We start from the raw sequence: 184,625 nt of genomic DNA, 5'->3' as shown, positions 1-184,625 counted from the left end.
CAAGGGGGAGAGACACCCAACTCCTGCGAGAGGGGTTCGGTCACAAGCGCGATGAGGAAGTGTGCAAGGATCCAAGGCTTTGCGATCCTTGGGTCTTTGGCGGGAGGAGAGCGCAGCCCGATCAGGCTCTTCAGGCGCTTGAAGGCGAGCTCGATGCGCCAGCGCATGCGGTAGAGCTTGAGGACCGTATCGGCGGGAAACTCCTCCCGGTCAAGCGAGGTCACAAGCAGGACGAAGCCGGCCGCAATCAGCGTCTGCGGTTGAACCTTGTTGCCCTTGGCCCTGGCTTCCTTGTTGATTTTGCGCCGCGCTTCTTGTGCCGCGGCCTCGGATTTGCGCAAGGCGATCAGGCGCATCTNTGGCTTCCTTGTTGATTTTGCGCCGCGCTTCTTGTGCCGCGGCCTCGGATTTGCGCAAGGCGATCAGGCGCATCTTCACAGGCTCGCCCTTCTTGAGTGCCAGCCGGGCAGGCGTTTCGCAGACTTCCTCCCGGCAGCTCTCCAGGTAGCCGATGAGATCGAACGCCCTGCCGTTGGCGTCGAGCCATCGCGCGTTTTTCCACGACGCGCGCACAACAACATCGCCGCCTTGCGCCATCACCTTGGCGATCCGCTCGGCCTGCAGATAGGCGCGGTCACCGATGCGGATCTCGCCCGGCACCACCGGCACGCGGTCGATCAACTCGGCCTCGCTCTGATCGGTGATCTCGATGAAGTCGAACTGCTCGCGCTCAAGCTCGAAGGCGCAGTGCATGCGCCAAAGACCATTGTTCTTCTTCTCATACGCACCGGCCTTGGCAACCGCTGTCGCATCGAGGATGCGAACCAGTCGGCCTTTGGCCAAACCTGCATCCTCGCGCTTCAAAAGGTGCCCAATCAACTGCTGCAGCCATGGTCCTGCATTGCGCAGCCGGCCAAGCAACGCCACGTCCGAAATGTCGGCAATCCCGCTCGCCGCCGCCCAGGCCACGACGCCTCGCATGCCAACCTTGCCAAGGCAGTAAGCCAGTGTCAGGCGCAACAGGTCGCTCGCCGACCTGACGCCGCGCGGGCGCAGGAACGCCTTCGTCTCGCGGGCACTTGCTGCGATCAACTCTTCGCCGCCCAGAAGCTCAATCGTCTCGGCCCAGCCGTCATCAACAAGCGATTCGTGTGNTTGCGCAGCCGGCCAAGCAACGCCACGTCCGAAATGTCGGCAATCCCGCTCGCCGCCGCCCAGGCCACGACGCCCCGCATGCCAACCTTGCCAAGGCAGTAAGCCAGTGTCAGGCGCAACAGATCGCTCGCCGACCTGACGCCCCGCGGGCGCAGGAACGCCTTCGTCTCGCGGGCACTTCCTGCGATCAACTCTTCGCCGCCCAGAAGCTCAATCGTCTCGGCCCAGCCGTCATCAACAAGCGATTCGTGTGTCATCGCAGTGTAGAATCACACCCGATTCCGCAGGGCAATACCTATCTTAGCGCCTATGCGGTTTCGTGCCGGATGTCACTTTGCCCGACGATACGCNAGCGATTCGTGTGTCATCGCAGTGTAGAATCACACCCGATTCCGCAGGGCAATACCTATCTTAGCGCCTATGCCAAAGTGGGGGAGATGTCCGGCAGGACAGAGGGGGCGCCGTAGAGCGCCAACCTCAACCGACCGGCAAGCGCAATTTTGATCAAGCGCCGATGATCTCCGAATGCTGAACTTGGTTTTAAACCGCGATACGTTTGGCAGCAGCCGGAGCAATCATGGACCTCGCCTTTTCCTCGACCATCGATCTCGCCGCCGCAATCGCGGCGCGAAAGATCTCCGCCGTCGAAGCTCTGGACGCCCATCTGGTCCAAATCGACCGACACAACGAGGCCGTCAACGCCATCGTCAATCTCGACCGCGAAGGCGCCCGTGAGCGCGCTGAAAACGCCGACGTGGCATTGGCGCATGGCGATGCGCTCGGCCCGCTGCATGGCGTGCCCTTCACCCTGAAGGATACGCACGAAACGGCCGACATGGAGACCACGGTCGGTTTCCCGCCTTTCGCCAACCATACGGCAAAATCGGACAGCCCGGTCGTCTCCCGATTGAAAGCCGCAGGCGGCATCCTGATTGGAAAGACCAATGTCGCGACCATGCTGGGCGACTGGCAGTCGGACAATCCGCTGTTCGGTCGCACCAGCAATCCGTGGAACCGCTCGCGCACGTCATGCGGGTCCAGCGGTGGCGCCGCGGCAGCGGTGGCGACCGGCATGACGCCGTTCGATGTGGGAACCGACATGCAGGATTCGATCCGCCTGCCGTCGGCTTTTTGCGGTGTCTACGGGTTGAAACCGACCGAGCATCGCGTGTCGCTGGCCGGCGCCTTCCCCGATCCGAACGGCGAGGCGCGAAGCGTGCGGTTGATGTCCTGCCTCGGCCCGCTGGCGCGCAGCGTGGACGATCTTGCGCTGATCTACAAAATCATCGCCGGCCCGGACGGAGCAGACACCGACCTCGCGCCGGTGCCCGTAGAGGCCATGCCCAGGCTCGACCTCAAGACATTGCGCATCGCCGTCGCGCCGTCCTTCCCCGGCTTTCCGGTGGCTGGTAAAATCGCTGCCGCGGTCGAAAGCCTGGCCAAGCGCTTGCAATCAGCAGGGGTGATTGTGGAAGAAGCGAACTTGCCTGAGATCGATCTGCATGACGATCTGGAGCAGGGCGGCGATCTGATCGGCATGATGCTGGAGGCAGCGCAGCCCGAACCGCCGGAGCAGCCAACGCCGATCACCAATTGGTTCGAGGCGCTCGCTCGCCGCGACCGCTCGATCCTGGCCTGGGACAGGTTCTTCGAAACCTGCGATGCCTTGCTGTGCCCGGTCGCCATGACCACGGCCTTCGCGCATTGTGAGCCCGGCACGCCGATCGAAGTCGACGGCAAGGAGCAAAGCTATTGGATGCTACCGGCCTATGGCGCGGTCTTCAATTATTCCGGCCATCCGGCACTCTCGCTGCCCTGCGGGCAAGACCGCGACGGCCTGCCTATCGGCCTGCAACTGGTCGGCAAGCGCTGGTCGGAATCGCGGCTGCTCGGCATCGCCAAGGCGATCGAAGCGCTGACCGGCGGCTTCAAGCGTCCGCCGGGCTACTGAGCAAACCGACCCAACCCATAAGGCGTCAGCAGCGGATCACGCTCGCCGTCGAGAATTTCGCGCGTGGCGAACAGCCCGACCGCGGGCGCCAGCGTGATGCCGGAATGCATGACGGCGACATAGAGGCCGTCGGCGCCCTCGGCGCGGCCGATGATCGGAAAGCCGTCGATCGGCGTCGGCCGGTAGCCAACCGTGTGGAAATCGAATTCCAGTTCGTCGGCGCCGCGCAAAGCCGCCTTCATTGCTGCAAACAGCTCGCGCGCCGTGGCGTCGGGATTCTCACCGGGATCGCTCCCCGCGAAATCCGAGCCGGCGATGATGCGGCCCTCCGCCGTCTGGCGCATATGCAGCCTCTCGGCATGCACCAGCCCGGTGAGGAGCTTCTTGTAGGGCTGCGAGTGGACGATCAGACCGGGCGGCGTCTCGATCGGCAGCTTGATGCCGGCGGTAGCGGCAATATCGGGCGCCCCGACACCGGCTGCGATCACCACCTCTTCGGCTGGCATCAGCCCATGCGATGTATCGACACCGGCAATCCTGCCATCGGTCTGGACAAGTGCGGTTACAGAACTGGAGAGAACGCGCGCACCTTGCCGTTCTGCGTCGGCCAGCAGCGCCTTGGCCGCTGCGACCGGTTCGGCCACGCCTTCTTCCGCGACATAGACAGCGAATTCCGGCGGCTCGACGAGATTGGGCTCGATTTGCGCTGCCCGCCCGGCGTCGACGCGTTCGATGCCGTAACCCCAGGAAGCGTGCTCAGCCGCGTAGGCTTCGAGCCGGTCGGCCGGCAGATCCCAGCACAGCCCGCCGCACCAGGCGAGCGGCAGGCCGGGCAGCTCGTTTGCCAGCCGCTTCCATTCGGCCATCGCACGGATGCGCAGCCGGAAATAGATTTCGGGATTGCCCCAGCTGGCGTTGATCCAGGCAAAGGAGTTTGGCGTGGCGACGCCGCCGGCACCACTATCGGAAATCACAGTCACCCGCGCCCCGGCCTTGGTCAGGTGCCAGGCGATGGACGCCCCGATAATGCCGGCGCCAATGACGATGACTTCTTTAGCGCTGCTCATACCGGACCTCTCAGAATGGGCTCCTCTGATGCCACCGTAACGATTCAAGCTCAAGTGTGGTCGGCCTGCCGGCCCGAAACTGTCGACAGGCCAGCAATGCGCTGCTAGAAGCCCGCGCCACAGACAGGATTCCAGAAATTGGCTGAAGACATCGAACAGGCGGTATCGCGCCGCCGCACTTTCGCGATCATCGCCCACCCCGACGCCGGAAAGACGACGCTCACCGAAAAGCTGCTGCTGTTCGGCGGCGCCATCCAGCTTGCCGGCGAGGTCAAGGCCAAGAAGGATCGCATCCAGACCCGGTCCGACTGGATGAAGATCGAGCGCGAGCGCGGCATTTCGGTCGTCACCTCGGTGATGACCTTCGAATATGAGGACAATGTCTTCAACCTGCTCGATACGCCCGGCCACGAGGATTTTGCCGACGACACCTACCGCACCCTGTCGGCGGTCGATAGCGCCGTCATGGTCATCGACGCCGCCAAGGGCATCGAGCCGCGCACGCTGAAACTGTTCGAAGTCTGCCGGCTGCGCGACATCCCGATCATCACCTTCATCAACAAGATGGACCGCGAAAGCCGCGACCCGTTCGAAATTCTCGACGAGATCGAGCAGAAGTTGGCGCTGGACACTGCCCCCATCACCTGGCCGATCGGCCGCGGCAAGACTTTTGCCGGCACCTACCACCTGGCGCTCAACGCTGTGCGCAGGGGCGATGCCGAGAAAGACCGCACGCCGGTCAACGGCCCCGACTCCAACCGCGTCGCCGGCCTGCTGCCGGAAAACGAGCGCGAGGCCTTCATCGAGGAGCTGGAGCTCGCGCGCGAAGCTTGCCGCCCGCTCGACATCGACGCCTTCCGCGAAGGCCATCTGACACCGGTCTATTTCGGCTCGGCGCTGCGCAATTACGGCGTGCGCGACCTGATCGAGGCGCTCGGCGCCTTCGGGCCGCCGCCGCGTGCGCAGGACGCAGACACCCGCAAGGTCGAGGCGACGGAGGAGAAGATGACGTCCTTCGTGTTCAAGATCCAGGCCAATATGGACCCCAACCATCGCGACCGCATCGCCTTCGTGCGCGTCTGTTCGGGCAAGCTCGAGCGCGGCATGAAGGCCAAGCTGGTGCGCACCGGCAAGCCGATGAGCCTGTCGGCGCCGCAGTTCTTCTTTGCCCGCACCCGCGTCACCGCCGACGAAGCGTTTGCCGGCGATGTCGTCGGCATTCCCAACCACGGCACGCTGCGTATCGGCGATACGCTGACCGAAGGCGAGGAGATACTGTTCCGCGGCGTACCCAACTTCGCGCCGGAAATCCTGCGCCGTGTGCGCCTCGGCGACGCGATGAAGGCGAAAAAACTCAAGGAAGCGCTGCACCAGATGGCCGAGGAAGGCGTCGTGCAGCTGTTTTCGCCGGAAGACGGCTCGCCGGCCATCGTCGGCGTTGTCGGCGCGCTGCAGCTCGACGTCTTGAAGGAAAGGCTGAATTTCGAATACACGCTGCCGGTCGAATTCGAAATGTCGCGCTTCTCGGTCTGCCGCTGGATCTCTGCCGACGATAGGGCCGAAACGCTTCGCTTCATTGAGGCGCATCGCGGCGACATCGCCCGCGACCTCGACAACGACCCTGTGTTTCTCGCCCAGCACGCCTTCTCGCTGAACTACGAAGCCGAACGCTGGAAGGCGATCCGCTTCGCAACCGTCAAGGACTACCAGGTCCGCGACAAGGCGGCGTAAGGCGCCATCTTGCCTTCTCCCCGTTCACTGGGAGAAGGTGCCCGAAGCGCGGATGAGGGGCAGCGAGGCGTTGAGGGCTTCACTCAGCCTTTGGCAGCTTCCTCGATCTTGGCGATATCGATCTTGCTCATCTGCATCATCGCCGACATCACCCGCCCGGCCTTGGCCCGATCCGGATCCAGAAGCAGGCGCGGCAGTTGCTCCGGCACGACTTGCCAGGAGACGCCGAACTTGTCCTTCAGCCAGCTGCATTGCGACGGTTCGCCGCCGCCTTCGATGAGCTTGTCCCAGAAATAATCGACCTCTTCCTGGGTCTTGCAGTCGATCGACTGTGACATCGCCTCGTTGAACTTGAATTGCGGTCCGCCGTTGAGTGCCTGGAACTGCACGCCGTCGAGTTCGAACGTGGTCACCAGCGCCTTGCCGGCATCGGCTTGGCCTTCGGGCCAACGCAGCACGCTCAGCACCTTCGAGTTCTTGAAGATGGAGACGTAGAAATTCATCGCCTCTTCGGCCTGGCCATCGAACCACAGGCAGGTGGTGATCTTTTGCATGTCATGCTCCTCGGGTGTTTGGTTGCGGTTACAGGTGAAGCTGCTGACTTATTGAAATGGTGCCATTCCTTGCCGTCGTCCCAAGGACGGATGCCGGGCTAGCGATCCGACACTGGCCGGCAATCTTTTTCGAAACCCTGATTTCAGCGAGACTCTGGCGCATTGCAAAAATGTGGCCAGACCATACTTGCCGGTCTATAAACCCTGCGATCCAAATCCAGCGCCGCCACGCTCCGCGTTGAGCGCAGCCAGCCAGCCAAGGAAAATTCATGCCTGCCTATCGCTCCCGCACCACCACCCACGGCCGCAACATGGCCGGCGCCCGCGGCCTGTGGCGCGCCACCGGCATGAAGGACTCGGATTTCGGCAAGCCGATCATCGCGGTGGTCAATTCCTTCACCCAGTTCGTGCCGGGTCATGTCCATCTGAAAGACCTTGGCCAGTTGGTGGCGCGCGAGATCGAGAAGGCCGGCGGCGTCGCCAAGGAATTCAACACCATCGCCGTCGATGACGGCATCGCCATGGGCCATGACGGCATGCTCTATTCGCTGCCGTCGCGCGAGCTGATCGCGGACTCGGTCGAATACATGGTCAACGCGCATTGCGCCGATGCCATGGTCTGCATCTCCAATTGCGACAAGATCACGCCCGGCATGCTGATGGCCTCCTTGCGCCTCAATATCCCAAGCGTCTTCGTCTCCGGGGGGCCGATGGAAGCCGGCAAGGTGGTGCTCGCCGGCAAGACACAAGCGCTCGACCTGGTCGACGCCATGGTTGCCGCCGCCGACGACAAGATCTCCGACGAGGACGTCAAGGTCATCGAACGCTCGGCCTGCCCGACCTGCGGCTCGTGCTCCGGCATGTTCACCGCCAATTCGATGAATTGCCTGACCGAGGCGCTCGGCCTGTCGCTACCCGGCAATGGCTCGACCCTCGCAACCCACGCCGACCGCAAGCGGCTGTTCGTCGAGGCCGGCCATCTCATCGTCGATCTCGCCCAGCGCTACTACGAGCAGGATGATGAGTCGGCACTGCCGCGCAGCATCGCCTCCAAAGGCGCCTTCGAGAACGCCATGACGCTCGATATCGCCATGGGCGGCTCGACCAACACCGTGCTGCATATCCTGGCCGCCGCCCATGAGGGCGAGGTCGACTTCACCATGGAAGACATCGACCGGCTGTCACGCCGCGTTCCGGTGCTGTGCAAGGTCGCACCGGCCAAGTCCGACGTGCATATGGAAGATGTCCATCGTGCCGGCGGCATCATGGCCATCCTTGGCCAACTCGACAATGCCGGACTGCTCAACCGCGACCTGCCGACGGTGCATACGGCGAGCCTTGGCGAAGCGCTCGACCATTGGGACATTTCCCGCACCTCAAGCCAGAGCGTCCGCGACTTCTTTCTCGCCGCTCCGGGTGGCGTGCCGACACAGCTCGCCTTCAGCCAGGACCGCCGCTGGGCCGAGCTCGACCTCGACCGCGAGAAGGGCGTCATCCGTTCGGCCGAAACGCCGTTCTCCAGAGACGGCGGGCTTGCGGTTCTGAAAGGCAATCTCGCGCTCGACGGCTGCATCGTGAAGACCGCCGGGGTCGACGAGTCGATCCTGAAGTTCACCGGCCCGGCCCGCGTGTTCGAAAGCCAGGACGCTTCCGTCAAAGCGATCCTGTCCAACGAGATCAAGGCCGGCGATGTCGTCGTCATCCGCTATGAAGGGCCGCGTGGCGGCCCCGGCATGCAGGAAATGCTCTACCCCACGAGCTATCTGAAGTCGAAAGGCCTCGGCAAAGCCTGCGCGCTGGTCACCGACGGCCGCTTCTCCGGCGGCACATCAGGCCTGTCGATCGGCCATGCCTCGCCCGAAGCAGCGGAAGGCGGCACGATCGGACTGGTGCAGGAAGGCGATACGATCGAGATCGACATCCCCAACCGCACGATCCGGCTTGCTGTCAGCGACGCTGAACTCGACGCGCGCCGCGCGGCCATGGAGGCAAAGGGCGCCATGGCCTGGAAGCCCGAGGAAAAGCGCAAGCGCAAGGTGACGACCGCGCTGCGCGCTTACGCCGCCTTCGCCACCAGCGCCGACAAGGGCGCGGTGCGGCACGTGCCGGAGTGATCCAGCCCGGCTAGTGGTACTGGCCGTACCAAGGCGATTTCGGATCGGGAAGATAGGGCCAATCCGTGCGGGTTGGCAGCGATCGCTTTGCGTCTTCCGCCTGTGATGGTGTCAAGAAGATGCCGAACAGGTCGTTTCCACCGTTGAGCGCGTAGTATCGCACGCCCGAATGGGTGAGTTGGTCATTGATGATTTTGAAGAAGACATAAGTGGCCGTGCCCCAGCTTTTGTCTTCGCTGCCCACACTAACCGGGGCGTATATCACGAACTCCTGGCCAGCCGAGCGCACGGCATATCGTGAAGCGTACATGTCTACGCTTTCCTCGATTGCGATTGGGTCTTTCACATATTGCCGAAGCTCGGGCAAAACTTCTTGGTAGGTCTTTGCGATTCCTTGTTCGGCGAGGTTCTCCGCGTCGAGGTGATGCGCCTTGTCGTAGTCGAGAGCCATGGCAGGAGATTGCGCGGCAAAGGTGCCCAACAAGACGGATCGTAGAAAGGACATGAACCGAGCAGCGCGCATACTCGCACTCCGTTATGGCATCAACTGATATTCATAAAGCTTCTGATACAGCCCGCCTTGGTTGAGCAGCGTGCGATGCGCGCCGCTTTCCACCACCTTGCCGGCCTCCAGCACCACGATCGTGTCGGCCTGGTGCACGGTCGACAGGCGGTGGGCAATGACGATGGTGGTGCGCCCGACCGTCAGCTGCTGCAGCGCGTCGCGGAAAAGCGCCTCGGATTCGGCGTCGAGCGCGCTGGTCGCCTCGTCTAGCAGCAGGATTTCGGCATTGCGCAGCATGGCGCGCGCGATCGAGATGCGCTGGCGCTGGCCGCCTGACAGCAGCGCGCCATTCTCGCCGACATCCGTGTCGTACCCTTTCGCCTGGGCGCTGATGAAGTCATGTGCATTGGCGGCCCTTGCGGCGGCCATTACTTCCTCGTCCGTGGCGCCCTCGCGCCCGAGCCTGATGTTGTGCATGATCGTGCCGGCAAACAGGAACGTGTCCTGGCTGACATAGGCGATCTTTTCCCTGACCGAGGTGAGCGTGGCACAAGAAATGTCCTGCCCGTCGAACATCACCCTGCCGACCTGCGGGTCGTACATGCGCATGATCAGGTTGAGGATGGTCGACTTGCCGCTGCCCGAGGGTCCGACCAGCGCCGTCATCTTGCCTGCGGCAAGCGTCAGGTCCAGTCCCTCGAACACCGGCGCGCTTTCGGGGTAGGCGAAGCTGACATTGTCGAAATGGATCTCGCCCGGCCCGGCCCGCAGCGGCTTTGCATCCGGCTTTTCGGCCAGCGTCAGCGGCCGGTCGGCGAGCTGGAACATCATGCGCACGCCGACAATGCCGGTTTCAAGCGAGATGCGTACGCGGGCCAGGCGCTTGGCCGGCTCATAGGCCAACAGCAGCGCCGCGATGAACGCCATGATGTTGCCCGGCATCTGACCGCCGCCGCCCAGAACCAGGAAGCCGCTGACAAAAACGGCGCCAGCGATGGCCAGCCCCGCAAGCGTTTCCATCACCGGGCTGGTGGCGGCCTCCAGCGTGGCGATGTTGTTGGCGCGGCTCTCCACGTCCGACACGGCCTTGTACATGCGCTTGCGCATGGCGCCTTCGAGACCGAAGGATTTGACGACGCGCACGCCGATCGCCGTTTCCTGCATCACCTGCACGATCTGGCCGAGCGAACGGAATTCTTGCGAGGCAATTTTTCGGACGCGCTTCAGGATACGATTGACGCCGTAAATGGCGATCGGCCCGATCACCAGACAGATCAGGGACAGCGCCGGCTGCTGCCAGACCATCACCCCCACCAGCGCAGCCAGCGTCACCAGGTCGCGAACATAGGACGTGACGATTTGGTCGAGCACGCTGCGCGCGGCCTGGGCATTGTTCGTCATGCGCGAAATCAGTTCGGACGAAGAGGTCGAATGATAGAATTCGATGCCTTGCGCAAGAATGCTGTCATAGATCTTGCGCTGCCGGTCGGCGATGATGGCATTGCCGACCCTGCTCATGAAGTAGGCCTGGATGAAGTTTGCGAAGCCCTTGAGAATGAAAATCGCTCCGGTCGCCGCCGCGATCAGATTGACCTGCCCAATCCGCTTGTAAACCACGAATTCATTGGTGATTTCGCGCAGCATATAGGCGCTGGCTGCTGTCGTTGCCGCCACCACCAGCATCGACAGAATGGCCGCAGCGTAGCCAAATCTATGCGCGTAAAAGGATTCCCGCAAAAGCCTTGCGATAAGGCGCTGGTTTTCCGTCGAACGGAAGAAGCGAAACAAATGGCCGATCCCATGCCTGACTGACGAATTTCGGATTCGCCACCGGGGCGAAAGGCGGCTTATAGAGCGAGTTGTGGCCGGATGGAACCTTTCGCTGTCGCGGAGACAATCGGCTGCGGCACGGTGTCTTTTGCGCCACGATTGCGGCGACTGATCTGCGGGGAGATGACGACAGATGGATTTCGACCTTGTTGTGCGCGGCGGAACGCTGCCCGACGGCACCGTCGCCGACCTGGGCATCATCGGCGAGACGATCGTCGCCATCGAGTCCGAACTGCATGTCAGCGCCGGCACGGCGATCGACGCCCGTGGCAATCTGATCTCGCCGCCCTTCGTCGATCCGCATTTCCATATGGACGCCACGCTGTCCTACGGCATTCCACGCATCAACGCTTCGGGCACGCTGCTGGAAGGCATTTCGCTGTGGGGCGAACTGAAGCCGCTCTTGACCCATGACGCGGTGCGCGAGCGGGCGCTCGCCTATTGCGACTGGGCGGTCTCGATGGGCCTGCTCGCCATCCGTACCCATGTCGATGTCTGCGACGACCGGCTGCTGGCGGTCGAGGCGCTGCTCGACGTCAAGAAGATTGTCGCGCCCTATATCGATCTGCAACTGGTCGCTTTCCCGCAGGATGGCTTCTACCGTTCGCCGACGGCGCGCCAGAACACGCTGCGCGCGCTCGACATGGGCGTCGACATCGTCGGCGGCATCCCGCATTTCGAACGCACCATGGCCGACGGCACGCGCTCGGTCACCGAACTTTGCGAAATCGCGGCAGATCGCGGGCTGATGGTCGACCTGCATTGCGACGAGACCGACGATCCGTTGTCGCGCCACATCGAGCAGCTTGCCTATGAGACGCAGCGCCTTGGCCTGCAGGGCAAGGTGGCCGGCTCGCACCTCACCTCGATGCACTCGATGGACAATTATTACGTCTCCAAGCTGCTGCCGCTGATCGCCGAGGCCGGTGTCTCGGCGATCCCCAATCCGCTGATCAACATCATGCTGCAGGGCCGCCACGACACGTTTCCCAAACGCCGCGGCATGACCCGGGTGAAGGAGATGCAGGCGCTCGGCATCCGCGTCGGCTGGGGCCAGGATTGCGTTCTCGACCCCTGGTATTCGCTCGGCACCGCCGACATGCTCGACGTCGCCTTCATGGGGCTTCACGTCGCTCAGATGTCGAGCCCTGCCGACATGGCACGCTGCTTCGACATGGTCACCAACGTCAACGCCGCCATCATGGGCCTCGATCATCTCGGCCTTGCCGTGGGCAAGCGCGCCAGCTTCGTTATCCTCGATGCCGGCAATCCGATCGAAGCCTTGAGGTTACGTGCCGAACGGCTGTGCGTTGTCGCCAGGGGCAAGGTGGTGGCCGAGCGCACGAAGCAGGAGACACGGCTGTCGATCGTCGGCCGTCCCGGACAGGTGAACCGGCGGCACAAAACTGCGTAGAAACAGCCGATTTCCGCCGCTGGTCTTACCGATTTGCCTCGTCAAAGCGGCCGCTTGCAGCTAGGGAGCCGCATGGCCCAGTCGCTCGTCCGCACCTTTACCATCAGGAACGCGCTTCTGGCCGGCATCCTTTTGATGCTGGCCGGCGACTTCATGTTCGCGCTGAACGACGCGATGGGCAAATGGCTGGTCGCCAGCTTCTCGGTCGGCCAGGTGGTGCTGATCCGATCCATCGGCGCCTTCATCGTGCTCGGCCCGATGATCGCCAACCAGGGCGCCGGCAGACTGTTCCAGATGGAGCGGCCGGTCCTCCAGATTCTGCGCGTGCTGGCGACCACGGTGGACACAGCCTTGTTTTACGCGGCCGTCGTCTATCTGCCGCTGGCCGATGTGATGAGCTTCTACATGGCGGGGCCGATCTATGTGGCGGCGCTGTCGCATTTCCTGCTCGGCGAAAAGGTCGGCTGGCGCCGCTGGGCGGCCATCCTGGTCGGCTTCTGCGGCGTGCTGATCATCTTGAAGCCGTCTTCGGCGGCGTTCTCGCAGTCCTCGCTGTTCGCACTGGTCGGCAGCATTGCCTTCGCCTTCGCCATCATCCTCAGCCGCCGCCTGCGCGGCACCAGCGACACAACGCTGGTCACCTGGCAGACTATCGGCACGCTGCTGGTCGGCGGCGTGATGACCATAGGTGCCTGGCAGACGCCCTCGGCACTCGATTTCGGCGCCATGCTCCTGCTCGGCATCGTCTCCTGCAGCGCGCATCTGATGATTACCAGGGCGCTGAAACTGGCCCCTGCCTCGACGCTGGCGCCGCTGCACTACAGCCTGCTTCTATGGGCGGTGATCTTCGGCCTGGCCTTCTTCGGCGACGTGCCGGGACCGCGCATCCTGATCGGCTCGGCCATCGTCGTGCTCGCCGGCCTGTTCATCTTCCACCGCCAGAAGGTGGTCGAAACAGTCGTGCCGCCGGAGAACGTGCCGAAAGGCGTGAATTGACCTAACCTTGGCGCACCGCCGCCAGATGCCGTGAAAACTCAGGCGTTTCCATCAGCGCCTTGCAACGGGCGAAGCGGCCGCCGGCATAGGCGCGGAAATCCTCGACCGGGTTGTTGTTGGCAAGCTGGATCAGCCCCCACAGCGTCCACAACAGGTCGCACATCGCCTTGTAGATAACGACGCGGCCGCGCTCGGCCGGTTTTGCCTCGCCGCCGAAATAGGCGCGCATCATCTCTTCCTCTTGCGTGGTGTCGAACCGGCCTTCGACCGAGAGGTCGCCGAGGTCCCAGAGCGGGTCGTTCATCCCCGAATATTCCCAGTCGATGATCCACATCCGCTCGCCCGTATCGAGAAAATTCTCGCACAGTGGATCGCAATGGCAGGCGGCAATCGGCAGTCTATGGGCAGCAAGGGACGCACGCACGGTGTCGGATTCGCGCACCACGTCGTGGTAGCCCGGCGGCAAGGCGACTTCCTTGGTCGATAAGACCTTGAGATAGTCGTCGATCATCGCAAACAGCTCGAAGCGGAACGGAAATACCGCACCGGACGTGTGCAGCTTGCGGAAGGCTTCTCCGGCGCGGGCCGGGCTGCCGGCGCGCAGCTTGAACTTTTCCGGCGACATCGTCACGGCGCCGGCAACGAAGCGGCTCGCCAGCACGCCTGTCGCGGGGTCGACATGCAGCACTTCGGGGCTGACGCCCGCTTTGGCCGCCTCACGCGCCGCCACCGCTTCATTGGCGCGGTTGATATACTCCTCGGTGCCTTTGCCGGGGATACGCAGGCAGATATCGCCGGCCCGAAAGACGAGATTGGTCATCCCGCCCAGCCGCTCCAGCGGTCCGTCGTAGCCCGCCAATGCCGGAATCGCTGCAAGTGTTGCGCGTGCCTCGTCGGTCCCCATGCCTGTTGCCCCTGGCGTGTTATTTCTTGCGACAACGGTTCCACAGTTTTCGCCGTTTGGCTATCATCCCGATCGAGGGTGAGCAGCGAGCTGGCGGAGAAACAGCCATGGCGGGCAACAAGGATCATGGCGGGCTTGGCGCCGCCTATTCAGCGCAACGGCCCGAGGACGTCGCCGCGATCTATGACAATTGGTCGGAAACCTACGATGCCGATATGTCGGCCGCCGGCTACCGCCATCCGACGATCTGCCTGGCCCTGCTCGCACGGCATCTGCCGCGCGGCGCGGCCCCGCTTCTCGACGCCGGGGCCGGCACCGGGCTGATCAGCGAGTGGCTGGCCATTACCGGCTATCCCCAGGTCGAAGCGCTCGATATTTCGCAAGGCATGCTGGCCAAGGCGGCGGCAAAGGGCGTCTATTCGGCACTGCATTGCCTGGCGCTCGGCGGGCCGCTCCCCTTTGCCGACAATGCCTATGCCGGCATCGTCTCGGCCGGCGTTTTCACCTCCGGGCATGTCGGCGCCGAGGGACTGGACGAACTGATCCGCATCTGCCGGCCGGACGGCATCATCGTGCTGACGGTCAAGAACACGCTGTGGAACGCCGGCTTCGCCGAACGCATCGCTGCGCTCGAGGCTGAGGGCAGGGTTGTCCGCGCCGAGGAGACGGCGCCCTATGTCTCGATGCCGGGCGAGTCGGATACCGTGCCCAGCCGCGGCCTCGTGCTTCGTGTGAGCTAATCCAGGTTTCGTCTACGCTTTGATCTTGCTCATCGCCGGATCGTACATCGGCTCGAGATGGATCTTGGCCGGCGTCCGTTCCATCGCCACCACCAGCTCATAGTCGCCTGAGCTGAGAAAATCGTCGCTGACGCCATCGGCGTTGCGGACATAGCCATAGCCGATGTTCTTAGCCAGCGTGTAGCCATAACCGCCGCTGGTGAGATAGCCGACCGGTTCGCCATTGCGCAAAATCGTCTCGCGCCCGACCAGCACGATATCGGGATCGTCGACCGTGAAGCCGGCAAAGCGTTTCTTCAGGTCGGCGCCGCTGATCTTTTCGAGCGCCCGCCGGCCGACGAAATCGGTGTTCTTCCTCAGCTTCACCGCCCAGCCGAGGCCGGCCTCCTGAGGCGTGTCGTTGGGGGTGATGTCGGAGCCCCAGGCGCGGTAGCCTTTCTCCAGCCGAAGTGATTCCAGCGCCCGATAGCCGATCGGCCGGATGCCGTGCGGCTTGCCTGCCGCCATCAGCGTGTCGAAGATTTCGCCGGTGGCGGCGATTGGCACATGCAATTCCCAGCCGAGCTCGCCGACATAGGTGACGCGCAGCGCCCGCACCGTGTGACCGGCAATAGCGATCTCGCTGACATGGCCGAATGGGAAGGCGGCATTTGAGACATCCGCGTCGGTGACGGCCGAAAGCACATCGCGGGCGCGCGGTCCCATCAGCGACAGCGTGCCGAAATCCTCGGTGACATCTTTCAACGTCACGTCGAGGCCCTTGCCGACATGGTCGCCGATCCAGGAGAGATCATGCGTGCGGAAGCCGGTGCCGGTGACGATGTAGAATTTGTCTTCGGCGAGCCTGGCCACCGTCAAATCGGCCTCGATGCCGCCGCGCGTGTTGAGAAGCTGCGTGTAGGTCAGCCGTCCCACCGGCTTGGCGACATCGTTGGCGCAGATCCAGTCCAGCGCCTTAGCCGCATCCGAACCCGTCATTTCGTATTTGGCGAAGGACGACTGGTCGAAGATGCCGACTTTCTCGCGCACATGGCGATGCTCCTCGCCGACCGGGCCAAACCAGTTCTGCCGGCCCATGGAATAAATGTCTTCGGGTCTGGCGCCCTGGGGCGCGAACCAGTTCGGCCGTTCCCAGCCGAGCTTGGAGCCGAACACCGCGCGGTGCGCTTTCAGCCGCTCGTAGAGCGGCGAGACGATGCGCGGCCGGCCCGAGACGTACTCCTCATGCGGAAAGCCGATCGTGTAATGCTTGCCATAGGCTTCCAGCGTGCGATCGCTGACCCATTGCCGGTCGCGGTGCAAATTGGAAAAGCGCCTGATGTCGACCACCCAAAGGTCGAGCGGCGCTTCACCATCGACAACCCATTGCGCCAGCACCCAGCCGGCGCCGCCGCCGGAAGCGATGCCGAAGGCGTTGAAGCCGGCGCCGACGAACATGTTGGCGCATTCGGGCGCGACACCGAGGATGAAATTGCCGTCCGGCGTAAAACTCTCCGGCCCGTTGATTATCTGCTTGACGCCGACCGTCTCCAGCGCCGGCACGCGCGCGATCGCCTGGCTCATATGCTGCTCGAAATGATCGTAGTCGTCGTCGAACAGCCGGAACTCCCAGTCGTCGGGGACATCGCCGCCCGGCAGGCCGGTCGCCCAGGCTTGTGGGTTCGGCTCATAGCCACCCATCACCAGCCCGCCGACCTCTTCCTTGAAATAGGTGCGGCGGTCGGGATCGCGGATTGTCGGCGCGTCGGTCGCCAGCCCGTCGATCTTCTCGGTGATGATGTACTGGTGCTTGACCGGTTGCAGCGGCACGCAAATGCCGGCCATCGCGCCGACCTGGCGCGACCATTGCCCGGCGCAGTTCACCACCTTGTCGCAAGCAATGTCGCCCTTGTTGGTCTTCACCGCGGTGATGTGCCCGTCCGTCATGTCAAAGCCGGTAACGCGGACGTCCTCGAACAGCTTGGCGCCATGCATGCGCGCGCCCTTGGCCAGCGACTGCGTGATGTCGGAGGGGCTGGCCTGCCCATCGGTCGGCAGCCAGGAGGCGCCGACGAGGTCGCCGGTCTCCAGCAGCGGCCACATCTTTTTGACCTCCCTCGGCGACAGCAACTGCATGTCCATGCCGAAGCTCCTGGCCGTCGTCGCCAGCCGTTTATATTCGGTCCAGCGGTCGGCATTGGTCGCAAGCCTGAGGCACCCGGTCATCTTCCAGCCGGTAGCGAGCCCGGTTTCGGCTTCCAGTCCCTTGTAGAGCTCGACCGAATATTTGAGCACGCGGGTGATCGAGGCGGACGAGCGCAGCTGGCCGACCAGCCCGGCCGCGTGCCAGGTCGAACCGGAGGTCAGCTTCCCCTGTTCCAGCAGCACGACATCGGCCTTGTGGTCGCGTGCCAGGTGATAGGCCGTCGAACAGCCGATAATGCCGCCGCCGATGACGACGATGCCGGCATGTGTAGGCAATGTCATGACTGTGTCCCGTACTTCGTGCGGTAATTGTCCAGCGCCCCGTCGAGCCGCGTCAGGTTCTCTGCGGTGTAGGCGACGTAGTCGATGCCGGGCGCGTCGAGGTAAAGTTCGGAAACCATGCTCCACATCGCCTCGCGCAGCAGCGAGGCGCATTGCATGGCGGCGTGCGAGCGGCGGATCGCCTCATCCGGTTCGCGCATGAAATACGCCGTGAGGAAAGTGAAGGACTCTGCGTCGCTCATCTCGGCGTTGGAGGCGACGCCGGCAAGATCGAACATCGCGGTGTTGAAACCGGCATATTCGAAATCGATGAGCCACAACCTGTCGCCATCGTCGAGAATATTTGCCGGCAAAAGATCATTGTGGCCGAACACGATCGGCAGCAGCTTCTGCGCCCGCTCCAACTCGTCGGCCAGAGCCAGCAGCCTGGGCAGTTCGTCGCGCTTGCGGCTGCCGCCTTCGCTCAGCGTTCGCGCATAGTCGCGGATGACATGGAAGACCCAGAACATGAAGCCGGCGCCGGAGATGTGATTGGGCATCTCGCGATGGAACCCGCGCATAAGCGCTGCGACGCGGCCGATATTGGCGCGCACATCCTCGGCGACATAGGTTTTCGCGCCGAGGAATTCCGTGACCATGATGCCGGGTTCGGAATGGCGGACCGCCGGCGCGAAGCCTGCGGCGTGCGCCGCCCGGGCCGTCATCACCTCGCGGTCGCGAAAGACGTGGTGAAATGGATAGTCCTGGCCGAAGCGCACGACATGCCGCCCGGCTGCGTCCTTGACCAGATAATTGGCGTTGCTGAGGCCGCCCGGCAGCGGCGCAATGTCGATGTTGCCGTTCCAGCAGGGCAAGGCCCGGATGCGGTCTTCAGCAGTCACGGGACCATCCCTGACTTTTGCGGAGCTTTCCCAGGCGCCATGGGCCGCGCAACGAGCGTTGGGAAACGCAAAAAATCTCGTCGGTGCGGGACGCAGGAACTCCTATCCCGCGCCGCACCGACGAGCCCCTCTGGCCAGGTTTTGATACCCGGTCTCCGCCCCCGCGGATTTGAGAAACTTTTGTGCCAGTTCAAACCCAGACGGTCTGGCCAGACGGTCCGGTCCGTGAATTGCGGCTCTGCTGCCATCACCCTCCCGTGGCAGTTCCGAAGCTGTCACGCCGTCAATGTCACGCCAGTGCTGCCTAACTGTCAATGAAATGTTGTGACTTTTTTTGGGTGTTTTGCCCGAAACCACGAGCAATTCCTTTAAAAAAGGCGGCATTGCCCTAAAACCGGGCAGGCCGCAAATTGAGGAAGCCAGATGATCCATTCGAAACGGCATGGCGAAATCCTCCGCCTCCTCAAGGAGGAGGGCACCGTCACCATTGCCAGCCTCGCCGACCGGCTGGGGGTTTCGCTTGAAACGGTGCGCCGGGATGTCAAGCCACTGACCGGCAATGGCTCGGTGCTCAAGATGCATGGCGCCATCGGCCTGCCGTCGATGGCCGGCGAAGCGCCCTTCGAGCGGCGCATGCGCGACAATGCCGAGGCCAAGCGGCTGATCGCCCGCATGGTCGCTGCCACCATTCGCGACGGTGAATCGGTCATGCTGGACACCGGCACCACGACCTCGTTCCTGGCCCGCGAACTGCTCGGCCACCGGCGGCTGACGGTCGTCACCAACTCGTCCGACATCGCCCGCACGCTGGCCACCGTCAACGGCAACAAGGTCTATATGGCCGGGGGCGAATTGCGCAGCGATTCCGGGGCCGCCTTCGGCGCCTCGGCGATCGATTTCGTCAGCCGCTTCTCGGTCAGCCACGCGGTGATTTCGATCGGCGCCGTCGATGCCGCCGCAGGCCTTGCCGACTACGATCTGGAAGAGGCGGAGTTCGCCCGCATGGTGCTGTCGCGCGGCCAGCGCTCGCTGGTCATCACCGACCACACCAAGTTCGGTCGCCAGGGTCTGGTCCAGGTCTGCGGCTTCGACGGTTTTTCCGAACTCGCCACCGACCAGCCGCCGCCGCGCGACATTGCCTCGGCACTTGCCGAGGCTGGAGCGCGCCTCAGCATCGCTGCGGCCTAGCCAAACACCAGCGACTGGCGCGCCGCGATCCCGGCCATGCCGCCACCCGATACCACGAAGGCGATGTTGTGCATCAGGCGCGCCGCGTCGCCCGGCCGCAGAAGATGTCATTGTGGGGGAAGAATTTCTTTTTCAATCATCCCGCTCTTCGCAATGTCCATGCAACTTGGCAGCCGCAAACAGCGCCTCGTCGAAATGCGGGCCGGGCGAATCGCCCGCATCAGCAATGAGGTCACCATGCTGCAAACGATGCCTTGTCTTTCCTACGGCCTGGACGCTTGCGCGCTCCGACCTGGAAGCGGACCCGGCTTGGCCGGATATTCCGCAACTTTCCGCCGGCGACGGTGTATGACGGTGTATAAGGTGTCCAGGATCAAGAACCTCAAAACCTATGACTGGCGCTTCGCATGACTGATCCACTGTCGGCGATCCTGGGCTTCGGCCTGCTCGGCGTCGCCTGCCTCGCCTTCACCGAAAAGATCCTGCCGCTGCCGCCCTCGCATGTGCTGCTGCTGTTCCTCGGCATGACGGCAGCCCCCGATCTCCCGGCGCTGGCGATCCTGCTTCTGGTAACGACGCTGTCCGCCATCACAGGCTGCCTTGTCTGGTATAGTTTGGGTCGTCGGATTGGCTTGGATCGTGCCGACAGGCTGGTCGAGCGTTTCGGCAAATATGTCTGCTTGCGCTATGCGACCTACAGCAAGCTTGGTCAGGCCTATCGCCGCCATCATGTCCGGGTCTCCTTGCTGGCGCAGTTCATCCCGACGGTTCGCAACTATCTGCCGATCGCGGCCGGCGCGCTCCGTCTTCCACTCTTGCCCTTCGCGGCGGCGACGCTGCTCGGCGCCACGCTATGGAATACCGGCTTCCTCGTCACCGGCTACCTTATGCGCGGCAGCGGCCGGGATTCCTATGCCATCGGCTTTCGCATCATCGTCATCGTTTTGGCGCTGGAGACGGCGTTTATGCTCGCGCTTCGCTACGGTCCTGCCTGCCGGCGGCGCCTCGGGTTCGGCTGACCAGGAGGCGCCTCAAGCCGTATGGGTATAAGCTCCGCCTTCGGCTTTCCTTCCCCGGCGCGCCGGTGTTTAGTCCGGCCATGGCTTTCACCATCCGCCAGCTGCAGTTCTTCATTGCCGTCGCCGAGCAAGGCACGGTGTCGGGCGCCGCACAAAACCTATCCATCTCGCAATCCTCGGTCACCGAGGCGATCAAGGAGCTGGAGAGCGATCTCGGCGTCGAATTGTTCGAGCGCCATCCGCGTGGTCTCAACATTACCCACAAAGGCCACCAGTTCCTGCGCCATGCGACCAAGATCCTGGCCGACGTCTCCGACGCGCGCCGCGCTTTTTCCGACGACCAGGTGGTGGCCGGCGGGCGGCTGCAGCTCGGCGTCACCTCGCTGGTCGCGGGCTATGTGCTATCCGATCTGCTGGCGCGCTACCGCCGCGCCTATCCCGGCGTCGATGTCTCGGCCATCGAGGACAATGGCGACTATCTCGAACATCTGCTGATCGGCGGCAAGCTCGACATTGCCGTCATGGTCACCTCCAATTTGCGCGACCGCACCGCGCTGCAGTCGGAAATCCTCGAGGTCTCGGCCTACCGGCTGTGGGTCCCGCTCGGCCACAAGCTGGCCAGCGCCGACATTATCGGCATAGGCGACATTGCCGGCGAGCCGCTGATCATGCTGACCGTCGACGAGATCGAGGAGAACACCGGCAAGCTTCTGGCGGCGATCGGCGCCAGGCCGCATGTCGCCTTTCGCACCCGCTCGGTCGAAGCCGTTCGCAGCCTCGTCGCCACAGGTGCGGGCGTGGCGTTGCTGCCAGACCTAGTCTACCGGCCGTGGTCGCTGGAAGGCGACCGCATCGAATCGCGCGACATTTCGGGTTCCCTGCCGGTCGTCCAGGTCGGCATGGTCTGGCGCCGCGGCTCCGGTCTGCCGCAGGCGTCGCGCGACTTCATCGGCCTTGCCCAGTCGCAGCGTATGGTACGCCAGCAGCGTTGATAGGGTGCGTGGTTATCTATCGGAAAAACCGATATCGCGTTTCTGATAAATGAATTTGCGAAACCGGAATTTTCCGAGCACTTTTCATGTCAGGGACGAAAGCCGCCATCAGAGCGGCAACGTGCCATCGGATGAACTGACGCTTTTCAGCCTGCGGCTGACCGCGGCGGCGACTCGCTTCGCAGTCAGGCGCCAAAATGGGAGATTGACGATGAATTCATTCCTGAAGACGTGCACCGCCTTGACGGTCGCGCTGACCTTTTCCGGTCAGGCCGTCGCCCAGGTCAAGGAACTCGGCAAGGGCGAAGGGGAGGTCAGCATCGTTGCCTGGCCGGGGTACATCGAGCGCGGCGAAACCGACAAGGGCTATGACTGGGTGACCTCCTTCGAGAAGGAGAGCGGCTGCAAGGTCAACGTCAAGACCGCGAACACCTCCGACGAGATGGTCTCGCTCATGAATGAGGGTGGGTTCGATCTGGTCACCGCTTCGGGTGACGCATCGCTGCGCCTCGTTGCCGGCAAGCGCGTGCAGCCGATCAACACCGATCTCATCCCGAGCTGGAAGGCGGTAGACGACCGTCTGAAGGATGCGCCCTGGTTCACCGTCGACAAGGTGCATTACGGCGTTCCCTATCAGTGGGGCCCGAACATCCTGATGTACAACACCGATGTCTTCAAGGAAGCGCCCAAGAGCTGGAACGTCGTCTTCGAGGAAATGAACCTGCCGGACGGCAAGTCCAACAAGGGCCGCGTCCAGGCCTATGACGGCCCGATCCACATCGCCGACGCCGCCAACTATTTGATGTTCCACAAGCCGGAACTCGGCATCAAGGACCCGTACGAACTGAACGAAGACCAGTACAAGGCAGCGCTCGAGCTGCTGCGTGTTCAGCGGACGCTGGTCGGCCGCTACTGGCATGACGCCGCCATCCAGGTCGACGACTTCCAGAACGAAGGCGTCGTCGCTTCCGGTTCGTGGCCTTACCAGGTCAACACGCTGGTTGCCGCCAAGAAGCCGGTCGCCTCGACCGTGCCGGAAGAAGGCGTCACCGGCTGGGCCGACACCACCATGATGGAGGCCGACGCCGCGCATCCCAACTGCGCCTATATGTGGCTTGAGCATTCGCTGTCGCCCAAGGTGCAAGGCGATGTCTCGGCCTGGTTCGGCTCGCTCCCCGTGGTGCCCGCTGCCTGCAAGGGCAACGAGCTGCTCGGCGAGGAAGGCTGCAAGACCAACGGCTACGAGAACTTCGACAAGATCAAGTTCTGGAAGACGCCGGTCTCGAAGTGCGCCACCCAGAACGACCACTGCGTGCCCTACTACCGCTGGGTGTCCGACTATATCGGCGTCATCGGCGGGCGGTGAGCTCCCTTAACCCTCCCCCTTGTGGGGAGGGTCGACGCGCAGCGTCGGGGTGGGGGCAGCGCTGACGTCCGGTGCTAGTCACCCCCACCCGCGGCTTCGCCGCGACCTCCCCCATCGAGGGGGAGGTGAAGTGCCGTGCCCGCTGGCCTGATTGGTGGCGGCAAGAGCTATTTCGACGAACCACAAACCGGCAACAGACGGACAGCCCATGACATCGGCCGTTTCCTTCCAGAAAGTCTCTCGCCATTTCGGCAGCGTGCGCGCCGTCGATGCGGTCGATCTCGACATCGTGCCCGGCGAGTTCTTCGCCATGCTCGGTCCGTCGGGGTCAGGCAAGACGACCTGCCTGCGCCTCATCGCCGGCTTCGAGCAGCCGACATCGGGCTCGATCTCGATCTTCGGCGAACGCGCCGAGGGCGTGCCGCCCTATCGCCGCAACGTCAACACCGTGTTCCAGGACTACGCGCTGTTTCCGCATTTGAACGTGCTCGACAATGTCGGCTACGGGCTGATGGTCAAGGGCATCGCCAAGCCGCAACGACAGAAGGCGGCGGAAGAAGCGCTGTCGCTGGTGCGCCTGCCGGGCTATGGCGCCCGCCGTCCCGGCCAGCTCTCCGGCGGCCAACGCCAGCGCGTCGCGCTGGCCCGTGCGCTGGTCAACCAGCCCAAGGTGCTTTTGCTCGACGAGCCGCTCGGCGCGCTCGACCTCAAGCTGCGCGAGAACATGCAGGAAGAGCTGAAGTCGCTGCAGAAGGCGCTCGGCATCACCTTCGTCTTCGTCACCCATGATCAGGGCGAAGCGCTGTCGATGGCCGACCGCGTTGCCGTCTTCAATGACGGCAAGATCATGCAGATCGGCACGCCGGAAGACATCTACCAGCGGCCCAGGACACGCTTCGTCGCCGATTTCGTCGGCTCCTCCAATGTGTTGCCGCCGGATTTCGTCCAGCGTTATTCCGGCCAGGACCGCTGGGGCAGCCTGCGCCCCGAATCGATCCGCATCGGCAGCATTGCGAAAGGCGAAGGGGTTGCCGCGCGCCTGGTCGGAACCAACTATCTCGGCGCTACCACAAAACTGGCGTTGGACGCTGATGGCCTGAGGCTGCACGCCATCGTGCCGGCCGGCACGAAACTGCCGGCGGAAGGCGAAGCGGTGGTGCTGACCTTCAACCGCGAGCATTTGCATTTGATGGACGAGCCGGCATGATTGAGGTTGGCGCCAAGCACCCCCCTCTGTCCTGCCGGACATCTCCCCCTCAAGGGGGGAATTTGGCTGTTCCTCCCGGTTTCGCCAATCTTCAACGTTGGGGATTTGGCGGGGCAGCGAAACTGCTGATCTCCCCCCTTGAGGGGGAGATGTCCGGCAGGACAGAGGGGGGTGTGAAGGAACGCGGCTTCTCAGGGTTCCTTCAGCACGCGGTCGCCCCATGACCATCGCCGCGCTCAACTCAACCTCCGCCCCCGCCATCCTGCCCGGCAGCGGTGGCATGCGCGGCGCACTGTCGGACCTTTTCTGGCGCAAGCCGCAACTGCTGCTGTTCCTCATGCTGCTGCCGCCGGTTCTATGGCTCGGCGTTGTCTATATCGGTTCGCTGTTCGCGCTCTTGGCGCAGAGCTTTTTCTCGATCGACGAGTTCTCCGGCCTCATCAACCACGAATTCACGCTGAAGACCTATGGCGACCTGTTCCAGCCCGCCAATCTCGACATCATCCTGCGCACGGTGACGATGGCGGTGCTGGTCACGCTGGCCTCGGCCGTCATCGCCTTCCCGATCGCCTATTATGCGGCGCGCTATGCCCGCGGCCGCTGGAAGGCGCTGTTCTATCTCGGAATCATGCTGCCGCTATGGTCGAGTTACCTCGTCAAGATCTACGCCTGGAAGCTGATCCTCGCCAAGGAAGGCATTTTGACCTGGCTGCTCGCCAAATTGCATCTGCTCTGGGTGCTCGATGGCTGGCTGTCGCTGCCGGTCGTCGGCGGCAACTCTTTGTCGGTCTCCGCCACCGGCACCTTCATCGCTTTCGTCTATGTCTGGCTGCCGTTCATGATCCTGCCGGTGCAGGCGGCATTGGAGCGCGTGCCCGGCAATCTGGTCGAGGCGTCCTCCGATCTCGGGGCGTCGCCGGGCCAGACCTTCCGCAACGTGCTGTTCCCGCTGGCGCTGCCCGGCATCGTCGCCGGCTCGATCTTCACCTTCTCGCTGACGCTGGGCGACTACATCATCCCACAGATCATCGGCACATCGCGGCTGTTCATCGGGCAGGCCGTCTATTCGCAGCAAGGCACAGCCGGCAACATCCCGCTCGCCGCAGCCTTCACCGTCGTGCCCATCGTCATCATGGGTTTCTATCTCTGGGGCGCCAAGCGCATGGGGGCCTTCGATGCGCTCTGACGGTTCGCAATCCGCTCCGCTCGGCCTCAAGATCGCTGCCGCCTGCGGCCTGCTTTTCCTGCATCTGCCGATCTTGTTGATCTTCGTCTACGCCTTCACCACGGAAGAGAAGAGCTTCGTCTGGCCGCCGCCGGGGCTGACCACACAATGGTTCGCCGTCACCTGGAACCGGCCGGATGTCTGGCAGGCGCTGTCGCTTTCGGTCCGTGTCGCCGCCATCTCGACCGCGATTGCCTTGATACTGGGCACGCTGTGCGCCGCCGCCGTGTCACGGACGAAATTTTTCGGCCGCGAGACGATCTCGCTGCTCGTCATCCTGCCGATCGCGCTGCCCGGCATCATCACCGGCATCGCGTTGCGCTCGGCCTTCTCGCTAGCTGACATCCCGTTCTCGTTCTGGACGATCGTGCTCGGCCACGCCACCTTCTGCGTTGTCGTCGTCTACAACAATGCGGTCGCCCGTTTCCGCCGCACTTCCGGCTCAATGATCGAGGCCTCGATGGATCTCGGCGCCGACGGCTTCCAGACCTTCCGGCACGTCGTCCTGCCCAACATCGCCACCGCTCTGCTTGCCGGGGGGATGCTCGCCTTCGCGCTCTCCTTCGACGAGGTCATCGTCACCACCTTCACCGCCGGCCAGCAGCAGACCGTGCCGATCTGGATGCTGGAAGAGCTGATCCGCCCACGCCAGCGTCCGGTCACCAATGTCGTCGCCATGGTCGTGGTGCTGGTGACGCTGCTGCCCATCCTTGCCGCCTATTACCTGACCCGCGACGGCGACCAGATCGCCGGTTCGGGCAAATGAAGAACAGCGAATAGGGAGTAGCGAATAGCGAATAGGGAGATTGCACGACCAGCCATATTCGCTACTCGCTATTCGCTACTCGCTCCTGACCAAGGAGAACCCGCATGGACACCCAGATGCTGATCGGCTCGAAGTTCGAGAACGGCACCGAGACCGAGGAGCCGATTCTGAATCCAAAGACCGGGGCGACCATTCTCAACCTGCCTGAAGCCAGCCAGGCGCAGATCGAGGCGGCTGTTACTGCCGCCGGGCGAGCGTTCGTCTTGTGGTCACGCACAACGCCGGCGCAGCGCTCCGGCTATCTCCTCAAGATCGCCGACCGCATCGAGGCCAACGCGCGGGAGTTCGCGGCGCTCGAGGCGCTGAATTGCGGCAAGCCGATCAACGCGGTGCTCAATGACGAAATCCCGGCGATCGTCGACTGCTACCGCTTCTTTGCCGGCGCGGTACGTTCGATGCCGGGCGTGGTCGCCGGCGAATATCTGCCCGGCCACACCTCGATGGTGCGGCGCGACCCGATCGGCATCGTCGCTTCCATCGCGCCGTGGAACTATCCACTGATGATGATGGCCTGGAAGCTGGCGCCGGCCATTGCCGGCGGCAACACCGTCGTCTTCAAGCCGTCGGAGCAGACGCCGCTGACGGCGCTGAAGCTGGCCAGGATCCTGGCCGAGGTGCTGCCCGAGGGCGTCGTCAATGTCGTGCTCGGCCGCGGCGACAGCGTCGGCAACACGCTGATCAATCACGCCAAGGTCAACATGATTTCGATCACCGGCGACGTCGCCACGGGCAAGAAGGTGCTGCAGGCCGCCGCCAAGTCGGTCAAGCGCACGCATCTGGAACTCGGCGGCAAGGCGCCGGTCATCGTTTTCGACGATGCCGACCTCGGCGCCGTGGTCAACGGCCTGCGCGCTTTCGGCTACTACAATGCCGGGCAGGATTGTACAGCCGCCTGCCGCATCTATGCCGGCAAGAAGATCTACGACAAGCTCGTCGCCGATCTCTCATCTGCCGTCTCGACCATCAAATACAACCAGCCCGACGACACCGAAAACGAGATCGGGCCGCTGATCTCGCGCCGCCAGCGCGATCGAGTCTCGAGCTTCGTCGAGCGCGCTTCGGAACTGAAGCACATCGAGATCACCACCGGCGGCAAGCCGGGCGAAGGCTCCGGCTTCTATTACCAGCCGACGGTGGTTGCCGGCGCGCTGCAGGAAGACGAGATCGTGCGCCGCGAAGTGTTCGGTCCGGTCGTCTCCATCACCCGCTTCTCCGAAGTCGATGAAGCGGTGAACTGGGCCAATGACAGCGACTACGGCCTGGCATCCTCGGTGTGGACCAAGAACGTCTCGCGCGCCATGGCGACGGCCGCCCGTCTGCAATATGGCTGCACCTGGATCAACACCCATTTCATGCTGACCAACGAGATGCCGCATGGCGGGCTGAAGCAGTCCGGCTACGGCAAGGACATGTCTCTCTATGCGCTGGAGGATTATACCGCCGTTCGTCATGTGATGGTGGCGCATGGGTAGAGGCCGCCACTATCTCTAAAATATTCTCCAACCCGTTTTCTGTACATTAAGCGAGAGTTACTTTTGCGGTACGGCGGGAGTTCACGATTTACTGAATATTCAACCTGAACGAGCAGCCTCTTGCCGGGAAACCGCGCGGCGAGGGGTTTGCGCATGAACACGACCAAGATCAAGCTGGTACTCATTGGCGGCTTCTGTCTGCTGATCGCTGTGTTCGGCGGCAAGGACATGATCAAGAAGAGCGGCTGGCCCGAGGCGCCTGCTGAAATCCTCGCGGTCAATGTCGAATGCGACATGGAATCGACCGCCCACAAGATTGTCTACAAGACCGTCAGCACCGCCACGATCCCGTGCGAACTGGTGGATGCGTTCAAGACGGTTCATGCTGACAAAGAGTGGAAGGTGACCCAGAAATTCACCGGCACCTTGCGCGTCGGCACCGGCGCCGATGCCGTCGAGGCCACGATGGAGCTGAACAAGAACGGTGCCCGCGAACCGCAGGTCGGCGACAAGCTCACCGTCGTCCAGAACCCCGCCAACCCCACCCAGATCGAACGCACCGGCATGACCGGCACGCGTTTGACGATCGTCATTGGGGCTGGACTGCTCGGCGCGTTGCTTCTCTATCTTGCTTTCAAACCCCGCCGGCGGATGTCGACCTCCGCCGTGGCGGGCAACCCTGCCGGAGATGCCGGCGCGGACCAGCGCGCGCGCCAGGCCGACGCCTTGATAGCGGCGGCCCTGGCCAAGCAGGCCACATTGCCCAATCAGCCGGCACGTGTCGCGGCTGCCGGATCGGCCAGGGAAGGGCGGTTTTCCGGGCAGCGGACGAGTTTCGGCCGCCGCAACTGATGGCCGAAAACTGCTGCACCTGCCACGGCTACTCCACGATGCGGTAGATGTTCCAAAGGCTGGTGCCTGAAACGACGTAGGGCTCCATCTCCTTGCCCCATTTGGCGTGCGCGTCGATCTTGCCGATCCTGGCGAAGAATCCCTCCAGCTGGGCAAGGCTTTCGACCTGATGATGCGATTCGACCGTCGCTTCCCGAGCTCCGACCGAACCGGTCATGATCTGGAACTCGAGATCGGCAATGCCGACCTGAGAGCCGATCNGAGCCGATCTCGCGTTCCCATTTCTTCAACAGGTCGAGCACGGTCTGCTTGTGCCCGAACTTGGCGTCGATCTGCCATCTGGCGCTGAACATTTTTGTCTCCTCCAGTTTTGCGGCCCAAACCGCGGTTGATCTTTCCGCGGTGGAACTACTCGTCCCAGGCCTGCACGACGGTCTGTCGTGCAATCCGCCCATTCTTCAGCTCCAGCATCGCCGCGCAGAACACTTTCGTTCCGTCCGGATAGGCGCAGGCCTGGGTGAAGGCGAGATTGTCGCCATCGGCGATGGTGGTGTCGACCTTGTGGGTCATCGCCCGGCTGCAGATGTCGTCCCAGAAGGTGCTGATCGCCGCCCGGCCGCGGATCTCGCGCGGCTTGCTCGGCGGATTGTTGCGGTCGATCACCCGCACCAGTGCGTCGTCGGCATAGAAGCTAGCGAGCATCCTGCCGTCCCGTCCTTCGATCGCTTTCTTGATCGCCGCGCCGTCCACGCTCTGCGTCTTGGTCAGCATCTTCTCCTCCATGGCCCGTTGATCGGGCGGTTGAATGATCACAAGCAATGCCCGGCGCACCGCCCGGCATTTTCTTTCACTGCGACTTGGCTTTGACGGCTGCGAACACGCCGTCGGTCTGTTGTTTGAAGGTCGCGAAGTCGACCTGGCTGCCGTTGAGCATCGTCGACCAGTGGCGCACGATGGCCGCCATCGCGATCGCTTCCTTGATCTCCTCATCGGTCGCGCCATTGAGCTTGGCGGCCTCGGTGTGGAAATAGATGCAGTACTGGCAGGGGATCTGCGAGGCGACGGCCAGCCCCAGCAGTTCCTTGGTCTTGCCGTCGAGCGCGGTCTTGGGGTTGAGCTGCACACCCTTGATCTCGGCCCAGGCGCCGGCAACCGCGACATCGGGCAGCGTCTTGAACATGTCCGGCACTGAGCCGAGCGTCGCCTCGATGTCCTTGTAGGCGGCGGCCGCCGAGGCATCCTCGGCTCTGGCGGGAGCGATCGTGAACAGCGCGCCAACGCCTGCCGCTATCACCAGCGATTTGATCGACCTGTTTGACTTCAGCATTGCATCCTCCATCCGCAGTGCCTTTCCCGGCGACATCCGCCTGGCCTGCATGGAGAGAATTGGTACGCCTCGACCCCACCTGGCCGCTTCGCCCGAAAGCGCCATGGTCCCTATGGCCCGTCCGGGCCAGCCTGCCTGGCGGAAAATGCCGCTGCTGCCGCCCGTGACGGCAAATCGAGCTTCAGCAATATGTTGGCGACATGACGCTTGACCGTATGCTCGCTGAGCCTCAGCTCGGCGGCGATCGCGGCATTGCTCTTGCCGTCGGCGATCAGGATCACCACCTCGCTTTCGCGCGCCGTCAGTTGAGCCGGCTCGGCGGGTTTCGCCTTGGGGCGGCAGGCCGGCTCCAGGTGCTGTTCCGACGTTGCCTGGACCAGCGCCAGCGGCTCGTCCAGCTCATCCACCGTGACACGCCCGGCATCGATGAAATGCAGGCCGGACCCCGCCGCCAGATCGGCGGCCAGCCGCGACGCCAGAATATCGCCGCGCCCGGCATGGGCGGCGATCTGCATCGTCACCCGTGCCATCAGCCCCACCGGCGGCCCGCGCATTTCGACCTCACCGACATGGGCGCCCTGGGCGCTTGCAATGCCCATATGTTGCGCCGCATCGCGCAGTGCCGCCGCGCAGCGTATGGCCCGCGCCGGCCCGTCGAAGCGCGAGATCATCAATTCGCCATGGATGCCGGCGACGCGTCCGCCATGACGGCCGACCAACTGCCGCCAGCTCTCCTGGAAGCGCTCGCTACGTTCGCTCCACATGCGGTCGCCAACCCGCGCCGTGTCGTAGATGCGTGTCGCCAGAAGAGCGGCAAGCACGCGCTCCGCTTCGGCCACGGCACGCTCGCCGGTCAGGAATTCCTCGATCAGGTCCGCCACCCGGTCGACATCGCCGGTCCAGATCGGGTGGTCGCGCCCGGGGACCTCGACCAATCGCGCATTGGCGATCTCTTTCGCCAGGAAGCGGCTGGCGTCCGGGTCGACCCGCGCGTCGTTGCGGCGATGAATGAGCAGTGTCGGTGCGCCGATCGCCGAAAGCACGCCGCGCACATCGATTCCGGCATTCATCCGGGCAAGGGCTGCCGCTGCCGTCGGACTGGCCGAAAGCCGCTCGAAGCGGGCCCACCACTGGGTGAAATGCGCATCATCTACCCGGCCGGGAGCGAAGTTGGGCAGTGTGGCGCCCGTGCCCCATTCCGTGCCGACCGTCGCGATGAAGGCCTCGAGGCGCTCCGGCGACATCACCCATTTGTGGAAATGCGCATAACCGCCATAGAGCGCCAGCGCTCGTGTCCGTTCCGGATAGGTGGAGGCAAACAACATTGCCATCGGCGCGCCTTCCGAAGCGCCGAGCAAGGCCGCGCGGCCGCTGCCGGTGGCATCCATCACCGCGCGCACATCGTCCATGCGGGTTTCAAGGCTGGGCAGGTGGCGTGGGTCGACGCGGTCGGACAGGCCGGTGCCGCGCTTGTCGAACAGGATCAGCCGCGAGAACGCCGAGAGCCGTTTCAAGAGCCTGGCGTAGCCCTCGTCTTCCCAATGCAGGTCGAGATTGGAGATGAGGCCGGGCACGAAAACCAGGTCGAACGATCCCTGCCCGACCACCTGATAGGCGATCCGCACGTCGCCGCTGAGGGCATATCGCGTCTCGATGGGCCTCACGTTGCTATCCCGCCCGGCCAGACGATTTCTGATCGTCGACCATAGCAGACGCCTGCCGGATGCGGCAGCCAAACTTTAGAAGACAGGAATATAGCCCGCGGCGCGAGCTGTGTTCGCCCGCCATTTCTGGGGGAGGCTATTTCTGGGGAGCGGCGCTCTCTGCACCCGTGGGTTGGACGTAGCCGATGCTCACATCGGCCTGCTCCTCGGTCTTCGGCCGCTTGATCCTGGCCGAGGCCACGACGACGAGTTCGTCAAAACCTTCGCCGCCACTGTCCAGCATCTCGAAGAACTGCCGGCGCATCCTGGGCTCCCAGAACTTGTTGATGTGCTCGGCCACGCCCGCCACACCTTCCTCGCGGGGCCTTGAATGGAAGAAGGCGGCGATCTGGTTGGCCATGCGCACCAGCTTTTCCCCGGTGCTCGTGATGTGTTCTTCGTCATGCGACATGCTGGGCAACTCCCAAGACCACCCGTTCCGGGTGGGTGAAAACATCGAAATCGTCGCCGCGCACCAGCGCCACCAGCGTCATGCCGGCCTCTTCGGCGGTGCGGATGGCAAGGGCTGTCGGCGCCGACACGGCGATGACGAAGGCGGAGCCGATCGCCGCCGTTTTCTGCACCATCTCCACCGAGACGCGTGATGTCACCACCACCGCGCCCGATGCACCGTCAATGCCGGCCTTGGCCAGCGCGCCGGCCAGTTTGTCCAGCGCATTGTGCCGGCCGACATCCTCGCGCGCCACTACGATGCCCTTGCCGGGCACATAAAACCCTGCGGCATGCACTGCACCGGTCTCGGAATGCAGAGGCTGCACCTTCGACAAAAGCTTTACCGAACGGGTGATGTCGTCGGCTTCAAGCGTAAGCTTGGACGCATCAACCTTGTCGACCGAGCGCATCGCTTCCTCGATGGATTCGATGCCGCACAGCCCGCAGCCAACCGGGCCGGCCAAGCGCCGGCGTCGCGCCTCGAAGCGCGTATTGGCCTGGTCCTTCAGCCGGATCTGGATATCGATGCCGGCGCCATGGTCCTCAACCTCGATCGCCTCGATCTCGTCAGGCAAGCCGATGATGCCTTCGGTCAGCGAGAAGCCGAGCGCAAAATCCTCGAAGTCGGCCGGGCTTGCCATCATCACCGCATGGGTGGTGCCGGCAAAGGAGAACGCCACCGGCGTCTCCTCCGGCACCATACGGTTGGCCGCCGCGGTGCCACTTGCACGGTGGGCGAGGCGAGAGATCTGGCTGATTGGCTGGCGGGAGCGCATCAGGGTCCCTTCATCCAATCCGGTGTCAGTTCCGGAACATCGCGCGCGATGGATTCATAGGCCTTATGATGCCCGTAGCCCATTATGTACGCGACAATGCGGCGAAGGTTGTTGAAATCCTCCTCGGAAGCATGTCCCTGGATATCGAACAAAAACTGGTTCAGGTCGGCGCCTTGCTTCTCACATAGGCGCAGAAGCGTTTCGTAGGCTTCCTTTTGAGTCACTCTTGTTTCCTCCGGCGGCGAGTCTACCCAGTTACTCCGCCGCCTGTAGCGGAGCGATGCGGCGGCTCTGCTCGGCCTGCTCGTTATAGTCGCGCTGCCAGTCCGAAGGTCCGTTCGACGCGCCGACCTGCACTGCGGTCACCTTGTACTCCGGACAATTGGTCGCCCAGTCGGAGAAGTCGGTGGTGATGACGTTGGCCTGCGTGTCCGGATGGTGGAAGGTGGTGTAGACCACGCCCGGCGACACCCGGTCGGTGATCAGCGCACGCAGCGTCGTCTCGCCCGAACGGCTGGTCAGCCGCACCCAGTCGCCATCGCGCAGGCCGCGGTTCTCGGCGTCGTGCGGATGGATCTCCAACCGATCTTCCGAGTGCCACATGACGTTTTCGGTGCGCCTTGTCTGTGCACCGACATTGTACTGGCTGAGAATGCGGCCGGTGGTCAGCAGCAACGGGAAACGCGGCCCGGTCCGCTCGTCGGTCGCGACATATTCAGTGCGGATGAACTTGCCCTTGCCACGCACGAAGCCATCCATATGCATGATCGGTGTGCCGAGCGGCGCCTTCTCGTTGCAGGGCCATTGCACGGATCCGACACGGTCGAGCAGCTCGAAGGACACGCCGGCGAAGCTCGGCGTCGTTTTTGCAACCTCGTCCATGATCTCGGAGGGATGCTGATAGTTCCAGTCCAGCCCGATCGCACGGGCAAGCTCCTGTGTCGCTTCCCAGTCGGCGTAGCGCGCCTTCGGCTCCAGAACCTTGCGCACCATGTTGATGCGGCGCTCGGCATTGGTGAAAGTGCCGTCCTTCTCCAGGAAGGTCGAGCCCGGCAGGAAGACATGCGCGTAGTTGGCGGTCTCGTTGAGGAACAGGTCGTGCACGACCACGCATTCCATCGCCGCCAGGCCGGCCGCGACATGCTTGGTATCAGGGTCCGACTGCAGAATGTCCTCGCCCTGGATGTAGATGCCCTTGAACGAGCCGTCGACGGCGGCATCCAGCATGTTGGGGATGCGCAGGCCGGGTTCGTCGTCGAGCTTCACCCCCCAAAGGCTCTCATAGATGTCACGCACCGCCTCGCCCGAGATGTGGCGGTAGCCTGGCAGTTCGTGCGGGAATGAGCCCATGTCGCAGGAACCCTGCACGTTGTTCTGGCCGCGCAGCGGGTTCACGCCGACGCCGGGACGGCCGATATTGCCGGTCGCCATGGCAAGGTTGGCGATAGCCATAACCGTGGTCGAACCCTGGCTGTGTTCGGTGACGCCAAGGCCATAATAAATCGCGCCATTGCCGCCCTTGGCATAGAGGCGCGCAGCACCCCGGATCAGTTCGGGGTCGACGCCGGACAGCTTGCCGACGATTTCGGGGCTGTTTTCCGGCAAGGCGACGAAAGAAGCCCAATCCTGGAACTCCGCCCAGTCGCAGCGATCGCGGATGAAGGCTTCCTCGAAAAGCCCTTCGGTAACGATGACATGCGCCAGCGCCGTCAGCACCGCCACGTTGGTGCCGGGCTTCAGCGGCAGGTGATAGTCGGCCTCGATATGCGCTGACTTGACCATTTCGGTGCGGCGCGGATCGAGCACGATCAGCTTGGCGCCCTGGCGCAGCCGCTTTTTCAGCCGCGAGGCGAACACCGGGTGCGCGGAAGCCGGATTGGCGCCGATGATGACGGCGACATCGGTGAAGTCGACGGAATCGAAATCCTGCGTGCCGGCCGAGGTGCCATAGGTCTGGCCGAGGCCGTAGCCGGTCGGCGAGTGGCAGACGCGGGCGCAGGTGTCGACATTGTTGTTGCGGAAGCCTTGGCGCACAAGCTTCTGCACCAGATAGGTCTCTTCATTTGTGCATCGCGAGGACGTGATGCCGCCGATCGAGGTGCGGCCGTATTGATACTGGATACGGCGGAATTCCTTGGCCGTATGGGCGATGGCCTCTTCCCAACTCACTTCGCGCCAGGGATCGCTGACCTTTTCCCGGATCATAGGCGACAGGATGCGGTCCTTGTGGGTGGCATAGCCATAGGCGAAACGGCCCTTCACGCAGGAGTGGCCGTGGTTGGCCTTGCCGTCCTTGTAGGGCATCATGCGAATGACTTCGTCGTCCTTCACTTCTGCCTTGAACGAGCAGCCGACGCCGCAATAGGCGCAGGTGGTGACGGCGGAGCGCTCGGGCATGCCTTTCTCAAGCACGGTCTTTTCACGCAGCGCATCGGTCGGACAGGCCTGCACGCAGGCGCCGCAGGATACGCATTCGGAGGCGATGAAATCCTCGTGCATGCCGGCGACCATGCGCGATTCGAAACCGCGGCCCTCGATCGTCAGCGCGAAGGTGCCCTGCACCTCCTCGCAGGCCCGCACGCAGCGCGAGCAGACGATACATTGCGCCGGATCATAGGTGAAATATGGGTTGGACTCGTCGCGGGCGATGTAGTCGACCGCCAGCGAGCCATGGCCGGGCGCGACGCCGTTTTCCTGCTTGACGTGGTTGCGGCCCTCGATGCCGAAGCGGTTCTCGGTCAGGCCGACCGATTTCGCCACAACGTCGAACTCGCTGGCGCCGGTGCCGGCCTTCTCGTCCCAGCCGGTCGGGTGGTCGGAGACGTAAAGCTCCATGACACCGCGGCGGATGGCGTCGAGCCGCTCGGATTGCGTGCGCACCACCATGCCTTCGCCGACGGGCGTCGTGCAGGATGCCGGCGTGCCGCCGCGCCCGTCGATCTCGACCAGGCAGACGCGGCAGGAGCCGAACGAGTCCAGCATGTCGGTAGCGCAGAGTTTTGGGATCTCGACCCCGCCTTCCATCGCCGCGCGCATGATCGACGTACCCTCCGGCACGCTGATGCTGCGGCCGTCGACGATCAGCGTAACCTGCTTTTGCGCCTTCGATTCCGGGGTTCCGTAATCGAGTTCTTCGATGAGTGTCGGGAAGTCGGCCTTGATATTCATCTGCCAGCTCCTATTCAGCAGCCACGCGCGCCGGCGCGGGCTTGAAATCTTCGGGGAAATGGGTGATCGAGCTCATCACCGGGTAGGGCGTGAAGCCCCCCAGCGCGCAGAGCGATCCGAACTTCATCGTGTTGCAGAGATCGGTGACCAGAGCCAGGTTCTTCTCCGGCTCGATGCCGGCGGCAATCCGGTCGATGGTCTCCACCCCGCGTATCGAGCCGATGCGGCAGGGCGTGCACTTGCCGCAGCTTTCGATGGCGCAGAACTCCATGGCAAAGCGCGCCTGCTTCAGCATGTCGGCCGTGTCGTCGAACACGGTGATGCCGGCATGGCCGATCAGCCCGTCGCGCTTCGCGAACTCTTCGTAGTCGAACGGCGTGTCGAACAGGCCGCGCGGGAAATAGGCGCCGAGCGGGCCGCCGACCTGCACCGCCTTCACCGGGCGACCAGTGGCCGTACCGCCGCCGATATCGTCGACGATTTCGCCCAGCGTCATGCCGAAGGCCGCCTCGAACAGGCCGCCGAATTTGACGTTGCCGGCGATCTGTATCGGGATCGTGCCGCGCGAGCGGCCCATGCCGAAATCCTTGTAGAAGGCCGCACCCTTGTCCATGATGATGGGCACGGAGGCTAGGCTGATGACGTTGTTGATCACCGTCGGCTTGCCGAACAGACCCTGGATTGCCGGCAGCGGTGGCTTGGCTCGGACCACGCCGCGCTTGCCTTCAAGGCTGTTCAGCAGCGACGTTTCCTCGCCGCAGACATAGGCGCCGGCGCCGACGCGGATTTCCATGTCGAAGGCGTTGGGCGAACCCAGCACGCTGACGCCGAGCACGCCTGCCTTGCGGGCGACCTCGACAGCCTTGTTCATGACATCCACCGCATGCGGATATTCCGAGCGGATATAGACGAACCCCTTGGTCGCGCCGGTGGCGATGCCGGCAATCGTCATGCCTTCGATGAGCACGAAGGGGTCGCCCTCCATGATCATGCGGTCGGCAAAGGTGGCGCTGTCGCCCTCGTCGGCATTGCAGACGATGTATTTGCGGTCAGATGTCGTATCGAGCACCGTCTTCCACTTGATGCCGGTCGGGAAGCCGGCGCCGCCGCGGCCGCGCAAGCCCGATTCCGTGACCTGTTTGACGATGTCGAGCGGCGCCATGGCCACCGCGTTCTGCAGGCCCCTCAGCCCGCCCAGTGACTTGTAGGCGTCGAGCGATAGCGGGTCGTTGATGCCGCAACGCGCGAACGTCAGGCGCGTCTGTTTGGCCAGGAACGGGATCTTGTCGGGCGCGCCCAGCCAGCGCTTGTGATGGCCGCCGGTGAGAAAGCCGCTGTCGAACAGGCTCTTGACGTCCGATGGCTTGACCGGCCCGTAAGCGACGCGGCCCTTTTCGGTCGCGACCTCGACCATCGGTTCGAGGAAATAGGCGCCGCGCGAGCCGTTGCGGACGATCTTGGCCTCGACGCCCCGTTCAGCCAGTTCCGCACGAACAGCCTTGGCGACCTTTTCGGCGCCGAGCGCCAGCGCGCCGGAGTCACCGGGAATGTAGATGCGCGGGATCATGAGCGTACCTCCCCGACGATCTCTTCGATCTTCTCGTCATCGAGCCGCCCGATCACCTCACCATCCAGCATCGCCGACGGTGAACAGGCGCACAGCCCGAGGCAATAGACAGGCTCAAGTGTAACCGATCCGTCGCGGGTGGTCTCATGGAAATCGATGCCCAACAACTGCTTGACCTTTGCGGCGATCGCATCCGAACCCATCGACTGGCAGGCTTCCGCCTGGCAGAGCTTGAGCACATGCCGGCCAGCCGGCCGGGCACGGAAATCATGATAGAAGGTCACGACGCCATGCACTTCGGCCCTCGACAGGTTCAACCCATCGGCGATGACGGGCACGGCGTCCTGCGGCACGTGGCCAAATTCTTCCTGGATCTCGTGCAGGATCGGCAGCAGGGGGCCTTCGAGGCCCTTCAACTCCTGGATGATCGCCGCCGTGCGCGACTGTATCTCGGTACTTGCAGGCTGCATCGTCACGCAGCGCCCTCCCTATCGTAGCGATCGATGCATATAATCGTCCAAAAGCATGAAGCGGTTTTGGAACAACGACATGCCTACGCCGCTTAATCGCTAAGTGCTTAAGAAATCAGAGAAAACCTCTGAAATCAATAAAGCGGTTTCGTTGCACGATAGGAAATTTCTATCGCGCCGATTGACCAGTTATGACTAGCTCAGCGATTGGCGCGGAAATCGTCTGCCAGCGCCATCGCCTCGTCCAGCAGCGCCTGCACCAGCGGCGTGTGCGGTTCGCGCGGCGCGGCGACCAGCCCGACCGTGTGGCTGGCATCCGGTTCGACGATCGGAATGGCCCGGATCGGCTCGGAAAAACCGAATGTTTCCGCCAGGTTGAGCGGCATGATCGACGACCATTTGCCTGTCCGTATGTGGGAGAACAGCACGATCATCGAGTTGGATTCCAGTGTCGGCCGCACCTGCACGCCGGCCTCGGCCAGATGCTGGTCGATGATGCGGCGGTTCTGCATGTCCGGCGTCAACAGGCAGAGCGGCAGCTGGCTGATTTCGGCCCATGTCACTTTGTCGCGATCCGAATAGGGATTTCCGACCGCCGTGATCAGTTGGTAGCGCTCGTCATAGAGCGGCACGCTGGTCACCCGTCCGAGAGGCTCGTTGTCGAGATAGGTGATGCCGGCATCGACGTCGAAATTGCCGAGCAGCGACAACACCTCGATCGAGGTGCGCGACAGGATAGAGAAGGTGACGCCCGGGTGCTTCTCGCGAAATGGCGTCGTCAGCCGCGCCACCATGGCGAGGGCGGTTGGGATGGCGGCAATACGGATACGCCCGGACAGGCCATGTCGCGCCGCCCGCATCTCTTCGCGCATGGTCCTGGAATCGCCGACGATGCGACGCGCCCACACCAGCACCTGCTTGCCTTCCGGCGTCAGCCCCTGAAAGCGCGAACCGCGATTGACCAGCATGACGCCGAGCTGGCCCTCCAGCTGCTTGATCCCGGCCGACAAGGTCGGCTGCGTGACGCCGCACGCTTCCGCCGCCCGGCCGAAATGCTCCTCCTTGGCCAGCGCGATGAAGAATTCGAGCTTGTCGATCATCCCATCCGTCCGTTCGTTGCGCGCAAGGTCGGGGAAATTGCCTTTCGCCGCAAGCTCTACCCGCAATTGGCCATGCATCCACATCTTTGGGCCGGCTGGCTGTTTCCCCCGGCCGAACACGGCGCTATGTGGTTGGATGGAATACGAGGAGATCGGACATGCTGGGCTGGTTCCGCAAGCTTTTGCCGCGCGAAGATCGCTTCTTCGACCTCTTTGAACGGCATTCCCGCACCGTGGTCGGCGGCGCCGAGGCGCTGGAGCAGCTTCTGCAGGGCAAGGACATCGATCGCTGGTGCCAGAAGATCATCGATCTCGAGGACGAGGCCGATCATATCACGGCCGAAGTCCTGCTGGCGGTGCGGCGTTCCTTCATCACGCCTTTCGATCGCGGCGACATCAAGGACCTGATCCAGTCAATGGATGACGCCATCGACATGATGCACAAGACCGTCAAGACGGTGAAGCTGTTCGAAAAGAAGGAATTCGACCCGCTGATGCAGGAGATGGGCGGCGTCATCGTTGCCGCCTCCAGGCTGGTTGCCGAAGCGATCCCGCTGCTCAGCAAGGTCGGCACGCACACGGTACGCCTCAACGCCATCGCCGAAGAGGTCATGCGCGTCGAAAGCCGCGCCGACGATCTGCATGAGCAGGGATTGAAGGACCTGTTCAAGCGGCATGGCCGCAGCGATCCGATGGCCTACCTGATCGGCTCGGAGATCTACGGCCAGCTGGAGAAGGTGGTCGACCGCTTTGAGGACGTCGCCAACGAGATCAGCGGCATCGTCATCGAGAACGTTTAGGCAATGGAAGCCACCATCGCCTTTCCCGTGCTGATCGGCCTTGTCGCCGTCGCGCTGTTTTTCGATTTTCTCAACGGCCTGCACGATGCGGCGAACTCCATCGCCACCATCGTCTCCACCCGCGTGCTGAGACCACAATATGCGGTCCTGTGGGCGGCTTTCTTCAATTTCATCGCCTTCATGTTCTTCGGCCTTCACGTGGCTGAAACCGTGGGAAAAGGTATCGTCGACGTCAGCATCGTCACGCCGGCGGTGATCTTCTCGGCGCTCGTCGGCGCCATCGTCTGGAACATCGTCACCTGGATTGCCGGCATCCCGTCCAGCAGTTCGCATGCCCTGATCGGCGGGCTCGTCGGCGCCGGCGTTGCAAAGGCTGGGCCCGGCGCCATCGTCTGGACCGGGCTTGGCAAGACGGTCGCCGCAATCGTCGTGTCGCCGGCGACAGGGTTTGTTCTGGCGCTGGTCCTGATCCTGGCCGTTTCCTGGCTGTTCGTGCGCCAGACACCGTTCGCCGTCGACAGCACTTTCCGCGTCATGCAGTTCTTTTCGGCCTCGCTTTATTCGCTAGGGCACGGCGGCAACGACGCCCAGAAAACCATGGGCATCATCGCCGTGCTGCTCTATTCGCAAGGTATGCTCGGCGGGACGTTCTACGTGCCGCTGTGGGTCGTCCTCACCTGTCAGACAGCACTGGCGCTCGGCACTTTGTTCGGCGGCTGGCGCATCGTCCACACGATGGGCTCGAAGATCACCCGGTTGAACCCGATGCAGGGCTTCTGCGCCGAGACCGGCGGCGCCATCACCCTGTTTGCCGCCACCTGGCTTGGCGTTCCCGTGTCGACCACCCATACGATCACCGGGGCCATCATCGGTGTCGGCGCTGCCCGTCGCGTCTCGGCCGTGCGCTGGGGCATTGCCGGCAACATCGTCATCGCCTGGATCGTCACCTTGCCGGCCACGGCTGCAATTTCGGCACTCACCTACCTTGCGGTTGGCCTGGCAAGGTGAGGCGGACACTGTGGTGCTTGGAGTCGCTGCCAATCTGCACTATCTGAGCCGCAGCCAAACGCCTTAGGGAACAATGCATGTCCGTCACCAAGGAAATCGTCACCGAGCGTCTGAAGACGGTCAACGGGCCGGACTTCACCGGCAACATCGTCGACCTCGGCATGGTTTCGGAGATTTTCATCGCCGATTCGAAAGTGTTTTTCTCGATCACCGTTCCCGCCGCCCGTGCACAGGAGATGGAGCCGCTGCGCGCCGCAGCCGAGCGTGTCGTCAAGGCGATCCCTGGTGTCGCCGGCGCCGTCGTCGCGCTGACGGCGGAGAAGAAGGGCGGCGGCATGGAGGCTCCGGTTGCGTCGCGTCCCGCGCCCAGGCCGGCACCCCCGGCTGCGCCAGCCGCGCCGCGCCCAGCTCCACACTCTCCAGCCCCGCACGCCCCGGCCTCGCAAAGCTCGGGCAAGCGCGGCGTGCCCGGCATCGAGGCGATCATCGCGGTGGCGTCCGGCAAGGGCGGCGTCGGCAAGTCGACCACCGCCGTCAACATCGCGCTTGGCCTCGCCGCCAACGGTTTGCGTGTCGGCGTGCTCGATGCCGATATTTATGGCCCGTCCATGCCCAGGCTGCTCAACATCCATGGCCGGCCGCAGACCGTCGACGGCAAGATCCTGAAACCGATGGAGAATTACGGCCTTAAGGTGATGTCGATGGGCTTCCTCGTCGACGAGGAGACGCCGATGATCTGGCGCGGTCCGATGGTGATGTCGGCGCTGACGCAGATGCTGCGCGAGGTCGAATGGGGCCGCCTCGACGTGCTCGTCGTCGACATGCCGCCCGGCACCGGCGACGCCCAGCTGACCATGGCCCAGCAGGTGCCGCTGGCCGGCGCCGTCATCGTCTCGACGCCGCAGGACCTGGCGCTGATCGACGCCCGCAAAGGATTGAATATGTTCAAGAAGGTCGACGTGCCGCTGCTCGGCATCGTGGAGAACATGAGCTATTTCATAGCCCCCGATACCGGCAAGCGCTACGACATCTTTGGCCATGGCGGGGCGCGGCGCGAGGCCGAGCGACTCGGCGTGACCTTCCTCGGCGAAGTGCCGCTGGAAATGGGCATTCGCGAAAGTTCTGATGAAGGTGCTCCGGTGGTGGCGTCGAAGCCAGACAGCGCCGAGGCGAAGATCTATCGCGGCATTGCTTCGAAGGTCTGGGACCGGGTCAACGAAGAACGCGGCGCGGCCGAAGCGGCGGTGCCGAACATCGTGTTCGAGTAGCTCGGATATCCCTCCCCCTTGAGGGGAGGGTGGCCCGAAGGGCCGGGTGGGGTCCGCGGTGACACGCTCGACGCTATTTCTTTACAAGTCGAGGCAGCTCAACTCACGTTGAGGCAGTTGAGGCGACCCCACCCGCCTCGCTTCACGAGGCACCCTCCCCTCAAGGGGGAGGGGAACCCACCTTCTCGCCAAAGCTTGAAAAGAACTGCAAGGCCAGCTTCTTCGAAGTCGATTCGATGAGCCGGCTGCCGAGTTGGGCGATCTTGCCGCCGACTTCGGCTTTGGCCGCGTATTTGAGGACCGTCGCATCCGGCCCGTCCGCCGTCAGCGTCACGTCGGCGCCACCCTTGGCGAAGCCGGCAATACCGCCCTTGCCCTCGCCCTGGATGGTGTAGGAGTGCGGCGGCTTCAGGTTCTTCAACGTCACCTCGCCGTTGAATGTCGCCTTGATCGGTCCGATCTTCAACACCACCGTCGCCGCCATTTCGGTCGGCGATTTCATCTCCAGGTGCTGGCAGCCGGGAATGGTCGCCTGCAAAACCTTCGGGTCGTTCAGCGCGTCCCACACTTTCTGCAGGGGGGCGGCAATGCGTTCCTCGCCTTCGATCACCAAAGCCATCGACACCTCCCGGACAGACTTCGAAGGCCTAACGCACGGTCTGGTCTGTGTCTATCGCACCAAAGTCCGGTTGCGACGGTGCGCCCTCTTGCCTGCTTCCGCGCGTTGCCATATCGATTTGTCTTACAAATACGGAGACCATGATGGCAGGCGCCCCCACCGGAAAGAAGAAATTTCGCTCGCAGGAGTGGTTCGACAATCCCGACAATCCAGGCATGACCGCGCTCTACCTCGAGCGCTACCTGAACTACGGCCTGACGCGGGCCGAGTTGATGTCGGGCAAGCCGCTGATCGGCATCGCCCAGACCGGCTCGGATCTGTCGCCGTGCAACCGCCACCATATCGAACTGGCCAAGCGCGTGCGCGAAGGCATCGTCTCGATGGGCGGCATCCCCTTCGAATTCCCGTGCCATCCGATCCAGGAGACCGGCAAGCGCCCGACCGCGGCACTCGACCGCAACCTTGCCTATCTCGGCCTGGTCGAAGTGCTTTACGGCTATCCGCTCGACGGCGTCGTGCTGACCATCGGCTGCGACAAAACCACGCCGGCGCTGCTGATGGCGGCGGCCACCGTCAATATTCCGGCCATAGCACTTTCGGTCGGACCGATGCTCAATGGCTGGCACAAAGGCAAGCGCACGGGATCCGGCACCATCGTCTGGGAATCGCGCCAGCGGCTCTCCGCCGGCGAGATTGACTATGACGAGTTCATGGACATCGTCGCCTCATCGGCGCCGTCGACCGGCTATTGCAACACCATGGGCACCGCCACCACGATGAACTCGCTGGCAGAGGCGCTCGGCATGCAATTGCCGGGTTCGGCCGCCATTCCCGCACCCTACCGCGAGCGCGGCCAGATCTCCTATGAGACCGGCAAGCGCATCGTCGAGATGGTGCATGAGGATCTGAAGCCGTCCGACATCATGACGCGCAAGGCCTTCGAGAACGCCATTGTCGTCAATTCGGCGATTGGCGGCTCGACCAATGCCCCGATCCACCTCAACGCGATTGCCCGTCATCTCGGCGTGCCGCTCACCAATGACGACTGGCAGACGGTCGGCCTCCATGTGCCGCTCATCGTCAATCTGCAGCCATCGGGCGAATATCTCGGCGAAGACTATCATCATGCCGGCGGCGTGCCGGCTGTGGTGGCCGAACTGATGAAGGCCAAGCTGCTGCCCTATCCCGAAGCGATGACCGTCAACGGGAAATCGATCGGCGACAATTGCAAGGATGTCGCCAACGAGAACACCGACGTCATCCGCACCGTCGCCGAGCCGCTGAAGGCCAATGCCGGCTTCATTAATCTCAGCGGCAATCTGTTCGATTCCGCAATCATGAAGATGAGCGGCATCTCGCCGGAATTCCGCGAACGCTATCTCTCCAACCCGAACGACCCGGAAGCCTTCGAGGGCAATGCCATGGTCTTCGATGGTCCCGAGGACTACCACGCCCGCATCGACGATCCGGCGCAAGGCATCGACGAGCACACCATCCTGTTCATGCGCGGCGCCGGCCCGATCGGCTATCCCGGCGGCGCCGAGGTCGTCAACATGCAGCCGCCGGCCTATCTCATCAAGAAGGGCATTCACGCGCTGGCCTGCATCGGCGATGGCCGCCAGTCGGGCACATCCGGCTCGCCGTCTATCCTCAACGCTTCGCCGGAGGCCGCCATTGGCGGCGGCCTGGCGCTGCTCAAGACCGGCGACCGTGTGCGCATCGATTTACGGAAAGGCACTGCCAACATCCTCGTCACCGACGAGGAAATCACGCGCCGCCGTGCCGAACTGCAGGTCGATGGCGGCTATCATTATCCCAAGCATCAGACGCCATGGCAGGAGATCCAGCGCTCCATGGTCGACCAGTTCTCGGAGGGCATGGTGCTGAAGCCGGCGGTGAAATACCAGGACGTCGCGCACACCAGCGGCGTGCCGAGGGACAACCACTAAGCGTTGCAAGTTTGGTGAAATCGAAGGCGGCTTGCCATCGGGTAGGCCGCCTTTTCTCATGGCAGCGCTCTTGTATCGATTGGGCCAAGTCTACAGATACGTCGTCTCGATAGGTCCTGCACGAGGGATAACACCCATCAATGACGAAGCGGCGCTCTTCCCTCGGTTTCCTCGGCATGTTCGGCCGCTCCGGCGATTTGCGGGAACTCGACACCGCGCTGCGCGGCGCCGATCTTCATCCGGCGCTTGTCCCTGAGGGGGTAAAGCTCACCATCGTCAATTTGATGAAGGATTATTGGCCGGACGAGCCGCCGCCGGACGCCTACCGGTCCGTGGCGCAGCTGTTTGGCTATTGCATCGCGGGCCCACAAACCTTCGAGCAGGCCAATGGGCCGGAGCGGCGGCTGGACGCTGAGCGCCGCATCGAGGCTGCGCTTGAAACCGGCGACAGCCTGGATGCCCAGATCGTGTTGATGGCGCTGCATGGCAAGCTGATCAGCGCCGAAGTGGTCGAGCGCTTGGGTTAAGTGCGGACTGACCTACGTAAGGTGAAGCTTACCCGCCCATGCCGCTGCGTGGCAGCTTGATCATCTCGCCGAAGCGGGCGCGCAATTTGTCGTCGAGCAGCTTCGGCACATGGCGCGGGAAGCGCTCGGCAAGCACGCGCTTCTTTTCGATGATCGCCCGCTGCAAGATGTCGGGCCGGCCCTTCTCGTTCCATTCCTTGGGCGAAAAGCGGTCGCCGACGGCCGGGTAAAAATACTCGGTCTGCATCAGGCGCAGCGTCTGCTCGTTGCCGAGATAGTGGCCTGGGCCATTCATGCAGACTTCGGTGATGGTGTCGATCGACAGCGCTTCGTCGGTCACTTCGATGCCCCGCACGCAGCGCAGGCAGTGGCCCAGCATGTCATTGTCTATGATCAGGCTCTCCAGGCAAAAGCCGAGCAGCGAGGCGTGCATGCCCGCCGATTCATAGACCAGATTGAGGCCGGCAAGACCGGCCATCACGTCGGTGATCCCCTTTTCATAGCCGGACTGGATGTCGGGCAGTTTCGAATCCGTCATGCCGGCGGCCGAGCCGCCCGGCAGATCGTAGAACTGCGCCATCTGCGCGCAGGCCGAAGTCAGTACTGCCTGCTCGGCCGAGCCGCCCGACATGGCGCCGGTCCTCAGGTCGGAGACGAACGGCCAGGTGCCGAAGATCGCCGGATGCCCGGGCTTGATGGCGTTGACGTAGATGAGGCCGACCAGCACTTCGGCCACCGCTTGCACCACAGCGCCGGCAATCGCCGCGGGAGCGGTGGCGCCGGCCTGGCCGGCCGATAGAAGCAGGATCGGGATGCCGCCGTCGACACAGGCTTCGAGCACGCCGCAGGCGTCCTCGGCAAACTTCATCGGCGGCACGACGAAGCAATTGGAGTTTGACACGAACGGCCGGGCGCGAAAGTTCTCCTCGCCGCCGGCGATCGCATAAAGCATTTCCAGCGCCGGCTGCACGTTCTCGCGCACCGTGAACGAGGTGCCGACATGCTTCGACGTGCCCATCACGCAGGCGTAGAGCGTGTTGAAGTCCATTTCGAGCGGATCGGGAATGTCGCGCGGCACCATCGGCCGCTGGAAGAAATGGATGTTGTCGAGCCCTTCGACGAGGCGAGCGGCATCATAAATGTCCTGCACCAGCGACTCGCGGTATTCGCGCTTTTCGACATCGACCAGATGCACCGCCGCACCCGCCGTGCCGTAATGCACGCGCTTGCCCTGGATAAGCATGTCATGCCTCGGGTCCTGGCCGTGCAGCGTAAAATTCCGCGCGGCTCGTCTGATCGTGTCCATCACAAGCCCACGTGGGAAACGGACGCGGCCGTCATCGCCATAGACGGCGCCGACCCCGGTCAGCGCCTCGACGCAGGAGGGAATGGCATTGGCGAAGCCGACGGTCTCCAGCAGCGTCAGCACCGCTTCATGGATGCGCTCCTGGTCGTTCTGGTTGAGCGGCCCGTAGCTGCCGCCTTCGAGGCCGGCGCGCACCGGCCGGATATCGTCGGCAAGCGGTGCGGCCCGCATGGCGCGGCGCGCTTCGCGCCCGCCGGATCGTCGCGTACGCTGGTCGGCCGATGTATCTTTAGGAGCCGCATCCTTAAGAGCCGCATCCTGCTTCTCAACAGCCACTGACATGGGGGCACTCCACCTTTAGTTTGCGAAACACGACGCGATGATTGGTCCACCGTCGGCTTGCTTCGTCCCTCTGTCAGCCGACTATGCCGTTGCCATTGGCCCAGCCTATGGGCCAGTCAACGCAGCCGAGTATGCCAGAGATCTAATGCAGAATGTTGGTGATCATGCCAAGGGCCGGGGCTGTTCAAAGCTCCGGCACAGGCAAATCAGGCTGCCGCGGGCCTGCGTCCGGCCGCGGTCGCGAGCTCGCGAATACCCGGCTCGATGTGCTGCAGCGCGATCGAGGAAATGCCCAAGCGCATGAAACGCGACGGCTTTTCGGTGCGATCGAAGAAGCGATCGCCCGGCTCGATGATGACGCTGCGCGAGGCCGCGGCCTCGGCCAGTCCACGTGAATCGGTGCCGCGCGGGCCTTCCAGCCAGAGCGATGTGCCGCCGGCCGAATCGGTCGAGCGCCATTCCGGCAGGAATGCGGAAATCGCATGGACCAGACGCTTGCGCCGCTCGTCGAAGGCCGACGACAGCCGCCGCACCAGGGCTTCGTGATGGCCGAGCGACAGGAACAGCGCGACCGCGCGCTGGTTGTTGGCCGGCGGGTGCCTGAGCATGAAGCGACGCAGCGCCCTGAGCTCGGAGATTAGTCCAGCCGAAGCGACGATGTAGCCAAGCCGCAGGCCCGGAGCCAGCGTCTTCGACATCGAGCCGACATAGACGACGCGACCCGAGCGATCGAGGCTCTTCAGCGCCTGCTGCGGCGCCTCGTCGAGAAGCTGGCTGTCATAGCCGTCCTCGATGATGATCTGGTTGTGGCGGTTGGCGCGCGCCAGAAGGTCCTGCCGCCGCTCCGCCGACAGCGGCACCATGGTCGGGCAGTGGTGGCTGGGGGTGACGAAGACAAAGCCGGAATCGTTGGGAATGGACGAGGTGACGATGCCGGACTGATCGACCGGAACCGGCTGGATTTCGGCGCCTGCCAAGCGGAAGATCGAGCGCGCGTCGGGGTATCCCGGGTCTTCCATCGCGACCTTGGAGCCCTTTGTCATCAGCAGTGTCGCCAGCATATAGAGCGCGTTCTGGGCGCCCAGCGTGACGATGATCTCGTCCGGATTGGCGAAGATGCCGCGCCGCGGCAACAGCCGCGCCTGGATCTGCTCGATCAAGAGCGGATCGTCGCGATCGACCATGTCGGAGGCCCAGTTGCGGATTTCGAGCACGGCCAGCGCCATGCGGTTGCACTCACGCCATTCGGCTGTCGGGAACAGCGCCGGGTCGAACTGGCCGTAGACGAAGGGGTAGGAGGACTTGATCCAGTTGTCGTGCTTGGCCGGTGGCGGCATGTCGCTGGCGGCGATCTGCCGGCGTGCCTTCCAGTCGATCTCGTTCTGCTGGTCGGGCGCCTTCTGGTGCGGCTTGGCGGGGGTGGCCAGCACATCCGGATTGACGAAATGGCCGCGCCGTTCGCGCGCCACCAGGAAACCTTGGTCGACCAATTGCTGGAACGCCAGCACCACAGTGCCGCGCGCGACGCCGAGTTTTTCAGCCAGGATGCGGCAGGACGGAAGCGGCATCGAAGCGGCGATCTGCCGGTCGAGAATGGCGGCGACGATCGCCTGACGGATCTGCGCCTGCAGGGTCTGGCCCGATTCCGCCGAAATCCGGAACAGGCCGGACCATATGGCCGTGTCGTTACGCTGTGGCATGGAAGGTGTTCCTCGATGGCCAGTCTTTTTTGCTTGGCTGGACCAGCGGAAGGTAACCGTGGCACAAGGGGTTGCGCCAATCAATTTTTCTGATCGCTGGGATTTATGCCAGTGATCTATGCGCGACGCGCAGCGTCGTCGCATCCCCGGGTGACGCTTGCGTCATCCCGCAGCGCGGACGCCCGCGCGATGCGAAGCGTCGTCGCGCCTCATTATCCCCAGCGCGACGCGCAGCGTCGTCGCTACTCCCATCAAATCATCCAGCGCGGCGCGCAGCGTCATAGCTCCATCACATCGCACTATGCTGCACTGCGTCATCCCCACGCATTGAAACATGCGGAATTCGGCTCAATAAGATCAGCGCGACGACACGCGCCGGAAACATCCGGTCTGATAAGATGTCGTGAAAAACGATCAGGAGCCGAAAGTGGATCATTCCTCCTTCGACAAACAGCTTGTCGCCTTGCGTGCTGCGCGCGCGGCGGCATCGGGTACGATGCGCGAGGCTTTTGCCGCCGACCCCAAGCGCTTCGAGACGTTCTCGGCCAGCGACGGCGACCTTTTGCTCGACTGGTCGAAATGCGCGGTCGACCAGGGCACGATGGAACTGCTCGAGAAGCTCGCCGCCGCCGCCGATCTCGAAGGTCGCCGCGCCGCAATGTTTTCCGGCAAGAAAATCAACATCACCGAAGACCGCGCCGTGCTGCACACGGCGCTGCGCAACCTCTCGGGCAAGGGCGTCACCGTCGATGGCCAGGACGTCAAGGCGGATGTGCTGTCCGTGCTCGACGCCATGGGCGCTTTCGCCGACGCCATTCGCTCCGGCAAGGCCGCCGGCGCCACCGGCAAGAAAATCACCGACATTGTCAACATCGGCATTGGCGGCTCCGATCTCGGCCCGGCCATGGCGACGCTGGCGCTGGCGCCCTATCACGACGGCCCGCGCGCGCACTACGTCTCCAACATCGACGGCGCCCATATCCACGACACGCTGAAGGGCCTGTCGGCCGAAACCACCCTGTTCATCATCGCCTCGAAGACCTTCACCACGGTCGAGACGATGACCAATGCCGAGACGGCGCGCGAATGGGTGCAGAAGGCGCTCGGCAAGGAAGCTGTCGGCAAGCATTTCGCCGCCGTCTCGACCGCGCTCGACCTGGTTTCCAAGTTCGGCATCGAAGCGGATCGCGTGTTCGGCTTCTGGGACTGGGTCGGCGGCCGCTATTCGCTGTGGGGCGCCATCGGCCTGCCGGTGATGATCGCCATCGGCCCGCGCAACTTCCGCGCCTTCCTCGATGGCGCGCATGAGATGGACGAGCACTTCCGCACCGCACCCCTGCAGAAGAACCTGCCGGCGCTGCTGGGGCTGGTCGGCTGGTGGCATCGCGTGATCTGCGGTTATCCGGCGCGTGCGGTCATCCCTTATGACCAGCGCCTTTCCAGGCTGCCGGCCTATCTGCAGCAGCTCGACATGGAATCGAACGGCAAGGGCGTCACCCTCGACGGCACGCCGGTGACGACGCCGACCGGACCGCTGGTCTGGGGCGAGCCCGGCACCAATGGCCAGCACGCCTTCTTCCAGCTGCTGCACCAGGGCACCGATTCCATCCCGGTCGAGTTCCTTGCCGCTGCCGTCGGCCATGAGCCGGATCTGAAGCACCAGCACGATCTACTGCTTGCCAATTGCCTGGCCCAATCGGAAGCGTTGATGAAGGGCCGCACGCTGGACGAGGCTCGCGCGCAGATGCTGGCCAAGGGCATGAAGCCGGCCGATGTCGACAGAATAGCCCCGCACCGCGTCTTCTCCGGCAACCGCCCCTCGGTGACGATCCTCTACCGCAAGCTCGACCCGCGCACCTTCGGCCGGCTGATCGCGCTTTACGAGCACCGCGTCTTCGTCGAAGGCACTCTGTTCAACATCAATTCCTTCGACCAATGGGGCGTCGAGCTCGGCAAGGAGCTGGCGACCGGCCTGTTGCCAGTCGTGGAAGGCAAGGAGAGCGCCGCCAAGCGCGACGCATCGACGGCCGGGCTGGTGGCGCGCATCCAGCAACTGCGGGGGGCGCAATGAAAAATCCGGCCGACATCAAGGGCATATTGTTCGACAAGGACGGCACGCTTGTCGATTTCAACGCGACCTGGCTCGGCATCGCCGATTTCATGGCCATGGATGCTGCCGAGGGCGATCGCTGGAAAGCCGACAGGCTGCTTTCAGCGGCGGGCTTCGATTTTGTCGCCAAGCGTTTCAAGCCGGATTCCATCTTCGCCTCGGGCACCAACATGGATGTCGTCGAACTATGGTTCCCGCGCCTGTCCGACGAGGACCAGATGCTGGCCGTCGCCCGTTTCAACGAGATCACCTCGGTGCAAGGCTCATCGATGGCGGTGGCCTTGCCCGGCATCGTCGCGGCGCTGACGGCTCTGCACAAGCGATCCTACCGGCTCGGCGTCGCCACCAATGATTCGACTGCCGGTGCCGAAAAGACCATGGTCACGCTCGGCGTCGCGCAGCTGTTCACCGCCGCCTATGGCTATGACGCGGTCGCCAATCCGAAACCGGCGCCGGACACGATCGTCGCCTTTTGCGACCTGACCGGGTTGAAGGCGTCCGAGATCGCCATGGTCGGCGACAACCGCCACGACCTGGAGATGGCGCGTGCCGGCGGCTGCGGCCTGGCGGTCGGCGTGCTCTCCGGCACCGGCACGCGGGAATCGCTGGCGTCGATCGCCGATGTCGTTCTGGATTCGGTTGCCGACTTGCCGGACTTTCTGTCGGCGCGGGTCAAGGAGACGGTCTGACGGGGGCCTGGGGCAAACTCAATTCGGCTCGGGATTTCCCCGCCAATGGCCGAGTTGGGGGAAGCAGCCATGAAACTATGGAGCTTCTGGTTTGTTTTCGGACATAGTGGGCTACTCATTAGCAGAGCAAACGTACCCGCATCTGCCGCACCTGATCTTGGCGCTTGCGTTATCGATGTCTTCGCCAGGCTGAAGCTCGAAGCCGCGATTTTCGCACTTTGGGCAAACTATGAAGCCGATACGTTGAACAACTTTAATCCACGCCATTCGACTTCTCCTATCAACGGCTAATCCAATCTATTTTCTGCCCCTTGAGGTTTGTCCACAATGAGTAGAATCCGGCCATTCAGAGCGACTGGGCTTTGCCGCGTCGCGCTAGCAATCTTCCGGCTCGAACCAAAACACACCGCTCGGCTTGGTCACATCACCCTTTGCGTCGCCGAAATCCGGCACCTGATATTCGGCGAGCAATCGTAGCCGCGACAGCGGCAGATCGGCGCGGCGGGGATCGCCGACCAGCACCTCGATGCCGGCTGCCAGGCAGCGGTCGAGGAACGGGATCACCCGCAGAGCAACCTCGCGGCCGTAGAACACGTCGCCGGCAAGCACGAGATCGACCGCTGGCGGCGGGCCCGTGGTGATATCCTGGTCGACAATGGTGATCTCGACGCCGTTGGCCAACGCGTTGAGGCCGATCGCGGCGACGCCGTTGCGATCGCTCTCGGCGGCGATCACCGCGCTGGCGCCGGCCTTGGCGGCGGCGATGCCGACGAGGCCCGAGCCGGCGCCGAGGTCGAGCACGCGGTGACCGGCCACGATTTGCGGATGGTCGAGTATATAGCGCGCCAGCACGGCGCCGCCGGCCCAGGCATAGGCCCAGTAGGGCGGCTGCGGCTCAGCTTCGTGCTCCTCGGTCTGGCTGCCGTCTTCCGGTCCATGAGCTCGCCACTCGACAAGCCGCCTCAGGCCGCTGCCGGAATGAGCCGTATAGAGCTGGATTTCACGAAGGGCGGGAACGGGCGCAAGCCGCAGGTTCGCCTTGATGAACACTACTGCATCGGGACGCCGACTATCGTCCGCCATCCCGCCGTCGCCAGGCTCGCCGTTCAAATTATTCCCGCAGCGCCCGGCGCAAAATCTTGCCCACCGGCGTCTTCGGCAGCTCGGTCCTGAACTCGATGTATTTCGGCCGCTTGTAGCCGGTCAGGTTCTCGCGACAATACGCAGTGATTGCCTCAACGGTCAGCGCCGGATCCTTCTTGACGATGAACAGCTTCGGCACTTCGCCCGAATGCTCGTCCGGCACGCCGACCGCCGCCACTTCGAGCACGCCCGGATGCTGGGCGACGACTTCCTCGAGTTCGTTGGGGTAGACGTTGAAGCCGGAGACCAGGATCATGTCCTTCTTGCGGTCGACGATCTTGGTGTAGCCGCGCTCGTCCATGAAGCCCATGTCGCCGGATTTGAAAAACCCGTCCTTGGTCATCACCTTGGCGGTCTCGTCCGGCCGGTTCCAGTAACCGGCCATGACCTGCGGCCCGCGAATGCAGATCTCGCCGACCTCGCCGAGCGGCAGGTTGTTGCCGTCATCGTCGCGGATGACGATCTCGGTCGACGGCAGCGGCAGGCCGATCGTGCCGGTGAAATTGCTGTCGCTGAACTTGTTGGCGGTCGCCACCGGCGAGGTCTCCGACAGCCCGTAGCCCTCGGTGATCGAATTGCCGGTCAGCGCCTTCCAGCGCTCGGCAACCCCCTTCTGCACCGCCATGCCACCACCCAGCGTCATGATCAGCGGCTTGAAGTCGAGCTTGCGGAAATCCTCGTTGTTGAGCAGCGCGTTGAACAGCGTGTTGAGGCCGGGGAAAATGTGCATCGGGTATTTCTGCAGCTCCTTGACGAAGCCGGGAATGTCGCGCGGGTTGGGAACGAGCACGTTCTGGGCGCCCTGCTGCATGCCCATCAGCGCGTTCACCGTCAGCGCGAAGATATGGTAGAGCGGCAGTGCGCAAATGAAATTGAGATGCGCCGGTTTCGGCTTGATCGCATAGGCGTCCTGCAGCCACAGCGTGTTCTGCGCGACATTGGACAGCACATTGGAGTGCAGCAGCACAGCACCTTTGGAAATCCCCGTGGTGCCGCCTGTATATTGCAGGAAGGCGACGTCGCTGGCTTCCATCTTGGCCGGCTTGAAGGCGATGCCGGCGCCGGCCTTCACCGCCGCATTGAACTTGACATGGCCGGGCAGCGACCAGGCCGGCACCATCTTTTTCACCCGGCGCACGACCAGGTTGACGATCGTGCCCTTGAGGCCGCCGAGCATGTCGCCCATCGCCGCGACCACCACATGCTTGACCGCCGTCCTGGCAATCACCGCGTCCAGGGTGCTGGCGAAATTCTCCAGAATGACGATCGCCTGCGCGCCGGAATCCTTGAGCTGATGTTCGAGCTCGCGCGGCGTGTAGAGCGGATTGATGTTCACCACGACATAGCCGGCGCGAAGCACGGCCATCATCGCCACCGGATATTGCAGCACATTCGGCATCATCAGCGCCACGCGTGCGCCTTTCTGCAGGCCCTTCGATTGCAGATAAGCGCCGAAGGCGGCCGATTGCCGCTCGAGTTCGGCATAGGAGATCGACTTGCCCATGCAGACGTATGCCGGCTGGCCGGAAAACTGCTTGCAGGCGCCGACGAGGAAGTCGCCGATCGAACTGTAGGGCAGGGCGCCGATCTCCGCCGGCACGACTTTCGAATAGCTCTTTAGCCATGGCTTTTCCGGCAAGCCCGCGGCAAGCGCCGTCAGCGTATTCGGCAGTTTTTTGGCCGCGCCCGGCGACGGCTTCGAGGCGGGCTTCGCCGCGGCTGTCTTCGCGGCTGGCGGCTGGGCGGGCTTTGCAGCGGGTGTTGTCTTCGCCGCGCGCTTGACCGCAGGTTTCGCTGCCGGGTTGGCGCTTGCCTTCGCCGGCGTCGAGGTTGCCGTTGGCTTGACGGCGGGAGTGGCTTTGGCCGGTGGCGCTTTCGACTTGGCGGCAGCGGCGGCCGGTTTTGAAGCTTTCGCCGCTTTTGCTTTCGCCGGGGCCGTTGTCTTTGTTGCTTTCGCCACCTCTAGCCTCCCTCGGTCGTTCTGTTGCCTGCTCCTGCTGCGCCGCCTCGATGTGGTGAGGCGTCCTCCGCTGCAGCGATGTCGCGGATTCCCGGAAATCCAGCGTGTCATCTATCTATTGCGACTATCGGCGGCCGTGCAAGTCTTGCCCCAGCGGCAGGACGGCAAAGATTTGCCGTCGAAATCCTTCCCGCGATGCCAGCTCAGGCAATGCCGTCCGGTCATCTCGGTGGCGAAACCCAGGCTTGTGGATTTTTGGCTTACGATTGCTGCGATCAATGAAAAAATGCGGTCGTTAACAATCCCGTGATTAGCAGATTTTGCTATTTGTTTCTGCAGTTCGTCAAAGACCGAGAAATATTTTCTGCTTACGGTGGGGTAGGCAAACAGGGTGTTCCAAAGCCGGAAAAACGGTGCTTATATGCGCGCTTCGCGAGCCTATAGAGGGGCTTGGAAGAACATCAGGGAGTGCTCAATGAAAAAGAAACTGACTTTTGCAGCCGCGTTGCTGGCTGCAAGCGTCCTCGGCGGTGTGGCCAATGCCAAGACGCTGGTCTATTGCTCGGAGGCCTCGCCGGCCAACTTCGACCCGGGTACCACGACGGGCGGCAACGACTTCGACGCCTCGTCGCGCACCGTCTATTCGCGCCTGGTCGAGTTCAAGCATGGCGGCACCGAAGTTGTGCCCGGTCTCGCCGACAAATGGGAGATTTCGGACGACGGTCTGGTCTATACTTTCCACCTGCATCCGGGCGTGAAGTTCCAGACGACGGATTTCTTCAAGCCGACGCGTGATTTCAATGCCGACGACGTCGTCTTTTCCTTCGATCGCCAGTTCAACAAGGAAAACCCCTGGAACGGCGAAAAGTACCTGCCCAACCTGACCTGGGACTATTACACCGGCATGGACATGCCGAAATACGTCGCCAAGTGGGAAAAGGTCGATGACCTGACCGTGAAGCTGACGCTGACCGAGCCGAATGCTCCGATGCTGGCCAATCTCGGCATGGACTTCGCCTCGATCGTGTCGAAGGAATATGCCGACCAGCTGGAAAAAGACGGCAAGATGGCCGACTTCTCGACCAAGCCGGTCGGTACAGGTCCGTTCCAGTTCGTCGACTACCAGCTGGATTCGGTCATCCGCTATGCGGCCAACCCGGACTACTTCAAGGGCAAGGAAAAGATCGACGATCTCGTCTTCGCGATCACGCCTGACGCCACCGCCCGCATCCAGAAGGTGCTCGCCGGCGAATGCGATATCGCGCCCTATCCGAATCCTGCCGACATCGGCACGATCAAGGCCAACGCCGACGTGACCCTGATGGATCAGGCTGGCCTCAACATCGGCTATATGAGCTACAACACCACCATCCCGCCGCTCGACAAGCCTGAAGTGCGCCATGCGCTCAACCAGGCGATCGATCGGGAATCGCTCATCAAGTCGCTGTTCCAGGACGCTGGCGCCACGCCGGCCGTAAACCTGATCCCGCCGACCATGTGGTCGTGGAACAAGGACGTGAAGTCCGACGCCTATGATCCGGAAGCCGCCAAGAAGGTGCTGGCCGATGCCGGATTGAAGGAGATCCAGCTTTGGGCCTCCGACCGCGTCCGTCCCTACAACCCGAACTTCCAGCGCGCCGCCGAACTGATCCAGGCTGACTGGGCCAAGGTCGGCGTCAAGGCGGAAATCGTCAGCTACGAGTGGACGAAGTACCGCGAAGAAGGCAAGAAGAAGGAACGCCCGGGCGCCTTCCAGATCGGCTGGACCGGTGACAATGGCGATCCGGACAATTTCTTCGCCACGCTGTTCGCCTGCTCGGCCATCGGCGTGTCGAACTACTCCAGCTGGTGCGACAAGGACTTCGAGGATCTGATCCAGAAGGCCAAGAAGACCAGCGACCAGGCCGAACGCACCAAGCTCTATGAAGAGGCGCAGGTTGTCTTCCAGAAGCAGGCTCCGGCCTTCCTCATGGCACACAGCCAAGTCTACGCAGTCGTGCGCAAGAATGTCAGCGGCTTCATGATGGACCCGCTCGGCATTCATCGCTTCGACGGCGTCGACAAGGCCGAATAGAACTGTTAGGCGGGCGGCGCGCAATCAGGCGCCGCCCGCTTTTCAAGATGCTCCGATATCTCCTAAACAAAATCGTCTTGGTGCTGCCGACGCTGATCGGCATCACCATCTGCGCCTTCGCTTTCGTCAGGCTGCTGCCCGGCGATCCCATTCTTGCCATGGCCGGCGAGCATGGCGTGTCGCCCGAGCGTTACGCGGAACTGAAGGAACAGTTCGGCTACAATTTGCCGATCTGGCAGCAATACGCGCATTATGTCCGCGATGCCGCGACCGGTAATTTCGGCGTGTCGATTTCGTCCAAGCGGCCGGTCATCGAAGATTTCATGACGCTGTTCCCGGCAACCATCGAGCTCTCCGTCTTCGCCATGATCTTCGCCATGGTGCTGGCCATACCGGCCGGCATCATTGCTGCGGTCAAACGCGGCTCCTGGTTCGACCAGGGGCTTATGGGCACCGCCCTCGTCGGCTATTCCATGCCGATCTTCTGGTGGGGCCTGCTGCTGATCATCTTTTTCTCCGGCTATCTCGGCTGGACCCCGGTTTCAGGCCGCATCGGCCTTCAGTTCTTTATCAAGCCGATCACCGGCTTCTTGACCCTCGACAGCCTGCTCTACGGCAAGTGGGATGCTTTCCGCTCGGCATTGAGTCACCTGGTGCTGCCGACAATTGTGCTCGGCACCATCCCGCTGGCGGTGATCGCGCGCCAGACGCGCTCGGCCATGCTCGAAGTGCTGGGCGAAGACTATGTGCGGACCGCCCGCGCCAAGGGCCTGTCGTCGTCCCGCGTCATCGGCGTGCATGCGCTGCGCAATGCGCTGATCCCGGTGGTCACCACCATCGGCCTGCAGGTCAGTACCCTGCTCGCCGGCGCCATTCTCACAGAAACCATCTTCGCCTGGCCGGGCATCGGCAAGTGGATGGTCGAATCCATATCCAAGCGCGACTATGTCGTCGTGCAGTCAGGCTTGCTGTTGATCGCCCTTATCGTCATGGCGGTGAACCTGATTGTCGACGTGCTTTATGCCGTCATCAACCCGCGCATCAGGGCGGCGTGATGAGCCAGTCCACCGAAATCGCCCCGATGGCCGCCGGCAACCCTGACCGTCTGACCGGCTTCAGGACCTTCTGGCACTATTTCTCGGTAAACCGCGGCGCCGTCATCGGCCTTTTCGTCTTCATCCTTTTGGTGCTGGCCGCGCTCTTTGCACCGCTGCTGGCGCCCTATGCGCCCGACATCCAGGACAAGACCGCTTTCCTGCGTCCGCCGGCCTGGCAGGCGGGCGGCAGCATGGAATATCTGCTTGGCACCGACGCGGTCGGCCGCGACATGCTCTCGCGCCTGCTCTATGGCGCGCGTTTCTCGCTGCTCATCGGCGCCGTCGTGGTCACACTGGCGCTTGTCGGCGGCATCACGCTCGGCCTTTTGGCCGGCTATTTCCGGGGCTGGGTCGACGTGGCGATCATGCGCGTCATGGATCTGATCCTGTCCTTCCCGTCGCTGCTCTTGGCGCTGGTTCTGGTCACCATCCTCGGCCCCGGCCTGTTCAACGCCATGCTGGCCATCGCGCTTGTCCTGCAACCCCACTTTGCCCGTCTGGTGCGCGCTGCCGTCATGGCCGAAAAGAGCCGCGAATATGTGGTCGCCGCCAAGGTCGCCGGCGCCGGCCATATAAGGCTTATGCTGCGCACCATCCTGCCCAACTGCCTGGCGCCGCTGATCGTCCAGGGCACGCTGTCCTTCTCCAACGCCATCCTGGAGGCGGCCGCTCTCGGCTTTCTCGGCCTTGGCGCCCAGCCGCCGACACCGGAATGGGGAACCATGCTCGCCTCGGCGCGTGAATTCATCCTGCGCGCCTGGTGGGTGGTGACCTTCCCCGGTCTGGCCATCCTCATCACCGTGCTTGCCATCAACCTGATCGGCGACGGTCTGCGCGATGCGCTCGATCCGAAGCTGAGGAGGTCGTAATGGCGCTGCTCGACATCCGCAATCTCGTCGTTGAGTTCCAGACCGCATCCGGCCCGTTCCGCGCGGTCGATGGCGTCTCGCTCCATGTGAACGAACGTGAAGTGCTGGCCATCGTCGGCGAATCCGGCTCCGGCAAGTCGGTGTCGATGTTGGCTGTGATGGGGCTGTTGCCGTGGACGGCGACGGTCACTGCCGACGAGATGAGCTTCAACGGCCGCGATCTCCTGAAGATGAGCCCGGCCGACCGGCGCAAGATCGTCGGCAAGGACATGTCGATGATCTTCCAGGAGCCGATGGCCAGTCTCAATCCGTGCTTCACCGTCGGCTTCCAGATCGAGGAGGTGCTGCGCTTCCATATGGGCATGGACAAGGCCCAGCGTCGCGAGCGCGCCATCGAATTGCTGACGCAGGTCGGCATTGCCGAGCCGGCCGAACGGCTGAACTCGTTTCCGCACCAGATGTCAGGCGGCCAGTGCCAGCGCGTGATGATCGCCATCGCCATCGCCTGCAATCCGAAGCTTCTGATCGCCGACGAGCCGACGACCGCGCTCGACGTCACCATCCAGAAGCAGATCCTCGACCTGCTGGTCTCGCTGCAGGTCAAATACGGCATGGGCCTGATCATGATCACCCACAATATGGGCGTCGTGGCCGAGACCGCCGACCGCGTCATCGTCCAGTACAAGGGTCGAAAGATGGAAGAGGCCGACGTGCTGTCGCTGTTTGAATCGCCGAAGAGCAATTACACCCGCGCGCTTTTGTCGGCACTGCCGGAAAATGCCGTCGGCGACCGGCTGCCGACCGTCTCGGACATGCTGTTCGAACCGGCTGCCGGGAGCGTCTGATGGGCATCAAGGTCGTCGAAGGCAAGGACATCGTGCGCGACTATCACGTCGGCGGCGGCCTGTTTCGCGGCGCGCGCACCGTGCATGCGGTCAAGGGCGTCTCGTTCAGCGTCGACAAGGGCAAGACGCTGGCCATCGTCGGTGAATCGGGCTGCGGCAAGTCAACGCTGGCGCGCATCATCACGCTGATCGATCCGGCAACGTCGGGCGAGCTGTTCATCGACGGCAACAAGGTCGACATCGCAAGGAACGGCCTGACCAGGGAGATGCGCCGCAAGGTGCAGATCGTCTTCCAGAACCCTTACGGATCGCTCAATCCGCGCCAAAAGATCGGAGATGTGCTGGGCGAGCCGCTGCTCATCAACACCGACAAGCCGGCCGAAGAGCGGCGCGACCTCGCCATGAGGATGCTGAAGAAAGTCGGCCTCGGAACCGAGCACTACAATCGCTATCCTCACATGTTCTCGGGCGGCCAGCGCCAGCGCATCGCCATTGCCCGCGCGCTGATGCTGAACCCGAGCCTGCTGGTGCTTGACGAACCGGTCTCCGCGCTCGATCTTTCGGTGCAGGCGCAGGTGCTCAACCTGCTCGCCGACCTGCAGGACGAATTCCAGCTGACCTATGTCTTCATCAGCCACGATCTGTCGGTCGTGCGCTACATCGCCGACGATGTGATGGTGATGTATTTCGGCGAAGCCGTCGAATACGGCTCGCGCGAGGAGGTCTTCGCCGACCCCAAGCACAACTACACCAGGACGCTGTTCGCCGCGACGCCGCGCGCCGACGTCGCCTCGATCAAGGCGCGGCTGGCGAAGAAGAAGGCCGCCTGACCTCCCACCGAGAATTGTTTTTGAACAATCGGAAATGCGTCGCGGCGGTGGTTTGCCGGCAGGATTGATCGCAATCTGCGAGCTGCCGGGCGCGCAAGCCGCGTCGCAGGTCGGGGTGCGCCCCATCACTCACCCGCTCCGTGCTGGTAAAGCTCGTCCATGCTGAGCATTGCCAGGGTTGCGAAGGGGGCCTGTTTTTTCACCCGACCGCGGCTCAAGATCACCACGTCGTCGCAGAACGATATGGTGCTGTAATGATGACTGATGACAATGGTGGTGCGGCGGCCGGCCCGCGATTTCAGCGTCTCGACAATAGCGGCTTCTGACAACCCATCCACCGCACTGGTGGCTTCGTCGAGGATGAGAATATCGGGATCGCGCACCAGCGCCCGCGCCAGGGCGATCCTTTGCCTTTGTCCGGCTGACAGGTTGATGCCCCGGTATCCGACCAGTGTCGCGTAGCCCTGCGGCAGGTGCTCGATGAATTGATGTGCCTCGGCCAGCCTTGCGGCGCGCATGGCGTCGCTGGCCGACGCCGTGTCGTAGCCGTAGATAATGTTTTCAAAAATGGTGCCGTCGACCAGTTCCAGCTCCTGACTGGCCAGGGCAATGTTCCGCCGCCACTGGCTTGGGTCCACTTCATCGAGCGGTGCCCCATCGACGAGGATCCTGCCGCTGTCGGGTTTGACGAAGCGGCACAGGAGATTGACGATCGTCGTCTTGCCGGCGCCCGAGCGGCCGATCAGCGCCGTCGAGCGGCCGCTGCGGATGTCGAACACCGCCTTATGCAGCACCGCCTCGCGCGCGTCGGGGTCTGACAGGGGACCGGAATAGGCGAAGCTCACGTCATCGAAGCTGATCCCTTGGCGCAAGCCGTCGAACGGCAGGCTGCCCTGCGGCGCCTCGGGCTTGTCGGAAGGATCGAGCAGCCATTGTACCTCCTCCAGCGAGCCGCTCATGCCTTGCAACTGACTCCAGGACATCTGCAAGGCGCGCATATGCGGCTGCAGTCGGTAGAGCAGGATGAGGAAGGCGACGGTCAGCGGGAAGCTTACATTCGCCAGCCAGGCTCCGATCACCACCGCCAGGAACAGCATCGCGTGCAACACCTCGGTCAGTGGCGGCAAGACGCCCTGGCGGATTGAAAGCACGAAAGCCGCCCGCCGCACCCCGTCGGACGCTTTGGCGAAGACCGCCTTTTCGCGGTTCTCCTGCCCGAAGATGCGAATTAGGCGCCCGGCATGCACCAGATGCAGCATCTGCGACGCCAGTGCGCTGTTGCGCGAGACGACGCTGCGGCTCGGCGCCTTCAGATTGGACGACAAAACCCCGTGCGCCAGTTGGACGAGCGCCAGCCCTAGCGTCACCAGCAGCGTCATCTGCCAAGAGAGGAGCAGGAGGAAGGCGAGCAGGATGACGGCGGCCGAGGCACTGACGATCGCGCCGAGCAGGGCCTGGATAGCGTCGGATGCTCGCCAGGATTCGTTGGAGATGATGTTGAGCAGCCGCCCGGGGCTTTGCTGCAGGAAAAAGGGGTAGCCGACCCTGAGCAACTGCTCCGACAGTGCGCTACGGATCGAATAACCTGCCTTGCCGTAGATGTAGCTGGTCAGCAGCGTGTTGGCGAAGGCAAAGACATTTTTCAGTACGATCGAACCGAGGATCGCGGCCGAAATGGCGATCAGCCGCTGGCGCTCGCCGAGGTCCGCTCCAACCTGCTGGAGGAGGGCGGAGAAACCGGCCATGCCTGATGTTTCGCCACGTCCCATAATGATGCCAAGCAGCGGAATGATGAGACCGATGCCGAGGCCTTCCAGCGCGGCGCCCGCGAGCCCGAGCCCCACCACGACGGGAACGAGCCGCAACAGCCTGCCACCAAGCGCGCGGCGCAGCATTGGCAGGGCTGACGGAATCAGTGACATTATCGCGCTCTGGCCTCCGCATTGGCTTCGCTGGCTTCTCGGTCGTGGCGCAGCGGCAGCCGTTTTGGCCATCCCATCATGACGAGCAGCGCAAATCTGGCGGCACCTGCCAGATTCATAACGACAATAGGCCAGTGCGACAGATCGAGGTCGCGGTCAAAGCGAGGACGGCCCGCCAGTTCCCTGAACGCGGCCCGCGCGGACCAATAGACATGGCGAAGCAGCCAAGGGGCGTGGCGGACATGTTTCAGGCACAGCGCACCATTACCGAGGCTATAGTCGCGGTGCAGCCTGTCGATCGATTTGCGGTCTCGCCGGCCGTGATGATGCAAGACCGTCATGTCGGGCACATACTCGACCGGCATGCCGAGCAGCATCGCCCGCACGAGATAATCAGTATCTTCAGCCGAGCGTAGCGGGCCGCCAGCGCCGAAGCGTTCGTCGAACGACCCGATGCGGGCCGCGACGTCGCGGTGCATGGTCATGTTGCAGCCGAGCACGAAGCCGCCGGGGTGGACCGCCGGGGTCAGCCGCTCGCTTGCCTCGCAGAGCTTTATGGTGAAGGGCAGGTCCCGGGCATCACCGAGCTCGACCCGGCCGCCGCGGATCAGCCACTTCTCGCCACTCCGGTAGTGCCGCTCCAGGTCGCGGAGATAGTCGCGGTCGAGCTTGCAGTCGTCGTCGACGAAGACCAGCACGCGGCCTCGCGCTCGCGCCAATCCGGCATTGCGGGCAGCGGCTAGTCCGGGGCGAGTCTCCGAGACGGCTGTGACTGGGATGTCGGAAGTTTCGGCGATAGCGGCCAGCCGCTTTGACGTGCCGTCCCGTGAACCATTATCGACCACCACCAACTCTGCCGCGAAGGTGGCGTGCACCCGGCATGCCGCCTGGATCGAGGCTATGCAAGCCTCCAGCACAGCGGCGCGGTCGCGCGTGCAGACGATGAAACTGACCTCGAGCGACGGCCGCTCCGATCGGGGAGATGTCGGGACAGGCGCACTCGCAAACTGGTGATCGCGCAGGAGCGGGTGGGGCCTGTCGGTCATACCAGTCCCCGCTGATAACGCGCAAGCACCGCTTCGGCCGGCGTGGTTTTGAAGAAGTAGGCCACCGCGTCCGCCCGCTTTCCGGCCCTTATCGAGAGCAGGCTGAGCCAAGGCGCCCAGACGCCGGGACGCAGCGCATATTGTTCGCGGCGCCGGATGAAATTCCATCTCGCCGTCCGCGTGAGCAATTCGTGGGTCAGCGGCGGTTCTCCTTCGTCGCCGACGAGTTGGTAGAGGAAATAGAACAGGTTCAGCGCGCCTGCCTCGAAGCTTGGCCGTGTGTCGGTCGGCAGCTCGGAAATCCGCTCTTCAAGCGCACGGATGAAATCGGCTGCGCGCGAAACCGTGTCGAAAGAGACGGCCTCGCCGATGTCGCGCAGATCCGCTGTGGTTTCCGCAAGCCCCTCACGCTCGAGATTTTCGGCCACGATCCGCAAATGCGTCCTGCGCATTTCCTTGGCATGCCGCATGGTCACGCTTCCCGCATGGATGCGATAGACGAGCAGGCTATCGGGCAATATGGTCGCCGGGAAACGGCCGGCAAGCCGTCTGAAGAGATCAAAATCCTCGGCATGCCTATATTTTGGATCGTAATAGAGATCGTTGTTCCCAATAACCTTCCTGTTATAGATCACCGTCGGATGTAAGAATATCGTAAAGAACATAGACAATATGTCGAGCCGGCCGAGCCGGAACACCGGGTCTAGCCTGCCTTTGGCGATACGGCCGTGAAGCAAGGTATCGACGCAGGCGCCGCAGAAGCCGAGATCGGGCCGCCGCTCGAACAGTGCGACCTGGCGCGAGAGGCGCCGGGGATAGGCGACATCGTCCGCATCCATTCGCGCAACAAGCTCGCCCTGGGCCAGCCGTAGCCCTTCATTGAGGGTGGCGACGAGGCCGCGGTTCTCACGCGAGATGACAGAAACGCGATTGTCTGCCCGGCGGTATCGTTCGAGAATCTCGAGCGAGTTGTCAGTCGATCCGTCATCGATAGCGATGACCTCCAGGCGATCGTAGTCTTGCCGCAGAATGCTCTCCAGCGCAGCGGTGAGATAAGGCCCGGCATTGTAGACCGGCAGCAGGACGGAGACGAGCGGCGCGGTGGTCATCTCTGCGCATCCGTTCGCCGGAGTTCGAGTGCGGCGCGGCCATCGGGGGATCCGCCGGGATAGGCGTCCGCCGCCCTGCCGAGCCAGCCGGGATCGCCAGCGCGTGCCTGGGAGCGGCGGCGCGCTACATAGGGGAAGCGGCGCTTTAGGCCGTTGAGCGGCTTTTCGAAAGCCGTCCACGAGATCGAAGCGACGGCGATCGTGGCGGCGCTCGCGACCAGGAAACGCCCTGGCCCCTGCTCCGAGACGTTGAGCGGGATCCAGGGCTGTGACTTGACGGCGAGCGACAGAAGGATCGGATGGTAAAGATAGACGCCGTAGCTGATGCGGCCCAGTGACAGCAGCGGTGGCAGTTCGAAAACCCTGCCGAGGACGCCGCCAAGGCCGGCTGAACAGGCGGCCACAACGGCCACCAGCGGCACTAGGGGCAGGATCTGCAGCAACGCCCAGCGGGCCCATTCCAGCATAGGATCGGCCGGCGCAGGGATAAGCCACTCAATCGCCAGGAAGACAGCCGCAAGGGCTGGCCAGCCTAGCCGCATCCATTGCGGCAGGCCGGCGCCTCTGGTCCGCCGGCAGGCAAGCAAAGCACCAAACGCCAGCGCGTCCATCGATGCTGGCGGCAGCAGGTCGCGCGCTAGCGCCGGGGTGGCGGTGATCGGCCAGTAGAAGCGATAGGCCAGCGACAACAGGATGACGCCGATAGTGATCGCTTCCACCCGCCGGCGGGGTGCGAGAAGCACGACCAGCGGCCAGGCGATATAGAACTGCTCCTCGATGCTCAGGCTCCAGAAATGGCAGAGTAGCCAGGGCGTCCATTCGTTGCGCAGCGCGTACCAAAAATTCGACAGGTAAAGCGCATGCCAGACGAGCGATCCACTGGACTGCTCCAGATCGGTCAGCCAGACGAACCCAAGCACGGCGAAATAGGGCGGGAATATGCGCAGCGCGCGCCTGATGTAGAAGGAACTCAATGCAGGGCCGGCTTTGAATTCGGCCGCGGCGCGCGCTTCGAGCAGCAGTCGTGTGATCAGGAAGCCGCTCAGCACAAAAAAAAGCCGCACCCCGATGTGGCCCCAAAAGGAGGACCCGTTGGGTGCAAGGAAATGGGAATAGAGAACCATCGTGACAGCGATGGCGCGCAGAGCGTCCAACTGATTGTCACGCGCGACCGCCATCAGCCATTTCCGCCGGTCTGAAATCTCCGATGAAGCCAGCGGCCCTGCATTCCGGGCCTCAGGTCGAGGCCTGCCAGCGTCGAGAGTGCGCCGACAACATCAAACCCGCGCCTTGTGCGCGGGGCAGCCTCGAAATCGGTGCTGGCCAGCGAAAAATTCAAGCTGATCAACTTGGCGGAATCCTCCACGGCGCACTTCCCAGTACCAAATCCCCCAAGAAATGGTGCAACCTGGCAATGGTGCAGTGCAACACAAAATATCTATCGAGCTGTAATATTTGTGTGAGTTAGTGCTAAAAATGGGTATGATTTGCGAGTGCGTTGCGTCGCTGAGGGTTTTTCATGTCCGCAATGCTGCATGAGCAGTAGTACCATGTCAGAAAAGTCACGATTTAATTACACAACTATAATCCGGAGTGTCTGATATAGGTCAAAATTGACGAAGATAATTCTAAGATAGTGGTTTTGTATCTTATAAATTATGCTTGTATTGTCGGGTTATCTAGGCTGTCGATCTTGCGCGATGCAGCATAGTCGATGGTCAAGCGTCTGACGACGCAATCCTGTGGCGGCGGCCATATGGCGCATGTCGACGAGGCAGACAGGAAGTGCCGGTGTTGGCGTAGGGAGTGACGTGCATTAGCCTTGCACCTGCCGTCACGCTTGCGTCGGATGGAGAACTGGTGCCGCTTAGGTGACTCGAACACCTGACCCCATCATTACGAATGATGTGCTCTACCAACTGAGCTAAAGCGGCCCAGGAAGCGCGAAGCCTCCAGGATCGGCTGGGTGATAGACTCAACCGGCCGCTAATTCAAGATGGGCAACCGTGATTTCAAGGCTGGATCCGGCAATTCGTCCCGTCATTTTCCATTGGCGCGGAATAAGCCATCGCCTTGTTTGCTTTTTCGATTACGCGGAGACGTCGCGCCGGACTGCGCGCAAATCGCCCGGCAAGGCGGCAAACGGACTGATTTTATTGCTAAAAGGCATCGAAATGGGCGTTGAACAGGCCTGTAAGGCAGAATGCGGGCGCTCGCCCGTTGATTGATTGGTCGCCTGCGGCTAACGATCATGGCAATGTAAGCGAACGGACAGGGGAATTCGCTTGGACGCGATCGAAAAAGCGATCCGCAACGCCTTCGAGAAAGGCAACGCCGAGGACCGGGCATTTCGCGAGCGGGTCTATCGGTCGGCTTTCGCGGCGCTCGACCGCGTGCTCCAGGCCAATCCCGGCGTGACGGTGGAAGCCGCCATCAAGCGCCGTAAGGCGGTGCAGGAAAAGATCGCCGAGATCGAATCCGAATTCCTGCCCGCGGTCCCCGATGTCGCCGCGCCGACGCAGAGCGCTGCGCAGACACAAGATACCGCGCTGACGCAACGCGTTGCGCAGCCGCAAGACGCCGTACAGGGCGCCGCCGAAGCGCCCGCGGTCGATGCCCCGACAGGTGTCGCGGCCGGACCGTCGCCGGCGATCGTCGTTGATGGACCGGTTCAGCCCGAGGCATCCGACGCGCCGCGTTCGCGCGTGCTGCCGGTCGTCCCCGACATCATGCCTGACGCCACGCTGCCCGGCGCCCCGGCGATCGATATGGCCGATTCCGCGCCGGCCGAGGCCGCGGCGGAAGTGGCGCCTGATCGCGATGAAAGGCGGATAAGGGGCCGCCGCCTGCCGCTGACGGCGATCTTCTTTGGCGTGACGTTGCTCGCCGCCGCCGGCATCGGCCTCTATTTCGCCGTGCAGACCGGGGTCTTCAAGACGCCGGCGCAGCTCGACACGGCGCCGCCCGAAGCGCCGCCGACCGTCGACGATGACGACTTCACGCCGCCTGCCGATACAACTGAGCCGCAGCAGCCTGGCGCGCCGCAGCAGCCTGGTGTCGCCGAACAGACGCGCGACTGGATCAACGTGTTTACACCCACCGATCCAACGCATGTGGCGACCCCGTCCGACGCCAAGGCCGATGTCGTGCAGGACGACACCGGCTCCTTCCTGCGCATCCGCTCCGGTGCTTCCGGCTCGGCCATCAGCTTCGATGTCGGGCAGGGCGTGCTGGAGAATCTTGCCGGCAAACATGCCGTGTTCGACATCGTCGCCCGCGCCGAGGACGGCAAGGACACGCAGATCTCCGTCGACTGCAATTTCGGCGATCTCGGCGATTGCGGCCGCAAGCGCTATGCGGTCGGCCAGCAACGTAACGAATATCTGTTCGACGTGAAATTCCCCGACAAGCCCCCGGGCGCCGCCGGCAGCATCGCCATCAACTCCGACTTCGACAAGCAGGGCAAGGCGGTCGACATCTACGAGATCCGCGTCTCGATCGAACCGTGAGCGCTGCCTAGCGATCCAGCAGCGCCTGCAGCGTCTCGATGCGGTCGGCTTCGGCGGTCGGCTTGTCCCAGCGCAGCCGTGAGATGCGGGGAAATCGCATCGCAACGCCGGATTTGTGGCGAGTCGAACGGTTGAGACCTTCGAACGCCACCTCCAGCACCAGGCCTTGGCTGCGGTCGGCGCGCACCGAGCGCACCGGGCCGAAACGCTCGACCGTGTTGTCGCGGACAAATTTGTCGATCTGCTTCAGCTCCTCGTCGGTGAAGCCGAAATAGGCCTTGCCGACCGGCACCAGTTCCTCTGCGCCTTCTGGCCCCGACCAGACGCCGAACGTATAGTCGGAATAAAAGCTTGACCGCTTGCCATGGCCGCGCTGCGCATACATCAGCACAGCATCGACCGTGTGCGGATCGCGCTTCCACTTGAACCACGGGCCTTTCGGCCGTCCCGCGAGATAGGGCGAATCCCAGCGCTTCAGCATCACGCCTTCGATGATTGGGTGCGGCGGCGCGCGGCGCAGTTCCTCCAGCGTTTGCCAATCCGGGAATTCGACGAACGGCGACAGATCGAAACGGTGCGGGTCCAGCGTTGTGATGAAGGCCTCAAGACGGGCCCGCCGCTCGCGGAAAGGTAGCGCGCGCAAATCTTCGCCGTTGATCTGCAGCGCATCGTAGCAGCGCATGAACGCCGGGTATTGCTGCTGTATCTTCGGGGCCACGCTCTTGCGATTGAGCCGCTGTTGCAGGTCCGAAAAGGTGCCGGTCGCCACCGGCTCGCCGACCAGCAATTCACCATCGAGCGCGGCGGAAAAATCCATTGCCTGGGCGAGATCGGGGAATGCGCCGGACACATCGTCGCCGGTGCGCGAATAGAGCCGGCGCACGCCGCCCTCGCACACCGCCTGAACGCGGATGCCGTCCCATTTCCATTCCGCGGCATAGTCGGCCGGATCGAGCTTTTCGAGGTCGCCGTCGCCGACCGGGTTCGACAGCATCACCGGACTGAACAGGGCAAGTGCGGTCCGCTTCGGCTTCTCGGCCTTGCCTTCCAGCCACGCGAACAGCGAGATATAGGGCGGCGTCAGCCCGTGCCACAACTCCTCGATCTCGGCGACATCGACCTTGCCGAAATCGGCCAGCGCCTGTTTGGCCAGCCGCGCCGAAACGCCGATGCGCAAGCCGCCGGTGACCAGCTTGATGATGGCAAAGCGCGCCGAAATGCCAGCGCTGTCGAGCAGCCCGGCCAGCACCTTGGGTCCGTCGGAGCGGCTCGCCGCCTGCAGCGTCGCCACGACATCGCCAAGCGTCGGCTCCCGGTTGGGGATATGTCCCGGCGTTTGCGGCCAAACCAGCGAGACGGTTTCGGCAAGGTCGCCGACATAGTCGTAGGAATAGCCGAACAGCACCGGATCCATGCGCTCGGTGACCAGCGTGCGCAGCATCGCCGGCTTGACCGCCGCAATGTTGAGGTCGCCAGTGATAGCCGCCAGCGCCAGCCCGCGGTCGGGGTCCTCGACGCTGCGGAAATAATCGACGAGCAGTGTCAGCTTGCCATTGCGCGACGGCGTCAGCACCAGGCGGTCGAGGAGTTCGGCAAAGCGGTTCATGGATGCAAGGACCGCGTTGACGGCAGAGGTTTGCGCTCTGGCACACCCCCCTCTGTCCTGCTGGACATCTCCCCCGCAAGGGGGGAGATTGGCAGCCTTGATCTTGCCGCCCATCTTGCGAAGTTGGCGATTGGCGAAAGCGGAGGTGACATCTGATCTCCCCCCTTGCGGGGGAGATGGCCGGCAGGCCAGAGGGGGGTGGGAAGGATCGCCGCGCCGGCGATTTCTGGATCAAAAATCACCATCAATCGCCCTCGTCCTCATAGCCCACAAGGTGCAGTGGCCTGGCGGCGATGCCTTCCAGCTCGCACCAGCGCACCAGCGCTTCCTCGCGGCCGTGCGTCACCCAGATTTCGCCGGCGCCCGTCTCCTTGACGGTAGCGGTCAGTTCATCCCAGTCGGCATGGTCGGAAATGATCAGCGGCAGTTCGACGCCGCCTTGCTTGGCGCGCTGGCGGATGCGCATCCAGCCCGAGGCGAAGCATGAGATCGGGTCGGGAAAGCGCCGCGCCCAGCGGTCCGCGAAGGCCGATGGCGGGCCGACAACGATGGCCCCAGTGAAATCCTGCTTGCCGCCGCTGTCGACGGTTGCCGGCTCCAGCGTGCCGAGGTCGATGCCCTGGCTCTGGTAATATTCGCTGAGCTTGGCCAGCGCGCCGTGGATATAGATCGGCCTGTCATAACCGGCATCGCGCAGCAGCCGCATCACCCGCTGTGCCTTGCCCAGCGCATAGGCGCCGACCAGATGCGATCGCTCGGGAAACTGCGCCGCCGATTTGAGCAGCCGGGCGATCTCCTCCGTGTCGGGCGGATGGTGAAACACCGGCAGGCCGAAGGTCGCCTCGGTGATGAAGACGTCGCATTGGACCGGTTCGAACGGTGCGCAGGTCGCGTCCTTCTGGCGCTTGTAGTCGCCGGAGGCGACGATGCGCCTGCCCTTGTGCTCGACCGCGATCTGCGCCGAGCCCAGCACATGGCCGGCCGGATGGAAGGTGACGCTGACATCGCTCAGCGCCATCGCTTCGCCAAGCACGGCCGCTTGCGTTGTCCCGGCAAAATCCTCGCCATAACGCAACCCCATAATGTCGAGCGTCTGCTGCGTCGCCAGCACCGAACGATGGCCGGATCGGGCATGGTCGGAATGGCCATGCGTGATCAACGCCCGGTTGACTGGCCGCACCGGGTCGATGAAGAAATCGCCGCATGGGCAATAAAGGCCTTCAGGCCGGGGATGGAGCAGGTCGCTGGCGCGCATCCAGTCAAGATAGTGGCTAATTCCAGCGCGGGAAGCCTGTTGCAAGAGACTGCTGACTCGGCCTACAGCCAGCCACCGGCCGCATCAGCCGGCGGGGCCATCGCCATGCAACCGCTGAAAATCTCGTCCGGCGACCTGACCGCCGACCGTCGCGCCGACTATGCCGAGATGCTTTTCGGCTCGGGCGAGCACGCGGCAGCGGCGGAGCTGCTGCTCGGCGCGCTGGAACTGGCGCCGCAATGGGCGGCGGGCTGGTTCCGTCTTGGCGAGATGCAGGAGACGGCCGAGCGGCTCGACGTGGCGGCTCAAGCCTGGGCGACGGCGCTGAAACTCGACCCGGCGGATCGCCTTGGCGCTGCGCTGAAGCTGCAACTCATCGGCAAGGCGCCGGCTGCCGCGGCGCCACCCAGCGCCTTCGTCGAAACGCTGTTCGACCACTATGCCGAAACTTTCGAGGATTCGCTGGTCGGCAAGCTCGGCTACCGGCTGCCGGAGTTTCTCGATCGCGCCATTCGAGCGGCAAGGGCGGGCCGCTTTTCGCTGGCGCTCGACCTTGGTTGCGGCACCGGTCTGATGGGCGAGAAACTGCGGCCGGTCGCCGAACGGCTGGAGGGCTACGACATCTCCGCCGCCATGCTGAAAAAGGCCCGCGCCAAAGGCGTCTACGATCTGCTCGCCAAGGCCGATCTGCAGGATTTCGCCTATGCCGGACCGAAAGCCGATCTGGTGGTGGCGGCCGACGTGTTCATCTACGTCGGCGCGCTCGATCGCGTGATGAAGACCGTCGCGGGCATTCTGGCCACCAATGGCCTGTTTGCCTTTTCCGTCGAAACGCCAGCCAAGGGCGGGGCGGGCGGCGACGCCGGTTTTGCGCTGCAGCCGTCTCGTCGCTACGCCCATTCTCAAGCCTATGTCGAGCGGGTGCTTGCCGCAAACGGCCTGTCGGTGCTGTCGATGCAGCCGACCGTCATCCGCTGGGATCGCCGCCAGCCGGTCGACGGGCTTGCCGCGCTGGCGGTGCCCTCGTCCAAGGGTTGATGTCTCGTCTTGTTCGAAAACGTGAATAGGATTTTTGCGGTTGGCGCGGCATCAGGTAGAATACAAGCCGAGAAGAGCGCTCCGCAGGCCTGGCCTCGAGGAGGAACACATGCGCTGGAACATGATGGTCTTGGTGTCCTGCCTGGCAATGACCGGCTGCATGGGCAGCTCGATGTCGGAGCGGCAGGACCAGGACGTGCAATCGTCGCTGCAGTATGACGACGTGCCTTGCGACCAGTTGCTGGCGCAGCGCGACGAACTGGCGCAGCAATACCATCTGTCGACGGACGCCAAGCCGAGCTTCTCCAATCCGGCGATGGGCTTCGGCCCGTTCACGCCCGATATGCGCTCCAAAAGCAAGCGCGATACTGATCTGGCAAGTGGCAAGATCGACGCCATGAACCGCTCGATCGTCCGCCGCGACTGCGGCAAGCCCAACAAGCAGAAGAAGTTCAGTCTGCCGAGCTGAACCTGAACTTGCTCAGTACCCCGCCTTGCGGTCGACCACGTTATCAAGCTTTTCGCCGCGCTCGAAGGCATCCATCTGCCGCAACATGCTCGGTGCCAGGTGGACAGGGTCGGAGGTCGCCGCCGCGTGCGGCGTCACGAACACTTTCGGGTGACTCCATAGCGGACTGGTCTTCGGCAGCGGCTCGACCTCGAACACGTCGAGGCTCGCCTCCTTCAGCGTGCCGTCGTCCAGCGCGCGCAATATGTCGGCGTCCTTCTGCAGCCGGCCGCGCCCGGCATTGATCAGCACCGAGCCGCCGAGGCCGTTGCGCTTGCGTAATTCCTTCAGCACGCCGTAATTGATGATGCCGTGCGTATCCGGCGTCAGCGGCAACAGCACCACCAGTATGTCGGTGGCGTTGAGGAAGGGGATCAGCCCGGCCTCTCCGGCGTAGGTCGCAACGCCTTTCATGGCCTTGTCGCTGCGCGACCAGCCATTGACGGCAAAGCCGAGCGACAACAGCACCGATGCCGCCGCGCGGCCGAGATTGCCGAGCCCCATAATGCCGACCGAGATGTCACCGGCCGGCCGCTGCGGCGGTTCGTGCCAGGTCTTCTTCGGCTGCTGCGCACGATAGAGCATGCCCTGGCGGTGATGGTCGAGCACGCGCCAGACGACATATTCGGTCATGTACTGCGTCAGGTTCTCGGCGACCACTTTGACGATCGGCACATCGGGCAGGCCGGGATCGGCGAAGATGTGGTCGACGCCGGCGCCGATCGAGAAGATTGCGCGCAGATTGGGCAGCGATTTCAGTAGGTTCGGCTTCTGCTTCCACACCACCGCATAGGTGATCGACGGGTCAGAGGCGCCGTCCGGCTCCAGCACCACTTCGCGCTCGGCCGACAGCAGCTCGCGCCAGCGCTGCGGATGAAAGCCGGTGACGACAAGCAGGATTTTGCCTTTTTCCATTTGCGGATTGTATTCCCTGTTATTCGCTGACGATACCGACCGGCGCCGTCTCGATCTTGAACGCGGCCGAGATCAGCGCCTTCGTATAGTCGGTCTGCGGCCGCTCGAAAATCTGTTCGGAAGGGCCGGCTTCGACGATCTTGCCATTGCGCATGACGATGACGTCATTGGCAAGGGCGCGAATGACTTTCAGATCGTGGCTGATGAACAGATAGGCAAGGTCGTGCCTGGCCTGCAGATTGCGTAAGAGGTCGACCACTTGCGCCTGCACGCTCATGTCGAGCGCCGAGGTCGGTTCGTCCAGCATGACGAAGCGTGGATTGAGCACCATGGCGCGCGCAATGGCGACGCGCTGGCGCTGGCCGCCGGAGAATTCATGCGGATAGCGGTTCCTGGTCGCCGGATCGAGCCCGACCTCCTTCAGCACGGCGACGACCTTGTCGTCGCGTTGGTCGGGCGACAGCTTCGGCTCGTGGATCTTCAAGCCTTCCTCGATGATCTCCGAGACCGACATGCGCGGGCTGAGCGAGCCGAACGGGTCCTGGAAAACGATCTGCAACTCGCGGCGCAGCGGCCGCATGGCGTTGAAGGAAAGCTGGTTGATGTCGCTGCCATTGAACTGGATGGTGCCGGTCGATGAGATCATCCGCGCCAGCGCCAGCCCGAGCGTCGTCTTGCCGGAGCCGGATTCGCCGACGACGCCTAGCGTCTGGCCGGCGCGTACGGTGACGTCGATGCCGTCAACTGCCTTCACATTGTCGACGGTGGTGCGAAAGAAACCCTTTTTGATCGGGAACCAAACCTTGATGTCCTTGCCGGTCATAACCGGCTTGGCGGCGTCGTTGGCGGCCGGCGGCTTGCCCTTCGGCTCGGCGGCCAGGAGGTGCTTGGTATAAGCGTGCTGCGGGTTGGCGAAGATGTCCCTGGTCGGCCCGGTCTCGACGATCTTGCCTTTGGTCATCACGCAGACGCGGTCGGCGATCTTTCTGACAATGCCGAGATCATGGGTGATGAACAGCATTGACATGCCCTTGCGGCTCTTCAGCCCCGCCAGCAATTCGAGGATCTGCGCCTGGACAGTGACGTCGAGCGCCGTCGTCGGCTCGTCGGCGATCAGCAGTTCAGGCTCGTTGGCCAGCGCCATGGCGATCATGACGCGCTGGCGTTGGCCGCCGGACAGCTGGTGCGGATAGGCGTCGAGCCGCTTTTCCGGTTCGCGAATGCCGACCTCGTTGAGCAGCGCCAGCGTGCGCGCCTTGGCCTGGCGGTCGCCCATGCCCTGATGCAGCGCCAGGATCTCGACGATCTGCTGCTCGATCGTGTGCAGCGGATTGAGCGAGGTCATCGGCTCCTGGAAGATCATGGTGATCTTGTTGCCGCGCACGCTGCGCAACTGCTTTTCGTTCATCGCCAAAAGGTCGGCGCCCTGGAACAGGATCTTGCCCGAGGGATGGCTGGCCGTCGGGTAGGGCAGAAGCTTCAGCACCGACAGCGCCGAGACCGATTTGCCGGAACCGGATTCGCCCACAAGCGCCACCGTCTCGCCCTTGGCGAGATCGAAGGAGATGTGGTCGACGGCGGTCGACTCGTTGCCGCCTTGGGTGAAGGCAACGCTGAGATCGCGGACGGAGAGCAGGAGTTCGCTGCTCATCGGAACGCCTTGCGCGGGTCGAAAGCATCGCGCGTTGCTTCACCGATGAACACCAACAGCGACAGCATCAGCGAGATGACGATGAAGCCCGATATACCGAGCCAGGGGGCATTGAGGTTACTCTGCGCCTGTTTTAGCAGTTCGCCGAGCGACGCGGTGCCGGGCGGCAGGCCGAAGCCGAGATAGTCGAGCGAGGTCAGTGTCGAGATCGAGGCGCTGACCAGAAAAGGCATGAAGGTCAGCGTCGCCACCATGGCATTGGGCAGAAGATGGCGCAGCATGATGGTGCGGTTGGACACACCAAGCGCGCGGGCCGCGTTGACATATTCGAAGTTGCGCGCGCGCAGGAATTCGGCGCGCACCACGCTGACAAGCGACGTCCAGGAGAAGAGCAGCATCAGCCCGAGCAGGATGAAGAAGCCCGGCGGCAGGATGGCGGCGACGATCAGCAGCAGATACAGCAGCGGTATCGCCGACCAGATTTCTATGAAGCGTTGAAAGAGAAGGTCGGTCCAGCCGCCGAAATACCCTTGCAGCGCGCCGGCGGCGACGCCGAAAACCGACGAACCCGCGGTCAGGATCAAGCCGAACAGCACGGAAATCCTGAACCCGTAGATGATGCGCGCCAGCACGTCGCGCGCCTGGTCGTCGGTACCCAGCCAGTTCCAGTTGCCGACAATGCAGTCAGGATCGGCAGCGCCTTGCGGATATTGGCTGCATCGCCTCTGCGCGTCGTATTCCCATGACGGTTTTGCGGGAGCGGCGTCGGGGATCGCATTGTTGACGGTGCGGTAGGAATAGCGGATTGGCGGCCAGATCATCCAGCCATTGGCGTTGATCTCGTCGCGGATGACCGGGTCGCGATAGTCGGTGACGGCGTAGAAGCCGCCGAATTTTTCCTCGGGGTAGGCAACCGCCACCGGGAACAGGATCTCGCCTTTGTAGTAGGCGACGATCGGTCTGTCGTTGGCGATCAGTTCGGCAAACAGCGACAGCACGAACAGAGCGAGGAATATCCACAACGACCAGTAGCCGCGCCTGTTGGCCTTGAAGTTCTGCCAGCGCCGCTTGTTGAGCGGCGACAGCCAGGGGCGGGCGATCCTTGTCGGTGTGATCTCGGCTGCAGCCTGCGTCATCAGACGTCTCTCCGCTCGAAATCGATGCGCGGATCGACCCATGTGTAGATCAGGTCGGACAACAGCGTCACGAACAGGCCAAGCAGCGAAAATATATAGAGGTTGGCGAACACGACCGGATAGTCGCGCGCCAACACGGACCTGAAACCGAGCAGCCCGAGACCGTCGAGGGAAAAGATGTTCTCGATCAAAAGCGAGCCGGTGAAGAAGGCCGAGATGAAGGCCGCTGGAAAGCCGGCAATGACGATCAGCATTGCGTTGCGGAACACATGTCCGTAAAGCACCCGCCGCTCCGACAGGCCCTTGGCACGGGCCGTCACCACATACTGTTTGCGTATCTCTTCCAGGAAGGAGTTCTTGGTCAGCAGCGTCGTCGTCGCGAAGGCCGACAGCACCAGCGCCGTCAGCGGCAAGGTCATGTGCCAGAAATAATCGACGATCTTGTCAGGCCACGACAATTGGTCCCAATTGTCGGAGACGATGCCGCGCAGTGGGAACCAGTCCCAGAACGAGCCGCCGGCGAAAAGCACCATCAGCAATATGCCGAACAGGAAGGCCGGTATGGCATAGCCGACGATGATCACGCCGCTGGTCCAGATGTCGAAGGCGGAGCCGTCCTTGACCGCTTTGCGGATGCCAAGGGGAATCGAAATCAGATAGGAGAGCAGCGTGATCCACAGCCCGAGCGAGATTGAAACCGGCATCTTCTCCAGGATCAGGTTGAGTACCGAAATGTCACGGAAATAGCTGTCGCCGAAATCGAAGCGCGCGTAGTTCCACAGCATCATGCCGAAGCGTTCGAGAGGCGGTTTGTCGAAGCCGAACTGCTTTTCCAGCTTCTTGATGAATTCAGGATCGAGCCCTTGCGCGCCGCGGTACTTCGAACCGACATCACCGGCCACATCGAAATTGCCGCCACCTCCTGCATCGCCGCCGCCACTGCCGAGCCGATCGTTGCCGCCCTGGTTGGTCAGGCTGGCAATGACCTGCTCGACCGGTCCACCCGGTGCGAATTGAGTGACGACGAAAGCAACCGCCATGATGCCGAACAGGGTCGGTATCATCAGCAGGATACGGCGCAGTATGTAGGCGCCCATCAGCTTTCACCCTCCCCCTTGTGGGGAGGGTCGATCCGCGAAGCGGAGCGGGGTGGGGGTAGTCTCGATCCGGCGTACGCCGTCACACCGCCACCCCGGTTCGCCATTCGTGCTGCGCACGAAGTGCTCACCGACCCTCCCCACGAGGGGGAGGGTAAAGTGCCGCGCAACAGCCTACCCTTTGCCAATTTTTGCCGCCTTGCCCTTGTCGACCCACCACAGCGCTTCGACCGGGAAGTCGAAATCGGGTTTCCGCTCGGGAAAACCGAACATGTCCCAATAGGCGCTTCGATGATTCGCCAGGAACCAACTTGGAATCCAATCCCTCCGTGCACGCAAGACCCGGTCGAGCGCGCGCATGGCAATTGTCAGGCTTTCGCGACCCTCGGCGGCACCTGCGGCGTCAACCAGGGCGTCGATGGCCGGGCTCGACGTTCCCGGCAGATTGCGAGAGCCCGATACGGTAGCTGCTCGCGAATGGAAAATGGTTTCGAGGTCATCACGGGTTGGCGTCGCCGGAAACGAGGCCGCAACCGAGACGAGGTCGTAGTCGAACGAATTCTGCCGCAGCTGATATTGCGCGGCATCCACCAGCCGGATCGAGGCATCGATGCCGACCGCCTTCATGTTTTCGACCCAGGGCGAGTAGACCTGTTCGAAGACTTCGTCGTCGACAAGAAACTCTGCGGACAACCGACCACCCTTGTCGTTCACGACGAAATTGCCGGACCGTTTCCAGCCGGCCTCGGCCAGAAGCTTGGCCGCCTTGCCAAGCAACTGCCGGTCGCGGCCGGAGCCGTTCGACGCGTCCTGGATCACGGCTTCGCCAAAAGCCTCGGCGGGAATCTGCTCACGCAGCGGCTCAAGAAGAGCCAATTCTTGTGGCGACGGTCTGCCCTCGGCGCGAAATTCGGATTTCTCGAAGCAGGATTGCGAGCGCTCATAGGAACCGTAGAAGAAATTGCGCCGCGTCCATTCGAAGTCGAAGCACAGCCCGATCGCCTGCCGCACGCGCGAGTCGCGAAACTGCTCGCGCCGCTGGTTGACGGCGGTGCCCTGCATCGAAGGCACCGTTTCGGCCGGGAATTCGTGCTTCACCACCTTGCCGGCAGTGAAGGCTGGGAAGTCGTAGCCGGTCGCCCAGACGCGCGAGGTGAATTCCTCCCTGTAGAGGATTTCTCCCTTCTTGAACGCTTCGAAGGCAACGCTACGGTCCTGATAGAACTCAACGCGAATCCGCTGAAAATTGTTCTGGCCGCGATTGACCGGCAGGTCGTTGCCCCAATAATCAGCCACACGCTCATATTCGATCCAGGCCCCTGCCGACCAGCGACCGACCTTGTAGGCGGCTGACCCCAACGGCGGGTTCATCTGCGAGGAATCGAACGGGTTGGTCGTGTAGAACGCCTTCGACAGGACCGGGAACTCGACGACGTTGAGGATGGTGCGGCTTGTCTGCTTGCCGGAAAACCTAAGCTGCAGCGTGTGGGCATCCACGGCGATCCCGTCATCCAGATGCGTTAGCGGCAGGGAATAGTACGGGTGCCCCTTGTCCTTGAGCAGCTTGAAGGTGAAGGCGGCATCCTCTGCGGTCAATGGCGTGCTGTCATGGAAGCGGGCCTGCGGGCGCAGCGAGAAGGTGAAGTCGTTGCGGTCGTCGGAAATCGTCACGCCGTCAGCGATCAGCCCGTAAACGGCGTCAGGTTCGTCGTACGCTCTCACCATCAGTGAATCGAAGCACATCTCCGTGCGCTGGGGCGAATCGCCTTTGGGGACGAACGAATTCAGCGTGTTGAAGGTCAGCGGCGTCTGGTTGGCAAGCCAGTTGCGCGGCAGGAAGTTGAAGACGCCACCTTGCGGCGCATCGACATTGACATAGTCGAAATGAGTGAAGTCCGGCTTGTATTTGAGGTCGCCGAAAGCCGACAGTCCATGCAGTTTCACGCCGGTTGGGCTGGCGGCGAAAGCCTTGCCCGGCAGCAGCGCAGCAACAGCCGCGGCGCCACTGAGGGCCAGGAAATCGCGGCGAGGGAGCCCCGCCATCAATTGCTGCCCTTGTACTTGGCGGCCAGGGCCTTTTCCTTGTCCGCATCGATCCACCAGGAATCGATATCGGCGCCACGGTAGCCGGGCTGCTTTTCCGGGATGCCGAACTTGTTCCAGTAAGCCAGCCACACAACGGCGCGATAGTATTGCGGCACCACATAGTAATTCCACAGCAGCACGCGATCGAGCGCATGGGTGGTGGCGACGAGGTCATCGCGATCCGTGGCAAAAATGATGCGGTCGACAAGGGCGTCAACGACCGGGTTCTTGATGCCGGAATAATTGCGCGATGCCGGTGTGTCGGCGGACTTGGAGCTCCAAAAATCGCGCTGCTCGTTGCCGGGCGATTCCGACTGTTGGAGCTGTCCTGTGATGACGTCGTAATCGAAATTTCTGACGCGGTTGGTGTACTGGCTCGGGTCGACGATGCGCAGTGTCGCATCGACGCCGATCTTGCGCAGATTGGCGATCCAGGGGCTGGAAATGACCTGGTCGGTTTCATTCGAGCCTAGGATTTCAAACTTGAATGGCTCGCCGGTCTTGGCGTTGACCATCTTGCCGCCCTTGATCACCCAGCCGGCCTGGGCGAACAGGTCGACCGCCTGCTTCAGATATTTGCGCTCCGCCTGCGGCGAATCGTAGACCGGCAACTTGAATTCCTGGGTGAACAGCTCCGGCGGCAGCTTGTCGCGGTACTTCTCCAGGATCTCCAGCTCCTTGCCTTGCGGCAGGCCGCTCGAGGCCAGTTCCGTGCATTGGAAATAACTGTGGGTGCGGGTGTTGAAACCGAAGAACAGCGTGCGGTTCATCGATTCGAAATCGAACGGGTAGGTGAGCGCGGCCCTGACCAGACGATCGGCAAACAGCCTATGTCTCTGGTTGAGCATGAAAGCCTGCATCGGCTCGGGCGAGGTGGTCTTGAACTCCTGCTTGATCACATCGCCGGCCTTGATCGCCGCGAAATCGTAAAATGTCGCCCAGCGCTTCGAGCTGTTTTCCGGCTTGATATCGTCGAGGCCACCTTTCTTGAACGCCTCCCAGGAGGCGTTGTCGTCAAGAATGTAGGTGAAGTGCTGCGTGTCGAAATTCTCCCGGCCGATCTTCACAGCCAGCTTGGCGCCCCAATAGTCGGGGACGCGCTGCCAGACGATTTCCGACCCCGCCTTGAAGCTGGAGATCTTGTATGCAGCCGAGCCCAGCGGCGGCTCCAGCGTCCCCTTAGTGATGTCGCGTTTCTTGCCATTGGCGTCGGTGCCTTCCCACCAATGCTTGGGCAGCACGACAAGGTCGCCGAGGATCTTGGGCAGTTCGCGATTGCCCTTCTGGTCGAAGTGGAACTCGACCTCACGGTCCGAGACAGCAACTGCGTCGGTGACGTTTTCGAAATAGCGGCTGTACATCGGGCTGTTGGCCTTCAGCACCTGGAACGACCAGATCACGTCGTCAGTGGTGATCGGCTGTCCGTCATGCCATTTCGCCCGTGGGTCGAGCCGGTAGGTGGCCGAGGAATAGTCGGTCGGGTACTTGTAGGCATCGGCGATGAGCGGGTGGCTGACGCTGCCTTCGTCAGTCGCCTGATCCATCAGCGTGTCGTAGAGCAGGCCGCCGCCAAATGGCTGCAGGCCGGCCGCCGGCGATCCCTGAACGATATAGGGATTGAAGCTGTCGAACGTGCCGGAAACGACCGAATTGTAGGTACCGCCCTTCGGTGCATCCGGATTCACATAATCGTAGCGCTGGAAATTCTCGCCATATTTGGAGGGGCCGATCAGCGAAGAGGTGGTGTGCCATTCCTGGGGGAAGGCTGCCTGCAGGCCGCCTGCGAGGGCGCCCACAACCAGAAAGGACCTCAGAAGCGTTCGGCCAACCGTCATGCGTTCTCCTCTTCGCGATGCCCGGCAATCCTAAATGATTTGACGCCGGTGAAAACCGCCATGCGGCGGCTTTGTCGCCGCATATGCGATTTTCCTAACAAAAAGCCGGGCTGAACCCGGCTTTTTTGAGATCATGGAGATGACAATTCGGTTATTTGGCGGGCGCCGGTGCCGGCGTCGCAGGGGCTGGAGCTGCACCTTCAGCCGGCTTGGCCGGAGCAGCACCCTCGGCCGGCTTGCCCGGCGCGGTTGCATCAGCGGCGGCACCTGGCGTCGGCAGCGGCTTTGGGCTGTCCGACAGCGTTCGCAGATAGGCGATGACGTTGGCGCGGTCCTCGTCCTTTGGCAGGCCGGCAAAGCCCATCGCCGTGCCCTTCACGAATTTCTTCGGCGAGGTGATGAAGTGGTTGAGATTGTCATAGGTCCACTTCTCGGCGCCGCCCTTGGAAAACTCCTTCATGCCGGCCGAATAGGCAAAGCCCTCATGCTCGGCGACGGGGCGGTCGACGATGTCCCAGAGATCCGGGCCGACCTTGTTGGGGCCGCCTTTTTCGCCGGAATGGCAGGCCTGGCATTTCTTAAAGACGGCCGCACCTTGCTCGACATTGGCGGTGGCCAAAAGGTCGGCGATCGGCTTCGCCTCTGCCGCGGGTCCGGCGGCGCCGCCTTCGGCAGGCTCCGTCGCCTCGATGGCAAAGCCGGGTTTTTCCGGCGCCGGCGAGGCAAACAGGGCGTCGGACACCAAACCGACCGAGAAGACGACGAAACAGGTTCCAAGCAACCCGGCGAGCAGTTTGTTGACTTCGTTGGAATCCATACGCCCCAGGGCTCCCTTTTCCGGCGGACCTCTCCGTCCACTCCGTCCGTCGGTATCGTGACCCACCCCGTCGAGCCGGTCAAATCGGGCGGAAACTAGGTCTTTTGCTTGGGCGTTGCAACACCTATAAGGGCGCTTCCAGTGAGACCTTTTGCCACTTTCCCCATCCTCTTTCGAACGCCTTGCAACCTCGATGTCCACGCTCATCCTGATCCCGGCCCGCATGGCCTCGACCCGCCTGCCGGGCAAGCCGCTGGCCGACATAGCCGGCGCGCCGATGATCGTCCATGTCGCCCGCCGCGCCGCTGAGGCTGGGCTTGGCCGGGTGGTGGTGGCAACCGACACGCGCAACGTGGCCGAAGCGGTGCGCGCGCACGGTTTCGAGGCGGTGATGACGCGCACCGACCACGAATCCGGCTCCGACCGTATCTTCGAGGCGCTGACCGCGCTCGACCCCGATCGCAAGGTCGAAACCATCGTCAATGTGCAGGGCGACCTGCCGACCATCGATCCCAAGATCATCGGTGCGGCGCTGAAACCGTTCGAGGACGCTGCGGTCGACATCGCCACGCTCGGCGTCGAGATCGTCCGCGACGAGGAAAAGGCCAACCCCAACGTCGTCAAGATCGTCGGTTCGCCGTTGTCGGCGACGCGGCTGAAGGCGCTCTATTTCACCCGCGCCACCGCGCCCTGGGGCGAGGGGCCGCTCTATCACCATGTCGGCCTCTACGCCTATCGGCGCTCAGCCCTCGAACGCTTCGTCGCTTTGAAGCCGTCGCCGCTGGAGCGGCGCGAGCGGCTGGAGCAGTTGCGGGCGCTCGAGGCCGGTATGCGCATCGATGCCGAGATCGTGCAATCGCTGCCGCTCGGCGTCGACACGCCGGAAGACCTCGAACGCGCCAGACAAATTCTTTGCTGAGAAGACAAATTCTTTCCTGACACCGCAGATCCTTTCAAACCTGAGATATCGGCATGCCTGACAAGACCAACAGAATAGCCTTCCAGGGCGAACCGGGCGCCAATTCCGACACCGCCAGCCGCAACATGTTCCCTTCGATGGAGCCGTTGCCGTGCCCCACCTTCGAGGATGCCTTCAACGCGGTCGAGACCAACAAGGCCGACCTCGCCATGATCCCGATTGAAAACACCATCGCCGGCCGCGTCGCCGACATCCATCATCTCTTGCCGGAATCGAAACTCCACATCGTCGGCGAATATTTCCTGCCGATCCATTTCCAACTGATGGTGCTGCCCGGCGTCAAACGCGAAGAGATCAAGACCGTGCACAGCCATATCCATGCGCTGGGACAGTGCCGCAAATACATCCGCAAGAATGGCTGGAAGCCGGTGATTGCCGGCGACACGGCGGGTTCGGCGAAGCTGGTTTCCGAGCTCAAGGACCGCACCATGGCCTCGCTGGCGCCTGCGCTCGCCGCAGAACTCTATGGCCTCGACATCATCGAGAAAAATGTCGAGGACACGGACTCGAATGTCACCCGCTTCGTCGTCCTGACCAAGGACAAGCGATCGGCCGAACGGCCCTCGGCCGACACCAAGATGATGACGACCTTCATGTTCCGTGTCCGCAACGTGCCGGCTGCGCTCTACAAGGCAATGGGCGGTTTCGCCACGAACGGCGTCAACATGACGAAGCTGGAGAGCTATCAGTTGGGCGCCTTCACCGCGACGCTGTTCTACGCCGATATCGAGGGCCATCCCGACGATCCGCTGGTCAAGCTGGCGCTGGACGAACTGCGCTTCTTCTCGCGCGAAGTGCGCATTCTGGGCGTCTATCCCGCCAGTGAGTCGCGCGAGCAGTGGAAGGTCGCGGACTAAGGTTCCCCTAAACCAGCAGGGTCAGCGGCACATAGTCGATTTCCATGAAGGTTTCGACTTCCGGGATCCAGCGGTCACGCACGAAGGCGACGTGGTCCGGGTGCTCATTGTATCTGGTGTAGGCGGCCTGATCGACGAACTCCATCGAGAAGCCGAAGTGATAGTCGTTCTTCGGGCTGACTTGCCGCAGCGGCTCGAAATGGGTGACGCCCTTGATTGCGCTGAGGATGCGCTTGGCATCGGAGAGGAACCGCTTTTCCTCCAGCGAGTACTGCGGGTGCTTCAGGGTGAAAACCACGGTGTGACGGATCATTTTTTGCTCCCGTTAAGTATTCCAGGAAAAGTGTGAAGCGGTTTTCCGTCCGGAATTGCGTAAAATAACAACTCTTATTCGCTGTCGACCCAGGCGCGGATCAGATGATGCGCGATCGCGCCTTTCGGCGGCGTGACCAGATTGTCCTTGTGCGTCCTCTCCAGCATGGAACGCACCTCGTCGCGAAAAAACCAGCGGCAATCTTCCAACTCGTTGAGATCGGCCTGGATGTCGTCATTGAGCGGTTCGCCGAAACAGCCGATCATCAGCGAATAGGGGAACGGCCAGGGTTGGCTGGCATGGTAGACGACGCGGCCGAGCCGGATGCCGGCTTCCTCCAGCGTTTCGCGGCGCACCGCCGCCTCGATCGTCTCGCCCGGCTCGATGAAGCCGGCAAGCGCCGAGTACATGCCGGGCCCGAAATGTCGGCCGCGGCCGAGCAGGCATTTTTCCCGCGTCGCCGTCAGCATAATCGCCACCGGATCGGTGCGTGGAAAGTGCTCGGTGCCGCAATTTGGGCAATGGCGCTTGTAGCCGCCGGCCCGCATTTGCGATTCATGGCCGCATTTGCTGCAGAAGCGATGGGTGGCATGCCAGGCAAGCAGGGCGGCGCCTTGCGCCAGCGCGCCCGCTGCCGCCTCGTCGATCAGCCGCTGAATATAGACCGAGCGATAATCGATCGCCTTCATGGTCTCCGGCAGCTGTTCGGGATCGAGGCCGACCGGCACGGCAAGTACCGGGCCGCTCTCGGCAAAGCCAAGCAGCACGCCTTGTGCGAGTGATGGCTGCAGCTTCTGGCTCTCAGCCAGATCGAACCAAGGGTCGAAGCTGCCATCGTGCAATTTCAGATACAGCCGTCCGCCATGCATCGGCAAAAAACGTGCCGAGGGATCGGCCAACGCCTTTTCGACGGAATCGTCGGCGCGGTTCTCGGATTGCCGATCAATCGTGTTTCCGGCGAAGCCGACGAACTGGCTCGGTTCGCGCAAGGGCGCGTCAAAAAGGCGAAAGGTCATGGAAGCTCGAACGTCTAGGAATGGACACAGGCGGCTTATAGCGCCGCCTTGATCTGTTGCGCAAACTGGCGGATGCCTGAACGCTCATAGGGCTCGCGCATGCCGTGCCCCCACACCGGCCCCGGCCAGCCCGGATCGCCTTCCGAGCGGGCGATGACATGGACATGCAATTGCCGAACGATGTTGCCGAGCGCGCCGGTGTTGATCTTGGTGCAGCCCGTGGTTCTTTTCAGCGCCTGCGCCACCATGTTGGTTTCGAAGGTCAACATCGCCTGGTCGAGCGGCGTCATGTCGTGGATTTCTTCGGCCCCCGGCCGCTGCGGCACCAGGACCAGCCATGGCCAGCGGCTATCGTTCATCACCCTGAGCTCGCACAGGCCGAGCCACATCAACTGCTCGCTATCCGCCTCCAGCCTGGAGTCGAGCGTGAATCCGGCCTTGAGGCCCGGTAGCATTGGCGTTTCCCTTGCGCTTCTCACATTATTCCCAAACTCATGACGCTAGAGCGGCTGCACGGGGGCTGCAAGCGATTCATTGAGCGGCGGAGTTCACGGGCATCCGATTCTCAATGCACCCTTGCATTTGATCGCTGAATTGCCGATATGGAACGCGGGAGGTTGGTGGTGGACGATCCACTCGCCAACCGGGTCAGGTCCGGAAGGAAGCAGCCCTAACGAGCCCGGAACGGGTCATTGTTCCAGCCTCCCACCTCATCGGCCCCTCTCGCGACATTGACGACGCATTGCAGCGCGGGCGAGACTATTGGAGCAATTCCAGGGAAAGTGTGAGCGGTTTCCCGTCCGGAATTGCGCTAAAGCAAAGGGTAGAGCGGTTTGCCGTTTCAGAAAACGGTGAAACGATCTAGCAGGAATCGGCTACGCTGAGACGCGGCCTTTTGGAGCTTTACGGGCGAATGAGCGAAGCCGGAAATTCGGACCCCGAAAACCTGGAGAAGCAAAAGGCCGTCGCTTATCGCGTGCTGGCGCGCAAATATCGTCCGTCGAATTTCTCCGAACTGATCGGCCAGGAGCCGATGGTCCGCACTTTGACCAACGCTTTCTCCACAGGCCGCATCGCCCAGGCCTGGATGCTGACCGGCGTGCGCGGCGTCGGTAAGACCACGACGGCGCGCATCCTGGCGCGGGCGCTCAACTACAAGACGCCGACGGTCGACCATCCCTCGGTCGACCTCGCCCTCCTGGGCGAGCACTGCCAGGCGATCATGGAAGGCCGCCATGTCGACGTCATCGAGATGGACGCCGCGTCGCATACCGGCATCGACGACATCAGGGACATTATCGAGCGCGTGCGCTATGCCCCGGTGTCGGCGCGCTACAAAGTCTACATCATCGACGAAGTGCACATGCTCTCCACCCAGGCCTTCAACGGCCTGTTGAAGACGCTGGAAGAGCCGCCCCCGCACGTCAAATTCATCTTTGCCACCACCGAAATCCGCAAGGTGCCGATCACCGTGCTGTCGCGCTGCCAGCGTTTCGACCTGAGACGCATCGATGCCGGCGCGTTGGTCGCGCATCTCGCCTCCATTGCCGGCAAGGAAGGCATATCGGTAGACGACGACGCGCTGGCGATGATCGCGCGCGCCGCCGAAGGCTCGGCCCGCGATTCGCTCTCCATTCTCGACCAGGCAATCGCCCATGGCGGCGGCGCCGTCAGCGCCGAAGCGGTGCGCGACATGCTGGGTCTCGCCGACCGCGCCCGCATCGTCGACCTGTTCGAACATGTCATGAAGGGCGATGTGGCGGCCGCCCTTGCCGAATTCCGCAACCAGTACGACACCGGCGCCGATCCGGCTGCCGTGCTGACCGATCTGGCCGAATTCAACCACCTCGTCACCCGGCTGCGCTTCGTGCCAACGGCTGCCGACGACGCTTCCCTGTCCGAGGATGAGCGCCGCCGCGGCGCCGACTTCGCCAGCACGCTGTCGGTCAAGGTTCTGTCGCGAACCTGGCAGATGCTCTTGAAAGGCATTCCCGAGGTGCAGTCGTCCAACCGACCGGTCAGCGCCGGCGAGATGGTGCTGATCCGGCTGGCGCATGCCGCCGACCTGCCGACGCTGGACGAGGCGCTGAAATCTCTGGAGAGCGGCGCTCCGGCGTCCGGTGGTGCGTCACGCCCGAATGGTGCGCCGGTAAATGCCGGCAATGGCGGCGGCGCCAGCGCGGTAGCGCAGACCCGGATGCCGTCCGGGCCAGCCGGTGCGCAAACCATGCGATTGGTCAACGCGCCCCCGGTCGCCTTTGTCGCGCCTCCGCAGCCGGTCGTCGAGCCGCAATCGCCGCCGCTGAAATCGCTGGCCGATATTGTCGCTCTTGCCGACGCGCAGCGTGACATCGCCTTCAAGGTGCTGGTCAAGAGCTGTATTCGCCTGGTGCGCATCGAGCCCGGCCGTATCGACGTCGGCCTGACCGCCGATGCGCCCAAGATGCTGCTCAATGACTTGACGACGAAGCTGCGCGCCTGGACCGGCCGCAACTGGCTGGTGTCATTGTCGAAGGAAGAGGGCGGCCAAACGCTGGCCGAGATGGAATCGACCAGGCGCGAGACTGCTTTCTCCGACGCGAAAAGCGATCCGGCTGTGGCCGCCATCCTGGCGCGCTTTCCCGGCGCCAAGATCATCGACGTGCGCATTCCCGACGCGCCGGAAGTCGACACCGACAAGGCCGAGGTGCCGGTCGAGCCGCCGCCGGACGACGACGAAACCTGACCATAGCCACGAATCCGCAAAGGACCCGACCATGAAAGATCTTCTCGGCCTGATGGGCAAGGCGAAGGAAATGCAGGCCAGGTTCCAGGCCATGCAGGACGAGATCGCCACGATAGAAGCAAGCGGGCAGGCCGGCGGCGGCCTGGTCAGCGTCACGCTGACCGGCAAGTTCGAGATGAAGTCGCTGAAGATCGATCCCTCGCTGTTCAAGGAGGACGAGGTCGAGATTCTCGAAGACCTACTGCTGGCCGCTCACAATGACGCCAAAAATAAGGTCGAGCAGATTATGCAGGAGAAGACCAAGGCGCTGACGGCAGGCTTGCCGATCCCGCCCGGAATGAAATTGCCGTTCTGAGCCGGCTCCAAGCAGTTAATTGATTATGAAGGGAAATCGGCTGCGGAGGCTGTTGTTAAGACTTTCTCCGGCTTTGCTCACGCGGACATATCCGGGCATTTATAAAGTTTTACCTATGCTGCACGAAAGCTAATCCTTTAGCCATCTTTTTGCCTTTAAGAGTCTCATTCTTGCCACATCTCGGGGCGGGCTGGCATCTGGACAATGAGGCATTTTTGTTGATCGCGACGCGATGGAAGACGCCGCTTCTGCTCGGCATCATCTTCTCCCCTATGTTCTTGGCCGGTTGCAGCCAGACCACGTCTTCGCACGGCCTGTCGGTCGCCAGCCTGACCGACGCCATCACGCCCAGCTTCCTTTCGACGCGCGCCTACCGCAACACGCCGAAGGAGAAGGAATGCCTGGAGCGGGCGATGTTCTTCGAGTCCAACCGCTCGAGCCGTGACGGCATGATCGCCGTCGGCACGGTGGTGATGAACCGGCTGCGCTCCGGCAATCATGGCAGCACCATTTGCCAAGTGGTTGGCGAACCGGGCCAGTTCGCGCCCGGCGTGATGACGCGGGCGATGAATTCGAAAGCGATGCCCGATGTCGAGGAGGCCGCCGATGCGGTGCTCAAGGGCGAGCGCAAGGCCAAGCTGAAGAACACGATGTACTTCCACACCGCCGGCCTGAGGTTCCCCTACAAGAACATGCATTACACCATGGTTGCCGGCGGCAACGCCTTCTACGAGAAGCGCGGCCGCAACTGGCAGCCGCTGCCGGATGAATCCACGACCATGGTTGCCTCGGGGACGCCGCGCGCGCCTGTGCCTGAAGCGCCGGTGCAGGTTGCCTACGCCGAGCCGGTGGTGAAGACCATTGTCCGTCCAGATCCTGCCAAGCAGGCCGCGGCGGTTCGCGCAGCCAAGGCGACACGTGCCCCGGCCGAGCAGACCTATGTGACGGCTTTCGCGGCGCCCGCCAAGAGCGCCCGCGTCGCCGCCAAGCAGACGGAGGTGGCGATGCAGGAGCCGATGGCCGAGCCGGATGCCTCGCGTTTCGGCGGCACGCTGAACGCCCGCTACATCACCTCGGTTCCATCGGCGACGCAGGAAGCGTCGATGGGCTTCCAGTCGACGCCTGAGAACACCGACGCTATCGGCGCAATGATCGTCGATCAAACCCGGCCGCTCTCAGCCTACTGACGCCCAGAACATTTTCCGAGCCCGCCATGGCAGCATGGCGGGCTCGGTGCGTATGCGGCATGTTTCAAAGCGCGCGGAAAAATCCTAGATCAGTGCGATGTCGAAGCGAATCGCCGGTCCCGAGATCGAACGCCTGATCCAGCTCCTGGCCAAGGTGCCGGGGCTAGGGCCGCGTTCGGCCAGGCGTGCGGCACTGCACCTCATCAAGAAGAAGGAGCAGCTTTTGTCGCCGCTCGCCGCCGCCATGGCTGAAGCCGCCGACAAGGTGCGCATCTGCACGACCTGCGGCAATGTCGATACCTCCGACCCTTGCATGATCTGCACCGATCCGCGCCGCGATGCCTCGACGCTGATCGTCGTCGAGGATGTCTCCGATCTCTGGGCGCTGGAGCGGGCGGCGGCCATGAATGTGCGCTACCACGTGCTCGGCGGCACGCTGTCGCCGCTCGACGGCATCGGTCCCGAACAGCTCAACGTGCGCTCGCTGGTCGACCGCGTTGCCGGCGGTGAGGTGAAGGAGGTGATCCTTGCCGTCAATGCCACCGTCGAGGGCCAGACGACGGCGCACTATCTCACCGACCAGTTGTCGGGCTTCGAGGTCAAGGTGACACGACTTGCCCATGGCGTGCCGGTTGGCGGCGAGCTTGATTATCTGGATGAGGGTACGCTGGCAGCCGCGTTGCGATCGCGGACGGCGTTTTGACGCAATTGGCGGGGATGCTCCGGAGATGACAGCATTCCTTCGGGCCCCCCTCTGTCCTGCCGGACATCTCCCCCTCAAGGGAGGAGATTGGCTGTCGCTTCGGTTTTCGCCTACCACCTGCGTTGAAAGAAGAATGCCGTCCGAGAAGCTGCTGATCTCCCCCCTTGAGGGGGAGATGTCCGGCAGGACAGAGGGGGGTGTGAAGGAACGCAAGCCTCCAAGGCTGCTACTATTTTCATTCCTTGCAGCCCTGCTCGCCCTCTTCCTCATCTCCCCAGCCTCCGCTGCCAAAATCGATGACCAGTTCCGCGCCTGGCTGCAAACCGATCTCTGGCCCGAAGCCCAGACCAAAGGCATCTCCAAATCCACCTTCGACGCCGCTTTCAACGGCGTGAAGCCGAACCTCAAATTGCCCGACCTCGTCCTGCCCGGCGAGAAACCCAAAACCCCGCAGAAGCAGCATCAGGCGGAGTTCGGTTCGCCCGGCGCCTATTTCGCCGAAAAGACGGTGCGCGCCGTCACGTCAGGTGGGCGCACGCGCGAGGCGGCCAACGCCAAGACGCTGGCTGCGATCGAAAAGCGCTACGGTGTCCCGGGCGAGATACTGTTGGCGATCTGGGGCCGCGAGACCGGCTTCGGCGCGGCGAAAATGCCCTACGACGCTTTCGAAGTGCTCGGCACCAAGGCCTTCATGTCGACCAAGAAAGACTTCTTCCGCACCGAAGTGCTGGCGGCGCTCGAGATCGTCGAGCATGGGTTGGCGCCGGTCGGCGCCATGAAATCGTCCTGGGCCGGCGCGCTCGGCCAGCCGCAATTCATGCCGACCTCGTTCCTGAAGCACGCCGTCGACTACGACGGTGACGGCCACCCCGACATCTGGAATTCGACGCCGGACGTGCTGGCCTCGATCGCCAACTATCTCGTCCACTATGGCTGGGTGAAGGGGCGTGGCTGGGGTTTCGAGGTGACGGTGCCGGAAAGCGTTTCCTGCTCGCTCGAAGGTCCCGACCAGGGCAAGAAAATCTCAGCCTGGGCGGCGATGGGAATCAGCCGCGTCGGCGGCAAAGCCTTTCCGGCCGGCGAACTGAAAGCGGAAGGATTCCTTTTGATGCCGGCCGGACGCAGCGGCCCCGCCTTCATCGCCACGCCCAATTTCTACGTGCTGAAACAGTACAACACCAGCGACCTGTACGCCCTGTTCATCGGCCATGGCGCTGACCGCATCGCCCATGGCGATGCTGATTTCGTCGGCAGCTGGGGTGCGGTTGGCGGCCTGCATCGTTCCGACATCGCCGCGCTGCAACGGGCGCTGGAGGCCAAGGGCTACGATGTCGGCAGCGCCGACGGCCTGCCCGGCTTCAAGACCCGCCGCTCGATCGGCAGCTGGCAGGAAAAGAATGGCCGCCCCGCCACCTGCTTCCCCGACGCCGATCTGGTTGCTGCCATCAAGTAACACCGAAAAGAGCAGATTTTTCCCCATCGGCGGCTGCAATTGGCTCGCCCATGCTTCGACGCGCACAGCATATTCCGGTCCAGTATGCCGGCTCGCAAAATGCCCGTTGCCGGTTGGAGGGCTGCCGGATAGGGTGTTGACCAAATGGAAAAAAATCAACACGGTATGGGTCTAACGGTCGTCCTCCGGCCGCGAAAAAAATTACTGCAGCCCTGAGCCGGGAACTCGGGGTCAACAATCAACAAAACAGGGAACAATCATCATGATGATGGAAAAGTTTGCTCTACGTTCGCGCGTCTGGCTCGCAGGTGCTGCCATGTCCGCTCTGCTCATTGGCGTTGCGCCCGCCTTCGCCGTGACGCCCGCCGACACGCTGGTCGAAGGTTTCGCCATCGACGACATCATCTCCATGGATCCGGGCGAGGCGTTCGAACTGTCGACCGCCGAAGTCACCGGCAACACCTATGATCTACTGGTCCGCCTCGACCTCAGCGACACCTCCAAGGTCAAGGGCGACCTTGCCGAGAGCTGGACCGTTTCCGACGACGGTCTGGTCTATACGTTCAAGCTCAAGCCCGGCCTAAAGTTCGCTTCGGGCAATCCACTGACCGCCGCCGATGTCGCCTATTCCTTCGAGCGCGCCATCAAGCTGGACAAGCCGCCGGCATTCATCATCAACCAGTTCGGCATCAGCGGCGACAATGTTGCCGACAAGGCCAAGGCCGTCGACGATACCACCTTCCAATTCACCGTCGACAAAGCCTATGCGCCGAGCTTCGTGTTAAACTGCCTATCGGCAACGGTCGCTTCGGTCGTCGACGCAAAGCTGGTCAAGGAACATGTCGCCGCGGTGACACCGAGTGCCGACTACAAATGGGACAACGATTTCGGCAACGCCTTCCTGAAGACCGGTTATGCCGGCTCCGGCGCCTACAAGCTGCGCGAATGGCGGGCCAATGAGGTCGTCGTGCTCGAGCGCAACGACAATTACAATGGCGAGAAGGCCAAGCTCGCCCGCGTCATCTACCGCAACATGAAGGAAAGCTCGGCACAGCGCCTGGCGCTCGAAGCAGGCGACATCGACGTTGCCCGCAACCTCGAGCCGAACGATCTCGACGCCATCGCCAAGAATGCCGATCTCACCACGACCAGCGCGCCGAAGGGCACGGTCTTTTACATCAGTCTCAACCAGAAGAATCCGAACCTCGCCAAGCCCGAGGTTCGCCAGGCGTTCAAATATCTGGTCGACTACGATGCGCTGAGCACGACCATCCTCAAGGGCATTGGCGAGATTCACCAGACCTTCCTGCCCAAGGGCGTGCTGGGCGAACTGGACGAAAATCCGTTCAAGTTCGACGTCGCCAAGGCCAAGGAACTGCTGACCAAGGCCGGCCTGGCCGACGGCTTCAGCGTAACCATGGACGTACGCACGGGACAGCCGACAACGGGCATGGCGGAATCGATCCAGCAGACGCTTGGCCAAGCCGGCATCAAGCTGGAAATTATCCCGGGCGACGGCAAGCAGACGCTGACCAAATACCGCGCCCGCAATCATGACATCTATATCGGCCAGTGGGGCCAGGACTATTTCGATCCGAACTCCAACGCCCAGACCTTTGCCTCAAACCCGGACAATTCGGATGAAGGCAAGACCAAGACGCTGGCCTGGCGCAATGCCTGGGACATCCCGGACCTGACAAAGCAGACCGAAGCAGCCTTGCTGGAGAAGGATGCCGGCAAGCGCGCCGATATGTACAAGAGCCTTGAAAAGACGATCCTCGACACCAGCCCCTTCGTCATCATCCACCAGCAATTGGAAGTGGCAGGCCTGCGCAAAAACCTGAAAGGCTTTGCGCTCGGTCCGAGCTTCGACACCAACTTCGTCGGCCCGGTCTCCAAGGAATAGCGCCGGCGGACGCGCCCTGATGAGCGCGATTGAAAACCAGGCGACGGCGGGGCAGGGAAGCGCCCGCGCCGTCGCTATTTTATTGGCCATCGGCCGCTTCCTGATCATCGCCGTCACCACCTATCTCGGCCTCCTCGCGGTGACCTTTTTCATCGGCCGCGTCATCCCGATTGATCCGGTGCTGGCGGTGCTCGGCGACCGCGCACCGGCCAATGTCGTCGAGCGCACCCGCCGCGAGATGGGGCTCGACCTGCCGTTGATCGAGCAATTCTATATCTATCTCAAGCATGCGCTGAACGGCGATTTCGGCACCTCTGTGCTGACCACCAATCCTGTGATGACCGACATCCGCCGTGCCTTTCCGGCAACGATCGAACTGGCGACTTTGGGCACTCTGATAGGCTCGTTGATCGGCGTGCCGCTCGGCGTGCTGGCAGCGGTAAAACGCGGCAGTCTCATCGACCAGATCGTTCGCATTGTCGGCCTGATTGGCTATTCCGTGCCTATCTTCTGGATCGGGCTTTTGGGGCTTGTCCTGTTCTACGCCAAACTCCAATGGGTAGCTTTTCCCGGCCGCCTCGACATCGTCTACGAGTACACATTCACACCGATCACCGGCTTCTACCTGCTCGACGCCGCGCTGCAGGGCCAGTGGGATGTCTTCTACGACGCTTACCGCCACATCATCCTGCCGGCAGGGCTGCTGGGCTATTTCTCGCTCGCCTATATCAGCCGAATGACGCGCTCCTTCATGCTGAACGAGCTGTCGCAGGAATACATCGTCGCCGCGCGCGCCAAGGGCCTGTCTGAAACGCTAATCATCTGGGGCCATGCGCTACGCAACGCCGCGGTGCCGATGGTCACGGTGATCGCGCTGTCCTATGCCGGGCTGCTCGAAGGTTCGGTGCTGACCGAGACGGTGTTCTCCTGGCCCGGCATCGGCCTCTACATCACCAATTCGCTGCAGAACGCCGACATGAACGCCGTGCTCGGCGGCACCATCGTCATCGGTTCGGTGTTCATCGGCATCAATCTCCTGTCCGATGTTCTCTACAAGGTGCTCGATCCGAGGACGAAGACAGGATGAGCGCCGAAGCAATCCAAACGCGCCGCGATTGGCTGCTCAGCGATCGGCCGGCCTCGCGCATGCAGGCAAGGCTCGGCCGCGCCTATGTCGCCTGGCGGCGCTTTTCCGCCAACCGGCTGGCATTTCTCGGCCTGCTCATCATCATCGCGCTGCTGCTGGTCGCCGCCTTTGCCGATGTGCTGGCGCCCTATTCGCCGACCATCGGCGATCTCAAGAACGCGCGGCTTTTGGCGCCGAGTGCGGCGCATTGGTTCGGCACCGACGATCTCGGCCGCGATATCTATTCGCGCATTCTTTTCGGCTCACGCTGGACCCTCTACGTCGTCATTCTTGTCGCCGTCATCGCAGCCCCCATCGGCCTTTTGGTCGGCACCGTCGCCGGCTATGCCGGCGGCTGGACCGATGCCATTCTGATGCGCATTACCGACATCTTCCTCGCCTTTCCCAAGCTGATCCTGGCGCTGGCCTTTGTCGCCGCCCTTGGCCCCGGGATCGAAAACGCGGTGCTGGCCATCGCCATCACCTCGTGGCCGCCTTACGCCCGAATTGCGCGGGCCGAGACGATGACCGTGCGCAATTCGGATTACATCAAGGCGGTGCAATTGATGGGCGCCTCTCCGTTCCGCATCGTGCTGCGCCACATTATGCCGCTCTGCATCTCTTCGCTCATCATCCGGGTGACGCTCGATATGGCCGGCATCATCCTCACCGCCGCCGGCCTCGGCTTCCTCGGCCTGGGCGCCCAGCCGCCGCTGCCGGAATGGGGCACGATGATCGCGTCCGGCCGCCGCTTCGTGCTCGACCAATGGTGGGTGGCCGGCGCGCCGGGCTTCGCCATCCTCATCGTCAGCCTCGGCTTCAACCTGCTTGGCGACGGCCTGCGCGATGCGCTCGATCCCCGGAGTGGCGACCAATGAGTGGTGACCAATGAGCGGTGCACTTCTCGATGTCGACGACCTGCGCGTCACCTTCCCGACTCGGACCGGCCTCATCCAGGCGGTGCGCGGCGTCACTTTTTCGCTTGGCCGAGAGCGGCTGGGCATTGTCGGCGAAAGCGGCTCCGGCAAGTCGCAGACCGGCCGCGCCATCATGGGCCTGACGCCGCCGCAGGCGCTAGTGTCGGCCAAGAAGCTCGCCCTCGACGGCATCGACCTTCTGGCCATACCGGCCCGTCAGCGCCGGGCGCTGCGCGGCAAACGCATCGCCATGATCCTGCAGGATCCGAAATATTCGCTCGACCCCGTGATGAGCATCGGCCGCCAGATCGTCGAGACGCTGCGCACGCATGAAAAGGTCTCCAAGGCCGAAGCGCGCGAGCGGGCGCTGGCCATGCTGGAAGCTGTGCAGATCCGCGATCCCTCGCGTGTCTTCGACCTGCATCCGCACGAGGTGTCCGGCGGGATGGGCCAGCGCGCCATGATCGCAATGATGCTGATCGCCGGACCGGAACTGATGATCGCCGACGAGCCGACCTCGGCGCTCGACGTCACCGTGCAGCTCGATGTGCTCGGCATCCTCGACCGCTTGGTCAGTGAGCGCGGCATGGGCCTGATCTTCATCTCGCACGATCTGCGGCTGGTCGCCTCCTTCTGCGACCGCGTCATCGTCATGTATGCCGGCAAGGTGGTCGAGCAGCTCAAGGCGTCGGAGCTGCGCGACGCCCAGCATCCCTACACGCGCGGCCTGCTCAACTGCATGCCCAGGATCGGTTACGAACGCCACCCGCTGCCGGTGCTCGACCGCAAGCCGGAGTGGGCGGCATGACGCCAGCCATTTCGATTGAAGGGCTGGAGGTGGTGTTCGACCGTTTTCGCGCGCTGAAAGGGGCGAACCTCGAGGTGAAGTCCGGCGAATCCTTCGGCCTGGTCGGCGAGAGCGGTTCCGGCAAGTCGACGCTGCTCAAAGCCATTGCCGGCCTGGTGCCGGCCAAATCCGGCACTATCACGGTCAACGGCAAGACGCTGGGAGCGCGCCGCGACAAGGCTTTTTATCGCGAAGTGCAGATGGTCTTCCAGGACCCGTATGGTTCGCTGCACCCGCGCCAGACCGTCGACCGCCTGCTGCAGGAACCGCTCGCCATTCACGGCTTTGCCGATGGCGAGCAACGCATCCAGCGCGCCCTTGACGAGGTCGGATTAGGCAACGGTTTCCGTTTCCGCTACGCGCACCAGCTCTCCGGCGGTCAGCGTCAGCGCGTGGCGATCGCGCGGGCGCTCATCCTCGAACCGTCGATACTGCTGCTCGACGAACCGACATCGGCGCTCGACGCTTCGGTGCAGGCCGAAGTGCTCAACCTGCTCGAAGAAATTCGCCGGCGGCGCAAGCTGACCTTCCTGATGGTCAGCCACGACCTCGCCATCATCACCCATATGTGCGAGCGCCTGATGGTGATGCAGAATGGCGAAGCGGTGGAAAATCTCACCGCGGGCCAGCTGATCGGGCATCGGGTGGAGAAGGATTATACGCGCAATCTGTTGAGGGCGAGCGAGGGGTTTGTGCGGACCGCTTGAATCTGGGGTTTCCTATGGCGGAATGGAAGTTCGAAGACCCACCCAACGTCGCGGTGTTGTCGGATACAAGCATATTTAAACGTGGTGACTGGATCGCATACGTTGTGCACGAAGCTGATGACGACGATAACCACAACGATGAGGGTGGCAGTTGGCAATTTCATAGCAGCGACAAGAAAAATCGAGATGAACCCGAGATAATGCTCGTCAGCCTCCAGAATGTGGTTCAGCGGGATGAGAGCATCATGGAATTGGCCGATTTGCCAAAAGGCTGGCATGCTTGGCGCGATTCAAAATTGTCCCCCTGGCAGCGCGCTAAATCACTCCCTGTACCCTCCAACGACAACGAGTGATGCAGCAGGGCTAAGTCGAGCTTTGCGCCAGTTCGCCGTTCTCCGGAACAGATGGTTCGTCCCCCTGCTTAGGCTCCTTGATCCTGAACCACGTCACATAAAGCGCCGGCAGGAATAGCAGCGTGATCGCCGTGCCGGCGATGATGCCGCCCATCATGGCGTAGGCCATCGGGCCCCAGAACACTTCGCGCGCGATCGGGATCAGCGCCAGGCTGGCGGCCGCGGCCGTCAGCGCGATCGGCCGCATGCGGTGCTCGGTCGCTTCGATACGGCTTCCCAGCGGTCTTGGCCCTCGGCCACCAGATCCTTGATCTGCACGATCAGGATCACCGAGTTGCGGATCAGGATGCCGATCAGCGCCAGGACGCCCAGAATGGCGACGAAGCCGAGCGGTGCGCCGCTCGGCACCAGGGCCGCGACCACGCCGATCAGGCCGAGCGGCGCCACCGCCACCACCAGGAACAGGCGCTGAAAAGTTTGCAACTGGATCATCAGGATGGTCGCCATCACGAACAGCATCAGCGGCACCACCGCTGCGGCTTTTTGCGCTTTCCTCGACCGAGCCGGCGGTTGCAACGGAATAGCGGGCGGCAGTTTGGCGATGAAGGCGTCGACCGACGGCTTCAATTCGTTGACGACGGTGGCCGGCAGCACGTCGCCAACGAGGCCTGCGCGAACGGTGATCGTCGGGATGCGGTTGCGCCGCCACACCGTCGGCTGTTCGAGGTCGTAGCGGAAGTCGCCACTGCCGCGAGCGGGATTGCTTCGCCGTTCCCGGTGACGGGTGAGCTGTCACGGATTGCCCCGTACGTGTATCGGTCGGCTGGTTAAGACCGGTCTGTCGAAGTGGCCCGCATCGACGACAGGCCCAATCGCCCGGCGGCGGTGCCAACTTGAGGAAAACGTGAAATAAGGTCAGAAGAGGCCTTGGCATTCATCTAACGAGAACGGGCGTCGGCCCGATGAGGGACGAAATGAAGAACGCAGCCATTTCCGAGCGCAAGAACCAGTCGATCTCGCGCGGCGTCGGCATGACGACGCAGATCTATGCCGACCGCGCCGAGAATTCGGAGATCTGGGATGTAGAAGGCCGCCGATACATCGATTTCTCCTCCGGCATCGCCGTCGTCAACACCGGCCACCGCCATCCCAGGGTGATCGAGGCGGTCAAGGCACAGCTCGACCGCTTCACCCATACCTGCCACCAAGTCGTGCCCTATGAGAGCTATGTCAGGCTGGCCGAACGGCTGAACGGCATGCTGCCCGGCAAGTTCGAGAAGAAGACCATCTTCGTCACCACGGGTGCTGAAGCCGTCGAGAACGCCATCAAGATCGCCCGCAACGCCACTGGCCGCCAAGCCGTCATCGCCTTTGCCGGCGGCTTCCACGGCCGCACCTTCATGGGCATGGCGCTGACCGGCAAGGTCGTGCCCTACAAGGTCGGCTTCGGCGCCATGCCGGGCGACGTCTACCACGCGCCCTTCCCGGTGCCGCTGCATGGCGTGTCGGTTGCCGATTCGCTTGCCGCGCTCGACAGACTTTTCAAGGCCGATGTCGATCCGGCTCGCGTTGCCGCCATCATCATCGAGCCGGTCCAGGGAGAGGGCGGCTTCTACGACGCGCCGCGCGAATTCCTGACGGCGCTGCGCAAGCTCTGCGACCAGCACGGCATGCTGCTGATCGCCGATGAGGTGCAGACCGGCTTTGGCCGCACCGGCAAGATGTTCGCCATGGATCATCATGAGGTCGCGGCCGACATTACCACCATGGCGAAAAGCCTGGCCGGCGGCTTCCCGCTGGCGGCGGTCACCGGCCGCGCCGAGATTATGGATGCGCCCGGTCCTGGCGGGCTCGGCGGCACCTATGGCGGCAGCCCGATCGGTGTCGCCGCAGCACACGCCGTGCTCGACGTAATCGAGGACGAAAAGCTGTGCGACCGTGCCAATACGCTGGGCGCCCGGCTGAAACAGCGGCTGCAGTCGATCCGCGACGATGTGCCCGAGATTGTCGACATCAGAGGCCTCGGATTCATGAACGCGGTCGAGTTCAACGACGTCAAGAAGGGCCTGCCGTCGGCCGAGATCGCCAATGCGATCCGGCTGAAGGCGCTCGACAAGGGGCTAATCCTGCTGACCTGCGGCGTCTACGGCAACGTCATCCGTTTCCTGGCTCCGATCACCATCCAGGACAATGTCATGAACGAGGCGCTCGACATTCTGGAAAGCTCGATCCGCGAAGTCTGCGCTGCCTAGCGCAAACCCCTACCTCCCCCTTGTGGGCCCTTGTGGGGAGGTCGGACCGCAGGTCCGGGTGGGGGCCTCGCGCCGACCCCAACCCCGCTGCTTCGCAGCGACCCTCCCCACAAGGGGGAGGGTAAGTGCGTCTAGCCCGCAGCCCGTGCCGGCTCATCCTGCTGGAACGCTGCCAGTGCAGCCTTCAGCCCGTCAGGTCCCTCAGCAATCGTCTGCGCCATCGGCGAAAACCCGGCCCCGAGCATCTTGCGGCCCAGCATATGGTCGCCCGGCCTGTTGACGGATTCGATGCCGAGCAGCCGGCTTCCAGCATAGTGGTAGATCGAGAACTTGTTCTCAGCGAGGTCGCCCAGCACGACATGGCTGTCGCCGCCCGAGGTCAGCCCGACCATCTGCAGTTTCATGTCGCCGATGTCAGACCAGAACCACGGCACCGCCGCATAGGCGTCCGTATGGCCGGTGATCGTGCGTGCGGCAAGCCGCGCCTGGTCGGTGGCGTTCTGCACCGATTCCAGCCGCACGTCGCCGCCGGTCGACCAGTGGCGGTAGGAAGCGGCGTCGCCGATGGCCAGAATATCAGGCACTGAGGTGCGCATCTGTTGGTCGACGCGGATGCCATTGGCGACAGTCAGTCCGGCAGCCTGCGCAAGTTCGACATTCGGCACGGCGCCGATGCCGACGATGACCATGCGCGCGGGCAGCCTTTCGCCGGTGGAGGTGATGGCAGCGCAGACATGGCCGTTTTCCCCTTCCAGCCTGGCAATGGTGGTGCCGGTGAGGATACGCACGCCGATCGCCTCCAGCCGTTGGCGGACATGGCTCGCCACCACCGGCGCCACGGCGCGGCCAAGCAGCCGGTCGACAGCCTCGACCAGGGTGACGTTGCGGCCGGCGGCCCTCAGCGTTGCCGCGATCTCCAGCCCGATGAAGCCGCCGCCGAGGATGACCACGTCTTCGCTTTGGGCGCTGAGCGCGCGGATCAGCCGCGCATCGGCGATCGAGCGCAGCGACAGCACGCCCGAGAGGTCGGCGCCCGGCAGCGGCAGAAGCCGCGGCCGCGAACCGGTGGCCAGGATGAGCCGGTCGAACGGCAGCACGCCGCCGCCCGCTACCTCCAGCTTGCAGCCTGCCGTATCGAGGCTGTCTATTCGGATGCTCGGCCTGAAGTCGATGGCGCTGCCGGTGTAAAAGGCCTCGCCGCGCAAGGGTTGCGGCTTGACATCGGCGTCCTTGATGAAGGTCTTCGACAGCGGCGGCTTGTGATAGGGCAGATCGGTTTCGTCGCCGATCAGTATGACAGGCCCGTCATAGCCTTCCTCGCGCAGGCTGGCGGCCGCTTGCACGCCCGCATGACCCGCACCGACAATGACGACCCCGTTCTTCATCGCAACCCGAATTCCTGTTTCAAATCTGGAGCATGATGCCGAAAAGTGTGAAGCGGTTTTCGGACGACATCATGCTTTGATTGTGAGCCGTTCCGCCAGATGGCGATTGTCTGCCGCCGTCGCAAGAGCCCCGGTCCGGGTCGCACCCGGAACGGTCGCTTGTCAATCGCGGCGTCTCTCACCTTGGCTGCTGGCTACGATTTAAAGTTGATAGTGCTAGTTTAGAATAATTCTAAACTGTTGTTTCAATTGAGTTTTCTAGGGTTCACCAGTTGACTTCCGGCCTCGCCATCGTTTTATGGAGGCTCGCGCGTCAGCGCATCCCTTTGATGTTTGGGCCTTGAACCCGTTCGATTGGAGGCATTTGGTGTCTTTCTCCCGTGAGCCGCAGAGCGGCGCGGCATCTGTGGTGTCCTACGGCATGCCTATGTCCCGGCACCGTTTGGCACGCGCGCCTTTTACCGAATCCCCTTTGAACTGGAGACTGATGATGACAGCGCGATATGGCGGCAGACTGGCTGCGATCGGTGCCACGGCTATGTTGACGGCGGCGGTTTTCATCCTGCCGGCCAAGGCGGCGGAGATCGATGCCAAGGCGGTCATCAAGACCTATTCCGACATCGCGCTGGCCAAGTACGAGGATTCGCTGACCACGGCGCAGGCGCTCGACAAGGCTGTCGACGCGCTGCTTGCCAACCCGTCGGCGGACACGCTGAATGCCGCCCGCGATGCCTGGAAGGCGTCGCGCGTGCCCTACCAGCAGACCGAGGTCTACCGCTTCGGCAACAAGATCGTCGACGACTGGGAAGGCAAGGTGAACTCCTGGCCGCTCGACGAAGGCCTGATCGACTACGTCGCCAAGAGCTACGGCACCGAGTCCGACGCCAACGCGCTCTACACCGCCAATGTCATCGCCAACAAGGACATCGAGATCGACGGCAAGAAGGTCGACGCCTCGAAGCTTTCGCCGGAGTTCCTCGCCGGCACGCTGCAGGAGGCCGGCGGCATCGAGGCCAATGTCGCCACCGGTTATCACGCCATCGAATTCCTGCTCTGGGGCCAGGATTTGCACGGCACCGGCCCGGGCGCCGGCGAGCGTCCGTACACCGACTACGACCTCAAGAACTGCACCGGCGGCAATTGCGATCGCCGGGCCGAGTATCTGAAGTCGGCCAGCGATCTTCTGGTCTCCGACCTGCAGGAGATGGTCGGCAACTGGAAGGAAGACGGGGCCGCCCGCAAGAACCTCGTCGATGGCCAGCCGAACACCGCTATCTCGGTGATCTTCACCGGCATGGGCTCGCTGTCCTACGGCGAACTGGCCGGGGAGCGCATGAAACTCGGCCTGCTGCTGCACGATCCCGAAGAGGAGCACGACTGCTTCTCGGATAATACCTACAACTCGCATCTCTATGACGCCATCGGCATCCGCGCCGCCTATCTCGCCAGCTACACGCGCATCGACGGCACCGTCGTTTCAGGCCCGTCGGTGCACGATATGGTCAAGGCGGCCGATCCGGCGATCGACAAGGAACTGTCCGACAAGCTCGATGTCTCGGTCGCCAAGATGGAGGCGATCAAGGCGCGGGAAGTGGCCGGCGAGGCCTACGACCAGCAGATCGCCGAGGGCAACACCGAAGGCAATGCTACCGTGCAGGCGGCAATCGACGCGCTGGTCGACCAGACCAAGTCGATCGAACGCGCCGTCGGCGCGCTGAAGCTGAACAACATAGCCTTCGAGGGGTCCGACAGCCTCGACGCACCGGACAAGGTGTTCAAGTAGCACCCCAACCAACCACCAGCCAAACGGCGCGGAGGGGCGCCGTCAGCCAGAGCCAATCCATGCTGATCTGCCATTGCAACATCATCACCGAAAAGGAGATTGAGCAGACGATCATCGATCTGCTGGATCAGGACCCCTGGCAACTGATCGTGCCGGCGAAGGTCTATCACACGATGCAAAAGCGCGGTCGCTGTTGCGGCTGCTTCCCAAATGTGGTCGAAACGATCATTCGGGTCACCGAAAATTACCACACCCGTTCGGAGGCGAGCGGCGTGGACATCGTTTCACACCTGGATCGCGTCAGAGGCCTGCGCGTCCAATATGGGAGCAGAATCCATGAAAGGCGAACCGCAGATCATCGAGCGGCTTAACGAGGCTCTGTTCCTGGAGCTTGGCGCCGTCAATCAATACTGGGTGCATTTCCGCCTGCTCGAAGATTGGGGATATGCCAAGCTGGCAAAGAAGGAACGCGCCGAATCGATCGAGGAGATGCACCATGCCGACCGGCTGGTGGCCCGTATCATCTTCCTCGAAGGGCATCCCAATTTGCAGTCCGTGGCGCCGTTGCGCATCGGCCAGAACGTCAAGGAAGTGCTCGAATCCGATCTCGCCGGCGAATATGACGCACGCACCGCCTACAAGCGTTCGCGCGAGATCTGCAACGAAGCCGGCGACTACGTGACGATGAAGCTGTTCGAGGAATTGCTGGCGGATGAGGAAGGTCACATCGACTTCCTCGAGACGCAGCTCGACCTCCTTGCCTCGATCGGCGAGGAAAAATACGGCCAGCTCAACGCCGCATCGGCGGACGAGGCGGAATAGGACCATGCAGGAATGCGGCGCCCCCTAGATATTCTGCGCCGCTTGCGGCGGGCCGCCGGCCCGCTGCTGCTCAAAAACCCGCGATATCAGGCCTTTCGCGGGCTTTCGGTTGTAACCCTGGCGGCAATTTTGGCCCCGGCCCTGGCCGGATCGTCGGAACCGGTCGGCCTCGCCACGAGCCGCACCGACCTGACGCCGAAGGACCGGTCCCGCGTCCTTGCCGTTACCAGGCCAACCCAGGATTTCTCCAAGCCCGAATCCTTCGAAACGATGCAAGGCGGCGCCGGCACGTCGCGCAGGCAGGTCGACCGCGACGCCTTCTCGCAACCCTCTGAAAACATCACCTTCGAGGAACAGGGCAATTTCAAGCTCGGCAATGCGCTTTTCCGCAAGAACTGGGTGTCGTCGCCATCCTCGACCCAGGCCTCGGACGGTCTCGGACCCCTGTTCAACGAGCGCGCCTGCCAGAATTGCCATTTGAAGGATGGCCGCGGCCGCCCGCCGGCCGCCGACAGCCGCACCACGTCGATGTTCCTGCGGCTGGCGCGCGATGCGAGCACGGCCGAGGAAAAGGCCGAGATTGCCGTGCACAAGGTGCTGAACTTCCCCGATCCGGTCTACGGCGCGCAGTTGCAGGAACTGGCGGTGCCCGGCCTCAAGGGCGAAGGCCGCATGTATGTCGATTATCGCGAGGAAAAGGTCACGCTCGGCGACGGCAGCGTGGTTTGGCTGCGCAAGCCGAGCTATTCGGTCGACGGGCTTGGCTACGGCCCGCTTGACCCGCGCACCACGCTGTCGCCGCGCCTGACGCCGCCAATGATCGGCCTTGGCCTGATCGAGCAGATCGCGCCGGCCGACCTCCTTGCCCATGCCGATCCCGACGACCGCAACGGCATTTCCGGCAAGCCCAACATGGTGCGTGACCTCAGCAGTGGGCAACTGACGCTTGGCCGCTTCGGTTGGAAGGCCCAGACCGCGTCGATCCGCCAGCAGGCGGCGGACGCCTTTGCCGGCGACATCGGCATTTCGACGCCGGAAGAGCCCAGTCACTGGGGCGATTGCACCGCAGCCGAAGAGGCCTGTTTGGCCATGCCCAATGGCGTGCAGAAGCGGCTCGGCCCGGTCGAGGCGCCACCACCGGTGATGGACCTCGTCACCTTCTATTCGCAGAACCTTGCGGTGCCGGCGCGGCGCGATGTCGGCGCACCCGCCGTGCTCGCCGGCAAGAAGCTGTTCTACGAGATGGGCTGCATTGCCTGTCATACGCCGAAATTCGTCACCATGCGCGGGAACAAGGCGCAGGCGTTCCAACTGATCTGGCCCTATTCCGACTTTCTGCTGCACGACATGGGGCCTGGCCTTGCCGACGGCCAGGCGGTGGGCGATGCCACGGGCAGTGAATGGCGCACCCCGCCGCTATGGGGCATCGGCCTGACAAAGACCGTCAACGGCAACGCTTTCTTCCTGCATGACGGGCGTGCGCGCACGCTTACCGAAGCGATCCTGTGGCATGGCGGCGAGGGGCAGAAGGCGCGCGATCGCTTTGCCGCCGCCAATACGGCCGACCGCGATGCTCTCATCAAATTCCTGGAGTCATTCTGATGCTCAAGCGGGTTTTGCCTGTTCTACTCCTCCCATTGGCTCTGTTCGGTGCGTCCCCGGCATCGGCCTCGGTGAAAGCCTCCGATGTCATTCAAAGAGCGATCGACGGATTTGTCCGCCCCGCCTATGCCAGCCTGCGTGGCCATGCCGGCACCTTGGCGAAGGCCATGGACGCGCTCTGCCAGGCGCCGTCGCAGGGCAACCTCGATGCCGCGCATGCCGGATTCTCGGCCACGGTCGCAGCCTGGTCGTCGGCTGAAATCATCGGCTTCGGGCCAATCAAGGAGAACAACCGGCTGGAGCGCATGCTCTACTGGCCGGACCGAAAGAGCATCGGCCTGAAGCAGGTGCAGGCGGCGCTGGCCGGCAAGGATCCGACCGCCACCGATCCGGCGCAGCTGGCGGGCAAGAGTGTCGCGATGCAGGGATTAGGGGCGCTGGAGTTCGTGCTTTACGGCGACGGCGCCGAGACGCTCGTCGGCAAGGACGAGCCCTATCGCTGCGCCTATGGCGCGGCAGTCGCCAAGAACATCGAGACCATGGCGGCCGATGTCGACGCGGCCTGGAAAAAACCGGACGGTTTTGCAGCCTTGTGGGCTAATCCCGGACCCGACAATGCGCTTTACCGCGACGGCACCGAAGCGGTGACCGAACTGGTCGGCGTCTTCATCAACGAGCTGGAAATGGTCCGCGACGTGCGCCTCAAAGGTTTTTTCGGCGCCAAGCCGGAGGCTGACAAGCCAAGGCAGGCGATCTACTGGCGGTCGCAAAACACCGGCCTGTCATTAGCCGGCAACCTCTCCGGCATTGATGCGCTGTTCCAGGCCTCGAAGCTCGGCGACGCGCTGCCCGAGGATAGCAGATGGATGGCGGAATCCATCCATATCCAGCTCATCAATGGCGTTGCCACTGCCAAATCCATCCAGGGTCCGATCGACAAGACGCTGGCCGATCCCGCGGAGCGCGGAAAACTCGAGCATTTCGCGCTGATCACCTCCAGCCTGTCGGGCCTGATCGGCACCAGGCTGACCGCCGAGTTCGGCCTGACCGCCGGCTTCTCCTCGCTCGACGGAGACTGATCATGAGGACGCCACTGATCGACCGCCGCAATTTTCTCAGGGCTGCCGGCGCCGGCTTGGTCGCGTCAATGGCGCCGCGGGCCTGGGCGGACACGCTTGCCGCCGATGCCGTCTTTGCCACCGCCTTCGTCAAGCGCGACGGCAGCTTTGGCGCCGCTGTGTTGTCGGAAGCCGGAAAAGTATTGCATGCGATCGACCTGCCCGACCGTGGCCACGACGTCACCTTCGATCCGGTCTCGAAGCGCTCCGTGGTCTTCGCCCGGCAACCCGGCACCTTCGCCGTGGTCTTCGACCATGCCGGCCGCGAGCCGCCGCTGACCATCGCCAGCATCACCGGTCGGCATTTCTTCGGCCACGGTGTGTTTTCCACCGACGGCGCGCTGCTTTACGCCACCGAAAACAATTTCGACAATGCCGCCGGCGTGGTCGGGATCTACGACGCACGGGCCAAGTTCAGCCGCATCGGCGAGTTTCCGACCTATGGCATGGGGCCGCATGAGCTCTTGCTGCTCGGAGACGGCCGGACGATCGCCATCGCCAATGGCGGCATCGAGACCCATCCCGACTATGGCCGCGCCGAGCTCAACATCGCCACCATGAAGCCGTCCTATGTGCTGGTCGATCGCACAACCGGCGATCTCATCGAAAAGCACGAACTGCCGCCGGCTCTGCACCAGCTGTCGATTCGCCACATGGATGCCGACCCCACTGGCACCATCTGGTTCGGCTGCCAGTACCGCGGGCCGGGCACCGAGCGGCCACCGCTGGTCGGCCGCGCCACGCGCGGCAAGGGGCTGCAGCTGCTCGACATGCCGCAGGACGTGCTATCCGGCTTCCGGAATTACATCGGCTCGGTCGCCGCCAACCCGATTGCCGGCACGGTCGCGGTGTCTTCGCCGGAAGGCAATTCGCTGGCCGTCATCGACGCCGCCAGCGGCAAGATCGTCGCCACCAAGGCGCTGGTCGAGGTCTGCGGCCTGGCGCCCGACGGCCCGGGCTTCATGGCAACCACGGGTGCCGGCGAAATCATCGAAGGCAGCGGCGCGACGCGCTCCGAGCCCGACTATGTCTGGGACAACCACATGCTGCGCATCGCGCCGGCGGCGTAAGCCGTCCGGCCTGCACCGAAGCGAAGCCGCTTAACAATTTACGCGCTGGCTCTTGCGGCGGCGCGCCGTGGCGGGCAGAGGGAGACTGTTTTTCGAACCGGTCGCCCATGAAACTGCTCGCCATCGACTGTGCCGCCAATCTCTGCGCCGCTTGCGTCTATGACGCATCGGGCGGCAGAGAACTTGGCCGCTCGGTACTCGATCTCGGCAAAGGCCATGCCGAACACCTGATGGCTGTCATTGACGAAGCGCTGAAAGCGGACGGCACCGATTATGCCGGCCTTGGCGCCGTTGCGGTTTCCATCGGTCCGGGTTCCTTCACCGGCCTGCGGGTGGGCGTCTCGGCGGCGCGCGGCCTGGCGCTGGCGCTGAAGATCCCGGCGATCGGGGTAACGACACTGGAGGCGCTGGCGGCCGAGGCGAGGGCGGCATTTCCCGGCCGCCCGGTCCTGGCCGCTCTCGATGCCGGCCGCGAGGAAATCCATGCCGCGCTTTACGATGCGGAAGCGATTTTGCGCTATGGTCCGGCGGTGACCACACTTGCGCAAGCCGCGGGAATGGCGGCGGACAATCGTCCGGTGCTTGCCGGCACGGCCGCCGTGCAGATCGCAGCCGCGGCCGGTCGCGATTTCGATATCGGCCCGACGGCTGCCACCGCCGACATTGCCGTCTACGCCCGGCTCGCCGCTGCAAAAGGCGAGGGCGACAAGCCGAAGCCACTCTATCTGCGCGGCGCCGATGCCAAGGCGCAGGCCGGGTTCATCCTGTTGAGGCAGGAAAAGTAATGCGCATCCCTTTCCTCCAGCCGCGCCGCAGGGACTATGCGCTCGAGCCGCTGACAATCGCCGACAGCCCGGCAGCGTCGGTGCTGCACCGCGAGGATTTCGTCCGGCCCTGGACCGATGGCGAGTTCGCCGCGTTGCTCGAACAGGAAACCGTGTTCGGCTATGCCGCGCGCGAAATCGGCCAGGGCGCCAAGCCGCCGGTCGGCTTCGTGCTGGCCAGGCTTGCAGCCGGCGAGGGCGAGATTCTGACCGTGGCGGTGGCGCGCTCGCATCGCCGCCAGGGGCTCGGCTGGCAATTGATGGACGCCGTGCTGCGCGAATTGCATGCGCAGCGCGCCGAGGCGCTGTTCCTTGAGGTCGACGAGACCAATGTCGCTGCCATCGCCCTCTACCGGCGGCTCGGCTTCCGCCAGGTGGGCCACCGCGCCAATTATTACCGCTCGACCGAACATGGTCCTACCGGCGCGCTTGTCATGCGCCGCGATCTTCGCTAGCCAAAGTTTTGGGGCAGGGCCAAGCTGCATGATCGGAAAAATCAGGATTTTCCTGGCGCTGAGCCTCGTTGTCGTCGGTTCGCTGGTCCTTGTGCCTTTGCAGCTGCTGTCGATGAAGACTGGAATCTGGCGTGAGACGGTCATTCTGAAGGCCTGGCACAGCCTCATCGTCCGGACGCTCGGCCTGCGCATCCATGTCAAAGGTGCGCTGTCCAGCCAGCGCCCGCTGCTGGTCGCCTCGAACCATATCTCCTGGACCGACATCATGGTGCTGGGCTCCTTTGCCGATGTGACCTTCATCGCTCGGGCGGACATGGAGGGATGGCCGCTGATCGGCTGGCTGTCGAAACTGCAGCGTACGGTCTTCATCGAACGCGAGCGTAAGCGGACAGCTGGCGACCAGGCCAGCGAGATCGGCAGCCGCATGGCCAAGGGCGACGCCATGGTGCTGTTTGCCGAGGGCTCTACCGGCGACGGCAACACCATCCTGCCGTTCAAGAGCACCTTGTTCGGCGCCGCCTCGATGGCGATTTCGGAAGGCGCGGCCGAGCAGGTCTTCATCCAGCCGCTGGCGATTGCCTACACGCGGGTGCACGGCGTGCCTCTCGGCCGTCGCCACCGGCCGCTCGCTGCCTGGATCGGCGATCAGGACCTGATGCCGCATCTCAAGGTGCTGATGGCCGAAGGCGCCATTGACGTCGAGGTGCATTTCGGCGAGCCCATCGCCTTTTCCAAGGGCTCGAACCGCAAGGAAACGTCGAGGCTGATGGAAAGCCAGGTGCGCGCCATGATGCAGGCCGCGCTCGCCGACCCGCGCCAGAGTCGGTAGCGCAACCTAGAATCGTCTGTTTTTTGTCACGGAAAGGCGTTAGAAGCCGCCGGATGGATTTGAACACGATAGAGCGGAACGAAACCGACAGCGCCTTGCAAAGCGCTGCTGTGGCGTCCGCCTCGGCCAAAAAGGTCTTCGTCAAGACCTATGGCTGCCAGATGAATGTCTATGACTCACAGCGCATGACCGATGCGCTGGCAGCCGACGGCTACACCGCGACCGATGTCATCGCCGACGCCGACCTGGTGCTGCTCAACACCTGCCATATCAGGGAGAAGGCGGCGGAAAAGGTCTATTCTGAGCTCGGCCGCATCCGCGACATGAAGGCTGAACGCGCAGCAGTTGGGCGCGAAATGCTGATCGGCGTCGCCGGTTGCGTCGCGCAGGCCGAAGGCGCGGAAATCATCCGCCGTTCGCCTGCTGTCGATCTGGTCATCGGCCCGCAGACCTATCACCGGCTGCCCGATGTGCTGGCCCGGGTGCGTGGCGGCGAGAAGATCGTCGAGACCGAATACGCCATCGAGGACAAGTTCGAGCATCTGCCGCAGCCGAAGCGTGCCGAAATGATCAAGCGCGGCGTCACCGCCTTCCTCACGGTGCAGGAAGGCTGCGACAAATTCTGCACCTTCTGCGTCGTGCCCTATACCAGGGGCTCGGAAGTGTCGCGGCCGGTGGCGCAGATCGTCGCCGAAGCCGAGCGGCTGGCCGATGCCGGTGTGCGCGAGGTGACGCTGCTGGGGCAGAACGTCAATGCATGGCACGGCAAGGGTGAGGATGGCATGGAATGGGGGCTTGGTCGCCTGCTGTTCCGGCTAGCCGAGATTCCCGGCTTGGCGCGGCTGCGCTACACCACCAGCCATCCGCGCGACATGGACGACGAATTGATCGCTGCCCATCGTGACCTCCCGGCTTTGATGCCTTATCTGCACCTGCCGGTGCAATCCGGGTCAGACCGCATCCTCAAGGCGATGAACCGCAGGCACACGGCCAAGGACTATCTGGCGCTGCTCGAGCGCATCCGCGCTGCACGCGGCGACATCGCGCTGTCCGGTGACTTCATCGTCGGCTTCCCCGGCGAAACCGAGGCCGATTTCGAGGCGACGATGGGTCTGGTGCGCCAGGTGAACTACGCCTCGGCCTTCTCGTTCAAATATTCGCCGCGTCCCGGCACGCCGGGCGCCGATATGCCCGATCACGTGCCGGAAGCGGTCAAGGATGAACGCTTGCAACAGCTGCAGGCATTGTTGCTCAAGCAGCAGCAGGATTTCGGCCTGGGCCTGGTCGGCAGCACCATCGACACGCTGATCGAGAAGCCCGGCCGTCAGGCCGGCCAGAAGGTCGGCCGCTCGCCTTGGCTGCAGCCGGTTATTGTTGATGAAAAGGCCGGCGAAATCGGTGACATTATCCGGGTGCGAATCACGAAGACGGGCTACAATAGCCTGTTCGCCGAGTTGGCTTGATGGCCTCGGCAGATGAGGAGAGACGGTTGAGCGCTGCTGAAGTGAAGACTCTGCCCCAGAACCAGACATCCGGGGCCTCTGACATGGCGCACATCGTTCTGACTTTCGACAACAACAAGCTTGCCAGCGCCCTGTACGGCCAGTTCGACGAGAACCTGGCCCGGCTCGAGCAGAAGCTCGGCGTCGACATCCGCTCGCGCGGCAACCAGTTGACCATCAAGGGCTCGGCCTCGGCGGCCGAACAGGCGCGCCGCGCACTCGACAATCTCTACGGCATTCTCCAGAAGGGCACCGACATTGGCCAGTCCGACGTCGATGGCGCCGTGCGCATGGCCATTGCCGCCGACGACCAGCTGACGCTGCCGACGCTGGAACGCAAGGGCAAGGTTTCGGCCGCCCAGATCTCCACCCGCAAGAAGACGATCTATGCCCGTTCGCTCAACCAGGACGCCTATATGCGGGCGCTGGAGCGTTCGGAACTTGTCTTCGGCATTGGCCCCGCCGGCACCGGCAAGACCTATCTGGCGGTGGCGCATGCGGCGATGCTGCTCGAACGCGGCATGGTCGAGCGCATCATCCTGTCACGGCCGGCGGTCGAGGCCGGCGAGCGGCTGGGTTTTCTGCCCGGCGATATGAAGGAAAAGGTCGATCCGTATCTGCGGCCGCTCTATGACGCGCTTTACGACATGATGCCGGCCGACAAGGTCGAGCGCGCCATTGCCGCCGAGGTCATCGAGATCGCGCCGCTGGCCTTCATGCGCGGCCGCACGCTGGCGCATGCCGCCGTCATCCTCGACGAGGCGCAGAACACCACGCCGATGCAGATGAAGATGTTTTTGACCCGCCTCGGCGAGAATTCGCGCATGATCGTCACCGGCGATCCGACGCAGATCGATCTGCCTCCAAGCACCAAGTCGGGCCTCGTCGAAGCCTTGCGTGTCCTTGACGGCGTGGCGGGCGCGGTAACCGTGCGCTTCAACGATGTCGACGTTGTGCGCCACCCGCTGGTGGCCGAAATCGTCAGGGCCTATGACCGCGACGCCAAGCTGGCGCGCGGCCTCGGCGCCGAGAGCTGATGTGACGATGCGGGCTCATGCCTGAAGACATAAGACCTGGCGGCGGGGATAGTTCGGTTCCCGTCGAGATCGATATGTCGGTCGAGGCCGGCGACTGGCCCGATGAGGCGGCGCTGACGCGTCTGGTCGATCGCGCCGTGTCGGCTGCCTTTGCCGAAACCGCTGCTGCCGGTCCTTCCGAACTCAGCATCGTCTTTTCCGACGATGCCCATATCCGTACCCTCAATGCCGGCTGGCGCGGCAAGGACAAGGCGACCAACGTCTTGTCTTTCCCTGTTTTTCCGTTCCCCAGGGGTGGCAAGCTGCCGCCCATGCTGGGTGACATCGTGCTGGCCGCCGAGACGGTGGCGCGCGAAGCAGCCCTGGAAGACAAGCCCTTCGAGAACCATATCACCCATCTCGTCATCCACGGCCTGCTGCATTTGCTGGGCTACGATCACGAGACCGATGCAGAGGCCGATGAGATGGAAGCCATCGAGCGCTCAGCGCTCGCAAGGCTTGCCATTCCCGATCCCTACACGTAATGACAAAAGACCAATTGACCGGACGACGATGAACGACAAACCAGAAACTGCCGCCCGCCCCGAGGCTGGCAGTGCGACAAAGCCTTCCGATACGACGGAAGAGGGATCGAGTCCGAGTCCCAGTTCCGGCAGCCCCGCTTCTGGTAGTATTGCCAGCGAGCCATCGCCTGCCGGTCCGTCCCTGTTCGACCGCGTCTTGGGCCTTTTCAGGCAGCGGAACGGCACCAGCCTGCGCGAGGAAATCGCCGGCGCGCTTGCCGAAACGACCAGCGATGCCGGGTCTTTCTCGCCTGGCGAACGCGCCATGCTCAACAACATATTGCGCCTGCGCGAGGTACGCGTCGAGGACGTCATGGTGCCGCGCGCCGATATTGAGGCCGTCGAGATCACCACGACGTTGGGCGATCTGCTCGGTCTGTTCGAGCAGTCCGGCCATTCCCGCATGCCGGTCTATTCCGAGACGCTCGACGATCCGCGCGGCATGGTTCACATCCGCGACGTGCTGGCCCACATCACCAAGGTTGCCCGCGTCAAGAAGGGCAGAACATCCAGGAAGACGCCGGCAACGACGCTTCTCGACCTCGCCCAGGTCGATCTCGGCCGCACCATCGGCGACCTCAATCTGATCCGCCCGGTGCTTTTCGTGCCGCCATCGATGCTTGCCTCCGACCTGATGGGCCATATGCAGACGACGCGAACCCAGATGGCGCTGGTCATCGACGAATATGGCGGCACCGATGGTCTCGCCTCGCTGGAAGACATCGTCGAGATGGTCGTCGGCGATATCGAGGACGAGCATGACGAGGACGAGCCGCTGATCACCCAGACCGGCGAGGGCGTATTCGTCGTCGACGGCAAGGCCGAGATCGACGAGGTCGCCAAGATGATCGGCGAGGACTTTACCGCCGGCGAGCATGGCGAGTATGTCGACACGATCGGCGGCATGATCTTCAACACGCTGGGCCGCGTGCCCGCGCGTGGTGAGGTTGTGCAAGCCATCCCCGGCTTCGAATTCCACGTGCTCGACGCCGATCCGCGCCGCGTCAAGCGGGTGCGCATCGTCCATAACCAGAAGGGCGAGCGTCGCCGCCGCGTGACCGCCCCCCGCACCGAGCAGGCCTAGGACAGAACGTTGCCCGGCCGATGACGATCGACGATCCCTTCAAGCACTCAACCTTTGGCTCGGGTGTCTTCTACAAGGACCCGCGAGCCGCATTGAAATGGCTCGAAACGGCCTTCGGCTTCAAGCCGAGCATGGTGGTCAGCGACGCCGACGGACGGCTGGTCCATGCCGAAATGCGCTTTGGCGACGGCTACATCATCGTCGATTCCGAATGGGCCGATCATATTGCCAGTCCGGTAAGCGTCGGCGGCAAGAACACTCAGTCGGTCTGTGTGCGTCTGAAAGACGGCCTGGACGTGCATTGTGAGCGGGCAATGGCGGCTGGAGCCCAAATCGTCGAGGAGCCTGCCGACCATTTCTACGGCGAACGGCAGTATCGGGCGCGCGACCCCGAAGGCCATGTCTGGACCTTCACCCAGACCTTGCGCGCGGTGCCGCGCGAGGAGGCCGAGCACCTGAGCGGGCTAACCATCGAGGGATGGCCCCGATAGCGCAGCGATCGGCCGGTTCGCGTTTCAATAAATCTGATAAATCTTGGCTCTTGATTCGCGCGACCTGGGAAGTCTGTATGGAGCGCCTTGCCGGCCGGATAATTCTGCTTTGGGGCTGGCGGCGCGCGCTGGTGGCGTTTCTTGCCGGGGCGCTGGCGGTGCTCGCCCAGGCGCCTTACGATTTCTTCGCCGTCTGTTTCGTCTCGTTTCCACTGCTGGTCTGGCTGCTCGACGGCGCCACCGGCGAGGCTGCCGACGGCTGGCTCAGGCGCCTGCGGCCGGCCTTTGCCATTGGCTGGTGGTTCGGCTTCGGCTATTTCCTCGCCGGCCTGTGGTGGATCGGTGAGGCGCTTCTGGTCGAGGCCGACAGTTTCGCCTGGGCCTTACCCTTCGCGGTCGTCGGCATTCCTTTGGCGCTGGCATTTTTCTACGGCTTCGCCACCGGCGTCGCGCGGCTGTTATGGACCAACGACATTGGCCGCATTGCCGCCCTTGCCTTTGCTTTTGGCCTGACGGAATGGCTGCGCGGCTTCCTGTTCACCGGCTTTCCCTGGAATGCCGTCGGGTATGCGGCGATGCCCGTGCCGCTGTTGATGCAAAGCGTGTCGGTGACCGGCATGGTCGGCATGAACGCGCTGGCGGTCTTTGTCTTCGCCATGCCGGCCTTGCTTGCAGCACGCCGGCATGTCCGTCTCGGTGTGGTCCTGCTTGCCATTCTCGTCGCCGCCCATGCCGGCTTCGGCTATGTCAGGCTCGCGACCCCCGACAAGCCGGCAACCCGCACTCTCGATGTCCGTATCGTGCAACCGGATGTCGACCTCAGCGAAAAATGGGACGCCTCGGTGCGCGACCGCATCTTCGCCACGATGATGGGCCTGTCGGCCGCAGCGCCCGATCCCGGTCATGACAAACCGCAACTTATCCTGTGGCCGGAGACCTCGGTACCGTTCCTGTTCACCGAGCGTCCGGACGCGCTGACCGCGCTCGGCGACATGCTGCAGCCTGGTCAGATGCTGATTGCCGGCGTCGTGCGCGAGGAGCGCGGATCCGGGGCGGATGCCGACAGCCGCTACTACAATTCGGTGGTGGCGATCGACGACAAGGGTGAAATCGCTGATGCCGTCGACAAGGTCCATCTGGTGCCGTTCGGCGAGTATCTGCCGTTTTCCGGTCTGCTCAGCCGCTTCGGCATCGGACAGTTCGTCGCCGGGCCGATGAACTTCGCCGCCGGCAACGAGCGCCATCCGATCGCTCTGCCCGGCGGCATCAGCGCCTTGCCGTTTATTTGCTACGAGGTGATCTTTCCTGATCTGGTGGCTGTTGACGCAACGTCATCCCAGCTTATTGTAAACGTCACCAACGACGCATGGTTCGGCGACACGCCCGGGCCGTACCAGCATTTCAGGCAGGCTCAGATTCGCGCGGTGGAAAACGGATTGCCGCTGTTGCGCGCCGCCAACAACGGCATTTCCGCCGTTGTCGATACGCGCGGACGCATCGTCGACGCATTGGCGGTCGATGCACGTGGCGCCATCGACGTGCGGGTGCCGATCTCCGGCCAAGCCTTCATCTCCGCCGCGGGGCGGCGCATTAACGGAATGCTGATCATGTTGGTGTTTGCCGCAATCGCCCTCAGCTTGAACGTAAGGCAACGGCTACGGGTGAATTGACAGTCGACACATTAGAAACTCATACTGTTACCGCCTAATTTTCTCGAAGTCGGTTGGTGTTTCTGTTGGGGCAGTTGGCTCCGGCTTCGTTTGGGCGAGAAAAATAGAAAAGGCCGGAAAAATTCGGCGAGGAAAAAATGACAGAAGAAAACAAGAAGAAACCGAATCCGATCGACATCCATGTCGGAAGTCGCGTCCGCCTTCGGCGCAATATGCTTGGAATGAGCCAGGAAAAGCTCGGTGAAAATCTCGGTATTACGTTCCAGCAGATCCAAAAATATGAAAAAGGAACGAACCGCGTCGGCGCCAGCCGTCTGCAGGCAATAGCCTCGATACTCAGCGTGCCTGTCGCCTTCTTTTTCGAGGATGCGCCAGGGCAGGAGCCGGTGGGTAATAGAGGATTTGCCGAGGACACTTCGATGGCTTTCGCCGTCGAATTCTGCGGCAGTCCGGAAGGGCTTCAGCTCAACCGCGCGTTCGTCAAGATCGCGGATGTGAAGGTGCGCCGCCGGATTATCGACCTTGTGAAGTCCCTTTCTGCCGAAGATGCCGAGTGATTCGGTGGGTCGATTGACCCATTGGCCCCAGTAATCCCCCGGGCCCGAGTAGCCCAGGGGCTCGACTGCCGGCGGAGCCAAGCCGCCGGTGGTACAAGATATATTGCTGCGACACTCATGCCAGAACCGCGGCACCGCTTGACGAGCGGCGCCCGGCACCGTTAACACGTGGCGCGCCAAAATCGGCAGCCCTGCCGATCGTTTTTTCAAGAGGGGACACCCGTGACGCGGCAGAACTACTTCTTCACCTCGGAATCCGTGGCCGAGGGTCATCCCGATAAAGTCTGTGACCGCATCTCGGACGAGATCGTAGATCTGGTCTATCGCGAGGCCAAGAAGACCGGCATGGACCCATGGAAAGTCCGCGTCGCCTGCGAGACGCTCGCAACCACCAACCGCGTCGTCATCGCCGGCGAAGTAAGGGTTCCCGATACTCTGCTGAAGCGGGACAAAGCCGGCAACATCCTCAAGGACGCCGCCGGGCATTCGGTCGTCAACCCGGCCAAGTTCAAGTCGGTCGCCCGCAAGGCGATCCGCGAAATCGGCTACGAGCAGGCCGGCTTCCACTGGAAGACGGCAAAGATCGAGGTTCTGCTGCACGGCCAGTCGCCCGACATCGGCCAGGGAGTCGACAACGCCGCCGACCGCCAGGGCGAAGAGGGTGCCGGCGACCAGGGCATCATGTTCGGCTATGCATGCCGCGAGACCCCGGACCTGATGCCGGCGCCGATCTATTACAGCCACAAGATTCTCGAACTGCTCGCCGCTGCCCGTCACGAAAACAACGGCGAAGCCGGCAAGCTCGGGCCTGACGCCAAGAGCCAGGTCACCGTTCGCTATGTCGATGGCAAGGCCGCCGAAGCGACTCAGATCGTGCTATCGACGCAGCATCTCGACGCGACCTGGGATTCCAAGAAGGTCCGCAAGGTCGTTGAGCCTTACATCCGTGAGGCGCTCGGCGACCTCAAGATCGCCGACGATTGCATGTGGTACATCAACCCGACCGGCAAGTTCGTCATCGGTGGGCCGGACGGCGACGCCGGCCTGACCGGCCGCAAGATCATCGTCGACACCTACGGTGGTGCTGCCCCGCACGGCGGCGGCGCCTTCTCCGGCAAGGACACCACCAAGGTCGACCGCTCCGCCGCCTACGCGGCGCGCTATCTCGCCAAAAATGTGGTGGCGGCCAAGCTCGCCGACCGCTGCACCATCCAGCTGTCCTACGCCATCGGCGTTGCTCAGCCGCTGTCGGTCTATGTCGACCTGCACGGCACCGGCAAGGTCGACGAGGCCAAGCTCGAGGAAGCGCTGCGCACGGTGATGGATTTGTCGCCATCCGGCATCCGCAGGCATCTCGACCTCAACAAGCCGATCTACGCAAAGACCTCGTCCTACGGCCATTTCGGCCGCAAGGCCGGCCGAGACGGGTCCTTCTCCTGGGAAAAGACCGATCTGGCCAAGGCGCTCAAGGACGCGATCGCTGCTTAGGCATGATTCCAAAAAGTGGGTACCGGTTTTTTGGAAAAGATCGTGCTCCAACAAAGGATTAGATTGAGATGAGATTTCAGCCAAATCTCATCTCAATCCCAAATCTCATCTCAATCTAAGCGCGGCGCGCGACCAGGCCATGGATCCACAGGACAGGCGGAGCCGCGCGACCGAAGGGTTCTTCGGCCGCCGGCACGGCAAGACCATTCGCCCGCAGCAGGCGGCGGCGCTGGAAAGCGGTCTTGGGGCCTATGGCCTCGACCTCTCCGTCCAGGCGCCGGCAGAATTGCGCGCGCTATTCTCAGCGGATGTTTCAACGGTTCGGCTGGAAATCGGCTTCGGCGGCGGTGAGCATCTGCTGCACCGTGCCACGGAGGCACCGGCGACCGGCTTCATCGGTGTCGAGCCGTTCGTCAACGGCATGGCCAAGCTGATGATGGCGGTGCGGGAAAAGCCGCTTGCCAATCTTCGCGTTTATGATGACGACGCCACGCGCCTGCTCGATTGGTTGCCGCAGGCGTCGCTCGACGGCATCGATCTGCTCTACCCCGATCCCTGGCCGAAGAAAAAGCACTGGAAGCGGCGTTTCGTCAGCCCGCTCAACCTCGATCGGTTCGCGCGCGTGCTGAAGCCGGGCGGAAAATTCCGCTTCGCATCCGACATCGACACCTATGTGAACTGGACCTTGTTGCACTGTCGGGCGCATGGCGCGCTCCTCTGGCAGGCGCAAGGTGGGGCCGACTGGCATCGGCCCTATGAAGGCTGGCCGGGCACACGCTACGAGGCGAAAGCCATTCGCGAGGGCCGACGGCCGGCCTATCTCACCTTCATCAGAAAATAGTTCGATGCGGGAAAGTGTCCCGCATCAACAGCCGGTCTGGCTTCAGAAACGGCCGATCTTGCCGAAAGCGGTCGGGTCCATGCCGAGCCGGCGCAGATCGTTGGCGCGCGGCTTGCGGCCGGCTTCGACGGCCCGCGAGGCGGCAACGGCGCTGCCGAACAGGGCAAAGGCGTCGCCTATGGCGGAAAACACGGTACGGTTGCTCATTGTCTTGACCTTTCGCGCGCCACCGCGCGCTCATCTTTGATTTGTGCAGTGCAACATAGATAGGGATGTGAAATCCGGGATCACAGGGCCGTTACCGCATGGCCGGCATGCGCCGCGCGCAATCCTGCCAGCCGTCCCCGGCTGCACTCTGCCCGGCCCGTCAACAGACTTGAAACACTGGCCGGGATCGTCTATATCAGCCTCAAATTCTTGGTCGGTATGACGAAGAGTGGGTCCACCCGGTCCCGCTCTTTTTTATTACCTGCCGGTCAGCCATCAGCAAAGAGATGGTTCGGGACGACGATCATCCTGATCCAGAGAACGACAGGAACCGCATGACTGCAACGGCAAGCGAAGCCGACGACCGCATCATCCGCGAAAGCGGTATCGATGCGCGCATCGCGCTGATCGTTCAGCCGGTGTTGCGAGGCATTGGCTTCCGCCTCGTGCGGGTGCATCTGTCGGGCCAGAACGGCCTGACGCTGCAGATCATGGCCGAACGCGAGGACGGCACCATGACCGTCGAGGATTGCGAAGAGGTCAGCCGCGCTGTGTCGCCGGCGCTCGACGTCGATGACCCGATCGAGAAGGCCTATCATCTCGAAGTGTCGTCGCCGGGCATCGACCGGCCGCTGGTGCGCAAGTCGGATTTCGTCACCTGGACCGGCCATCTGGTGAAGATGGAAACCTCGGTGCCGGTCGCCGACCGCAAGCGCTTCAAGGGCAAGATCGCCGAAGCCGGCGAAGACGACATGCTGCTCGAGCGCGACAAGGCCGCCTACGGCGAAGAGCCGACGGTTCGCATTCCTTATGACGCGATCGCCGATGTGCGGCTGATCCTCACCGACGACCTTATTCGCGATGCCCTTTCGAAGGACAACCGGGAACGCAAGGAAGCCAAGAAACGCCGCGGCGAAGCTGATGATGCACCCGAAGGTGCTGAAGGCGGCGCGGAAGACGAAATCGAACAGGAACTATGATGAGCGGCCGGGCCTAAAAGCTCGGCAACAAGCTCGGGAGAAATAAGATGGTTGTAAGCGCCAACAGACTTGAACTGCTGCAGATCGCCGACGCGGTGGCGCGTGAAAAGTCGATCGACAAGTCGATCGTCATTGCCGCCATGGCTGATGCGATCCAGAAGGCCGCGCGCTCGCGCTACGGCCAGGAAACCAACATCCGCGCCGACATCAACGCCAACACCGGCGAGATGAAGCTGCAGCGGCTGATGGAAGTGGTCGAGAAGGTCGACGACTACGCCACCCAGATCGCCATTTCCTCGGCCCGCGAGCGCAATCCGGACGCCCAGCTTGGCGACTTCATCGCCGAACAGCTGCCGCCAATGGATTTCGGCCGCATCGCCGCCCAGTCGGCCAAGCAGGTCATCGTGCAGAAAGTGCGCGAGGCCGAGCGCGACCGCCAGTATGACGAATACAAGGACCGCATCGGCGAGATCGTCAACGGCACCGTCAAGCGCGTCGAATATGGCAACGTCATCGTCGATCTCGGCCGTGGCGAGGCCATTATCCGCCGCGACGAGCTGATCCCGCGTGAAAACTACAAGTACGGCGACCGCGTCCGCGCCTATGTCTACGACGTGCGCCGCGAACAGCGCGGCCCGCAGATATTCCTGTCGCGCACCCATCCGCAGTTCATGGCCAAGCTCTTCACCATGGAAGTGCCGGAAATCTATGACGGCATCATCGAGATCAAGTCGGTCGCCCGCGACCCAGGCTCGCGCGCCAAGATCGCCGTCATTTCGCGTGACTCGTCGATCGATCCGGTCGGCGCCTGCGTCGGTATGCGCGGCAGCCGCGTCCAGGCCGTGGTCGGCGAATTGCAGGGCGAAAAGATCGACATCATTCCGTGGTCGCCTTCGGCCGCCTCCTTCATCGTCAACGCGCTGCAGCCGGCGGAAGTCGCCAAGGTCGTGCTCGACGAGGATGCCGAGCGCATCGAAGTGGTGGTTCCCGACGACCAGCTGTCGCTGGCCATCGGCCGTCGCGGCCAGAACGTGCGTCTTGCCTCGCAGCTCACCGGCTGGGACATCGACATCCTGACCGAGGCCGAGGAGTCCGAGCGCCGCCAGAAGGAATTCGTCGAACGCTCGTCGCTGTTCATGGAAGCCCTCGATGTCGACGAGATGGTCGGCCAGGTTTTGGCCTCCGAAGGCTTCACCAGCGTCGAGGAAGTTGCCTATGTCGATTCGGGCGAGATCGCCTCGATCGACGGTTTCGACGAAGACACCGCTTCGGAAATCCAGACCCGCGCCCGCGAATATCTGGAGAAGATCGAAGCCGAGCATGACGACAAGCGCAAGGCGCTGGGCGTCACCGACGAACTGCGCGAGATCCCTGGCGTCACCACCGCCATGATGGTGACGCTCGGCGAGGATGGCGTGAAGACGATCGAGGATTTCGCCGGCTATGCCGCCGACGACCTGACCGGCTGGAAGGAACGCAAGGACGGCGAGACCAAGGTATTCCCGGGTGTGCTCGCCAATCACGGCGTGTCGCGCGCCGACGCCGAGCAGATGGTTCTGGCAGCCCGCCTCAAGGCCGGCTGGATCACCGAAGACGAGCTTGCAGCCGAACAGGTCCCGGCTGACGAAGCCGTTGGTGCGTGAGGTGAAACCGCATCGCACACAACCCGCCCCAGGACGAGATGAACGATCGCACCTGCATCGTCACGCGCAAGCAAGCCGAGCCGGATGAGCTGATCCGTTTCGTCGTCGGCCCGGATTCGGCCGTCGTTCCTGACCTGAAGAGAAATCTGCCCGGCCGTGGTTGTTGGGTGAGCGCCGACCGCCTACATATCGACAAGGCGGCGGCGAAGAACCTGTTTGCCCGCGCCTTCAAGGCGCAGGTCGTCGTGCCGCCCGATCTCGGCGGCATGGTCGACGGACTGCTTGCACGATCCGCTTTGGGTATGCTTGGCCTTGCCCGCAAGGCTGGCTCGATCGCACTCGGCGCAACCAAGGTCGAGAGCGCGGTGCGCTCGGGGTTGGCGCTTTTCGTGCTCCACGCGACCGAGGCATCCGACGATGGCGTGCGCAAGATCAGTCAGGCGCGGCGGGCAACTGTCCACCTCGGCGGGCCTGCAGTCCTTGCCTACAAACTTTTCTCCGAGGCCGAGTTGAGCTTGGCATTGGGGGGTACAAATGTGATACATGCTGCCGTTCTCGCGGGAGACGCGGGCAAGGCGGTTGAGAGGCGCATGGTTGCGCTCGACCGATATCGGGGCGGAACCCCCGACGATCTGGCAATGCTTGCGGCCGTTGCTGACGAAGATGATGCTGCAGAGGATATGGAATGAGCGATACGAAATCGGGCGACGACAAGACGTTGAGTGTTACACCGAAGAAGACCTTGACGCTGAAGCGCCCCGGTACCGAGCAGAGCGTCGTGCGACAGAATTTCTCGCATGGCCGCACCAAGCAGGTCCAGGTCGAGATCAAGAAGCGCAAATTCTCCATGCCCGGCGACAAGCCGGAGCCGGTGGCTGCACCCGTATTTACGCCCAAGCCCGCGGTAGTGGCAGCCCCCGTCGTGCAGGAAGCGCCCAAGGCGCCGCCTCCGCCGCCGCCGGCCGAACGCGGCGGCATGGTGCTGAACGAACTGTCGCGCAATGAAATGGAAGCGCGCCGCAGGGCGCTCGAAGGCTCCAAGGTTCGCGACGTCGAGGACCGCCAACGCGCCATCGAAGAGGCCAAGCGCCGCAACGAGGATGAGGAACGCCGCAAGCGCGAGCGCGAGGAATCCGCGCGCCGTCAGGCCGAGGAAGAAGCCCGCCTGCAGACCGAGGCCGAGTCCCGCCGCCGCGCCGAAGAAGAAGCGCGCCGCCGCGCGCCGCAGGCTGCCGAGCTTGTGGCATCGGACGACGAGGAAGAGGTCAAGCCGAAGCGCACCGCCGCCGGCGCCCCGGTACGCCGTCCGGTTACGCCCGAAGTGGCGCGCCCGGCCAAGCCGACCAAGGCCGAGGAAGACCGTCGTCGCGGCAAGCTGACCCTCAACACGGCGCTTTCCGACGAGGACGCGCGCGCCCGCTCGCTGTCGTCGATGCGTCGCCGCCAGGAAAAATTCAAGCGCGCGATGCATAATGAGCCGCGCGAGAAGGTTATGCGCGAAGTGATCCTGCCTGAAACCATCACCATCCAGGAACTGGCGCAGCGCATGTCCGAGCGCGCTGTCGATGTGGTCAAGTACTTCATGAAGCAGGGCCAGATCCTGAAGCCGGGCGACATCATCGACGCCGACACGGCCGAGCTGGTCGCCACCGAATTCGGCCACACGGTCCGCCGCGTCGCCGAGTCCGACATCGAGGAAGGCCTGTTCAACATTGCCGACAATGCCGAGGACCTGGTGTCGCGGCCGCCTGTCGTGACCATCATGGGCCATGTCGACCACGGCAAGACCTCGCTGCTCGACGCCATCCGCAATGCCAATGTCGTCTCCGGCGAAGCCGGCGGCATCACCCAGCATATCGGCGCCTACCAGGTCGAGAAGAACCGTCAGAAGATCACCTTCATCGACACGCCCGGTCACGCCGCCTTCACGGCGATGCGCGCCCGCGGCGCTCAGGCGACCGACATCGCCATCCTGGTGGTGGCGGCCGACGACAGCGTCATGCCGCAGACCATCGAATCGATCAGCCATGCCAAGGCGGCCGGCGTTCCGATCATCGTGGCGATCAACAAGATCGACAAGCATGATGCCGATCCGCAGAAGGTGCGGTCGGAACTGCTGCGCCATGAGGTGTTCGTCGAATCGATGGGCGGTGAAGTGCTGGACGTCGAAGTGTCGGCGACCAAGGGCACCAACCTCGACAAGCTGCTCGAGGCGATCCTGCTGCAGGCCGAAATCCTCGACCTCAAGGCCAATCCGGACCGTACCGCCGAGGGCGTGGTCATCGAAGCCCAGCTCGACAAGGGCCGTGGCCCCGTCGCCACCGTACTGGTGCAGACCGGCACTTTGATGCCGGGCGACATCCTCGTCGCCGGCAACGAATGGGGCCGGGTGCGCGCGCTGGTCAACGACCGTGGCGAGCAGATCAAGGAGGCGCCGCCGGCAATGCCGGTCGAGGTGCTCGGCCTGCAAGGCACGCCGCAAGCCGGCGACCGCTTCGCTGTCGTCAACAACGAGGCCCGCGCCCGCGAGATCACCGAATATCGCCAGCGTCTGGCGCGCGAGAAGGCAGTGGCTCGCCATGCCGGCCAGCGCGGCTCGCTTGAACAGATGATGTCGCAGTTGCAGACGAGCGGGTTGAAGGAATTCCCGCTGGTCATCAAGGGCGACGTGCAGGGTTCGATCGAGGCGATCAACGCCGCTCTCGACAAGCTTGGCACCGACGAGGTGCGTGCGCGCATCGTTCATGCCGGCGCCGGCGCCATCACCGAAAGCGACGTGTCGCTGGCGGAGACCTCGGGGGCCGCGATCATCGGCTTCAACGTCCGTGCCAACGTGCAGGCACGTGCGGCCGCGGCGGCCGCGGGCATCGAAATCCGCTACTACTCGATCATCTACAACCTTGTCGATGATGTGAAGGCAGCACTTTCCGGCTTGCTGTCGCCGGAACGCCGCGAGACCTTCATCGGCAATGCCGAGATCCTCGAGATCTTCGACATCACCAAGGTCGGCAAGATCGCCGGCTGCCGTGTCACCGAAGGCAAGGTCGAGCGTGGAGCGGGCGTGCGCCTGATCCGCGACAACGTCGTCATCCATGAAGGCACGCTGAAGACCCTCAAGCGCTTCAAGGACGAAGTCGCAGAAGTTCCGGGCGGCCAGGAGTGCGGCATGGCCTTCCAGAACTACGAGGACATGCGCGTTGGCGACATCATCGAGTGCTTCCGCGTCGAGATGGTGACCCGGACGCTCTGAGTTCGTATACTGTCGATACGACCGGGCGGTGGTCGAAAGACCGCCGCTCTAACTTTAATGCCTGTCGCCCAAAAGTGCGGGATAAACGACATGCATAGAAACAAGTATGAGACATGCGGCACGGTCCCATCCCGCGCCTCACGCTTTCCGGATTGAGAAAAATGCCCCGTCCAACCGCCTCCAGCCCATCCCAGCGCATGCTTCGCGTCGCCGAACAGGTGCGCCATGCGCTGTCGGAAACCTTGCAGCGCGGCGAGATTATCGACCCGCTGATCGAGAACACCGTGGTTTCGGTCTCGGAAGTGCGCATGTCGACTGATCTGAGGGTCGCAACGGCCTTCGTTTCGCCGCTCGGCGCCAAGGACACGGGTGCGGTCATCGACGCGCTCAACAAGCATGCGAAGTTCGTCCGTGGCCGCGTCTCCGGCGCGCTCCGCCAGATGAAGTTCATGCCGGAGTTCCGCTTCAAGCTCGATACGTCCTTCGACAATTTCGCCAGGATCAACGATTTGCTGAAATCGCCCGAAGTCGCGCGAGACTTGGGTGCCGATGGCGAAGACAACGACAAGGACGAGAAATAGTGGGGCGCCGCGGCAAGAAGAAGGGACGGCCGATCTCCGGCTGGGTGGTGCTGGACAAGCCGGTTGGCATGGGTTCGACCGAAGCCGTCTCCAAGATCAAATGGCTTTTCCAGGCCGAAAAGGCCGGCCATGCCGGCACGCTCGACCCGCTGGCCTCTGGCATGCTGCCGATCGCGCTCGGCGAGGCAACCAAGACCGTGCCTTATGTGCAGGACGGCGCCAAAATCTACCGGTTCACCGTCGCCTGGGGCGAGGAGCGTTCGACCGACGATCTCGAAGGCTTGGTGACGCAAAGTTCCGACCGCCGTCCGGCGGAAAACGATGTCAGGGCGCTGCTGCCGAACTACACCGGCGTCATCATGCAGACACCGCCGCAATTCTCGGCCATCAAGATATCAGGCGAACGCGCCTACGATCTCGCCCGTGGGGGCGAGACAGTCGACATCCCCGCGCGCGAGATCGAGATCGGCCGTCTGGACATCGTCGAGCACGCTGCCGACCACACTTTGTTCGAGGTCGAATGCGGCAAGGGCACCTATGTGCGCTCGCTGGCCCGCGACATGGGCCGCGACCTCGGCTGCTTCGGTCATATCGCCGAATTGCGCCGGGTCGAGGTCGAGCCGTTCACCCAGGAGGATTTCGTCACCCTCGCCGAACTGGAAGTCGCCCGTTTCGGCGAACAGCGCGAAGCTGACGGAGAGGCCGACGCCGATGTTGCCGATGCGCCGATCGACTTCGGCGCCATCGATGCGCTGCTTGTCGACACGGCCGCCGCGCTCGACTGCCTGCCCCAGATCGCCATCAGCGACGAAGCGGCGACCAAGATCCGCCTTGGCAATCCCGTCATCATCCGCGGCCGCGACGCGCCCGTGGAAGCCGAGGAAGCCTGCGCCACCGCGCGCGGCAAGCTTGTCGCCATCGGCGCCATCGAGCAAGGCATGTTCAAGCCGAAGCGGGTCTTTGTCGGCTGACCACTCTCGTCTAGTCTTACGTCGACGTCACATCCGAGGGGCACATGGCAAAGGCTGAGGCGGTGAAGAAGCGGGCGCCGGTGACAACGCGCCGGCCGCCGGTTGGCGCCTCGCCCGGCACGCTGATCGCCGATCCGGCGGCGCGACGGTCCGAGCTGCGGCTGACGCTGATTTCGCCTGAAAAATTCAAGACCATCAACGATGCCAGCATCGACGATCTCAACACCCATTGCGACAACTGGCCGGTCGTCTGGTTGGACTGCACCGGTCTCGCCAACATCCAGCTGATCGAGGAGATCGGCCGGATCTTCAACCTGCATCCACTGGCTCTGGAAGATGTCGTCAACACCGGCCAGCGGCCGAAGGTCGACTTCTTCGAGGACCACGCCTTCGTCGTCATGCGCATGATCGACGACGTCAAGGTGCATCGCTATGAGCAGATCGCGGTGTTCTTCGGCAAGAAATTCGTCGTCACCTTCCAGGAGCGCGAAGGCGATCCGTTCGACCCCGTGCGCAAGCGCATCGCCGCAGCGTTGCCCAACCGCTTGCGGATGCGCGGCGCCGACTATCTGGCCTATGCGCTCATCGATTCCATCGTCGACAGCTATTTCCCGCCGATTGAGGCCGCTAGCGAGGAGGTCGATGGCATCGAGGACGAGATGCTCAACACGCCTCACAAGCATCAGATGCGCCAGCTGCACGAATTGCGGCGCGACGCCAATGTGCTCAAGGGCGTGCTGTGGCCGATGCGCGACACGCTGGCGACGCTGATCCGCAACGACGTGCCCTATGTGAAGCCGGAGACGAAAATCTTCTTCAACGACACGCTCGACCACGCATTGCGGCTGATCGAGCTGGTCGAGAACCAGCGTGATATGCTGACCGGCTTGATCGAAATGCATTTGTCGCTGAGCCAGGCGCGCACCAACGATGTGATCTCTTATCTCACCATCGTCTCGGTGATTTTCATGCCGCTAACCTTCCTGGTCGGTATCTGGGGGATGAATTTCGATCCCGAGAGCTCGCCGTGGAACATGCCGGAACTGAAAGCCTACTATGGCTACCCGGCTTCGCTGCTGTTCATGCTGGCCGTTGCTGTCGGGCTGATCGTCTTCTTCAAAAGCAAGAAGTGGCTGTAAGCTCCAGGTGTCAGGGGGATCCTGGATTCCTGAGCAAAGGGCTGCGACGAGCCGGCTTTATGAATGGGCTGGTGTTTTCCAGGGAATTGCCTTATATGCGCCGCAGCATCGCGCCATGTCGCTTTGCTTGCACCGGCCCCTGCTGGACGACATCCCGGCTGAGGGCGACCCGTTTCCTCAAACAGATAAGGAAAAACACGATGTCGATTACTGCCGAGCGCAAACAGGAATTGATGGGTGAATTCGCAACCGCCAAGGGCGATACCGGGTCTCCGGAAGTCCAGGTGGCCATCCTTTCCGAGCGCATCAAGAACCTGACCGACCACTTCAAGGACCACAAGAAGGATAACCATTCCCGCCGTGGTCTGCTCGCTCTCGTCTCCCAGCGCCGCAGCCTGCTTGATTATCTCAAGCGCAAGGATGACGCGCGCTATCAGACGTTGATCGAGAAGCTCGGTCTGCGCCGTTGACGAATTGACCGGCGGGCTTTCGAAGGAGAGCCCGCCGGTCGCGCATTCTGCCAGTCGCATCGATTGGCCAGACCCGGTTTCGAGCGTGCAGAGGCCACTCGAAACCGCCCATGGACGGTCATGGGGCAGGATTGCAGGACGCTCGTGCGCTAACCAGCGCCGAATCTACCCGAGCTTCCCGTTGTCTTGCCCGTGGCTGCCCGAGAAAGGAAGCCAGGGAAAGGGCATCCGCGCACCGTGAAACGGCGCGGCCCTTTCCGCTTACTAAGGACAAGATATGTTCAACTACCACAAAGTGGAAATCGAATGGGGCGGCCGTCCGCTCATCCTGGAAACCGGCAAGATCGCACGTCAGGCTGACGGCGCGGTGCTTGCGACCTATGGCGAAACCAAGGTTCTCGCCACCGTCGTTTCGATGAAGGAGCCGAAGCCAGGCCTCGATTTCTTCCCGCTGACCGTCAACTACCAGGAAAAGACCTACGCCGCCGGCAAGATCCCGGGCGGCTACTTCAAGCGCGAGGGACGTCCGAGCGAAAAGGAAACGCTGGTTTCCCGCCTGATCGACCGCCCGATCCGCCCGCTCTTCGCCGACGGCTACAAGAACGACACCCAGATCGTCGTCACCGTCGTCCAGCATGACCTCGAGAACGATCCCGATATCCTGTCGATCGTCGCCACCTCGGCCGCTTTGACGCTGTCGGGCGTTCCCTTCATGGGCCCGATCGGAGGCGCCCGCGTCGGCTACATCAACGGCGAATACGTGCTCAACCCGCATGTCGATGAGATGCAGGAATCCAGGCTGGACCTGATCGTCGCCGGCACCACCGACGCCGTGCTGATGGTCGAGTCCGAAGCCAAGGAACTCGGCGAAGAGCTGATGCTCGGCGCCGTCATGTTCGGCCACAGGGGCTTCCAGCCGGTGATTGACGCCATCATCAAGCTGGCCGAAGTTGCCGCCAAGGAGCCGCGCGATTTCACGGCGCCGGACTACTCCGCGCTCGAAGCTGAAATGCTGAAGATCGTCGGCGACGAGCTCAGCAATGCCTACAAGAACGTCGACAAGCAGAAGCGTTACGCCGCCGTCGACGCCGTCAAGGCGAAGGTCAAGGCAGCGTTCGCTCCGGCCGAAGGCGAAGACGCCAAGTACACCTCCGAGCAGATCGGTTCGGTGTTCAAGGAACTCCAGGCCAAGGTCGTGCGCTGGAACATCCTCGATACCGGTTCGCGCATCGATGGCCGTGACCTCAAGACCGTCCGCAAGATCGTCTCGGAAGTCGGCGTCCTGCCGCGCACGCACGGTTCGGCGCTGTTCACCCGCGGCGAGACCCAGGCGCTGGTCGTTGCCACGCTGGGCACCGGCGAGGACGAGCAGTATGTCGATTCGCTGACCGGCATGTACAAGGAGAAGTTCCTCCTTCACTACAACTTCCCTCCCTACTCCGTCGGCGAGACCGGCCGCATGGGTTCGCCGGGCCGCCGCGAAATCGGCCACGGCAAGCTCGCCTGGCGCGCCATCCGTCCGATGCTGCCGAGCGCGGACCAGTTCCCCTACACGCTGCGCGTCGTCTCGGAGATCACCGAGTCCAACGGTTCGTCGTCGATGGCCACCGTCTGCGGCACATCGCTGGCGCTGATGGATGCCGGCGTTCCGCTGGCCAAGCCGGTTGCTGGTATCGCGATGGGCCTGATCAAGGAAGGCGAGCGCTTCGCGGTTCTGTCCGACATCCTGGGTGACGAAGATCACCTCGGCGACATGGACTTCAAGGTTGCCGGTACCGAAGGCGGCATCACCTCGCTGCAGATGGACATCAAGATCGAGGGCATCACCGAGGAGATCATGAAGATCGCGCTGGACCAGGCCAAGGACGGCCGCCAGCATATCCTCAGCGAGATGGCGCATGCTCTGACCGGCGCCCGCCCCGAACTCGGTGAGTTCGCACCGCGCATCGAGGTTATGCACATCCCGACCGACAAGATCCGCGACGTGATCGGCTCCGGCGGCAAGGTTATCCGCGAGATCGTCGAGAAGACCGGCGCCAAGATCAACATCGAGGACGACGGCACGGTCAAGATCGCTTCGTCGAACGCCAAGGAGATCGAAGCGGCCAAGAAGTGGATCCATACCATCGTCGCCGAGCCGGAAGTCGGCGAGATCTACGAAGGCACGGTCGTCAAGACCGCCGACTTCGGCGCTTTCGTCAACTTCTTCGGTCCGCGTGACGGCCTCGTCCACATCTCGCAGCTTGCCAACGACCGGGTCGCCAAGACCTCGGACGTCGTCAAGGAAGGCGACAAGGTCTGGGTCAAGCTGATGGGCTTCGACGAGCGCGGCAAGGTCCGCCTGTCGATGAAGGTCGTCGACCAGGCCACCGGCAAGGAAATCGCCCGCGACAAGAAGGCCGAAGGCGAAGAAAACGCCGCCTGAGTGGTCTGACAATAGAGTTGAACGGGCGCGGCTTATGTCGCGCCCGTTTTCGTTTAATACCCGTCTACGACATGAGAATCGAAGAATGGCCGCTGAGCCGCTGAAGACACTGTTCCATCCCTTCGAGGCCGAGGGGCTCCCTCTGCCGCAAAAGGGCGAGCGTGTGGTGTTCCTGGGTGCGGAGCCCGGCTTCCGCTTGCCGGAAGGCTTCGAGGCAGAGCTCCATCTTGCACAGGGTTTCCGGCCGCATCTCCGAGCGCTGGAGCGTGCCGGTCACAAGGTAACGCCCCGCGCGGAAGGCGATGCATTCGATGCAGCGCTCGTGCTTGCCGGCCGCCATCGTGGGCTAAACGAGATGCGTATTGCCGAGGCGATCGAACGCGTCACGCCGGGCGGTCTGATCATTGTCGCCGGCGGTAAGGACGAAGGCATCGCCAGCCTGCGCAAGCGCATCGACGAGCTTGTCCCCATCGAAGGGCATCTGCCGAAATATCACGGCATCGCCTTCTGGCTTCGCCGTCCGGTCGATCTGGCGCCTGCGGAAAAACTGCGCGTCGCCAATCCTGCCTTGGTCGTAGAGGACCGCTTCCGCACCGCGCCGGGCATGTTCTCCTTCGACCGCATCGACGCCGGCTCGAAACTTCTGGTCGACAACCTGCCCAAAGACCTGCGCGGCAACATTGCTGATTTCTGCGCCGGCTGGGGCTATGTCGCCGCCGAGGTCGCGGCACGTTCATCCGGCATAACGGGGCTCGACCTTTACGAAGCGGATTTCGACGCGCTTGAGGCGGCCAAGGGCAATATCGGCCAGACAGGCTTCGAGCCCGGCTTCTTCTGGACCGATCTGCTGAGCGAGCCGGTCGAGCGGCGCTATGATGCCATCGTCATGAACCCGCCCTTCCATCGCAGCCGGGCGGCCGAGCCGGAAATCGGCGCCGGCATGATCCAGGCGGCGGGCAAGGCGCTGAAACCGGGCGGGCGGCTGTTCATGGTGGCGAACCGTCAGCTGCCTTACGAACCGGTTCTGAAGGCTGTCTTCTCCAGCCATGCCGAACTCGCCCGCGACGGCATGTTCAAGGTTTTCTCCGCGCGCCGATAGGACGGTGCCGGTCGCCTCAATGCATGCTGACGATGCGCGCCGGCTCGTGGACGGGAATGGTCGGTCTGATATCGCCAGGCTTGATCTTGAGCGGCGCCGGCCTGCCGAACAGATAGCCCTGCACCATCTCGCAACCAGCTGCTCGCAAAAGCGTCGCCTGGTTCTCGGTCTCGACGCCTTCGGCGATGATGCCGACGCCGAGCGCCCGCGACAGGCCGACGATGGTAGAGACGACGGCGCCCGAATTGGAATCGGTGTCGATGCGGCTGACGAAGGAGCGGTCGATCTTCAGCTTGCCGAAGGCGAAGTCGATCAGGTAGCTGAGATTGGAATAGCCGGTGCCGAAATCGTCGACGGCCACCGAAATGCCCATGTCGGCAAGCTGCTGCAGGATGATGGCGGCGCGGTCGCGGTCCTGCATCATCGCCGTCTCGGTCACTTCGAGCTCCAGCCGCGACGGCTTGATGCCGGTGCTGGCCATCGTGTCGCGCACGATACCGACGAAATCCTTGGTCCTGAACTGGACCGGCGAGATGTTGACGGCAACGAAGCAGTCCTCGGGCAAATGACGGGCATCGCTGCAGGCCTTGTTCAGCACCCAATTGCCGATCGGGTGGATCATGCCGGTCTCTTCGGCGATCGGAATGAATTCCATCGGCGGGATCATGCCGCGTTCCGGGTGCTTCCAGCGGATCAGCGCCTCGTAGCCGACGACACGGCCGGTCGGCAGGTCGAGCTGCGGCTGGTAATGAAGGTCGAAATCGCCACGGTCGAAGGCGATGTGCAGTTCGGATTCGATCCAGTGGCGGTAGTCGGCGACCTGGCCCATGTCGGAATGGAAGACCGACCAGTTGCCCACGCCGCCGGCGCGGGCATTCTGCAGCGCCAGGTTGGAGCGGCGCAGGATGAGGACCGGATCGACGCCGTCCTTTGGCATCGCCACGATGCCGACCGACAGGCCGACCGACTGCAGGTGGGAATCGAGCTGGTACGGCTTCAGCATCTCCTCGATCATGGTTTCGACGGTGCTTTCCATGGACCTTTGGAGTTGGTGTTCCCAGACAAGGATAGCGAACTCGCCGGCGCCGATGCGCCCCATCACCGCGCCTTCGGGCATGCAGGCCTTCAACCGCTTGGTGAAGCCGCGGATCAGTTCGTCGCCATGGCTGTAGCCGATGGCGTCGTTGATCTGCTTGAAGCGGTCGATGTCGATGTCGATGAGGAACACCGGCTCACCGGTCCTGATCGTCGCGGACGCCGCGTCGGCAATCCTGCCGACCATCGCCGGCCGCGCAAAAAGCCCGGTCAGCTTGTCGAAATGGGTTTCGTTGAAAACGTAGTCCACCGATTCATCGACGCCGGCGAAGAAGGACAAGGCAGCACCGGCGGCGGCCAGCGCGCATAGCGCCGACGCGATGCCGATCATGGTTTCCGCCTGCATGCCGGCAAAGCCGTCCCCGAAACCATGCCGGAGGCCCCAAAGCCCAAGGATGAAACTGCCAAGGCCCGAACTGGCGACGGTGAGCAGCCGGAACACAGGTGTTCGCTTCGGGTTGCTGACAGCAGGCATTGCTCAGTCCCTGTCGCATGATCCCGAAATCAACTCGACTTCGGGAAATATCAAGCGCAAATTCATAAAGGCTAAAGCATCCTTTGCGCCCAGCAAGAACGCGCAGAGCCCAAGCCCATAGGACTTCTAGCGGATATCTCCTTAAAATGAGTTTCCGCCCATGCATCTAATTTTACTGGTGAATTAATCGCGTACGCTGTCGGTCTGCTTCAACTCATCCAGGGTTGGCATCGACACGATGTGATAGCCGGAATCCACATAATGGATTTCGCCGGTGACGCCTGACGAGAGGTCGGACAAAAGATAGAGCGCCGAGCCGCCGACCTCGTCGATGGTCACCGTGCGGCGCAGCGGCGAGTTGCGCTGCTGGTAGGAGTACATGTGGCGGGCGTCCGAGATTCCGGCGCCGGCCAAAGTACGCACCGGTCCCGCCGATATGCCGTTCACCCGGATGCCGCGCGGGCCATAGTCGTTGGCGAGATAGCGCACGCTGGCTTCCAGTCCGGCCTTGGCGACGCCCATGACGTTGTAGTTCGGCATGACGCGGACAGAACCGGCATAGGTCAGCGTGATCATCGCGCCGCCTTCGCTCATCAGCGGGGCGGCATGGCGGGCGACCTCGGTGAAGGAGTAGCAGGAGATGACCATGGTGCGGACGAAATTGTCGCGGCTGGTGTCGGCGTAGAGCCCCTTGAGCTCGTTCTTGTCGGAAAAGCCGATGGCGTGGACGACGAAGTCGAGCCCGCCCCATTCCTTGCCGAGCGTCTCGAAGGTGGCGGCGACCGATGCGCTGTCCTCGACGTCGCACGGCACCACCAGAGACGCCCCAAGCTTCTCGGCAAGCGGCTTGACGCGGCGCCCGAATGCGTCGCCCTGATAGGTGAAGGCAAGCTCCGCTCCGTGTTCGGACAATTTCCTGGCGATGCCCCAGGCGATCGAATGATCGTTGGCGACGCCCATGACAAGCCCGCGCTTGCCCTTCATCAGTCCGTCCATGGCCGGCAATCCCCCTACAAAAAAACGCTGGCCTTATGCGGAATAGCGCTGGAAAATCAGCGTTGCGTTGGTGCCACCGAAGCCGAACGAGTTGGACAAAACCGTGTCGATCCTGGCGTCGTCGATGCGCTTGCGCACGATCGGCATGCCCTCGAATTCGGGATCGAGGTTTTCGATATGGGCGCTCTCGCCGATGAAGCCGCCTTGCATCATCAGGATCGAGTAGATCGATTCCTGGACGCCGGCGGCACCCAGCGAATGGCCGGTCAGCGACTTGGTCGAGGTGATGAACGGCATCTTGTCGCCGAACACCTCTCGGATGGCGCCCATTTCCCGGGAATCGCCGACCGGCGTCGAGGTGCCGTGGGTGTTGATGTAGTCGACCGGCGTGGACACCGTCGCCAGAGCCTGGCGCATGCAGCGCACCGCGCCTTCGCCCGACGGCGCCACCATGTCGTAACCGTCCGACGTCGCGCCATAGCCGACGATCTCAGCGTAGATCTTGGCGCCGCGCGCCTTGGCGTGTTCGAGCTCCTCCAGGATGAGGACGCCCGCGCCGCCCGCGATGACGAAGCCATCGCGATTGGCGTCATACGCGCGGGAAGCTGTCGGCGCACGATCGTTATACTTCGACGACATCGCGCCCATGGCATCGAACAGGTCCGACATCGTCCAGTCGAGGTCTTCATGGCCGCCGGCAAACATCACATCCTGCTTGCCCCACTGGATCAGTTCGTAGGCGTTGCCGATGCAATGCGCCGAGGTCGAGCAGGCCGACGAGATCGAATAGTTGACGCCGTGGATCTTGAACCAGGTGGCGAGCGTCGCCGACGCGGTCGACGACATCGCCTTCGGCACCGCGAACGGACCGATGCGCTTGGGGCTGTTGTTCTTGAGCGTGGTCTCGGCCGCCTCGACGATGGTGCGGGTCGAGGGGCCGCCCGAGCCCATGACGATGCCGGTGCGCTCATTGGTGATGTCGCTTTCGCCAAGCCCGGCGTCGGCGATCGCCTGGTCCATCGCGACATGGTTCCAGGCCGCGCCCTGGCTCAGGAAGCGCATGGCGCGCCGGTCGATCATAGGGGTCGGGTCGAGCGTCGGCGCGCCCCAGACCTGGCAGCGGAAGCCGTGTTCGGCGAAGGAATCGGAGAAGCTGATGCCTGATTTGGCATCGTGGAGCGAGGATTGCACCTCGTTGGCGTTGTTGCCGATCGACGATACGATGCCGAGGCCTGTGACGACGACCCTTCTCATTCGCAACTCCTTCCAGCGGATGATCCCGAAACCCTAGTCGGTTTTCGCCGGCGATCATACGCAAAACCAAAATGCCGCAGCGTCGTTGCGCGTCCGGGAACGCCCTGCTGCAGTGGCGCCGGTCAGGCGGCCGATTGCTTGGACAGCCCCACTTTGAGGTCTGTCGCCGCGTATATGGGTTCGCCGTCGGCTTTAAGCCAGCCATCGGCGATGCCGAGAACCAGGCGTCCGCGCATGACGCGCTTGAAATCGATGCCGTATTCCACTTTCTTGACCGAAGGCGTCACCATCCCCTTGAACTTCACTTCGCCGGTCGACAGCGCCATGCCCTTGCCCGGCTCGCCGAGCCAGCCGAGGTAGAAACCCGTCAATTGCCACATGGCGTCGAGGCCCAGGCACCCCGGCATGATCGGATTGCCGATGAAATGGCAGGCGAAAAACCACAGGTCCGGCTTGATGTCGAATTCGGCGCGGATGAAGCCCTTGTCGTGGGCGCCGCCGGTCTCGCTGATCTCGGTGATGCGGTCGAACATCAGCATCGGCGGATAGGGCAGCTGGGCGTTGCCAGGCCCAAACAGCTCGCCGCGGGCGCAGGCAAGCAATTCCTCATAACCGTAGCTGGATTTCGAACCCGCCATATGTCTCGTCCCCATAATGTCCCGGGCGGTGGGGCGCCCTTGTCGTTGGTTTCCTAACACAATCCCTTTCGGTCCGGAAACCGGCGTTTGCGCTTAACCCGCCCGTCTGCCCGGGTCAATGCGCGCTCTCGCATCGGCCCGAAATCGATCTCGATTCCGGAAAGCACGATGCGACGCCAAAAAAGCGATAGAGCGCACTTAGTGCGTCCAACTGGACGCACGTCGCTCTATTGATCGTATTCCGCCAACAGAATATATGTCGGGAGGTATCCAGTTTCGGTTGATGACGTTTTTTCGCCACTCTGGGCGTGTCTTGAGGCAGAACTGTGGGCTTGGACGGATAGATGGATCTGGGCTGCCGGAAGGAAAATGTCGCTGTGGACAAGCGGGTTCGCGAAGCCGGCCTCAGGCCGACACGCCAACGCATTGCGCTGGCCGATCTGCTGTTTGCCAAGGGCGACCGCCACCTTTCGGCCGAGGAACTGCATGAAGAGGCGGTCGCCGCCGGCGTGCCGGTCTCGCTCGCCACCGTCTACAACGCGCTTCACCAGTTCACCCAGGCCGGCCTGCTGCGCATCCTGGCGGTCGAGGGGTCCAAGACCTATTTCGACACCAACACCTCCGATCACCATCATTTTTACATCGAAGGCGAAAACAGGATCTTCGATATAGAAAGCGGTCCGGTGACCGTCTCCAACCTGCCGGAGCCACCCGCAGGCATGGAGATCGCCAATGTCGACATCGTGGTGAGGCTGCGCCCGAAACGCAGCGTTTAAGCCCCAACCCGTGAAACCTGTCGATTTTGCAATCCGGCTCGAATGGGTTGCGGTCGCGGTCGTGGCTATAGTCGCCTATGCCGCGTCAGGCGTTTCCTGGTGGCTGTTCGCCCTGCTTATCCTGGCGCCAGACCTGTCGATGCTGGGCTATCTCGCCGGGGCACGGATCGGCGCTGTCGCTTACAATGCCTTGCACATATTGATCGTCCCGCTTTTGCTGGCGCTCGCCGGATATGTTCTGGCCAATTCGACGGCGACCGCGATTGGTCTGATCTGGATCATCCACATCGCCGTCGACCGCGCGCTCGGCTACGGTCTCAAACTGTCGGCCGGTTTTCAGGACACCCATCTCGGCCGTATCGGCCGTTAGGCCTCCAGCAATCTCAATTCTTGACGTGCTCGCCGGGATAGGCGCCCCACACCTGCGACTGGGCGATCCAGCCGGTGTGGCCGTCGAAGGTCATTTCGCACCACTGGCCATCGCAGGTTTTGATCGTGCCCGTAACGCCCGGCTCGATGATGGCGATGACGCTGGCGTCCTTATCGGCATCGTCGAGCAGATTGATTCGGCCACCTTTGGTGCGTTGCCAAGGGGCGACGATCGCGGTCCGGCGGCCCGACAGCAGCGACTGGTTGATCCAACCCTCCGAGCCATCGGCATCGCGCACCCGCCGCCAGGTATCGAATTCCTGGATGATTTCCATCGGCAGGCCGGCCTTTGTGTACATCCAGTCGACGGAATAGTTGGCGCCGGGGCCAACGCGCGAGTTGACGCGAGCCGATTTCAGGCTGACGAAACGCGGCAGCGGCAGGCCGCTCGGCCCGAGCGTGACCGTCTGCACAGGTGCGGCGGCACCTTGCGCCGCGGCTTGCGGGGAATGCAGGAGAGCGCCGAGAAGCGCTGCGCTGAGGATCAGGCGAAGCGACGCGAAACCAGACACTTTCATTCCTTTCGGCGCGTGCCCTTTGGTCCGGGCGCCCCTTTTTCTTTGTCTTCGGCGGCACCGCTTGTTACAGGAGTGGCAGGCACCGCGACCGGTATTCAGTTTCGCCTGTCTTGGTTAAAGAGGTCTCAACGAGATCGGGTTCGAGGAAACAATGGCAGGCAAAAAACGGCCTCTCGTCGTCATCACGCGCAAGCTGCCCGATCCGGTCGAGACCCGCATGCGCGAACTCTTCGACGCCAGGCTGAATGTAGAGGACCGCCCGATGACGCAGCCGGAGCTGGTCGCGGCGATCAAGGAAGCCGATGTGCTGGTGCCGACCATCACCGACCAGATCGATGCGGCGCTGATTGCCCAGGCCGGCGACAATCTCAAGCTGATCGCCAATTTCGGCAATGGCGTCGACAAGATCGACGTGGCGGCGGCGGCCAAGAAAGGCATCACCGTCACCAACACGCCGAACGTGCTGACCGAAGATACGGCCGACATGACCATGGCGCTGATGCTGACCGGCCCGCGGCGGCTGGTCGAAGGCGCCAATGTGCTGACCAGCGACAAGAAATGGGCCGGTTGGTCGCCGACCTGGATGCTCGGCCGGCGCATCTGGGGCAAGCGCCTCGGCATTGTCGGCATGGGCCGCATCGGCACCGCTGTTGCCAGGCGCGCAAAGGCTTTCGGCCTGTCCATCCACTACCATAACCGCCATCGCGTGCTGCCGGCGGTCGAGGAAGGGCTGGAGGCGACCTATTGGGAAAGCCTCGACCAGATGCTTGCCCGCATGGACATCATCTCGGTCAATTGCCCGTCGACGCCGGCGACCTTTCATCTGCTTTCGGCGCGGCGCCTGGCTCTGCTTCAGCCCACCGCCTATGTGGTCAACACCGCGCGCGGCGACATTATCGACGAGGAAGCGCTGGTCAAGCTGATCCAGGACGGCAAGATCGCCGGCGCCGGCCTCGACGTCTATGAGCACGAACCGGCGCTGAACTCGAAACTGCTGAAGCTTGCCGCCAAGAACAAGGTCGTGCTTTTGCCGCATATGGGTTCGGCGACGATCGAGGGCCGCATCGACATGGGCGAGAAGGTGATCATCAACATCCGCGCCTTCTTCGACGGCCACCGACCGCCGGACCGCGTGCTGCCGCTACGGACTTGAAGCGGGCCGCGTTCAGGCTGCGGTTGTGAGGGCCCCATCCGCCGCGACACTCACACGCTTGCCGCGATAGGCCTCAAAAGCGTCGCGCCTGAGCCTGAGCGCTACCGGCGTCCGCCAGCCCACTTCCCTGGCCACAATCAAGCCAAGCAGCAGGATCGCGTCCGGCTCGTGCAGCACGAGTGCCGTCGGCGCATGGCCATTGTGGACGAGTTCCATCAGCACGGCTGACGCTGAGGACGAGCCGATCGTGCCGGGCAGGAACAGCACGCGCCCGGAAATGGTTTCGCCATGCTGCGGGTGACGGACATCGGCGATGCGGCCGCTCTTCGGATCGACGCCGCCCCAGAAGCTGATCGGCGCCGTCAGCACCAAGGCCAGCCCTTCGCCTCCGCTGCCCGGCACCAGGATTTCAGCGACGGCGCTCATGCGGCGATATCCGTAAACCTCGGCTTACCCAGGACGGCGCTTTCGACGCAGTCGGCCAGCGAGCCGTAAAGCACGGCGTAGCCGGTATTGCCCGGCGCGTATTGCGCGAACTTTCCCGAATTGGTCATCAGCACGCCGCCGGCCAGATCCGGCAGGATCGGCGTCACCACCACGCAGGTGTCGGCGACGATGATGACGCCGCTGGCTTCGAGCATCTTGCGCTTGCCGTTCTGCCCCAGCCCGGTGAGCACGTGGCGGCCGGTGCAGGCGTAAATCGGCACGCTGAGCCGCCGCCTGCCAATCAGCCGCTCAAGTGCATCGAATTCGGCCAAGGACAGGTGCGGACTGCCGATCGCCACGGCATCGATGGCGGTCTGCGTGGCTGCGGTGGACAGGCCGGCGCGGGCCTTCATGGCCATCTCCGGCGTTACGCGGATCATCGTTTCCGGCCTGCCGCCCACCAGGATGGTCTCGGCGTCGGGCGCCTCGGGCGTGACGCCGGCAATGTGGAACAGGCCGACGGCGCCCGACGATGCCGCCGCCGCGCCGAAGGCCTTCAGCGCATCCTCGCCGGGATGGCTGGATATGCCGGTGACGACGCCGACCGCATTGCCGACCTCACGGCCGTAGAGGTTGCCCAGCACCGGCCAGGCGATCTCGGATCCAAGGAACGAGGCGGAGAGGCCGGACACATCGAACACCAGCCGTGCCTGCCGGTTCTCGGGGCGATGCAGGCCGTAATCCGGCGCGCGGCCCGATATGGCGCAGGCGATGTCGAGGAAGTCGCCATAGCGGTTGGTGCGTGCCCCCAGAACCGAATTGCAGAACACCACCGCGTTGGATTCACCCCAGGCGACATCGCTGCCAAGCGCCGGCCTGTGGCCGGCCTGATAGGGCGCGCAGGTCCAGCTCTGCTCGCAGCCCAGTTTGCGGTAGGCCTCCATCATTCGTCGCGCCATGCCGCGCGCCGGCTCTTCGAGGCGCACGCGCGAGCAGCCCATCAGGTCGAGCGCGCCGACATTGAGCGTCGAGCGCACCGCGACCCTGGCGCCGCTATCGACCAGCCTTTCGGCAAACAGTGTGCCGGAATCGCCGTGATAGAGCGCGCCGTCTATATGCGTCGAGGCGATCGGGATCAGTCGCGGCGCGCCGAGCAGCGCAGCGCTTTCGGCAACGATGCGCATCGCCATCGCCGCCCCGTCATGGCCGGAGGCGACTGTCTGCTCCTGTGAGCTGAGTGCAAGGCTCACGCCAACTCCTTGCGCAAGGTGATCGAGGTCGGCCGGTCATAGCCGTCATGCGCGGTGCGTTCAGTCTCGCGAAAGCCGAGACCGGCAAAGGTTGCATGATTTACGGTCAGTTCGATTCGCGTCTGCAGTTCGATGGCCGGTTTGTTCCGGCTGCGGGCGAGAAATTCGACAGCCTGCATCAGCCGCCTGCCGATGCCTTGCCCTTGAAGCTCAGGTTCGACGGCGAGCTTGCCGATGTAGAAATCATCGGGTCTCTCCAGCGCAAAAACGCAGCCTGCGATCTGGCCGCCCTGCAGAGCCACGAACACCGTTTCCCGCCCAGCCTTGTCCCTCAGGCTTTCGACGCACAGCAGATGCGCAGAGGAGGGCGGGTCGATGACGCCGTCCATCGGTGCAAAGGCGCGCATGATCAGGCTGAGCAGTTCGTCCCAGCGGTCGAAGCCGGGGGCGAACTGCGTGACCAAAACACTGGCAGGCTGATCCATGCGGTCAGCTTCTCTTGTAGCGGATCGTGTCGAAGCGCGCCGACAGCGCATCGTAGAGCAGCAGCCGGCCGACCAGTGGTTCGCCGATACCGGTGATCAGCTTGATGGCTTCCATTGCCTGCAAGGTGCCGATGACGCCGGTCAGCGCACCGACGACCCCGGCCACCGCGCAGGACGGCACCAGTCCTTCCGGCGGCGCTTCAGGAAAGAGGTCGCGATATCCAGGGTTCGGTCTGCCGTCGGCGCCGGTCCCGAACGGCATCAACACCGTCACCGAGCCGTCGAAGCGGCCGACGGCGGCATGCACGAGCGGCCGCTTTTCCGCCGCGCAGGCATCCGCCACCACATAGCGCGTCTCGAAATTGTCGGAGCCGTCGACGACCACGTCGTAGCGCGCGACGAGAACGGCAGCATTGTCGGCCGTCAGCCTGAAATCGTGCAATTCCACCGCGACATGGGGATTGATCCGGGCGATCGCTGCTTTGGCGCTCTCGGTCTTCGCCGTGCCGACCGTATGGGTGGCGTGGATCACTTGCCGCTGCAGATTGGACAGCGAGACAATATCGTCGTCGACGATTCCAAGCGTGCCGACGCCGGCGGCAGCGAGATATTCCAGCACCGGCGCGCCGAGGCCGCCGGCGCCGATCACCAGTACCCGCGCCCGCTTCAGCCTCTGCTGGCCGGCGCCGCCGATCTCGGGCAGCACGATGTGGCGGGCATAGCGTTCGAGCTCTTCGTCGGTGAGGGCGGCAGGGGTCATTGCCGGACCATATAGCGGAGCAAAAAGCTTGTCAGGTCTCTTCGGTTGGCCCAACCGTGCCGTGGTCGACGGTGAGGAACTGCGCGCGTCCCCTCAGGCTGGAAAACAGCGCGGCGTCGGTTCCGGTCATGAAGGCCTGGCAGCTCAGCTCTTCCAGGATCGAGAACAGCGCGGCGCGCCGGCCGGCATCGAGATGCGCGGCAATCTCGTCGAGCAACAGGATCGGCGTCATCCCCGACATCTCGCCGGTCAGCCTTGCGTGCGACAACACGATGCCGACCAGCAGCGCCTTCTGCTCTCCGGTCGAGCAGAGTGCGGCCGGCATCGCCTTGGGGCGGTGGCGCACCAGCAGATCCGAACGGTGCGGGCCATCGAACGTGCGTCCGGCGGCGCGGTCGCGCTCGCGGCCGTCGGCAAGGGCGGCGCGATAGCGTTCCTCGACGTCCACGGCGGGTGCTGTGGCGACGTCGCTTTCAAGGTCGCCGGAGAGGCTGATGTCGGCCTGCGGAAACGGCCCGCTGGAAGGCAGCCTGTCGATCATGGCGGTAAGCAGGCGTACCAGTTCGGCGCGCGCAGCCGCGATCGCCACGCCGGTTTCGGCCATCTGCATCTCGATGGCGTCGAACCAGGCGCCATCGCGCGAGCCTTCCGTAAGCAAGCGGTTACGTCCGCGCATCGCCTTCTCGTAATCGAGCGCACGCTGGCCGTGGCCGGGATCGACAGCCAAAACCAGCCGGTCGAGAAAGCGCCGCCGGTCGGCGGCAGGTCCGGGGAACAGGCCGTCCATGGCCGGCGTCAGCCAGACGACGCGCAGCCATTCCAGCATGGCGTCTGCCGACCGTGCCGGCGCGCCATTGATGCGCACCTTGCGACCGCCCTCGCCGGCCGCTTCACCCCCGGTGATGCCGGTGCCGATCTCGACCTGTCCCTCCGGCCCGTCGAGCCTTGCGTGGAGCGCAAAGCCGCCATCGCCGCCTTCGCGGGCCACGTCGACATAGGGCGCACGGCGCAGGCCGCGGCCCGGCGTCAGCAGGGAGATGGCTTCCAGAAGATTGGTCTTGCCGGCGCCATTGTCGCCGGAAAACACCACAGGGCCGGGGGAAAAGCCGATCGACAGCGCCGCATAGTTGCGGAAATTCGTAAGTGTTAGCTTCCTTATGTGACTTTGTTCCGGCAACCGCTATCCGCCTGTAGAAGTCGCCGCAATCAATTATGCTGCAGTGTGCCGCAGTGCGGCTGCTACACCCGCATCGGCATCAGCACGTAGAGCGCGGTCTCATCGGCCATGTCGTGGATCAGCGTCGGCGAACCGGCATCGGCCAGCATGAACTTGGCTTCCGTGCCGGTCAGTTGAGCAGCGACGTCGAGCAGATATTTGGCGTTGAAGCCGATCTCGATCGGGTCTGAGGAGTAATCAGCGGCCAGTTCCTCGGTGGCGCTGCCCGAATCCGGATTGTTGACGGCAAGCGTCACCTGGCCTTCGGTGATCGAAAGCTTCACCGCGCGGCCGCGCTCGGAGGAAATGGTCGAGACGCGATCGACGGCGGCGGCGAAGCTCTGGCGGTCGATGATCAGCTTCTTGTCGTTGCCGGTCGGAATGACGCGCTGGTAGTCCGGGAAAGTGCCGTCGATCAGCTTCGAGGTCAGAACCACGCTGCCGATGGTGAAGCGGATCTTGGTGTCGGACAATTCGGTGGTCACCGCGACATCGGGATCGTCGACCAGCTTCTGCAATTCGCTGACCGTCTTGCGCGGAATGATGATGCCCGGCATGCCTTCGGACCCGGCCGGAGCGTCGATCTCGGCGCGCGCCAGGCGGTGGCCGTCGGTCGCCACCGAACGCAGCTTCAGCTTGCCGCCAGTTTCATGCGTGTGCAGGTAGATGCCGTTGAGATAGTAGCGCGTCTCTTCGGTGGAGATGGCGAACTGGGTCTTTTCGATAAGGCCTCTCAGGGCGACGGAATCGAGCCGGAAGATGTGTGAGAAGGATCCCGCCGAAAGCTCCGGGAAATCGGACTGCGGCAGGCATTGCAGGCGAAAGCTCGAGCGGCCCGACGTTACCGTCATGGCGTTGCCGTCCTCGTCGGTCTTCAGCATCACTTCGGCGCCGTCGGCCAGCTTGCGCACGATGTCGTAGAGCAGGTGCGCCGGAACCGTCGTCGCCCCGCCGCGCTCGACCTTTGCCGGCGTCGCTTCGGTCACTTCGAGGTCGAGGTCGGTGGCTTTCATTTCAAGGCTGGCGCCCTCGGCGCTGAGCAGCACGTTCGACAGGATCGGTATGGTATTGCGCCGCTCGACCACGCGATGAACGTGGTTGAGCGACTTCAGGAGATTGGACCGTTCCAGGATAACACGCATGACGAAACAGGCTCGCTTGAATGAATGGACGGGTCACCAGTGGGCGGCGCCCCGCGAAAGGTCTGAACAGGCTCAGAATCTATGCAAACTGACAGGAAAAAGCCAGCAAACGCAAGTCCGGGCCACCGGTTCGCGCCGGTTAAGCGGGCTTTCTGGGGATAAAGCGGACGTTGGCCGGCAACCGATGCATGTCGCCGAAAACTGCGCAGCGGTTTTGGGACAACGACATGCATCAAAACAAGAAAATTTAAAGCGCGACGACCGTTTGCCGCGCCGATCAGGCTTGGTCGTTGATCAGCCTGCGCAACAGTTCCAGTTCCTGCGCCAGCGTGTTGTCGACGCCGGAAAGGTCCTCGATCTTGCGCACCGCATGCAGCACCGTGGTGTGGTCGCGCCCGCCGAACCGCCGGCCGATCTCCGGCAGCGAGCGCGGCGTCAATACCTTCGACAGGTACATGGCGACCTGCCTGGGCTTCACGATGGTGCGCGTGCGCCGGTTGGACAGCAACTCGGTCTTCGACACATTGTAGTGGCGCGCCACGATGCGCTGGATGTCCTCGATGCGCACCCGCTTCGGCTCGCCAGAGCGATAGATGTGCCCCAGGATCTCGTCGATGCGGTCGATGGTGATCGCCGGCTCGAACGACTGACGAAACAGCAGTTGGTTGAACGCGCCCTCCAGCTCACGACCGCTGCCGGTCACCGTGCGGGCGACATGGTTGAGGATCTCCTCCGAAATATTGAGCGATGCATCGTCAACCTTGGCGGTGGCAAGCCGAAGTTTGAGCATGCCTATGCGCATGGCGAAGTCCGGCGCCGACATTTCCAGCGCGACACCGCCATTGAGGCGCGAGCGCACCCGCGGTTCCAGCGATTCCAGTTCCGACGGCGGCCTGTCAGCGGCAACCACCACTTGCTTGGCGCTGTCGAGCAGCATGTTGATGAGATGGCAGAATTCGTGCTGGATCGACTTGCCCTGCAGGAACTGCATGTCGTCGATGATCAAGAGGTCGATGTCGCGCAGCTGTTCCTTCAGCGTCAGCGCATTGTTGTCGCGGATCGCGGTGGCGAAGCGCCACATGAAATATTCGGCCGTCAGATAGACGACGCGCGATTTCGGGTTCTGTTTCAGGGATTCGGCCGCAATCGCCTGCAAAAGGTGCGTCTTGCCGAGCCCGACGGTCGCATGAAGGAACAGCGGGTTGAAGCGCACCGCGCTCGACTGCGATTCCGCCACGGCTTTGGCTGCGGCGAAAGCCACCCGGTTCGACGGGCCTTCGATGAAGGAGCCGAACGTGTAGCGCGGGTCGAGCGGCGACCCCAGCACATTGTGCCGGAATTCGCTCTCGATCGGCGTGCCGGGACGAGGGGCGGGCGCCCGCTCCACCCTGCCGGGGCCGACCGTGCCGGCCGCCAATGCGGTCTGCGTATGCTTGGTCATCTTGCGCGCCGGCACGGCCTCGGGTTCGACGCCATTGCGGGCAGGACGGGTCGCGGTGCGCACGACCATCTCGATCTTGAGGATTTCGGGATCCTCGTGCTTCCACAGATCGGCGATGAGATCGAGATAATGGCCATTGATCCACGAGCGCAGGAAGGCCGTGGGCACCGAGATGCGTACAATGCCCCGGGAAGCCTCAGCCACCTTCATACGGCCGAACCAGCTCGAATAGACCTCGGTTCCCAGGCGCGCCTTCAACTGGGCCTTGACCCGGTCGAACTTCTGTTCCGCGTCGCTGGAAGCCGCCATATCGTGCGCTCCGACCAATGTTCCGGGAAATGGCAGGTCGCCCGTAAGCTCCCGCTCGATGCCGCTCTGCATGATTGTGCGTCCCTTTTCCTTTGTACCTTTTTTCCGCCGGGAGTGCGCCTCCTGCACCCATGTTTCCGGCGACCGTATCTTCGCTACAACACCACCGCCGCCGCCGGCGGATGACGTTGCCTCGTCAGAATGGGATGGGTCCCGGCTGCTTAAAGCCAGTCCGTCTGACATGTTCGGGCAAAGCGGTGCTACCCGGCGAAAACGCCGGTGCGCCATCAAGCTGCCATGTACAATTACGCCAGTCCCCTATCGTATCGAAAAGGCAAGCCATACCCGTGCGCGGAATTGATCCACGTCATGAATTCTGCCACTGTTAGCTGGCCGATTCAGGCTGGGTTAAGGGCTAATGGCCCGTCCCTTTCGATAGACCGACATTACCGAAATCGCTGTGGATAGGGCAAGGCCACCTCTAACGGATTTTTAAGGAATCTGGTTAGTGAACAACGGTTCGGGCTCCGTGCTGGAAGCGCATATTTTGACAAAGCCATTGGGATTCAAACCCTTTTGCCGCGAATATGAAAATGGCTGTGCGGTTTGAAATTTTCTGAAATAATTCGCTTGACACCAACTTGCTGCCTATCGCCCACAGGCGATGTGAACAAGCTGTGGATCACTTCCAGCAAGTCGTTGAAAAATATCAGCAATTTGTGACAGCCAAATTTATTGGCGTGGGCCGTTTCGGCGGATTGGAATATCAGTGGGAGTGTATGTGCCGGCAAAGCAATCCGGACTCTGGAATGCGGCTCGGGCGTGCTTTGCGGCCGTTCTTTTTAAGTGCTTGCCGGCAAACGAAAAAACCCGGCGCGATTGGCCGGGTTTGAAAGAACGACAGTTCAGGAACGGTCAATCAGGCCGACAGCACCTTGAGGCGGTGAGCCAGACGCGACACCTTGCGCGATGCCGTATTCTTATGGATCACGCCCTTGGTCGCGGCGCGCATCAATTCCGGCTCTGCGGTCTTGAAGGCTTCCAGCGCGGCTGCCTTGTCGCCGGCAGCCAGTGCCTCTTCGACCTGGCGGACATAGGTACGCACGCGCGAGCGGCGGTTCTTGTTGATCGCTGCGCGGCGGGCGATCTTGCGCGTTGCCTTTTTGGCCGAGGAGGTATTGGCCATGATGCCTCTCTTCTGATCTGGTGGGCGCATGCGGGATGCCGCAGGGCGCAAAAAACAAACGGGCAGCCAACGGCCGCCTCGGTTGGAGCGGCTTATAGTTCAGCTTTTCCGGCGCGTCAACGCCGCTTTGGCTTCTTTTTGGTCCTCGCCGCCGCCACTCTAGCGATTGGTGAAATTCGGCTTCCGCTTCTCGGCAAAGGCGGCCATCCCTTCCTTCTGGTCGTCGAGCGCAAACAGCGAGTGGAACAGCCGGCGTTCGAAGCGCATTCCCTCCGCCAGCGTCGTCTCGTAGGCGCGGTTGACTGCCTCCTTGGCCATCATCACCGATGGCAGCGAAAACTCTGATATCCTGGCCGCGGCCTTCATCGCCTCCTCAATCAACTCGCCGGCCGGCACGACGCGCGACGCCAGGCCGCTACGCTCGGCCTCGGCGGCATCCATCATCCGCCCGGTCAGGCACATGTCCATGGCCTTCGACTTGCCGACGAAGCGGGTGAGCCGCTGCGAGCCGCCCATGCCGGGAATGACGCCAAGCGTGATTTCGGGTTGGCCGAACTTGGCCGTGTCGGCGGCAATGATGAAATCGCACATCATCGCCAGCTCGCAGCCGCCGCCCAGCGCATAGCCCGCGACAGCGGCGATCATCGGCTTGCGCGTGCGGGTAAACTCTTCCCAGCCGACGAAGAAATCCTGCACATAGGCCTCGGCGTAGGTGACGGCCTGCATTTCCTTGATGTCGGCGCCCGCCGCAAAAGCCTTCTCGGAACCGGTGATGACCATGGCGCCGATGCCGGGATCGGCGTCGAACCCCTTTGCCGCCGTCAGCAAATCCGCCAGCACCTGCGCGTTCAGCGCGTTGAGGGCCTTGGGCCGGTTCAGCGTGATCAGGCCGACCTTGCCGCGCGTCTCGACGATGATGGTTTCATAGCTCATGGGCTGGCCTCCTGATTGCGGCACTGAAGGACCTGTCTAGCTTACCGCTGACAGGTCCGGCAATAAAAGGTCGAGCGGCCGCTTTGCACGATGCGCTTGATGTGGCCGCGACAGCCGGGCGTCGGACAGGGCTCGCCTTCGCGATCGTAGACCGCGAAGGAATGCTGGAAATAGCCCAGCGACCCGTCTGTGTGCACATAGTCGCGCAGCGAAGACCCACCGGCGGCGATCGCATCGGCGATCACCGAACGGATTGCCCCGGCCAGTCGTTCGCTCTGTTCCTTGGCCTTCTTGCCGGTCCCGGCGATGGTGCCTGCCTCGCGCAATGGCGACAGGCCGGCGCGCCACAGCGCTTCCGACACATAGATATTGCCGAGCCCGGCAATCAGCTTCTGGTCGAGCAGCGCCGCCTTCAACGGCGATCTGCGGCCCTTCATCAGAGAGGCGAGCAGGGCGCCTTCCAGCGCATTGCCGGTCGGCTCGACGCCCAGTCCCGCCAGCATCGGATGCGCCTCGGCCAGACCTTCCGCAAACAGCATGAAGCCGAAGCGACGCGGGTCGTTGAAGACCACGCGAGACTGGACGCCGACAGGCGACACGACATGGAACACCACATGGTCGTGCTTGGCATTCTTCGAGCGCTCTTGATGGAACGTGCCGGGCGTCTCTTTGTCATCAGCGGCCTCGATGCGGAACGAGCCCGACATGCCGAGATGGCAGATCAGCACCGGGCCATCGTCCAGGTGTATGGTGAGATATTTGGCGCGGCGGCCAAGCGCGATGACGGTCTTGCCGGTCAGCCGCTGCGCAAATCTCGCCGGAAACGGAAATCGGAGATCGGGCCGGCGCGCCTCGACGCGCACGATCCGCGCGCATTCCAGAACCGGCTGCAGGCCGCGCCGGACGGTTTCGACCTCGGGCAGTTCAGGCATGGCCGCCTATCGCCGCATGGAAGGAAGCGCCGTGGCGGCCGCGCGCCAGCTTGAGGTGTTCGGCGACCGTCTCGCCGATATCGGCGAAGGTGGTCCTGAGCCCGATGTCGCCGCCCGTGAGACCCGGTGCGGTGCCGATGACCGGGACGCGTTCGCGCGTGTGGTCGGTGCCTCGCCATGTCGGATCGTTGCCATGGTCGGCGGTGAGGATGAGCAGATCGCCCGGCTTCAGCTTTGCCAGTGCCTCGGGCAGCCGGCGGTCGAAGGCTTCGAGCGCTGCAGCATAGCCGGCGACGTCGCGGCGATGGCCGAAATCGGTGTCGAAGTCGACGAAATTGGCGAACACCAGGTCGCCGTCGCCGGCATCGTCCATCGCACCCAGCGCCTTGTCGAACATTGCCATGTTGCCGGGCGCCTTGCGTACTTCCGAGATACCGCGATGGGCGAAGATGTCGCCGATCTTGCCGACCGCGATCACCCGGCTGCCGCGCCCGGTCAAGCGGTCGAGCAGCGTCGGCTCAGGCGGCGGCACGGCGTAGTCATGGCGGTTGTAGGTGCGCTCGAAGGTGGCCGATGTTTCGCCCAGGAAAGGCCGTGCGATCACCCGTCCGATCTTCAGCGGATCGACCAGCCGGCGTACCGTCTTGCAGAACTCGTAGAGCCGCTCCAGGCCGAAATGAACTTCGTGCGCTGCTATCTGCAGGACGGAATCGACCGAGGTGTAGCAGATCGGCTGGCCAGTGCGGATATGCTCCTCGCCGAAGCGCTCGATGATCTCCGTGCCGGGCGCATGGCAGTTGCCGAGAATGCCCGGCACCTTACCCTCGCGGATCATCGCTTCGGTCAGTTCGGCAGGGAAGGTGGGCACCTTATCGGGGAAATAGCCCCAGTCGAACCGCACGGGCAGCCCGGCGATTTCCCAGTGACCCGACGGCGTATCCTTGCCGCTCGAAATCTCCTGCGCGGCGCCGTGGAAAGCGGAGGCTGAAACAGCGGCTTTGCTGTCGAATTGGAAGCCGGTTGCGGTTTCTGCTGCGCGGCCGAGACCGAGCGAAACCATGGTGGGCACCTTCAGCGGTCCCTCGCGCAGGCCCTCGCGATCGGCGCGGGCTTCCGCGCAGGCCAGCGCGATATGTCCGAATGTGTTCGAGCCGGCGTCGCCATAGGGTTCGGCATCGGCGGCGCCGCCAATGCCGAAAGAATCGAGAACGAAGAGGAAAGCGCGTGCCATCGGTGCCGTCATTGCCAGTCTGGTTGACCAGACATAAGGTCCCGTCGCGGCATTGGCAAATCGTAAACCAGGCGGCAACGGCCTGACGCGATGGTCGCGAAGTCGGGCAGGCGCGCTGTACGCATCCTTGAGACATGCGATGCGCTTCAAGGAACGGCGTGCGGGGCATGGATCGATGAGACGGGCTGACCTGGGTTGGAGTGCACTGGCGACCACTGTAGCGCTGCTGGCCTCGCAGCTCGCCGCGCACGCCGACTGGCGCGACCAGATCGGCACGTTTCGGATCGGCATCGTTGCCGAGCCGGGCGCCGGCAACACGGTTCCGGGTCTGGCCATGCTGACTGACGCCTACGGCAGGGCGCTCGGCATGAAGGTGGAATTCGTCGTCGCGCATGACTATGCGGCGCTGATAGAGGCACAGGCCAATGGCCGGATTCAGTACGCGGTCTATTCGGCGACCGCCTACGCCACCGCCTCGGAGCGCTGCGGCTGCGTCGAACCTCTTGTGGCGCCGGTCGATGCCGACGGTGCCACGGGCATCCGCTCCGTGCTTTTGACGCGCGACGGCAGGCTTTCCGATCTCGCGGCCCTGGAAACGCACCGCATCGCCATGGCGCCTTCCGACAATGTCGGCGGTTCGCTTCTACCGCTCGCCGGGCTGGCGGCCGACGGCATCAAGATCAGCCAGGATGCGCCATTCCTCGCTCATGCCGGCTCGGCTGCCGCCGCAGAAGCGATGCTGGTCGATGGCCAGGCCGATGCCTTGTTCGGCTGGGAGCGGGCCACGGCGGAAAACCGGACGGCGATTGCTGGCGATCAGCCGGCTGATCCGGACGGCACGGCGGCGCGACTGGAGGCGGCGGGCATTCCAGAAGCCGCGCTCCAGATCATCTGGACCTCCGGCGTGCTCAGATACGGCCCTCACGCCGTCCGCAGCGATCTCGACCCCGAAGCCAAACGCCGACTGACCGTCTTCCTCACCAATCTCAGATCGCAGTCGCCGGAAGTCTACGATTTCGTGGAATCGAAACATTCGGGAGGGTTCACGCTCGCCGCTGCGAGTGACTATGCGATGGCCGATTCCATCGTGCGCCTGGTGTCGGGCAGCACCGACAGCGGCGCGCAATAAAGCCGGGGTCGGATGGGCCAGAGCTGCTTCAGCAATCGCTGCAGGGGATCGACGTGGTCCGGCGCGGCCTGAGATAGTAGGTTTCGCTCATCGTTATCTTGCCTTCGTTGAAGGCCGAGATAAATCCGAGCGGCTTTTCGGAGCCTTCCGACCAGGAGATGATCGGTTGGTATGCTAGAGTGGTTTTGACACGAATGAGGAAAGTCCCCGCAACATTGAGCGTCGCCGGAACGGTGGTGGAAGTTGTCGGGTTGGAGTCGCGGCCAGTCTTCCCATCCAGCACGCTCCAGGACCACGCCACCTTTGCTTGCGGTATCGGATTGTTCGGGTCGGTTCTGATGTCGATTGCCGTAATGGAGATATTGGCGACCGAGCGGTTGTAAGGCTGAAGGCTGGAGTTGCCGATCTTCATGATGTCGGTGAGATCTGCGTTGACCACCGACGTTTGCTGCGTGACGAGGTCGGCAACCATGGAGCTGATGCGGCTGACCTTCTTGCTGGCCTCGATGGCTTGCGAGGCCTCCATCGTAATGAAATACATGATCAGCAAGACAGGCACGATGAGGGCAAACTCGACGGCCGCTATGCCGCGCCGATCGGAAAAAAACCGCTCCGCTCTCTTCCAGCTAACCGACATCCCCGGATGTGCCCCCGCACGAAACATGCACTTTTCCTTTTGCTTACACGTGCAATTTCAGTTGTCGAATGGCTCGTTTTGCCACGTTGTCGTCGCGTAATGCAGAGTCTTGCCGCCATCCATATTCGACATGTATTGAGCCATGAAATCGGTCATGACCGGCCAAGGGTAAAAGACCCGCAGCATGTTCTTTGATTCTGCCGGACCTATTGTAGGGGTCCCGAAAGCCGGGTCCTTGCCTGTATCCGGATCCTTGCCCGTCAGCGTGATGGTCGAGCCGGAAATCGTGAAACCCGCACTGGCTGCCCCGGCAAAGGTCTTGAACGGGCGCAGATCCACCAGCAAACCGGGGCAACCCTTCGCGACAATGATCTCGAGTCTGGCGCAGACCAAGCCCTTCAGCTTCTCTTCCGTCACATCCGCTTGCCTCAACTGGCCAGTACGCAACTGACGGGCGATATCATCGGTGATGTTGGCCATCACCTCCTGTCCGGCAAATGAAACGCAGCTCTCGAGGATGGCGAAGACGAGAGCCGCAAACGGTAGCGCAAGCATCGCGAATTCTATCGCCGTGCTGCCGCGCCGATCACGAAGGAAATGAGGGGCAAACGTCACGCGCCCTGCCTTGGCCTTGCAGATCTCGCGTTCTGAATCCTCGTCCAAAACGTCGCCCATATCCCGTTCCTGCGATCCTGATGCGGTACCGTCAGCACCACTATCAAGAACCCATTTAGCTCCGGTTTGAATGACCGTTAAATTCGACCAGGCGACATTAACCGGCCGCTAACCGACGCGGCTTTCCCGAGACAATCGAGCCAACTGAGGCGCTTACTGCCCAGCGCTCATCTCGGCTTCGGACGACTTTTCCGAGTCGCTCTTGTACGAGCTTTCGCAATAGGGCGTGCAGGACATGGTCTGTACCGAGGCGCGCCTGTAGATACGCACCGACGACGCGTCCTGGCGCACCACGGTCACCTGCTCGTCGACGATCGGGCTGCCATCGTGGTCGAGGACAACCAGATTGGTGACGCCGAACCCCTTGCCAGTCAGTACGATCGTCGATGCATCCTGGACGGAGGCGTCGGCAATCGCCGGATTGCCGACGACTATGGTGTCGGCGGGGCGTGTCAGTTTGACGATCTTGGCCTGATTCATCGTCACTTCGATGCCGGCTCCGGCCTTGGCCGGCAGCACAAAAGCCGGGACGGCGAGAAGCGCGACAAGCAGGAATGACGATTTCATGGCAGTCATCAAGGCGCTCCACAGCGGCAAAACTTGTTCAAAGAAACATGAAGGAGATTGGTGAACCAACGGTTAAACCCTTGACCGGCGCCGGGGTATTCGCACCAATCCTGCTGCCAGCTAATGTAACAATGCATCCTGCCGATAGCCGTGAAATTACAGCTCTTCACGGGCAGGCGAGCTACTGTCCAGCGTTTAGTTTACGGTTAACCACGCAAGCTGTTCGAAGCGGGAAAGGAATCGGTAAGGCTGTTTATTAAGCCGATTGAAAGAGCTTCTCCGTAGATTGGCAGCATCCGATCAACCACCACAGAAGTTGACGGAAGTGCTGTAACACGTGGAGTAGGAGCTCTCGAATGTCTAATCTCATCGCACGTTTCGCGAAGGACGAATCCGGCGCGACCGCTATCGAATACGGTCTGATCGCCGCTCTCATCGCGCTTGCCATCATGGTTGGCGCTGGTCAGCTCGGCAATGCCCTGAACGCCAAGTTCACGACCATCGCGGATTGCGTGAAGGATCCGACGAACGCTGCTTGTAAGTAATGATCTAGCATCCTGTTTCGACGGGTAGACTGGAAGGGCCGCCTCGCTGGCGGCCCTTTTGTCTTTTGAAGATCGTTTGGCTTTGGTCTTGCTGCGCCGCTTAGCGCGCTGACATTTCTCGGGATTTGACCCGGATGAGCAGAACTCACCAATCCTTAACCCAAGCCGCCTAACCTGCAGCCATCGTTGCCTTTCCAACCATGAGAGACCGATGCTCAACGCACTGATCTTCGTTGTCTTTCCGTTTTGCATGCTTTTTGCGGCGATCTCCGACGCGCTGTCGATGACAATCTCCAATCGGGTGCCGGTGCTGCTTGTGGCCGTCTTTGCCGTGGTTGCGCCACTGACGGGTATGGACTGGGCAACTTATGGCTGGCATTTCGCCGCCGGCGGCCTGGTGCTGGCCGTGACTTTCGGTCTGTTTGCGCTCGGCGGCATGGGCGGCGGCGATGCCAAGCTTTTGGCAGCCACGTCCATCTGGATGGGGCTCAACATTCACCTTGTCAATTACCTCGTGGCTTCGACGTTCATCGGTGGCCTGCTGACGCTCGCCATTCTCCTCTATCGGAAATCGCCGCTGGCGACCTACACCAGTCACAATCCGGTCCTGCGCCATTTCGCCGACGAGATGAATGGCGTTCCCTATGGCATCGCACTCGGCATTGGCGGGCTGCTGACCTATCCGGATTCGCCCTTGATGGAATGGGCATTGGCAAGGTTGGCGACCTGATGTAGCGAACCTCCTCTGCCCTTCCGGCATCGATCCTGAAAAGAGGCGGCTTGGCCGCCTTTTTCATTTGTCGGAGCATGGTCGTGTGATTATGTAAACCTTGAATTAATCACGATCGTAAGCATTGTATTAACCTTGTTTTGACGATTGCCGCTGCAAAGTCCGGCCTGGCTAGGTGGTTGCCTAAAGGCGAGGGTTCGGACAGATGCCAGCATCCCGACTGATCATTCTGGGCGTGGCGGTGGCCGCGGCGGGTGGTGCAGGTTATGTTGCCAAGAATATGGTGGCGGTCCCGCCCCAGCAGGTCGTCGTCGATGCCCCGCAGGCGCCGGCCATCGCCTTGCAGGATGTGCTCGTGCTTTCCGGCGACGTGCCGATGGGAAGCCCGCTTGAGAACAATCTCAGCTGGGAGTCCTGGCCGTCCGATGGCATCAATGCGAATTTCATCACCCGTGCCGCCGAACCCGAAGCGCGGGAGAAGCTGAAGGGCTCCGTCGCCCGCATGGCGATGTACACCGGTGAGCCGCTGCGGCGCTCCAAGCTGATCGGCGAGGGGCAGAGCTTCATGTCTTCGATCCTGCCCACCGGCATGCGTGCCGTCGCCACCGCGATCTCGGCCGACACGTCGGCAGGCGGCTTTATCCTGCCTAACGATTTTGTCGACGTCATCATGACCCGCAGATCCGACACCGGCAACGCCGGTAGCGGATTCACCACCGAGACCATCCTCAAGAACATCCGCGTCCTGGCGATCGATCAGACCATCCAGGAGGACGAGGAAGGCAAGAAGACCAGGGTCGGACAGACGGCGACGCTGGAGCTGACGCCGCAGCAGGCCGAGATCATCACCGTCGCCCAGCAGATGGCCGATCGCCTGACGCTGGCGCTGCGCTCGATCACCGACAACAAGGAAAAGGGTACCGATGAAGCCGACTACCTCGTTTCCGGCAATGGGCGGCGCGGAACGGTGCGGTTGATCAAATCGGGCGAAGTTTCCGAAGTAGGGGCAAGGAAATGAGGTTAGTCGCTAGACTGCCGGTCACCATGGCTGCGGCCATCGGCCTGCTTTTTCTCGGAGCCCATGCAAGTGGCCTCGTCGACGCCAAGGCCGCCGCAAAGAGCGTCGGGGTCACGGCCTCGACGGCTACGCAACGTGTCAAGCTTGGCCTCAACAAATCGGTGGTCATCGACCTGCCGAGCGACGCCTACGACATCCTGGTCGCCAACCCCGCGGTCGCCGATGCCGTGACCCGTACGGCAAGGCGGATCTATCTGTTCGGCAAGTCGGTGGGCGAAACCAACATCTTCGTCTTCGGTCCCAATGGCGAGCAGATTGCCAGCCTGGATCTGGCCGTTGAACGCGACGTCGCCGGATTGGAAGACTACCTCAAGCGCTTCCTTCCGAATGCCGAGATCAAGGTCGAGTTGCTGAACGACAACGTCGTCCTGACCGGGACGGTGGACACGCCGCTCGACGCCAAGCGCGCCGTCGACCTGGCAACCATCTTCGTGTCCGGCGGTGAAGCGACAACCGGCCAGTATTCGCAGACTGCGGCCGGCGGTTCCGCCAATGGCGGCGTCGACATCGACAATCCGGATTCCGCACGCCGGGTGTCGAAGATCGTCAACCTGCTGCAGATCATCGGCGACGACCAGGTGACGCTGAAAGTGACCGTGGCCGAAGTCAGCCGCTCGGTGATGAAGCAGCTCGCCGTCAACATGGTTGGCAAAGGCAGCTCCAACGGCATCAGCTTCAATGCGACCAGTGACACCTTCCCCGGCCTAGGCAAGCCGTTGTCGAGTTCGGGGGTCAATTTCGCCACCTCGGCTCTGCAGGGCTACATCACTGCGATGGAGCAGTCCGGCGTCATGAAAACGCTGGCCGAGCCTACTTTGACGGCCGTCTCCGGCGAGAAGGCGACCTTCAGGGTCGGCGGCGAGTACAATATGGTCAGCGCCGTTACAAACGCCAAGTCGGACGCCAATCAGAATGCCGACAGGGTTTGGACGGCTCAGAAAATCGAATACGGCATCGGCCTGGAATTTCAGCCTGTAGTGCTGTCGCCCGGTCGCATCAGCCTGAAGGTCAGGACGTCGGTTTCCGAACCGACCACCGAAGGCGCGGTCTCTTTCGGAGACACCAATATCATATCGCTGCGTAAACGTTTGGCCGACACGACCGTGGAACTGCCTTCGGGTGGATCGATGATGATAGCCGGCCTCGTCCGCGACGACGTCAGGCAGGCCGTAAACGGCTTGCCCGGACTGACCAAAATCCCGGTGCTCGGCACGCTGTTCCGCAGCCGCGATTTCGTCCGCAACGAAAGCGAGCTGGTCATCATCATCACGCCCTATCTGGCGCGGCCGGTGGCGCGCAACGACCTGGCCAAGCCGGACGACAATTTCAACGCCGCCGGCGATGGCCCGGCCATGTTCCTTGGCCGCGTCAACCGCGTCTACGGCACCATGCAGACCGACAAGCCCAACGGCCGCTACCACGGCGTTGTCGGCTTCATCTACAAGTAAGCGGGGAGCGGACATGTCTCAGTCAGCATCGAAGGCCATAGCGGTCGCCACGACAGTGCGGTCCGGTGGTGCGCGGATCAGCCGATCGGCAATGCCGATCCTGGCGATCGCGATCGCGGCCTCGCTCGCCGGTTGTGCCAAGCGCGACAGCATCACGGTCGGGGCGATTCCCGATGATTATCGCACCACGCATCCGATCGTGATTGCCGAGAAGAACCAGAAGCTGGACCTCCCGGTCGGCGCCGGCGATCGCGGCATGACCGGCTCGCAGCGCGACACGCTTCTAGGCTTCCTTGACGGCTACGACAGGAGCGCTGCCCCGGCGCTGACGATCGCAATCCCGATCGGCTCGGCCAATGAGGTGGCGGCGACTGCCGCGGCGCGCGATTTCGCCAGGCTGGCGGTTGCCGGCGGCATCAAGCGAAACCGGATCGTGGTGACCTCCTACCAGTCGGTTTCCCCGGAAGCCTCGGCGCCTATCCGCGTTTCCTATATTTCGGTGAGAGCCCAGACCGACAAATGCGGGCGCTGGCCCGAAGACATCCTCGCAACCTCCGAAAACAAGCACTACGCCGATTACGGCTGCTCCTCTCAAAACAACCTCGCTGCGCAACTCGCCAATCCGGCCGATCTGCTCGGGCCAAGAAAGTCGTCCGATATCGACGCCGAGAACCGCGGCGCGGTGATCGACGTCTATCGCGGCAGAGGTATTTCGGACGAGTTCCTCGGCAGTTCGGAAGTGACGTATTAGGAGCGCCGGTCCCGCGTAGAGACCGGAAAGAGAAGTCACGGAAAAGAGCATGACGATGAGCAATCTTGCCTACGACACGCCCGGAGACGGCGGCGACAGCTCGCAATCGGACGTTGCAGCGATGCAGGCGCTGCGGCCGGTGCCGCGTATTTCTATTCAGGCATTTTGCGAGACGGAAGGTGTCGCGCATCCGGTGGAGCGGGCCGGCGAGGATCGCCGCATGGCCAAGGCGCATCTGAAAGTGCATATGGGCGGCATCGCCACGGCGATCGAATTCTACCAGTCGGCGCCGACGCCGAACCTGATCCTGCTGGAATCGCGCAGCGAACCGAAGCAGTTGCTGGAGCAGCTTGCCCAGCTTTCCGAATATTGCGATCCCTCCTCGAAAGTCGTGGTGATCGGCCACTACAACGATGTCGGTCTTTACCGCGAACTCATCCGCTTCGGTATTTCCGAATATGTCATCGCGCCGGTGTCGATGGCCGATATCGTCTCCGTGGTTTCATCGATCTTCGTCGATCCGGAAGCCGAGCCGATCGGCCGCTCGATCGCCTTCATCGGCGCCAAGGGCGGCGTCGGCTCCTCGACCATCGCCCACAATGTAGCGTGGGCGATGTCATCGCTGTTCAAGTCGGAAGTGGTCGTCGCCGATCTCGACCTGGCTTTCGGGACGGCCAACATAAATTTCGACCAGGACCCTGCGCAAGGCATCGCCGAAGCCGTGTTTTCGCCCGAACGAGTCGACGAGGTCTATCTCGACCGGCTGCTTGCCCAGTGCGCCGAACATCTGTCGCTGCTCGCCGCGCCCTCCACCCTCGAACGTGTCTATGATTTCGATCCCGATGCCTTCACGCAACTCATCGACACCGCGCAGCGCAGCGTGCCGCTGCTGGTGCTCGACATTCCCCATGTCTGGACCGGCTGGACCAAGAACACGCTGATCAAGGCAGACGAGATCGTCATTACGGCGACGCCGGAACTGGCCAATCTGCGCAACACCAAGAACCTGGTCGATATGTTGANAGACGAGATCGTCATTACGGCGACGCCGGAACTGGCCAATCTGCGCAACACCAAGAACCTGGTCGATATGTTGACGAGGCTTCGCCCGAACGATCCGCCGCCGAAACTGATCATCAACCAGGCCGGCGTACCGAAGCGACCCGAGATATCCGCTTCCGACTTCGCCGAACCGCTCAGCCTCACGCCGATGTCGGTCATCGCCTTCGACCCGTTGTTGTTTGGAAATGCCGCCAACAACGGCCGCATGCTGGGCGAGATGGATGCCAGGAGCCCGGTCGTCGGCATGATCAACGAAATCGCGCATGTCCTGACCGGTCGCAGCGAAATCAAGGCCAGGAAGAAGGCAGGCCTGGGCGGCCTGCTCGGCAAGCTCTCGCGTAACAAGAAATGACGCTCCCCTCCAAATCAAGAAGTAGAGCATGATGTCGTCCGAAAACCGCTTCGGCATCATGTTCTGGACGGAATTGGTAGTCGATCATGTTTGGTAAAAGAGGCTCCGACGACGGCGGCCGGTTCACCCCGGAGTTCCGTCAGCCAGCACCGGCGCCAGCGGCGCCGGCCACTGCAACGCCTGCGGACATGGCGGTACTTGCCCGGCCCGCGGCAGCGCCGCCTGGAGCGCCGGGAACCCCGCCAACTCGCCGTGCCGTTGAGGCGCCATCGATGGCGCCGGAGCCGCCAAAAAAGATCCAGCGCGAAAAAAGTGAAACCTACTACGACACCAAGAGCCAGGTCTTCTCCGCGCTCATCGACACCATTGACCTGTCGCAACTCGCCAAGCTCGATCCCGAGAGCGCGCGCGAGGAAATCCGCGACATCGTCAACGACATCATCGCCATCAAAAATTTCGCAATGTCGATCGCCGAGCAGGAAGAGTTGCTCGAGGACATCTGCAACGATGTGCTGGGCTACGGCCCGCTGGAGCCGCTGCTCGCCCGCGACGATATCGCCGACATCATGGTCAACGGCTCCAAGAACGTCTACATCGAAGTCAATGGCAAGGTCGAACAGACCGGCATCCGCTTCCGCGACAATCAGCAGCTGCTCAACATCTGCCAGCGCATCGTCAGCCAGGTTGGCCGCCGCGTCGACGAATCGAGTCCGATCTGCGACGCCCGCCTACCCGACGGCTCCCGCGTCAACGTCATCGCCCCGCCGCTCTCCATCGACGGCACCGCGCTCACCATCCGCAAGTTCAAGAAGGACAAGCTGACGCTCGATCAGCTGGTCAAGTTCGGCGCCATCTCGCCGCAGGGCGCCGAGATCCTCAAGATCATCGGCCGCGTCCGCTGCAACATCGTCATCTCCGGCGGTACCGGCTCCGGCAAGACGACGCTGCTCAACTGCCTGACCAACTATATCGACCGCGAGGAACGCGTCATCACCTGCGAGGACTCGGCCGAACTGCAACTGCAGCAGCCGCACGTGGTGCGTCTCGAAACCCGCCCGCCCAATCTCGAGGGCGAAGGCGAGGTGACCATGCGCGACCTGGTCAAGAACTGCCTGCGCATGCGGCCCGAACGCATTATCGTCGGCGAAGTGCGCGGACCGGAGGTTTTCGACCTGCTGCAGGCGATGAACACCGGCCATGACGGGTCGATGGGAACGATCCACTCCAACAGCCCGCGCGAATGCCTGAACCGTATCGAATCGATGATCGCCATGGGCGGCTATTCGCTGCCGCAGAAGACCGTGCGTGAAATCGTCGTCGGCTCCATCGATGTCATCATCCAGGCAGCACGCCTTCGCGACGGCTCGCGCCGCATCACCCACATCACCGAGGTGATCGGCATGGAAGGCGACGTCATCATCACGCAGGATATCGTGCTCTACAACATCAAGGGCGAGGACTCGAATGGAAGGCTGCTTGGCGAGCACGTGTCGACCGGCATCGGCCGTCCGCACTTCTGGGATCGCGCCCGCTACTATGGCGAGGAACAGCGCCTCGCCAATGCGCTGGAATCGATGGAGAAACGCGCTGACTGACGCATATCGAGGTTGGAAGCAATTCCAGAAAAAGTGTGAAGCGGTTTTCCCGGGAAAAGCGCGTAGTGCTTTCCCTTGGGAATTGCGTCAAAACAAAGCGATAGCGCATATCGCCGTTTCCTTGAAACGGCGATATGCGCTGGGGACCGAGGTCGATGTTCGGAATTGACACCACCGTACTGGCGTTCATCGTGCTCGCCGGCTTCAGCGCCGGTGCGGTCGCCTATGCCTTCCTGTTCACCAAGATGAGCAACGAGAAGCAGGCCGGCAAGCGGCTCGAGACGATCAAGGCCGCCGAGACCGATCGTTCGGTCGTCAAGGCTTCGCGCGACCGTGTCGCGGAGGCGGTCAAGCGGCGTAAATCTGTCCAGGACACGCTGAAACAGCTCGACGAAAAGCAGAAAACCAACGAACTCGCCGTCAAGAAGCCGCCGTTAAAGGCCCAGATTCGTCAGGCCGGCATGCAGGTCTCGATCGAGCGTTTCTATATCTACTCCGTCATTTGCGGCATCGCGCTGACGGTGCTTGCCTATCTCGCCGGCGCGCCGCTTCTGGTCCTGCCGGGCGCGCTGCTGGCGGGGGCGCTCGGCCTGCCGCGCTGGTTCGTCTCGTTTCGCCGCGCGCGCCGGGTCAAGGCGTTCCTCAACGAATTTCCCAACGCCCTCGACATCATCGTGCGCGCCGTCAAATCCGGCCTGCCGCTCAACGACGCCATTCGCCTGATCGCCAGTGAATCGCCGGAGCCGGTCAAGACCGAGTTCCGCCGGATCGTCGATTCACAGCAGATTGGCATGTCCATCCCCGATGCCACCTTGCGCATGGCTGAAACCATGCCGTGCAGCGAGGCAAGCTTCTTCGGCATCGTTATCCAGATCCAGTCACAGGCCGGCGGTAATCTCTCCGAGGCGCTTGGCAACCTGTCGCGCGTGCTTCGCGATCGCAAGAAGATGAAGGCCAAGGTCCAGGCGCTTTCCATGGAAGCCAAGGCGTCGGCCGTCATCATCGGCGCGCTGCCTTTTGTCGTCGCCCTTCTCGTCTATCTGTCGAGCCCGAACTACATCATGCCGCTGTTCACCACCAGCACCGGCAATCTGATCCTCGGCTGTTCCGGCGTCTGGATGTCGATCGGCATTCTGGTGATGCGCAAGATGATGAACTTTGAAGTTTAGGCCGACCGTGGAAAGCTCGAACGAAAAGACTGAACACGAATGACCGACCAAGTCGTAAAATCGCTGACCGATCCTGCCTTCCTGATCGCGTTGCTGGTCGGCATTGCGGTGTTCGCGACCGTCTTCACGGTGCTGCCGGCCCTTGGTGGCAATCAGCTCAAGACGCGCATGAGATCGGTGGCGCTGGAGCGTGACGAATTGCGCGCCAAGCAGCGCGCGCGGCTTGCCAATGAAGCCGATCGTCGCCGCAAGGGGCTGCGCGAAGAGCAGTCGATCGGCATGCGCAACATCGTCGACAGGCTGGACCTGCGGCGTGCGTTGGCCGATGAAGGCACGTTGCAGAAGCTCAAGGTGGCGGGCTTTCGTGGCCAGAACCCGCTGACGCGCTTCCTGTTCTTCCGCCTGATCCTGCCTTTTGTCGGTTTCGCGCTGGCAGCGATCTATCTGTTCGTGCTCGGCGGACTGCCGGACCGGCCGGCCTTCGTGAAACTGTTCGTCTGCATCCTTGTCGCCTACGCGGGTTTCTACGCGCCGATCCTTTACGTCAACAATCGTGCCGCCAAGCGCAAGCAGTCGATCCAGGCGGCGTGGCCGGATGCGCTGGACCTGATGCTGATCTGCGTCGAATCGGGCATGTCGGTCGAGGCTGCCTTGCGCAAGGTCTCCGAGGAGATCGGTTCGCAGTCGGTCGCGCTGGCGGAGGAATTCGTGCTGACCAACGCCGAACTCTCTTATCTGCAGGAGCGCAGGCAGGCTTATGAAAACCTCTCGGCTCGTACCGGCCTGGAATCGGTGAAGTCAGTGTCCCAGGCGCTGGTCCAGGCCGAACGCTACGGCACCCCCGTGGCGCACGCATTGCGCGTGCTGGCCTCGGAAAGCCGCGACATGCGCATGAATGCCGCCGAGAAGAAGGCCGCCGCCCTGCCGCCGAAGCTTACCGTGCCGATGATCCTGTTCTTCCTGCCGGTTTTGTTCGCCATCATTCTGGGCCCAGCCGGCATTCAGGTCAGTCAGCGCGGCATCTTCGGCGACCAGCACAATTCCTCAAGCCAGTAGGCCTCGGTTGCAGCCATACAAAAGAGCCGCACTGCCAATGCAGTGCGGCTCTTGGCTTTCAGCGTTGATGCGTGGACGGATTTGCGCTGTGCGGAGCCGGCGCCCATGCGGCGCTCAGTTGGTCGCCGGCTTTGCCTTGTCCTGATCCTTGAGTTGGCTCCAGGCGTTCTGCTGGGCAAGCATCTGGCGAAGATAGGCTACATTGGCTTGCGCCTGTTCGGGCGAAAGCTCCTGCGAGGCGATCTTCTCGGCCTCGTCGAAGCGGCCCTGCAGTCCCACGACCAGCGCAAGGTTCTGGCGCACCCGGCTGTCGGCATTCGGTTGCTGGGCTGCCGAGCGCATATAGGTCTCGGCGGTGCGCAGATCGCCTTCCAGCACATAGGACATGCCGAGATTGGAAAGGATCGAGGGTTCGTTCGGCTTGAGGTCCAGCGCCTTGCGGTAGTTCTGGCGCGCTTCATCCTTCTGGCCAAGCTGGTCGAGAATGGCGGCCTCGGCCGACATCAGCCGCCAGTCCGGATATTCCGGTGTCTGCGCCCGGCGCACGGCGTCGAGCGCCGGCTCGAACTGGCCGTTGGCGGCCAGCGCCTTGCCGTAGGCGGCAAGCACGTCGCGGTCCTTGGGGTAGGCGATCGCCAGCTTGCGCATCACGGCAAGCGACTGGTCGGCATCGCCGTCCATCTGGAGCGCCGCCGCAAAATTTGTCGCCAGCCGCTTGTCGTTGGGGTTCTTTGCGTAGGATACGCCGAGCCGCCCGGTCGCCCCGTGCAACTCGCTGGCCGACATGGTTTCCAGCGGTTTGCCGCTGGTGCGCCCGATCGAGCCGGTCGTGAGCTTGCTGGTTCCGCACCCCGCAGCACCGGCCGCCAACGCCATCAGCAGCGCTGTGGTCACCAGCCGTTTACCCGTGACGTTCATCCTGCGGTTGGTGGGCATCGGCACGGGGCTCTCCATTCCTGCGCGTGGCCATTCACGTGGCCATCTTCATCCCCGCAGAAATATTCTGTTAACCCTAACGGACAGTTAAAAAGCGAGCCGTCGGATCGGTGAACGGCCCGCCGGAAGCCACTGGCCTGGCACGTCCCATGCCCGGCTCTGTGCATAGATGTTGAAATCATTCGACGTCCCTGTCACTTGACTGAGGACGATCTGCAAGCCTCCCGGAGACCATCGAATGCCTGTCGAACTCATCGAGACACTAAGCACTGCCTTGCCGGTCCATCTGGTCGCGAGGGATGGACTGGAGGCTTTGGCGCTTTCGCCTTCCACGATCGCATGGGCGGCCGCCAACGGCTTTTCCGGCGAAGCCGGCAGGACGCTGGCCCTGCCCGGCGACAACGGTTCCCTTGCCGGCGCCTTGTTCGGCGTCGGTGATGGCGAGGGGGCGCTGGCCGTCGGCATGCTGGCGAGAGCCTTGCCGGAAGGCGACTGGCATTTTGCCGCCGCTCCAGCCGAGCCGGAACTCGCGGCCATAGCCTTGGTGCTCGGCGGTTACATCTTCACTCGCTACGGCAAGAAATCAGGCAAGACGCTGCGTTTTGCGCTGCCGCTCGGCGTAGATGCAGGACGTGTCCGGCGCATCGCCGACGGCGTCTTCCTGGCGCGCGACCTCGTCAACACGCCGACCAGCGACATGGGACCGGACGAGTTGGAGAAGGCCGTGCGGACCCTGGCGGCCACTCACGAGGCCGAGGTATCGGTGATCAAGGGCGATGATCTCCTGAAGCAGAATTTCCCGATGATCCATGCGGTCGGCCGGGCCTCGGTCGGAGCGCCGCGCCTGATCGACATGGTTTGGGGACCGGAAGGCGCGCCGAAGGTGACGCTGGTCGGCAAGGGTGTCTGTTTCGACACTGGCGGCCTCGACATCAAGCCGTCCTCGGGCATGCTCTTGATGAAGAAGGATATGGGCGGCGCCGCCAATGTGCTGGGCCTGGCCTCGATGATCATGGCTGCCGGGCTGAAGGTGCGGCTGCGCGTCCTGATCCCGGCGGTCGAGAATTCGATTGCCGGCAACGCTTTCCGGCCTGGAGATGTACTGACCAGCCGCAAGGGCATTACCGTCGAGATCGGCAACACCGACGCCGAAGGGCGGTTGGTGCTGGCCGACGCGCTGGCGCTGGCCGATGACGAGGAGCCGGAACTGCTGATCGACATGGCGACGCTGACCGGGGCAGCGCGTGTCGCGCTCGGGCCCGATCTGCCGCCTTTCTACACTGGCGACGAAGCGCTGGCGTCCGAACTGGCTGCGGCCTCCATGGCCGTCGAGGATCCGTTGTGGCGCATGCCGTTGTGGCGGCCCTATGACGCCAGGCTGGCGTCGAAGATCGCCGACATCAACAACGTCACCACCGACGGCTTCGCCGGTTCGGTCACCGCGGCGCTTTTCCTCAAGCGCTTTGTCGAACGGACAACGGGCTGGGCGCACTTCGACATCTTCGCCTGGAACCCGTCCGATCGCCCCTACGGACCCGCCGGCGGCGAGGCGCAAGGCATCCGTGCACTGGAGCGGGTCATTTCGAGGCGCTATGCCTGACGCCCTGAGACGGCCACCAAAACTGAAACGGAACCGAAACAATTTGCCGTCATGCTCGGGCGATGTCGATTTCGATGCGTCCGAGCCAGGCGATGCGGCTGTGGCAGCAGGTGATGCTGTCGCAGGTGCGCGCCGGCGCGCCAGATCTCACCATGCGCCAGACGGCGATCCTGTTCACCATCTATCTCGACCCGCCGCCGCACACGGTGCGCGGTCTAGCCGCCCGCCTCAATGTTACCAAGCCGGTTATCACCCGCGCCCTCGACACGATGGGTGCGCTGAAACTGGTGTCACGCCATCGCGACGAGCTCGACAAGCGCAATGTGCTGATCCGGCGCACGGTCGAAGGCGCGCTCTTTGTCGAGCGCTTCGGGGATGGTATCGTTGCCAGGGCTCATGAACTGCCCATCTGATCAATCCATGAATTAGAACGAGTACCGATTTGACTGCCAGGGATGCCCGCCTCCACGCCTTCCGTTCCGACCTCGCCGATGCAAGGCTGAAAGGGGAGGTTTCGGCCGATCGCTTCGTCACCGGCCGTCGGGCTCGGATCACGGCCTCCGTGGCTGACGTGCGCAAGGCACCGCGCCCGGATGCCGGCGTCAACACGCAGGTACTGTTCGGCGACGATGTGCTTGTCTTCGAGGAAGCCGAGGGATGGGCCTGGGTCCAGGCCGAACGTGACGGCTATGTCGGCTACGTCGGCGCCACCATGCTGGGCGCACCCGAGCATGCGCCAACCCACATCGTCACGGCGCCGCGCACTTTTCTCTATCCAGGCCCGGATCTGCGCTTTCCGATCAGCGGGCAATTGTCGATGGGCTCGACGGTGACGGTGAGGGGCGCTGCCGAAACGCGCGGCACGCACTATGCGCTGTTGCCTTCCGGCGAGGCGCTGATCGCCGGCCATGTGCGCCCGGTCAGCGATATCGCCGCCGACTATGTCTCGGTCGCCGAGATGTTTATCGGCACGCCCTATCTCTGGGGCGGCACCTCCGGCTTCGGCATCGACTGTTCTGGCCTCGTGCAACTGGCCATGCGCATGGCCGGCCGCAATGTGCTTCGAGATTCCGACATGCAGGCGGCAGGCCTGGGCGAGCCGCTCGATCCGGGATCCGATTATGCCGGGCTAAAACGCGGTGACCTCGTGTTCTGGAAGGGGCATGTCGCCGTTATGGCCGACGCCGAGACCATGATCCACGCCAACGGCCACACCATGCTGGTCTCGCGCGAAGGGCTGAAGGATGCGGTTGATCGGATTGGGTATCTCTATGGCGGGCCGACTGGGTTTCGGCGGCCTTAGCGCCTCTTCCTTCGCCCCGTTCACGGGGAGAAGGTGCCCGAAGGGCGGATGAGGGGCGGCGCCAGCGATTGAAAGCTCGCGCTGTCCCTCACGTGCCTGCCGGCATCCTCTCCCCGTACGGGGTGAGGGCAACTCACCCGATCACCTTTTGTTCCGATTTTCCTTGGCGATCGCGCGCCGTCGCGCTACCTCTTTCGCGTGACCGAGCAGCCGCGCCTTGCCAAACAAAATGCCGCCGTCCTTCTGCCCGAGCCATTCATCAGATGGTTTGGCGAAAAAGGCTGGTCGCCGCGCGCTCACCAGATCGAGCTGCTGGCGAAGGCTCAAGCCGGGCAATCGGTGCTCTTGATCGCACCGACCGGCGCCGGCAAGACACTGGCCGGCTTCTTGCCATCGTTGACCGAACTGGCCAACCGCCCCAGACGCAAAGCCGGTATGGCACGGCGCGGCATCCATACGCTCTACATCTCGCCGCTGAAGGCGCTGGCCGTCGACATCGAGCGCAACCTCGGCAAGCCGGTGGAGGAGATCGGCCTGCCCGTCACCATCGAGACGCGCACCGGCGACACGCCTTCCCACAAGCGGCAGCGCCAGAAGCTGGCGCCGCCCGATATCCTGCTCACCACGCCCGAGCAATTGGCGCTGCTGATTGCGGCCGGCGATGCCGGGCGCTTCTTCGAGGATCTGCGCTATGTCGTGCTCGACGAGTTGCATTCGCTGGTGACATCGAAACGCGGCCATCTGCTGGCGCTCGGGCTGGCGCGGCTGCGCAGCATCGTGCCCGGCCTGCAGACGATCGGTCTGTCGGCAACGGTGGCCGAGCCCGACGAGTTGCGGCGCTGGCTGGTGAGCCAGAATCCGCCCAAAGGCCTGGCAAGTCCCGATATGTCTGAGCTCATCGTCGTAACCGGCGGCGCGAAGCCCGAAATCTCGATCCTCGATTCGGAAGAGCGCGTGCCATGGGCCGGCCATTCGGCGCGCTATGCGACGCCGGAAATCTACCGCGAGATCAAGCGCCACAAGACCACCCTGCTGTTCGTCAACACCCGCAGCCAGGCCGAGCTGCTGTTTCAGGAATTGTGGCGGGTCAACGAGGATACCTTGCCGATCGCGCTGCATCACGGCTCGCTCGATGTCACCCAGCGCCGCCGCGTCGAGAAGGCGATGGGAGACAATGCCTTACGTGCCATCGTTGCCACCTCGACGCTCGATCTCGGCATCGATTGGGGCGACGTCGATCTGGTCGTGCATGTCGGGGCGCCCAAGGGCGCCAGCCGGCTGGCGCAGCGCATCGGCCGTGCCAACCACCGCATGGACGAGCCGTCGAAGGCGATCCTCATCCCGGCCAATCGTTTCGAGGTGCTGGAGTGCCGGGCAGCGCTGGACGCCAACTATCTGGGCGCCCAGGATACGCCGCCGCTGGTCAATGGCGGGCTCGATGTGCTGGCCCAGCATGTGCTGGGCTGCGCCTGCGGAGCGCCGTTTCGCGCCGACGATCTCTACGAGGAAGTGCTGACAGCAGCGCCCTATGCCAGCCTCGACCGGCCGACATTCGACCGCGTCATCGATTTCGTCGCCACCGGCGGCTACGCACTGAAGAACTACGAGCGCTACGCCCGCATCCGCCTCAACAAGGACGGCATGTGGCGGGTCTCCAATCCCCGCGTCGCGCAGCAATATCGGCTGAACGTCGGCACCATCATCGAGGTGCCGGCGCTCAATGTGCGTTACGTCAAGGCCGGCAGCAAAGGCTCGGCTTCGCACGGCGGCCGGGCTCTGGGCAAGATCGAGGAGGCCTTCCTCGAAACGCTGACGCATGGCGACACCTTCATGTTTGCCGGCAAAGTGCTGCGCTTCGAAGGCATCCGCGAGAACGAATGCTTCGTCTCGAATGCGCCGGGAAGCGACGCCAAGGTTCCTTATTATGGCGGCGGCAAATTTCCGCTTTCGACTTACCTCGCCGAGCAGGTGCGCGCCATGCTGGACGACCCGCAGCGCTGGAAGAAGCTGCCCGAGCAGGTATCGGACTGGCTGCGGTTCCAGGCCGACAAATCGGAATTGCCCAAACGCGACGACCTCTTGATCGAGACCTTTCCGCGCGGCAACCGTCACTATCTCGTCGCTTATCCTTTCGAGGGCAGGCTGGCGCACCAGACGCTCGGCATGCTGCTCACCCGCCGGCTGGACAGGGCCGGCGCCAGGCCGCTTGGCTTCGTCGCCACCGACTACGCATTGGCCATCTGGTCGCTGGGCGATATGGGCGCGATGTTCAAATCGCGGAAACCTTCGCTTGGCGCTCTGTTCGACCAGGACATGCTGGGCGACGACCTCGAGGCTTGGCTGGCCGACAGTTGGCTGCTCAAGCGCACCTTCCGCAACTGCGCGCTGATTTCAGGCCTGATCGAGAAACGTCACCCCGGCCAGGAGAAAAGCGGCCGCCAGGTCACCGTCTCGACCGATCTGATCTATGACGTGCTGCGCAGCCATGAGCCCGACCACATCCTGCTGCAGGCGACGCGCGCCGACGCGGCGACCGGTCTGCTCGATGTCAGCAGACTTGCCGACATGCTCTCGCGTATCCAGGGTCGAATCGTGCATAAGGCACTCGAACAGATATCGCCGCTGGCCGTGCCGATCATGCTCGAAATCGGCAAGATGCCGGTGAACGGCGAGGCCGACGAAACGCTGCTGATGGATGCCGCGACTTTGGTCGAGGAAGCCATGGGTCCTGGGATGGTTGAGGAATGAATTTTTCGCTGGCGCGGGCATCGCTGATCGCCGAGGCCGACTTTGTCGGCATCGCGGGCGAGCGCGCGGTCTGTGATTCGCGCGGCGTGCTCTATTTCCCCGATCTGAGGCTGCTCGCGGTCTCCGACCTGCATCTGGAAAAGGGCTCGTCCTTCGCCAGGCGCGGCGCACTGATCCCGCCCTACGATACCGGCGCCACTCTGCTCCGGCTGCAGGCGGTAATCGCGGACTATCAGCCGGCCATCGTCATCAGCCTGGGCGACTCCTTCCACGACGGCGGCGGCGCCGAGCGCATGCATCAAACCTTCCGCGATCGGCTGGAAGCATTGATGGCCGGCCGCGACTGGTTCTGGGTCGCCGGCAACCATGACCCGGAAGCGCCGGCGGATTTGCCCGGCGAGACGGTGCGCGAACTCGCCATCGGCTCGCTGCTGTTCCGCCACGAGCCGTCGAAGATAAGAACCGAGGGCGAAGTTGCCGGCCATCTTCACCCTTGCGCCCGCATCGTCCAGCAGGGCCGCTCGGTGCGGCGGCGCTGCTTTGCCGGCGATGGCGGCCGCATGATCATGCCGGCCTTCGGCGCTTATACCGGCTCGCTCAACGTGCTCGACCGCGCCTATGCCGGCCTGTTCCGCCGCGAGACGTTGATGGCCTATATGATGGGCGCCGCGCGCATCTTCGCCATTTCCGGTTCGATGCTGCGGCCGGGCTGAGTTTCTACGGTATAAGCACGGTTGCGCCTGTCGTCTGCCGTGCCTCGAGCCGGCGATGCGCCTCCGCCACTTCGGCAAGCGGCATGCTTGTGTGCACCGGGATTTTCACTGCGCCGCTGAGGACGACGCTGAACAGATCCTCGCTCATGGCGACGACGTCCTCACGCCTGGCGAGATGATGGAACAGCAACTGCCAGGTGGCGAACAGCGAACCCTTTTGCATCAAAAGCATGATGTCGAATGGCGGGATCGACCCCGACGCTGTGCCGTAGCTGACGAAGGTGCCGAACGGCCGCAGGCAGTCGAGTGAGGCGGGGAAGGTCGCGTTGCCGACGCCGTCATAGACGACGTGGCAGCCTTCGCCGTTGGTGACCTCTTTCACCCGTGCGGCGAAATTCTCTTTGCTGTAGTCGATGACATGGTCGCAGCCATTGGCGCGCGCAAGTTCGGCCTTTTCGGGTGAACCGACCGTGCCGATGACGGTCGCGCCGAGATGTTTGGCCCATTGCGTCAGGATGAGGCCGACGCCGCCCGCCGCGGCATGCACCAGGATGGTATGGCCCGCCTCGACGCGAAACGTGCGGCGCAGCAGATATTGCGCCGTCAGCCCTTTCAGCATCATCGCCGCACCTGTCTCGAAATCGATGGCGTCGGGCAGATGCACGACGAAATGCGCGGGCACGATGCGTTCTTCGGCATAGGCGCCGAGCGTCTCGACATAGGCGACTCGGTCGCCAGGCGCGAAGCCGCTGACGCCTTCACCGACGGCGACGATTTCGCCGGCGCCTTCATTGCCGGGAATGAATGGCAGAGCGGGCGGCGCGTATTCGCCGGTGCGAAAATAGATGTCGACGAAGTTGAGGCCGACCGCCCGGTTGCGCACGCGCACGTCGCCCGGTCCGGGCTGGCCGATGTCGACATCTTCGTAGGCGAGCATATCTGGCCCGCCATGGCGGTGAACACGGATCGCTTTCATGGTTTTCTTCCCTGCGCTGTTTCTCTTGAGTGTGAGATAGCGCGTGGCGAGATATCATTGTAGACTGATACCTATGACATCAGAGTTCAAATAAAATGATATCTGAGCAGATCGGCCTCGACCTTCTCCGCACCTATGTCGCGGTCTGCCGGCAAGGTAGCCTGAGCAGGGTCGCCGCGCAGACCGGCAAGACCCAATCGGCGATGAGCATGCAGATGCGCCGGCTGGAGGGCCTGCTCCAACGGCACTTGTTCCAGCGCACCGGCCGCGGTGTCGTACCGACTGCGGCGGGAGAGCTCTTTCTGGGATACGCGACCCGCATCCTCGCTCTCGGCGACGAAGCGGTGGCGCGTCTGCAGCAGGCTAGCATTGGCGGCGGCGTGCGTATTGGTCTTGCCGAAGAGGTCACCACGGCCGCGCTTTCGGCCGCGCTTGGGCGGCTGCATCGCACCTATCCCGACATCAGCCTCGACGCGATGGTCGAGCACAGCGTCGCGCTGGGACGGCTGTGGAGCGAGGATGCGCTGGATGTCATGATTGCCCCGACATCCGTCGTCGCGGCCGATGCCGTGACGACATGGAACGTCGAACTGCAGTGGGTCTGCGCCCAGGACTATGTGCTGGACCATGACCGGCCACTCGATCTCGCCGCCTTCGGCGCAACCTGCCCTTGGCGCAGGCGGATGATCGAGGCGCTGGTCGCCGCCGGCCGGGAGCACCGGATCGTCCTGTCGTGCCAGAGCGTCACCGGCCTTCAGGCCGCGATCGAGAACGGACTGGGCGTTGGACTGCTTCCGCCCGAATCCGTGCGCACTGCTTCGATGCGGGTGCTGAAGACGTCAGCCGGCCTGCCCGAGCCGCTCACGGTCCAATACGGCCTTTACGCGCACGACCGCAGGACAGCTGTAATCGATGCCGCGATCGAAATCCTGCTTAAGGATTTGCCGGCGGCGCCACGAGCACGGGCCGCCTGACGGCGGGACGCTCTACCGGCCGTAATAGAGGGTGACGGTGTGCTTGGCCTCGGCGAAGAACAGCCAGCGCTCGACCAGCATGCCGGCGAACTGGACGGTTGCCGCAAGCACCGACAGCACCGCTGCGAATGGCCAGGGCAAAGCGAATAAGACAGAAAGCAGCAGCAGGGCAGGCAAGGCGAAAGCCAGCAACTGCGTGATCAGCCGCAGCTTTGCACCGTGCTTGCGGGCGATGCGAAAGCCCATTTCCTTGAGCAGGTAGTTCTCCTCGGTGTGCGGCCATTCCAGCGAGCGCACCGTCCCTCCGGCGAGGCCTGTCGCCGTGTTGGCGGTGGTCGCGATCTCCAGCGCGTCATTGTATCGCCACGTCGCCAGCTTCCAGCCCCAGCCGAGCAAGGTCAGCAGCAGGGCGGCTACCGCAACGGCGGTCGGGCTGATGGCGAAAGCCTGCAGCAGCGCGTTCAACAGCACGCTGCCGGTCATCGCCGAAAAGATGAGATAGCCCGGCAGCGTATACGGGCTATGCCACTGCGCGATCGGCTTCAGCGAGGCATAGATCATGCCGGTGGTGCAGACGGTGACGATTGCGCCGATAGTTGCGAGAAACCCGGCGATGGCCATCCAGCCTCCGGTGCGGCCAAAAAACACCCAGCCGATGCCGAAGAGCCCGGCGGGAATGAAGGTCGCGACCGAGGCCACGCCTTCGCGCGACAGCCAGGAACTGCGCCATTGCGAGAAGGCGCGCCATGCACGTTCGGGGCGGCCGAGATGGCCGGTCGAGGACAATAGGCCGGCGGCGATCAGGCCGAGCGACAGCCCCATGCCGATAAGGCCGAGCCAGAAATGGGCCGGGATAAAACCCAGTCCGCCAAGCACGCCAAGCAGCGCCAGCAGGCCATAGCCCGCTCCTGTGGCAGTTGTGAAGAAGACGACGGAAAAGGCTGGATGCATTGGTCAGTTCGAAAGCATGCGGTCGATCCAGCCGAGAAAACCGCCTTCGGCCGTGACTGGCTCGAGCCTTGGCGCCGGCACCCATGCGGCGCGCTGGGCGCGCGGCGGCAGATATTTGTTGGTCGGTTTGTAGCCCATCTCCGGCATCAGGTCGACGCCGCCACGCTCCGCCACCAGTTGCGAGACAGCCGACGAGGGATCGCCGAGATCGCCGAAATGCCGGGCGCTGGTCGGGCAGGCGGCAACGCAGGCCGGCACGCGGTCTTCCTCGGCCAGATTGTCATTGTAGATGCGATCGACGCAAAGCGTGCATTTCTTCATCACGCCGACATCGGTGTCGAATTCGCGCGCGCCATAGGGGCACGCCCAGCTGCACAGTTTGCAGCCGATGCATTTGCTTTCGTCGATCAGCACGATGCCGTCCGACGCCCGCTTGTAGGACGCGCCGGTCGGGCAGACAGTGACGCAGGCAGGCGTCTCGCAATGCAGGCAGGAGCGCGGAAAGTTGACCGTGCGCCCGCCCGCCTCGGTCGTGTGCTCGTAGCTGTGCACGCGGTTGAACCAGACGCCGTCGACATGGCCGCCATAGGGGTCGATGTCGGTCAGTGGCGCCATGTGGCCGCCGGTGTTCCACTCCTTGCAGGCGGTGACGCAGGCCTGGCAGCCGACGCAGGTGTCGAGGTCGATGACCAGGCCAAGCTTCTTGTCTGTATGGGCGGGAAGGCAGGTCATTCCACGGCTTCCCTATGGACGCGGAACTCGGCGCCGAAGCGAAGGATGTCGGGCGAAGGCTCGACATTTGGCGGCTGGCTGAAACGCTCGAATTGCGGTTCGGTGAAGCCGGCTTCCTCATCAGAGCATTTGACAATGCGTACCCTGAGGTCGAACCACGCCGCCTGGCCGGTCACCGGATCGGAATTCGAATAGTGTTTGCCTTTCGCGTCAGCCGATGTCTGGTCGCCGATAATGTGGTTGAGCAGGAAGCCGCGATTGCTCTCGGCAGCGTTGTCCTTCAGACCCCAGGCGCCGCGCCTTTTGCCGATGGCGTTCCAGGTCCAGACCGTATCAGCATTGACCCCGTCGACCAGCTTGATCTGTCCCTTCACCCGGCCGTTGATGCTTTCGATCCACACCCAGTCGTCGTCGGCCAGGTCGAGAACTGCCGCGGTCTGGTGGTGCACGAACAGGCGGTTCTCGCTGGTGATTTGCCGCAGCCACGCATTCTGCGAGCCCCAGGAATGATACATGTGCATAGGCCGCTGCGTCAGCGCATGCAGCGGGTATTTCTGCGGATCGACCGCGGCCTCTTCGAACGGGGTAAACCAGAACGGCAGCGGATCCATATAGGTCTCGATGCGCTGGCGTTCGCTCTCGGGCGGCTGGACGCGACCATGACCGCGCGCGGCGAGGCGAAAGCGCTGCATCGGTTCGCAATAGAGCTGGAACACGATCGGCTCGGCCTTGGGGATGAACCCCATCTGCTCTGCGAAGTCGAGATAGGAGCGGTTGGCCATCTTGTAATAGCGCTGGTCCTCAGCAAAATCCTGGTGCCAGAAGCCGCCATTGCCGATGTAGCGCTGCAACTGGTCGGGATTGACTTCGCCCTTGCCGACGGAAGTGCCGTCCTTGCCGCGCCAGCCGGCCAGCGGGCCGATGCCCGGCGTGCGTTCGTGATTGACGATGTAGTCGGCATAGTCGGCATATCTGGCCGAACCATCGTCCTCGACGAAGCCGGGCAGGCCAAGCCGGGCGCCAAGTTCGATCAGCACCGACTGGAACGGCCGCACGTCGCGGTCGGGTTCGACAACGGGATGGCGGATGGCATCGCCTGGTCCGTCGGCATGGCTGATCGGCCGGTCGAGCAGGCTGATGCAGTCGTGACGTTCGAGATAGGTGGTGTCGGGCAGCACCAGGTCGGCGAACGGCACCGTCTCGGAATAATAGGCATCGGAATAGATGATGAAGGGGATCTTGTAGTTACCCGCTTCGTCATGGTCGGTGAGCATGGCAATGGTCTCGACGGTGTTCATCGAGGAATTCCACGCCATGTTCGACATGTACATCATCAGCGTGTCGATTGGGTACGGGTCACCGGCCCACGCATTGCGGATGACCGTATGCATCAGCCCATGCGCGGCGAGCGGCGCATCCCAGGAATAAGCCTTGTCGATGCGCAAAGGCGTGCCGGCCTCGTCGACCAGGAGATCGTCCGGCCCGCAGACGAAGCCGAGCGGCATGCCGTCGAGCGGCGTCATCGGCCTGACCACCTTGCCGGCCGGCTTCGGTCCCGGGGGCGCCGAGCGCGGGTAGGGGGGCTTGAAACGGAAGCCGCCGGGCACGTCCACCGTGCCGAGCAGCACCTGCAGCAGGTGGATGGCACGGCAGGAGTGAAAGCCGTTGGAGTGGGCCGAGATGCCGCGCATGGCATGCATCGACACCGGCCGTCCCTTGATCGTCTCGTGCCGCCGTCCGGCCCAGTCGGTCCACTCAACCGGCAGTTCGATCGTCTGTTCGAAGGCGACGTGGGCGAGTTCGGCAGCGATCCGGCGGATGGTGTCGGCCGGAATGCCGCATCGTGCCGCGACCGCATCGGGTGCGTAGCTGTCGTCCATGTAGCGGTCGGCGATAAGCCGAAACACCGGCACGCAGCGGCGGCCGGCGAACGTGAAGCTGCCGGTCAACGCCGGCTTCGCATCCGCATCGGCTGCGTTGACGGATGTCTTCGCCACTCTGTCCCACGCGAGAAGATTGTTGTCGCTGTCGCGCAGGAACAGCCCGTCGTCCGCCGCACCCGGCTCCTGGATGACCAGCACATGGGCGTTGGTGTAGCGGAGCAGATAATCGAGATCGACGCGGCCCGCCTTGAGCAGTTCGTGGATGAGGGCGAAGACGAAGAGGCCGTCGGTGCCGGGCCGGATCCCGATCCAGTCGTCGGCAATCGCGTTGTAGCCCGTGCGGCACGGGTTGATCGACACCACCTTGGCGCCGCGCGCCTTGAGTTTACCCAAGCCGATCTTGATCGGGTTGGAATCATGGTCCTCGGCGACGCCGAACAGCATGAAGTATTTCGTATTGTCCCAGTCCGGCTCGCCGAACTCCCAGAACGAGCCGCCGATCGTGTAGAGCCCGCCGGCCGCCATGTTGACCGAGCAGAAGCCGCCATGGGCGGCGAAGTTCGGCGTGCCGAACTGGCTCGCCCACCAGCCGGTCAGCGACTGCGACTGGTCGCGCCCGGTGAAGAAGGCGAGCTTTTTCGGATCGGTTCGGCGGATATTCGATAGCCGCTCGGTCGCAATCGAAAACGCTTCCTCCCACTCGATCTCGCGGAATTCACCCGAGCCCCGCAGGCCGCTGCGCAACAGCGGCTTCTTCAGCCGCGCCGGGCTGTAATGCTGCATGATGCCGGAGCTGCCCTTGCCGCAGATCACGCCGCGATTGACCGGATGGTCCTTGTTGCCGTTGATGTAGCGGACCTTGCCGTTCTTGATATGGACGTCGATGCCGCACCGGCAGGCGCACATGTAGCAGGTGGTCTTGGCGATGCTGTCGGAGACATCGGGCGAGGTGTCGACGCCGTCGCCTTCGTCCGGCGCGCGTGTGTCGGCAAGCGGCCGTTGCGACGGTGCGGAATTGGCCCCGCGCGGCGCAGCTGGGTTCATGATACCGGGCTGCTTTTGCTACCTGCGAATTTGGCCCGCGTCTTCGGTCCGGGGCCACGCATATAGTGTTCTTCAGGATGATAGCGGTCGCCGGCCAGCCGCCGCCTGAGGCCACGGGTCCAATGCGCAAACAGGGATCTGAACCGCCCGATCATTTTGTTGGCTGCGATTTGTTGGCGAATTTTTTCTAACTTCGGCAGAAAAAGTAGAATAAAGCTATCGATCCGTCTAATCAGTTGTTCTTGTAAATTCGATCGGAATTGGTTCTTAATGCACACATGACGCTGGACCAGTTGCGCATTTTCGTTGCCGTTGCCGAACGCGGCCATATGACCAAGGCGGCGGAGCTTTTGGGCATCTCCCAGTCGGCGGCGTCGGCCGCCATCCGCGCGCTCGAAGAGCAGCATGGCGTTCATCTGTTCAACCGCGTCGGCCGCAACATCGAGCTTGCCCAGACGGGGCACCGTTTCCTGCCCGAGGCCAAGGCGGTGCTGGAACGCGCCGCCGCCGCCCGAAATGTGCTGGAGCATGTCTCGCAGACGGTCGCCGGCAGCCTGTCGATCGCCGCCAGCCTGACCATCGCCAGCTACTGGCTGCCGCGCAGGCTGGCCTCTTTCCATGAAGCCTACCCGGCGGTGCGCTTAAGCGTCAGCATCGGCAACACCAGGCAGGTCGAGGCCAATGTGCTCGACGGCACCGCCGATCTCGGTCTGGTCGAGGGGCGCACCGAGTCAGACATCCTCCGCCGCACCCAGGTCGACGTCGACAGGTTGATGCTGGTCGTCGCCGCCTCGCATCCCGAAATCGCCGAGATCGCGCCGGGCCGCCCGGATATCAGAGGGCTGCGCTGGATCATCCGTGAGGGTGGTTCGGGCACGCGCGAGGTGCTGGAGGACCTGGCCCGCCGCGAGGGGATATCGCTTGGCGACCTGCAGATATTTCTGGTGCTGCCGAGCAACGAGGCGGTTCGCCAGGCGGTCGAGGCCGGCGCCGGCGCCACCATCATCTCGGACCTCGTCGTCGGACGCGCAGTCGCCGAGGGCAGTCTCCGGTCGGTGCCGCTCGAACTGCCGAAGCGCGACTTCGCCATGATCACCCATCGTGACCGCCAGGCAAGCCTGGCCCAGATGGCGCTCAAGGCGCATCTCGGCGCTGAGGGCGGGAACCGCATCGTGAGCTCTAGCTAAACTTCCGCTGTGCATCCAGCGCCAGGCCAAGGCCGACCGAACCGAACATGTCGCCCTCGATAACGGCGGCTTGCGGCACCAGCGACAGGATTTCGCGCCGTGCCAGCGGGATGGCGGTCGAGCCGCCGGTGAGGAACACGGCGGTGATGTCGGACGCTTTCACGCCAGCATCGGCAATCGTCTGCCGCACCGTCGCGGACACCCGCTCGATGTCGGCGGCAATCGTCTCTTCCAGGCCGTCTCGCGTGATCTCGGCGGCGAAATGCGCGCCGGGCAGCGCCACCGTTACATCGGCCGAAGCCTGATCCGCCAGCGCGATCTTGGCTCGTTCGACGAGGCCGGCCAGCGCATGGCCGTAACGGTGCTCGACAATATGGATGAAGCGGTCGACAAGGTCGGCGCGGACGGCCTCGAAGCGGGTTTGCCTCAGATGCGTCATCGCCTTGGCAGTATAGACGAGGTTGATGCGCTGCCACGTCGCGAGATCAATGAAATAGCTCGCCGGCAGGTTGCGCTTGCCGTCTTTTGTGGGCGTCAGGTAGCCGAGCTTGGGCATGACATGGGCAATGCTGAGCAGCCGGTCGAAATCGGTGCCGCCGATATGGATGCCGCGGTTGGCCAGGATATCGTCCTTGCGGTCGCGTGAGCGGGCGCGTTGCGGCGAAACGCGCACGATCGAGAAGTCGGACGTGCCGCCGCCCATGTCGACGATCAACGCCAGTTCCTCGCGCTTCACGTCCTGCTCATAGTCGAGTGCTGCCGCAATCGGTTCGAACTGGAAGGCGATGTGCTTGAAGCCTTGCGCGCGCGCCGCTTTTTCAAGCTCGCTTTGCGCCTTGGCATCGGCTTCCACATCGTCGTCGACAAATTGCACCGGCCGGCCGAGCACAACGTTCTCCACCGGAGCGCCGGCATCTTCCTCAAGCCGCTTCTTCAAATGGCCGACGAACATGCCGACAATGTCGATGAAACCGATCTGCCGGGCCTTGATCCGCGTCTTCTCATGCGCCAGCGAACTGCCGAGCACGCTCTTCAGCGACCGCATCAGCCGGCCTTCGATGGCATCGGTGTAGTCGGCAATGGCGCGGCGGCCGAAATAGGTGTGACCGTCCTCGAAGTTGAAGAAAACCGCGCTTGGCAATGTCGGCTGTTCACCTTCCAGCGCCACCAGCCGTGCCTGGCCGTTGCGGATCACGCCCACCGTAGAATTGGACGTGCCGAAATCGATGCCGCCAAATGCCTGGTGCATTGCAGCCTCCTGTCATTGGGTCGTCGCTGTGGCAGGCGTCCGCAAGACGCGCGCCGTCCAGAGGCCTGACCGCTCTGCCGAATGATTGTGCGTGTTACCCGAGGGTTGGGAGGCGGCGGTCTATCGCAAGACTGAGAAAAGGGGAACCCCTTTTCCCCGGAAATGGGTCCTGCGCGTCAATCCCTGCGGAAAATCAGCCTGCCCAGCCAGCCGGTGATCATGGCCAGCGACACGGAGAAGACGCCGTAGAGGAAGGAGTAATCATGCGCGACGCGGAAGATCGACTGTTCGAAACCCGATTTGCGGATTTCGAGCTGGGCCGAGCTTTCCTTGAGGAACAGGCCGCTCTTGAACAGGAACGCGCGGGCTTTATGCGTTCCAACCGGGACGTTGGGCGCCAGCCGCACCGTGGCGCGAAACAGGTTCTGCGACAGGAACTGCACGCCGCCGACATTCTCGCTATAGAGGCCGATCGCCGCCTTGCGCTCGCGCAGCGCCACGGTGAATTCCTCGATCGTCGCCGGACTGTCGGTTACGTCGGCCGGCTGCATGTAAAGGTTGGAGGCGCCGAGCGACAGCTGCTTGTAGCTGTTGGGTTCGGTGATGTCCTGCAGCGGCCGTGTCGTGGCGACGGAGTAGGAGACCGGCACGTTCTCGAAGGTCTCGGATTCCAGGTTGACCCAGACGCCGAGCACCCGGTCCTTGCGGCGCACCACAACCGGCCGCGGCGGCCCTTCGAGCACGACGATGACGTCATAGCGCCCCTGCCGCGCGACCAGCGGGTCGGGGTTTTCCAGCGAACCGAAAATGGTCAGGTCGGCGCCGGAAAAGCCGGCGGTGATCGACACCGCGTCGGTGGAGAGACCGATCTGGATGCCTTCCGGCAAGGGGTTCGGCGATTGCGCTGCCGCCGGCAGAGCGAGGGCGAAAAGCAAAACGGCGGCCGAAAAAATCCCCCACCGCAGCATCAGTTCAGGCCCGCGGCGGTCAGCGAATAGAGGTTTGGCGGCGTGACGAAGAGATCGATGGCAAGCCGGATCGCGACCGCCAGCACCAGCAGCGCCAGCAGTGCCCTGAGCTGTTCGCCGCGCAGCTTCTGTCCTGCCTTGGCGCCATATTGCGCGCCGGCAACGCCGCCCGCCATCAGCAGGAAGGCAAGCATGACGTCGACCGTCTGGTTGGTGGTGGCGTGGACAAGCGTGGTGTAGGCCGAGGTGAAAATGATCTGGAACAGCGAGGTGCCGATGACGACGTTGGTCGGCACCTTCAAGAGATAGATCAGCGCCGGCACCATGATGAAGCCGCCGCCGACACCCATGATCGACGACAGGAAGCCGATGCCGGCGCCGAGCCCCAGCACCGGAATGACGCTGACGAACAGCTTCGAGGCCCTGAAGCGCATCTTCAGCGGCAGCCGGTGGATCCAGTTGTGCTGGCCGGATTTCTTCAAGACCGGCGCCGCACCGCTGCGCGTCGCGCGCAGCGCATTGACGCTCTCGACCAGCATCAGCCCGCCGACGGTGCCAAGCAGCACGACGTAAAGCAGTGAGATAAACAAATCGAGCTGGCCGAGCCGACGCAGGAAGGCAAAGACGAAGATACCGCCGGTCGAGCCGACGATGCCGCCGGCCAGCAGCACCCCGCCGAGCTTGAAGTCGAGCGTGCCGCGCTTCATGTGCGACAGCGCGCCGGAGAAAGAGGAGGCGATAACCTGGTTGGCGCCGGTAGCAACGGCGATTGCCGGCGGGATGTTGTAGAAGATCAAGAGCGGCGTGATCAGAAAGCCGCCACCGACCCCGAACATGCCCGACAGGAAACCCACCGCCGCGCCCATTGCCAGCAGCACGAAGACGTTGACGGAAATTTCCGCGATCGGGAGATAGATGCCCACCCGTCAGTCTCGATCAGTTTGCCTGTCGGCGATTGCAGCCATTCCAGGGCATTGTCGCACCGAAAAGCCAATTCTTTCTTGCACCGCCGGGGCAGTGGGATCAAACCCCGCCGCCCTACCGAAACAAAAAACATCTCAAGCAGTTAACAGGCAAATGTATGGCAAGGGCGTCGCGTTAGCGACGCATCTGCCGTTATTTGTGCGCCAGCAGCGCCTTCACCAGCTTTTCGTCGATTTCGCCGGTCGCCTGCATCTTGTTGTCGGTCTGGAAAGCCATGATTGCGGTCTTGGTCTTGCCGCCCATCACGCCATCGGCGCCGCCGGCATCGTAGCCGTTCTTGTTGAGGATGAGCTGGATGTTCTTGACCGCCTTCTTCATGTCGACGCTGGCGGTGGTCTGCGGCGTGCCTTCCTGCCAGGATTCAGGAATGTCGGCCGAGTTGGACGCCGGGTCGAGCGGCTTCGGCTTCCACAGTTCCGTGGCGGCGCGCGCCCGCTCCAGCTGTTCGGGGCGCAGCGCAGTGGCGACTTCGTCGCGCTTTGCAGCCGCATCCTTGTCGCCGGTCTTGGCGACGAGCGCGAACCATTTGTAGGATTCCTCCAGGCTCTGCTTCATGCCGACGCCCTTTGCCGCCAGGATGCCGAGATTGAACTGGCTGTCCTTGACGCCGACATCGGCCGCCGCCTGAAACCAGTGCGCGGCCGATTCATTGTCGGTCACGCCGTCGGCGGCCATGGCAAACAGAACGGCCAGATTGTGCATGGCGCTGGCATTACCCTGCGCGGCGGCGAGCTGGTAGAAGGTCTTTGCCTTCTTGACGTCGCGCGTGACGCCGATGCCCTTCTCGTAGAAATTGCCGATGCGGTATTCCGCCGGTGCGAAGCCGAGCTCGGCCGACTTTTCGTACCATTTGGCCGCTGCCGCCATGTCTTCCTTGACGCCGCGCGATTCAGCATAGCGCGAACCGAGCTCGAACAGCGCCTTGGCGTCACCGCCGGCAGCCGCGTCGCGCAAGGCTTGCGGGCCGGCATCGGCCGGAACGTCTATCTTGGCCACGACAGGTGCTACCGCGGCATCAGCCGGCGGAACGGCGCCGGTAGTATCCGAGGCCGTCGTATCCGAGGCCGAGGGCGCCATGACGGCGGCCGCAGGCTGCGCGTCGGCAGCCGCCGGTTCCGCAGTGGCGGTGGTCGGCAGCATTGCATTTGGCGCGGGGGCCGGATCGGCCAAAGCCATCGGCGCTGGCGCGGGCTCCACCGCCGGCACTTCGGGCCCAGCGACCGAGGCCGCATTCATTGGCGCATCGTTGCCAGCTGCCGGTTCCGTGGGCTCCGCCTGCCTGACGATCCGGGCCGGCACGTCCTGAACGGCCACCTGCTGTTCTGCCTTGGGTTGGCTGGCAGCGTTGACCGAGGCAGTCTCGACCGGCTGCGAGGCGACGATCGGCGCTGTATCGTTGCTTGCGACCTCGACCGGGTCGGCGAAGAAGGCCTTGCCCAACTGGAGGCCGGCAAGCGCCAGCATGATCGCGACCGCTCCCATCAGGATCGGCTTGCGCCGCGCCTTGAGCAGGTCGCCGATACGAAGCGCCTTGACCGGGCCCTTCATGGTAGACTGGCGTTTCAACGCGTCGGCCTCGGCGGCCGCGGCCTGCGCCGCGCGCCTGGCCGCGGCAATGAAGTCGGATTTCGACGCATCGCCGGAGTTTTGGCGCACCGGCGGGCCGCGCTCGTCGCGCACGCGCTTCATGATGGCGTTGAGGTCGGGCGCGCCGGAGCCCGGCTCCAACGGTCGGTTGGCGAGCTTCGGATCGAGCGGCTCGTCGAGATCGACGCTCGGCATGTCGACATTAGGCCCCGAGCCGGCAAGCGGCGGCATGTCAGCCGGCTTCTTGCCCCTGAAGGCGCGCGCAAATCCACCGAACAGCGACTTCTTGGCCGTGGCTTCGCCTTTCTCGGCAATCCTGTCGGAACCGAGCGCTGCCTGGGCAGCGGCCGCGGCAGCCTCGGCTGGCGAGCGCCGCACGGGTTCGCTGCCCATGACCGGGTCGCTACGCGTACCCGGGTCGGCGCGCATATCCGGCTCGCTGCGCATGATGGCGGCGGCGCGGCCGTCGAGATCGGCCATGTCTCCGGTCAGCGGCAGCGGCTGGTCGATATCCATCGACGGCGCGTCCTGCACCGAAATCTTGGAGGCGCGTGCAGCGCGGGCCCGCCGCGCCGGCTCGGCCTGGGCATCCAGAAGCTCGCTCACCGCCTCGGCCGGTTCGCTGGTCTCCAGCGAGCCCAGACGATCGACGATCTTGAGCAACGTGTCGTGGATAGCCTCGAATGTCCGTGAATTGCGCTCGTCCGAACGGCGCGTCAGCGCTTCCAGCGTCTTCAGATCCTGAGCAAGGCCGGTAACGGCCGCGGTGTTGGCGTTGGAATCTGCCAGCGAGCGCACGGCGCTCTCGGCTGCTTCGCGTGCCGCGCCCATGATGGATTCGCGGGTTCCGGCCAGCGACTTCTCGATTTCGTTGAGGCGCGGGCTGATGTCCTCGAATTCCGGCAGCGGCGTGCCGGGCTTCGACAGATGCGCCGATAGGCTGGAGACCTGCGCCTCGAGGCTGCGGATCAGTGCCGGATCGATGCCGGCGACCTGCGCGGCCGACGATTCCAGCCGGCTTGAAATGTCTTCGAGCCGGCTTTCCAGGCCGCGGATCGCCGCCTCGTTGGCAGGATCGGGAATGCGCGTCTCCATGCGTTGGGCGAGCGCGGTGAAGCGTGCGTCGATGGCGTCCATGATGCCGGCGCTGTCAGCCTGCGGCTGGCGCTGGTCCAGCCGGTCGGCAACCTCGTCCAGCCGCCGCTCGAGATCGCGAAACAGCATGTTGCCCTGTTCGATGGCGTCGCCCTGCCGGCGTTCCATCATGCCCGACAGCACGTCGAAGCGCTGTTCCAGACCCTGGAAGATATAGTCGGCGTCGGGCATGGCCGGGGCGCGGTCGATCTTGTCGGCGATCATCGCGATCTGCTTGCCGAGGCGCTCCATCGCCTGTTCCGGCAGATTGGCGCGGCCGGCAAGCTCGTCGACCCTGTTCGACAGCGTGCTGAGACGGTCGAGAACCTCGCCGCTCGGACGAACCTGCACGACTTCCTCGATCTGCTGCGCCAGCGAGGCGATCCGCTTCTCGATGCGCTCGAACGGTTCGGGGTCGAAGGAATTGGCCTGTGCGGCGACGGTCGAGGCGACGATGGCGCGCGAAATCTCATCGAGCCGTTCGTCGATCAGGCCAAGCGTGTCGCCGCCGCGGTTGCTCTGCTGGCTGACGAAATGATCGACGGCGCCGGCAAGCGTGCGGACCTTTTCTTCCATCGAGCGCAGCGACAGCGATTCCGGCAGATTGTGGACCGCATTGCTGATCTGTTCGAGCCGGTCGGTCAGGGCCGAAAATCCGGGGCCGTCGGCGCGGTTGCGCTGGTCGGCGTCGACACGGTCCTCGAACGCGCTCCAGCGGCGGTCGAAATCGTCCCAGCGGCGGTCGACCTTCAGCACGCTTTCCTCGCGCGCCAATGTGTCGAGCGCCGTCTTTACCTGCTCGAGCTCGAGCCGCAGCATGTTGACGCTTCGGTCGTCGCTCTTCTCGGCCAGCGTCTGGATGGCGCCGGACAGCCGCTCGAATTCGACGCCGAGTTCGGCGCTGCCCTTGCCGGGCAAGCCGCCTGCCTGACCACCCGATTGGTTGCTCGC

Annotated in this window: 167 protein-coding genes, 1 tRNA gene, 1 other RNA gene and 2 pseudogenes (1 of these 171 only partly in view); 97 read left to right on the top strand and 74 right to left on the bottom strand. The window is 63.2% G+C overall.

The features are described from left to right. Positions 1-356 (bottom strand): transposase (locus X771_RS1000000168215; protein WP_081727405.1); only part of this gene is annotated, 356 nt, incomplete at its 3' end. Between the two features lie 1,376 nt (positions 357-1,732). Between X771_RS1000000168215 and X771_RS146815 the strand changes: the two genes are divergently transcribed. After that, entirely contained in the window at positions 1,733-3,106 is a 1,374-nt protein-coding gene (locus X771_RS146815) for an amidase (RefSeq protein WP_023688817.1), read from the top strand. On the opposite strand, the gene X771_RS146820 is transcribed toward X771_RS146815, so the two are convergent. Further along, on the bottom strand, positions 3,100-4,173 hold the full coding sequence (locus X771_RS146820) for an FAD-binding oxidoreductase (RefSeq protein WP_023688816.1): 1,074 nt from the start codon (positions 4,171-4,173) through the stop codon (positions 3,100-3,102). The genes X771_RS146815 and X771_RS146820 overlap by 7 nt on opposite strands. A gap of 138 nt (positions 4,174-4,311) precedes the next feature. Here X771_RS146820 and X771_RS146825 point away from each other — a divergent pair, with 138 nt between their 5' ends. Continuing rightward, complete coding sequence (locus tag X771_RS146825; RefSeq protein WP_023688815.1) at positions 4,312-5,904, top strand: peptide chain release factor 3; 1,593 nt, start codon at positions 4,312-4,314, stop codon at positions 5,902-5,904. 83 nt (positions 5,905-5,987) lie between these two features. On the opposite strand, the gene X771_RS146830 is transcribed toward X771_RS146825, so the two are convergent. Continuing rightward, positions 5,988-6,458 (bottom strand): VOC family protein, encoded by a 471-nt coding sequence (locus X771_RS146830; protein ID WP_023688814.1) that lies wholly within the window; start codon positions 6,456-6,458, stop codon positions 5,988-5,990. A 269-nt stretch (positions 6,459-6,727) separates the two neighbouring features. Between X771_RS146830 and ilvD the strand changes: the two genes are divergently transcribed. Beyond that, positions 6,728-8,572 carry a dihydroxy-acid dehydratase gene (ilvD, locus tag X771_RS146835; RefSeq protein WP_023688813.1) on the top strand — a complete coding sequence of 615 codons (1,845 nt, stop codon included), beginning with the start codon at positions 6,728-6,730 and terminating at the stop codon, positions 8,570-8,572. A 10-nt stretch (positions 8,573-8,582) separates the two neighbouring features. On the opposite strand, the gene X771_RS146840 is transcribed toward ilvD, so the two are convergent. Beyond that, a complete protein-coding gene (locus tag X771_RS146840; RefSeq protein ID WP_156936007.1) occupies positions 8,583-9,053 on the bottom strand; it encodes a hypothetical protein in 471 nt (156 codons plus the stop codon). A 54-nt stretch (positions 9,054-9,107) separates the two neighbouring features. Then, complete coding sequence (locus X771_RS146845) at positions 9,108-10,865, bottom strand: ABC transporter ATP-binding protein (protein ID WP_023688811.1); 1,758 nt, start codon at positions 10,863-10,865, stop codon at positions 9,108-9,110. A gap of 175 nt (positions 10,866-11,040) precedes the next feature. Between X771_RS146845 and X771_RS146850 the strand changes: the two genes are divergently transcribed. Both X771_RS146850 and X771_RS146855 read left to right on the top strand, forming a co-directional pair. Further along, entirely contained in the window at positions 11,041-12,321 is a 1,281-nt protein-coding gene (locus tag X771_RS146850) for an amidohydrolase family protein (protein WP_023688810.1), read from the top strand. A 72-nt stretch (positions 12,322-12,393) separates the two neighbouring features. Further along, entirely contained in the window at positions 12,394-13,317 is a 924-nt protein-coding gene (locus tag X771_RS146855) for a DMT family transporter (protein ID WP_023688809.1), read from the top strand. Between the two features lies 1 nt (position 13,318). Here X771_RS146855 and X771_RS146860 read toward each other — a convergent pair whose 3' ends face one another. Next, positions 13,319-14,221 carry a phosphotransferase family protein gene (locus tag X771_RS146860; protein WP_023688808.1) on the bottom strand — a complete coding sequence of 301 codons (903 nt, stop codon included), beginning with the start codon at positions 14,219-14,221 and terminating at the stop codon, positions 13,319-13,321. 107 nt (positions 14,222-14,328) lie between these two features. On the opposite strand from X771_RS146860, the gene X771_RS146865 reads away from it, so the two are divergent. Next, positions 14,329-14,961, top strand: a complete 633-nt coding sequence (locus X771_RS146865; RefSeq protein ID WP_023688807.1) for a class I SAM-dependent methyltransferase — start codon at positions 14,329-14,331, stop codon at positions 14,959-14,961. 12 nt (positions 14,962-14,973) lie between these two features. On the opposite strand, the gene X771_RS146870 is transcribed toward X771_RS146865, so the two are convergent. Next, positions 14,974-17,427, bottom strand: a complete 2,454-nt coding sequence (locus X771_RS146870; RefSeq protein WP_023688806.1) for an FAD-dependent oxidoreductase — start codon at positions 17,425-17,427, stop codon at positions 14,974-14,976. Further along, the gene (locus X771_RS146875; protein WP_023688805.1) at positions 17,424-18,308 is read right to left on the bottom strand and encodes a phosphotransferase family protein; all 885 of its coding nucleotides are present in this window, start codon (positions 18,306-18,308) and stop codon (positions 17,424-17,426) included. The genes X771_RS146870 and X771_RS146875 overlap by 4 nt, the downstream gene beginning before the upstream one ends. Positions 18,309-18,731: 423 nt before the next feature. On the opposite strand from X771_RS146875, the gene X771_RS146880 reads away from it, so the two are divergent. From X771_RS146880 to X771_RS146920, 9 genes are all read left to right on the top strand, one after another. After that, positions 18,732-19,496, top strand: coding sequence for a DeoR/GlpR family DNA-binding transcription regulator (locus X771_RS146880; RefSeq protein ID WP_023685103.1), 765 nt, complete (start codon positions 18,732-18,734; stop codon positions 19,494-19,496). Positions 19,497-19,903: 407 nt separating this feature from the next. Further along, positions 19,904-20,515, top strand: a complete 612-nt coding sequence (locus tag X771_RS146885; RefSeq protein ID WP_023688803.1) for a DedA family protein — start codon at positions 19,904-19,906, stop codon at positions 20,513-20,515. An 80-nt stretch (positions 20,516-20,595) separates the two neighbouring features. Beyond that, positions 20,596-21,507 (top strand): LysR substrate-binding domain-containing protein, encoded by a 912-nt coding sequence (locus X771_RS146890; protein WP_023673412.1) that lies wholly within the window; start codon positions 20,596-20,598, stop codon positions 21,505-21,507. A gap of 211 nt (positions 21,508-21,718) precedes the next feature. After that, positions 21,719-22,873 (top strand): ABC transporter substrate-binding protein, encoded by a 1,155-nt coding sequence (locus X771_RS146895; protein WP_023688802.1) that lies wholly within the window; start codon positions 21,719-21,721, stop codon positions 22,871-22,873. Between the two features lie 208 nt (positions 22,874-23,081). Further along, complete coding sequence (locus X771_RS146900; RefSeq protein WP_023688801.1) at positions 23,082-24,080, top strand: ABC transporter ATP-binding protein; 999 nt, start codon at positions 23,082-23,084, stop codon at positions 24,078-24,080. A 220-nt stretch (positions 24,081-24,300) separates the two neighbouring features. Then, positions 24,301-25,266 (top strand): ABC transporter permease, encoded by a 966-nt coding sequence (locus X771_RS146905; protein ID WP_023685099.1) that lies wholly within the window; start codon positions 24,301-24,303, stop codon positions 25,264-25,266. Next, entirely contained in the window at positions 25,256-26,071 is an 816-nt protein-coding gene (locus tag X771_RS146910; RefSeq protein WP_023673416.1) for an ABC transporter permease, read from the top strand. Before X771_RS146905 ends, X771_RS146910 begins: the two co-directional genes overlap by 11 nt. Positions 26,072-26,175: 104 nt before the next feature. Further along, positions 26,176-27,603, top strand: a complete 1,428-nt coding sequence (locus tag X771_RS146915; RefSeq protein ID WP_023688800.1) for a gamma-aminobutyraldehyde dehydrogenase — start codon at positions 26,176-26,178, stop codon at positions 27,601-27,603. Positions 27,604-27,831: 228 nt separating this feature from the next. Beyond that, positions 27,832-28,455, top strand: a complete 624-nt coding sequence (locus X771_RS146920; RefSeq protein WP_245262668.1) for a hypothetical protein — start codon at positions 27,832-27,834, stop codon at positions 28,453-28,455. Between the two features lie 28 nt (positions 28,456-28,483). Here X771_RS146920 and X771_RS1000000169880 read toward each other — a convergent pair. From X771_RS1000000169880 to X771_RS146970, 11 genes and pseudogenes are all read right to left on the bottom strand, one after another. Further along, positions 28,484-28,808, bottom strand: a pseudogene (locus X771_RS1000000169880) (hypothetical protein). 55 nt (positions 28,809-28,863) lie between these two features. Then, the gene (locus X771_RS146925; RefSeq protein ID WP_023688799.1) at positions 28,864-29,226 is read right to left on the bottom strand and encodes a nuclear transport factor 2 family protein; all 363 of its coding nucleotides are present in this window, start codon (positions 29,224-29,226) and stop codon (positions 28,864-28,866) included. A 76-nt stretch (positions 29,227-29,302) separates the two neighbouring features. Beyond that, positions 29,303-29,782, bottom strand: coding sequence for a carboxymuconolactone decarboxylase family protein (locus tag X771_RS146930; RefSeq protein ID WP_023688798.1), 480 nt, complete (start codon positions 29,780-29,782; stop codon positions 29,303-29,305). 110 nt (positions 29,783-29,892) lie between these two features. Further along, positions 29,893-31,446, bottom strand: coding sequence for an alpha/beta fold hydrolase (locus X771_RS146935; protein WP_023688797.1), 1,554 nt, complete (start codon positions 31,444-31,446; stop codon positions 29,893-29,895). A gap of 136 nt (positions 31,447-31,582) precedes the next feature. Beyond that, complete coding sequence (locus tag X771_RS146940; RefSeq protein ID WP_023688796.1) at positions 31,583-31,897, bottom strand: formate dehydrogenase subunit delta; 315 nt, start codon at positions 31,895-31,897, stop codon at positions 31,583-31,585. Next, entirely contained in the window at positions 31,887-32,714 is an 828-nt protein-coding gene (fdhD, locus tag X771_RS146945; protein WP_031202786.1) for a formate dehydrogenase accessory sulfurtransferase FdhD, read from the bottom strand. Before fdhD ends, X771_RS146940 begins: the two co-directional genes overlap by 11 nt. Beyond that, positions 32,714-32,938 (bottom strand): hypothetical protein, encoded by a 225-nt coding sequence (locus X771_RS146950; protein WP_023688794.1) that lies wholly within the window; start codon positions 32,936-32,938, stop codon positions 32,714-32,716. Before X771_RS146950 ends, fdhD begins: the two co-directional genes overlap by 1 nt. A 31-nt stretch (positions 32,939-32,969) precedes the next feature. Beyond that, on the bottom strand, positions 32,970-35,882 hold the full coding sequence (gene fdhF, locus X771_RS146955) for a formate dehydrogenase subunit alpha (protein ID WP_023688793.1): 2,913 nt from the start codon (positions 35,880-35,882) through the stop codon (positions 32,970-32,972). Positions 35,883-35,892: 10 nt separating this feature from the next. Continuing rightward, the gene (locus X771_RS146960; RefSeq protein WP_023688792.1) at positions 35,893-37,449 is read right to left on the bottom strand and encodes an NADH-quinone oxidoreductase subunit NuoF; all 1,557 of its coding nucleotides are present in this window, start codon (positions 37,447-37,449) and stop codon (positions 35,893-35,895) included. Next, complete coding sequence (locus X771_RS146965) at positions 37,446-37,925, bottom strand: formate dehydrogenase subunit gamma (RefSeq protein WP_023688791.1); 480 nt, start codon at positions 37,923-37,925, stop codon at positions 37,446-37,448. The genes X771_RS146960 and X771_RS146965 overlap by 4 nt, the downstream gene beginning before the upstream one ends. Before the next feature lie 194 nt (positions 37,926-38,119). Continuing rightward, complete coding sequence (locus tag X771_RS146970; protein ID WP_023688790.1) at positions 38,120-39,019, bottom strand: LysR family transcriptional regulator; 900 nt, start codon at positions 39,017-39,019, stop codon at positions 38,120-38,122. 158 nt (positions 39,020-39,177) lie between these two features. Between X771_RS146970 and X771_RS146975 the strand changes: the two genes are divergently transcribed. The 3 genes from X771_RS146975 to X771_RS146985 all read left to right on the top strand — a co-directional run bounded on the left by X771_RS146975 (position 39,178) and on the right by X771_RS146985 (position 42,095). After that, positions 39,178-39,819, top strand: a complete 642-nt coding sequence (locus X771_RS146975; protein WP_023673429.1) for a DUF47 domain-containing protein — start codon at positions 39,178-39,180, stop codon at positions 39,817-39,819. Between the two features lie 3 nt (positions 39,820-39,822). Then, a complete protein-coding gene (locus tag X771_RS146980; RefSeq protein WP_023688789.1) occupies positions 39,823-40,827 on the top strand; it encodes an inorganic phosphate transporter in 1,005 nt (334 codons plus the stop codon). 77 nt (positions 40,828-40,904) lie between these two features. Continuing rightward, the gene (locus X771_RS146985; protein ID WP_023688788.1) at positions 40,905-42,095 is read left to right on the top strand and encodes an Mrp/NBP35 family ATP-binding protein; all 1,191 of its coding nucleotides are present in this window, start codon (positions 40,905-40,907) and stop codon (positions 42,093-42,095) included. Positions 42,096-42,255: 160 nt separating this feature from the next. On the opposite strand, the gene X771_RS146990 is transcribed toward X771_RS146985, so the two are convergent. Next, entirely contained in the window at positions 42,256-42,714 is a 459-nt protein-coding gene (locus tag X771_RS146990) for a carbon monoxide dehydrogenase subunit G (RefSeq protein ID WP_023688787.1), read from the bottom strand. A gap of 143 nt (positions 42,715-42,857) precedes the next feature. On the opposite strand from X771_RS146990, the gene X771_RS146995 reads away from it, so the two are divergent. Continuing rightward, a complete protein-coding gene (locus tag X771_RS146995; protein WP_023688786.1) occupies positions 42,858-44,663 on the top strand; it encodes an IlvD/Edd family dehydratase in 1,806 nt (601 codons plus the stop codon). Positions 44,664-44,803: 140 nt separating this feature from the next. After that, a complete protein-coding gene (locus tag X771_RS0134320) occupies positions 44,804-45,190 on the top strand; it encodes a hypothetical protein (RefSeq protein WP_031202784.1) in 387 nt (128 codons plus the stop codon). A gap of 28 nt (positions 45,191-45,218) precedes the next feature. Here X771_RS0134320 and X771_RS147000 read toward each other — a convergent pair whose 3' ends face one another. Next, positions 45,219-46,838, bottom strand: coding sequence for a trimethylamine methyltransferase family protein (locus X771_RS147000; RefSeq protein WP_023688785.1), 1,620 nt, complete (start codon positions 46,836-46,838; stop codon positions 45,219-45,221). A 206-nt stretch (positions 46,839-47,044) separates the two neighbouring features. Next, a complete protein-coding gene (locus tag X771_RS147005; protein WP_023669484.1) occupies positions 47,045-48,538 on the bottom strand; it encodes a PLP-dependent aminotransferase family protein in 1,494 nt (497 codons plus the stop codon). Positions 48,539-49,001: 463 nt separating this feature from the next. Here X771_RS147005 and pgi point away from each other — a divergent pair, with 463 nt between their 5' ends. The 3 genes from pgi to X771_RS1000000168200 all read left to right on the top strand — a co-directional run bounded on the left by pgi (position 49,002) and on the right by X771_RS1000000168200 (position 51,628). Beyond that, entirely contained in the window at positions 49,002-50,609 is a 1,608-nt protein-coding gene (gene pgi / locus X771_RS147010; RefSeq protein ID WP_245260274.1) for a glucose-6-phosphate isomerase, read from the top strand. Further along, complete coding sequence (locus tag X771_RS147015) at positions 50,606-51,337, top strand: HAD family hydrolase (RefSeq protein ID WP_023688783.1); 732 nt, start codon at positions 50,606-50,608, stop codon at positions 51,335-51,337. Before pgi ends, X771_RS147015 begins: the two co-directional genes overlap by 4 nt. Before the next feature lie 69 nt (positions 51,338-51,406). Beyond that, complete coding sequence (locus tag X771_RS1000000168200) at positions 51,407-51,628, top strand: hypothetical protein (RefSeq protein WP_155922478.1); 222 nt, start codon at positions 51,407-51,409, stop codon at positions 51,626-51,628. A gap of 84 nt (positions 51,629-51,712) precedes the next feature. Here the strand turns inward: X771_RS1000000168200 and X771_RS147020 are convergent, their stop codons facing one another. Together X771_RS147020 and X771_RS147025 are read right to left on the bottom strand one after the other, a co-directional pair. Beyond that, positions 51,713-52,420 (bottom strand): 50S ribosomal protein L11 methyltransferase, encoded by a 708-nt coding sequence (locus tag X771_RS147020; RefSeq protein ID WP_031198174.1) that lies wholly within the window; start codon positions 52,418-52,420, stop codon positions 51,713-51,715. Positions 52,421-52,448: 28 nt separating this feature from the next. Further along, a complete protein-coding gene (locus X771_RS147025) occupies positions 52,449-54,119 on the bottom strand; it encodes a long-chain fatty acid--CoA ligase (protein ID WP_245262667.1) in 1,671 nt (556 codons plus the stop codon). A 37-nt stretch (positions 54,120-54,156) separates the two neighbouring features. Here X771_RS147025 and X771_RS1000000169245 point away from each other — a divergent pair, with 37 nt between their 5' ends. The 6 genes from X771_RS1000000169245 to X771_RS147050 all read left to right on the top strand — a co-directional run bounded on the left by X771_RS1000000169245 (position 54,157) and on the right by X771_RS147050 (position 60,155). Further along, the gene (locus tag X771_RS1000000169245; RefSeq protein WP_245262666.1) at positions 54,157-54,750 is read left to right on the top strand and encodes a hypothetical protein; all 594 of its coding nucleotides are present in this window, start codon (positions 54,157-54,159) and stop codon (positions 54,748-54,750) included. A 165-nt stretch (positions 54,751-54,915) separates the two neighbouring features. After that, complete coding sequence (locus X771_RS147030; RefSeq protein ID WP_023669491.1) at positions 54,916-56,514, top strand: ABC transporter substrate-binding protein; 1,599 nt, start codon at positions 54,916-54,918, stop codon at positions 56,512-56,514. A gap of 47 nt (positions 56,515-56,561) precedes the next feature. After that, positions 56,562-57,569, top strand: coding sequence for an ABC transporter permease subunit (locus X771_RS147035; RefSeq protein ID WP_023669492.1), 1,008 nt, complete (start codon positions 56,562-56,564; stop codon positions 57,567-57,569). Positions 57,570-57,595: 26 nt separating this feature from the next. After that, positions 57,596-58,480 carry an ABC transporter permease subunit gene (locus X771_RS147040; RefSeq protein ID WP_050485757.1) on the top strand — a complete coding sequence of 295 codons (885 nt, stop codon included), beginning with the start codon at positions 57,596-57,598 and terminating at the stop codon, positions 58,478-58,480. After that, entirely contained in the window at positions 58,480-59,325 is an 846-nt protein-coding gene (locus X771_RS147045) for an ABC transporter ATP-binding protein (RefSeq protein WP_023688781.1), read from the top strand. Before X771_RS147040 ends, X771_RS147045 begins: the two co-directional genes overlap by 1 nt. Continuing rightward, positions 59,325-60,155, top strand: coding sequence for a dipeptide ABC transporter ATP-binding protein (locus X771_RS147050; RefSeq protein ID WP_023688780.1), 831 nt, complete (start codon positions 59,325-59,327; stop codon positions 60,153-60,155). Before X771_RS147045 ends, X771_RS147050 begins: the two co-directional genes overlap by 1 nt. A 125-nt stretch (positions 60,156-60,280) precedes the next feature. Here X771_RS147050 and X771_RS147055 read toward each other — a convergent pair whose 3' ends face one another. The 6 genes from X771_RS147055 to X771_RS147080 all read right to left on the bottom strand — a co-directional run bounded on the left by X771_RS147055 (position 60,281) and on the right by X771_RS147080 (position 66,166). Beyond that, on the bottom strand, positions 60,281-62,077 hold the full coding sequence (locus X771_RS147055; protein WP_031202782.1) for an ABC transporter ATP-binding protein: 1,797 nt from the start codon (positions 62,075-62,077) through the stop codon (positions 60,281-60,283). Further along, entirely contained in the window at positions 62,077-63,123 is a 1,047-nt protein-coding gene (locus X771_RS147060; RefSeq protein WP_023682048.1) for a glycosyltransferase, read from the bottom strand. The genes X771_RS147055 and X771_RS147060 overlap by 1 nt, the downstream gene beginning before the upstream one ends. After that, positions 63,120-64,232: a glycosyltransferase gene (locus X771_RS147065; protein ID WP_023682047.1), complete on the bottom strand. Its 1,113-nt coding sequence runs from the start codon at positions 64,230-64,232 to the stop codon at positions 63,120-63,122. Before X771_RS147065 ends, X771_RS147060 begins: the two co-directional genes overlap by 4 nt. Continuing rightward, positions 64,229-65,410, bottom strand: coding sequence for an acyltransferase (locus tag X771_RS147070; protein WP_023682046.1), 1,182 nt, complete (start codon positions 65,408-65,410; stop codon positions 64,229-64,231). Before X771_RS147070 ends, X771_RS147065 begins: the two co-directional genes overlap by 4 nt. Then, a complete protein-coding gene (locus X771_RS147075) occupies positions 65,410-65,598 on the bottom strand; it encodes a hypothetical protein (protein WP_023682045.1) in 189 nt (62 codons plus the stop codon). Before X771_RS147075 ends, X771_RS147070 begins: the two co-directional genes overlap by 1 nt. A gap of 492 nt (positions 65,599-66,090) precedes the next feature. After that, a tRNA-Thr gene (locus X771_RS147080) sits at positions 66,091-66,166 on the bottom strand. 72 nt (positions 66,167-66,238) lie between these two features. On the opposite strand from X771_RS147080, the gene X771_RS1000000168195 reads away from it, so the two are divergent. Together X771_RS1000000168195 and X771_RS147085 are read left to right on the top strand one after the other, a co-directional pair. Beyond that, complete coding sequence (locus X771_RS1000000168195; RefSeq protein WP_155921595.1) at positions 66,239-66,460, top strand: hypothetical protein; 222 nt, start codon at positions 66,239-66,241, stop codon at positions 66,458-66,460. A 57-nt stretch (positions 66,461-66,517) separates the two neighbouring features. Further along, positions 66,518-67,741 (top strand): hypothetical protein, encoded by a 1,224-nt coding sequence (locus X771_RS147085; protein ID WP_023688778.1) that lies wholly within the window; start codon positions 66,518-66,520, stop codon positions 67,739-67,741. A gap of 7 nt (positions 67,742-67,748) precedes the next feature. Here the strand turns inward: X771_RS147085 and X771_RS147090 are convergent, their stop codons facing one another. Both X771_RS147090 and X771_RS147095 read right to left on the bottom strand, forming a co-directional pair. After that, the gene (locus X771_RS147090) at positions 67,749-69,347 is read right to left on the bottom strand and encodes a cisplatin damage response ATP-dependent DNA ligase (RefSeq protein WP_023688777.1); all 1,599 of its coding nucleotides are present in this window, start codon (positions 69,345-69,347) and stop codon (positions 67,749-67,751) included. A gap of 244 nt (positions 69,348-69,591) precedes the next feature. Next, positions 69,592-70,602: a ligase-associated DNA damage response exonuclease gene (locus tag X771_RS147095; RefSeq protein WP_023688776.1), complete on the bottom strand. Its 1,011-nt coding sequence runs from the start codon at positions 70,600-70,602 to the stop codon at positions 69,592-69,594. A 105-nt stretch (positions 70,603-70,707) separates the two neighbouring features. Between X771_RS147095 and X771_RS147100 the strand changes: the two genes are divergently transcribed. Then, on the top strand, positions 70,708-71,640 hold the full coding sequence (locus X771_RS147100; RefSeq protein ID WP_023688775.1) for a methyltransferase domain-containing protein: 933 nt from the start codon (positions 70,708-70,710) through the stop codon (positions 71,638-71,640). Between the two features lie 109 nt (positions 71,641-71,749). Beyond that, on the top strand, positions 71,750-72,109 hold the full coding sequence (locus X771_RS147105) for a hypothetical protein (RefSeq protein WP_023688774.1): 360 nt from the start codon (positions 71,750-71,752) through the stop codon (positions 72,107-72,109). Between the two features lie 12 nt (positions 72,110-72,121). On the opposite strand, the gene X771_RS147110 is transcribed toward X771_RS147105, so the two are convergent. From X771_RS147110 to X771_RS147140, 7 genes are all read right to left on the bottom strand, one after another. After that, complete coding sequence (locus X771_RS147110) at positions 72,122-73,063, bottom strand: glyoxylate/hydroxypyruvate reductase A (protein WP_023688773.1); 942 nt, start codon at positions 73,061-73,063, stop codon at positions 72,122-72,124. Positions 73,064-73,082: 19 nt separating this feature from the next. Next, positions 73,083-74,714 carry an ABC transporter ATP-binding protein gene (locus X771_RS147115; RefSeq protein ID WP_023688772.1) on the bottom strand — a complete coding sequence of 544 codons (1,632 nt, stop codon included), beginning with the start codon at positions 74,712-74,714 and terminating at the stop codon, positions 73,083-73,085. Further along, positions 74,711-75,850, bottom strand: coding sequence for an ABC transporter permease (locus X771_RS147120; RefSeq protein ID WP_023688771.1), 1,140 nt, complete (start codon positions 75,848-75,850; stop codon positions 74,711-74,713). The genes X771_RS147115 and X771_RS147120 overlap by 4 nt, the downstream gene beginning before the upstream one ends. After that, positions 75,850-76,947 carry a microcin C ABC transporter permease YejB gene (locus X771_RS147125; protein ID WP_023688770.1) on the bottom strand — a complete coding sequence of 366 codons (1,098 nt, stop codon included), beginning with the start codon at positions 76,945-76,947 and terminating at the stop codon, positions 75,850-75,852. Before X771_RS147125 ends, X771_RS147120 begins: the two co-directional genes overlap by 1 nt. A 174-nt stretch (positions 76,948-77,121) precedes the next feature. Further along, a complete protein-coding gene (locus tag X771_RS147130) occupies positions 77,122-78,990 on the bottom strand; it encodes an extracellular solute-binding protein (RefSeq protein WP_023688769.1) in 1,869 nt (622 codons plus the stop codon). Continuing rightward, positions 78,990-80,867 (bottom strand): extracellular solute-binding protein, encoded by a 1,878-nt coding sequence (locus X771_RS147135; protein WP_023688768.1) that lies wholly within the window; start codon positions 80,865-80,867, stop codon positions 78,990-78,992. The genes X771_RS147130 and X771_RS147135 overlap by 1 nt, the downstream gene beginning before the upstream one ends. Before the next feature lie 151 nt (positions 80,868-81,018). Further along, a complete protein-coding gene (locus tag X771_RS147140; RefSeq protein WP_023688767.1) occupies positions 81,019-81,684 on the bottom strand; it encodes a cytochrome c family protein in 666 nt (221 codons plus the stop codon). A 193-nt stretch (positions 81,685-81,877) separates the two neighbouring features. Here X771_RS147140 and X771_RS147145 point away from each other — a divergent pair, with 193 nt between their 5' ends. Further along, positions 81,878-82,603, top strand: coding sequence for a 3-deoxy-manno-octulosonate cytidylyltransferase (locus tag X771_RS147145; RefSeq protein WP_023688766.1), 726 nt, complete (start codon positions 81,878-81,880; stop codon positions 82,601-82,603). Positions 82,604-82,656: 53 nt separating this feature from the next. Then, positions 82,657-83,520: a prephenate dehydratase gene (locus tag X771_RS147150; RefSeq protein ID WP_023688765.1), complete on the top strand. Its 864-nt coding sequence runs from the start codon at positions 82,657-82,659 to the stop codon at positions 83,518-83,520. A 7-nt stretch (positions 83,521-83,527) separates the two neighbouring features. Here the strand turns inward: X771_RS147150 and X771_RS147155 are convergent, their stop codons facing one another. From X771_RS147155 to X771_RS147165, 3 genes are all read right to left on the bottom strand, one after another. After that, entirely contained in the window at positions 83,528-83,833 is a 306-nt protein-coding gene (locus X771_RS147155) for a Dabb family protein (RefSeq protein WP_023669515.1), read from the bottom strand. A 74-nt stretch (positions 83,834-83,907) separates the two neighbouring features. Further along, a complete protein-coding gene (gene nudC, locus X771_RS147160; RefSeq protein WP_023688764.1) occupies positions 83,908-84,849 on the bottom strand; it encodes an NAD(+) diphosphatase in 942 nt (313 codons plus the stop codon). A gap of 35 nt (positions 84,850-84,884) precedes the next feature. Further along, the gene (locus X771_RS147165; RefSeq protein WP_023682032.1) at positions 84,885-85,304 is read right to left on the bottom strand and encodes an HIT family protein; all 420 of its coding nucleotides are present in this window, start codon (positions 85,302-85,304) and stop codon (positions 84,885-84,887) included. Between the two features lie 157 nt (positions 85,305-85,461). Here X771_RS147165 and ffs point away from each other — a divergent pair. The 12 genes from ffs to X771_RS147220 all read left to right on the top strand — a co-directional run bounded on the left by ffs (position 85,462) and on the right by X771_RS147220 (position 97,128). After that, an RNA gene (gene ffs, locus X771_RS1000000166910) (signal recognition particle sRNA small type) lies at positions 85,462-85,558 on the top strand. Positions 85,559-85,762: 204 nt separating this feature from the next. Then, a complete protein-coding gene (locus tag X771_RS147170; RefSeq protein ID WP_023688763.1) occupies positions 85,763-87,574 on the top strand; it encodes a DNA polymerase III subunit gamma/tau in 1,812 nt (603 codons plus the stop codon). A gap of 31 nt (positions 87,575-87,605) precedes the next feature. Then, positions 87,606-87,929: a YbaB/EbfC family nucleoid-associated protein gene (locus X771_RS147175; RefSeq protein WP_023688762.1), complete on the top strand. Its 324-nt coding sequence runs from the start codon at positions 87,606-87,608 to the stop codon at positions 87,927-87,929. 218 nt (positions 87,930-88,147) lie between these two features. Next, complete coding sequence (locus X771_RS147180) at positions 88,148-89,116, top strand: cell wall hydrolase (RefSeq protein WP_023688761.1); 969 nt, start codon at positions 88,148-88,150, stop codon at positions 89,114-89,116. A gap of 97 nt (positions 89,117-89,213) precedes the next feature. Next, on the top strand, positions 89,214-89,819 hold the full coding sequence (recR, locus tag X771_RS147185) for a recombination mediator RecR (RefSeq protein WP_023688760.1): 606 nt from the start codon (positions 89,214-89,216) through the stop codon (positions 89,817-89,819). A gap of 175 nt (positions 89,820-89,994) precedes the next feature. Next, the gene (locus X771_RS147190) at positions 89,995-91,272 is read left to right on the top strand and encodes a lytic murein transglycosylase (protein WP_023688759.1); all 1,278 of its coding nucleotides are present in this window, start codon (positions 89,995-89,997) and stop codon (positions 91,270-91,272) included. Positions 91,273-91,534: 262 nt separating this feature from the next. Further along, positions 91,535-93,178 carry an ABC transporter substrate-binding protein gene (locus X771_RS147195; RefSeq protein ID WP_023682026.1) on the top strand — a complete coding sequence of 548 codons (1,644 nt, stop codon included), beginning with the start codon at positions 91,535-91,537 and terminating at the stop codon, positions 93,176-93,178. Between the two features lie 19 nt (positions 93,179-93,197). Then, positions 93,198-94,265, top strand: a complete 1,068-nt coding sequence (locus X771_RS147200) for an ABC transporter permease (protein ID WP_023688758.1) — start codon at positions 93,198-93,200, stop codon at positions 94,263-94,265. Next, entirely contained in the window at positions 94,262-95,182 is a 921-nt protein-coding gene (gene nikC, locus X771_RS147205; RefSeq protein WP_023682024.1) for a nickel transporter permease, read from the top strand. The genes X771_RS147200 and nikC overlap by 4 nt, the downstream gene beginning before the upstream one ends. A gap of 10 nt (positions 95,183-95,192) precedes the next feature. Next, entirely contained in the window at positions 95,193-96,029 is an 837-nt protein-coding gene (locus tag X771_RS147210; RefSeq protein ID WP_023682023.1) for an ABC transporter ATP-binding protein, read from the top strand. Beyond that, the gene (locus X771_RS147215) at positions 96,026-96,775 is read left to right on the top strand and encodes an ABC transporter ATP-binding protein (protein ID WP_023688757.1); all 750 of its coding nucleotides are present in this window, start codon (positions 96,026-96,028) and stop codon (positions 96,773-96,775) included. The genes X771_RS147210 and X771_RS147215 overlap by 4 nt, the downstream gene beginning before the upstream one ends. Before the next feature lie 14 nt (positions 96,776-96,789). Further along, entirely contained in the window at positions 96,790-97,128 is a 339-nt protein-coding gene (locus tag X771_RS147220; RefSeq protein ID WP_023688756.1) for a DUF2185 domain-containing protein, read from the top strand. A gap of 10 nt (positions 97,129-97,138) precedes the next feature. Here the strand turns inward: X771_RS147220 and X771_RS1000000166900 are convergent. Further along, positions 97,139-97,907: pseudogene (locus tag X771_RS1000000166900) on the bottom strand (efflux RND transporter permease subunit); the annotation flags it as partial. 195 nt (positions 97,908-98,102) lie between these two features. On the opposite strand from X771_RS1000000166900, the gene X771_RS147235 reads away from it, so the two are divergent. Next, a complete protein-coding gene (locus X771_RS147235; protein ID WP_023688753.1) occupies positions 98,103-99,380 on the top strand; it encodes a 4-aminobutyrate--2-oxoglutarate transaminase in 1,278 nt (425 codons plus the stop codon). 131 nt (positions 99,381-99,511) lie between these two features. On the opposite strand, the gene X771_RS147240 is transcribed toward X771_RS147235, so the two are convergent. Beyond that, entirely contained in the window at positions 99,512-100,765 is a 1,254-nt protein-coding gene (locus X771_RS147240; RefSeq protein ID WP_023688752.1) for an FAD-dependent oxidoreductase, read from the bottom strand. Positions 100,766-101,255: 490 nt separating this feature from the next. Here X771_RS147240 and X771_RS147245 point away from each other — a divergent pair, with 490 nt between their 5' ends. From X771_RS147245 to X771_RS147330, 18 genes are all read left to right on the top strand, one after another. Beyond that, on the top strand, positions 101,256-102,548 hold the full coding sequence (locus tag X771_RS147245; RefSeq protein ID WP_023669535.1) for an imelysin family protein: 1,293 nt from the start codon (positions 101,256-101,258) through the stop codon (positions 102,546-102,548). Between the two features lie 59 nt (positions 102,549-102,607). Beyond that, the gene (locus X771_RS147250) at positions 102,608-102,919 is read left to right on the top strand and encodes a hypothetical protein (protein ID WP_023688751.1); all 312 of its coding nucleotides are present in this window, start codon (positions 102,608-102,610) and stop codon (positions 102,917-102,919) included. After that, complete coding sequence (gene bfr, locus X771_RS147255) at positions 102,885-103,370, top strand: bacterioferritin (RefSeq protein ID WP_023669537.1); 486 nt, start codon at positions 102,885-102,887, stop codon at positions 103,368-103,370. The genes X771_RS147250 and bfr overlap by 35 nt, the downstream gene beginning before the upstream one ends. 12 nt (positions 103,371-103,382) lie before the next feature. After that, positions 103,383-104,972 carry a di-heme oxidoredictase family protein gene (locus X771_RS147260; RefSeq protein WP_023688750.1) on the top strand — a complete coding sequence of 530 codons (1,590 nt, stop codon included), beginning with the start codon at positions 103,383-103,385 and terminating at the stop codon, positions 104,970-104,972. Next, positions 104,972-106,051, top strand: coding sequence for an imelysin family protein (locus tag X771_RS147265; protein ID WP_023688749.1), 1,080 nt, complete (start codon positions 104,972-104,974; stop codon positions 106,049-106,051). The genes X771_RS147260 and X771_RS147265 overlap by 1 nt, the downstream gene beginning before the upstream one ends. A gap of 2 nt (positions 106,052-106,053) precedes the next feature. Then, positions 106,054-107,160: a DUF1513 domain-containing protein gene (locus tag X771_RS147270; RefSeq protein WP_023688748.1), complete on the top strand. Its 1,107-nt coding sequence runs from the start codon at positions 106,054-106,056 to the stop codon at positions 107,158-107,160. Positions 107,161-107,267: 107 nt separating this feature from the next. After that, positions 107,268-107,945: a tRNA (adenosine(37)-N6)-threonylcarbamoyltransferase complex dimerization subunit type 1 TsaB gene (gene tsaB, locus X771_RS147275; protein ID WP_023669541.1), complete on the top strand. Its 678-nt coding sequence runs from the start codon at positions 107,268-107,270 to the stop codon at positions 107,943-107,945. Continuing rightward, positions 107,945-108,439: a ribosomal protein S18-alanine N-acetyltransferase gene (rimI, locus tag X771_RS147280; protein ID WP_023669542.1), complete on the top strand. Its 495-nt coding sequence runs from the start codon at positions 107,945-107,947 to the stop codon at positions 108,437-108,439. The genes tsaB and rimI overlap by 1 nt, the downstream gene beginning before the upstream one ends. 28 nt (positions 108,440-108,467) lie before the next feature. Then, positions 108,468-109,268 (top strand): lysophospholipid acyltransferase family protein, encoded by an 801-nt coding sequence (locus X771_RS147285; protein ID WP_023688747.1) that lies wholly within the window; start codon positions 108,468-108,470, stop codon positions 109,266-109,268. A 53-nt stretch (positions 109,269-109,321) separates the two neighbouring features. Beyond that, complete coding sequence (miaB, locus tag X771_RS147290; RefSeq protein ID WP_023688746.1) at positions 109,322-110,731, top strand: tRNA (N6-isopentenyl adenosine(37)-C2)-methylthiotransferase MiaB; 1,410 nt, start codon at positions 109,322-109,324, stop codon at positions 110,729-110,731. Next, positions 110,731-111,807 (top strand): PhoH family protein, encoded by a 1,077-nt coding sequence (locus X771_RS147295; RefSeq protein ID WP_196813585.1) that lies wholly within the window; start codon positions 110,731-110,733, stop codon positions 111,805-111,807. Before miaB ends, X771_RS147295 begins: the two co-directional genes overlap by 1 nt. Positions 111,808-111,824: 17 nt before the next feature. Continuing rightward, positions 111,825-112,331 carry an rRNA maturation RNase YbeY gene (gene ybeY, locus X771_RS147300; protein WP_023669546.1) on the top strand — a complete coding sequence of 169 codons (507 nt, stop codon included), beginning with the start codon at positions 111,825-111,827 and terminating at the stop codon, positions 112,329-112,331. Between the two features lie 28 nt (positions 112,332-112,359). After that, positions 112,360-113,454 carry a hemolysin family protein gene (locus X771_RS147305; protein WP_023688745.1) on the top strand — a complete coding sequence of 365 codons (1,095 nt, stop codon included), beginning with the start codon at positions 112,360-112,362 and terminating at the stop codon, positions 113,452-113,454. A 20-nt stretch (positions 113,455-113,474) separates the two neighbouring features. Then, on the top strand, positions 113,475-113,945 hold the full coding sequence (locus tag X771_RS147310; RefSeq protein ID WP_023688744.1) for a VOC family protein: 471 nt from the start codon (positions 113,475-113,477) through the stop codon (positions 113,943-113,945). A gap of 77 nt (positions 113,946-114,022) precedes the next feature. After that, entirely contained in the window at positions 114,023-115,615 is a 1,593-nt protein-coding gene (gene lnt, locus X771_RS147315) for an apolipoprotein N-acyltransferase (RefSeq protein ID WP_023688743.1), read from the top strand. Positions 115,616-115,752: 137 nt separating this feature from the next. Continuing rightward, positions 115,753-116,172: a helix-turn-helix domain-containing protein gene (locus X771_RS147320; RefSeq protein ID WP_023669550.1), complete on the top strand. Its 420-nt coding sequence runs from the start codon at positions 115,753-115,755 to the stop codon at positions 116,170-116,172. 222 nt (positions 116,173-116,394) lie between these two features. Continuing rightward, the gene (metK, locus tag X771_RS147325; RefSeq protein WP_023669551.1) at positions 116,395-117,660 is read left to right on the top strand and encodes a methionine adenosyltransferase; all 1,266 of its coding nucleotides are present in this window, start codon (positions 116,395-116,397) and stop codon (positions 117,658-117,660) included. Positions 117,661-117,799: 139 nt separating this feature from the next. Further along, the gene (locus X771_RS147330) at positions 117,800-118,501 is read left to right on the top strand and encodes a tRNA (guanosine(46)-N(7))-methyltransferase TrmB (RefSeq protein ID WP_023688742.1); all 702 of its coding nucleotides are present in this window, start codon (positions 117,800-117,802) and stop codon (positions 118,499-118,501) included. 42 nt (positions 118,502-118,543) lie between these two features. Here X771_RS147330 and X771_RS1000000166895 read toward each other — a convergent pair whose 3' ends face one another. After that, positions 118,544-118,708 (bottom strand): hypothetical protein, encoded by a 165-nt coding sequence (locus tag X771_RS1000000166895; protein ID WP_023669553.1) that lies wholly within the window; start codon positions 118,706-118,708, stop codon positions 118,544-118,546. Between the two features lie 335 nt (positions 118,709-119,043). Between X771_RS1000000166895 and rimP the strand changes: the two genes are divergently transcribed. From rimP to X771_RS147380, 10 genes are all read left to right on the top strand, one after another. Further along, on the top strand, positions 119,044-119,688 hold the full coding sequence (gene rimP, locus X771_RS147335) for a ribosome maturation factor RimP (protein WP_023669554.1): 645 nt from the start codon (positions 119,044-119,046) through the stop codon (positions 119,686-119,688). Between the two features lie 47 nt (positions 119,689-119,735). After that, positions 119,736-121,331, top strand: coding sequence for a transcription termination factor NusA (gene nusA, locus X771_RS147340; protein ID WP_023669555.1), 1,596 nt, complete (start codon positions 119,736-119,738; stop codon positions 121,329-121,331). A gap of 38 nt (positions 121,332-121,369) precedes the next feature. After that, a complete protein-coding gene (locus X771_RS147345; RefSeq protein WP_023669556.1) occupies positions 121,370-122,020 on the top strand; it encodes an RNA-binding protein in 651 nt (216 codons plus the stop codon). Then, the gene (gene infB / locus X771_RS147350; RefSeq protein WP_023688741.1) at positions 122,017-124,581 is read left to right on the top strand and encodes a translation initiation factor IF-2; all 2,565 of its coding nucleotides are present in this window, start codon (positions 122,017-122,019) and stop codon (positions 124,579-124,581) included. The genes X771_RS147345 and infB overlap by 4 nt, the downstream gene beginning before the upstream one ends. 161 nt (positions 124,582-124,742) lie before the next feature. Next, positions 124,743-125,162 carry a 30S ribosome-binding factor RbfA gene (gene rbfA, locus X771_RS147355; protein ID WP_023669558.1) on the top strand — a complete coding sequence of 140 codons (420 nt, stop codon included), beginning with the start codon at positions 124,743-124,745 and terminating at the stop codon, positions 125,160-125,162. Continuing rightward, positions 125,162-126,133 (top strand): tRNA pseudouridine(55) synthase TruB, encoded by a 972-nt coding sequence (gene truB / locus X771_RS147360; RefSeq protein WP_023688740.1) that lies wholly within the window; start codon positions 125,162-125,164, stop codon positions 126,131-126,133. Before rbfA ends, truB begins: the two co-directional genes overlap by 1 nt. A gap of 44 nt (positions 126,134-126,177) precedes the next feature. Beyond that, positions 126,178-127,272 carry a magnesium/cobalt transporter CorA gene (gene corA, locus X771_RS147365; protein WP_023688739.1) on the top strand — a complete coding sequence of 365 codons (1,095 nt, stop codon included), beginning with the start codon at positions 126,178-126,180 and terminating at the stop codon, positions 127,270-127,272. A 59-nt stretch (positions 127,273-127,331) separates the two neighbouring features. Continuing rightward, a complete protein-coding gene (gene rpsO, locus X771_RS147370) occupies positions 127,332-127,742 on the top strand; it encodes a 30S ribosomal protein S15 (protein ID WP_280790678.1) in 411 nt (136 codons plus the stop codon). A gap of 277 nt (positions 127,743-128,019) precedes the next feature. Then, the gene (pnp, locus tag X771_RS147375) at positions 128,020-130,167 is read left to right on the top strand and encodes a polyribonucleotide nucleotidyltransferase (RefSeq protein WP_023688738.1); all 2,148 of its coding nucleotides are present in this window, start codon (positions 128,020-128,022) and stop codon (positions 130,165-130,167) included. An 85-nt stretch (positions 130,168-130,252) separates the two neighbouring features. Next, positions 130,253-131,266, top strand: coding sequence for a class I SAM-dependent methyltransferase (locus tag X771_RS147380; protein ID WP_023688737.1), 1,014 nt, complete (start codon positions 130,253-130,255; stop codon positions 131,264-131,266). Positions 131,267-131,282: 16 nt separating this feature from the next. Here the strand turns inward: X771_RS147380 and X771_RS147385 are convergent, their stop codons facing one another. The 4 genes from X771_RS147385 to fabA form a co-directional block, all read right to left on the bottom strand. Beyond that, positions 131,283-132,836 carry a bifunctional diguanylate cyclase/phosphodiesterase gene (locus tag X771_RS147385; RefSeq protein WP_023688736.1) on the bottom strand — a complete coding sequence of 518 codons (1,554 nt, stop codon included), beginning with the start codon at positions 132,834-132,836 and terminating at the stop codon, positions 131,283-131,285. A 183-nt stretch (positions 132,837-133,019) separates the two neighbouring features. Continuing rightward, positions 133,020-133,832, bottom strand: a complete 813-nt coding sequence (gene fabI / locus X771_RS147390; protein WP_023669564.1) for an enoyl-ACP reductase FabI — start codon at positions 133,830-133,832, stop codon at positions 133,020-133,022. A 33-nt stretch (positions 133,833-133,865) separates the two neighbouring features. After that, complete coding sequence (fabB, locus tag X771_RS147395) at positions 133,866-135,086, bottom strand: beta-ketoacyl-ACP synthase I (RefSeq protein WP_023688735.1); 1,221 nt, start codon at positions 135,084-135,086, stop codon at positions 133,866-133,868. A gap of 122 nt (positions 135,087-135,208) precedes the next feature. Further along, complete coding sequence (fabA, locus tag X771_RS147400; protein WP_023669566.1) at positions 135,209-135,724, bottom strand: 3-hydroxyacyl-[acyl-carrier-protein] dehydratase FabA; 516 nt, start codon at positions 135,722-135,724, stop codon at positions 135,209-135,211. Positions 135,725-136,068: 344 nt separating this feature from the next. On the opposite strand from fabA, the gene irrA reads away from it, so the two are divergent. After that, the gene (gene irrA, locus X771_RS147405) at positions 136,069-136,500 is read left to right on the top strand and encodes an iron response transcriptional regulator IrrA (RefSeq protein ID WP_023688734.1); all 432 of its coding nucleotides are present in this window, start codon (positions 136,069-136,071) and stop codon (positions 136,498-136,500) included. Between the two features lie 10 nt (positions 136,501-136,510). Further along, complete coding sequence (locus tag X771_RS147410; protein WP_023688733.1) at positions 136,511-136,870, top strand: DUF4260 domain-containing protein; 360 nt, start codon at positions 136,511-136,513, stop codon at positions 136,868-136,870. 13 nt (positions 136,871-136,883) lie between these two features. On the opposite strand, the gene X771_RS147415 is transcribed toward X771_RS147410, so the two are convergent. After that, on the bottom strand, positions 136,884-137,441 hold the full coding sequence (locus tag X771_RS147415) for an SH3 domain-containing protein (RefSeq protein WP_023669569.1): 558 nt from the start codon (positions 137,439-137,441) through the stop codon (positions 136,884-136,886). 157 nt (positions 137,442-137,598) lie between these two features. Between X771_RS147415 and X771_RS147420 the strand changes: the two genes are divergently transcribed. Then, a complete protein-coding gene (locus X771_RS147420; RefSeq protein WP_023688732.1) occupies positions 137,599-138,600 on the top strand; it encodes a D-glycerate dehydrogenase in 1,002 nt (333 codons plus the stop codon). A gap of 12 nt (positions 138,601-138,612) precedes the next feature. Here X771_RS147420 and X771_RS147425 read toward each other — a convergent pair whose 3' ends face one another. From X771_RS147425 to dnaA, 7 genes are all read right to left on the bottom strand, one after another. Next, positions 138,613-139,026: a DUF126 domain-containing protein gene (locus X771_RS147425; protein ID WP_023688731.1), complete on the bottom strand. Its 414-nt coding sequence runs from the start codon at positions 139,024-139,026 to the stop codon at positions 138,613-138,615. Further along, positions 139,023-140,276 (bottom strand): aconitase X catalytic domain-containing protein, encoded by a 1,254-nt coding sequence (locus X771_RS147430; protein ID WP_023688730.1) that lies wholly within the window; start codon positions 140,274-140,276, stop codon positions 139,023-139,025. Before X771_RS147430 ends, X771_RS147425 begins: the two co-directional genes overlap by 4 nt. Next, positions 140,273-140,761: a GNAT family N-acetyltransferase gene (locus X771_RS147435; protein ID WP_023688729.1), complete on the bottom strand. Its 489-nt coding sequence runs from the start codon at positions 140,759-140,761 to the stop codon at positions 140,273-140,275. Before X771_RS147435 ends, X771_RS147430 begins: the two co-directional genes overlap by 4 nt. Positions 140,762-140,765: 4 nt before the next feature. Beyond that, positions 140,766-141,521: a molybdopterin-synthase adenylyltransferase MoeB gene (locus X771_RS147440; protein WP_023681998.1), complete on the bottom strand. Its 756-nt coding sequence runs from the start codon at positions 141,519-141,521 to the stop codon at positions 140,766-140,768. A gap of 31 nt (positions 141,522-141,552) precedes the next feature. Beyond that, on the bottom strand, positions 141,553-142,698 hold the full coding sequence (gene recF, locus X771_RS147445; RefSeq protein ID WP_023688728.1) for a DNA replication/repair protein RecF: 1,146 nt from the start codon (positions 142,696-142,698) through the stop codon (positions 141,553-141,555). Positions 142,699-142,760: 62 nt separating this feature from the next. Beyond that, entirely contained in the window at positions 142,761-143,879 is a 1,119-nt protein-coding gene (gene dnaN / locus X771_RS147450; RefSeq protein WP_023669575.1) for a DNA polymerase III subunit beta, read from the bottom strand. Positions 143,880-144,156: 277 nt separating this feature from the next. Further along, positions 144,157-145,701 carry a chromosomal replication initiator protein DnaA gene (dnaA, locus tag X771_RS147455; protein ID WP_031195619.1) on the bottom strand — a complete coding sequence of 515 codons (1,545 nt, stop codon included), beginning with the start codon at positions 145,699-145,701 and terminating at the stop codon, positions 144,157-144,159. A 605-nt stretch (positions 145,702-146,306) separates the two neighbouring features. Here dnaA and X771_RS1000000168190 point away from each other — a divergent pair. Next, on the top strand, positions 146,307-146,522 hold the full coding sequence (locus X771_RS1000000168190; RefSeq protein ID WP_156936005.1) for a hypothetical protein: 216 nt from the start codon (positions 146,307-146,309) through the stop codon (positions 146,520-146,522). Between the two features lie 26 nt (positions 146,523-146,548). On the opposite strand, the gene rpsT is transcribed toward X771_RS1000000168190, so the two are convergent. The 4 genes from rpsT to X771_RS147475 all read right to left on the bottom strand — a co-directional run bounded on the left by rpsT (position 146,549) and on the right by X771_RS147475 (position 149,911). Beyond that, positions 146,549-146,815, bottom strand: a complete 267-nt coding sequence (gene rpsT / locus X771_RS147460; RefSeq protein WP_023681995.1) for a 30S ribosomal protein S20 — start codon at positions 146,813-146,815, stop codon at positions 146,549-146,551. 159 nt (positions 146,816-146,974) lie between these two features. Then, positions 146,975-147,748, bottom strand: coding sequence for an enoyl-CoA hydratase (locus tag X771_RS147465; RefSeq protein ID WP_023688727.1), 774 nt, complete (start codon positions 147,746-147,748; stop codon positions 146,975-146,977). Positions 147,749-147,789: 41 nt separating this feature from the next. Then, positions 147,790-148,680, bottom strand: a complete 891-nt coding sequence (gene mutM / locus X771_RS147470) for a bifunctional DNA-formamidopyrimidine glycosylase/DNA-(apurinic or apyrimidinic site) lyase (protein ID WP_023688726.1) — start codon at positions 148,678-148,680, stop codon at positions 147,790-147,792. Continuing rightward, positions 148,673-149,911 (bottom strand): phosphopentomutase, encoded by a 1,239-nt coding sequence (locus tag X771_RS147475; protein WP_023681992.1) that lies wholly within the window; start codon positions 149,909-149,911, stop codon positions 148,673-148,675. Before X771_RS147475 ends, mutM begins: the two co-directional genes overlap by 8 nt. 175 nt (positions 149,912-150,086) lie before the next feature. On the opposite strand from X771_RS147475, the gene X771_RS147480 reads away from it, so the two are divergent. Next, the gene (locus tag X771_RS147480; protein ID WP_023669581.1) at positions 150,087-151,040 is read left to right on the top strand and encodes a PhnD/SsuA/transferrin family substrate-binding protein; all 954 of its coding nucleotides are present in this window, start codon (positions 150,087-150,089) and stop codon (positions 151,038-151,040) included. A gap of 28 nt (positions 151,041-151,068) precedes the next feature. Here X771_RS147480 and X771_RS147485 read toward each other — a convergent pair whose 3' ends face one another. The 3 genes from X771_RS147485 to X771_RS147495 form a co-directional block, all read right to left on the bottom strand. Then, a complete protein-coding gene (locus tag X771_RS147485; RefSeq protein WP_023688725.1) occupies positions 151,069-151,704 on the bottom strand; it encodes a TadE/TadG family type IV pilus assembly protein in 636 nt (211 codons plus the stop codon). A 30-nt stretch (positions 151,705-151,734) separates the two neighbouring features. Next, positions 151,735-152,352 carry a TadE/TadG family type IV pilus assembly protein gene (locus tag X771_RS147490; protein WP_050587454.1) on the bottom strand — a complete coding sequence of 206 codons (618 nt, stop codon included), beginning with the start codon at positions 152,350-152,352 and terminating at the stop codon, positions 151,735-151,737. A 153-nt stretch (positions 152,353-152,505) separates the two neighbouring features. Next, a complete protein-coding gene (locus tag X771_RS147495) occupies positions 152,506-152,928 on the bottom strand; it encodes a pilus assembly protein N-terminal domain-containing protein (protein WP_023681988.1) in 423 nt (140 codons plus the stop codon). Positions 152,929-153,275: 347 nt separating this feature from the next. Between X771_RS147495 and X771_RS147500 the strand changes: the two genes are divergently transcribed. From X771_RS147500 to X771_RS147540, 9 genes are all read left to right on the top strand, one after another. Next, positions 153,276-153,464, top strand: a complete 189-nt coding sequence (locus X771_RS147500) for a Flp family type IVb pilin (RefSeq protein WP_023688723.1) — start codon at positions 153,276-153,278, stop codon at positions 153,462-153,464. A 211-nt stretch (positions 153,465-153,675) separates the two neighbouring features. Further along, positions 153,676-154,194 carry a prepilin peptidase gene (locus X771_RS147505; RefSeq protein ID WP_023688722.1) on the top strand — a complete coding sequence of 173 codons (519 nt, stop codon included), beginning with the start codon at positions 153,676-153,678 and terminating at the stop codon, positions 154,192-154,194. Positions 154,195-154,399: 205 nt separating this feature from the next. Beyond that, positions 154,400-155,212: a Flp pilus assembly protein CpaB gene (gene cpaB, locus X771_RS147510; protein WP_023688721.1), complete on the top strand. Its 813-nt coding sequence runs from the start codon at positions 154,400-154,402 to the stop codon at positions 155,210-155,212. After that, entirely contained in the window at positions 155,209-156,720 is a 1,512-nt protein-coding gene (locus X771_RS147515) for a type II and III secretion system protein family protein (protein WP_023688720.1), read from the top strand. The genes cpaB and X771_RS147515 overlap by 4 nt, the downstream gene beginning before the upstream one ends. Before the next feature lie 13 nt (positions 156,721-156,733). Beyond that, positions 156,734-157,471 carry a CpaD family pilus assembly protein gene (locus tag X771_RS147520; RefSeq protein WP_023688719.1) on the top strand — a complete coding sequence of 246 codons (738 nt, stop codon included), beginning with the start codon at positions 156,734-156,736 and terminating at the stop codon, positions 157,469-157,471. Between the two features lie 55 nt (positions 157,472-157,526). Then, positions 157,527-158,885: a CpaE family protein gene (locus X771_RS147525; protein ID WP_023688718.1), complete on the top strand. Its 1,359-nt coding sequence runs from the start codon at positions 157,527-157,529 to the stop codon at positions 158,883-158,885. 86 nt (positions 158,886-158,971) lie between these two features. Beyond that, positions 158,972-160,480, top strand: coding sequence for a CpaF family protein (locus X771_RS147530; RefSeq protein WP_023688717.1), 1,509 nt, complete (start codon positions 158,972-158,974; stop codon positions 160,478-160,480). 155 nt (positions 160,481-160,635) lie between these two features. Beyond that, positions 160,636-161,649 (top strand): type II secretion system F family protein, encoded by a 1,014-nt coding sequence (locus X771_RS147535; RefSeq protein WP_023669592.1) that lies wholly within the window; start codon positions 160,636-160,638, stop codon positions 161,647-161,649. 39 nt (positions 161,650-161,688) lie between these two features. Further along, positions 161,689-162,705 (top strand): type II secretion system F family protein, encoded by a 1,017-nt coding sequence (locus X771_RS147540; RefSeq protein ID WP_023688716.1) that lies wholly within the window; start codon positions 161,689-161,691, stop codon positions 162,703-162,705. Positions 162,706-162,819: 114 nt separating this feature from the next. Here X771_RS147540 and X771_RS147545 read toward each other — a convergent pair whose 3' ends face one another. Further along, complete coding sequence (locus tag X771_RS147545; protein WP_023688715.1) at positions 162,820-163,641, bottom strand: tetratricopeptide repeat protein; 822 nt, start codon at positions 163,639-163,641, stop codon at positions 162,820-162,822. A 238-nt stretch (positions 163,642-163,879) separates the two neighbouring features. Here X771_RS147545 and X771_RS147550 point away from each other — a divergent pair, with 238 nt between their 5' ends. The 3 genes from X771_RS147550 to X771_RS147560 all read left to right on the top strand — a co-directional run bounded on the left by X771_RS147550 (position 163,880) and on the right by X771_RS147560 (position 166,544). Next, a complete protein-coding gene (locus X771_RS147550; protein WP_023688714.1) occupies positions 163,880-165,241 on the top strand; it encodes a leucyl aminopeptidase family protein in 1,362 nt (453 codons plus the stop codon). A 62-nt stretch (positions 165,242-165,303) separates the two neighbouring features. Beyond that, positions 165,304-165,654 carry a MarR family winged helix-turn-helix transcriptional regulator gene (locus X771_RS147555; protein WP_023669596.1) on the top strand — a complete coding sequence of 117 codons (351 nt, stop codon included), beginning with the start codon at positions 165,304-165,306 and terminating at the stop codon, positions 165,652-165,654. A gap of 29 nt (positions 165,655-165,683) precedes the next feature. Beyond that, complete coding sequence (locus X771_RS147560; protein ID WP_023688713.1) at positions 165,684-166,544, top strand: NlpC/P60 family protein; 861 nt, start codon at positions 165,684-165,686, stop codon at positions 166,542-166,544. A 141-nt stretch (positions 166,545-166,685) separates the two neighbouring features. Here the strand turns inward: X771_RS147560 and X771_RS1000000169240 are convergent, their stop codons facing one another. Continuing rightward, entirely contained in the window at positions 166,686-166,880 is a 195-nt protein-coding gene (locus tag X771_RS1000000169240; RefSeq protein ID WP_245260071.1) for a hypothetical protein, read from the bottom strand. Here X771_RS1000000169240 and X771_RS147565 point away from each other — a divergent pair. Both X771_RS147565 and pdeM read left to right on the top strand, forming a co-directional pair. After that, entirely contained in the window at positions 166,788-169,292 is a 2,505-nt protein-coding gene (locus X771_RS147565; RefSeq protein ID WP_245262675.1) for a ligase-associated DNA damage response DEXH box helicase, read from the top strand. The genes X771_RS1000000169240 and X771_RS147565 overlap by 93 nt on opposite strands. Next, complete coding sequence (gene pdeM, locus X771_RS147570) at positions 169,289-170,005, top strand: ligase-associated DNA damage response endonuclease PdeM (protein WP_023688711.1); 717 nt, start codon at positions 169,289-169,291, stop codon at positions 170,003-170,005. The genes X771_RS147565 and pdeM overlap by 4 nt, the downstream gene beginning before the upstream one ends. A 4-nt stretch (positions 170,006-170,009) precedes the next feature. Here the strand turns inward: pdeM and X771_RS147575 are convergent, their stop codons facing one another. After that, on the bottom strand, positions 170,010-170,981 hold the full coding sequence (locus X771_RS147575) for a quinone oxidoreductase (RefSeq protein ID WP_023688710.1): 972 nt from the start codon (positions 170,979-170,981) through the stop codon (positions 170,010-170,012). Between the two features lie 95 nt (positions 170,982-171,076). Between X771_RS147575 and X771_RS147580 the strand changes: the two genes are divergently transcribed. After that, complete coding sequence (locus X771_RS147580; protein WP_023688709.1) at positions 171,077-171,955, top strand: LysR substrate-binding domain-containing protein; 879 nt, start codon at positions 171,077-171,079, stop codon at positions 171,953-171,955. Positions 171,956-171,967: 12 nt separating this feature from the next. Here the strand turns inward: X771_RS147580 and X771_RS147585 are convergent, their stop codons facing one another. From X771_RS147585 to X771_RS147595, 3 genes are read right to left on the bottom strand one after another with little or no spacing between them, the layout of a single operon-like run. Continuing rightward, positions 171,968-172,906 carry a DmsC/YnfH family molybdoenzyme membrane anchor subunit gene (locus tag X771_RS147585; protein WP_023688708.1) on the bottom strand — a complete coding sequence of 313 codons (939 nt, stop codon included), beginning with the start codon at positions 172,904-172,906 and terminating at the stop codon, positions 171,968-171,970. Positions 172,907-172,909: 3 nt separating this feature from the next. Next, positions 172,910-173,638: a 4Fe-4S dicluster domain-containing protein gene (locus X771_RS147590; RefSeq protein ID WP_023688707.1), complete on the bottom strand. Its 729-nt coding sequence runs from the start codon at positions 173,636-173,638 to the stop codon at positions 172,910-172,912. After that, on the bottom strand, positions 173,635-176,565 hold the full coding sequence (locus X771_RS147595) for a molybdopterin oxidoreductase family protein (RefSeq protein WP_023688706.1): 2,931 nt from the start codon (positions 176,563-176,565) through the stop codon (positions 173,635-173,637). Before X771_RS147595 ends, X771_RS147590 begins: the two co-directional genes overlap by 4 nt. 278 nt (positions 176,566-176,843) lie before the next feature. Between X771_RS147595 and X771_RS147600 the strand changes: the two genes are divergently transcribed. Continuing rightward, the gene (locus tag X771_RS147600) at positions 176,844-177,752 is read left to right on the top strand and encodes a LysR family transcriptional regulator (protein WP_023688705.1); all 909 of its coding nucleotides are present in this window, start codon (positions 176,844-176,846) and stop codon (positions 177,750-177,752) included. On the opposite strand, the gene X771_RS147605 is transcribed toward X771_RS147600, so the two are convergent. From X771_RS147605 to X771_RS147620, 4 genes are all read right to left on the bottom strand, one after another. Continuing rightward, a complete protein-coding gene (locus tag X771_RS147605; RefSeq protein WP_023688704.1) occupies positions 177,745-179,001 on the bottom strand; it encodes an Hsp70 family protein in 1,257 nt (418 codons plus the stop codon). The genes X771_RS147600 and X771_RS147605 overlap by 8 nt on opposite strands. 176 nt (positions 179,002-179,177) lie before the next feature. Beyond that, positions 179,178-179,969 carry a TIGR02186 family protein gene (locus X771_RS147610; RefSeq protein ID WP_023688703.1) on the bottom strand — a complete coding sequence of 264 codons (792 nt, stop codon included), beginning with the start codon at positions 179,967-179,969 and terminating at the stop codon, positions 179,178-179,180. Then, positions 179,969-180,892 carry a sulfite exporter TauE/SafE family protein gene (locus tag X771_RS147615; protein ID WP_023669608.1) on the bottom strand — a complete coding sequence of 308 codons (924 nt, stop codon included), beginning with the start codon at positions 180,890-180,892 and terminating at the stop codon, positions 179,969-179,971. The genes X771_RS147610 and X771_RS147615 overlap by 1 nt, the downstream gene beginning before the upstream one ends. A gap of 193 nt (positions 180,893-181,085) precedes the next feature. Further along, on the bottom strand, positions 181,086-184,625 hold the 3' portion of the coding sequence (locus tag X771_RS147620; RefSeq protein WP_023688702.1) for a peptidoglycan-binding protein. The gene runs 453 nt beyond the window's last position; 3,540 of the gene's 3,993 nt are visible here — the last part of the coding sequence; the start codon falls outside the window, past its right edge; it ends in the stop codon at positions 181,086-181,088.

The sequence above is a fragment of the Mesorhizobium sp. LSJC269B00 genome (assembly GCF_000502815.1).
Lineage (GTDB): Bacteria > Pseudomonadota > Alphaproteobacteria > Rhizobiales > Rhizobiaceae > Mesorhizobium.
This window is presented reverse-complemented; position numbering and strand designations above follow the sequence as displayed.

Bases quoted from the DNA above. Each gene is read 5' to 3' on its own strand.
- X771_RS146815 (WP_023688817.1), top strand. From the start codon at position 1,733: ATGGACCTCGCCTTTTCCTCGACCATCGATCTCGCCGCCGCAATCGCG.
- X771_RS146820 (WP_023688816.1), bottom strand. From the start codon at position 4,173: ATGAGCAGCGCTAAAGAAGTCATCGTCATTGGCGCCGGCATTATCGGG.
- X771_RS146830 (WP_023688814.1), bottom strand. From the start codon at position 6,458: ATGCAAAAGATCACCACCTGCCTGTGGTTCGATGGCCAGGCCGAAGAG.
- ilvD (WP_023688813.1), top strand. From the start codon at position 6,728: ATGCCTGCCTATCGCTCCCGCACCACCACCCACGGCCGCAACATGGCC.
- X771_RS146850 (WP_023688810.1), top strand. From the start codon at position 11,041: ATGGATTTCGACCTTGTTGTGCGCGGCGGAACGCTGCCCGACGGCACC.
- X771_RS146855 (WP_023688809.1), top strand. From the start codon at position 12,394: ATGGCCCAGTCGCTCGTCCGCACCTTTACCATCAGGAACGCGCTTCTG.
- X771_RS146860 (WP_023688808.1), bottom strand. From the start codon at position 14,221: ATGGGGACCGACGAGGCACGCGCAACACTTGCAGCGATTCCGGCATTG.
- X771_RS146865 (WP_023688807.1), top strand. From the start codon at position 14,329: ATGGCGGGCAACAAGGATCATGGCGGGCTTGGCGCCGCCTATTCAGCG.
- X771_RS146870 (WP_023688806.1), bottom strand. From the start codon at position 17,427: ATGACATTGCCTACACATGCCGGCATCGTCGTCATCGGCGGCGGCATT.
- X771_RS146880 (WP_023685103.1), top strand. From the start codon at position 18,732: ATGATCCATTCGAAACGGCATGGCGAAATCCTCCGCCTCCTCAAGGAG.
- X771_RS146885 (WP_023688803.1), top strand. From the start codon at position 19,904: ATGACTGATCCACTGTCGGCGATCCTGGGCTTCGGCCTGCTCGGCGTC.
- X771_RS146890 (WP_023673412.1), top strand. From the start codon at position 20,596: ATGGCTTTCACCATCCGCCAGCTGCAGTTCTTCATTGCCGTCGCCGAG.
- X771_RS146895 (WP_023688802.1), top strand. From the start codon at position 21,719: ATGAATTCATTCCTGAAGACGTGCACCGCCTTGACGGTCGCGCTGACC.
- X771_RS146900 (WP_023688801.1), top strand. From the start codon at position 23,082: ATGACATCGGCCGTTTCCTTCCAGAAAGTCTCTCGCCATTTCGGCAGC.
- X771_RS146905 (WP_023685099.1), top strand. From the start codon at position 24,301: ATGACCATCGCCGCGCTCAACTCAACCTCCGCCCCCGCCATCCTGCCC.
- X771_RS146910 (WP_023673416.1), top strand. From the start codon at position 25,256: ATGCGCTCTGACGGTTCGCAATCCGCTCCGCTCGGCCTCAAGATCGCT.
- X771_RS146915 (WP_023688800.1), top strand. From the start codon at position 26,176: ATGGACACCCAGATGCTGATCGGCTCGAAGTTCGAGAACGGCACCGAG.
- X771_RS146920 (WP_245262668.1), top strand. From the start codon at position 27,832: ATGATCAAGAAGAGCGGCTGGCCCGAGGCGCCTGCTGAAATCCTCGCG.
- X771_RS146925 (WP_023688799.1), bottom strand. From the start codon at position 29,226: ATGCTGACCAAGACGCAGAGCGTGGACGGCGCGGCGATCAAGAAAGCG.
- X771_RS146930 (WP_023688798.1), bottom strand. From the start codon at position 29,782: ATGCTGAAGTCAAACAGGTCGATCAAATCGCTGGTGATAGCGGCAGGC.
- X771_RS146940 (WP_023688796.1), bottom strand. From the start codon at position 31,897: ATGTCGCATGACGAAGAACACATCACGAGCACCGGGGAAAAGCTGGTG.
- fdhD (WP_031202786.1), bottom strand. From the start codon at position 32,714: ATGCGCTCCCGCCAGCCAATCAGCCAGATCTCTCGCCTCGCCCACCGT.
- fdhF (WP_023688793.1), bottom strand. From the start codon at position 35,882: ATGAATATCAAGGCCGACTTCCCGACACTCATCGAAGAACTCGATTAC.
- X771_RS146960 (WP_023688792.1), bottom strand. From the start codon at position 37,449: ATGATCCCGCGCATCTACATTCCCGGTGACTCCGGCGCGCTGGCGCTC.
- X771_RS146970 (WP_023688790.1), bottom strand. From the start codon at position 39,019: ATGATCGACAAGCTCGAATTCTTCATCGCGCTGGCCAAGGAGGAGCAT.
- X771_RS146975 (WP_023673429.1), top strand. From the start codon at position 39,178: ATGCTGGGCTGGTTCCGCAAGCTTTTGCCGCGCGAAGATCGCTTCTTC.
- X771_RS146980 (WP_023688789.1), top strand. From the start codon at position 39,823: ATGGAAGCCACCATCGCCTTTCCCGTGCTGATCGGCCTTGTCGCCGTC.
- X771_RS146985 (WP_023688788.1), top strand. From the start codon at position 40,905: ATGTCCGTCACCAAGGAAATCGTCACCGAGCGTCTGAAGACGGTCAAC.
- X771_RS146990 (WP_023688787.1), bottom strand. From the start codon at position 42,714: ATGGCTTTGGTGATCGAAGGCGAGGAACGCATTGCCGCCCCCCTGCAG.
- X771_RS146995 (WP_023688786.1), top strand. From the start codon at position 42,858: ATGGCAGGCGCCCCCACCGGAAAGAAGAAATTTCGCTCGCAGGAGTGG.
- X771_RS0134320 (WP_031202784.1), top strand. From the start codon at position 44,804: ATGACGAAGCGGCGCTCTTCCCTCGGTTTCCTCGGCATGTTCGGCCGC.
- X771_RS147000 (WP_023688785.1), bottom strand. From the start codon at position 46,838: ATGTCAGTGGCTGTTGAGAAGCAGGATGCGGCTCTTAAGGATGCGGCT.
- X771_RS147005 (WP_023669484.1), bottom strand. From the start codon at position 48,538: ATGCCACAGCGTAACGACACGGCCATATGGTCCGGCCTGTTCCGGATT.
- X771_RS147015 (WP_023688783.1), top strand. From the start codon at position 50,606: ATGAAAAATCCGGCCGACATCAAGGGCATATTGTTCGACAAGGACGGC.
- X771_RS1000000168200 (WP_155922478.1), top strand. From the start codon at position 51,407: ATGAAACTATGGAGCTTCTGGTTTGTTTTCGGACATAGTGGGCTACTC.
- X771_RS147020 (WP_031198174.1), bottom strand. From the start codon at position 52,420: ATGGCGGACGATAGTCGGCGTCCCGATGCAGTAGTGTTCATCAAGGCG.
- X771_RS147030 (WP_023669491.1), top strand. From the start codon at position 54,916: ATGAAAAAGAAACTGACTTTTGCAGCCGCGTTGCTGGCTGCAAGCGTC.
- X771_RS147035 (WP_023669492.1), top strand. From the start codon at position 56,562: ATGCTCCGATATCTCCTAAACAAAATCGTCTTGGTGCTGCCGACGCTG.
- X771_RS147040 (WP_050485757.1), top strand. From the start codon at position 57,596: ATGGCCGCCGGCAACCCTGACCGTCTGACCGGCTTCAGGACCTTCTGG.
- X771_RS147045 (WP_023688781.1), top strand. From the start codon at position 58,480: ATGGCGCTGCTCGACATCCGCAATCTCGTCGTTGAGTTCCAGACCGCA.
- X771_RS147050 (WP_023688780.1), top strand. From the start codon at position 59,325: ATGGGCATCAAGGTCGTCGAAGGCAAGGACATCGTGCGCGACTATCAC.
- X771_RS147055 (WP_031202782.1), bottom strand. From the start codon at position 62,077: ATGTCACTGATTCCGTCAGCCCTGCCAATGCTGCGCCGCGCGCTTGGT.
- X771_RS147060 (WP_023682048.1), bottom strand. From the start codon at position 63,123: ATGACCGACAGGCCCCACCCGCTCCTGCGCGATCACCAGTTTGCGAGT.
- X771_RS147065 (WP_023682047.1), bottom strand. From the start codon at position 64,232: ATGACCACCGCGCCGCTCGTCTCCGTCCTGCTGCCGGTCTACAATGCC.
- X771_RS147070 (WP_023682046.1), bottom strand. From the start codon at position 65,410: ATGGCGGTCGCGCGTGACAATCAGTTGGACGCTCTGCGCGCCATCGCT.
- X771_RS147090 (WP_023688777.1), bottom strand. From the start codon at position 69,347: ATGAACCGCTTTGCCGAACTCCTCGACCGCCTGGTGCTGACGCCGTCG.
- X771_RS147095 (WP_023688776.1), bottom strand. From the start codon at position 70,602: ATGCGCGCCAGCGACCTGCTCCATCCCCGGCCTGAAGGCCTTTATTGC.
- X771_RS147100 (WP_023688775.1), top strand. From the start codon at position 70,708: ATGCAACCGCTGAAAATCTCGTCCGGCGACCTGACCGCCGACCGTCGC.
- X771_RS147105 (WP_023688774.1), top strand. From the start codon at position 71,750: ATGCGCTGGAACATGATGGTCTTGGTGTCCTGCCTGGCAATGACCGGC.
- X771_RS147110 (WP_023688773.1), bottom strand. From the start codon at position 73,063: ATGGAAAAAGGCAAAATCCTGCTTGTCGTCACCGGCTTTCATCCGCAG.
- X771_RS147115 (WP_023688772.1), bottom strand. From the start codon at position 74,714: ATGAGCAGCGAACTCCTGCTCTCCGTCCGCGATCTCAGCGTTGCCTTC.
- X771_RS147120 (WP_023688771.1), bottom strand. From the start codon at position 75,850: ATGACGCAGGCTGCAGCCGAGATCACACCGACAAGGATCGCCCGCCCC.
- X771_RS147125 (WP_023688770.1), bottom strand. From the start codon at position 76,947: ATGGGCGCCTACATACTGCGCCGTATCCTGCTGATGATACCGACCCTG.
- X771_RS147130 (WP_023688769.1), bottom strand. From the start codon at position 78,990: ATGGCGGGGCTCCCTCGCCGCGATTTCCTGGCCCTCAGTGGCGCCGCG.
- X771_RS147135 (WP_023688768.1), bottom strand. From the start codon at position 80,867: ATGACGGTTGGCCGAACGCTTCTGAGGTCCTTTCTGGTTGTGGGCGCC.
- X771_RS147140 (WP_023688767.1), bottom strand. From the start codon at position 81,684: ATGGATTCCAACGAAGTCAACAAACTGCTCGCCGGGTTGCTTGGAACC.
- X771_RS147145 (WP_023688766.1), top strand. From the start codon at position 81,878: ATGTCCACGCTCATCCTGATCCCGGCCCGCATGGCCTCGACCCGCCTG.
- X771_RS147150 (WP_023688765.1), top strand. From the start codon at position 82,657: ATGCCTGACAAGACCAACAGAATAGCCTTCCAGGGCGAACCGGGCGCC.
- X771_RS147155 (WP_023669515.1), bottom strand. From the start codon at position 83,833: ATGATCCGTCACACCGTGGTTTTCACCCTGAAGCACCCGCAGTACTCG.
- nudC (WP_023688764.1), bottom strand. From the start codon at position 84,849: ATGACCTTTCGCCTTTTTGACGCGCCCTTGCGCGAACCGAGCCAGTTC.
- X771_RS147165 (WP_023682032.1), bottom strand. From the start codon at position 85,304: ATGCTACCGGGCCTCAAGGCCGGATTCACGCTCGACTCCAGGCTGGAG.
- X771_RS147170 (WP_023688763.1), top strand. From the start codon at position 85,763: ATGAGCGAAGCCGGAAATTCGGACCCCGAAAACCTGGAGAAGCAAAAG.
- X771_RS147175 (WP_023688762.1), top strand. From the start codon at position 87,606: ATGAAAGATCTTCTCGGCCTGATGGGCAAGGCGAAGGAAATGCAGGCC.
- recR (WP_023688760.1), top strand. From the start codon at position 89,214: ATGTCGAAGCGAATCGCCGGTCCCGAGATCGAACGCCTGATCCAGCTC.
- X771_RS147190 (WP_023688759.1), top strand. From the start codon at position 89,995: ATGTCCGGCAGGACAGAGGGGGGTGTGAAGGAACGCAAGCCTCCAAGG.
- X771_RS147195 (WP_023682026.1), top strand. From the start codon at position 91,535: ATGATGATGGAAAAGTTTGCTCTACGTTCGCGCGTCTGGCTCGCAGGT.
- X771_RS147200 (WP_023688758.1), top strand. From the start codon at position 93,198: ATGAGCGCGATTGAAAACCAGGCGACGGCGGGGCAGGGAAGCGCCCGC.
- nikC (WP_023682024.1), top strand. From the start codon at position 94,262: ATGAGCGCCGAAGCAATCCAAACGCGCCGCGATTGGCTGCTCAGCGAT.
- X771_RS147210 (WP_023682023.1), top strand. From the start codon at position 95,193: ATGAGCGGTGCACTTCTCGATGTCGACGACCTGCGCGTCACCTTCCCG.
- X771_RS147215 (WP_023688757.1), top strand. From the start codon at position 96,026: ATGACGCCAGCCATTTCGATTGAAGGGCTGGAGGTGGTGTTCGACCGT.
- X771_RS147220 (WP_023688756.1), top strand. From the start codon at position 96,790: ATGGCGGAATGGAAGTTCGAAGACCCACCCAACGTCGCGGTGTTGTCG.
- X771_RS147235 (WP_023688753.1), top strand. From the start codon at position 98,103: ATGAAGAACGCAGCCATTTCCGAGCGCAAGAACCAGTCGATCTCGCGC.
- X771_RS147240 (WP_023688752.1), bottom strand. From the start codon at position 100,765: ATGAAGAACGGGGTCGTCATTGTCGGTGCGGGTCATGCGGGCGTGCAA.
- X771_RS147245 (WP_023669535.1), top strand. From the start codon at position 101,256: ATGACAGCGCGATATGGCGGCAGACTGGCTGCGATCGGTGCCACGGCT.
- X771_RS147250 (WP_023688751.1), top strand. From the start codon at position 102,608: ATGCTGATCTGCCATTGCAACATCATCACCGAAAAGGAGATTGAGCAG.
- bfr (WP_023669537.1), top strand. From the start codon at position 102,885: ATGAAAGGCGAACCGCAGATCATCGAGCGGCTTAACGAGGCTCTGTTC.
- X771_RS147260 (WP_023688750.1), top strand. From the start codon at position 103,383: ATGCGGCGCCCCCTAGATATTCTGCGCCGCTTGCGGCGGGCCGCCGGC.
- X771_RS147265 (WP_023688749.1), top strand. From the start codon at position 104,972: ATGCTCAAGCGGGTTTTGCCTGTTCTACTCCTCCCATTGGCTCTGTTC.
- X771_RS147270 (WP_023688748.1), top strand. From the start codon at position 106,054: ATGAGGACGCCACTGATCGACCGCCGCAATTTTCTCAGGGCTGCCGGC.
- tsaB (WP_023669541.1), top strand. From the start codon at position 107,268: ATGAAACTGCTCGCCATCGACTGTGCCGCCAATCTCTGCGCCGCTTGC.
- rimI (WP_023669542.1), top strand. From the start codon at position 107,945: ATGCGCATCCCTTTCCTCCAGCCGCGCCGCAGGGACTATGCGCTCGAG.
- X771_RS147285 (WP_023688747.1), top strand. From the start codon at position 108,468: ATGATCGGAAAAATCAGGATTTTCCTGGCGCTGAGCCTCGTTGTCGTC.
- miaB (WP_023688746.1), top strand. From the start codon at position 109,322: ATGGATTTGAACACGATAGAGCGGAACGAAACCGACAGCGCCTTGCAA.
- X771_RS147295 (WP_196813585.1), top strand. From the start codon at position 110,731: ATGGCCTCGGCAGATGAGGAGAGACGGTTGAGCGCTGCTGAAGTGAAG.
- ybeY (WP_023669546.1), top strand. From the start codon at position 111,825: ATGCCTGAAGACATAAGACCTGGCGGCGGGGATAGTTCGGTTCCCGTC.
- X771_RS147305 (WP_023688745.1), top strand. From the start codon at position 112,360: ATGAACGACAAACCAGAAACTGCCGCCCGCCCCGAGGCTGGCAGTGCG.
- X771_RS147310 (WP_023688744.1), top strand. From the start codon at position 113,475: ATGACGATCGACGATCCCTTCAAGCACTCAACCTTTGGCTCGGGTGTC.
- lnt (WP_023688743.1), top strand. From the start codon at position 114,023: ATGGAGCGCCTTGCCGGCCGGATAATTCTGCTTTGGGGCTGGCGGCGC.
- X771_RS147320 (WP_023669550.1), top strand. From the start codon at position 115,753: ATGACAGAAGAAAACAAGAAGAAACCGAATCCGATCGACATCCATGTC.
- X771_RS147330 (WP_023688742.1), top strand. From the start codon at position 117,800: ATGGATCCACAGGACAGGCGGAGCCGCGCGACCGAAGGGTTCTTCGGC.
- X771_RS1000000166895 (WP_023669553.1), bottom strand. From the start codon at position 118,708: ATGAGCAACCGTACCGTGTTTTCCGCCATAGGCGACGCCTTTGCCCTG.
- rimP (WP_023669554.1), top strand. From the start codon at position 119,044: ATGACTGCAACGGCAAGCGAAGCCGACGACCGCATCATCCGCGAAAGC.
- nusA (WP_023669555.1), top strand. From the start codon at position 119,736: ATGGTTGTAAGCGCCAACAGACTTGAACTGCTGCAGATCGCCGACGCG.
- X771_RS147345 (WP_023669556.1), top strand. From the start codon at position 121,370: ATGAACGATCGCACCTGCATCGTCACGCGCAAGCAAGCCGAGCCGGAT.
- infB (WP_023688741.1), top strand. From the start codon at position 122,017: ATGAGCGATACGAAATCGGGCGACGACAAGACGTTGAGTGTTACACCG.
- rbfA (WP_023669558.1), top strand. From the start codon at position 124,743: ATGCCCCGTCCAACCGCCTCCAGCCCATCCCAGCGCATGCTTCGCGTC.
- corA (WP_023688739.1), top strand. From the start codon at position 126,178: ATGGCAAAGGCTGAGGCGGTGAAGAAGCGGGCGCCGGTGACAACGCGC.
- rpsO (WP_280790678.1), top strand. From the start codon at position 127,332: ATGAATGGGCTGGTGTTTTCCAGGGAATTGCCTTATATGCGCCGCAGC.
- pnp (WP_023688738.1), top strand. From the start codon at position 128,020: ATGTTCAACTACCACAAAGTGGAAATCGAATGGGGCGGCCGTCCGCTC.
- X771_RS147380 (WP_023688737.1), top strand. From the start codon at position 130,253: ATGGCCGCTGAGCCGCTGAAGACACTGTTCCATCCCTTCGAGGCCGAG.
- X771_RS147385 (WP_023688736.1), bottom strand. From the start codon at position 132,836: ATGCCTGCTGTCAGCAACCCGAAGCGAACACCTGTGTTCCGGCTGCTC.
- fabI (WP_023669564.1), bottom strand. From the start codon at position 133,832: ATGGACGGACTGATGAAGGGCAAGCGCGGGCTTGTCATGGGCGTCGCC.
- fabB (WP_023688735.1), bottom strand. From the start codon at position 135,086: ATGAGAAGGGTCGTCGTCACAGGCCTCGGCATCGTATCGTCGATCGGC.
- fabA (WP_023669566.1), bottom strand. From the start codon at position 135,724: ATGGCGGGTTCGAAATCCAGCTACGGTTATGAGGAATTGCTTGCCTGC.
- irrA (WP_023688734.1), top strand. From the start codon at position 136,069: ATGGATCTGGGCTGCCGGAAGGAAAATGTCGCTGTGGACAAGCGGGTT.
- X771_RS147420 (WP_023688732.1), top strand. From the start codon at position 137,599: ATGGCAGGCAAAAAACGGCCTCTCGTCGTCATCACGCGCAAGCTGCCC.
- X771_RS147425 (WP_023688731.1), bottom strand. From the start codon at position 139,026: ATGAGCGCCGTCGCTGAAATCCTGGTGCCGGGCAGCGGAGGCGAAGGG.
- X771_RS147435 (WP_023688729.1), bottom strand. From the start codon at position 140,761: ATGGATCAGCCTGCCAGTGTTTTGGTCACGCAGTTCGCCCCCGGCTTC.
- X771_RS147440 (WP_023681998.1), bottom strand. From the start codon at position 141,521: ATGACCCCTGCCGCCCTCACCGACGAAGAGCTCGAACGCTATGCCCGC.
- dnaN (WP_023669575.1), bottom strand. From the start codon at position 143,879: ATGCGTGTTATCCTGGAACGGTCCAATCTCCTGAAGTCGCTCAACCAC.
- dnaA (WP_031195619.1), bottom strand. From the start codon at position 145,701: ATGCAGAGCGGCATCGAGCGGGAGCTTACGGGCGACCTGCCATTTCCC.
- rpsT (WP_023681995.1), bottom strand. From the start codon at position 146,815: ATGGCCAATACCTCCTCGGCCAAAAAGGCAACGCGCAAGATCGCCCGC.
- X771_RS147465 (WP_023688727.1), bottom strand. From the start codon at position 147,748: ATGAGCTATGAAACCATCATCGTCGAGACGCGCGGCAAGGTCGGCCTG.
- mutM (WP_023688726.1), bottom strand. From the start codon at position 148,680: ATGCCTGAACTGCCCGAGGTCGAAACCGTCCGGCGCGGCCTGCAGCCG.
- X771_RS147475 (WP_023681992.1), bottom strand. From the start codon at position 149,911: ATGGCACGCGCTTTCCTCTTCGTTCTCGATTCTTTCGGCATTGGCGGC.
- X771_RS147480 (WP_023669581.1), top strand. From the start codon at position 150,087: ATGAGACGGGCTGACCTGGGTTGGAGTGCACTGGCGACCACTGTAGCG.
- X771_RS147485 (WP_023688725.1), bottom strand. From the start codon at position 151,704: ATGTTTCGTGCGGGGGCACATCCGGGGATGTCGGTTAGCTGGAAGAGA.
- X771_RS147490 (WP_050587454.1), bottom strand. From the start codon at position 152,352: ATGGGCGACGTTTTGGACGAGGATTCAGAACGCGAGATCTGCAAGGCC.
- X771_RS147495 (WP_023681988.1), bottom strand. From the start codon at position 152,928: ATGACTGCCATGAAATCGTCATTCCTGCTTGTCGCGCTTCTCGCCGTC.
- X771_RS147500 (WP_023688723.1), top strand. From the start codon at position 153,276: ATGTCTAATCTCATCGCACGTTTCGCGAAGGACGAATCCGGCGCGACC.
- X771_RS147505 (WP_023688722.1), top strand. From the start codon at position 153,676: ATGCTCAACGCACTGATCTTCGTTGTCTTTCCGTTTTGCATGCTTTTT.
- cpaB (WP_023688721.1), top strand. From the start codon at position 154,400: ATGCCAGCATCCCGACTGATCATTCTGGGCGTGGCGGTGGCCGCGGCG.
- X771_RS147515 (WP_023688720.1), top strand. From the start codon at position 155,209: ATGAGGTTAGTCGCTAGACTGCCGGTCACCATGGCTGCGGCCATCGGC.
- X771_RS147520 (WP_023688719.1), top strand. From the start codon at position 156,734: ATGTCTCAGTCAGCATCGAAGGCCATAGCGGTCGCCACGACAGTGCGG.
- X771_RS147530 (WP_023688717.1), top strand. From the start codon at position 158,972: ATGTTTGGTAAAAGAGGCTCCGACGACGGCGGCCGGTTCACCCCGGAG.
- X771_RS147535 (WP_023669592.1), top strand. From the start codon at position 160,636: ATGTTCGGAATTGACACCACCGTACTGGCGTTCATCGTGCTCGCCGGC.
- X771_RS147540 (WP_023688716.1), top strand. From the start codon at position 161,689: ATGACCGACCAAGTCGTAAAATCGCTGACCGATCCTGCCTTCCTGATC.
- X771_RS147545 (WP_023688715.1), bottom strand. From the start codon at position 163,641: ATGCCCACCAACCGCAGGATGAACGTCACGGGTAAACGGCTGGTGACC.
- X771_RS147550 (WP_023688714.1), top strand. From the start codon at position 163,880: ATGCCTGTCGAACTCATCGAGACACTAAGCACTGCCTTGCCGGTCCAT.
- X771_RS147555 (WP_023669596.1), top strand. From the start codon at position 165,304: ATGTCGATTTCGATGCGTCCGAGCCAGGCGATGCGGCTGTGGCAGCAG.
- pdeM (WP_023688711.1), top strand. From the start codon at position 169,289: ATGAATTTTTCGCTGGCGCGGGCATCGCTGATCGCCGAGGCCGACTTT.
- X771_RS147575 (WP_023688710.1), bottom strand. From the start codon at position 170,981: ATGAAAGCGATCCGTGTTCACCGCCATGGCGGGCCAGATATGCTCGCC.
- X771_RS147580 (WP_023688709.1), top strand. From the start codon at position 171,077: ATGATATCTGAGCAGATCGGCCTCGACCTTCTCCGCACCTATGTCGCG.
- X771_RS147585 (WP_023688708.1), bottom strand. From the start codon at position 172,906: ATGCATCCAGCCTTTTCCGTCGTCTTCTTCACAACTGCCACAGGAGCG.
- X771_RS147590 (WP_023688707.1), bottom strand. From the start codon at position 173,638: ATGACCTGCCTTCCCGCCCATACAGACAAGAAGCTTGGCCTGGTCATC.
- X771_RS147595 (WP_023688706.1), bottom strand. From the start codon at position 176,565: ATGAACCCAGCTGCGCCGCGCGGGGCCAATTCCGCACCGTCGCAACGG.
- X771_RS147600 (WP_023688705.1), top strand. From the start codon at position 176,844: ATGACGCTGGACCAGTTGCGCATTTTCGTTGCCGTTGCCGAACGCGGC.
- X771_RS147605 (WP_023688704.1), bottom strand. From the start codon at position 179,001: ATGCACCAGGCATTTGGCGGCATCGATTTCGGCACGTCCAATTCTACG.
- X771_RS147610 (WP_023688703.1), bottom strand. From the start codon at position 179,969: ATGCTGCGGTGGGGGATTTTTTCGGCCGCCGTTTTGCTTTTCGCCCTC.